Annotated in this window: 228 protein-coding genes, 2 other RNA genes and 1 pseudogene (1 of these 231 cut by a window edge); 115 read left to right on the plus strand and 116 right to left on the minus strand. The window is 35.2% G+C overall.

From position 1 onward, the window contains the following. Positions 1 to 186 precede the first annotated feature (186 nt). Positions 187 to 3,231 carry a TonB-dependent receptor gene (locus LB452_RS03855; RefSeq protein WP_224460408.1) on the minus strand — a complete coding sequence of 1,015 codons (3,045 nt, stop codon included), beginning with the start codon at positions 3,229 to 3,231 and terminating at the stop codon, positions 187 to 189. 28 nt (positions 3,232 to 3,259) lie between these two features. Continuing rightward, the gene (locus LB452_RS03860; protein ID WP_224460409.1) at positions 3,260 to 4,435 is read right to left on the minus strand and encodes a FecR family protein; all 1,176 of its coding nucleotides are present in this window, start codon (positions 4,433 to 4,435) and stop codon (positions 3,260 to 3,262) included. A gap of 110 nt (positions 4,436 to 4,545) precedes the next feature. On the opposite strand from LB452_RS03860, the gene LB452_RS03865 reads away from it, so the two are divergent. Further along, a complete protein-coding gene (locus LB452_RS03865; RefSeq protein WP_224460410.1) occupies positions 4,546 to 5,070 on the plus strand; it encodes an RNA polymerase sigma factor in 525 nt (174 codons plus the stop codon). A gap of 339 nt (positions 5,071 to 5,409) precedes the next feature. On the opposite strand, the gene LB452_RS03870 is transcribed toward LB452_RS03865, so the two are convergent. Then, the gene (locus tag LB452_RS03870; RefSeq protein WP_224460411.1) at positions 5,410 to 5,754 is read right to left on the minus strand and encodes a hypothetical protein; all 345 of its coding nucleotides are present in this window, start codon (positions 5,752 to 5,754) and stop codon (positions 5,410 to 5,412) included. A gap of 195 nt (positions 5,755 to 5,949) precedes the next feature. On the opposite strand from LB452_RS03870, the gene LB452_RS03875 reads away from it, so the two are divergent. From LB452_RS03875 to LB452_RS03885, 3 genes are all read left to right on the plus strand, one after another. Beyond that, the gene (locus LB452_RS03875) at positions 5,950 to 7,596 is read left to right on the plus strand and encodes an amidase family protein (protein WP_224460412.1); all 1,647 of its coding nucleotides are present in this window, start codon (positions 5,950 to 5,952) and stop codon (positions 7,594 to 7,596) included. An 11-nt stretch (positions 7,597 to 7,607) separates the two neighbouring features. Beyond that, entirely contained in the window at positions 7,608 to 9,653 is a 2,046-nt protein-coding gene (locus LB452_RS03880; protein ID WP_224460413.1) for a S9 family peptidase, read from the plus strand. A 155-nt stretch (positions 9,654 to 9,808) separates the two neighbouring features. Next, complete coding sequence (locus LB452_RS03885) at positions 9,809 to 10,498, plus strand: DUF3291 domain-containing protein (protein WP_224460414.1); 690 nt, start codon at positions 9,809 to 9,811, stop codon at positions 10,496 to 10,498. Here LB452_RS03885 and LB452_RS03890 read toward each other — a convergent pair. From LB452_RS03890 to msrB (LB452_RS03970), 17 genes are all read right to left on the minus strand, one after another. Further along, positions 10,495 to 11,655 carry a lycopene cyclase family protein gene (locus LB452_RS03890; RefSeq protein WP_224460415.1) on the minus strand — a complete coding sequence of 387 codons (1,161 nt, stop codon included), beginning with the start codon at positions 11,653 to 11,655 and terminating at the stop codon, positions 10,495 to 10,497. The genes LB452_RS03885 and LB452_RS03890 overlap by 4 nt on opposite strands. After that, positions 11,642 to 12,286 carry a carotenoid biosynthesis protein gene (locus tag LB452_RS03895; protein WP_224460416.1) on the minus strand — a complete coding sequence of 215 codons (645 nt, stop codon included), beginning with the start codon at positions 12,284 to 12,286 and terminating at the stop codon, positions 11,642 to 11,644. Before LB452_RS03895 ends, LB452_RS03890 begins: the two co-directional genes overlap by 14 nt. 9 nt (positions 12,287 to 12,295) lie before the next feature. Then, positions 12,296 to 13,765 carry a 1-hydroxycarotenoid 3,4-desaturase CrtD gene (gene crtD / locus LB452_RS03900; RefSeq protein WP_224460417.1) on the minus strand — a complete coding sequence of 490 codons (1,470 nt, stop codon included), beginning with the start codon at positions 13,763 to 13,765 and terminating at the stop codon, positions 12,296 to 12,298. Next, on the minus strand, positions 13,766 to 14,212 hold the full coding sequence (locus LB452_RS03905) for a sterol desaturase family protein (protein ID WP_224460418.1): 447 nt from the start codon (positions 14,210 to 14,212) through the stop codon (positions 13,766 to 13,768). Between the two features lie 4 nt (positions 14,213 to 14,216). Then, a complete protein-coding gene (locus LB452_RS03910; RefSeq protein ID WP_224460419.1) occupies positions 14,217 to 15,056 on the minus strand; it encodes a phytoene/squalene synthase family protein in 840 nt (279 codons plus the stop codon). A 4-nt stretch (positions 15,057 to 15,060) separates the two neighbouring features. Continuing rightward, positions 15,061 to 16,518, minus strand: coding sequence for a phytoene desaturase family protein (locus LB452_RS03915; RefSeq protein ID WP_224460420.1), 1,458 nt, complete (start codon positions 16,516 to 16,518; stop codon positions 15,061 to 15,063). Between the two features lies 1 nt (position 16,519). Further along, complete coding sequence (locus LB452_RS03920) at positions 16,520 to 17,419, minus strand: MerR family transcriptional regulator (protein WP_224460421.1); 900 nt, start codon at positions 17,417 to 17,419, stop codon at positions 16,520 to 16,522. A gap of 161 nt (positions 17,420 to 17,580) precedes the next feature. Then, complete coding sequence (map, locus tag LB452_RS03925; RefSeq protein ID WP_224460422.1) at positions 17,581 to 18,399, minus strand: type I methionyl aminopeptidase; 819 nt, start codon at positions 18,397 to 18,399, stop codon at positions 17,581 to 17,583. Next, positions 18,400 to 18,822, minus strand: coding sequence for a BT0820 family HAD-type phosphatase (locus LB452_RS03930; RefSeq protein ID WP_224460423.1), 423 nt, complete (start codon positions 18,820 to 18,822; stop codon positions 18,400 to 18,402). Between the two features lie 9 nt (positions 18,823 to 18,831). After that, positions 18,832 to 19,425: a TlpA family protein disulfide reductase gene (locus LB452_RS03935; protein WP_224460424.1), complete on the minus strand. Its 594-nt coding sequence runs from the start codon at positions 19,423 to 19,425 to the stop codon at positions 18,832 to 18,834. Continuing rightward, complete coding sequence (gene gpmI / locus LB452_RS03940; RefSeq protein ID WP_224460425.1) at positions 19,422 to 20,942, minus strand: 2,3-bisphosphoglycerate-independent phosphoglycerate mutase; 1,521 nt, start codon at positions 20,940 to 20,942, stop codon at positions 19,422 to 19,424. Before gpmI ends, LB452_RS03935 begins: the two co-directional genes overlap by 4 nt. A 52-nt stretch (positions 20,943 to 20,994) precedes the next feature. Further along, a complete protein-coding gene (locus tag LB452_RS03945; protein ID WP_224460426.1) occupies positions 20,995 to 21,741 on the minus strand; it encodes a M15 family metallopeptidase in 747 nt (248 codons plus the stop codon). Between the two features lies 1 nt (position 21,742). Beyond that, positions 21,743 to 22,186 carry a GNAT family N-acetyltransferase gene (locus LB452_RS03950; protein ID WP_224460427.1) on the minus strand — a complete coding sequence of 148 codons (444 nt, stop codon included), beginning with the start codon at positions 22,184 to 22,186 and terminating at the stop codon, positions 21,743 to 21,745. 2 nt (positions 22,187 to 22,188) lie between these two features. Then, positions 22,189 to 22,737, minus strand: coding sequence for a ClpP family protease (locus tag LB452_RS03955; protein ID WP_224460428.1), 549 nt, complete (start codon positions 22,735 to 22,737; stop codon positions 22,189 to 22,191). A gap of 138 nt (positions 22,738 to 22,875) precedes the next feature. Then, on the minus strand, positions 22,876 to 23,406 hold the full coding sequence (locus LB452_RS03960) for a collagen-like triple helix repeat-containing protein (protein ID WP_224460429.1): 531 nt from the start codon (positions 23,404 to 23,406) through the stop codon (positions 22,876 to 22,878). A 5-nt stretch (positions 23,407 to 23,411) separates the two neighbouring features. Continuing rightward, positions 23,412 to 23,801 carry a peptide-methionine (R)-S-oxide reductase MsrB gene (msrB, locus tag LB452_RS03965; protein ID WP_224460430.1) on the minus strand — a complete coding sequence of 130 codons (390 nt, stop codon included), beginning with the start codon at positions 23,799 to 23,801 and terminating at the stop codon, positions 23,412 to 23,414. 5 nt (positions 23,802 to 23,806) lie between these two features. Further along, on the minus strand, positions 23,807 to 24,292 hold the full coding sequence (gene msrB, locus LB452_RS03970; RefSeq protein ID WP_224460431.1) for a peptide-methionine (R)-S-oxide reductase MsrB: 486 nt from the start codon (positions 24,290 to 24,292) through the stop codon (positions 23,807 to 23,809). Between the two features lie 116 nt (positions 24,293 to 24,408). Here msrB (LB452_RS03970) and LB452_RS03975 point away from each other — a divergent pair, with 116 nt between their 5' ends. The 4 genes from LB452_RS03975 to LB452_RS03990 are packed head-to-tail and all read left to right on the plus strand — an operon-like array spanning position 24,409 to position 28,372. Beyond that, the gene (locus LB452_RS03975) at positions 24,409 to 25,230 is read left to right on the plus strand and encodes a M48 family metallopeptidase (RefSeq protein ID WP_224460432.1); all 822 of its coding nucleotides are present in this window, start codon (positions 24,409 to 24,411) and stop codon (positions 25,228 to 25,230) included. A gap of 6 nt (positions 25,231 to 25,236) precedes the next feature. Then, on the plus strand, positions 25,237 to 26,568 hold the full coding sequence (locus LB452_RS03980; protein WP_224460433.1) for an MFS transporter: 1,332 nt from the start codon (positions 25,237 to 25,239) through the stop codon (positions 26,566 to 26,568). A gap of 2 nt (positions 26,569 to 26,570) precedes the next feature. Continuing rightward, positions 26,571 to 27,500, plus strand: coding sequence for a phosphatase domain-containing protein (locus tag LB452_RS03985; RefSeq protein WP_224460434.1), 930 nt, complete (start codon positions 26,571 to 26,573; stop codon positions 27,498 to 27,500). Positions 27,501 to 27,502: 2 nt separating this feature from the next. Further along, positions 27,503 to 28,372, plus strand: coding sequence for a diacylglycerol/lipid kinase family protein (locus LB452_RS03990; RefSeq protein ID WP_224460435.1), 870 nt, complete (start codon positions 27,503 to 27,505; stop codon positions 28,370 to 28,372). 52 nt (positions 28,373 to 28,424) lie between these two features. Here the strand turns inward: LB452_RS03990 and LB452_RS03995 are convergent, their stop codons facing one another. The 4 genes from LB452_RS03995 to LB452_RS04010 all read right to left on the minus strand — a co-directional run bounded on the left by LB452_RS03995 (position 28,425) and on the right by LB452_RS04010 (position 32,795). After that, positions 28,425 to 30,749 (minus strand): M1 family metallopeptidase, encoded by a 2,325-nt coding sequence (locus LB452_RS03995; RefSeq protein WP_224460436.1) that lies wholly within the window; start codon positions 30,747 to 30,749, stop codon positions 28,425 to 28,427. A gap of 24 nt (positions 30,750 to 30,773) precedes the next feature. Next, entirely contained in the window at positions 30,774 to 31,274 is a 501-nt protein-coding gene (locus tag LB452_RS04000; protein WP_224460437.1) for a DUF6702 family protein, read from the minus strand. Next, positions 31,271 to 31,951: a carboxypeptidase-like regulatory domain-containing protein gene (locus tag LB452_RS04005; RefSeq protein ID WP_224460438.1), complete on the minus strand. Its 681-nt coding sequence runs from the start codon at positions 31,949 to 31,951 to the stop codon at positions 31,271 to 31,273. The genes LB452_RS04000 and LB452_RS04005 overlap by 4 nt, the downstream gene beginning before the upstream one ends. Positions 31,952 to 32,015: 64 nt before the next feature. Continuing rightward, on the minus strand, positions 32,016 to 32,795 hold the full coding sequence (locus LB452_RS04010; RefSeq protein ID WP_224460439.1) for a hypothetical protein: 780 nt from the start codon (positions 32,793 to 32,795) through the stop codon (positions 32,016 to 32,018). Positions 32,796 to 32,898: 103 nt separating this feature from the next. Between LB452_RS04010 and pepE the strand changes: the two genes are divergently transcribed. The 4 genes from pepE (at position 32,899) to LB452_RS04030 (ending at position 35,464) form a co-directional block, all read left to right on the plus strand. Beyond that, the gene (gene pepE / locus LB452_RS04015) at positions 32,899 to 33,597 is read left to right on the plus strand and encodes a dipeptidase PepE (RefSeq protein ID WP_224460440.1); all 699 of its coding nucleotides are present in this window, start codon (positions 32,899 to 32,901) and stop codon (positions 33,595 to 33,597) included. Between the two features lie 3 nt (positions 33,598 to 33,600). Then, positions 33,601 to 34,515, plus strand: coding sequence for a glutaminase (locus tag LB452_RS04020; protein ID WP_224460441.1), 915 nt, complete (start codon positions 33,601 to 33,603; stop codon positions 34,513 to 34,515). A 65-nt stretch (positions 34,516 to 34,580) separates the two neighbouring features. Continuing rightward, on the plus strand, positions 34,581 to 34,883 hold the full coding sequence (locus LB452_RS04025) for a Sec-independent protein translocase subunit TatA/TatB (protein WP_224460442.1): 303 nt from the start codon (positions 34,581 to 34,583) through the stop codon (positions 34,881 to 34,883). Continuing rightward, positions 34,883 to 35,464, plus strand: a complete 582-nt coding sequence (locus LB452_RS04030; protein ID WP_224460443.1) for a phosphatase PAP2 family protein — start codon at positions 34,883 to 34,885, stop codon at positions 35,462 to 35,464. Before LB452_RS04025 ends, LB452_RS04030 begins: the two co-directional genes overlap by 1 nt. On the opposite strand, the gene LB452_RS04035 is transcribed toward LB452_RS04030, so the two are convergent. From LB452_RS04035 to ribD, 3 genes are read right to left on the minus strand one after another with little or no spacing between them, the layout of a single operon-like run. Then, positions 35,432 to 36,307 carry an EamA family transporter gene (locus tag LB452_RS04035; RefSeq protein WP_224460444.1) on the minus strand — a complete coding sequence of 292 codons (876 nt, stop codon included), beginning with the start codon at positions 36,305 to 36,307 and terminating at the stop codon, positions 35,432 to 35,434. The genes LB452_RS04030 and LB452_RS04035 overlap by 33 nt on opposite strands. Further along, positions 36,304 to 36,912 (minus strand): HAD family hydrolase, encoded by a 609-nt coding sequence (locus LB452_RS04040; protein ID WP_224460445.1) that lies wholly within the window; start codon positions 36,910 to 36,912, stop codon positions 36,304 to 36,306. The genes LB452_RS04035 and LB452_RS04040 overlap by 4 nt, the downstream gene beginning before the upstream one ends. Beyond that, entirely contained in the window at positions 36,905 to 37,948 is a 1,044-nt protein-coding gene (ribD, locus tag LB452_RS04045; protein WP_224460446.1) for a bifunctional diaminohydroxyphosphoribosylaminopyrimidine deaminase/5-amino-6-(5-phosphoribosylamino)uracil reductase RibD, read from the minus strand. The genes LB452_RS04040 and ribD overlap by 8 nt, the downstream gene beginning before the upstream one ends. A 220-nt stretch (positions 37,949 to 38,168) precedes the next feature. Here ribD and LB452_RS04050 point away from each other — a divergent pair, with 220 nt between their 5' ends. Beyond that, positions 38,169 to 38,654 carry a GNAT family N-acetyltransferase gene (locus tag LB452_RS04050; protein WP_224460447.1) on the plus strand — a complete coding sequence of 162 codons (486 nt, stop codon included), beginning with the start codon at positions 38,169 to 38,171 and terminating at the stop codon, positions 38,652 to 38,654. An 8-nt stretch (positions 38,655 to 38,662) separates the two neighbouring features. Beyond that, positions 38,663 to 39,031, plus strand: coding sequence for a methylglyoxal synthase (locus LB452_RS04055; RefSeq protein WP_224460448.1), 369 nt, complete (start codon positions 38,663 to 38,665; stop codon positions 39,029 to 39,031). Here the strand turns inward: LB452_RS04055 and LB452_RS04060 are convergent. Continuing rightward, the gene (locus tag LB452_RS04060) at positions 39,028 to 39,468 is read right to left on the minus strand and encodes an acyl-CoA thioesterase (RefSeq protein ID WP_224460449.1); all 441 of its coding nucleotides are present in this window, start codon (positions 39,466 to 39,468) and stop codon (positions 39,028 to 39,030) included. The genes LB452_RS04055 and LB452_RS04060 overlap by 4 nt on opposite strands. A 163-nt stretch (positions 39,469 to 39,631) precedes the next feature. On the opposite strand from LB452_RS04060, the gene dnaA reads away from it, so the two are divergent. From dnaA to ligA, 6 genes are all read left to right on the plus strand, one after another. Further along, a complete protein-coding gene (gene dnaA / locus LB452_RS04065; protein WP_224460450.1) occupies positions 39,632 to 41,062 on the plus strand; it encodes a chromosomal replication initiator protein DnaA in 1,431 nt (476 codons plus the stop codon). Further along, positions 41,059 to 41,517: a low molecular weight protein-tyrosine-phosphatase gene (locus LB452_RS04070; protein WP_224460451.1), complete on the plus strand. Its 459-nt coding sequence runs from the start codon at positions 41,059 to 41,061 to the stop codon at positions 41,515 to 41,517. Before dnaA ends, LB452_RS04070 begins: the two co-directional genes overlap by 4 nt. A 20-nt stretch (positions 41,518 to 41,537) precedes the next feature. Then, the gene (locus LB452_RS04075) at positions 41,538 to 42,257 is read left to right on the plus strand and encodes an SAM-dependent methyltransferase (protein WP_224460452.1); all 720 of its coding nucleotides are present in this window, start codon (positions 41,538 to 41,540) and stop codon (positions 42,255 to 42,257) included. Between the two features lie 28 nt (positions 42,258 to 42,285). Continuing rightward, entirely contained in the window at positions 42,286 to 42,909 is a 624-nt protein-coding gene (locus LB452_RS04080; RefSeq protein WP_224460453.1) for an IMPACT family protein, read from the plus strand. Beyond that, on the plus strand, positions 42,906 to 43,748 hold the full coding sequence (gene prmC / locus LB452_RS04085) for a peptide chain release factor N(5)-glutamine methyltransferase (protein ID WP_224460454.1): 843 nt from the start codon (positions 42,906 to 42,908) through the stop codon (positions 43,746 to 43,748). Before LB452_RS04080 ends, prmC begins: the two co-directional genes overlap by 4 nt. Before the next feature lie 82 nt (positions 43,749 to 43,830). Continuing rightward, the gene (ligA, locus tag LB452_RS04090) at positions 43,831 to 45,831 is read left to right on the plus strand and encodes an NAD-dependent DNA ligase LigA (protein WP_224460455.1); all 2,001 of its coding nucleotides are present in this window, start codon (positions 43,831 to 43,833) and stop codon (positions 45,829 to 45,831) included. A gap of 38 nt (positions 45,832 to 45,869) precedes the next feature. On the opposite strand, the gene LB452_RS04095 is transcribed toward ligA, so the two are convergent. After that, positions 45,870 to 46,784 carry a bifunctional metallophosphatase/5'-nucleotidase gene (locus tag LB452_RS04095; protein WP_224460456.1) on the minus strand — a complete coding sequence of 305 codons (915 nt, stop codon included), beginning with the start codon at positions 46,782 to 46,784 and terminating at the stop codon, positions 45,870 to 45,872. A gap of 4 nt (positions 46,785 to 46,788) precedes the next feature. Further along, positions 46,789 to 47,541, minus strand: coding sequence for a 5'-nucleotidase C-terminal domain-containing protein (locus LB452_RS04100; RefSeq protein WP_224460457.1), 753 nt, complete (start codon positions 47,539 to 47,541; stop codon positions 46,789 to 46,791). 153 nt (positions 47,542 to 47,694) lie between these two features. Here LB452_RS04100 and LB452_RS04105 point away from each other — a divergent pair, with 153 nt between their 5' ends. From LB452_RS04105 to LB452_RS04175, 15 genes are all read left to right on the plus strand, one after another. Further along, on the plus strand, positions 47,695 to 49,698 hold the full coding sequence (locus tag LB452_RS04105; protein WP_224460458.1) for a cation:proton antiporter domain-containing protein: 2,004 nt from the start codon (positions 47,695 to 47,697) through the stop codon (positions 49,696 to 49,698). Positions 49,699 to 49,750: 52 nt separating this feature from the next. Next, positions 49,751 to 51,610, plus strand: a complete 1,860-nt coding sequence (locus LB452_RS04110; protein ID WP_224460459.1) for a M61 family metallopeptidase — start codon at positions 49,751 to 49,753, stop codon at positions 51,608 to 51,610. Between the two features lie 54 nt (positions 51,611 to 51,664). Further along, positions 51,665 to 52,162: a DUF6913 domain-containing protein gene (locus LB452_RS04115; protein ID WP_224460460.1), complete on the plus strand. Its 498-nt coding sequence runs from the start codon at positions 51,665 to 51,667 to the stop codon at positions 52,160 to 52,162. Positions 52,163 to 52,169: 7 nt separating this feature from the next. After that, positions 52,170 to 53,048: a 4-hydroxy-tetrahydrodipicolinate synthase gene (dapA, locus tag LB452_RS04120; protein ID WP_224460461.1), complete on the plus strand. Its 879-nt coding sequence runs from the start codon at positions 52,170 to 52,172 to the stop codon at positions 53,046 to 53,048. A 64-nt stretch (positions 53,049 to 53,112) separates the two neighbouring features. Continuing rightward, a complete protein-coding gene (locus LB452_RS04125; protein WP_224460462.1) occupies positions 53,113 to 53,931 on the plus strand; it encodes an outer membrane protein assembly factor BamD in 819 nt (272 codons plus the stop codon). Then, positions 53,928 to 54,263, plus strand: a complete 336-nt coding sequence (locus LB452_RS04130; RefSeq protein ID WP_224460463.1) for a DNA-directed RNA polymerase subunit omega — start codon at positions 53,928 to 53,930, stop codon at positions 54,261 to 54,263. The genes LB452_RS04125 and LB452_RS04130 overlap by 4 nt, the downstream gene beginning before the upstream one ends. Before the next feature lie 12 nt (positions 54,264 to 54,275). Continuing rightward, complete coding sequence (coaBC, locus tag LB452_RS04135) at positions 54,276 to 55,472, plus strand: bifunctional phosphopantothenoylcysteine decarboxylase/phosphopantothenate--cysteine ligase CoaBC (RefSeq protein WP_224460464.1); 1,197 nt, start codon at positions 54,276 to 54,278, stop codon at positions 55,470 to 55,472. After that, positions 55,472 to 56,359: a type IX secretion system protein PorD gene (gene porD / locus LB452_RS04140; RefSeq protein WP_224460465.1), complete on the plus strand. Its 888-nt coding sequence runs from the start codon at positions 55,472 to 55,474 to the stop codon at positions 56,357 to 56,359. Before coaBC ends, porD begins: the two co-directional genes overlap by 1 nt. A 65-nt stretch (positions 56,360 to 56,424) precedes the next feature. Beyond that, positions 56,425 to 58,077, plus strand: a complete 1,653-nt coding sequence (gene recN, locus LB452_RS04145; RefSeq protein WP_224460466.1) for a DNA repair protein RecN — start codon at positions 56,425 to 56,427, stop codon at positions 58,075 to 58,077. 33 nt (positions 58,078 to 58,110) lie between these two features. Further along, the gene (locus LB452_RS04150; RefSeq protein ID WP_224460467.1) at positions 58,111 to 58,923 is read left to right on the plus strand and encodes an enoyl-ACP reductase FabI; all 813 of its coding nucleotides are present in this window, start codon (positions 58,111 to 58,113) and stop codon (positions 58,921 to 58,923) included. Positions 58,924 to 58,997: 74 nt separating this feature from the next. Further along, a complete protein-coding gene (locus LB452_RS04155; protein WP_224460468.1) occupies positions 58,998 to 60,002 on the plus strand; it encodes a glycosyltransferase in 1,005 nt (334 codons plus the stop codon). After that, on the plus strand, positions 60,003 to 60,953 hold the full coding sequence (locus LB452_RS04160) for a YbbR-like domain-containing protein (protein WP_224460469.1): 951 nt from the start codon (positions 60,003 to 60,005) through the stop codon (positions 60,951 to 60,953). It begins immediately after the preceding gene. Next, on the plus strand, positions 60,950 to 61,537 hold the full coding sequence (gene coaE, locus LB452_RS04165; RefSeq protein ID WP_224460470.1) for a dephospho-CoA kinase: 588 nt from the start codon (positions 60,950 to 60,952) through the stop codon (positions 61,535 to 61,537). The genes LB452_RS04160 and coaE overlap by 4 nt, the downstream gene beginning before the upstream one ends. 69 nt (positions 61,538 to 61,606) lie before the next feature. Next, the gene (locus LB452_RS04170) at positions 61,607 to 63,175 is read left to right on the plus strand and encodes a sensor histidine kinase (RefSeq protein ID WP_224460471.1); all 1,569 of its coding nucleotides are present in this window, start codon (positions 61,607 to 61,609) and stop codon (positions 63,173 to 63,175) included. A 4-nt stretch (positions 63,176 to 63,179) separates the two neighbouring features. Next, a complete protein-coding gene (locus LB452_RS04175; RefSeq protein WP_224460472.1) occupies positions 63,180 to 63,902 on the plus strand; it encodes a response regulator transcription factor in 723 nt (240 codons plus the stop codon). Positions 63,903 to 63,965: 63 nt separating this feature from the next. Here LB452_RS04175 and miaA read toward each other — a convergent pair whose 3' ends face one another. From miaA to LB452_RS04190, 3 genes are read right to left on the minus strand one after another with little or no spacing between them, the layout of a single operon-like run. After that, complete coding sequence (gene miaA / locus LB452_RS04180; protein ID WP_224460473.1) at positions 63,966 to 64,871, minus strand: tRNA (adenosine(37)-N6)-dimethylallyltransferase MiaA; 906 nt, start codon at positions 64,869 to 64,871, stop codon at positions 63,966 to 63,968. Then, on the minus strand, positions 64,861 to 65,703 hold the full coding sequence (locus LB452_RS04185; RefSeq protein ID WP_224460474.1) for an ion transporter: 843 nt from the start codon (positions 65,701 to 65,703) through the stop codon (positions 64,861 to 64,863). Before LB452_RS04185 ends, miaA begins: the two co-directional genes overlap by 11 nt. Before the next feature lie 6 nt (positions 65,704 to 65,709). Then, a complete protein-coding gene (locus tag LB452_RS04190) occupies positions 65,710 to 67,077 on the minus strand; it encodes an exonuclease domain-containing protein (RefSeq protein WP_224460475.1) in 1,368 nt (455 codons plus the stop codon). A 338-nt stretch (positions 67,078 to 67,415) separates the two neighbouring features. Here LB452_RS04190 and LB452_RS04195 point away from each other — a divergent pair, with 338 nt between their 5' ends. Beyond that, entirely contained in the window at positions 67,416 to 67,844 is a 429-nt protein-coding gene (locus tag LB452_RS04195; protein ID WP_224460476.1) for an Hsp20/alpha crystallin family protein, read from the plus strand. Positions 67,845 to 68,224: 380 nt separating this feature from the next. On the opposite strand, the gene LB452_RS04200 is transcribed toward LB452_RS04195, so the two are convergent. From LB452_RS04200 to LB452_RS04215, 4 genes are read right to left on the minus strand one after another with little or no spacing between them, the layout of a single operon-like run. Then, positions 68,225 to 68,884 carry a YggS family pyridoxal phosphate-dependent enzyme gene (locus LB452_RS04200; protein ID WP_224460477.1) on the minus strand — a complete coding sequence of 220 codons (660 nt, stop codon included), beginning with the start codon at positions 68,882 to 68,884 and terminating at the stop codon, positions 68,225 to 68,227. Between the two features lie 11 nt (positions 68,885 to 68,895). Continuing rightward, a complete protein-coding gene (locus tag LB452_RS04205; RefSeq protein WP_224460478.1) occupies positions 68,896 to 70,134 on the minus strand; it encodes a DUF1015 domain-containing protein in 1,239 nt (412 codons plus the stop codon). A 3-nt stretch (positions 70,135 to 70,137) separates the two neighbouring features. After that, a complete protein-coding gene (locus LB452_RS04210; protein ID WP_224460479.1) occupies positions 70,138 to 71,028 on the minus strand; it encodes a 3-hydroxyacyl-CoA dehydrogenase family protein in 891 nt (296 codons plus the stop codon). A gap of 21 nt (positions 71,029 to 71,049) precedes the next feature. After that, positions 71,050 to 72,015: a Gfo/Idh/MocA family protein gene (locus LB452_RS04215; protein WP_224460480.1), complete on the minus strand. Its 966-nt coding sequence runs from the start codon at positions 72,013 to 72,015 to the stop codon at positions 71,050 to 71,052. 471 nt (positions 72,016 to 72,486) lie between these two features. Between LB452_RS04215 and LB452_RS04220 the strand changes: the two genes are divergently transcribed. From LB452_RS04220 to LB452_RS04230, 3 genes are all read left to right on the plus strand, one after another. After that, positions 72,487 to 73,113 (plus strand): coiled-coil domain-containing protein, encoded by a 627-nt coding sequence (locus LB452_RS04220; RefSeq protein ID WP_224460481.1) that lies wholly within the window; start codon positions 72,487 to 72,489, stop codon positions 73,111 to 73,113. Positions 73,114 to 73,161: 48 nt separating this feature from the next. Then, a complete protein-coding gene (locus tag LB452_RS04225; RefSeq protein ID WP_224460482.1) occupies positions 73,162 to 73,509 on the plus strand; it encodes a cupin domain-containing protein in 348 nt (115 codons plus the stop codon). Between the two features lie 173 nt (positions 73,510 to 73,682). Then, complete coding sequence (locus tag LB452_RS04230; protein WP_224460483.1) at positions 73,683 to 74,324, plus strand: protein-L-isoaspartate(D-aspartate) O-methyltransferase; 642 nt, start codon at positions 73,683 to 73,685, stop codon at positions 74,322 to 74,324. A gap of 696 nt (positions 74,325 to 75,020) precedes the next feature. On the opposite strand, the gene LB452_RS04235 is transcribed toward LB452_RS04230, so the two are convergent. Continuing rightward, on the minus strand, positions 75,021 to 77,495 hold the full coding sequence (locus LB452_RS04235; RefSeq protein WP_224460484.1) for a DUF5686 and carboxypeptidase regulatory-like domain-containing protein: 2,475 nt from the start codon (positions 77,493 to 77,495) through the stop codon (positions 75,021 to 75,023). 24 nt (positions 77,496 to 77,519) lie between these two features. Beyond that, positions 77,520 to 77,984: an SsrA-binding protein SmpB gene (gene smpB / locus LB452_RS04240; RefSeq protein WP_224460485.1), complete on the minus strand. Its 465-nt coding sequence runs from the start codon at positions 77,982 to 77,984 to the stop codon at positions 77,520 to 77,522. A gap of 86 nt (positions 77,985 to 78,070) precedes the next feature. On the opposite strand from smpB, the gene LB452_RS04245 reads away from it, so the two are divergent. Then, positions 78,071 to 78,820 carry a DUF6503 family protein gene (locus LB452_RS04245; protein WP_224460486.1) on the plus strand — a complete coding sequence of 250 codons (750 nt, stop codon included), beginning with the start codon at positions 78,071 to 78,073 and terminating at the stop codon, positions 78,818 to 78,820. Here LB452_RS04245 and LB452_RS04250 read toward each other — a convergent pair. Then, positions 78,807 to 79,388 (minus strand): histidine phosphatase family protein, encoded by a 582-nt coding sequence (locus tag LB452_RS04250; protein WP_224460487.1) that lies wholly within the window; start codon positions 79,386 to 79,388, stop codon positions 78,807 to 78,809. The two genes, LB452_RS04245 and LB452_RS04250, sit on opposite strands and share 14 nt — an antisense overlap. Beyond that, positions 79,385 to 80,500 carry an esterase-like activity of phytase family protein gene (locus LB452_RS04255; protein ID WP_224460488.1) on the minus strand — a complete coding sequence of 372 codons (1,116 nt, stop codon included), beginning with the start codon at positions 80,498 to 80,500 and terminating at the stop codon, positions 79,385 to 79,387. Before LB452_RS04255 ends, LB452_RS04250 begins: the two co-directional genes overlap by 4 nt. Before the next feature lie 64 nt (positions 80,501 to 80,564). Between LB452_RS04255 and LB452_RS04260 the strand changes: the two are divergent. Beyond that, positions 80,565 to 80,741 (plus strand): annotated as a pseudogene (locus tag LB452_RS04260) (CsbD family protein); the annotation flags it as partial. Positions 80,742 to 80,797: 56 nt separating this feature from the next. On the opposite strand, the gene LB452_RS04265 reads toward LB452_RS04260, so the two are convergent. The 4 genes from LB452_RS04265 to LB452_RS04280 form a co-directional block, all read right to left on the minus strand. Then, on the minus strand, positions 80,798 to 81,880 hold the full coding sequence (locus tag LB452_RS04265) for a peptidylprolyl isomerase (RefSeq protein WP_224460489.1): 1,083 nt from the start codon (positions 81,878 to 81,880) through the stop codon (positions 80,798 to 80,800). A gap of 148 nt (positions 81,881 to 82,028) precedes the next feature. Continuing rightward, positions 82,029 to 83,078, minus strand: coding sequence for a peptidylprolyl isomerase (locus LB452_RS04270; RefSeq protein WP_224460490.1), 1,050 nt, complete (start codon positions 83,076 to 83,078; stop codon positions 82,029 to 82,031). 12 nt (positions 83,079 to 83,090) lie between these two features. After that, positions 83,091 to 83,633, minus strand: a complete 543-nt coding sequence (gldI, locus tag LB452_RS04275) for a gliding motility-associated peptidyl-prolyl isomerase GldI (RefSeq protein WP_224460491.1) — start codon at positions 83,631 to 83,633, stop codon at positions 83,091 to 83,093. Beyond that, positions 83,630 to 84,643, minus strand: a complete 1,014-nt coding sequence (locus tag LB452_RS04280; protein ID WP_224460492.1) for a DHH family phosphoesterase — start codon at positions 84,641 to 84,643, stop codon at positions 83,630 to 83,632. The genes gldI and LB452_RS04280 overlap by 4 nt, the downstream gene beginning before the upstream one ends. A gap of 71 nt (positions 84,644 to 84,714) precedes the next feature. On the opposite strand from LB452_RS04280, the gene LB452_RS04285 reads away from it, so the two are divergent. Both LB452_RS04285 and LB452_RS04290 read left to right on the plus strand, forming a co-directional pair. Next, entirely contained in the window at positions 84,715 to 85,770 is a 1,056-nt protein-coding gene (locus tag LB452_RS04285; RefSeq protein ID WP_224460493.1) for an alkaline phosphatase D family protein, read from the plus strand. Positions 85,771 to 85,836: 66 nt separating this feature from the next. After that, positions 85,837 to 86,256, plus strand: coding sequence for a nucleoside-diphosphate kinase (locus LB452_RS04290; protein ID WP_224460494.1), 420 nt, complete (start codon positions 85,837 to 85,839; stop codon positions 86,254 to 86,256). A 74-nt stretch (positions 86,257 to 86,330) separates the two neighbouring features. Here the strand turns inward: LB452_RS04290 and rny are convergent, their stop codons facing one another. The 4 genes from rny to LB452_RS04310 form a co-directional block, all read right to left on the minus strand. Then, entirely contained in the window at positions 86,331 to 87,893 is a 1,563-nt protein-coding gene (gene rny / locus LB452_RS04295) for a ribonuclease Y (RefSeq protein ID WP_224460635.1), read from the minus strand. Positions 87,894 to 87,937: 44 nt separating this feature from the next. Continuing rightward, a non-coding RNA gene (ssrS, locus tag LB452_RS04300) (6S RNA) lies at positions 87,938 to 88,051 on the minus strand. A 51-nt stretch (positions 88,052 to 88,102) separates the two neighbouring features. Continuing rightward, the gene (locus LB452_RS04305) at positions 88,103 to 88,396 is read right to left on the minus strand and encodes a cell division protein ZapA (RefSeq protein WP_224460495.1); all 294 of its coding nucleotides are present in this window, start codon (positions 88,394 to 88,396) and stop codon (positions 88,103 to 88,105) included. A 1-nt stretch (position 88,397) separates the two neighbouring features. Further along, positions 88,398 to 88,688: a hypothetical protein gene (locus LB452_RS04310; protein WP_224460496.1), complete on the minus strand. Its 291-nt coding sequence runs from the start codon at positions 88,686 to 88,688 to the stop codon at positions 88,398 to 88,400. A 145-nt stretch (positions 88,689 to 88,833) separates the two neighbouring features. Between LB452_RS04310 and LB452_RS04315 the strand changes: the two genes are divergently transcribed. From LB452_RS04315 to LB452_RS04335, 5 genes are all read left to right on the plus strand, one after another. After that, positions 88,834 to 90,072 carry a M48 family metallopeptidase gene (locus LB452_RS04315; RefSeq protein ID WP_224460497.1) on the plus strand — a complete coding sequence of 413 codons (1,239 nt, stop codon included), beginning with the start codon at positions 88,834 to 88,836 and terminating at the stop codon, positions 90,070 to 90,072. A gap of 25 nt (positions 90,073 to 90,097) precedes the next feature. Further along, positions 90,098 to 92,317 carry a RelA/SpoT family protein gene (locus LB452_RS04320; protein ID WP_224460498.1) on the plus strand — a complete coding sequence of 740 codons (2,220 nt, stop codon included), beginning with the start codon at positions 90,098 to 90,100 and terminating at the stop codon, positions 92,315 to 92,317. An 18-nt stretch (positions 92,318 to 92,335) separates the two neighbouring features. Next, on the plus strand, positions 92,336 to 92,797 hold the full coding sequence (locus tag LB452_RS04325; protein WP_224460499.1) for a Fur family transcriptional regulator: 462 nt from the start codon (positions 92,336 to 92,338) through the stop codon (positions 92,795 to 92,797). Between the two features lie 3 nt (positions 92,798 to 92,800). Continuing rightward, a complete protein-coding gene (locus LB452_RS04330; protein ID WP_224460500.1) occupies positions 92,801 to 94,072 on the plus strand; it encodes an adenylosuccinate synthase in 1,272 nt (423 codons plus the stop codon). A gap of 164 nt (positions 94,073 to 94,236) precedes the next feature. Continuing rightward, positions 94,237 to 95,814 (plus strand): NADP-dependent glyceraldehyde-3-phosphate dehydrogenase, encoded by a 1,578-nt coding sequence (locus LB452_RS04335; RefSeq protein ID WP_224460501.1) that lies wholly within the window; start codon positions 94,237 to 94,239, stop codon positions 95,812 to 95,814. 111 nt (positions 95,815 to 95,925) lie between these two features. Here LB452_RS04335 and LB452_RS04340 read toward each other — a convergent pair whose 3' ends face one another. The 3 genes from LB452_RS04340 to LB452_RS04350 form a co-directional block, all read right to left on the minus strand. Beyond that, positions 95,926 to 97,080, minus strand: a complete 1,155-nt coding sequence (locus tag LB452_RS04340; RefSeq protein ID WP_224460502.1) for an efflux RND transporter periplasmic adaptor subunit — start codon at positions 97,078 to 97,080, stop codon at positions 95,926 to 95,928. Positions 97,081 to 97,086: 6 nt separating this feature from the next. Further along, positions 97,087 to 101,415 carry a CusA/CzcA family heavy metal efflux RND transporter gene (locus LB452_RS04345; RefSeq protein WP_224460503.1) on the minus strand — a complete coding sequence of 1,443 codons (4,329 nt, stop codon included), beginning with the start codon at positions 101,413 to 101,415 and terminating at the stop codon, positions 97,087 to 97,089. A 142-nt stretch (positions 101,416 to 101,557) separates the two neighbouring features. Then, positions 101,558 to 101,938 carry a hypothetical protein gene (locus LB452_RS04350; protein WP_224460504.1) on the minus strand — a complete coding sequence of 127 codons (381 nt, stop codon included), beginning with the start codon at positions 101,936 to 101,938 and terminating at the stop codon, positions 101,558 to 101,560. 286 nt (positions 101,939 to 102,224) lie between these two features. Between LB452_RS04350 and LB452_RS04355 the strand changes: the two genes are divergently transcribed. From LB452_RS04355 to LB452_RS04365, 3 genes are all read left to right on the plus strand, one after another. Continuing rightward, positions 102,225 to 103,928, plus strand: a complete 1,704-nt coding sequence (locus LB452_RS04355) for an OstA-like protein (RefSeq protein WP_224460505.1) — start codon at positions 102,225 to 102,227, stop codon at positions 103,926 to 103,928. Beyond that, on the plus strand, positions 103,918 to 105,114 hold the full coding sequence (locus LB452_RS04360) for an aspartate aminotransferase family protein (RefSeq protein WP_224460506.1): 1,197 nt from the start codon (positions 103,918 to 103,920) through the stop codon (positions 105,112 to 105,114). Before LB452_RS04355 ends, LB452_RS04360 begins: the two co-directional genes overlap by 11 nt. 79 nt (positions 105,115 to 105,193) lie before the next feature. Further along, positions 105,194 to 106,555, plus strand: coding sequence for a tetratricopeptide repeat protein (locus LB452_RS04365; RefSeq protein ID WP_224460507.1), 1,362 nt, complete (start codon positions 105,194 to 105,196; stop codon positions 106,553 to 106,555). On the opposite strand, the gene LB452_RS04370 is transcribed toward LB452_RS04365, so the two are convergent. Continuing rightward, complete coding sequence (locus tag LB452_RS04370; protein WP_224460508.1) at positions 106,556 to 107,224, minus strand: class I SAM-dependent methyltransferase; 669 nt, start codon at positions 107,222 to 107,224, stop codon at positions 106,556 to 106,558. After that, on the minus strand, positions 107,224 to 109,329 hold the full coding sequence (locus LB452_RS04375) for a DUF349 domain-containing protein (RefSeq protein ID WP_224460509.1): 2,106 nt from the start codon (positions 109,327 to 109,329) through the stop codon (positions 107,224 to 107,226). The genes LB452_RS04370 and LB452_RS04375 overlap by 1 nt, the downstream gene beginning before the upstream one ends. Positions 109,330 to 109,525: 196 nt before the next feature. On the opposite strand from LB452_RS04375, the gene LB452_RS04380 reads away from it, so the two are divergent. Then, positions 109,526 to 111,961, plus strand: a complete 2,436-nt coding sequence (locus LB452_RS04380; protein ID WP_224460636.1) for a TonB-dependent receptor domain-containing protein — start codon at positions 109,526 to 109,528, stop codon at positions 111,959 to 111,961. Positions 111,962 to 112,041: 80 nt separating this feature from the next. Here LB452_RS04380 and LB452_RS04385 read toward each other — a convergent pair whose 3' ends face one another. Continuing rightward, positions 112,042 to 112,209 (minus strand): hypothetical protein, encoded by a 168-nt coding sequence (locus LB452_RS04385; RefSeq protein WP_224460510.1) that lies wholly within the window; start codon positions 112,207 to 112,209, stop codon positions 112,042 to 112,044. Between the two features lie 140 nt (positions 112,210 to 112,349). On the opposite strand from LB452_RS04385, the gene fumC reads away from it, so the two are divergent. After that, positions 112,350 to 113,741 (plus strand): class II fumarate hydratase, encoded by a 1,392-nt coding sequence (gene fumC / locus LB452_RS04390; protein ID WP_224460511.1) that lies wholly within the window; start codon positions 112,350 to 112,352, stop codon positions 113,739 to 113,741. Positions 113,742 to 113,794: 53 nt separating this feature from the next. Here fumC and LB452_RS04395 read toward each other — a convergent pair whose 3' ends face one another. From LB452_RS04395 to prfB, 3 genes are all read right to left on the minus strand, one after another. Then, entirely contained in the window at positions 113,795 to 114,775 is a 981-nt protein-coding gene (locus LB452_RS04395) for a PCIF1 family methyltransferase (protein ID WP_224460512.1), read from the minus strand. 58 nt (positions 114,776 to 114,833) lie between these two features. After that, positions 114,834 to 115,175, minus strand: a complete 342-nt coding sequence (arsC, locus tag LB452_RS04400) for an arsenate reductase (glutaredoxin) (RefSeq protein ID WP_224460513.1) — start codon at positions 115,173 to 115,175, stop codon at positions 114,834 to 114,836. Further along, positions 115,172 to 116,279, minus strand: a protein-coding gene (prfB, locus tag LB452_RS04405; protein ID WP_224460514.1) for a peptide chain release factor 2 whose coding sequence is annotated in 2 segments (ribosomal slippage) — positions 115,172 to 116,215 and positions 116,217 to 116,279 — 1,107 coding nt in all. Because the reading frame shifts where the segments join, the coding sequence is not laid out codon by codon here. Before prfB ends, arsC begins: the two co-directional genes overlap by 4 nt. A gap of 82 nt (positions 116,280 to 116,361) precedes the next feature. Between prfB and LB452_RS04410 the strand changes: the two genes are divergently transcribed. Next, the gene (locus LB452_RS04410) at positions 116,362 to 117,396 is read left to right on the plus strand and encodes a threonine aldolase family protein (RefSeq protein ID WP_224460515.1); all 1,035 of its coding nucleotides are present in this window, start codon (positions 116,362 to 116,364) and stop codon (positions 117,394 to 117,396) included. A 186-nt stretch (positions 117,397 to 117,582) separates the two neighbouring features. On the opposite strand, the gene fsa is transcribed toward LB452_RS04410, so the two are convergent. From fsa to ffs, 3 genes are all read right to left on the minus strand, one after another. Continuing rightward, positions 117,583 to 118,236: a fructose-6-phosphate aldolase gene (gene fsa / locus LB452_RS04415; protein ID WP_224460516.1), complete on the minus strand. Its 654-nt coding sequence runs from the start codon at positions 118,234 to 118,236 to the stop codon at positions 117,583 to 117,585. A gap of 23 nt (positions 118,237 to 118,259) precedes the next feature. After that, complete coding sequence (locus tag LB452_RS04420; RefSeq protein ID WP_224460517.1) at positions 118,260 to 119,063, minus strand: SDR family oxidoreductase; 804 nt, start codon at positions 119,061 to 119,063, stop codon at positions 118,260 to 118,262. Positions 119,064 to 119,134: 71 nt separating this feature from the next. Continuing rightward, an RNA gene (ffs, locus tag LB452_RS04425) (signal recognition particle sRNA small type) lies at positions 119,135 to 119,233 on the minus strand. An 87-nt stretch (positions 119,234 to 119,320) separates the two neighbouring features. Between ffs and LB452_RS04430 the strand changes: the two genes are divergently transcribed. Both LB452_RS04430 and LB452_RS04435 read left to right on the plus strand, forming a co-directional pair. Further along, positions 119,321 to 120,367 (plus strand): glutaminyl-peptide cyclotransferase, encoded by a 1,047-nt coding sequence (locus tag LB452_RS04430; protein WP_224460518.1) that lies wholly within the window; start codon positions 119,321 to 119,323, stop codon positions 120,365 to 120,367. A gap of 38 nt (positions 120,368 to 120,405) precedes the next feature. Next, on the plus strand, positions 120,406 to 121,947 hold the full coding sequence (locus LB452_RS04435; RefSeq protein ID WP_224460519.1) for a hypothetical protein: 1,542 nt from the start codon (positions 120,406 to 120,408) through the stop codon (positions 121,945 to 121,947). Positions 121,948 to 122,081: 134 nt separating this feature from the next. Here the strand turns inward: LB452_RS04435 and LB452_RS04440 are convergent, their stop codons facing one another. Further along, on the minus strand, positions 122,082 to 123,365 hold the full coding sequence (locus LB452_RS04440; RefSeq protein ID WP_224460520.1) for a serine hydroxymethyltransferase: 1,284 nt from the start codon (positions 123,363 to 123,365) through the stop codon (positions 122,082 to 122,084). 118 nt (positions 123,366 to 123,483) lie between these two features. On the opposite strand from LB452_RS04440, the gene fahA reads away from it, so the two are divergent. Further along, on the plus strand, positions 123,484 to 124,764 hold the full coding sequence (gene fahA / locus LB452_RS04445) for a fumarylacetoacetase (RefSeq protein WP_224460521.1): 1,281 nt from the start codon (positions 123,484 to 123,486) through the stop codon (positions 124,762 to 124,764). Between the two features lie 7 nt (positions 124,765 to 124,771). On the opposite strand, the gene LB452_RS04450 is transcribed toward fahA, so the two are convergent. Both LB452_RS04450 and LB452_RS04455 read right to left on the minus strand, forming a co-directional pair. After that, positions 124,772 to 125,188: a thiol-disulfide oxidoreductase DCC family protein gene (locus LB452_RS04450; protein WP_224460522.1), complete on the minus strand. Its 417-nt coding sequence runs from the start codon at positions 125,186 to 125,188 to the stop codon at positions 124,772 to 124,774. Then, complete coding sequence (locus LB452_RS04455) at positions 125,188 to 127,362, minus strand: endonuclease MutS2 (RefSeq protein WP_224460523.1); 2,175 nt, start codon at positions 127,360 to 127,362, stop codon at positions 125,188 to 125,190. Before LB452_RS04455 ends, LB452_RS04450 begins: the two co-directional genes overlap by 1 nt. Positions 127,363 to 127,406: 44 nt before the next feature. On the opposite strand from LB452_RS04455, the gene LB452_RS04460 reads away from it, so the two are divergent. Then, entirely contained in the window at positions 127,407 to 128,072 is a 666-nt protein-coding gene (locus LB452_RS04460) for a uracil-DNA glycosylase (RefSeq protein WP_224460524.1), read from the plus strand. Positions 128,073 to 128,323: 251 nt separating this feature from the next. On the opposite strand, the gene LB452_RS04465 is transcribed toward LB452_RS04460, so the two are convergent. The 4 genes from LB452_RS04465 to LB452_RS04480 all read right to left on the minus strand — a co-directional run bounded on the left by LB452_RS04465 (position 128,324) and on the right by LB452_RS04480 (position 131,466). Next, positions 128,324 to 129,169: a substrate-binding domain-containing protein gene (locus tag LB452_RS04465; protein WP_224460525.1), complete on the minus strand. Its 846-nt coding sequence runs from the start codon at positions 129,167 to 129,169 to the stop codon at positions 128,324 to 128,326. A gap of 11 nt (positions 129,170 to 129,180) precedes the next feature. Then, positions 129,181 to 130,053 carry a nucleoside phosphorylase gene (locus LB452_RS04470; RefSeq protein ID WP_224460526.1) on the minus strand — a complete coding sequence of 291 codons (873 nt, stop codon included), beginning with the start codon at positions 130,051 to 130,053 and terminating at the stop codon, positions 129,181 to 129,183. Between the two features lie 117 nt (positions 130,054 to 130,170). Continuing rightward, positions 130,171 to 130,506: a translation initiation factor gene (locus LB452_RS04475; protein ID WP_224460527.1), complete on the minus strand. Its 336-nt coding sequence runs from the start codon at positions 130,504 to 130,506 to the stop codon at positions 130,171 to 130,173. 3 nt (positions 130,507 to 130,509) lie between these two features. Continuing rightward, the gene (locus LB452_RS04480) at positions 130,510 to 131,466 is read right to left on the minus strand and encodes an isopenicillin N synthase family dioxygenase (RefSeq protein WP_224460528.1); all 957 of its coding nucleotides are present in this window, start codon (positions 131,464 to 131,466) and stop codon (positions 130,510 to 130,512) included. A gap of 116 nt (positions 131,467 to 131,582) precedes the next feature. Here LB452_RS04480 and LB452_RS04485 point away from each other — a divergent pair, with 116 nt between their 5' ends. The 14 genes from LB452_RS04485 (at position 131,583) to LB452_RS04550 (ending at position 142,353) form a co-directional block, all read left to right on the plus strand. Further along, positions 131,583 to 133,559, plus strand: coding sequence for an alpha-ketoacid dehydrogenase subunit alpha/beta (locus tag LB452_RS04485; protein WP_224460529.1), 1,977 nt, complete (start codon positions 131,583 to 131,585; stop codon positions 133,557 to 133,559). Between the two features lie 60 nt (positions 133,560 to 133,619). Beyond that, entirely contained in the window at positions 133,620 to 133,781 is a 162-nt protein-coding gene (locus LB452_RS04490; RefSeq protein WP_224460530.1) for a DUF1328 domain-containing protein, read from the plus strand. 70 nt (positions 133,782 to 133,851) lie between these two features. Next, on the plus strand, positions 133,852 to 134,325 hold the full coding sequence (locus tag LB452_RS04495) for a lipocalin family protein (protein WP_224460531.1): 474 nt from the start codon (positions 133,852 to 133,854) through the stop codon (positions 134,323 to 134,325). Between the two features lie 2 nt (positions 134,326 to 134,327). Next, complete coding sequence (locus tag LB452_RS04500) at positions 134,328 to 135,023, plus strand: OmpA family protein (protein ID WP_224460532.1); 696 nt, start codon at positions 134,328 to 134,330, stop codon at positions 135,021 to 135,023. Positions 135,024 to 135,091: 68 nt separating this feature from the next. Further along, positions 135,092 to 136,207, plus strand: a complete 1,116-nt coding sequence (locus LB452_RS04505) for an NAD(P)/FAD-dependent oxidoreductase (RefSeq protein ID WP_224460533.1) — start codon at positions 135,092 to 135,094, stop codon at positions 136,205 to 136,207. Next, positions 136,204 to 136,914, plus strand: a complete 711-nt coding sequence (locus tag LB452_RS04510) for a methyltransferase domain-containing protein (RefSeq protein WP_224460534.1) — start codon at positions 136,204 to 136,206, stop codon at positions 136,912 to 136,914. Before LB452_RS04505 ends, LB452_RS04510 begins: the two co-directional genes overlap by 4 nt. Then, a complete protein-coding gene (locus LB452_RS04515) occupies positions 136,911 to 137,963 on the plus strand; it encodes a type III polyketide synthase (RefSeq protein ID WP_224460535.1) in 1,053 nt (350 codons plus the stop codon). The genes LB452_RS04510 and LB452_RS04515 overlap by 4 nt, the downstream gene beginning before the upstream one ends. Before the next feature lie 78 nt (positions 137,964 to 138,041). Then, the gene (locus tag LB452_RS04520) at positions 138,042 to 138,824 is read left to right on the plus strand and encodes an SDR family oxidoreductase (protein WP_224460536.1); all 783 of its coding nucleotides are present in this window, start codon (positions 138,042 to 138,044) and stop codon (positions 138,822 to 138,824) included. Between the two features lie 11 nt (positions 138,825 to 138,835). After that, a complete protein-coding gene (locus LB452_RS04525; RefSeq protein ID WP_224460537.1) occupies positions 138,836 to 139,276 on the plus strand; it encodes a 3-hydroxyacyl-ACP dehydratase FabZ family protein in 441 nt (146 codons plus the stop codon). A 2-nt stretch (positions 139,277 to 139,278) separates the two neighbouring features. Then, positions 139,279 to 140,553, plus strand: coding sequence for a beta-ketoacyl-[acyl-carrier-protein] synthase family protein (locus LB452_RS04530; RefSeq protein WP_224460538.1), 1,275 nt, complete (start codon positions 139,279 to 139,281; stop codon positions 140,551 to 140,553). Beyond that, positions 140,546 to 140,776, plus strand: coding sequence for a hypothetical protein (locus LB452_RS04535; RefSeq protein ID WP_224460539.1), 231 nt, complete (start codon positions 140,546 to 140,548; stop codon positions 140,774 to 140,776). Before LB452_RS04530 ends, LB452_RS04535 begins: the two co-directional genes overlap by 8 nt. Before the next feature lie 97 nt (positions 140,777 to 140,873). After that, positions 140,874 to 141,128 (plus strand): acyl carrier protein, encoded by a 255-nt coding sequence (locus LB452_RS04540; RefSeq protein WP_224460540.1) that lies wholly within the window; start codon positions 140,874 to 140,876, stop codon positions 141,126 to 141,128. Continuing rightward, complete coding sequence (locus LB452_RS04545; RefSeq protein WP_224460541.1) at positions 141,125 to 141,646, plus strand: 4'-phosphopantetheinyl transferase family protein; 522 nt, start codon at positions 141,125 to 141,127, stop codon at positions 141,644 to 141,646. Before LB452_RS04540 ends, LB452_RS04545 begins: the two co-directional genes overlap by 4 nt. A 62-nt stretch (positions 141,647 to 141,708) precedes the next feature. Further along, positions 141,709 to 142,353, plus strand: a complete 645-nt coding sequence (locus tag LB452_RS04550; protein ID WP_224460542.1) for a hypothetical protein — start codon at positions 141,709 to 141,711, stop codon at positions 142,351 to 142,353. Here LB452_RS04550 and recQ read toward each other — a convergent pair whose 3' ends face one another. After that, positions 142,354 to 144,441, minus strand: a complete 2,088-nt coding sequence (gene recQ / locus LB452_RS04555) for a DNA helicase RecQ (protein ID WP_224460543.1) — start codon at positions 144,439 to 144,441, stop codon at positions 142,354 to 142,356. Between the two features lie 81 nt (positions 144,442 to 144,522). Between recQ and LB452_RS04560 the strand changes: the two genes are divergently transcribed. Then, a complete protein-coding gene (locus LB452_RS04560) occupies positions 144,523 to 144,960 on the plus strand; it encodes an RrF2 family transcriptional regulator (RefSeq protein ID WP_224453814.1) in 438 nt (145 codons plus the stop codon). 244 nt (positions 144,961 to 145,204) lie between these two features. Then, positions 145,205 to 147,001 (plus strand): SLC13 family permease, encoded by a 1,797-nt coding sequence (locus LB452_RS04565; RefSeq protein WP_224460544.1) that lies wholly within the window; start codon positions 145,205 to 145,207, stop codon positions 146,999 to 147,001. On the opposite strand, the gene LB452_RS04570 is transcribed toward LB452_RS04565, so the two are convergent. The 6 genes from LB452_RS04570 to LB452_RS04595 form a co-directional block, all read right to left on the minus strand. Continuing rightward, on the minus strand, positions 146,998 to 147,357 hold the full coding sequence (locus LB452_RS04570; RefSeq protein WP_224460545.1) for a DoxX family protein: 360 nt from the start codon (positions 147,355 to 147,357) through the stop codon (positions 146,998 to 147,000). The genes LB452_RS04565 and LB452_RS04570 overlap by 4 nt on opposite strands. Positions 147,358 to 147,363: 6 nt before the next feature. Beyond that, positions 147,364 to 147,747: a DUF2752 domain-containing protein gene (locus LB452_RS04575; protein WP_224460546.1), complete on the minus strand. Its 384-nt coding sequence runs from the start codon at positions 147,745 to 147,747 to the stop codon at positions 147,364 to 147,366. A gap of 24 nt (positions 147,748 to 147,771) precedes the next feature. Then, positions 147,772 to 148,116 carry a CD225/dispanin family protein gene (locus LB452_RS04580; protein WP_224460547.1) on the minus strand — a complete coding sequence of 115 codons (345 nt, stop codon included), beginning with the start codon at positions 148,114 to 148,116 and terminating at the stop codon, positions 147,772 to 147,774. Between the two features lie 66 nt (positions 148,117 to 148,182). Further along, on the minus strand, positions 148,183 to 149,472 hold the full coding sequence (hemL, locus tag LB452_RS04585) for a glutamate-1-semialdehyde 2,1-aminomutase (RefSeq protein ID WP_224460548.1): 1,290 nt from the start codon (positions 149,470 to 149,472) through the stop codon (positions 148,183 to 148,185). A 4-nt stretch (positions 149,473 to 149,476) separates the two neighbouring features. Then, entirely contained in the window at positions 149,477 to 150,325 is an 849-nt protein-coding gene (locus tag LB452_RS04590; RefSeq protein WP_224460549.1) for a glucosaminidase domain-containing protein, read from the minus strand. After that, entirely contained in the window at positions 150,322 to 151,257 is a 936-nt protein-coding gene (locus tag LB452_RS04595; protein WP_224460550.1) for a 1-aminocyclopropane-1-carboxylate deaminase/D-cysteine desulfhydrase, read from the minus strand. The genes LB452_RS04590 and LB452_RS04595 overlap by 4 nt, the downstream gene beginning before the upstream one ends. 74 nt (positions 151,258 to 151,331) lie before the next feature. Between LB452_RS04595 and LB452_RS04600 the strand changes: the two genes are divergently transcribed. The 3 genes from LB452_RS04600 (at position 151,332) to LB452_RS04610 (ending at position 152,825) form a co-directional block, all read left to right on the plus strand. Continuing rightward, a complete protein-coding gene (locus tag LB452_RS04600; RefSeq protein ID WP_224460551.1) occupies positions 151,332 to 151,499 on the plus strand; it encodes a DUF5522 domain-containing protein in 168 nt (55 codons plus the stop codon). Between the two features lie 86 nt (positions 151,500 to 151,585). After that, the gene (locus tag LB452_RS04605) at positions 151,586 to 152,122 is read left to right on the plus strand and encodes a DUF4136 domain-containing protein (RefSeq protein ID WP_224460552.1); all 537 of its coding nucleotides are present in this window, start codon (positions 151,586 to 151,588) and stop codon (positions 152,120 to 152,122) included. Between the two features lie 208 nt (positions 152,123 to 152,330). Then, the gene (locus LB452_RS04610) at positions 152,331 to 152,825 is read left to right on the plus strand and encodes a GreA/GreB family elongation factor (RefSeq protein WP_224460553.1); all 495 of its coding nucleotides are present in this window, start codon (positions 152,331 to 152,333) and stop codon (positions 152,823 to 152,825) included. Positions 152,826 to 152,882: 57 nt separating this feature from the next. On the opposite strand, the gene LB452_RS04615 is transcribed toward LB452_RS04610, so the two are convergent. Next, the gene (locus LB452_RS04615) at positions 152,883 to 153,581 is read right to left on the minus strand and encodes an alpha/beta hydrolase (RefSeq protein ID WP_224460554.1); all 699 of its coding nucleotides are present in this window, start codon (positions 153,579 to 153,581) and stop codon (positions 152,883 to 152,885) included. On the opposite strand from LB452_RS04615, the gene LB452_RS04620 reads away from it, so the two are divergent. The 5 genes from LB452_RS04620 to LB452_RS04640 all read left to right on the plus strand — a co-directional run bounded on the left by LB452_RS04620 (position 153,580) and on the right by LB452_RS04640 (position 158,920). Further along, positions 153,580 to 154,587: a glycoside hydrolase family 113 gene (locus LB452_RS04620; protein WP_224460555.1), complete on the plus strand. Its 1,008-nt coding sequence runs from the start codon at positions 153,580 to 153,582 to the stop codon at positions 154,585 to 154,587. The two genes, LB452_RS04615 and LB452_RS04620, sit on opposite strands and share 2 nt — an antisense overlap. A 113-nt stretch (positions 154,588 to 154,700) precedes the next feature. Beyond that, a complete protein-coding gene (locus tag LB452_RS04625; protein WP_224460556.1) occupies positions 154,701 to 155,120 on the plus strand; it encodes a PaaI family thioesterase in 420 nt (139 codons plus the stop codon). Beyond that, complete coding sequence (locus tag LB452_RS04630; RefSeq protein WP_224460557.1) at positions 155,120 to 156,220, plus strand: chorismate-binding protein; 1,101 nt, start codon at positions 155,120 to 155,122, stop codon at positions 156,218 to 156,220. The genes LB452_RS04625 and LB452_RS04630 overlap by 1 nt, the downstream gene beginning before the upstream one ends. 51 nt (positions 156,221 to 156,271) lie before the next feature. Further along, entirely contained in the window at positions 156,272 to 158,029 is a 1,758-nt protein-coding gene (gene menD / locus LB452_RS04635; RefSeq protein ID WP_224460558.1) for a 2-succinyl-5-enolpyruvyl-6-hydroxy-3-cyclohexene-1-carboxylic-acid synthase, read from the plus strand. A 51-nt stretch (positions 158,030 to 158,080) separates the two neighbouring features. Continuing rightward, the gene (locus LB452_RS04640) at positions 158,081 to 158,920 is read left to right on the plus strand and encodes a CvfB family protein (RefSeq protein ID WP_224460559.1); all 840 of its coding nucleotides are present in this window, start codon (positions 158,081 to 158,083) and stop codon (positions 158,918 to 158,920) included. 1 nt (position 158,921) lies between these two features. Here the strand turns inward: LB452_RS04640 and LB452_RS04645 are convergent, their stop codons facing one another. Then, positions 158,922 to 159,425, minus strand: a complete 504-nt coding sequence (locus LB452_RS04645) for a hypothetical protein (RefSeq protein WP_224460560.1) — start codon at positions 159,423 to 159,425, stop codon at positions 158,922 to 158,924. A 19-nt stretch (positions 159,426 to 159,444) separates the two neighbouring features. Next, a complete protein-coding gene (locus tag LB452_RS04650) occupies positions 159,445 to 160,347 on the minus strand; it encodes a tryptophan 2,3-dioxygenase family protein (protein ID WP_224460561.1) in 903 nt (300 codons plus the stop codon). A gap of 202 nt (positions 160,348 to 160,549) precedes the next feature. Here LB452_RS04650 and trxB point away from each other — a divergent pair, with 202 nt between their 5' ends. Further along, on the plus strand, positions 160,550 to 161,533 hold the full coding sequence (trxB, locus tag LB452_RS04655; protein ID WP_224460562.1) for a thioredoxin-disulfide reductase: 984 nt from the start codon (positions 160,550 to 160,552) through the stop codon (positions 161,531 to 161,533). 17 nt (positions 161,534 to 161,550) lie between these two features. On the opposite strand, the gene aroB is transcribed toward trxB, so the two are convergent. Continuing rightward, the gene (aroB, locus tag LB452_RS04660; protein WP_224460563.1) at positions 161,551 to 162,624 is read right to left on the minus strand and encodes a 3-dehydroquinate synthase; all 1,074 of its coding nucleotides are present in this window, start codon (positions 162,622 to 162,624) and stop codon (positions 161,551 to 161,553) included. A gap of 90 nt (positions 162,625 to 162,714) precedes the next feature. Between aroB and LB452_RS04665 the strand changes: the two genes are divergently transcribed. Genes LB452_RS04665 through xseB form a run of 4 tightly spaced genes read left to right on the plus strand, consistent with a single transcriptional unit; the run spans position 162,715 to position 166,041 of the window. Continuing rightward, positions 162,715 to 163,908, plus strand: a complete 1,194-nt coding sequence (locus LB452_RS04665) for a proline dehydrogenase family protein (RefSeq protein ID WP_224460564.1) — start codon at positions 162,715 to 162,717, stop codon at positions 163,906 to 163,908. After that, positions 163,909 to 164,433 (plus strand): DinB family protein, encoded by a 525-nt coding sequence (locus LB452_RS04670; protein ID WP_224460565.1) that lies wholly within the window; start codon positions 163,909 to 163,911, stop codon positions 164,431 to 164,433. It begins immediately after the preceding gene. Between the two features lie 2 nt (positions 164,434 to 164,435). After that, positions 164,436 to 165,836 carry an exodeoxyribonuclease VII large subunit gene (xseA, locus tag LB452_RS04675; RefSeq protein WP_224460566.1) on the plus strand — a complete coding sequence of 467 codons (1,401 nt, stop codon included), beginning with the start codon at positions 164,436 to 164,438 and terminating at the stop codon, positions 165,834 to 165,836. Continuing rightward, positions 165,823 to 166,041: an exodeoxyribonuclease VII small subunit gene (xseB, locus tag LB452_RS04680; protein WP_224460567.1), complete on the plus strand. Its 219-nt coding sequence runs from the start codon at positions 165,823 to 165,825 to the stop codon at positions 166,039 to 166,041. The genes xseA and xseB overlap by 14 nt, the downstream gene beginning before the upstream one ends. Here xseB and kdsA read toward each other — a convergent pair. After that, entirely contained in the window at positions 166,038 to 166,856 is an 819-nt protein-coding gene (kdsA, locus tag LB452_RS04685) for a 3-deoxy-8-phosphooctulonate synthase (protein WP_224460568.1), read from the minus strand. The genes xseB and kdsA overlap by 4 nt on opposite strands. 131 nt (positions 166,857 to 166,987) lie before the next feature. On the opposite strand from kdsA, the gene LB452_RS04690 reads away from it, so the two are divergent. Then, positions 166,988 to 167,830, plus strand: a complete 843-nt coding sequence (locus LB452_RS04690; protein WP_224460569.1) for a DUF2911 domain-containing protein — start codon at positions 166,988 to 166,990, stop codon at positions 167,828 to 167,830. Between the two features lie 19 nt (positions 167,831 to 167,849). Here the strand turns inward: LB452_RS04690 and LB452_RS04695 are convergent, their stop codons facing one another. The 8 genes from LB452_RS04695 to LB452_RS04730 all read right to left on the minus strand — a co-directional run bounded on the left by LB452_RS04695 (position 167,850) and on the right by LB452_RS04730 (position 176,452). After that, a complete protein-coding gene (locus LB452_RS04695; RefSeq protein ID WP_224460570.1) occupies positions 167,850 to 169,547 on the minus strand; it encodes a sodium:solute symporter in 1,698 nt (565 codons plus the stop codon). A gap of 124 nt (positions 169,548 to 169,671) precedes the next feature. Further along, positions 169,672 to 172,152 carry a PIG-L family deacetylase gene (locus LB452_RS04700; protein WP_224460571.1) on the minus strand — a complete coding sequence of 827 codons (2,481 nt, stop codon included), beginning with the start codon at positions 172,150 to 172,152 and terminating at the stop codon, positions 169,672 to 169,674. 63 nt (positions 172,153 to 172,215) lie between these two features. Continuing rightward, positions 172,216 to 172,764: a mechanosensitive ion channel domain-containing protein gene (locus LB452_RS04705; RefSeq protein WP_224460572.1), complete on the minus strand. Its 549-nt coding sequence runs from the start codon at positions 172,762 to 172,764 to the stop codon at positions 172,216 to 172,218. A gap of 4 nt (positions 172,765 to 172,768) precedes the next feature. Then, complete coding sequence (locus tag LB452_RS04710; protein WP_224460573.1) at positions 172,769 to 173,653, minus strand: septum formation inhibitor Maf; 885 nt, start codon at positions 173,651 to 173,653, stop codon at positions 172,769 to 172,771. Positions 173,654 to 173,718: 65 nt separating this feature from the next. Next, positions 173,719 to 174,300: a Maf family nucleotide pyrophosphatase gene (locus tag LB452_RS04715; RefSeq protein ID WP_224460574.1), complete on the minus strand. Its 582-nt coding sequence runs from the start codon at positions 174,298 to 174,300 to the stop codon at positions 173,719 to 173,721. Next, complete coding sequence (locus tag LB452_RS04720) at positions 174,297 to 175,148, minus strand: geranylgeranylglycerol-phosphate geranylgeranyltransferase (protein WP_224460575.1); 852 nt, start codon at positions 175,146 to 175,148, stop codon at positions 174,297 to 174,299. Before LB452_RS04720 ends, LB452_RS04715 begins: the two co-directional genes overlap by 4 nt. A 61-nt stretch (positions 175,149 to 175,209) precedes the next feature. Continuing rightward, complete coding sequence (locus tag LB452_RS04725; RefSeq protein WP_224460576.1) at positions 175,210 to 175,713, minus strand: KdsC family phosphatase; 504 nt, start codon at positions 175,711 to 175,713, stop codon at positions 175,210 to 175,212. Next, positions 175,706 to 176,452 carry a Rossmann-like and DUF2520 domain-containing protein gene (locus LB452_RS04730; protein WP_224460577.1) on the minus strand — a complete coding sequence of 249 codons (747 nt, stop codon included), beginning with the start codon at positions 176,450 to 176,452 and terminating at the stop codon, positions 175,706 to 175,708. Before LB452_RS04730 ends, LB452_RS04725 begins: the two co-directional genes overlap by 8 nt. 276 nt (positions 176,453 to 176,728) lie before the next feature. Here LB452_RS04730 and ccsA point away from each other — a divergent pair, with 276 nt between their 5' ends. After that, the gene (gene ccsA, locus LB452_RS04735; protein WP_224460578.1) at positions 176,729 to 179,953 is read left to right on the plus strand and encodes a cytochrome c biogenesis protein; all 3,225 of its coding nucleotides are present in this window, start codon (positions 176,729 to 176,731) and stop codon (positions 179,951 to 179,953) included. A 100-nt stretch (positions 179,954 to 180,053) separates the two neighbouring features. On the opposite strand, the gene aroE is transcribed toward ccsA, so the two are convergent. The 4 genes from aroE to gldA are packed head-to-tail and all read right to left on the minus strand — an operon-like array spanning position 180,054 to position 183,669. Next, complete coding sequence (aroE, locus tag LB452_RS04740) at positions 180,054 to 180,782, minus strand: shikimate dehydrogenase (protein WP_224460579.1); 729 nt, start codon at positions 180,780 to 180,782, stop codon at positions 180,054 to 180,056. Positions 180,783 to 180,785: 3 nt separating this feature from the next. Then, complete coding sequence (locus LB452_RS04745; RefSeq protein WP_224460580.1) at positions 180,786 to 181,802, minus strand: DUF368 domain-containing protein; 1,017 nt, start codon at positions 181,800 to 181,802, stop codon at positions 180,786 to 180,788. Next, positions 181,789 to 182,724, minus strand: coding sequence for a DUF368 domain-containing protein (locus LB452_RS04750; protein WP_224460581.1), 936 nt, complete (start codon positions 182,722 to 182,724; stop codon positions 181,789 to 181,791). The genes LB452_RS04745 and LB452_RS04750 overlap by 14 nt, the downstream gene beginning before the upstream one ends. 45 nt (positions 182,725 to 182,769) lie before the next feature. After that, positions 182,770 to 183,669: a gliding motility-associated ABC transporter ATP-binding subunit GldA gene (gldA, locus tag LB452_RS04755; RefSeq protein ID WP_224460582.1), complete on the minus strand. Its 900-nt coding sequence runs from the start codon at positions 183,667 to 183,669 to the stop codon at positions 182,770 to 182,772. Between the two features lie 146 nt (positions 183,670 to 183,815). Between gldA and LB452_RS04760 the strand changes: the two genes are divergently transcribed. The 7 genes from LB452_RS04760 to queA all read left to right on the plus strand — a co-directional run bounded on the left by LB452_RS04760 (position 183,816) and on the right by queA (position 189,313). Next, complete coding sequence (locus LB452_RS04760) at positions 183,816 to 184,895, plus strand: bifunctional 3-deoxy-7-phosphoheptulonate synthase/chorismate mutase type II (protein ID WP_224460583.1); 1,080 nt, start codon at positions 183,816 to 183,818, stop codon at positions 184,893 to 184,895. A 31-nt stretch (positions 184,896 to 184,926) separates the two neighbouring features. Next, positions 184,927 to 185,883: a ribosome small subunit-dependent GTPase A gene (gene rsgA, locus LB452_RS04765; RefSeq protein WP_224460584.1), complete on the plus strand. Its 957-nt coding sequence runs from the start codon at positions 184,927 to 184,929 to the stop codon at positions 185,881 to 185,883. Between the two features lies 1 nt (position 185,884). After that, positions 185,885 to 186,337, plus strand: coding sequence for a D-aminoacyl-tRNA deacylase (gene dtd, locus LB452_RS04770; RefSeq protein WP_224460585.1), 453 nt, complete (start codon positions 185,885 to 185,887; stop codon positions 186,335 to 186,337). Positions 186,338 to 186,351: 14 nt separating this feature from the next. Continuing rightward, positions 186,352 to 186,678, plus strand: a complete 327-nt coding sequence (locus LB452_RS04775) for a nucleotide pyrophosphohydrolase (protein ID WP_224460586.1) — start codon at positions 186,352 to 186,354, stop codon at positions 186,676 to 186,678. Continuing rightward, complete coding sequence (locus LB452_RS04780; RefSeq protein WP_224460587.1) at positions 186,679 to 186,936, plus strand: hypothetical protein; 258 nt, start codon at positions 186,679 to 186,681, stop codon at positions 186,934 to 186,936. Continuing rightward, the gene (locus LB452_RS04785; RefSeq protein WP_224460588.1) at positions 186,933 to 188,153 is read left to right on the plus strand and encodes a 3-phosphoshikimate 1-carboxyvinyltransferase; all 1,221 of its coding nucleotides are present in this window, start codon (positions 186,933 to 186,935) and stop codon (positions 188,151 to 188,153) included. Before LB452_RS04780 ends, LB452_RS04785 begins: the two co-directional genes overlap by 4 nt. Positions 188,154 to 188,263: 110 nt before the next feature. Continuing rightward, the gene (queA, locus tag LB452_RS04790; RefSeq protein WP_224460589.1) at positions 188,264 to 189,313 is read left to right on the plus strand and encodes a tRNA preQ1(34) S-adenosylmethionine ribosyltransferase-isomerase QueA; all 1,050 of its coding nucleotides are present in this window, start codon (positions 188,264 to 188,266) and stop codon (positions 189,311 to 189,313) included. A gap of 55 nt (positions 189,314 to 189,368) precedes the next feature. Here queA and rlmH read toward each other — a convergent pair whose 3' ends face one another. Continuing rightward, positions 189,369 to 189,842, minus strand: coding sequence for a 23S rRNA (pseudouridine(1915)-N(3))-methyltransferase RlmH (gene rlmH / locus LB452_RS04795; protein WP_224460590.1), 474 nt, complete (start codon positions 189,840 to 189,842; stop codon positions 189,369 to 189,371). Between the two features lie 47 nt (positions 189,843 to 189,889). Between rlmH and nadC the strand changes: the two genes are divergently transcribed. The 7 genes from nadC to LB452_RS04830 all read left to right on the plus strand — a co-directional run bounded on the left by nadC (position 189,890) and on the right by LB452_RS04830 (position 197,912). Next, complete coding sequence (gene nadC, locus LB452_RS04800; protein WP_224460637.1) at positions 189,890 to 190,747, plus strand: carboxylating nicotinate-nucleotide diphosphorylase; 858 nt, start codon at positions 189,890 to 189,892, stop codon at positions 190,745 to 190,747. A gap of 1 nt (position 190,748) precedes the next feature. Next, on the plus strand, positions 190,749 to 191,675 hold the full coding sequence (locus LB452_RS04805) for a YihY/virulence factor BrkB family protein (protein ID WP_224460591.1): 927 nt from the start codon (positions 190,749 to 190,751) through the stop codon (positions 191,673 to 191,675). 4 nt (positions 191,676 to 191,679) lie between these two features. Beyond that, complete coding sequence (locus tag LB452_RS04810; protein WP_224460592.1) at positions 191,680 to 192,240, plus strand: chalcone isomerase family protein; 561 nt, start codon at positions 191,680 to 191,682, stop codon at positions 192,238 to 192,240. Between the two features lie 4 nt (positions 192,241 to 192,244). Then, positions 192,245 to 192,670 (plus strand): DUF2147 domain-containing protein, encoded by a 426-nt coding sequence (locus tag LB452_RS04815; RefSeq protein ID WP_224460593.1) that lies wholly within the window; start codon positions 192,245 to 192,247, stop codon positions 192,668 to 192,670. 17 nt (positions 192,671 to 192,687) lie between these two features. Then, positions 192,688 to 195,150, plus strand: a complete 2,463-nt coding sequence (priA, locus tag LB452_RS04820) for a replication restart helicase PriA (RefSeq protein ID WP_224460594.1) — start codon at positions 192,688 to 192,690, stop codon at positions 195,148 to 195,150. Between the two features lie 86 nt (positions 195,151 to 195,236). After that, complete coding sequence (locus tag LB452_RS04825; protein ID WP_224460595.1) at positions 195,237 to 196,190, plus strand: hydrogen peroxide-inducible genes activator; 954 nt, start codon at positions 195,237 to 195,239, stop codon at positions 196,188 to 196,190. Between the two features lie 195 nt (positions 196,191 to 196,385). Beyond that, on the plus strand, positions 196,386 to 197,912 hold the full coding sequence (locus tag LB452_RS04830) for a SulP family inorganic anion transporter (protein ID WP_224460596.1): 1,527 nt from the start codon (positions 196,386 to 196,388) through the stop codon (positions 197,910 to 197,912). A gap of 390 nt (positions 197,913 to 198,302) precedes the next feature. On the opposite strand, the gene rho is transcribed toward LB452_RS04830, so the two are convergent. Further along, positions 198,303 to 200,138 (minus strand): transcription termination factor Rho, encoded by a 1,836-nt coding sequence (rho, locus tag LB452_RS04835; protein WP_224460597.1) that lies wholly within the window; start codon positions 200,136 to 200,138, stop codon positions 198,303 to 198,305. A 170-nt stretch (positions 200,139 to 200,308) separates the two neighbouring features. Here rho and LB452_RS04840 point away from each other — a divergent pair, with 170 nt between their 5' ends. Further along, positions 200,309 to 200,719 (plus strand): DUF4293 domain-containing protein, encoded by a 411-nt coding sequence (locus LB452_RS04840; protein ID WP_224460598.1) that lies wholly within the window; start codon positions 200,309 to 200,311, stop codon positions 200,717 to 200,719. 364 nt (positions 200,720 to 201,083) lie between these two features. Here LB452_RS04840 and LB452_RS04845 read toward each other — a convergent pair whose 3' ends face one another. Then, positions 201,084 to 201,587, minus strand: a complete 504-nt coding sequence (locus tag LB452_RS04845) for a metallophosphoesterase family protein (protein ID WP_224460599.1) — start codon at positions 201,585 to 201,587, stop codon at positions 201,084 to 201,086. Positions 201,588 to 201,669: 82 nt separating this feature from the next. Here LB452_RS04845 and truA point away from each other — a divergent pair, with 82 nt between their 5' ends. Continuing rightward, positions 201,670 to 202,437, plus strand: coding sequence for a tRNA pseudouridine(38-40) synthase TruA (gene truA, locus LB452_RS04850; protein ID WP_224460600.1), 768 nt, complete (start codon positions 201,670 to 201,672; stop codon positions 202,435 to 202,437). Continuing rightward, entirely contained in the window at positions 202,424 to 204,193 is a 1,770-nt protein-coding gene (locus tag LB452_RS04855; protein WP_224460601.1) for an ABC transporter ATP-binding protein, read from the plus strand. Before truA ends, LB452_RS04855 begins: the two co-directional genes overlap by 14 nt. Here the strand turns inward: LB452_RS04855 and cdaA are convergent. After that, positions 204,190 to 204,969: a diadenylate cyclase CdaA gene (gene cdaA, locus LB452_RS04860; protein WP_224460602.1), complete on the minus strand. Its 780-nt coding sequence runs from the start codon at positions 204,967 to 204,969 to the stop codon at positions 204,190 to 204,192. The two genes, LB452_RS04855 and cdaA, sit on opposite strands and share 4 nt — an antisense overlap. 3 nt (positions 204,970 to 204,972) lie before the next feature. After that, a complete protein-coding gene (folP, locus tag LB452_RS04865) occupies positions 204,973 to 205,800 on the minus strand; it encodes a dihydropteroate synthase (protein WP_224460603.1) in 828 nt (275 codons plus the stop codon). A gap of 105 nt (positions 205,801 to 205,905) precedes the next feature. Between folP and LB452_RS04870 the strand changes: the two genes are divergently transcribed. Further along, positions 205,906 to 206,139 carry a DUF5652 family protein gene (locus LB452_RS04870; RefSeq protein ID WP_224460604.1) on the plus strand — a complete coding sequence of 78 codons (234 nt, stop codon included), beginning with the start codon at positions 205,906 to 205,908 and terminating at the stop codon, positions 206,137 to 206,139. Here LB452_RS04870 and gldG read toward each other — a convergent pair. Genes gldG through LB452_RS04890 form a run of 4 tightly spaced genes read right to left on the minus strand, consistent with a single transcriptional unit; the run spans position 206,136 to position 209,667 of the window. Continuing rightward, complete coding sequence (gene gldG / locus LB452_RS04875; protein WP_224460605.1) at positions 206,136 to 207,809, minus strand: gliding motility-associated ABC transporter substrate-binding protein GldG; 1,674 nt, start codon at positions 207,807 to 207,809, stop codon at positions 206,136 to 206,138. The genes LB452_RS04870 and gldG overlap by 4 nt on opposite strands. Continuing rightward, positions 207,806 to 208,537 carry a gliding motility-associated ABC transporter permease subunit GldF gene (gldF, locus tag LB452_RS04880; RefSeq protein ID WP_224460606.1) on the minus strand — a complete coding sequence of 244 codons (732 nt, stop codon included), beginning with the start codon at positions 208,535 to 208,537 and terminating at the stop codon, positions 207,806 to 207,808. The genes gldG and gldF overlap by 4 nt, the downstream gene beginning before the upstream one ends. Before the next feature lies 1 nt (position 208,538). Further along, the gene (locus LB452_RS04885) at positions 208,539 to 208,835 is read right to left on the minus strand and encodes a putative quinol monooxygenase (protein WP_224460607.1); all 297 of its coding nucleotides are present in this window, start codon (positions 208,833 to 208,835) and stop codon (positions 208,539 to 208,541) included. 1 nt (position 208,836) lies between these two features. Further along, positions 208,837 to 209,667 (minus strand): SAM hydrolase/SAM-dependent halogenase family protein, encoded by an 831-nt coding sequence (locus tag LB452_RS04890; RefSeq protein WP_224460608.1) that lies wholly within the window; start codon positions 209,665 to 209,667, stop codon positions 208,837 to 208,839. Between the two features lie 96 nt (positions 209,668 to 209,763). Here LB452_RS04890 and LB452_RS04895 point away from each other — a divergent pair, with 96 nt between their 5' ends. Further along, positions 209,764 to 210,717, plus strand: coding sequence for a PhoH family protein (locus tag LB452_RS04895; protein ID WP_224460609.1), 954 nt, complete (start codon positions 209,764 to 209,766; stop codon positions 210,715 to 210,717). A 3-nt stretch (positions 210,718 to 210,720) separates the two neighbouring features. Then, positions 210,721 to 211,671, plus strand: a complete 951-nt coding sequence (locus LB452_RS04900) for a phosphoribosylaminoimidazolesuccinocarboxamide synthase (RefSeq protein WP_224460610.1) — start codon at positions 210,721 to 210,723, stop codon at positions 211,669 to 211,671. Here LB452_RS04900 and LB452_RS04905 read toward each other — a convergent pair. From LB452_RS04905 to LB452_RS04930, 6 genes are all read right to left on the minus strand, one after another. Next, the gene (locus LB452_RS04905) at positions 211,668 to 212,069 is read right to left on the minus strand and encodes a DUF4174 domain-containing protein (RefSeq protein WP_224460611.1); all 402 of its coding nucleotides are present in this window, start codon (positions 212,067 to 212,069) and stop codon (positions 211,668 to 211,670) included. The genes LB452_RS04900 and LB452_RS04905 overlap by 4 nt on opposite strands. Then, positions 212,066 to 212,626, minus strand: a complete 561-nt coding sequence (locus LB452_RS04910; protein WP_224460612.1) for an RNA polymerase sigma factor — start codon at positions 212,624 to 212,626, stop codon at positions 212,066 to 212,068. The genes LB452_RS04905 and LB452_RS04910 overlap by 4 nt, the downstream gene beginning before the upstream one ends. Continuing rightward, complete coding sequence (locus LB452_RS04915) at positions 212,617 to 213,717, minus strand: glycosyltransferase (protein ID WP_224460613.1); 1,101 nt, start codon at positions 213,715 to 213,717, stop codon at positions 212,617 to 212,619. The genes LB452_RS04910 and LB452_RS04915 overlap by 10 nt, the downstream gene beginning before the upstream one ends. Before the next feature lie 19 nt (positions 213,718 to 213,736). Continuing rightward, positions 213,737 to 213,943 (minus strand): membrane or secreted protein, encoded by a 207-nt coding sequence (locus LB452_RS04920; RefSeq protein WP_224460614.1) that lies wholly within the window; start codon positions 213,941 to 213,943, stop codon positions 213,737 to 213,739. 85 nt (positions 213,944 to 214,028) lie between these two features. Then, on the minus strand, positions 214,029 to 215,042 hold the full coding sequence (gene murB, locus LB452_RS04925) for a UDP-N-acetylmuramate dehydrogenase (protein ID WP_224460615.1): 1,014 nt from the start codon (positions 215,040 to 215,042) through the stop codon (positions 214,029 to 214,031). Further along, positions 215,043 to 216,236, minus strand: coding sequence for a pyridoxal phosphate-dependent aminotransferase (locus LB452_RS04930; protein WP_224460616.1), 1,194 nt, complete (start codon positions 216,234 to 216,236; stop codon positions 215,043 to 215,045). It lies immediately after the preceding gene. Between the two features lie 134 nt (positions 216,237 to 216,370). Here LB452_RS04930 and LB452_RS04935 point away from each other — a divergent pair, with 134 nt between their 5' ends. Then, positions 216,371 to 217,702 carry an aspartyl protease family protein gene (locus LB452_RS04935; protein WP_224460617.1) on the plus strand — a complete coding sequence of 444 codons (1,332 nt, stop codon included), beginning with the start codon at positions 216,371 to 216,373 and terminating at the stop codon, positions 217,700 to 217,702. 11 nt (positions 217,703 to 217,713) lie between these two features. On the opposite strand, the gene LB452_RS04940 is transcribed toward LB452_RS04935, so the two are convergent. Continuing rightward, the gene (locus LB452_RS04940) at positions 217,714 to 218,085 is read right to left on the minus strand and encodes a DUF1573 domain-containing protein (protein WP_224460618.1); all 372 of its coding nucleotides are present in this window, start codon (positions 218,083 to 218,085) and stop codon (positions 217,714 to 217,716) included. Positions 218,086 to 218,199: 114 nt separating this feature from the next. Between LB452_RS04940 and LB452_RS04945 the strand changes: the two genes are divergently transcribed. Further along, positions 218,200 to 220,827, plus strand: coding sequence for a valine--tRNA ligase (locus LB452_RS04945; protein WP_224460619.1), 2,628 nt, complete (start codon positions 218,200 to 218,202; stop codon positions 220,825 to 220,827). A gap of 56 nt (positions 220,828 to 220,883) precedes the next feature. Here LB452_RS04945 and LB452_RS04950 read toward each other — a convergent pair whose 3' ends face one another. From LB452_RS04950 to rsfS, 6 genes are all read right to left on the minus strand, one after another. Beyond that, entirely contained in the window at positions 220,884 to 221,192 is a 309-nt protein-coding gene (locus tag LB452_RS04950) for an acyl-CoA-binding protein (protein WP_224460620.1), read from the minus strand. After that, a complete protein-coding gene (locus LB452_RS04955) occupies positions 221,193 to 221,852 on the minus strand; it encodes a phosphatidylserine decarboxylase family protein (RefSeq protein WP_224460621.1) in 660 nt (219 codons plus the stop codon). It lies immediately after the preceding gene. Continuing rightward, positions 221,842 to 222,642 (minus strand): phosphatidate cytidylyltransferase, encoded by an 801-nt coding sequence (locus LB452_RS04960; RefSeq protein WP_224460622.1) that lies wholly within the window; start codon positions 222,640 to 222,642, stop codon positions 221,842 to 221,844. The genes LB452_RS04955 and LB452_RS04960 overlap by 11 nt, the downstream gene beginning before the upstream one ends. A gap of 3 nt (positions 222,643 to 222,645) precedes the next feature. Beyond that, on the minus strand, positions 222,646 to 223,251 hold the full coding sequence (locus tag LB452_RS04965) for an LUD domain-containing protein (protein ID WP_224460623.1): 606 nt from the start codon (positions 223,249 to 223,251) through the stop codon (positions 222,646 to 222,648). A gap of 115 nt (positions 223,252 to 223,366) precedes the next feature. Continuing rightward, the gene (gene ftsH, locus LB452_RS04970) at positions 223,367 to 225,418 is read right to left on the minus strand and encodes an ATP-dependent zinc metalloprotease FtsH (RefSeq protein WP_224460624.1); all 2,052 of its coding nucleotides are present in this window, start codon (positions 225,416 to 225,418) and stop codon (positions 223,367 to 223,369) included. Between the two features lie 18 nt (positions 225,419 to 225,436). Next, the gene (rsfS, locus tag LB452_RS04975; RefSeq protein ID WP_224460625.1) at positions 225,437 to 225,808 is read right to left on the minus strand and encodes a ribosome silencing factor; all 372 of its coding nucleotides are present in this window, start codon (positions 225,806 to 225,808) and stop codon (positions 225,437 to 225,439) included. Positions 225,809 to 225,897: 89 nt separating this feature from the next. Here rsfS and LB452_RS04980 point away from each other — a divergent pair, with 89 nt between their 5' ends. Beyond that, entirely contained in the window at positions 225,898 to 226,629 is a 732-nt protein-coding gene (locus LB452_RS04980; protein WP_224460626.1) for a biotin--[acetyl-CoA-carboxylase] ligase, read from the plus strand. A 20-nt stretch (positions 226,630 to 226,649) separates the two neighbouring features. Here the strand turns inward: LB452_RS04980 and LB452_RS04985 are convergent, their stop codons facing one another. Then, positions 226,650 to 227,750, minus strand: coding sequence for an acyloxyacyl hydrolase (locus LB452_RS04985; RefSeq protein ID WP_224460627.1), 1,101 nt, complete (start codon positions 227,748 to 227,750; stop codon positions 226,650 to 226,652). Between the two features lie 230 nt (positions 227,751 to 227,980). On the opposite strand from LB452_RS04985, the gene rpsU reads away from it, so the two are divergent. Beyond that, on the plus strand, positions 227,981 to 228,175 hold the full coding sequence (gene rpsU / locus LB452_RS04990) for a 30S ribosomal protein S21 (protein WP_224453900.1): 195 nt from the start codon (positions 227,981 to 227,983) through the stop codon (positions 228,173 to 228,175). Positions 228,176 to 228,233: 58 nt separating this feature from the next. On the opposite strand, the gene LB452_RS04995 is transcribed toward rpsU, so the two are convergent. After that, on the minus strand, positions 228,234 to 229,031 hold the full coding sequence (locus LB452_RS04995; protein WP_224460628.1) for a DUF2797 domain-containing protein: 798 nt from the start codon (positions 229,029 to 229,031) through the stop codon (positions 228,234 to 228,236). A 50-nt stretch (positions 229,032 to 229,081) separates the two neighbouring features. Here LB452_RS04995 and LB452_RS05000 point away from each other — a divergent pair, with 50 nt between their 5' ends. Then, positions 229,082 to 230,599, plus strand: coding sequence for a GH3 auxin-responsive promoter family protein (locus LB452_RS05000; protein ID WP_224460629.1), 1,518 nt, complete (start codon positions 229,082 to 229,084; stop codon positions 230,597 to 230,599). A 32-nt stretch (positions 230,600 to 230,631) separates the two neighbouring features. After that, positions 230,632 to 230,686, plus strand: partial view of a hypothetical protein gene (locus LB452_RS05005; protein ID WP_224460630.1) — the 5' portion only. Its footprint extends 152 nt past the window's final position; the window shows 55 of its 207 coding nt (coding positions 1-55); it begins with the start codon at positions 230,632 to 230,634; its stop codon lies off the right edge, out of view.

Below are 230,686 nucleotides of genomic sequence, written 5' to 3' on the forward strand. Positions count from 1 at the left end.
CTTCGACTACCTGAAGCTTAAAAGAAAGCGAATAATCTTTTTGGGTTCGCTTTACATACCCTTTATTTGTTGGTGATTCCATATACACTTGATTTTAGTGTATCGCTATATTAGGACGGGACATTTAGAGCATTAAAAAAGGCCATTTAAATTAAAATGGCCTTTTTTTTGAGATCTTATTATTAATTAGAAACTAATATTCAATTGAGAGAAGACTCGTGTACCATCAATTCCAAACTGAGTAGTCTGCCATGGATACTTAAATCTACCAACAAAATCTAAATTTCTATCTTGTGGTGCGCCGCCTCTTCCTGCATAGGCTTCTGCAAAAGTATCTGGGAATACGTCAAATAAATTATTTACACCAATGGTGAAATTAATTTTATCTGTAAACGCATAGTTAACACTCAAATCGGTTAAGGTTTTACCACCATAAGTTGCGTCATCTAAAGGATTACTTGGGTGTCTGTAAGTTACAGAACCATAATACATCAAGGATAAATTAGTGGTGAACTTATCAATCTCATAACTAAGTGTACCGATAATTTTCTCTCTTGGTCTCCAGGTTTCTACTCTTGAAATATCTTCTCTTGAAAATAAAGCATCTCCAAGATTATTGTTTTCTATAAAACTTGGGAAATTAGTTCCTTGAACTTCAGTTCTATTAAAGTTTGCCGCTAAGCTACCGCTTAGGAAACCTCTACCAAATTCAAGATTACTTAGTGTATACACAATATCAATACCCTGAGTTCTTGTGTCAATTGCATTCAAAAAGAAACCAGCAGCACCTACACCAACATTATCCAGAGTTTGATCAATTGGACTTGTAGGATCTCCAGTTGCAGTAACTTGTCCAGATAATACAATTCTATCGTCAACGTCTATTTGGTAAGCATCTATCGTAATTCCTGAGTTTTGACTGATTCTGTATGTCAAACCAGCACTTAAATTGAAAGAAGTCTCTGCATCTAGCTCGGGAATACCCAAAGCCCTCAAAGCAGGATTTCCGTTGTCCAGGATACCGTTTTGTTGAACACCATTTTCTGTTAGAGTAGTTGTCGTTGCCGTATAGTATACCTGATGTAAAGAGGGAGCTCTAAATCCACTACTGACAGATCCTCTTAATACAAGCTTATCATCGAGGGTTTTGTAACGAGAACTCATTTTCCAACTCACATTAGAACCAAAATCACTATAATTTTCATACCTCAAAGCACCGCTCAAAAGGAAATCTTCTGTGATATCCGCGGTGATATCCGTATAAAAACCAATGTTGGATCTGTAATCGTCAGATGCATTTTCTGGACTGAAGCCACCAAATGATTCTGACCCTGTTCTTCCGCCTTGTGCGTCTGGAGACTCACCATCACCATAGGAAGCAAACTCCCCTTCTTCGGTAACAAAGTTTTCAGTTCTATGCTCTACACCAAAGGCGACAGATAAAGCTTCAAGTCCGGTGTCATAAAATGTTCTGTTTACATCCAGATTGTTGACCACATGACTAAACTCATGCGCACCATTGTAAAAATTGGAAGGACTTGCTCCAGCAAAGGATTGGTTAAAAGAATCTTCTATATAATAATCTATTCTATTTTTACCTAAAGTTGAACTAAGATCAAAATTCCATTCATTACGAGTTGTTCTCAGACCTAATGAAAATGTATGATCTCGAATCTGTGGTGCCATTTTGGCTAAAAAGAAATCCTGATTTGGATAAATGGCTTCAAACCCAGGGACCCAGTAAGGAACTCTTGCAAACTGAGGCGCAGAACCTTCTCGATCGGTTAAAGTACCAAAAGAGTATATTTCAGTTTCGGTTTCCTCGTCTAGGGTGTAACCTAAATTGTAGGCAAAATTGGTAATTGTCATTTCTGGCAAACCGACTTTAAACCCGGCACTTGGATTTCTATCCAAGAAATTACTCAAATCATTTAATGTAAAATCCGGTACTGCTCCGGGGATTCCCCAGTAGTCAGCTTCATCTTGAACGCTGGTGATTTCTCCCGCTCGTTGGGTTGTTTCGGAATCCATATGACTTAGTGTAAAGTTTACGTAACCGTTTTCACCTAAATCCGCTCCAAAACCTGACTCTAATTGATATTGTTCACCGTCACCACGCGTGGTTGTGCTGAAACTGTTATTGATAAACGGATCTACTTTTTCCTTCATCACTAAGTTTATAACACCAGCTATCGCATCAGAACCATATTGCGCAGCGGCACCATCTCTTAAAACTTCTACATTTTCTAAAGCAGCAGAAGGAATAGCTTTCATATCCACACCAACTTCACCTCGTCCAGGAGTTACATAACTGTAAACAAGCGCACTTGCATTTTTACGTTTTCCATTGACCAAAACTAAAGTTCTACTTGGAAATAAACCTCTCAAATCTGCAGGGCTAAAGTGAGCCGCGGCATCAGAGACGGGTTGCTCAGTTGCATTATAAGAGGGTACACGTAACATCAATTGTTGATCTACAGTAGTCTTTCCTGTTTTTTCTAAATCTTTGGTTTTAAAATTATCTACAGCTACAGGAGAATCAAAAGACGTTCTAGGCTTACCTCTTGTACCTACAACCACTACAGCGTCTAGTTGTCCTGCATCTGGTTTTAACTGTACTTCGATTTTTGATTTACCTTGCACATTTACTTCCACATTTTTAAAACCAACGTAAGACACGACAAGTATGTTCTTTCCCTCAGGAACTTCTAAAGTGAAGTTTCCATCAAAGTCGGTTTGGGCACCAGTACTTGTTCCTTTCACTACGACATTGGCTCCAGGAAGTGGATTGCCATTTTGATCGACAACCAGACCCGTGATTTCGCGATCCTGAATTATCCCCTCAGTTAATTTTGTTAAAGTTGACGTGGATGACGATGTGAGTACGATTTGATTTCCATTGAAAGCATAATCAAAATTTGCTTTCTTGCTTATTTCTTTTAAAATATCTTCAAATGCAGAATTTTCTGCAGTAATACTCACCGGTTTATTTTCTTCAATGTCGTCAATATTATAGAAAAAATTAAAGTTTGACTCAGACTTCATTTTGTCCAAAACATCAATGAGCGCCGCATTTTCATAGTTTAATGATAAACTCTGAAATAGCTTTGGATTAGCAAATCCTTGCACTGTCACCAAAATCATTAGGACTAGAGAAAGCATCGCTTTTCCTGTCCAGTGGAGGGAAACAAAGTTTCTGCTCCCTTTCACTTTTTTTGTGTAATTCTTCATCATAATTTGTTTTTGTTAATACTTATTTTTAGCTATTGATTGTTGGTTTCTTATTGAATATTCTTACGTGTTTACCATCGATTTCAAATTCGAAATGTGAACTCAAAGCGATAGTTTGTAATGTTTCTTTAAGTGATTCATCATGAAACTCTCCTCTATAAACAGTGTTCCATAATCCATCAATTTCACTGGTAATAATAACATTGTATCGGCGTTCAAGTTTTTCCTTTAGTTCTAGGAAAGACAGTCCATCAACAACAAGAACATTATCAATCCATGAATTGAAGTTTTTGGCCTCTACATTATTTATACTTAGGCTTAGGTCTGTTTTTTTGAAAACAGCTTGTTGATTAGGATTCAACTCTAAAGCATTTTCATTTTGAAAACTTTTATAGACATGAACTTTGCCTTCCATTAAAGTAGTTTTGGTGCTGTGATCGTTAGCGTAGGATGCTACGTTAAAATGAGTTCCCAAAACCTTGATGTTAACGCTAGGCGTATTAACTATAAATGGTTTGTGCTGATCACTTAAAACCTCAAAGTATGCTTCTCCTTTGACTTCTACTTGTCTGGTATTGGAGTTTGGGTCAAAATTCTGTGGGAATCTAAAACTGGTTCCAGAGTTTAGCCATACTAAAGTCCCATCGGACAATTTTAAACGAATTTTTTCTCCGTAAGGAATATCAATCTGGGTAATGGAAGTGTCAATTTCAACTTTATTTTCATTTCCAAAAACTATGATATCATCAGATTTACTTGCTACTAATTTTCCATTGCTGGTTTTGACATACTCTGTTGATTTTTTGTCAATAATCTGTTGGCTCCCATCTGGCAAGATAATCTGAATATGTTTGAGGCTTTCATTAGTTTCTTTAGAACTTAAAGTATGTTTTGAAGTTTTATTTACTTCGAAGTGGTTATAAAGAAAACCCAATGCAATTAAAACCATGAAGCTCGCCGCGATTGAGATCACTTTCAATCTTTGTAGACGTTTCTGTTTTTTCAACTGAATCTGATTATAGAATTTTTCAAAGGCTTTATCAGTGTCAAAATGAAGTGGAATGACATATGAGTAAGACTTGATTTTGTCCTTAAAAATATTAAGGTTTTTTAAGTCTTTTTTAACCCAATCATTGAGTTGAAATCTCTCTCTTATTGAAAGACTTCCTTCTAAATATTTATCAATAAGTTTTTCAGGATTCATTTACAAATAGATCAAACTTCTTACTTATAAGATGCAACTTTTGTTAAAAACCCCTATTCAATCTCTGAAAAATTGAATATTATATCGATATTATAGCTAAATTGCTAATAATGGAAGAATCAATTTTTATTAAAAAACTTAAGCAAGGTGATGAAATAGCCTACAAAATACTTTACACTAAATACTACCAATGGCTTTGTAATTACATCTTTAAGTTATGTGAAAACAAAAAAATTTCAGAAGATATTGTTCAAGACATGTTAATGAATTTTTACGTCAAACGTCAAAAAATAGAAATTCAAACGTCCTTAAAAAATTACCTTTTCACTTCTAGCCACAATCAGTTTCTGCAACATTTACGAAAAAAGAAAATCAAGTTTGATCATTTAGATGAAGTAAAATGGGAGGCGATCGCAAATTCCATGAACACTCAGGAAAATCATCGAGAAAGTAAATTGAAGAAATTACATAAACTTATCGATGAACTCCCCCCCCGGTGCAGAAAAGTATTCATCAAAAGCAAACTAGATAAAATTAAGTACAAAGACATTGCTGAGGATATGGATATATCTGTAAAAACAGTAGAAAACCAAATGTCAAAAGCACTGAAGTATTTGCGGGAACGTGCAAATTAATTTTCTTTTAAATCAGGTCTACATTTCTATTTTGATTCAGTTGATTAGCAAATAAAACTACTTCCCGATTTTTCAAATCTAAAAAAAAGCCAGACCTGGTAAATAAAAATCCTTTTCGATTTTTTAACTATAAAATTTAACAGCTAAATATTTTAAAGAACATCAAGTTTAGAATGGCAACATCAATTTGAGTGTAATTTTATTAATTATAGCTCAAAATTTGTACACCTAGAAATGATTTAGAATTTCTGATTACTTGATATTCATTGTTACAATCTAAAATCAAGTTTGATTTAATTTGAAAACAAGAAAGCCAGTTTTTTCTTAAGTCTGCAATCGTTAGATTAAGTTTAGAAAACGTTCTGTGGCATCTTCAGAAAAAATTCCTGTGTAATTCATGACAATACTCAATGGATCCATATGCAGTAAGAACTTACTTGCGTTATCATTTATATCGATGAGTGGGTTAAAAAGTGCAGCACTTATATGAGGGCGCAGAGGCTCCAAATCTGAATCAAAAACAGTTTCTAAATTATGCTGAATAATAACTTCCGGATCGGAGTCCAAAATCTTTTCTAGATAAACTTCAGTTGAGGTTTGTAATAGACCCAGATAAATAAGATCTGGATGGATTTGGTCTTTGTACTTAAATCTAAAATTTTCAATCAGGTTAATACGTTTCATAATAGTGGTTTAATAAATTGTAAAAGCATTAAATTCAGGATGAAAGCTTTTTGTCATGAATCAAAACTAGCGATATTTTTCTCATTGCGCAAAATTCTCGATTTAATTTCTTCATTAAATGAGCTCTTAATTAGTAATTATACCAATAATTTGTAAATTCAGCAGATCTTTCAAAATTTTCTAATATTCCTACTTATGCTTAAAAACAGCTCAATATTACTTATTCTTTTATCTTTTTTCTCTTTGATTTCCTGTAAAAAAGAAGATTTCCCAGAATTTCAAACCTGGGTTCCTTATGATGAAACTGGATTGATAAAATCCAATGAAAATAACGAGTCAGAACGATTAAGGTATAAACTCATTCAATCTAAGGTTTCAGACCGAAATGAGCTTATCACAAACATTACATCACAATTGAGTGGTTTTTCAGAAGAAAAATACATGGAATTATCTCCTTTGATTTTGGACCAGGGCATTCAGACGCTTCAGGATCATATTTCAGATGGAAAAATTTCTTACAAAGAATTAACACAATGGTATTTATACAGAATAGCAAAATTTGAAAGTGATAAAGCTCTTTCTCTGAATGCGATGATTTCCATAAATCCTGAAGTGGTTATGCAGGCTGAAAAACTTGACAATAGTAAGTCTTCCATAAAACATCCCATCTATGGAATGCCTATAATTTTAAAAGACAATATCAACACCAAAAACATGCCTACTACTGCAGGTGCAGTTGCTTTGAAGAATAACCAGCCTGAAAATGATGCTGAAATCGTAGCAAACATAAAATCCTATGGAGGTTTGATCTTAGGTAAAGCTAACCTTAGTGAATGGGCAAATTTTCTTTGTGATGGTTGTCCTAATGGTTACAGTGCTATTGGTGGTCAAACTTTAAATCCTTACGGAATAAGGGAATTTGATACCGGTGGTTCCAGTTCAGGAAGTGCTGTTGCTATTGCTGCAAATTATGCAGCCGCAGCCGTAGGTTCAGAAACCTCGGGGTCTATTCTTTCTCCTTCCAGCCAGCAATCTGCAGTTGGCTTAAAACCAACTGTAGGAATTCTAAGCCAAGATGGAATAGTTCCTATATCGAGCACTCTGGATACACCAGGCCCTATCACCAGAAATTTAAAAGACAACTCAATTTTATTTTCAGCAATGGCATCGGCATCTGATGAAGACTTTGGCTCGAAAGTGCCTTGGGAAATTCAATCTAGAAAAGATTTGAAGGGAGTTCGATTTGGAGCTTATGAATCCTACTCGGAAAATCCTTTGTATAAAAAAGCATTAGAAGAATTGAGAAGTCTTGGGGCCGAGGTGATTGAAATTGATCCTGAAGCTATGAGTTTTGAAGGTTTTCTTGAATTATTGAGCGGTGATATGAAGATTGACCTTGAAAATTATTTATCTATATATTCTTCTGATAATATTAAAATAAAAACTACTAGTGATGTTATGAAATTTAATCTTGAAGATTCAACCTTAAGAATTCCATATGGTCAAGCTAGGTTTGAAGGTATTGAAGAGCTTGATTTATCAGAAACAGAACTTATTGAAATCAGACAAAAACTATTACTTGCAGGCATAGATTATTTTGAAAAGCCTATGCAGAAAAATAATCTTAATGCTATTCTATCCATCAATAATTATAATGCTGGTCAAGCTGCAGCTGCAAAGTATCCAGCGCTAACAGTTCCTATGGGATACAATGAAGATGGTGAGCCTGAAGGACTTACGTTTATTACGAAACCTTATCTGGAATCTGATATTTATAGCTTTGCAAAGCTGTATGAAAAGGTCTCAAACCAAAGAAAATCACCAGAAAAATATCTTAAATAAATTATTACATCATGAATTTTACACGTCTTAGCTTATTTTTATTTGGTTTTATTTCGTTCTTAAATATTCAACTTAACGCCCAAGTAGATGAAAACCATTTTGATTACATGGATCTTTTTGATTTACAGATGGTTTCAAATCCTGAAATTTCTCCAGATGGGAACACCATAATTTATGAAAGACATCAGTTTGATGTCATGACAGACCGTAGATTAGTAAATCTATGGCAAATCTCCTTTGATGGCAAAGACCATTATCCAATCACGTCCGGAACTAAGAATTACGGAAATGTCTCCTGGTCTCCACAAGGTGATAAATTTGCGTTTACTTCCAATCAAGATGGTTCAAATCAACTCTATGTGTATTGGGTAAAATCAAAAACAACAGCTGCTCTTACGAATTTTACAGAAAGCCCTGGAAACATAAGCTGGTCTCCAGATGGGTCTCAACTCCTTTTTAGCAAGTTTGTATCAGAATTATCTAAAGCTGTGAAACCTGGCATACCAGCACCTCCAACCGGAGCCCAGTGGGAAAAAGAAGCAGATGTCATAGATAAAGCTGTATACCGAAGAGATGGCGGGGGTTATGTCCAAGATGGGTACAGCCATTTATTTATAATTTCAGCTGAAGGCGGGACGGCACGTCAACTCACGTCGGGTTCACATCAATATGGATCTCCTTCCTGGGCTCCAGATGGGAAGCATATTTTGTACACCGTCAACAAATCTAAAAATGCTGAACTTGATCCTAACAATGAGCAAATCTTTCAGCAAAACATTATAACAGGAGAGGTAGAACAACTCTCCAAAGAGCGTGGACCTTTCAACTCTCCAAAAATTTCTCCAGATGGAAAATATATCGCTTATACAGGTTTCAAAGATAGATTTGTAGGATATCAATTGACTCAACTTTATTTGATGGACAGAGACAATAAACAAGTTGAAGTTTTATCAAACAATTTCACTCAAGACATTTCATCCATAACCTGGTCTAAAGATAGCAAGTCTATTTATTTCAGATTTGATGAAGAGGGGAATAGTAAAGTTGGTAATATAGATCTTAAAGGAAATTCAACTACAGTAGCTGAAAACCTTGGTTCTGCAAGTATTGGAAGACCTTATGGTGGTGGAAGTTATTCTGTTTCAGATAAGGGTAACTTAGCATTTTCTCATGTTACAACTTCAACGCCCTCAGAATTGGCAGTTTTAGGCAGAAAGTCGAATTCACAACCAAAACTTCTTACGAGTCTAAATGAAAATCTATTGAAGTCTAAAAAGACAGGAAACGTAGAGGAATTCTGGGTGGATTCATCAGTAGACGGGTTTAAGGTTCAGGGTTGGATCATCACACCACCAAACTTTGATCCTTCCAAAAAATATCCAATGATTTTAGAAATTCATGGTGGTCCTTATACTAATTATGGATCTCGATTTTCTCCAGAATTGCAATTCATTGCAAGCCGGGGTTATGTGGTGGTTTATACCAATCCACGAGGAAGCACCAGTTACGGCGAAGACTTTGCGGCTTACATCAATCATAATTATCCAAGCGAAGATTATAACGACTTAATGGATGCTACAGAGTATGTAGTAGATCAAGGCTATGTTGATGAAAACAATCTGTTTATTACTGGAGGCAGTGGAGGAGGAGTGCTTACCGCCTGGTCAATTGGTAAGACAGATAGATTTAAGGCTGCTGTAGTGGCAAAACCAGTAATCAATTGGTATAGTTTTGTTTTAACTGCAGATGGTTCTCCATTCTTTTCAAAATACTGGTTCAAAGACAAGCCTTGGGAATCTCCGGAAGATTATTTAAAGTATTCTCCAATCTCACTGGTAGGAAATGTAAAAACACCAACGATGCTTTTGACCGGTCAGGAAGATTACAGAACACCTATGAGTGAAACCGAACAGTATTATTCAGCATTAAAGCTACAGGGAATTGATGCAGTGATGGTAAGAATCGCGGGTTCTGGCCATGGTATTGCGGGAAAACCTAGTAATTTGTTTAGAAAAGTAGGATACATCACAAATTGGTTTAATAAGTATAAGGACTAATTTTTTCCGAAATTCATTGAACTTTATCCTGAATTTGAAACGAACTTAATTGAAGGTTTCCATCATTGAATCATTCATTGTTTAAATATTAATAAAATTAAGGTAAAAACTAATTCGAAACGACATTAGTTTTCACCTTTGTCTTTTTATACATTATGTCACAAATTACTACACTTACCGTTTTAACTTATAATGGCTTTGCTGATAAATTCTGGGCATTATCGATGATGCAATTTGGTCATCGGTATATGAAAACAGTTGAAGGACAAAGCTTTTATAAACTAATGGGAAGTGGCAAGGATAATTTCAATCCTTTACCGGACTGGAATGTGTACGCGGTATTACAAGTTTGGGATGATGAGTCTTATGCTCAGGACTTTTTTGATACGCATACTTTAAGTCAGCTTTATAAAAAGCATGCGACAAAAATGGAAGTGCTTTATCTTCAAAGTATTCAGGCTAGAGGTTTGTGGAACGGTAAGAATCCATTTCAGTCTTCGGTTCAAGCTAAAGATATAGCTAAAGATGATAAGATTGCTGTGATTACTCGAGCTAGCATTAAAACCAATATGCTTCTGAAATTCTGGAAGTTTGTTCCAGAATCTCAAAAACCACTTGAAAATGCAGAGGGACTAATCTATACAAAAGGCTTTGGAGAATTACCGTTTGTAGAAATGGCGACCTTTAGTATTTGGGAAACTATGGATAGCCTTCAAGCTTATGCTTATCAAAGTCATGAACATATCAAAGCCATCCAAAAAACGAGAAAGCTGGACTGGTACAGCGAAGAACTTTTTTCAAGATTCAGGCTTCAAGAAAAAATTGTTATAAAGGATGCTAGTTAGGTATTAAAGCCGTCTTTTGCATGTCTAAAAAATCCTTTGATGAATGGGGATGAGCTTAAATTCATTATGATTTTTAGATCCTCCTGAAATGAAGATTTTTCGTCAAGAAATCTAAAAATCGTTTGAATTGAATTGTTTTTATACATTCTGTAAAATAATTCTTCCCCGAAGGAATTTTCCTTAGTGAGCACTTCAAGAAAAATTTTATCGTAATGCTTATATTTTTTTGGTGAAGAGTCTTTATAAAAATCTTGTTTTGATTTCAGAAACTTGATAATATTCTGACTTTTCCTTTCGCAATTTTTAAAAGAATAACCAGATGAGGCTTTCACCCAGCCTCCGGCTGTTCCTATTTTGATGATATGTTTTTGATTGAAGTCTTCAAAAGGGAAATTGGTCATTGGTATAATACCATTTTCAGTTTCAAGAATAGTATAATCTTCAACTTTTAAATTCTCTGCAATATATTTTTGTAAATAATCATCATAAGTGGATTCACTTACAAGGTCTGGACTAAAATAGGTAAACTCTACTAAAGCTTTTGTTGATGAAAAAGGTAAAATGTAGGTAAAACTTGTCGTCTGTCCATCCTTTAGGTCATAATCCATCATCGTGAATTTTGACTCATCAAAAACCGGTGTTTTTGTTTCAATGATCCAGCCTTTAAAATGTTGAGCTACGTTTAAATAGTCGGTATCGTCTAAAGAATAGCTTGACGGAATTCTACTATCAAACACATATTTAGCTTCATAATTTCCTCCAGTGGTTGTGATGATTGCGCTTTCTTGCGACTGAACAATTTTTTGAACTTCCTCAGTCTTCCAGTCGATGTTTGGTTTCTGAAGCTTTATTTTTGCGTCAGCATAAAACTGAGCTGACCTTAGCATCTTATAGCTATACTTTTTTAGGTCCAGAATAATGTTCTCTCCATTCGCTTTTACTATGCCTTTATCCCAGGTTTTAGACACTAAGTGGTCCCATTTTCCTTCGCCTTTTTCCCAGAAACTCCACGTTCTATCGTTTTTATTTTTTTGATCTTTATCTAAAATCAAAATAGATTTATTTTCAAAAAAAGCATCATCGTTCATTGCAAGAGCAAGATTTAATCCAGCTGCACCAGCACCAACGATTATGTAATCATATTTAGAAATAGACATAGAAGTAGATAAAGAATGCGAGTTGAACTAAGTATAAATTGAGGGAAATAAGAAATTGCCCTTTTATTTTGGCTAGGTGAAATACCAGATGAAATATGAACGAAATAATACCCCAGGCAATATAATTATCTATGGGGGCATAGCCTCCAGAGAATTCCCAGAAATCAAATATTGGAGCTACTTTTTCCATGAATAAATCTAAAAATAGCATCATGAAGGTCCCTAATAACGATTTTAAAAAAATATTGTCGGATAAGTGATTGGCGACTGCACCACATATAAATGTCAACATTGCCCAATTAATTCCTATGAGAATGGGCACTTCAAAAATCTTCGGACCAAAATTATCTCCGTAGGCATATTCTCCAAAAAATAAACCGAAGGTCACTCCTAGATATTCTGCGTAGATACCTAAAACTCCAAATAGAATAAATAAAATCCACTTTTTAATAGTATCCAGCGGAAAGAAAAATATGAGGGCCAGAAACATGATGAAAAGATTGAGAGCTGTTCTGCTTGCAAACCAATCTTGATAACCCAGGCTAATCCCTATTATTCCAGAAATATGAAAAAGCCAGAGAATTCCAATAGCTATAAGAACGTATTTTTTTTCTTTATAAAGGCTTTTCATTCACATAAATTAGGCTTGTGGAACTAAATCTGAAACGATTTTTGCAGATAGTAAGCATAATGGAATACCACCACCTGGGTGAACACTACCACCACAAAAATAGAGGTTTTTTATTTTAGAACTAAAGTTAGGATGTCTTAAAAACGCAGCAAATTTATCATTGCTAGAAGTACCGTATAAGGAACCCTGAAAAGAAGCAGTTGCCGTTTCAATAGTTTCAGGTGTTTCTACATGTTCTATTTCGATATGGTTTTCAATCTTGGTGTCAAGGCATTTATTTATTTTGGCAATTACTTTTTCCCTAATATAAGTAGTTTGAGCTGACCAGTCCTGACCACAATTTGTAGGTGCGTTCAACATTACGAACCAATTTTCGCAACCTTCTGGAGCATCACCATTAACTTCTTTTGAAGTTATGTTGATATAAACTGTAGGATCATCAGCAAAATATTTTTTATTAAAAAGGTGATCGAATTCCTTTTTGTAATCTTCCGTAAATAGAATGTTGTGTAAGTCTAGTTCTTTAAACTTTTTATTCACACCCCAATAAAAAATTAATGCTGAACTTGAGCGTTCCTGTTCCAATGTTTTTTTTGGTGGTGTTGCTTTTTTTAGTAATGATTTATAAGCGGAATAGACATCCATATTACAGATGACCATGTCAAATATCTGCTCTTCTTGATTGACTCTGATACCTCTTATTTTTTTATCGTCATAAAGAATTTCATCAACTTTTTGGTTGAGCTTAAAAATGATTCCGACGTCTTTAGCCAATTTGGTCAGGCTTTGTGAAATATCATGCATTCCATGTTTTGGAATATATGCTCCGTAATTCATTTCCAAATGAGGAATCATAGACATAATTCCAGGTGTCTTGTATGGAGAAGAACCATTGTAAGTAGCAAATCTGTTAAAGAGTTGAACGAGCTTTGGATGTTCAAAATACCTTTCATTGACTTCATTAAGACTATTGTCTAGATGAAGTTTTCCTAGATTAATAACTGCCTTTAAAGTGTCTTTAGATAAGTAAGTGCTAAATTTATGAAGCGATTTTTCTAAAAAAAGCCTGGATGTTAAATTGTATTTAGTTTGAGTACTTTTCAAATAATCACTAAGATTATTTTCAGGCTCATTAAAGGTTTTGGCAGCTTCTTTTATAAATGTATTTTTATCTGCGTTGACTTGAAATCGCTGGCCATCTTCCCAGAAGTAATTGCAGATGGTATTTTTTCTTTTGTATTCGAAATAGGACTTAGGATCTATGTTATATAGACCAAAAAGCTCATCAACAAGTTGAGGCATGGTAAAAAGTGAAGGACCATAATCAAACCTGTAATCACCTCTTCGGAAGCTGTGAAGCTTGCCTCCAGTATAATTGTTTTGTTCAAAAACTTCTACGTGATAGCCTTTAGCCTTTAACCGTAATGCTGATGCTATTCCAGCAATGCCAGAACCAACAACTGCAATTTTCATATTCATCTATTTGTTGTTTTTCAGAAAACGTTTTGGTGGTATAAGCATACCAAAACACTCACTGTCTTCTTTTCCTAAATGCTTATGATGTATTTTGTGAGCTCTTCGAATACCTTTTGCATACCAGTGATTTGCTTTTCGGAATAACTTAAATCTTTGGTGGATAAATATATCATGAACAAGAAAGTATGCTAAACCGTAACCCGCTATACCAGCACCAATAGCTACTGCAAATTGAAATTCTGCAACCATGAAAAAGTACATGCTTACAACGGCATAGAAAACAAAAAACAAATCGTTGCGTTCCCACCAACTTTTATGATCTTTTAAATGGTGGTCTTTATGAAGAACCCACAAAAAACCATGCATAATATATTTGTGCGTAAACCACGCCATAAATTCCATCCCCAAAAATGTTGCGACAAACACAACAATCCAAATCAATATATCCATAATGTTAAACTAAATTAAACCTGCAAGAAATGTAGGATTTTGCAAGCAGGCTTGCTTTTTGATAATTAGGTACTCGTATTCTTTTATTCTTTATTTCTAAAGAAGGTGTGTTTTTTAATTTTTGAAGCAGTTTGGAGTAGTAAATGTAAGCTGTATAAACTCCTAATTTAGCTTCAACTGGTAATTTTGCTATACCTCTTAAACCTGCTTTAAAGTCTTCGTCAATTTCCGTTATAATTACATTTTTCGTTTCCTCATCCAAACGGCTTAAATCTGCATTCGGAAAATAGGATCTTTCTAATTCTTCGCAGTCTGCTTTCAAATCACGTAGAAAATTCACTTTTTGAAAAGCGGATCCTAAACGCATTGCATCGTTCTTTAGACTTTCGTATGCTTCTTTATCTCCCTTGACAAATACTTTAAGACACATCAAACCTACCACATCTGCACTTCCGTAGATGTAAGCTTCATATTCTTCTTGAGTTAAATAATTGGATTTGTGCAAATCCTTTTCCATACTATTCATGAAAGACTCATACAAATGAGCATCGATATCATACTTATGAACAGTTTCCTGAAAGCTATTCAGAATTGGGTTGAGGCTGATTTTTTGATTTAAAGCTTCGTATAAATCATTTTTAAAATTTTTAAAAAGCTTGGACTTGTCATAATCGTGGAAAGTGTCAACAATCTCATCAGCAAATCTTACAAACCCGTAGATATTATAAATGTCTTGCCTTATTGAAGGTGCAAGCAATTTTGTTGCAATCGAAAAAGATGTACTGTAAGAGTTTGTAACTAACTTACTGCAATCTCTCGAAACTGTATCAAATAATGACTTCATTAGTTTAATTTTTTTCAATTAACTCAGATACCAATTTACCTGATATTAATGCTGGTGGAACGCCAGGCCCAGGAACTGTCAATTGCCCTGTAAAATAAAGGTTCTTAACCTTTTTACTCTTCAATTTTGGTCTTAAAAAAGCCGTTTGTAATAATGTGTTTGCCATACCATAAGCATTCCCTTTGTATGAGTTGTAATCTTCTACAAAGTCATTAACACAAAAAGACCTTTTAAATATAATATTTTTCTGGACGTTTTGGTCAGTCAAAGATTCAAACCTTGTCATGATTTTGTTAAAGTATTCTTCCCTTAGTTCTTCTGTATCCTCTATTCCTGGAGCTATGGGTACAAGGAAAAAACCGTTTTCGTGACCTTCTGGGGCAGTTGAAGGATCAGTTAAGGAAGTGAAGTTTGCGTAAAATAAAGGTTCATCAGGCCACTTTGGAGTTGTATAAATATCTTTAGCATGCTCATTAAAATCCACATCAAAGAACAAATTATGATGTTTGATATTTTCAAGTTTTTTATCAAAACCGATATAAAAAAGAAGTGAAGATGGGGCAAAAACTTTCTTATTCCAGTAAGCTTCGGAATATTGACGATGTTTTTGATCTAATAAAGTTTCTGTATGGTGGTAATCTGCTCCTGATAAAATAGTGTCATAATTTATAGTTTCACCATTCACTTCTAAAGCAACAGCAGTATTGTTTTCGACTTCAATTTTATCAATGTTTGCATTGGTGTTTATTTTAACGCCAAGCGATTCAGCCAATTTAACCATAGCAGCAATGACTTCGTGAAATCCACCTTTAGGATGCCATGTCCCGAGACCGAAATCAGCATAATTCATAAAATTATAGAAAGATGGAGTTTCGCTAGGCTTAGCCCCTAAAAATAAAACAGGGAACTTAAGTATTTGCTTGAGTTTTTCACTTTTAAATTCTTTTTCAACATCTTTATCGACAGTACTAAAAAACTCACCTAATTTGGTAATAGTTTTTGGGGTAACCAACTCTAAAGGGGAGACACCAGGTTTATAGACTAAATCTTTTATGGCTATGTCGTAATTGTCACGAGCATTGTCAATAAATTTTTTAAGTTTCTTGGCTCCATTTTCTTCTTCCTTATCAAAAATCTTATAGATCTTATCTAGGCTATCACCAATCTCTATGGTTTCGCCTCCCTCGAAAATGACCTGGTAACCTGGATCCAGCTTATCGAGTTCATAAAAGTCTGAAGGTTTTTTACCAAAATCTGCAAAAAATCTTTCAAAAACATCAGGCATCCAATACCAGGATGGCCCCATATCAAAAGTGAATCCTTTTTCTTTAAAGCGTCTTGCTCTACCTCCAAGGCTATCGTTTTTTTCAAAAATTTCAACTGTATTTCCACTTTGGGCAAGATAACATGCCGCCGCCAAGGATGAAAAGCCGGAGCCAATTACTGCAATCGATTTACTCATTTTATAAATTTAATGTCAATTCTGAAATATCCCTAAAGGCTCTGATTCCCTCAGGAAGTTTAGTGTTTTTTTCAATTAATTCAACCGCCTTTCTTCCCAATATCCAATATTCACAAAGACCTTCTGGACAGATGTGTTTTTTAAAATCATCCAAATACTGATCAATATTATCAGGTTTTGTAGTGAGATAGCTAACAAAGACGGTATTATCATATAAGGTTGAAAGATAAGTTAAATCTTCCATAGGAAGGCTTTGACCTAGAAAAATAACTTTGTAGCCATGAGACAAGATTTCAAAATTAGCATAATAAAGACCTATATCATGAATTTCTTCATCGGGAAGGAAAAGAACAAAAACCTTATCAGTTTTTGAAGCCTGTTCTTTTTGAAGACTTTCAATATTGATAAACAATTTTTGCTTGATTAAATTTGAAATAAATTGTTCGTGGGCCGGTGTAATTGTGCCGGCTTGCCACAATAGACCAATTTCAATCATTAAAGGCATAAACACTTCTTCATAAATGTCTGAAAAAGTCTTGTTGATGAGCAGGTTTTCATAAGTTCTCAAAAATAACGGCTGATCAAAATTCATCATAGCCACCTTCATGGATTTTAATGCTCTGTTGGAATTGCTTTTACTAGTTGTGATACTCTGAACCAACTCAGAAATTTCTCCATCATTCATTTTTGAAATCCGTGAAATTTTGTAACCGTTTTCATTTAAGAACGCGATATTCAATATTTTCTGGAGTCCAGTAACCCCATAATTTCTAATATTGGTTTCCGTGCGTTCTGGTTCTAAAACATTGTAGCGTTTCTCCCACATACGAATAGTATGTGCTTTGATCCCGCTCAACGATTCTAAATCTTTAATGCTGAAGTTTTGTTTAATGTTTCCCATAACTATATATAACAATAGTCAAAAATATAGATTATTATCATACTTTGTTTAAAAATTCAAGTTAAAACTTAAACAAATAATTCATTTTGAATCTTAGTTTTTAGCCTGATATCTTAAAATAATTAAGAAACGTGGAAACTTGCTTTTAAAACTAGGATGAATTACAAGGTGGAAATATCAAGTCTGTAAGGGTTTTCCTCCTCTGTAGAAATGCCCAAAGCCTCATGCACATAATCAAAAGTGGATAAAAGTCTTGGCTTACCATCAACCAATGCTACATCGTGTTCAAAGTGGATACTAGGTTTTCCGTCCGAAGTTAAAATAGTCCAACCATCGGGTAATTGCTTGATACGCTTAGTACCCATATTAATCATCGGTTCAATGGCTATGGTCATTCCTTCAATAAATTTTTTCCCACGTCCTCTTTTACCATAATTTGGTATCTGAGGATCTTCATGCATTGTTTTCCCAAGTCCATGACCAACAAGTTCTCTCACAACCCCGTAACCGTGTTGCTCCGTGTATTTTTGAATAGCATAACCAATATCTCCAACGCGATTCCCTTCTACAAACTGTTTAATGCCCTTGTAAAGTGATTCTTTCGTCACACGAATAAGCTTTTTTACATCTTCATCGACTTCACCTACTTCAAAGGTGTAAGCATGATCACCGTAATATTGATTTTTTACTGCACCACAATCTACAGAAAGAACATCTCCTTCTTGTAGAGGTTTGTTGTTTGGTATGCCATGAACTACTTGATCATTAGGGCTGACGCAAAGTGTATTCGGGAAATCATAAAGCCCCAGAAAACCTGGAATAGCTCCGTGATCTCTAATGAATTCTTCTGCAAGTTTATCAAGATGTAAAGATGTAATGCCTGGTTTTATTTCTTTGGCAATCATCCCTAAAGTCTTGGAAACAATTTGAGCACTTTCGTACATCAGTTTTAATTCCTCCCTTGTTTTTGTAATTATCATTTATTTCTTTTTAAAAATGGATTTAAAAAAACCTTCTTTTTTATTTTTTAGTCTAACTAAATCTTCATCTTCACCAATCAATTCTCTGTAAATATTTCCCCAACCGATGAATCCACCTATATTTCTATCATCTATAAAAATGTCAGCATTTATTTTTCTGCTTATATCATCACTATAACTTTCTTCAGGGTAGCTTTTGTTTACTGCGTAAAAATCAATTCCTTGTTTTTTGCAAAATTTAACCGCTTCATCAAGACTCTCACCACTTCTGTAGGTCCATAAAATAAGAACAAAACCTTTTTTTTGAAGTTTTTTTAAAGTTTCAATAGCAAACAGTTTTGGTTTACCGATAGACGGATATTTATTCTCTACGATAGTACCATCAAAATCTATCGCTAATACAGGTCTTTTAGAAGAGATCATAGGTCAGAATTAAAAATCATAGACATGTTTATAATCCTGCCTAGAAAATATTTTGAGAAGGTCTTCTTCTAAAGTTTCTTGTGGGAATTCAACAAATCGATTAACCTCTTCGCCCTGCTCATCATAAACTATGATGGTAGGCACGTTGAAAACATTCAATTGGTTTCTTTTTTCGTTTGAAATGTTGGGAACAACTTTATCTTCATCAACTCCTATGAGAGTAAGATCATTGTAATCAAAATTAACTTGATCTAGTATTTTAATAAACCCTGGAAACTCTCTCTGGCTATCCTCACACCATGTTCCCATGTATACAACAATCTCAAAATTCTCTTTTTTTACAAAATCGCCAATTCTATCGACGACTTCAGGTTTTAGTGTGAAACTCTCGTAGTTATTTTCAAACCATATTCTATTATTTGAGGATTTCAGATCCTTAAGTTTAAACTCACCTAGAATAAGCTCGTTTTCTTCAGGTAGTACTTTATTTTGGGTATCTTCTTCAGGCTTTACTTTGTCTTCAGTGTTTTTTTTAGACAAAGTACAACTTGGAGAAAATGTCGAGATGACAAGAACAAAAATTAATCCGTATATTTTTCTCATTTTAGTAATGAATTTTGTGTCATTAAATCTGGTTTTGCTATTCCCATTAATTCTAAAATAGTAGGAGCAATGTCCCCCAATATCCCATCGTTTACAGATTTGATATCCTTATCTACTAAAATAAATGGTACAGGATTGGTTGTATGAGCTGTATTTGGAGAGCCATCCTCATTTAACATTGTTTCGCTGTTTCCATGATCTGCGATTACAATAACTGAATAGTCTTGCTTTTCAGCTGCAGTCACTACTTCTTTAAGGCATTCATCCACGGTTTCACATGCTTTTACAGCAGCATCAAAATCTCCTGTATGACCTACCATATCAGGGTTAGCAAAATTTAAACAAATAAAATCTCCTGATTTTTCTTCAACTTCTTTTACAATTTTGTCTTTGAGTTCGTATGCACTCATTTCTGGTTGTAAATCGTAAGTTGCCACTTTTGGAGAATTTACCATTATGCGTTTTTCATCTCTAAAGGGTTCTTCTCGGCCACCCGAAAAGAAAAAAGTGACATGAGGATATTTTTCAGTTTCAGCTGCTCTTATCTGTGATTTACCTGTAAATTCAAGTACTTCACCTAAAGTTGCTTTGATATTGTCTTTTTTATAAACTACATTGATGTTCTTGAAAGTATCATCATATTTGGTCATAGTGACGTAATATAATGGGATGGATTTCATTCCATAATCAGGAAAGTCTTCTTGACTCAGTGCTTGCGTCAATTGTCTTCCTCGATCTGTTCTAAAATTGAAGAAGATTACAACATCACCTTCAGCTATCTTGGCAACAGGTTTACCTTTAGATGTAATTCCAATTGGATTTATAAATTCATCAGAAACACCATTATCATAGCTTTCTTGTAGAACTTCAAGCGGATTCTCAGTGTAAGTTTCGGCTTCGCCTTTTACAAGCAGGTCGTAAGCCTTCTCTATTCTCTCCCAACGTTTATCTCTATCCATTGCATAGTATCTACCAATAATACTAGCCAATTTTGTATTTGTTTTTTCTAAATGTGGCATTAACTCTTCAATATAACCTTTACCTGAGTGTGGGTCAACATCTCTTCCATCTGTAAAAGCATGAACATATTTTTTTGTGATGCCATAATCATGTGCAGCAGTAGCGAGACCTTTCAGGTGGTTAATATGGGAATGGACACCTCCATCACTCAGAAGACCTAAGAAATGAACTGCTTTGTCATTTTTCTTGGCATAATCAAATGCTTGTTCCAGAACTGGCTCATCTTTAAGAGTATTTTTCTCAACAGCCATGTTGATTTTTACAAGGTCTTGATATACAATTCTTCCAGCTCCAAGATTCATGTGACCAACTTCAGAATTGCCCATTTGTCCTTCTGGTAAACCAACATTAAGACCATCAGTTCTTAAAGTTGCATTTGGATATTTTTTATATAAACTATCTACAAAAGGAGTTTTTGCTTTATCTACTGCGGAAATTTCCTTGTTAGGAGATATTCCCCAGCCGTCAAGTATGGCTAATATGACTTTCTTGTTCATGTGAAATAATTTTACGCTAAAATAAGAATTATTGATAGATACGATGGAGTGTTTAAGAAGGCATTAAACTAGGATTGATTCCAGTGCCATAATCATTAAAGTAGCTGTCCATGAATTTCTTTGTTAGTTTTGACTTCCCATCAAACTTTAAATTTCCCCAGGCTTTTTTATAATTTTCTTGAAGTTGAAGTTTCAGAAAAGATTTTGACTTTGGGGCAAACGAGTAATGCCAGGGTTCGTAATTAAACCCAGATCGATTTTTATTTTTAGTATAGACCAGTTCAAATCCAAAATTTTCTGCATTTTCATCCATCCAGGACCTCATTTTTGAAAATGGTCCATTTCCATGGTAGTTTTCTTCCATTAGAAGATCTCCATCTGGTAAATTTACGTAATCATCAATCAAATCCACCTCTGTTCCCCAGTGGTGTCTGGAGGTTCCTGGAATAGAGGAGTAGGTGATAATTTCTGAAATAGCCTTAGTTGAATTATGAGTTTTGATGAGTTGGTTGAATTTTCGCTCCCATATTGCTTTTTGATGCTTGAAACTCCTGTATCCAGAAGCTATTCTTAAATCTATTCTATCTTCTAAAGCTTTAGACTTCATTTCAAGAAAAGCCTCATAAGTATCTTTTTCTAATAAAATAGTGTCAGATTTTAAGTGTGATTGACTTAAACCTAAAAGATTTTCAATTTCGATATTTTCATAGCTAAATAAGCTTAACAATTTTGAATTGATAGAAAATTGTGTTCCGATGGCAACTAAAGTGGAGGTCTGGATAAATCTTTTTCGGTTCATCTTAAATTAGTTTCTTAAACATAACATAGTGAGGACCAATATCAGGAATTTCAAATTGGTCTGAGATGACCTTAAAATCAAGTTTTTCGTAAAATATTACTGCATTTTCTCTAGCATTACACCAAATAATTTCTGTATTCATTTTTTTTAATTCCTTTTCAGAATATAAAACCAATTTTTTTCCAATATTTTGTCTCTGGTACTCGGGATGTACAGCCATGCCTCTAAGTTGATACTGAAATGAATCTACTAACTTATCTGTTTTTGCAAGGAATAAACTAAGCACACCGATGCATCTAGAATCAAGGAAAGCACCAATATGCTTGGTGCTTTCTAGTTCATCTCCCTGCATTTCGCAAGAACTTCTTGGTTTTCCTTGTCTTAAAACAAGATGTCTTAAATCCTTGGTTTCAGCGGAAGAAATATATTTAAAATCAATAGACACGTTTAAGATAAAATACCGTCTACTATACCGTAATCTAGAGATTCTTGCGCATTCATCCAGTAATCACGCTTAAAGTCTTTCATGACTTTTTCAAAATCTTGTCCACAATTGTCGGCTAAGATTTGAGCACTCAATTCCTTTATTTTTAAAATTTCCTGAGCCTGAATTTCTATATTAGAAGCCTGACCTTGAGCACCACCCATTGGTTGGTGAATCATGATTTTAGCATGAGGTTGGATAAATCGCTTTCCTTTTTCTCCTACAGACATCAATATGGAACCCATTGAAGCTGCTAAACCACTACATATTGTTGACACTGGGCTTTTCAAGGATCTCATGGTATCATAGATTGCAAAACCATCGGTTACATAACCTCCAGGACTATTGATGTAGAATTGAATTTCATCATCACTTTCCATATCTAGATACATCAGTCTGTCAATGATGTGTTTTGCACTTTTACCATCAACCTGACCATTTAGAAAAATTTTTCTTTGCTCTAAAAACTTTTTATCTATAAGATCTTGAACTTTTCCTGCTTTATCGCTCATATTATTATTTTTGAAATGTAAAATTAAAATTATATTCTAAAGACTTCTTATAATTTAAAGACTATTAACTTTCGCCAAAAGTTCAAACAAAAGAAAAAGACCTTATAAAAAGGTCTTTTTTAAGTTATCAAATCTTTATTATTGAACTTTTAGCACTTTAGCATTTGGCATAGCTTCCATCACTGATTCGTAACTATTTAAGTTTTCATTGCTTTCTGCAAAATCGGCTGGTATAATTGCAATCCTAAAGACCTGATCTGTAAGAAAATCATTGGATACTGTATTGAGATCAATATTTCCATCTAGAAAAATATTGACGTCAAAAAACGTATGATTGTAGTTATATACCAATTGATTTCCATCATTGAAGAAAAAACTATTAGGCAAGGGTGTCCATACATCCACGGGTCCTGAAGGATCACTAACAGTCTCTTCCAACAGATAAACTTTTACTATATCACTTTCGAAGACTTCAACCTCATTAGGAGGGAATTCAAAAATAAAAGAGAAGTTATCTTGCGCTAAAAAGTCAATTTCAATTTCAAATATGGTTCCAATAATTGCATCCCCAGGTGCACCATCTAGTCCTGGAGGTCCTTGTGGTCCGCGATCACCTTCACAACTTGAGACAATAAAAATGATGGCAAGTAATAAGCTTAATTTTTTCATGATTTTCAATTTTCAAAATTAATACTCAAGGAGTTAACGCAATAGCGCTTCCCTGTTTCTGTTGGACCATCATCAAAAATGTGGCCAATGTGCCCTCCACAATTGGAACAGAGTATTTCAATTCGCGTCATACCAAAAGTCGTATCTTTTTTGTATTCTATAGCACCTTCAATTGAGCTATCAAAACTTGGCCATCCACAATTGCTTTCAAATTTGGACTCACTGTCAAATAATAATGCTCCACAACCATTGCAATGGTATTCTCCATCTTCGAAGTGCGCATTGTATTTACCTGAATGAGGGGGCTCAGTTCCTTTTTCTCTCAAGACATGATATTCTTTTTCAGAAAGTTTTTCTTTCCAGTCTTGATCTGTCATTTTATTTTTATCAGTCATAAATATTATGATTTATCTTTTGGTCTAAATTCTAAGGCTGCTCCGTTAATACAGTGTCTTTTACCGGTAGTTTCTTGTGGTCCATCATCAAATATATGGCCTAGATGCCCACCACAATCTCCACATAACAATTCGGATCTTTCGTAGCCCAATTTTCTGTCAGAACTAAAAGCTAAGCTATTTTCTACTGCTCTATCGAAACTCGGCCAACCTGTACCACTGTCAAATTTATGCTCGGTTTCATAAAGTTCATTACCGCATGCAGCACAAACAAAAACTCCAGGTTCTTTAACATCATTCAGTGGACTTGAGAAAGGTCTTTCAGTGTCAGCTTTTCGCAAAACCCGATACTCTAAATCAGTAAGTTCGGCTTTCCACTCGCTTTCTGTTTTTTGGACTTTATACTCTTTAGTGGTTTTTTCATCCTGTTGGGCTTCAGATTTACAAGAGATAAATACAATAGCAAGGATTAAAATTGATATTTTTTTCATTTTGAATTTTTTTAAAAGTTAAAGTTAATAAAGTATGACTATACAATTGTCACAAATCAATCACATCTAAAATCAAATGTTCTATTTTATGTTTAGTTTTGGTAAAAATTTATATTATGGCTAAGTTCAAATTTTATACCAGTTTTTTAATAATATTCATCATTGTTGTTGGCTGTGGACAAAACCCTTTCACAGGGAAAAGTACTTTAGCATTGGTTCCAAATTCTCAAATACTTCCGATGTCTTTTCAACAATACAATCAAGTCCTTGAAGAGAGTAAGGTGATTAAAGAAGGTGAACATGCCCAAATGATTCAAAGAGTTGGACTTAAAATCGCCAATGCTTCTGAACGTTGGTTAATGGAAAATGGTTACCCTAATTATACTGATGATTACAAATGGGAATTCAACCTTATAGAGGATGATCAGGTAAATGCTTGGGCCATGCCAGGAGGCAAAATTGCTTTCTACACTGGAATCCTTCCTATTGCCAAAACCGAAGCTGGTGTTGCTGCAATAATGGGCCATGAGGTAGCTCACGCCCTTGCTAACCATGGCCAGCAACGTATGAGTGCAGCACAATTGCAACAGGTAGCTGGTGCAGTTGGAATGATGGCTATTGGGGATGATCAACAAAGTCAGCAAATTTTTGCAACAGCCTACGGCATCGGGTCTCAAGTAGGTATTATGTTACCATTTAGCAGGAAACACGAAACTGAAGCAGATAAAATTGGTATCAATTTGATGGCCATTGCGGGTTATGATCCAGATGAGGCAGCAGAACTTTGGAAACGCATGAAAGAAAATTCTGGAGGTGGCGGACCACCCCAGTTCCTTAGTACGCATCCAGCTAATGATGAGCGAATTAAAAACCTGCAAAATTGGTCGAGTGATGCTAAAAAAGAAGCTGCTAAATATGGTGTGACTTCTTTTCAATAATAAGTTTTGAAGTTTATTTCACTTCCAAAAGGACATAAAAAACTCATTCATGCGTGGGCTTTCTACGATTGGGCAAACTCCGTTTACCCCTTAGTCATTAGTTCAGCCATCTTTCCAATCTATTATGGAGCATTAACCCTTATCAAAAACGATCAAGGAATTGTAATAGATGATACTGTCTGGTTTCTTGGTTTTGGTTTCAATAATGATGCGCTGATAAGTTATGTTACAGGCTTAGCTTTTATAGTTATTTCTATCATGAGTCCTTTACTAGGCGGTATGGCAGATTATATAGGTAATAAAAAGAATTTTATGAAATTCTTCAATTACCTCGGAGCTTCAGCGTGCATTGGCTTATTTTGGTTTGATCTTGATCACTTGTTGTTTGGCCTAGTTTGCTACTTTTTTGGGTTGATAGGATTTTGGGGAAGTATTGTCTTCTACAATTCCTATTTACCAGATATAGCCTATAGAGATCAACAGGATAAAGCTTCAGCAAAAGGGTTTTCTTTAGGGTATATAGGAAGTGTAATTTTACTTGTACTATGCCTTGTCCTCATCATGAATCACAGGGCTTTAGGATTCGAAAGCGAGGATCTGCCTACTAGAATTTCATTTATACTTACAGGTATTTGGTGGATAGCATTTAGCCAATATACTTACGCTTTTTTACCAAAAGGGAATCGAAAAGGAAGTGCTAAAACCAAAGATTTACTTTTCAATGGGTTTAGGGAACTTAAGAAAACTTACAAAAAAATTAAATCCTCCTATGGGTTTGAACCTTACTTAAGGGCGTTTTTTGTTTACAGCATGGCAGTACAAACGATCATGCTGATTGCCACCTATTTTGGTGTAGGCGAAATACAATGGGCCGAAGGAGAATCGACCAATGGACTTATTATAAGTATTCTTTTAATTCAACTCGTTGCTATTGCTGGGGCAAACGCTGCCTCAAAACTTACAGAACACTATGGTAACATCAATATTTTAATAGTAATCAATATTATTTGGATTGGTATCTGTATTTATGCCTTCTTTATTACACAGCCTATTCAATTTTATATCACTGCTTTTTTTGTGGGTTTGGTTATGGGAGCCATTCAGTCCTTATCGAGGTCAACTTATTCCAAATATATCCCTGAAAATGAAAAGGACACAGCTTCCTTTTTTAGCTTTTATGAAGTCACTGAAAAAATCGGAATCGTTATCGGAATGTTTTTGTATGGTTTCATAGCTCAAGTTACAGGCAGTATCAGAAATGCTATTTTGTTTCTCATCATTTTTTTTGCAGGTGGTATTTTCTTACTTTTTAGGTTGAAATTCAAAACTAAAAAATAAGTATGGCATTTCTTTGGCACTTCACTGCAGTAGAATTAAAAGACACTGTTTTAGTTACCGGCACAGTCCTAAGAAATCAAACTTCAATTGATAAATCTCCCCGGTCTATATTTGTTAATGCCTGGAATGTTCTTAGCTCTTATCGAAAAAAAACGTACAAAGGAAAATCTATTCGAATTGAAACTCAATCCCAAACATTTACTGTTGAAGCCAATAAAAAAGGATATTTCTTCAAAATATTACCAATTGATAAATTGGTGAACTTTAAGGTATTTGACGAAAAACACAATCATTTAAGCATTGAGCAAATACATCCTTATTATTTTAAAAACTTACCAACTTCTGTGGAGGTGATTTCAGATATTGATGATACAGTGATTCATTCTCACACAGCTTCAGCATTGAAGAGAATATTCACGATTTTATTCAAAAGACCAAAGCGAAGAAATAAAGTGTTATTCAGCAATGCTTTACTTGATTTTTTTGATGAAAATCAATTCAGAATAGCTTATTTGTCTAAAAGCGAAAGTAATTTGTTTGGTTTAATAACTGCGATATTCAGATTTAATAAAATTCCCTCAGGACCTCTTTTTTTAACGGGTTATTTGAAGTTCAAGTCTTTATTCAAACCGAAAAAGGGAAAACATAAAGTTGATTTTCTGCATCACCTTTTCTCAAATCTACCAGACAAAAAGTTTATTCTAATTGGTGATGATACTCAAAAAGATATGGACATTTATGCCGAAATTGTGAACGATTACAAGTCGCAGATTGTAAAGGTTTTTATTAGACAGACCAGATTTTCAGTTGATAAAATTCAAAAAGAAAAATGGAATACTCTTCAGGCAACAGGGGTAGCTTGTACTTATTTTCAAGATGATGACGATGTAGAAGCGGAGATAGAAAACATTAAAGCCCTATTAAATTTATAAGGATGGAAATTCTTTTAGTTATTAATCCTGTATCTGGTAATAAAAATAAAGATGGTTTCACAGATTCAGCGAAGCTCATACTCAGTAAATCTGGTTTGGATTATCATATTTTTAAAACAACAGGAAAAAATGATTGCGAGCAACTGGAAGGATTAATTGCTTCTAAGTCTCCCAAAAAAGTAATCATCGCTGGAGGTGACGGTACATTAAATATGTTTCTCAAGCCTTTGATGGAAAATAAAACTAAGGTCGGATTTATTCCTATGGGTTCCGCCAATGGCATGGCTGAAGAGCTTAATCTTGTTGATTATCCAAAAAGGCTTTTGCAAAAGTTTTTGGATTCTGATGACTTCCAAAAACTGGATTTACTCCAAGTGAATGGTTCTCATTTACTTCTTCATCTTGGCGATCTTGGAGCCAATGCCAATCTTGTTGCCAATTATGAAAAAGATGGTGGTAGAGGAATGTTTACTTATGCCAAACATTTCTGGTCTGAGTTTAAAAACCCTAAAAGTTTTGAATTTGAAATTGTAACAGATCAGATGGAATATGAAAGAAAAGGAGTGATGCTAGCCATCTGTAATGGTAGAAAATATGGAACAGGTATTCCTCTTAATACCATTGGTAAAATTGATGATGGTTTTTTCGAACTAGTTATAGTAAAAGGCATGGATTTTTCTGATCTTATAAAAGCTACTTTATCAAAATTTGATGAAGATTACCAAACCGAGAATTTAGAAACTATACAGGCAAAATCTGCTACAATAAGGTTGAAAGAATCAAGAATACTTCAAATAGATGGAGAGGTTATTGATGAGTTTAAAGAATTACACATTAAATTGATTCCAAAAGCTCTACATTTTATTAAATAAAAAAATGCCAGCTTTTAGCTGGCATTTTTAATATTAAAAATATTAGAAGTGTTTACTTACCTTCCTTAAAGGCATCAAATTCACTTGCTTTATTTTCTCTTGGCCATACATTGTTTGAGGTATCGATATCTGCAGTTTCCTCTTTAGGATCAACGATCATCTTAACAATTTCCTTTTCAGAAAAAATTGCCTTTTTTACTTCTGAATCATTTTTTCTCCAAACCTGGACTGGATACTCAATTATTTCTGAAGTATCGTCAGCATAATGAAATTCAATAATTATCGGCATTACTAAACCACCTGGTTTATTGAAAGTGATTTCATAAATATGTTTAGGATGTTTCATCTCATCTATTTCTTGCTGAGTGAAATTATCCATTAAATATTCTCTAAGTTTTGGAGCATTTTCTAAAGGATCACCTTCTTTCATCGATGCCTCAAAGCTTTCACTATCTGCAGTCAGTAAATACACTGCATCTTTAGTACGAGGATCATTCGCAGGATCATCAATACCATATCTTGCTAATAAGGCTTTACCTTCAACAGTTGGATTACTAGTTATGAAATAGTTCTTCACATCCTCAATACCTATATCTACATAGTCTGTGGTGTAGAACCAGCCTCTCCAATACCAGTCTAATTCAACTGCAGAAGCATCCTCCATGGTTCTAAAGAAATCTTCTGGAGTAGGGTGCTTAAACATCCATCTTTGAGCAAATTTTTTGAATGAATAATCAAATAACTCTTCACCCATTACAGTTTCTCTTAAAATATTTAAAGCAGTTGCTGGCTTACCGTAGGCATTGTTACCTAGTTGATAAACTTGCTCTGGATTGGTCATGATAGGAGAAATGAAGTCTTGATTTCCTTTCATGTAGTTCACAATTTTGGAAGGTTCACCACGTCTAGATGGATATTTCTCATAAACCTGGTTGTTTCCTTGTAATATTTCAGGATATTTCTTAGCAAACTCTTGCTCAGATAAATACTGCATAAACGTATTAAGTCCTTCGTCCATCCATCCCCACTGTCTTTCATCACTATTGACAATCATTGGGAAGAAGTTGTGTCCAACCTCGTGGATAATTACACTCATCATACCGAATTTTACTCTGTCCGAAATGAATCCATTTTCATCTGGACGTCCATAATTCCAGCAAATCATAGGATATTCCATTCCCTGACTTCTAGCATGAACCGAAATTGCTTTGTGGTAAGGATATTGAAAAGTAAAGTTGCTGTAAGTTTCAAGTGTACTTGCAACTGCTCTCGTTGACCAGTCTTCCCACAGTGGATTACCCTCTTTAGGATATAGCGATACTGCCATCACATCTTTGTCCCCAACCTTTACAGCCATCATGTCCCAGATAAACTTTCTTGAGGTTGCAAATCCAAAATCTCTGACCATATTGGCTTTAAATTCCCAAGTTTTGGTTTTGGTAGCATTCATTTTTTCGTTGGCAATAGCTTCCTCTTCAGTCACTATGACAACTGGTTCATCGTAAGAAGTTTTTGCTTTTTCAAAACGATCCAGCATAACTTTACTAAATACCTGGTCTCTATTTTGCAATTTGCCTGTAGCATCTAGGATGTGATCTTCAGGAACTGTGATTTTTACATCATAATTTCCGAAAGGCAAAGCGAACTCTCCGCTTCCCCAGAATTGATAATTTTGCCATCCTTCCTTATCATTGTAAACAGCCATTCTTGGGAAAAATTGTGCAATGACGTATGCTCTATTGTCATCTTCTTCAAAGTATTCATAACCAGAACGACCTCCATTGATGGTGTGGTTGTTAATTAAATAATCCCATTCAATCGAGAAGTCAAAAGATTCACCAGGCATAAGAGGTTCTGCTAAATCCACTCTCATCATTGTATAATTGATAGTGTATGGAATAGCCTCGCCGTTTCTGTGTACTTTTTTAATATTGAACCCACCATCAAAATCTGCTTTCATATGAGAATTCACAAAATTACCAGCTGGAGTAACCGGAGCAAACTCACTACTGTTTCTTTCTTTAGCAGGACTGTCTTTTGCTCTTATATTTTGATCTAGCATCACCCATAAGTATTCCAAAGCATCAGGTGAATTGTTGGTGTAAGTAATGGTTTCTTCACCGTAAAGTCTTGTATTTTCATCATCCAGAGTAATGTCCATCACATAATCAGCTGTATTCTGATAATATTGATGTCCTGGTGCTCCAGAAGCAGTTCGATACACATTTGGTGTAGCAAATTCATCGTAGAGTTGCCTAAATTTATTCTGGTTGGTATGACCTTCCTGTTTTTCTTCTGCTTGTTCTTCTTGAGCATATCCAGACATGGAAAGCACAAAAACAGAGAGTAAAAGACTTGTGTACTTAATTAAATTCATAAGCTGTGGGTATTATAATTTAAATTAATTGTGTAAAATGGTTTTTTTTGAAATGTTCTTTTCAAGAATAAAGCTTTTTTTTAACTTATCTGATTTAAAATGAATCATGTTTTTTTGCTCTTGAAATAAATCTGTCAAAATTGAATTTTCTATAGTCAAGGCTTCAAAATCTTCAAGATCTTTTACCTCCAAAAACAAATATACCATATCATCTTCATATTTTCTTCCTATGTATTCAAAAGACAAAACACCAGATTTAGTCTCTAAAATAAACTTATCTCGAATGTATTTTTCAATATAAAAATCTATCTCTTCGACTTCAAGAGTTGGAATAAGTTTAAAGTTCTTATCATATCGCTTGTTGATCACATTTTCAAAATCATCTGTAAATATTCTGGATATGATCTGGAGGCTTTTCTCCTTTTTCACATAAGTGATATCGGTAACACTCAAATAAAATTCGTGATCTGTCTTGGTTGTTGGGGTTAATATTAACCATAGCATCAAAATTCCGAAAAGCTTCATTCTGTAATTTCTTTTAATTTTAGATATGCAATAGCTTTTAATTTCAATTCATCGATCAAAGCTAGGGGATCATTTTTTTCTAGTATGGTCATAGTTTGCTCATCTTCTGCGCAAAAATAAGCGAAATCATCAACATATATCCTCGGGATATTTAAGTCTTTGGTAATAAGGTCTGCTGAGACATTTCGCAAGACTCTGTTTTTATTGGATTGAATATCTGCATTTGCTTTTCTTTTCCGCAATACTTTGGCTTCACCTGTAATGGCATAAATAAGCGGTGTGAGCATTCCTGTGCTAGCAGAGTAAATCTCCCTTTCTACTTTTTCTAATTGTCTTGGAACACCAAACCCAAATTGACGCTGGTCCACAAAATCTACTTTCACCTGATCTATGTCGCTACTCAAATCTCCTGAGAGTTGATATTGATTGATTGTAACTTCAGGGAGTTCATTGATTTCGAGTTCTAAAAATATAGAGGTTGTAGTTTTTAAATTATTTTCCTCAACCTTTAAAGTGTAGGTTTTGTGCTGTAAAGAGGTGAATAAAATAGAATCGCCAACATTAGCTTTTATACTATATTTACCTTCTTGATTTGAAACACTCCCGATCTTTTGGTTAATGTTGATAATATTTACCTGGTAAGTTTCGACTGAATCTGCGAAAATTTTGCCCTCCATGTAGGTCTCCTGTGAGAAGATAAAACAAGGAAAAAGGACAAGTAGATACAGGAAAGTCTTCAAATTAATTTTCGGCTTTAAACTCTTTGGATTTTTCTATCAAAAATGAAATTAGATCCAGTTCATTTCCTTTATCCAGCATTTGCTTTGTCAATCCATGATCTTCTACATAGAATATGAATTGGTTGATATTTTCTTTTTTAATATCAAGCTGCTCTTTAAAAAATGAATCCTTATATATTTTTCTCACCATCACATCCACATCCCTTGGGAGTTTATGTTCTTCTACAATTTCTTTTGAAGAGAGAATTTCTCTAAAAATATTAGCGATATTTAAACCATTCTTGATAAAACGTTGTTCTGTAGTGTAGTTTTCTGTAATGGTTTGTGACCTTACATAAGGTTGCATACCTTCATATTCATTCAATACTTTTTCAGATTCTGGAGCCAGATAAAATTCCGTTTTCACTTTTTTAGCATCCACTTCGATGTTTCCTTCAAGATCGTAAGGTCTTACAATTACTTCATCCAAAGTATTGATTTGATCATTAATTCTAATGGTCATTTTTTTCTTTTTGATAATGTTTTCATCAACAATTACTATAAAATTTTGATATTGAATGGCTTCAAATCTTAATCTATCTCCTTCTCTCACAGAAATACCAAATTGCCCATATTGATTGGTTACGGTTCCTTCTTTGGAATTTTGATTAATGATTTCTATTTGAGAAATTTCACCATCTAGAGGGACTATGACTTCACCAGCGATATAGACCCGATTGTCTATTTGTGCAGTTATATTTTGAATTAAAAAGAGGATAATAATAGTAGAGATCAGTCTCATATGTTATTTTTTGTACAATCTACTTAAAAAATCAGAAATGTCACTCTAGTTTTGCTGATAAATATATGTTAAGTCAAGTCGATTTAACTAAAGTCATCATTTAATGCAAGCCATCGTTGCCAGTACATCAACCGTTTATGGAAGTTCATATTTAGAGTATCTTTTACCAGAACTTAAAACACATTTTGAAAATACAGATGAGGTAGTGTTTATTCCTTTTGCCAGACCTGGAGGGATTTCTCATGAAGAATACACTGCTAAAGCTTCGAAGGGTTTAAAATCCTGCGTAAAAAAAGTTATTGGTTTGCATGAATTTGAAGACATGAACAAAGCCATTTCCAATGCGAAAGCTATTTTTGTAGGAGGTGGTAATACGTTTTTATTGGTAAAACAACTTCATGAACTTGACTTAATGACGACACTCAAGCAAAGTATTCAAAGCGGTGCGAAATATTTAGGAACAAGTGCCGGGAGCAATATCTGCGGTCTAACAATGCAAACGACCAACGATATGCCTATTGTGTATCCTCCATCTTTTGAAACTCTAGGTCTACTTAATTTTAATCTTAATCCTCACTACCAGGATCCAGATTCTTCATCAACACACAAAGGTGAAACCCGAGAGACCAGAATAAAAGAGTTTCAAGCTTTAAATCCTACAGCCGTCGTAGGTCTGAGAGAAGGGAGTTGGATTAAAATTAATAATTCTGAAACTACTCTTGAAGGAGAACTTCCTGCCGTTATATTTGAACCAGGAAAACTACCTTATGAATTGAATCCTAAAAGTTACTTTAAATTTTAAAAAATGGATTATCAAGCGATTTTAAATATCCTTCAGAAGGAATTTACGCCCAAAGAAGGAATGGGAAAAGTAGCTAGTTATATTCCAGAACTATCCAAAGTTGATCCACTTAAATTTGGAATTTACCTTTTTTGCCAAGATGGATCTTCATTTGAATTTGGTGATAGCCAGGAAAGGTTTTCAATTCAAAGTATTTCGAAAGTTTTCACGCTTACTATCGCCAAGGAATTGTTGGGTAAAGATTTATGGGAAAGAGTAGACGTTGAGCCTTCCGGCACACCTTTCAACTCCCTTACAGAGCTGGAAAGAGAAAAAGGTATTCCGCGTAATCCTTTTATAAATGCAGGCTCTATTGTTGTAGCAGATGCATTGCTTAGCGTATTGGAAGATCCTAAAGAAGACCTTTTGATGTTTGTGCGCAAGCTCTGTGGAGACAATGATATACATTTCGATAAGGCTGTAGCCAAAAGCGAAAAAAAGCATGGTTATCGCAATAAAGCTTTAGTCAATTATATGAAATCTCTGGGTAATATTTCCAACGATACCGAGAAAATTCTTGATTTCTATTTTTATCAATGTTCAATTGCCATGACTTGCGAGCAACTATCCAAAGCCTTTATGCTGTTTGCAAATGAGGGAAAGCACTTTCAAACACAAGAGAAAGTAATCGATAGACAAAGTGTAAAACGTATCAATTCTATCATGCAGACTTGCGGATTTTACGATGAGGCAGGGGAGTTCAGCTACAGAGTTGGATTGCCTGGAAAGAGTGGAGTAGGCGGAGGAATTGTGGCGGTACATCCAGAACAATATTCTGTAGCCGTCTGGAGTCCAATGCTCAATCAAAAAGGAAATTCAGCATTGGGAATGAAGGTTTTAGAAGAATTGACCACGCTCACAGGTTTGTCTATTTTTTAAAAATCTTATCTAAGTTTTAAAATTTTATATTTCGCAATTCAGAAAGAGTCCAGTATATTTGTAGCATGATAAATTTACCTCTTTTTATTAGTGGTTCAGAAATAGCTTTTATCCTATTCATTTTGATAATGGTTTTTGGGGCTGATAAAATTCCTGAAATGGCCAGATTTTTTGGGAAAACCATGAAGTCGTTCCGACATGCTACAGATGAAATCAAAACTGAAATCACCAAGCAGAAAAAGGATCATAATTTAGATTTCGACATCAAAAAAGAAGTTGAAGACAGAACCAAAACTCTCGAGTCTAAAACTTCCAAGTTAAAAGATGAAGTGGAAGATGCTATTGGCCCTATTAAAAGAAGATTTTAATGGAATTAAATCCAACCCGATTGGATTGGGAGTTAATGGTTTTTTTGAATAATTCTAGTCCAGATATTCTAAACGCATTCTGGAGTTTTGTTACCTACACAGAAAATTGGATTCCCTTTTATGTATTTTTACTTGCCCTGTTTCTTTACAAGTCAGATCTCAAGAAAGGTTTAGTGAGAATCTTGTTTCTACTGTTAAGCGTTGGAGTCACTCATTTGATTACAGAATTAGTTAAACATCTGGTTGAAAGACCTCGACCCAATGCAACCGAGGAGATTTTGAATTCGATCAAGATTCTTTATGAACCTTCCAATTATAGTTTCTTCTCGGGTCATGCTTCTACTTCTTTTGCAGCTACCATATTTATCTATTTACTTTTAAAGTCAAAATTCAAGTACCTCGGATTGATATTTATTTGGCCTATTTTGTTTTCCTTAAGCAGAATCTTTGTTGGGGTTCACTTTCCGAGCGATATCATAGTGGGTGGAGGTGTAGGGACTTTAATCGCTATATTATTTATTAAATTTTATTCCGATTCAAAAAGTAAATTACTGAGTGTAAGTAATCAAAACAATACTTAGAATAGCAACTGCAATACCAACCCAATTTTTTCGAATCATCCTTTCCTTGAAAAATAAAATTCCCAGGATTGTCGATAACAATACAATACTTACATTATTGATAATAAAAATACTTGAGCTGTCAAGACCTTCTATTCTTAGGGCCAGTATGAAAAAGTAGATTGAAAAGTAATTGGGAATACCGAGTAAAAAACCTCCAAGTAGATCTTTTCTTTTGAAGTTTGCCTTGTATTTAAATTTTCTTATTCCAAACATTATAAGACCGGTGACGCAAGCAAAGAAAAAAGTGCTTGCTGAAAACAAGGAAATTTCATCATTTGGAACATAAGTATTTTCTAAAAATTTGATGCTGCTTTCAATAATTCCACTACCAATGAAGACCAATAATGGAAATATAAAATACTTCATATCAATGCTCAAGCCCTTCTTTTTCCTGACTGATACCAAGTAGACCGAAATTAAAGCAGTTATAATCCCAATAATTTTTAGAAAGCCTAAAGATTCATTGTAATAGACGATCACAAAGATGACGGGAATAGCGACACTCATTTTACTGGAGACAGAAACCACAGACATTCCTCCTTTCTGAGTCGTAATCACCATGAGCGTAAATACTAAAATAAACATAGCACCCAAAGCCATTGAGCCGTAAAACCAGTCTTTTGAAGTTGCCACCCAGATTCCTTCCAGGGAAACATTCCCCTGGATAATGATCCCCAAGACAAATGCTGTAAAATAATTAACGATAAGTGCATTAAGTGTAGTGACCTTATATTTTCCAAAAAGCTTAAAGGCAATATAAATTGCACTTGAGGACAAAATACTCAAAATTAGCGCTATCAAAATAAATCACTTTTTTTAGAAAACAATTCAGTGACCTCTTCTTGTCCAGCCTGTAAATGCCAGGTACGAATACCCAATTTTTGCGCCGTTAGCGTATGTTCCAAAGTATCGTCAACAAAAAGTGTTTCGTCCGGCTTCAAACCATTTTGATCCAAGACAAACTCAAAAATAGAAGCATCAGGCTTTCTAAAATGAATTTCATGTGACAAATAAAATTGATCAAAGCATGAACGGAATTCTTCATAAACTGAAATATTTTCCTTCACCCAATTGATATGAAGTTCGTTTGTATTGCTGAGTAAAATCAACTTGAAATTTCCTTCCGCTTTTAATTTTTTCAAAAACTTTAATCTATGCTCGGGAAATTCTATCAAAATAGAATTCCATGCGGTTTTAAATGTTTCAGTAGTAAGTCTATTAAATCTTTTGGTGTAGCAGTGTATAAACTCAGCTGAAGAGACCATGCCTTTCTCGTAAGCATTATTAATCTTGACAAGTTCAACGTCCAATTCAGAAATACCGTTTTCTTTCAAGTGCTTCCCAGTGGCCGATTTGTCAAGGGTAAGAAATACATCTCCAAAATCAAATACGATGGTTTTAATCATTATAGTAGTAATTGAGTTGATCACCTTCTATGTCAAAAGTTTCAGAAGCTTGTTTTTTAAAAACAGGACCTTTCACTCCAGTTTCAATAGCATTTTGCCCGGTAAACACACGAGCTTCGTCCCATAAACCCGCATCTATAAAACTTTGCAGCGTTTTGCTGCCTCCTTCAATAATCAAAGATTGTAACTCAAGATCATAAAGTTTTTTCAAAAGTTGAGGTAAAATGTCATTATCAAAATCTAGTTTCTCAAACCTAAGATGCTCACTATGTTTTGGACTTAATCCATCCTGATGAAACACGATTGTAGGCTGCGACGAATCCATAACAGCAAGGTTTTCTTTAAGCTTAAGCGTTTTGTCAATTACCAACCGAACAGGGTTTTTGCCATCCCAATGCCTTACATTCAGTCTCGGATTATCCATAAGAGTCGTTTGTGTTCCTACCAAAATACTTTGCTCTTCGCTTCTCCACTTGTGCACAAGTTGTTGAGAATAACTGTTAGTAATCCAGAAAATTTCATTTTTCTGCTGATCGACAGGAGCAATAAAATCAAGCTTGGTCTTTGCCCATTTCAAAATAATATAAGGTCTTTTTTTTCTGTGGAATGTAAAAAAACGCTTATTCAGCTTTTCACACTCGTCCTCACAGACGCCAACATTTACAATTCTTCCAGCCGCCAAAAGCTTTTTCACTCCCATTCCAGCAACCTTTGCAAAAGGGTCTATAGTACCTATGACGATGTTTGGAATCTTTTTATCGATAATAAGATCGCTGCAAGGAGGCGTTTTTCCAAAGTGACTACATGGCTCCAAAGTGACATAAAGTGTAGATTTTGATAATAAAGAGGGATCTTTCACGGCATTGATGGCACGTACTTCAGCATGAGCTTCTCCAGCTTGGATGTGCCAGCCTTCGCCTATTATTTTGTCTTCATGAACAATAACGCAACCCACCAATGGATTGGGGTAGGTGGTGCTCAGTCCATTTCTGGCCAATTCTAAACATCGTTTTATGTAAAATTCTTTAGTATTCACGGTGTAAAAATAGAAAAAGACTGAAGTTTACCACTTATAATCAAAGGGATTTTAAGGATTTATTGTTCCTTATTTTTTCTGAATTTGATATCAACAAGATTTTTAAAATTTTACGACAGATACACCTATAACTTTTTAATTCATTTAATTTTGCGTGTGGTATTTAGTTCGGCTAAAACCAGTAAATTCAAATTAAACAAACTTTTCAACTGAAGCCAACATGACAGAAATTAAAATACGCCCAATCCAGAAAAAAGACAATCCAAAAGTCGCCGAAATGATTCGTTATGTATTGGTTGAACAAGGAGCACCAAAAGTTGGAACCGCATATGAAGACAAAACTTTGGATCAACTTTTTGAAACATTTCAAAAAGAAAGAGCAGAGTATTTTGTATTGGTAGAAGGTGATAATATTTTGGGAAGTGCCGGCATTTCGCCGTTAGAAAATGGAGATTCAGAAATTTGCGAATTGCAGAAAATGTATTTTGATCCAGAGGCCAGAGGCCGAGGTTTGGGAAGCCAAATGATGCAAAAGTGTCTGGATTTTGCAAGAAATCAAGGGTTTAAAGAATGCTATATTGAAACCTTGCCAAACATGAAGGCTGCTCAGAAACTTTATCTAAAGACTGGTTTCGAATACATTCCAGAAAGAATAGGAGACACTGGCCATTATTCATGTACAGTTTTTATGAAGAAAATAATATAACCTGACAGATGAAAAAAATCGCAATCATTGCTCACGATGGGAAAAAGCCAGAGATGGTAAATTTCATCAATAGAAATTTAGAAATGCTTAAAAAAGCAGAACTTGTTGCAACAGGAACTACTGGTAAGCATGTCGAAAACACAGGTCTGAAAACTGACAAAAAACTTTCAGGACCCATTGGTGGCGATGCGCAAATAGCAGCTTTGGCAGCTGAGAAAAAATTATCGATGATACTTTTCTTCAGAGATCCACTTGGTAAGCATCCGCATGAACCAGACGTCCAGATGTTGATGAGGATTTGCGATGTACATAATATCCCAATTGCTACAAACCCTGCAACAGCTCAGCTTCTTCTGGACGCTTTTTTCAAAGATTAATTTTTTGGAATAGTATTTTCAATTAAGGCCATAATATGTTCCGGACACCGCATAGGCTTTTTTGTGGCCATGTTGACAAAAACCAAAGTGGTTTGACCTAGAGTGAGAAGTTCGTTATTTTGATTTTTGATGGTGTAATCAAAAATAATAGTCGCGCTAGGTAATTTATTGAGGCTGACTTCTACATTTAAAATATCGCCAAATTTTGCGGGTTTCTTGTAATCTATTGTTAACCTACTCAAAGGTAACATTACGCCGCTATCTTCCATTTTTTGATAATGCATCCCCATTAATCTTAACCAATCTACCCTGGCTTGTTCAAAATAAATTGGGTAAACTGAGTGATGAACGACGCCCATCTGGTCCGTTTCCGCATACCTTACTTCTATTGAGGAAGAGGTGGAAATAGGTCTTATATCTTTACTATTTTTGCTCAAAATTTATCATTTAACAACTCTTTAAGTATAGGCAGAAAAAACGAGAATTTCAACCCGAAATAGATTTTTTTATTAAAAAGTTTGTTCACATATTTGTCATCCCGATGAGGTAAAATTAGCTTCATCTGAATATAATTTTAATACAAATACTTTAAGCTTAACTATGTCAAAATCAGCAACTTCGGTTTGGGAAAACTGCCTTATTTTCATTAAGGACAACATCTCAGATCAAGCTTATAAAACTTGGTTTCAACCCATAAATGCTGTAAAACTCAATGATAATGCTTTAAGTATTCAAGTGCCTTCAAAATTCTTTTATGAATGGTTAGAAGAGCATTATGTTGACTTGTTGAAAGTTGCCCTTACCAAAGAACTAGGTAAGTCTGCAAAATTGGTTTATGTTATTCGAATGGAAAATGCCGAAGGGAACCGACAGCCCTTCACAGAAAAAATTCCAAGTACCCAACGCTCCAGTGTTCATTCTCAATCTGTAGATTTTCCCTCCAGGCAGAAAAAACCAGAATTAAGAAATCCTTTTGTGATTCCAGGAATTAGAAATTTAAAAATTGATTCCCAATTAAATTCAAATTATAATTTTGATAATTTTCTGGAAGGAACTTCCAATAGACTGGCTAGATCTGCTAGTCTTGCGGTCGCCAACAAGCCTGGTGGAACTTCCTTTAATCCACTGCTTATTTTTGGAGGAGTAGGACTTGGTAAAACTCACCTGGCACACGCCATTGGTTTGCAGGTGAAGGATAAATTTCCAGAAAAAACGGTTCTTTACATATCCGCAGATAAATTTACTCAACAGCATATAGATGCTGTTTCCAAGAATAATAGAAATGATTTTATCCATTTCTATCAGATCATCGATGTTCTCATTGTCGACGACATTCAACTTATTTCAGGTAAAAAAGGAACTCAGGATGTGTTCTTTCATATTTTCAATCATTTGCATCAAAATGGGAAGCAAGTGATTTTGACCAGTGATAAAGCTCCTGTCGATATGCAGGATATTCAACAGCGCCTTTTATCAAGATTCAAGTGGGGACTTTCTGCAGAGCTTGAACAACCTGATTATAATACGCGTATAAAAATTATCAAAAATAAACTCTACAATGACGGAGTTGAAATGCCAGATGAGATTTTAGATTATGTAGCTTCAAGAATTACCAATAACATTCGTGAACTTGAAGGTGCTATTATCTCTCTCATTGCGCACTCCTCCTTCAGTAAGACAGAGATTACTATAGATCTTGCCGAGCAGATTGTAAAAAATTACGTAAAGAATAACAAAAAGCCAATATCTCTGGATGATATTCAGAATGTGGTAAGCGATTACTTTCATATTGAGATTGAAGAATTACAATCGAAGAGTAGAAAGCGAAATGTGGTTCAAGCTAGACAAATCGCTATGTACTTTGCCAAAGAAATCACTAAAACCTCGCTAACAAATATTGGCAGGCACATAGGCCAAAGAGACCACTCTACAGTTTTACATTCTTGTAAAATTGTTTCTAACTTACAGGAATCTGATAAGCAGTTTAGGAAATTCATTCAAGACTTAGAGATCAAATTCAAGCAGTTATGACCAAAATATTGATGGTGTGTTTAGGGAATATTTGCCGTTCGCCACTGGCGGAAGGAATTCTAAAGTCTAAGCTTGATTCATCAAAATTTGAAATCGATTCTGCCGGTACATCAGGTTATCATGAAAACGCGTTGCCGGATCAGCGCTCTATTGATGTAGCCCAGAAAAATGGATTGGATATCACTGACCAAAGGAGCAGAAAGTTTACTAAAGAAGATTTTAAAATCTTTGATCATATTTTTGTGATGGATACTTCAAATTATGAAGATGTTTTAAGTCTTGCAGAAACTCAGGAAGAAAGAGATAAAGTAAGCCTTATTCTGAATAAAATATTTCCTGGAGAAGATGAAAGCGTTCCAGATCCTTATCATAATTCAATGGATGGTTTCAATCAAGTTTATGCCATGCTAGAAGAATCATGCTCTGTGATAGCGAAGGAATTGCAGAAGTCTTAGCCTAAATAAAATTTCAATAAATGGAAAATATTCAGAAAAAAGGTAAACTATATCTTATTCCAAATCGCCTTGGAGATTTACCGCCTTTAGAAGTGCTTCCTCTTTCCATTCGTAAAGTAATTAATGAAGTTGATCATTATATCGTTGAAAATGAAAAAGTAGCAAGACACTTTATAAAGAAAATTGTTCCATCAAAATCTCAACCTAGTCTTGACTTTAAGCTCCTCAATAAATTTACTTCGGATCTGGAAATTCCAAATTTCTTAGACCCTTGTGAAGAAGGTATAAATATGGGACTGCTATCTGATGCAGGTTGTCCAGGAGTTGCAGACCCTGGCGCTCAAGTTGTTGCATTAGCTCATCAAAAGAATATTCAAGTGGTTCCATTGGTTGGACCTTCTTCTATTTTGCTGGCATTGATGTCCAGCGGCCTTAATGGCCAAAGTTTCACTTTTCATGGTTATCTACCTATCGATAATCAAGAGCGGAAGCATTTTGTAAAGAAAATCGAAAGAGCTTCCATAGAATTAAATCAGGCTCAGATTTTTATTGAAACGCCTTACAGAAACAATAAATTATTAATCAGTTTGATTTCGACTCTTCAGGCTTCTACCAGAATAAGTGTAGCGGTAGACCTTACACTATCCACCGAGTTTATTAAAACTCAAACTGTATCAGAATGGAAAAAAACTTCCATAGATTTGCATAAAAGACCTGCCATTTTCTTAATTCAGGGCTAGAAGTAATTTTTATTCTCAAATTTTTTTATTGGAAAAAGACGCTTACAAAACTATAGACCGACCTGGTCAAGAAATACTTTTCAAAGAAAAAGCAAGTAAATTTTTTGCCTATTCTTTTCCAGTCGATAAAGAAGATGAGGTTGAATCCGCGCTACTTGAATTGAAATCAAAACACAATAAAGCAGGGCATTTTTGCTATGCCTGGCAGATGGGTGAAAATTATGAGCATTTTAGAGTCAACGATGATGGAGAGCCTTCCAATTCTGCGGGAATGCCTATTCTTGGTCAGTTACAAAATTTTGAGGTCACAAATATTTTGGTTGTTGTGGTTAGGTATTTTGGAGGTACCAAGCTTGGAGTTGGCGGATTGATTTCAGCTTATAAAACTGCTGCCAAAATGGCCTTGGAAAACAGTAAGATTATTTCCAAAACAATAAATCTCAATTTTGAAGTGACTTGTGAGTATGATAAAATGAATCTGGTCATGAGACTGGTAAAAGAATACGATCTTGATATTATAGAACAAGATTTGAAACTAGATTGCCATTTTAAGATTGGCGTTAGAAAGAAAGATTTTGAAATGATTTACAAGAAATTTGAAGTTGTATTTGGTTTTGAAGTTTCTAGTAAATTTAAAGCTGAAGAAAAATGAAGAACCTCAAGCAACTAAAAAAAGAATTTATTGAAGATCTACAGTCCATTTACGAATCAGATGAAATTTCGACCTTTTTTACTTGGCTTGCTGAAGATTTATTAGATCTGAAAACTCACGATATTTTACTTAAGACTGAATTTGACCTATCAAAAAGTCAGCTTTCAAAATTTGAAGATGCAAAAGAACGACTTAAAAAGGAGGAGCCTATTCAGTATATTTTGGGTTATTCCGAGTTTTTTGGACTCAAACTGAAAGTAAATCCCGATGTGTTGATTCCACGTCCGGAAACCGAGGAACTTGTTCAATGGATTTTGAATGATTACAAATCGAAAGAACTTCAGTTGTCGATTATTGATTTAGGAACGGGCAGTGGTTGTATTCCTATCGCATTAGCCAAGCATCTGCCTCAAGCCAAGATCAAAGCTTTAGATGTTTCAGAAAAAGCATTAAAACTTGCAGCATCAAATTCCGAGGAAAATCATTCTCAAGTTGAATTTATTAAAGCAGATCTTCTAAAGTTGAACACATTACCAGCAGTTGATATTGTCGTGTCTAATCCGCCTTACGTGAAAAGCGCAGAAAAGTCTAATATTAAAAAAAACGTAGTGGACCATGAGCCACATGTGGCCTTATTTGTAGAAGATGACGACGCACTGATTTTTTATAAAATAATTGCAGAACTCGCCTTAAAACTTGAAAAACAACCAGTTGTTTATACGGAGGTAAGTCAATATTTGGCAAAGGAAACGCGCGATCTTTTTTTAAATCTTGGATTCAAGAACGTAGAATTGAGGAAAGATTTTAGAGGAAATGATCGAATGCTAAAAGCCTATTAAAAATAGTCCGTAGGCGCTTTTCCGATTTATTTTTGAATGAATTTAGTTTTAATTTTAAGGACTATACTAATTGACAGATTTCATGGATGTAAAAGAAAAAATTGAGCAGTTGCGTACAGAGCTTCATGAGCATAATTACAAGTATTATGTCTTGGATAATCCTGAGATTTCTGACTATGATTTTGACATGAAATTAAAAGAGCTTCAAGAGTTGGAGGACGCCAATCCAGAGTTTGAAGACCTAAATTCTCCTACGATGCGCGTAGGTGGTGAGGTGACTAAAAACTTCAATACCGTTGTCCACGATTTCCCCATGTATTCACTGTCAAATTCCTACTCTAAGGAAGATCTTGAGGAGTGGGAAACTCGAATTCAAAAAATCATAGAGGAACCTGTAGAATTTGTCTGCGAACTAAAATATGACGGAGCATCCATTAGTTTAACCTATGAAGATGGTGAGTTTTTGAGAGCAGTGACCAGAGGTGACGGTACTCAAGGTGATGAAGTAACGTATAATGTCAAGACCATTAAATCGGTTCCCTTGAAACTAAAAGGTGATGATTATCCTCAACGGTTTGACATTCGTGGTGAAATTGTATTGCCCTATGAAGGTTTCGCAAAATTGAATGCTGAGCGAGTGGACCAGGGGGAAGAACCTTATGCTAATCCTAGGAATACAGCATCTGGAAGTCTGAAGCTTCAGGACAGTGCAGAGGTGGCTAAGCGTCCTTTACTGTGTTTGCTTTATAATTTGACGGGAGAAAATTTGGGTGTAACTACTCAAATGGAGAGTTTGAACAAAGCAAGAGATTGGGGATTCAATGTGCCAAAAGAAGCCAAGCTCGCTAAGTCGATTGACGAAGTGTTTAAGTACATCAATTACTGGGATGAGCACAGGCGTGATTTACCTTACGAAACAGATGGAGTCGTCATAAAAGTGAATAGTCTCCAGCATCAGGATGAATTGGGTTATACTGCGAAATCTCCGCGCTGGGCAATGGCTTATAAGTTTAAAGCCGAGCAAGTTTCCACAACTTTAAATAAAATTACTTATCAGGTTGGTAGAACAGGGGCGATAACTCCCGTTGCCAATCTGGATGCTGTTCAGCTTGCTGGAACTACAGTAAAGCGGGCTTCTTTGCATAACGCTGACCAAATTGAAAAACTCGATATAAGAGAAGGCGATGTGGTCTTTGTAGAAAAAGGAGGAGAGATCATACCCAAAATTATTGGTGTCGATTTTAAACAACGCGATCCCAACTCTGAACCGACGGAATACATTCAAGAATGTCCGGAATGTGAAACGCCGCTATTGCGCAAAGAAGGAGAAGCTCTGCATTTTTGCCCGAACACAGAAGGCTGTCCACCACAAATCATAGGACGAATTCAACATTTTATATCCAGAAAAGCCATGGATATTGAAGGGCTAGGCGGAGAAACGGTAGCCTTGCTTGTTAAAGAAAACCTGATCGAAGATTATGCCGATTTGTACACTTTGAAGAAAGAAGATGTTTTGCCGTTGGAACGTATGGCAGAAAAATCTGCTGAAAATCTAATTCAAGGGATTGAAGCGTCCAAGGACGTTCCTTTTGAGCGCGTTTTATTTGGTTTAGGCATACGTTACGTTGGTGAGACTGTTGCAAAAAAACTGGTCAAGGTTTTCAAAAGCATAGATGTGTTAGCTTCAGCAGGCTTGGAAGATTTGGTGGCTGTGGATGAAATTGGGGAGCGCATTGCTGAAAGTGTAGTCGATTTTTTCCAGAATAATGCCAATCAAGAACGTATCAACCGATTAAAGTCATACGGACTTCAGTTTGAAATTTCTGAAAAAAGAATGGAAAATCAAAGTCAAAAATTAGAAGGGCTAACTTTTGTAATCTCTGGAGTTTTTGAAAAGGTTTCCAGAAAAGAACTTCAAAACCTGATAGAAAAAAACGGAGGAAAAATTACAAGTTCTATCTCTAAAAAAACAGACTACTTAGTTGCTGGAGATAATATGGGACCCAGCAAAAGAACTAAAGCAGAAAACTTGGAAGTTAAAATTATAACTGAAGATGAGTTTTTGGGGATGATTAAAGAGTAAGCTAGTCAACTGGTAGACCGGTCAACCGGTCTACTATTTTACACTTCAATCACCAAACTTTCGTTTTTGTTAGCTCCTTTTTCGTCAAAATAAAAATCAATACGACCGACATTAATGCCAGCCCAACCTACTTGGTTTACAAGAACTTTTTTGCCTTCTAAGTTCTCAATAATGCTTGGTTTGTCTAAAAAAGTATGGGTATGTCCTCCGATAATCAGGTCGATGTCTTTGGTTTGTGTAGCTAATTTTAAGTCATCAATTTTATCAGATCTATAGCTATAGCCTAAATGCGATAAACAAATCACCAAATCGCAATTCAACTCTTCCTTCAAAATTTTACTCTGTTCATGAGCAATGTCGACAGGATTTAAATATTCAGTCTCTTTGTAAAGATCTTTCGAAACCAGTCCTTCGAGCTGAATTCCCAATCCAAAAACACCCACTTTAAGTCCGTCAACTTCATAAAGTTGATGTGGTTTTACCAAACCATCGAGGCTTGTATTTCTCAAATTATAATTAGCATTTAGCAAATCAAAATCGGCGTGCTCCAGCTGAGCAGCGATATTATCGATGCCATTGTCAAACTCATGATTTCCAATGGTTGAGGCATGATAGCCCATTTTACTCATCAGTTTATACTCCAATTCACCTCCATAAAAATTAAAATAAGGCGTGCCCTGAAAAGCATCACCAGCATCAAGAATAAGCGTGTTGGGATTCTCTGATACTACACTTTGAATATAACAATACCGTCTCGACACACCACCAAGATTAGCGTATTTGCTGTCATTGGCGGGGAAAGGATCGATGTGGCTGTGCACATCGTTGGTATGTAAAATGGTAAGTTTTTTGGAAAAGGGTTTTGGTTGAAAAGCACTTAGCATCCCAATTCCACTCACTGCTGTAAATGCCGTTGCTGCTCCGGTGGTTTTTATAAAATGTATTCTTTTCATGGCTCTAGTTTTGCAGTTGGATAAAGCGCTTATCCCTCACTGGCGCTATAGTGTCTTTCTTTTTGAAATAGTCAATAAACAAATTTCTCAGCTTGTAATCCAAAGTTTCTACGTTTTCTGCATTCAGGAAAAAATCCATGCGGTCTCCGCCTTTTATCAAGTAATCCGATGTGGCTACGTAGTATGTTTTATTTTGAATTTGCTCTCCGTTCATTTTAGCTTCAAGCAATTCACCTTCAGCATTTAAGATGACTTGAAGCCCGGCGATGGGATGAGCAGTTTTGTTTTTGGCCAGATAATTTATCAAAGCTCTAAGTTCTTCTGAAGACAAGGCTGCCACAGCCACTTCATTCTCAAAAGGCATGATATTGTAAGCAGTTCTGGTGCTGATATCACCAGCATTGATTCCCGAACGGATACCACCATAATTCAAAATAACAGCATCTATTGTATTGCCGGTCCGTTTTTCGAAAACAGGATTTGCCATTTCCATCACAGCGTCTGCCATCATGTTGCCAATTGGAGTGTTGAACTTAGCATCCGATTTGTACATCGCTTCTGGAGTGTAAGCTAAAACACCTTCCATTTCTTCAGTAATGTGTTCTCTATATGGTGTTATAAAGTCTTCCAGATCTTTATTCTTGGCAATAGAATCGGAGATTTGTACTTGTTGACCTTCAATTTTTGAAAGTGTTTTCGGATTTTCAGAACATGCCCACAAGCTGAAAGCCAAAAACAATATGCTAATTTTATTCATTTTTCAAATTTGCGGTAAATATAATTGCTTTTTCAAACTTAAAAGCTGAATAAACTCCACAAAATAATTATGTTTTGTGTATCCTTTTATTTGATTTTACAAAGTGCTTAAGGAATGTTATTTTTGTACTTTTGCAATTCTAATAAATAAGCTATGGAAATCCCTTTACTCAAAGAAATCGTTGTTGTTTTAGGCATTTCGATTGTTATTATTTTAGCTTTCCAAAAACTCAAAGTTCCTTCCATATTAGGCTTCTTATTTGCAGGTATAATTGTTGGCCCTAGTGCTTTCAATTTACTGAGCTCTTCTCATGAAGTAGAGTTACTTTCAGAAATAGGAATTATTTTTCTTCTTTTTATTATCGGAATTGAATTGTCCTTTAGTGGCTTGATGAAAATCAAGAAAACCGTTTTCATTGGTGGTGGATTACAGGTTGGTGGTACGATTTTGATTACGGCTTTAGTGGCCATGGCTCTAGGAGTAGAAATCAATACGGCTGTATTTCTTGGTTTTCTAATTTCTTTGAGTAGTACGGCTATTGTCCTTAAAATGCTTCAGGAAAAAGGAGAAATCAAGTCACCTCACGGTAAAGTTGCGCTTGGTATCTTGATTTTTCAAGACATTATTGTTGTACCGATGATGCTGTTAACGCCAATTTTAGCTGGGAAATCTGATAATATCGGAGAAACACTCCTTATTTTATTAGCTAAATTGATAGGTGTTGGTATCGTGGTTTTTGTGCTTCAGAAATACATTGTTCCTTACATTTTCAAGTTAGTGGTTAAGTCTAAAAATAGAGAGCTATTTATTTTAACAACGATTGTTTTCTGTTTTTCTGTAGCCTGGTTGACCTCTTCAGTAGGTTTATCTCTTGCTTTAGGTGCTTTCTTTGCGGGTTTGATTATTTCAGAGTCGGAATATAGCCATCAGGCCACGGCTAATGTTTTACCCTTCAGGGAAATTTTTATCAGTTTCTTTTTTATATCGGTAGGTTCTCTGCTTGATCTTAAATTTTTCATCAATAATGTAGTTTACATTCTCCTATTCGTTATTGCTGTATTGGTTATCAAGATGCTTATCGTTGGTCTTGTTGCGTTGGTCTTAAAAAACCAACCCAGAACAGCGTTTATGTCTGCATTTAGTATTTTCCAAGTTGGTGAATTTTCTTTGTTGCTTTCTACCGTTGGCTTACAAAACGATTTGCTTCCAGACGGATTGTACCAATATTTCCTTGCAGTCTCGATTTTAACGATGGCCCTTACGCCTTTTGTCTTGCAAAAGTCACACAATATGTCCAGCTTTATGCTGAAAGCGACTATTCCTAAGCGCGTGAGGAAACGCATGAATAAGCGAAAAATTGACAATAGTAGTCAGGAAGTAGACCAGGATCACGACTGGAAAGATCATGTCGTGATTGTGGGGTATGGTATCAATGGTAAGAATATTTCCAGAGTGACTTCTCATATAGACATTCCTTACGTCATTTTGGATATGGACTATGAAGCTATTAAGGAAGCTAAGCAGAAAAATCAACCTATCGTTTTCGGAGATGCTTCCGATCCGGAGATACTGAAACACATCAATATACAAAAAGCGAGAGTAGTGGTAATTGCCATTTCAGATCCTAACGCCACCAAAAAGATTATTTCTTCGGTAAGATTGTTTTCTCAAACGGTTTATATCATTGTCAGAACTCGATACGTCAAGGAAATTGAAGAAAACATGAAGGTTGGAGCTGATGAAGTGATTCCTGAAGAATTCGAGACTTCCATTGAAATCTTTACCCGAGTATTGAGACAATATATGGTCACTCAAGGCGATATCGAAAACATTGTGACCAACATCAGATCCTCGGACTATGAAATGTTGACAAGCATAAAACCAACCTCTACCAATGCTGTGTTCCAACAATTGAATATTCCAGACAAAGAAGTGGCGACTCTACACGTTCAGCACGGAAATAATAATATTGCGGGAAGTTCTATTCAAACTTCAGGTATTGGAAAAAATTATAATGTCACTGTTTTAGCTATTAAACGTGGAAGAAAATATATTTCAGATATCCAACCTGATACTAAAATTGAAATTGACGATTTAGTGTATATTTTCGGAGCTTCAAAAGATATCAATGCACTCAATAAAGTGATAAAATTTTAATGCTTTCGCGTAACAAAATTTGAAAAAAGAGTCCGACAATAAATTAAAAAAAATGAAAAAAATAATTTTAGCCATAGCAGTAGTATTAAGCGTGGTAAGTTGTAAAACTGTTACTCAGCCAGAAAATGACCTTATAGTAGTAGACGTTTTCCTTCATAATGTCGAAAACGATAAAGTAAAAGTAACTGTGAATCCAGGACGGATTTCTTCAGACTCGCTTAAGTTTTACTTGCCAAAAACAGTTCCTGGTACTTATGCGATCAATAATTACGGTCAGTTCTCTGAAGATCTTGTTGCTTTGGATTATGATGGTGAAGCTATGGAGGCTACTCGCAACGATGACAATACCTGGGTAATTTCTAATTCTTCGAACTTTGATAAATTGACCTATTACGTTAACGATACTTATGATATTGAAGGTGAAGGCGGTGTGTTTTCACCAGCAGGAACCAATTTTGAAGCGGGTGATAATTTTATGCTGAATCTGCATGCTATGGTTGGATATTTTGAAGATGCTAAAGAAACACCTTATAAAATTAATATCCATAGACCTTCAAACCTGGCAGCTTCTGCATCTTTGCCAATCACCAATCAAACTGAACAAGAGGATTATGTGATAGATGAATTTTCTACAGAACGTTACTTTGGTGTGATTGATCACCCAATTTTATATTCTGAACCGGACACTACGAGCTTTGATATTGAAGGCATGAAAGTGTCGTTGAGTATTCATTCTCCGAACGGCGTTCACTCTACAGAAGACTTAAAACCTGCTTTAGAAAAAATGGTTCAGGCTCAAAAATCTTTTTTAGGTGAAATTGATAACACCAATGTGTATGCGATTTTACTTTACTTGTCGGATATGGAAAATCCTGATGCACGCGGTTTTGGAGCTTTAGAACATCACACGTCTACAAGTGTGGTTTTGCCAGAAACCATGACACTGCAACAGCTGGAAGAGTCGATGACTGATGTAGTTTCTCACGAGTTTTTCCATATCATCACACCATTGAATATCCAATCAAAAGAAGTGCATTATTTTGATTATAACGATCCTGAAATGTCTCAGCACTTGTGGATGTATGAAGGGGTTACCGAATATTTTGCTAACTTATTTCAAATCAATCAAGTCCTGATTTCAGAAGAAGAATTTTATCAACGTATGAATGAGAAGATCGAGACTTCAATGGCGTTTGACGATACGATGTCGTTTACTGTGATGAGTGAAAACATCCTTGAAGATGATTATAAAGACAGTTATTACAATGTATACCAAAAAGGCGCGCTCATAGGAATGGCTCTAGACATCAGACTGAGAGAATTGAGTGACGGCGAAATGGGAATCTTGGACTTGATGAAACAATTAATTTCCAAATACGGAAAAGACACTCCATTTCAGGATGATAAATTGATTTCTGAAATTGTTGATATGACTTATCCTGAAATCCAAAGCTTTTTTGATAAACATGTTTCAGGAAACACGCCAATACCATACGATGAGTATTTCGCCAAAGTAGGTGTTGAAAAAACTCAAAGCTTGTCCAAAACTGGCTACTTCTTAAATGGAAGAACTCCATTTATTGATGCCAACCAAGATGAGGGAACAGTATTCTTCAGAGAAAGTTATCCAATGAATTCTTTTTTTAAGGATTTAGGTGTAGAAGGTGGCGATGTAATCAAATCCATTAATGGGACTGAATACACTTTAGAAAATATAAGACCACTTATCATGACATCCATGGGATGGCAGGAAGGCGAAGACTTCAAAATCACAATAGTAAGAGATGGAGAAGAAATGACATTTGAAGGAAAAACTTCTCAACCTTACATCGAGAAAACAAGCTTACAGTCTATGGAGTTGGATGCTGAAGATCCAAAATTCAAATTAAGACAAGCTTGGCTAAAAGGCTAAGTTTTTCTTTATGATAATTTGTACAAAAACTTATATTTGATCTAAAACCTAAAGGTGCTGACATCTATTCAAAATTTTTTTCTTAACAAAAAGCTGGAGACTATAAAACCTTCAAAACTCGATAATTTTGGAGGATCAAAAATTGGTATTTTATTCAATGATGATGTTTCAGATAGATATCAATTACAGCAATTAATAGAGAAGAATTTTGATGTAGACCCTTCAGAAATTAATTTTCTAGGATTTAGCAGGCATCGGTATGACAGAGTTGAAAAACCAGATTTTGTTTTTATTCAAAAAGATTTTTCTCTTTTCGGACAACCCAACTCTGAAGTAATTACCGATTTTATAAGTCAGAAGTATAAATTGTTATTCAATTTTTTTGGAAGCGATGAACTCTGTTTAGAGATCATTGCACAACTTACAGAAGCCAAACTAAAAGTAGGTTTAAATGAATCCAACGAAAAAATAAGTGATCTTTTACTTGCCGTAGATTCCAAAAACCTCGATTTTTTTAAAGAAAGTTCAAAATACATTAAGCAAATAATATAGAAAACAGATGAAAGAATTCATGGGAACAGGTGTTGCTCTTATAACACCTTTTACTGGAGAGAATGAAGTTGATGAAAATGCACTAAGACGTTTGGTTCAATTTCAAATTAAAAATGGAGTAGATTATATAGTAGTTATGGGTACTACTGCAGAAAATGCAACTCTTTCTAAATTTGAAAAAGAACTCGTAAAAACTATAATTAAAAAAGAAAACAATGGGCGGTTGCCGCTTGTTTTAGGAGTGGGAGGTAACAATACCTCTCAAGTTGTAAAAGATCTGTCTACAGAAAACCTTGACGGTTTTGATGCAATTCTATCCGTTTCTCCTTATTACAATAAACCCACACAGGAAGGAATTTATCAGCACTTCGCTTCAATTTCTAAAGCATCACCACTCCCTGTTATTCTTTATAATGTTCCTGGAAGAACAGGGTCTAATATGTTACCGCTTACGGTTACCCGGTTAGCGAACGAGTTTGATAATATAGTAGGTATAAAAGAAGCAGCTGGAGATATTGTCCAGGCTATGGAGATGATCCGAGATACACCTACAGACTTTCTTGTGATTTCTGGAGATGATATGATTGCTTTGCCAATGGTTCTCGCAGGTGGTGCTGGTGTAATCTCAGTGATGGCTCAAGGTTTTCCTTCTGAATTTACTAAGATGATGAATTTTGGTTTACAGAAAAAAGTAAAAGAAGCTTACCAGATTCAGTTTCAGTTGATGGACGGCATCGATCTTATTTTTAAAGAAGGTAATCCAGCCGGAATTAAATCTGTATTGGAGCTTAAAAAGTTAACTGAAAGTGATGTCAGGTTACCTTTGATAAAAGCAACTTCAGAATTAAAATCTGCTTTAAGTGTTTTTATAAATCAATTGAAATAAGCTGAAAAAGCTTGCGTTTTTATTATCGAAGATTTATCCCTAATTTTGCACGATATTTAAGTTTATGAAGCGTTTAATTATTTTACTCATAATAGCTATCGGTTTTACTTCTTGTAGTGAATACCAGAAGGTCTTAAAAGAAAAAGAGATTCTCCCTAAATATGAGCTTTCCAATGAGTTTTATGAAAAGGGAATTGAGACTGGTAAAAACAAATATTTCAGAAAAGCTATTCGATTATTTGATCAAATTTTACCTCAGTATAAGGGTAAGCCATCTGGGGAAAAGGTGAGTTATATGAACGCTAATGCACATTATTTAGTTGGAGATTACTTTTTATCAGGTTATCTTTTCGAACGTTTTTCAAAATCATACCCCAATAGTGAGAAAGTAGAAGAGGCTTTTTTCAAAAGTGCAAAAAGTTACTACGAAGTTTCCCCTATTTATAGCAAAGATCAAGAAGACACACGAACAGCGATATCCAAACTTCAATTTTATATCAATACGTATCCCGACGGAGAACACTTTGTGTCAGCTAATGAAATGATACAGGAATTAAGTATCAAAATAGAAAAGAAATTTTACGAAATAGCAAAACAATATCACCACACAGAAAGATATAAAGCTGCTATTCAATCTTTTGATAATTTCATACTTAAATTTCCAGGATCTAAGTATAGAGAAAAGGCTTTTTTCTACAAATTTGAATCCGCTTACATTTTAGCCATAAATAGTATTTCATCGCTTGTGCCAGAACGTTTGGCAGAAGCAAAGATTTATTATGAAGATTACATCAAATATTTTAGTGGTACTGAATTATCAGAGCAAGCTAAAATATATGCAACAGACATAGAAGAACGAACAAATACCTTAACAGAATTATGAATTCAAATATCAAACACACCAACGCTCCATTAAGCACAACTACTATTAATAAAAATAAAGTAGATTCTGCAACGGGGAACATTTACGAGGCCATTTCAATTATTTCTAAGCGTTCCAATCAGATCAATGTTGAGATGAAAAAGGAGCTTTTGGAGAAATTGGATGAATTTGCAACTTACAATGAAAATCTTGATGAGGTTTTTGAAAATAAGGAGCAGATTGAAGTTTCTAAATATTACGAAAGACTACCTAAGCCACACTCTATTGCAATGGACGAATGGCTAGATGACAAAATTTACTATAGAAACACCAAAGAAAATACTGAAGAATAAAAGGTATTATCGATGAGTATTTTAAGCGGCAAGCATATCCTACTAGGAATTACGGGTGGCATTGCCGCTTATAAATCTGCATTCCTAGTAAGACTTCTCAAAAAAGCTGGAGCAGATGTCAAAGTTGTGATGACGCCAGAGTCGGAACAATTTGTAACACCACTTACCCTTTCAACACTTTCCGAAAATCCTGTGGTCTCTTCATTTACAGACGAGGAGAAAAATTGGAACAACCACGTAGATCTAGGATTATGGGCTGACCTAATGTTAATAGCGCCTGCAACAGCCAACACCTTGTCCAAGATGGCAACTGGAAGTGCTAATAATATATTACTAACAACTTATTTATCAGCGAAATGTCCAGTCTATTTTGCCCCTGCTATGGATCTTGACATGTATAAACATGAATCTTCCAAAGCAAGTATTGACAGACTTATAAGTTTTGGAAATAAGTTTATAAAACCTGAATCTGGACAGCTAGCAAGTGGGCTTGTTGGTGAAGGAAGAATGGCAGAGCCAGAAAATATTGTAAGTTTTTTGGAAAAAGACATTCTATCACTACTCCCACTTTACGGCAAAACAGTTACCATTACAGCAGGCCCTACATATGAAGCTATTGACCCAGTTCGTTTTATCGGTAACCATTCCAGCGGAAAAATGGGTTTCGAGCTTGCACATCAAGCTTTAAAACTTGGAGCTGAGGTGAATTTAATTTCAGGACCGACACATTTGAGTTTAAATCACAGCAACCTGAATAGAATTGATGTTGTGAGTGCTCAAGAAATGTATGAGGCTGCAACATCTCTTTTCGAGAAATCAGATATTGTCATTGCTTCAGCTGCTGTGTCGGATTATAAGCCAAAAAAACAATTTGATAAAAAACTTAAGAAGACTGAAAATGCGATGCAAATCGATTTGGAGCCTACTCCAGATATCCTGAAGTCTTTAGGTGATAACAAAACACACCAGATTTTAGTTGGTTTTGCCTTAGAAACCGATGATGAGGAGAATAATGCGAAAGCTAAACTAAACAAGAAAAATTTAGACTTCATCGTTTTAAATTCTTTAAATGACAAGGGAGCAGGTTTTAAGAAAAACACCAATAAAATCAAGATTATAACAAAATCAGAAATAATTCGTTTTGAAACCAAGCCTAAATCTGAAGTTGCTTCAGATATCATGAATTTCATTCTTAAAATTGTCGATTGATGAATTTTAAATGTGTATTGATTGCGATTTTTTTTCCTTTTGTAGCTTTTTCTCAAGTTATTGAAGCCGAAGTTTTTCTGGATGCGCAACAAACAGGTAGGAATCAACTGTCAATTTTTTCAACTTTAGAAAGAGATCTTTCTGAATTCATCAATAACACTCAATGGACCGATTCCAACTTAAAACCTCACCAAAAAATTAAGTGCAGTTTTAATGTTATAATACAGGCTTACGATTCCGACAATTTTCAGGCGACTCTTCAAGTGCAATCATCGCGACCTGTCTTTGGATCTTCGATGAATTCAATTTTACTGAACATCAAAGACAATGATTTTAATTTCACCTATAAAGAGTTTGAACCTCTTAATTACGATCCAAACGTATTCAACAATAATCTAATTTCCACTATTAGTTTTTACATATACACTATTTTGGGATATGATGCAGACTCATTTGTGGAGGACGGAGGAACCGTATTTTATGAAGAAGCTAGGAAAATTGTAAACGCAGCTGGACAAAGAGGTGGTAATGGCTGGGCAGACTCTGGAGCTTCTCAAAGTAGGTTTGGGATTAATAGAGATTTGCTCTCAGGTAATTTTTCCAATTTTAGAAAAGCATTATACATCTACCACAGAAAAGGTTTGGATGTGATGCATCAAGATTTAGAAAGCGGGAAAGAAAATATCCTGACTGCTATAAATTTGATTTCTGAAAATTCTAAAAGCAGACCTAATGCTGCTTTGTTCAGGATTTTCTTTGATGCAAAATCTGATGAAATAATGCAAATATTGAGTGGCGGACCAGAAATGAATATCGGTTCTACTGTAAGTACCTTAAATCAAATCGCTCCGGTTCATAATCGAAAATGGCGTATGATAGCCAACTAATTATAGTGTAGATCTCACAATATTTAGTAGATTAGCTTACAATTTAATTTCTAAAATCTTTATTTGTGCTAAGAGTTCTTGGGATCAAAAATTTTGCTCTTATTGAAGACATAAGTCTTGAATTTACCGATAATTTTTCAATTATAACTGGTGAAACAGGTGCAGGTAAATCTATCATTCTTGGAGCACTTTCTCTATTACTTGGTAAGCGGGCAGACTTAAATTCTATTAGGAATTCTGAAAAAAAATGTGTCATTGAAGGTCAGTTTTCCATTGGTGCTTTCAATTTAAAATCTCTGTTTGATCATTTAGATTTGGATTATGAAGAAGAGACAATCGTCAGGCGAGAAATATTACCTTCAGGAAAATCTAGAGCTTTTGTAAACGATACCCCTGTGAAGCTTTCTAATCTAAGCGAACTTGGTATTCATCTTATAGATATCCATTCTCAGCATGAAACGCTATCGATAGGAAATCAGGATTATCAATACGATGTTTTAGATACTGTAGCTCAAAATTCAGAACTCAAGCAGCTGTATAAAGAAAATTACAAGCTTCTCAATAAATTAAAAAAGGAATTTGATGAGCTAAAAGCCAATCAAATTAAAGCTGATGAAGCTTACGATTATAATCTTTTTTTGCTTTCAGAACTAACTGATGCGAACCTTAAACCAGGACTTCAGGAAGAATTGGAATCTACACAAAGCAAGCTGAGTCATGTAGAAGAGCTTCAGGAAAAATTAGGACAATCGTATCAACAACTAGACGACGAATCTGTTGGGGTCGTGGCACAATTGAGAGAAGTAAATTTGCAACTTCGTAAAGCCTCACAGTTGGATCCAAGCCTTGAAGAGCTTTATCAAAGAGTTGAAAGTATTTTAATTGAGGCTGAAGATATAAGCTATGAAACTCATAATCAATTGGAATCTTTAGATGCAGATCCTAAAGCTCTTGAGGAAGTAAATGAAAAACTTCAACAAATTTATACTTTACTGAAAAAGCATCATGTTTCAGATATTCAGGCTTTAATTGATGTAAGGGAAGATCTTGATCTACAGGTTTCCGTAAAAGAAAACGCTGAAAAGGAACTTCAAGAAGCTGAATCAAAAATCAACAAGCAAGAAGAAAAGCTTACGAAGCTAGCTAAAGAACTCTTTGAAAGCCGATCAAAAACTACCAAAACGATAACTGAAGTGGTGGAGGAGATGTTGAGTGAATTAGGAATTCCTGACGCAAGACTTGTCATAAAAGGAACTTTACACACTGCATTCACTCCGAAGGGCGCTGATAATTTTGAGTGGTTATTTTCAGCCAATAAGGGAAGTGAGCCACAAGATATTAAGCGTGTCGCTTCTGGAGGTGAAATGTCAAGAATTACTTTGGCAATCAAAAGTCTTCTAGCTCAATTTGATAATCTACCGAGTATAGTGTTTGATGAAATAGATACAGGAGTTTCAGGTGATGTAGCTACCAAAATGGGAGTGATTATGAAAAAAATGTCTACATCCCTTCAGGTGATTTCTATCACTCACCTACCACAAATTGCTGGTATGGGTCAACAGCATTTCAAAGTGTATAAAACTGTTCAAAACGAAAGAACACAAACCAATATTCAAATTTTAAAACATCAAGAAAGAATTGTTGAACTTGCCGAAATGCTTGGAGGAGATAAAACTTCTGAATCTGCATTGGCACATGCTCAATCTTTGTTAAAATGATTAACTTTACAGCACTAAATTAAAAATCAGACTATGTCATATAATTTACTAAAAGGAAAGCGAGGGATAATTTTTGGAGCCTTAGATGAAAATTCTATTGCCTGGAAAACAGCCGAACGCGCTCATGAAGAAGGAGCTGAATTTGTTCTAACCAATGCTCCTGTAGCTTTGAGAATGGGAACTATTAATACGCTTGCCGAAAAAACAAATTCTGAAGTTATACCAGCTGATGCTACAAAAGTTGAAGACCTTGAGAATCTGATTGAAAAATCACAAGAAATTCTAGGAGGCAAATTGGACTTTGTTTTGCATTCTATTGGAATGTCCATTAACGTTAGAAAGGGCAAGCACTACACTGATCAAAATTATGACTGGACTCACAAAGGTTTGGATGTGTCTGCAATGTCTTTCCACAAACTGATGCAGACTCTGTATAAGAAAGATGCTATGAACGAGTGGGGAAGTATTGTCGCTCTTACCTATATGGCAGCTCAACGTGTTTTTCCAGATTATAATGATATGGCCGACAATAAGGCTTATTTGGAATCTGTAGCCAGAAGTTTTGGTTACTTTTTTGGAAAAGACAAAAAAGTAAGAGTGAATACGATTTCACAATCTCCAACTCCTACTTCTGCTGGGCAAGGTGTGAAAGGGTTTACAGGATTTATGAACTATGCAGAAAGGATGTCTCCACTTGGTAATGCAACAGCATTGGAGTGCGCAGACTATACTTTGACTTTATTTTCTGACCTTACCAAAAAAGTTACCCTTCAAAATTTATTTCACGATGGAGGATTCTCAAATATGGGTGTAAGTCAGGAAATTATGGAAGAAATGGAAGAATAAAATTAGATAGATATTTTTCACTATCAATCCCGAAGCAAAGCTTCGGGATTTTTTATTTGTAATATCTTTACAGCATGGTAGAGCTTCATTTTTCATTTATTATTCCTGTATACAACCGGCCTCAAGAAATCAAAGAATTACTGGAAAGTCTCACTTTGCTCGATAGAAGTTTTGAAGTTGTAATTGTAGAAGACGGTTCTCAAGACACTTGTGAAGAGGTAGTTGACGATTTCACTGGAAAACTAAATATTTCTTATTACTATAAAGAAAATTCTGGACCTGGTGATTCAAGAAATTTTGGAATGGACAAAGCCAAAGGAAATTATTTTATTATTTTGGACAGTGATGTTATAGTTCCTGAAAAGTATTTAAAAACGATATCCAAAGCTTTATCTGAAAACTATCTAGACTGTTATGGAAGTGGAGATAAGGCTTTAGAGTCTTTTAGTTCAATTCAAAAAGCTATAGATTATACGATGACTTCTGTAATTACAACCGGAGGGATAAGAGGAGGTAAGCAGTCTAAAATTTCCAGATCATACGAACCAAGAAGTTTCAATATGGGAATTTCCAAAGCGGCTTTTCTTGATTCTGGAGGTTTTGGTCGAATTCATCCTGGTGAAGACCCGGATTTATCAATTCGGCTAAGAAAGTTAAAATTCAAAGTTGGATACATACATGGCGCACATGTGTACCATAAAAGAAGGACAGATTTTAAAAAATTTTCGCAGCAAGTTTATAAGTTTGGTTTAGCTCGACCAATTTTAATATCACGTTATCCAGAATCTTCAAAGTTGACCTATTGGTTTCCGTTTGTTTACAGTATAGGATTATTAATAGGCTTGGTCTTGCTTTTATTTAAGCTTGATTTTATATTTTATTTTTATGCGCTTTATAATTTCTTGATATTCGTCGATAGTCTTGTAGACTACAAGAATTTAAAAATTGCTTTATTCACAGTAATTTCAACAAATATTCAATTTATGAGTTATGGTGCTGGATTTATTTTGAGTTACTTTAAAATATGTATATTAAAGCAAATTCCTGAAAAAACATTTCCAAAACTATTTTTTAGATAAATGAGTAAATATAAACAGTTTGATAATCTCAAGACCAACCTCAAAAAGAAAAACTATAAAGCTTTTTTCTTTTTCATAGGATTTACTTTACTTATCTGGATTTTTGTTCAAATGTCGAAAACCTATAATCACGAGGTGAAATTGTCCTTTCAGCTTAAAGAAGTTCCTCAGCATATAGTTATCGAAGACAAATCTCAGGATATTTCAGTAGAAGTCAATCATACAGGTTTTAAGATCTTATTTATTAATCTTTTCAACTCGACCCTATCCTTAAATTTTGATGAACTGGACTCTATTGGTAATGCTTATACATTCAATCTAAAACAGAATAAATCCAAAATAGAAAAGCCATTAAGGGTTTCATCCGGTGAATTAGAAATCCTTCAGGACAGCCTTCATTTTACTTTTTTTAAGTTGACCACAAAAAAATTAAAAATAAAACCAAACTTTCAAGTTAGCTTCAGCAAGGGATACGATTCAATTAAAAATTTCAGCTTCGATCCAAGTCATATTGAAGTTTCTGGAAACGTCTCCATTTTGAAAAAGCTTGAATTTATCTCAACTGAGAGGAAGAATCTAAAAGATATTTCAGATACTTTATACGGGACTGTTAATATTCAAAAAATCGATAGTGTTTCGATTAATTATCTGGTCGAAACCGTTAAGTATACTTTGCCTGTTGCCAAATTTACAGAAGGTAATTTCGAAATTCCTATTGATGTAGAAAACAATGCGAGCAATGAAGAGTTCGTGATTTTTCCTAAAACCGCTACAGTGAATTTCAAGACCAGTTTATCAAACTATGAGAAAATAGATGAATCTGGCTTTAAGGTAGTCGCTAAATATGAGCCAGATGAAGATTTTATGATCTTAGAACTCGTAAAGCAGCCGAAATTTGTCAAGAACGTTTCTCTCGAAAATTATAAAGTCGATTATTTAATTAAACGATGATAAAAATTGGACTCACTGGAGGAATTGGAAGCGGCAAAACTACAGTTGCGCAAATGTTTAAGGACAAAAATGTTCCCGTCTTTACAGCCGATATTGAAGCTAAAAAAATACTTGATCGGCCCGAAGTTTCTTCGGAAGTTTCACGGGTTTTTGGTGTTAAGTTGAATTCTGAAAACCTGATTAACAAAACTGAACTTGCCAAAATAGTTTTCAATGATGGTAAAGCTTTGGAAAGACTGAATTCCATAATTCATCCTAAAGTTCATACGTATTTTGAAAGATGGCTATCCAAGCAAAAAGCTTTATATATTATCTATGAAGCTGCAATTATATTTGAAAAGAATAGAGCTTCAGACTTTGACTACACAATTCTTGTAACTGCACCCGAAGATCTAAGAATTAAACGTGTGATGGAAAGAGATGATATAACGAGTGCCGATGTAGAATCAAGAATGAAAGCTCAATGGCCAGAGTCTAAAAAGAAAGAATTAGCAGATTTTATTATAGAAAATATTAATTTAAAAGAAACTCAACAACAGGTTAATAAACTTCATGAAAAGTTTCTAAGCTTTTCAGATAAATAAAGGCATTGTCTTGTTAACTTTCGGTTAAACACCGAGAAAGCATTTTGTTAAAACTGTAATTTTGGCAAAATGAATAAACGTATATTTACATTCATAATTGTACTCATGAGTGTCTCTTTAATAGGGATCATCTTTGTTCAAGGCTACTGGATTAAAAACACAGTAGAGAGTAACGAAGAGCAGTTCTCCATGGGGGCTAAACAGATTCTTATCAACGTTGTTCAGCAATTAGAAAAAGAAGAGATCGACAAATATTATTTCAAATTTGCTTCCATAGCAGATTCTGAAACTCCTGTAAGAGCTCAGCTTAGTGAAATTTTTCAAATGTTGCCAGATGATGGGATCTCCACAGAGTATTTCATGTATTCAAATCGTTTATTCCAAGAAGATTATAAAGTAGCATCTCCATTTCTTGCGGAAAACCAAGATTCTATAGAATTCAAAAAGTTTATCAACCGTAAAGTAACGGCTGTAATGAGAAGAGATGGAATCGATGGTGTTTCACAAAACGCCATGGAGCGTTATGAACGCATCAATAATCTGGAAGAAGAGCAAAAATATTTGTGGCTAGATGCTATCAAAGAAATGGCGTCAAAAATTCCAATACATAAGCGCGTAGATACCTTGGAAATCAAGAAATTGATTGAAGAGCAAATGGATAAGCGAAATCTGAAATCTGATTATGACTTTGGCATTTACAGCAATGCTTTATCTACAAAGGTGAGAACATCAAGTTTTGAATTGAATTCACCATCGACTTATGGTATCCCTGTTTATAGTTACAATGACGAATTTTCAGATTATCAACTATTCATTAATTTCAAAGATAAGAATCAGCAGATTTTATCATCAATTGCATTGATGGGTGGGCTTTCAGTATTGTTTACTTTGGTGATAGTTTTAGCGTTTTCTTCAGCAATTGGTCAATTGATAAGACAAAGACAGATATCTCAGATCAAAACAGATTTTATCAATAACATGACTCACGAATTTAAAACACCCATAGCTACGATAAATCTTGCATTAGATTCTGTAAAAAACCCAATGATTTCAAAAAATCCTGAAGCTGTTGATCGATATATGAATATGATTCGGGAAGAAAATAAGAGGATGCACGCTCAGGTCGAAAATGTGTTGAGAATTTCTAAGCTCGAAAAAAATGAGCTGGACATTGATAAAGAAAAATTGAATCTTCATGAAATTATTGAAGATGCTATTAGTCACATCAACTTGATTGTGGAAGATAGAGGCGGTGTTATTAAAACAGACCTCAGAGCAAAGAGGGATACTATACTGGCAAATGACTCACATTTTTCCAATGTGATCGTGAATATTTTGGATAACGCTGTAAAATATTCAACAGATGCCCCTGTTATTAACGTAGAGACAGAGAATGTAAATAATTATGTTGTTCTGATTGTCACCGACCATGGAAATGGAATGTCAAAACAAGTACAGAAAAAAGTATTCGATAAATTTTACAGAGAACATACAGGTGATGTTCATAATGTAAAGGGTCATGGTTTAGGCCTCTCTTACGTTAAAAGAATAGTAGACGATCACCACGGTGACATCTCTGTGAAAAGCGAAAAAGGAAAAGGAAGTTCATTTATAATTAAATTACCATTAATATCATAAATATATGGAAACTGAAAACAAAAAGATTTTATTAGTAGAAGACGATCCGAATTTTGGAATCGTACTTAAGGACTATTTGTCCATGAATGAATACGACGTTACCCACGCTAAAAACGGTATGGAAGGCTTCGAAAAATTCAAGAAAGGAAATTATGACTTATGTATTTTGGACGTCATGATGCCTTACAAAGATGGTTTTACCCTAGCAAAGGAAATAAGAGCCAAAAACGAAGACATACCTATTATCTTCCTTACTGCTAAAGCAATGAAGGATGATGTGTTGAAAGGATACAAGGTTGGAGCTGATGATTACCTCAATAAACCATTTGATAGCGAAGTACTATTGATGAAAATAAAGGCCATCATGCAACGCAAAAATTCAGATACACTTGCAGACAGCAAGCAATTTGAATTTAGCGTAGGTAACTTTCACCTTAATTCTAAGTTGAGATTCTTAACATTTAAAGATGAGGAGCCTATAAAGCTATCTCCAAAAGAGAACGAATTATTGCGCTTACTTGCTCTATATGAAAATGATCTGATGCCAAGAGAATTGGCATTGACCAAAATTTGGAGAGATGACAATTACTTTACGTCAAGAAGTATGGACGTATATATCGCCAAATTGAGGAAATATCTGAAAAAAGATGATTCTGTGGAAATTTTAAATATTCACGGTGAAGGATTCCGTTTGGTAGTAAAAGGCTCGGACGGAAGAGGTGCTTAACAAGCTCACTTTTTTCAGTTCCAAAGTGATAAAAAGTCTAATCGTTTAGAACGATTAGACTTTTTATGTTTTAATATGGGCGATAATATCTTCGAAATGTGTCTCGTAATAAAACCACTTTATCTCCGAATCTTTTTTGAACCATGTTAGCTGCCTTTTAGCAAATCTTCTTGTATTTTTTTTTATTTCTGAAATGGCTTCTGCTAAGCTTAATTCACCATCGAAGTAACTGAACAATTCTTTATAACCTACAGTTTGTAAAGCATTGAGATGTCTATATGGATATAGTTTTTTTGCTTCTTCTACCAAACCTTTCTCTATCATCAAGTTTACTCGTTGTTCAATTCTGTCGTAAATGACTTCTCTAGGGGCGTCTAAACCAATCTTTATCACATCAAATTTTCGCTGTTTTTTAGTTTGATTTTGATAAAAAGTGAAAGACTTACCCGAGGCTTCTATAACCTCCAAAGCCCTCGTCAATCGTCGAGGATTGGAAACTTCAATAGAATCATAAGTTTCAGGATCTTTTTCTAGAAGTAAAGCTTGTAATTTTTTGATACCATCATTTTTCAAAATCCTAATGTACTTCTGTCTTATTTCTGAAGGAATTTCTGGAAAGGAATCCAATCCTTCAGTTATTGCTTTTTGATAAAGTCCACTCCCACCAACAAGTATTGCATTGGAGTTTAATTTGAATATTTCGCCCAAAACTTTAATAGCATCTTCTTCAAACCTACCAACGTTATATTCTTCTTCAATCGAAATGTGTTGAATAAAATGATGATTGGCCTGAGAAAGTTCATTTTCAGAAGGGACTGCTGTTCCAATGTTCATTTCTTTGTAAAACTGCCTTGAATCTGCTGAAATAATTTCAGTAGAAAAATAGTTGGCAAGCTTAAGGCTCAAAGAAGTTTTACCAATTGCTGTTGGACCAACAATACATATGAGACTTGTACGGTTAGTCTTCATTTTCGACTGTTTTGGATTCTTCTTTGTTTTTTGGTTTATTGAGATTGTATCCGCAGTTGTGACAAAATTCAGCTTTATCACTATGTTCTTTCTCACCGCAATTATAGCATACCTGAGTGTTTCTAGTGATATTTTCTTTAGTCATTTCAGCAGTGACAATACCAGTTGGAACAGCAATGACACCGTAACCCAAAAGCATAATGATAGTAGCTATAAATTGACCTAAGGGAGTGACTGGATGAATATCCCCAAACCCTACTGTGGTAAGCGTCACAATCGTCCAATAGATTCCTCTAGGTATTGAGGTAAACCCGTGTTCTGGACCTTCAACAAGGTACATAATAGTACCAGCAATAAAGGAAACGATGATAACGCTGTAAAGAAAGATGAAAATTTTTGGTAAACTCTTTTTCAAAGCAACGCTTACTCTAGACCCCGCACCAGTAAATCTCACCAACTTCAAAACTCTGAAAACTCTCAATAAACGTAGAGCTCTTAATGACAAAAGTGCACCAGAGCTGGCGAAAATTAGTGAAATGTAAAGTGGAATCGTAGAAAGAAAATCTACAATGCCATAAAAGCTAAAAATATATTTTTTTGGCTTTTTTATGCTTATAACTCTTAATATGTATTCAACTGTGAAAAATATGGTGATGATCCATTCAAAAACTAAGAATAATGAGTGATACTCCGCGCTTATGTAATCTACAGAGTCAAGAATGACCAGCACTAAACTTATTAAAATAATGATAAGTAGAGCGACATCAAAAGCTTTTCCTGCTTTGGTATCCGCTTCATAAATCACCTCATGAACTTTTTCTTTCCAAGTCATATAAGGTTATTTATAATTGATGATTTTCATTGTTTTATGAGTTTTTCTCAAGTAACTCTGTATGATGTGTTGCGTATCCCTATCATTTTCCATAGGATTGATAACATTTTTTAATATTGAAATCTTTTCAACCTGAAAGTTGAGTTCCGTATAGCCAGCACCGGCAAGTTCACCATTTTCTATTAAAACCACACTTTTCTCTCCAGGATGTCGCCCTCTGTCTTGTATAATCATGTTTTTGTTTTGATAATCATAAAAGTCGATGAGTTGCTTCACGCGCTTATTGTAGATTTCGGGAGTTTCTTCTCCAATACAGGCTCCATCACATTGCTTGATGGTGTAATTGAAGCACGCACCTTTGGTCTTATGCAATCCCGTCAGTTTTTGACAAAGTGCGTAAGTTTCCAAGGCTCTTTCCATAAAAGCTTTGCCTTGCTGAAAATTTGTAAAACTTGTAATATAACTTTCCTTAGGATTCAGTTTGGTTACGCAAAGGTTGATGTAGCCGTTATGGTCTGTAAATGCATAGAGACCGTGAGAAAATAAATCTTTCTTGAGTGCCGAATTGAATTTTGGTTTCAGTTTTTTGATAGATTGATTCTCTTTGAGCAAAGCTAAAAGTTCGTTTCCTGTTTTCTCAAAATCGATGGAAGTAACGTGTTCTTGAATTTCTTTAGATTTTGGAGCATCGCTCGTAAAATGCTGGTTAGCCCGCTTTTTGATGTCATTGCTTTTTCCTACGTAAATAATTTCGCCCTGATTATCAGAAAAATAATATACCCCAACTGCATTTGGTAAATCCTCAATCAAACGAATCAACTTTTGGTCAACACTGCTTATAGAATTGAGCTTCAGGTTCGAACTTATGATTTCTTTATCTGTATCTTTTTCAAGTAAAAGTTTAAATAACTTCACTGTAGCCAAAGCATCACCATTGGCGCGGTGGCGGTCTGTGATAGGAATACCAAGTTTTTTCACCAGTTTTCCTAAACTATAAGACTCAAATCCAGGTAGAAGTTTTTTAGATAATTTGACGGTGCATAAAGTTTTTCGCTCAAAATTGTAGCCTAATCTGTCAAATTCCAATCTCAACATTCTGTAGTCAAATTTGGCATTGTGGGCAACAATAATGCAGCCTTCCGTGATTTCAATAATCCGTTTTGCTACTTCATAGAACTTCGGCGCGTGGTGCAGCATTTCATTGTTGATGCCCGTCAACCCTACTACAAAAGACTGAATTTTCCTCTCAGGATTCACCAAGGAGATGAACTGGTCCACAACCTCGTGCCCATCAAATTTGTAAATAGCAATTTCCGTGATTCCCTCTTCGTTATATTTTCCTCCTGTGGATTCTATGTCTAGTATGGCGTACAATCTATGCGCGTAAATTATCTTAAGTGAGCCACAAAAATAAAGATATAAATCTGTTTCAAAGCCATCTAAGAGAAAGTTTAAGCATTACATCACATCGGTTTTTATTTGTTGATACTGAATTTAATTCTGCTAGATTTTTATTTACATGACAAAATGACATTTAAAATTCATATAAAGCCGACAGTTTGGCGTATAATTCACTAAAAATCTTTCAACCTTTTCATTTTAAGCTTAGAACACATCTGAAACATCCACTTTTTCTGTCAAAAACTAATTTGGTATTTATTTTGAAATAACCATAAGTAAAAATTAATATTAACCTTTAAAACCTTATAATTATGATACCAACACGTTATGCAAATCAGGAAGTAAGTCTGCTAGATAGACTATTTAACAACGACATGTTCAACAGAGATTTCTCTGAAACTAACACAACTTTGCCTTCTGTCAACATCAAGGAAAACGAAGACAAATTCAGTGTAGAAATGGCAGTACCAGGCTTCAATAAAAACGATTTCAATATCGAATTGAATAATAACGACCTCACCATTTCTTCAGAACGTAAGGAAGAAAACGAACACACAGAAGGTGAGCGTTATACTAGAAAGGAGTTTAGTTATCAGTCCTTTAGAAGATCGTTTACGTTGCCAAACACAGTAGATGGCGAAAAAATATCTGCTGAATATAAAAATGGAGTTCTGCACGTGGATATTCCGAAACGTGAAGAAGCGAAACCAAGACCACCAAAACAAATAGCGATTAAGTAATGCTTTTAGAATAATTAGAATTAGCCAAATTTTAAAGACCCTGAACTTGTTTCAGGGTCTTTTTTTTACGATCTACTTGTCATGCTGAATTTGCAAAGCGGAATGAAGTATCTAAAAACAGCTAGCAGATAAATTAGTTGACCTAACTTAAAATTTTGATTCACAAGACCTCACAGGTTTTCAAAACCTGTGAGGTCTATTTATAAGATGAGGACTAAACGTATCAGAATCATAGTTAGATTCTACTTTAAACTAATTTCCGTGTCCTCTGTGACTTTGAGGTGAATAGCAAAAGTAGCCTCATTTTAAAAAGGGCAGCGCCCTGTAATCTTAGTAACGCACAAATAATAGCATGACATAAAGGGGCATAGCCCTGACATCTAATGCCTTGCCCCAAAAATTGAACTACCAATTCTTACCATAGTCGTGCCATGCTGCATAGCAATTTTATAATCGCCGCTCATACCCATAGACAGAATACTAAAATCGGGATAAGTTTTTGAAGTTTCTTCGTAAAGATCTTGTAGGACTTGAAATTCTCTATGGATTTGGTCTTCATCGTCTGTAAAAGTAGCCATTGCCATTAAGCCTTTCAGTTTTACATTTTTCAATTCTGAAAGTTTTTCATCTTTCAAAAATGCTCTTAATTCATCTGGGGACATCCCGTATTTAGAATCTTCTTCAGCAATTTTTACCTGCAATAAACAATTGATGACGCGATCGTTTTCTTTACCTCGTTTGTTGATTTCTTTTAGTAGTTTCAGTTTATGAACAGCATGAATCAAGTCCACATAAGGCGCCATATACTTCACTTTGTTGGTTTGTACGTGACCTACCATATGCCATTGAATGTCCTTGGGTAAAGATTCCCATTTATCGGTCATTTCCTGGACTTTGTTTTCTCCAAAAATACGCTGACCTGCTTCGTAAGCTTGCATCAGGTCTTCGTTGGGCTTAGTTTTGGACACGGCAACCAAGTCGATGTTTTCACCAAGCTCATCTTTGAATGATTTGATATGTTCTTTAATAGTTCCTTCCATGTAGTCTTGTTTTAAAATTCGTAAATTGTAATCCCACTCCTTAATCTTGGTTCAATAAACGTCGTTTTCGGTGGCATTTTCATGCCTTCATCGGCAATTGTTTTCATCTCGTCAATTTTAGCAGGATACATCCCAAAACCAACTTCAAACTCTCCATTATCTATCATACCTTTAATATATGCCATGTCCTTCTGGCCTTGACTGTACTCTAACCTGGCATTATTTCTCAGATCATCAATTCCAAGAATAGGTTCTAAAATAGTGTTATACAGAATCTGAGCATCAAGCTTGGATAAGGCATCATGAAAATCATAATTTCTGAATCTCAAGTTTAATTCATAAAAATCACCATCCAAATACATGCTAAAATGATGAGGTTTGGAAGGCTTGTAGTAATTCTGCTTTAAATTTTCAATTTTGAATTGCTCATCGAGTTTAATCAAAAACTCATCTTTGCTCAACCCATTCAGATCTTTTACTAACCTGTTGAATTCGTGGATTCTGAGATGACTTTCAGGAATAAAAAACCCCATAAAATAGTTGTAAGCTTCATGGCCTTGGTGAGCCTCATTTTCAGCTTGAAGTTTTTTCTTAAGATCGATATGTGATAAACTTCTGTGATGACCATCGGCGATGTAAATATGTTCCATAGCCTTAAATTCAGCTTCAATTTGTTTCTGAAAGTCTAGGTTCCCAATCACCCAAAAGTGATGTGTTTCTCTGGAAGTGGTCGTAAATTCGTATTCTGGACGCTCCTGCATCAGTTGTTGAGAAATGCTTTCCAAGATAGCATTGTCAGGATACGTAAGAAGAACCGGATCGGCATTAAACCTTACGGTTTTTAAATATTCAGAAAAAATATCCACCTTTTTCTTAAGCGTATCTTCATGCTTGCGGATGATGTTATTCTCATAATCTTCGGTACTCGCCGCGCCTACAAATCCTACAAATTGAATTGAATTGCGGTAAATAATTTTATGTAAATAGTAGCATGGTTTATCATCCTGCTGAAAGCTTCCATCTTCTTTAAACTCTTCAAACCTGTTTTTGACCAGTCCAAATCGCTCCTTCCCGGAAATTTCTTTGTTGTATTTGTACCCAGGATTAACGATATGCAAAAATGAAAACGGATTGTTATCCAATCGCGCTTCTATCTGTGCTTTGGTGTAGGTATCATAGGGTTTAGATGCAATTAGACCTACTTTATCGCGAGTAGGTCTAGTTGCTCTAAAAGGTTTTACTGTAGGCATGTGTTAGGACGTAAATTGTGAAGATACTTTTTCAGCTTTTTTGCTTTCGCTATAGTCGTAAAAGCCTTCACCAGATTTAACGCCGAGTTTTCCTGCTCTTACCATATTCACTAGCAATGGACATGGGGCGTATTTTGGATTTTTGAAGCCGTCGTACATCACTTCTAGTATTGACAAACAAACGTCCAATCCAATAAAGTCAGCTAACTGTAAGGGTCCCATAGGGTGAGCCATACCAAGTTTCATAACGGTGTCAATTTCTTCAACTCCAGCTACATTATTGTAAAGTGTTTCTACCGCTTCGTTGATCATCGGCATCAGGATTCGGTTTGCTACAAATCCTGGATAGTCGTTGACTTCAGTAGGAACTTTTCTAAGGTTTTTAGCCAGTTCAACAATGGTATTGGTAATTTCATCACTGGTATTGTAACCTCTAATGATTTCAACCAATTTCATAATTGGCACTGGATTCATAAAGTGCATCCCAATTATTTGCTTTGGTCTGCCAGTGACGGCTGCAATTTTGGTAATGGGAATAGAACTTGTATTTGTAGCTAAAATAGCCTCAGAAGGACAAATTTTATCCAATTCTCTGAAGATATCCAGCTTTACCTTTTCATTTTCAGTTGCTGCTTCAACCACCAAGTCTGCATTTTTAGAGCCTTCAGCTATGCTGGTAAATGTGGTAAGGTTGCTTAATGTTCTTTTTTTATCATCCTCAGTTATCTTTTCTTTACTGACCATACGGTCCAGATTTCTGGTTATGGTAGCAATGCCTTTATCAAGGCTGTCTTTTGAAACATCGATGAGGCTAACGTTGTAATCAAATTGAGCAAACGTATGCGCAATACCATTGCCCATGGTTCCTGCACCTATAATTGAAATATTTTTCATGATCTGTTTATTTTGTAATGTTTAGTTATCAAATGCTTTTATAATCTGCATAGCCACTTTTAAAGCTTCGGTGCCTTGTTCCAAAGTAACTATGGGTGATGTGTTTGTTTCTATGGCTGTGGCAAAAGTTTCCAGCTCATCCAGAATGGCGTTGTTGGTTTCCACTTCAGGATTGTCAAAGTAAATTTGTTTTTTGACGCCCTCAGCATTTTGAAGAATCATGGCAAAGTCATCCGGTTCTTTTGGAGCATCTTTCATTTTTACCACTTCAGTGACTTTTTCCAGAAAATCGACTGAAACATATGCATCTCTTTGGAAAAAACGGGATTTCCGCATGTTTTTCAATGAAATTCTACTGGCCGTTAAGTTGGCAACGCATCCATTTTCAAATTGAATTCTGGCATTGGCAATATCAGGGGTTTCAGAAATAATTGACACGCCACTGGCATTAATGCTTTTGACTTTGGAATCTACAATGCTCAAAATCGCATCGATATCGTGTATCATCAAGTCCAAAACTACCGGCACATCCGTACCTCTTGGGTTGAATTCTGCCAAACGGTGTGACTCGATGAACATCGGATTATCTATTTTATCAATGGCCGCTCTAAAGGCAGGATTGAAACGTTCTACATGCCCCACCTGACCTTTAACGTTGTAGTATTTGGCTAAAGCAATCAACTCTTCTGCTTCTTCAACAGTAGAAGTAATAGGTTTTTCAATAAACACATGCACACCAGCTTTTATGGCTTGTATGGCAGTCTGGTAATGATAGGTGGTTGGAGTAACGATATCGATAACATCTATTTTCTCTAGTAATTTATCGATGCTTTCGTAATGCGGATAGCCAAATTCCTTTTCAATGGCTAAGGCATGAGTTTTATTGGTATCGTGAAATCCAACGAAGTTGTATTTTTTGGATTCATTGAGCAATCTCAGGTGAATTTTACCGAGATGTCCTGCTCCCAAAACGCCGACTTTTAGCATAAATAGTGTGATTTTATACAAAAGTAACATTTCTTTTTCAGTAAACTGAACTCCCTTTAAGTCTTATAGAGTTTCTTTTAGATTTTGTAATGGTATACAGCTCAATAGTAAATTATGAATGCACTATTTTTAATTTACTGTTCACTGTGATGTTGTTTCTTAGGGTAAATATTTAAATAACCCTCTATAAATCACAAATTCATGATTTATAGAGGGTTATCCATATTAAAACACTATCTTATATAAATTAATAAAGATTATATGTCATTAAAATTATTATAACCAATGGATTATGGATAATACAAAAGAATTGGAAAAGTTGCGGAATTTAAAACGAATTTTAGGGTTTCAGGAATTAGAAATTAAAACATTGAAAAAAGAATTAGTTTCCTTAGGGAAAAAAATAAATCTCAATTTGAACAAAAACACAAACAAGCGGAAGACTTATCTATTGCAAATAAAAAGCTCGCATTGCAAAATATTGAAAAGCGAAGACGAATTGAGGAATTGATAAAAACTAATGATGAACTTGATTTTCAAAAAGAGCAAAAACAAAAACTTGCGGATGAATTACTACTTGCCAATAAAGATCATGCTTTGCAATATCAGAAAAAGCTTAAACAGGCTGACGAATTAAATGACACTCAAAAAGAACTCTCTAATCAAAAAGGCGCATTAAAAAAATGGGCGAATGAATTATTGAAGGCGAATAAAGAACTTGCTACACAATTTTACAAAAAGCAAAAAAAAGATGATGAATTAATAGAAGTACAAAAGGAGTTAGTTCAACAATATGATGCAAAAAAAGATTTGGCATCAGAACTTACTGCTGCTTACAAAGAGCTATCAGAAACCGAGGACTCACTGAGAAAATATATTGATGGATTAGAAGAGATGATTTTTATGGTTTCTCATGACGTAAGACAACCTGTTACCAAACTTATCGGTTTAACTAACCTTCTTGAAATTCCAGAAAATTATTCATCAGATGAAATAAAAATAATGATTAGTTATTTAAAACCATCAGCAATAGAACTAGATGTTGTGACTAAAAAGTTCACATCTTTAATAAGAGAAATTTTAGCAAAGAAGGTTTAAAATATGATAATATATCAAGATTAAACATTAACATAAAACACAAAAGTCATGAACATAGCAAACTTTAACGGTGATAAAATTTTTGGAGATAAAATAATGACGAAAGTAATTTTAGAGTCAGATTTCTCCAAAGAAATCAGAATTTTATTAGCTACTGGGCAGGTTTTGAAAGAGCATAAAAGTAAATTCCCAATTGTCATTCATGTGGTTGATGGCGCAATTGATCTAGGCGTAGAAAAAGTAACTCATAAACTAAACAAAGGTGGGATAATTGCTTTGAAAGCTAATGTACATCATGATTTGTCTGCTTTAAAAGATAGTGTCATCCGATTGACCTTGTCTAAGTCTGATTCAGTTGACCGCGTAAATGCAGTAGCAAAAGATTCTGCAAAATAATGTGGAATTAAAAAGATAAACTATTGATTTTTAATTATATAGTTGATAATCTGTGGCTTAAATAAACTATGGTAACGTTAGTTTTAATATTTCAGAAATAGAATGTCAATTCTTTCAAAATTTGCTTACAATTTTTTCTAATTTTACTTTAAGAGAAGTAAAAATCTAATCACTTGGAAGACAGTTACAGACAGCAAGGCAAACGCAAATTATTGGTAGAATTGATTCGAGAGAAAGGCATCAAAGATGAAAAAGTCTTGAGTGCCATCAACGCTATTCCAAGGCATTTGTTTATGGACAGCAGTTTTGAAGATCATGCCTACCAGGATAAAGCTTTTCCTATTGCCGCTGGTCAAACCATTTCTCAACCCTACACCGTAGCTTTTCAAACTGAACTTCTTCAGGTCGAACCTGGAGATCTAGTCTTGGAAGTAGGGACGGGGAGTGGTTATCAGGCGGCGGTGTTATGCGAACTCGGAGCCAAGGTTTACACGATAGAACGTCAGCAAAAACTCTATAAGAAAACGAAAAACTTTCTTCAGCAACTCGGTTACAGACCAAAATTTATGAGTTTTGGAGACGGATATAAAGGCTTGCCAGACTATGCTCCTTTCGATAAAATTATCGTTACTGCAGGAGCGCCGTTTATTCCTAAACCGCTTCTATCTCAACTTAAAGTAGGAGGCAGGCTGGTAATACCCGTGGGAGAGGATCCACAAATTATGACCTTGCTTAAGAGAACTTCAGCTACTAAATTTCAAAAAGAAACCTTTGGTGAATTTCGGTTTGTACCCTTGTTGGAGGATAAGAATTAGTTTTATGAGAATGATGTAAATACTGTAGGTTCTCTTTTTTACTCAGAGAGCGCTAAGAACAAGGCTAAGAAAATTAAGATAAGAACTCTCTCTTGTAATTCAGAAAGAGCCTTTTCAGCTTCGATGAGGAATCTTTGCGTTGATTTTAGAGATTTTTTAATTAATTATTCCTGCACTGTTTCAAGTTCGAGTGAAGTCGAGAACAAACTGTAATATAAATATTGAATACAGAATATCGAATATTAAATACTGAAGTATTTTTAATTTGTCTCTTGTCTCAAAACTAATTCACCACAAAGTCACTGAGGGCACAAAGTTAAAGTAACTCAAAAACATCCTTGTTTGAAGTTCGAGCGAAGTCGAGAACAAACTGTAATATAAATATTGAATACAGAATATCGAATATTAAATACTGAAGTATTTTTTAATTTGTCTCTTGTCTCAAAACTAATTCACCACAAAGTCACAGGGGTCACAAAGTTAAAGTAACTCAAAAACATCCTTGTTTCAAGTTCGAGCGAAGTCGAGAACAAATCACTTGATAAATACCAAATACAGAACATTGAATACTAAATACTGAAGTATTTTTTAATTTGACTTCTTAACTTAAATACCCAAAATACATTTCCTAAAACCTATTATCTAATAACTGATACCTTGATAATCAGAATGACAAGAAAAACATGTTATACGATTCTATAACGCATCCAGCAGTTTAATTCCAAATACAAAAGCACCGCTTTGCCATCCATCCTGATAAGGCTTCACATAATCTAATCTGAAAAATCTAAATTGGCCAAATCCTAAATTATCCAAGCCGACAGAAAATTCAGAATAAGGTTTGTTGGCATCGGTAAATAAACTTTTGGCACCAATTACCATATTGAAATTTAACCGATTGAGTAAAGGGACTTTATTCAGAAGGTAGCCTTTGAAGTTATGTTCCAGATGCACATCAGCATAATCTGAATTGGTAGACAGTTCGTAATAGGGCAGAAGGTTGAACTGGTTGAGGTAAGTGCTGGAAGTACCCACTCTGGTTTGGTTGCCGTTAAAATGTTTAAAATCCAAAAAGGAGATGTTCTCCGCATTGAAAAATAAACCGCCGTTTAAGCTGTATCCCAACTCACCAAATCTGGAAATGGTCTTGGTTTGTGTGAGTCTGGCTTTTATGAGGTCGTAATTAAAATCAGAGATGTCTGAAGCAAATCCTTTTTCATAACTAAAACTCAATACAGGAAAACGGTTACTGTAAGTATCGTACTTTCCATTGGGGGTTTCTATATACTTTTGGTCAAAATTGACGCGACCAGCAATGGTGGCTCTACCTATATTATGAGAAGGAAAGAGTAAAGAACCAAAGGCTTCGGGAGCCAGTGGATTATTGGAAGTAAAACCTCCATTTTTGTTGCTTATTAGCGGTGAATTGGTGGAGTTGGTCAAGGCGCGTCGTCTTTCAAACTCCAGGCTGGCACTCATCCGCAATCCATTTATAACCTCCTGACTATAAGTAGCTTTGCCAAATACTTTCTCGTAAAGTTTTAGGTAATTTCTTTCAAAAAAGATTGAGGCTATCGAAGATAAACGCTCATTAATAGGATTGGTAGAATTGATTTCCTCCAATTTAGTTCCACCAGATAGACTTAAAAAGGGTTTTGAAAAATTATTGAACTTTTTGGTGAATTGTCCGTAGGCTCTCAGTTTTTCTTCAGAAAATCCGTAATCTAAAAAGGCTCTTGCTTCCCAAAAACTTCTATAAGTTCCAGCGCTGTCTTTTTGGGTAAAATAAACATCAGATTTGATGTTGTAACCTTGTACTGTGTTGTAGTTAACATCGGTAAGTCCGGTAAATCCTGCAGCTTGATTGGTCGTTGAATTTTGCCAGGAATACCCGAAAATAGGATCAGTTACATTGAATTTGTTTCTGGCGGTATCCACAGAATCTTTGTAAGGTTGAGAATTTCTAAGGGTTTGGATGCTGTCTTTGAAGCTGTAATCCTTAAGTTCTAGTTCCGTTAATGGAACTGGCCTGTTTTTCTCCCAGAACAAACTGTCTTTGGTATTGGCTTCTTTGTCAAAAACGATGATGGCATTGCTAAAATCTTTTTTAGTCAAGCCAGGATTGAAGTCATAATTTTTATAAGACGCAACAAAATTTCCATTTCCAGAAATCCCGAAAATACCCCAGCTAAAAGAAATGTCTTGAGATATCAAGACCCAAAACTTATTTTCTTCGCTGTAACTAAAGGTTTGATTGAGATTGATTTCGTCGATGACTTCAATTTGTAGCGATTTTCCAGTGGTTTTTAGCTCCACGCCAAAAACTTCCCAGGTATCTTCTATGATGTAAATAAGTCCACTAAACACCGCATCATTTGGCCGTTTGGGTATCACCTTTATTTTATTAACAAGAAATCTGTCGTTATCATAAAACGTCCCGACTAGTTCATAATCGTAGTAATTCATGGCGTAGTTGGCAATAGGTGAAACTAGATTATTACCCAGATTTAAAGTGTTTTCATAGACTGAAAAATTAAATTCTTCAGCAGAATTAAAGCTAAAACCTCGGTCGTTTCCACTAACTTTTGAAGCGATGATGTTTTCCTTGAAATTATTTGGGGCTTTGTAGGCGATTTTAGAAACAGTTTCACTTAAATAGACTACACCACTACGTGTTGAATCTAAGCCACCGCCAAGGTCACCAATTTCTTGACCCAAAATTTTCTCTGGTGCATTCTGAATTTCCCACAATCCTTTGGAATAAAATTCAGCTTTGAATTCTTTAATTTTAGTCAAATTTTCTTTCCGTTTTTCTATCGCATTTCGGATGATTCCATAAGCAGGATCTTCATTGTTACTAATCACCACATCATCCAGGCTAGTTACTTTTTCTAACAATTTGACCTCAATAAAATTATCTTGATCTTTCAGAACGACAGTTTTTGTTTCAAACCCTAAAAATTTAAAAACAATCGACTGTTCTTTTGAAGCATCAACTCTAATTCTAAACTCACCATTAGCATTGGTCGTAGTTCCATTGAAAGTCCCTTCTACATAGACATTCACATTCTGTAATGGGAGATTATTGGTGTCTGTGACTTTACCTTTAACTTGTGCAAGAGAATAGGAGGTAGAAACTAGTAAAATGAGGAGGATGAACGAATGCTTCATAAAGTTAGGTTAGTCAGGATAAAATCAGGTGTTGTAGGTTTTGTTGATTCGATTTAGTTTTCGTTTGGTGTCCCGATCTTTGATGGTTTCACGTTTGTCATGAAGCTTTTTACCTTTACACAAAGCAATCTGAAGCTTTGCAAAACCTCGGTCGTTTAGAAACAGTTTTAAAGGAATGATCGTCAATCCAGTATTTCTGACTTCTTTGTACAGTTTTTTCAACTCCTGCTTGTTGAGCAAAAGCTTTCTTGCATTTTTGGGTTTGTGGTTGAAATGAGTAGCATGGGAATATTCCTGTACATCCATATTGATAACAAACAATTCACCTTTGTCGTTGAACTCGCAGAAGCTTTCGGCAATGTTGGCCTTTCCTTCCCGAATTGATTTGATTTCAGTGCCTGCTAAAACAATTCCAGCTGTATATTTGTCCAAAATTTCATATTGAAATCTTGCTTTCTTATTCTTTATGTTAATCTTATTTTTTACCATATAGATTTTGAGTAATTGGTTCAAAAATAAGACTTTTGAAAGGATAGGAGTAAGCAATGATTAATGTTTATATTTAAATTAATACTATGACGAAGTATATTTTTAGCTTTCTAATACTTGCTTTAATAAGTTGTAAAGACTCAGAGAAGCCATTAATTTCAGAAGAAATAATTGACAAGGCAATCGAATATTCTGGTAAAACTAAGTTGAATAAAAACGTATTGAAATTCACCTTCAGAGATTACGATTACAAGGCTACTCCCACTTGTGATGGGTTTGAGTTCGAAAGAATTTCCAAAACTAAATCTATCAAAGATGTGCTTTACAAGGGAGAATTAACTCGTTACAAAAACGATTCTGTAGTGAAGCTGGCAGATACAACTGCATTTAAATACATGGAATCGGTTAATTCGGTGCATTACTTTATGCAACTTCCTTTGAGACTCAAAGATGATGCGGTAAAGCTAACCGATCTTGGGACTGAAGAAATAGAAGGTAACGAATACTATAAGTTAAAAGTCAATTTCTCTGAAGATGGTGGTGGAGTCGATTTTGAAGATATTTACATCTATTGGTTCGATGTAGAAGATTTTTCTATGGATTATTTGGCTTACAGTTTTATAGTTAACGAAGGTGGATTACGCTTTAGAAAAGCTATCAATAGGCGAACTGTTGACGGTGTTGTATTTCAGGATTACGAGAATTACAAGCCAAAATCCAAGTCTAAAAAGTTAGAGGATATTGGAAAAATGTACGAAAATGATAAACTTGAGCTCTTATCTCTGATACAAAACGAAGAAATTGAACTTCTTCCAAAAGAACTCAATTGTAACTGAAATTTTCAGGAACTATTCTGGTGATTATATAATCTTTTACGTTGAGGTTTTCATCAACTTCAACTTTAAAGAATACATCGTAGGTGCTTTCGTCTAATTTTTCGTATTTATTCTCAGCTAATATTTCATTGACAAATCTCGGGCTGGTATTGCTGTGACCAACCACTACAACATTTTTACCATAGGTGTCTTGCCAGAATTTTTTTGTGAACAACGAATCCTTACCACCATCATAACTTAAAATATCTCCTTTATAGTAGTGTACTGTTGGAATCAAGGTTTGGATTGTTCTGCTGAAATCTGTAGAATAAAATAAATCCAGTTCTTTATCTGCAAAATAGACTTTAGCCAGATAATTAGCGCGTTTTATTCCTTCTTCAGTAAGTTGTGGATCTTTATCATTGGGGTCTAGCGTGTCCTTTTCGGCATGCCTCAGAAAATAATAAGTTGTGGTTTGAGCTTCTTTTTCTTCTGGAATATCAAATTGAAACGTGTTTTCTTCTTCATTTTTACAAGAAAATAATAAAGAGATGAAGGCTAACGCAAGAAAGTAGTATTTTGTTTTCATTGATTTTCTATTAATTCTAAAAGAATAAATTGGTTGATTTGTGGCCCAAAACTACTGAAATTATCGTCCGATGCAATTATTAAACTCTTGTTTCCATTGGGTAATATAGGTCCAAAGCATAAGCCTTCCAGATTGTCAATGATCTTGTCGGTCAGTTTCGACTTAATACTTTTAAAATCAAAGAGCAGACTTTTTTTAGCATAAATAACATTTTCAGAAGTGTTTTCAAGTTGCTCAATATCTTTAGTATTTGAAGCATTTCTGATGTCTACAAGAAAGAGTTTTACTTTATTACCCTGACTTTTATGACCTGCTGAATAAGATCTTTCCAGCACTAAAAATTTTACATTTTCTAGCTGTAAAATTTCAGTTAATCCGTTCACGGCAAAAGGGACAAGTGGAATTTTAGTAATTCTATCTAGGTCCATTGCATATTGACGGGTAACTTGATTTAGTTCTCTGTCAAAATAACTCAGCCGAATTGGAGAATTGGTATTATAAAGTTTTGGGGCTTTACCATCTTCAATTAAAGGTAATTCGTTGGCAAACCAAAACCCATCCGAATTCAAACTCATAGAAAGTCCTTCAAAAACACCGTTTTGCCGAGGTTGATTTTCACCTCCTGGTAGAAAATAGTCCGGCAACGTATATTCTTTCAGAAATCGTCCATCGGGACTGACTTTGAATATCGTTGGGGGTAATTCTTTATTAATACTACCTTCTGTAGAAATCAGATAATTGTCTTCATCAAAGCGAAGGGACTCCATGTCCAGAGCATTTTTTTTAAAAAAAGGATCTGCTTTAAGTTTCACTACTGAAGTAAAAACCAAAGTATCTAGCTTGAAGTCAACGAGATTAAATTCAGCAGAAAAGATGAGTGGATTGGAAGGTGAATCATTGACCATTATGAGTTGTCCGTCTTTGTAATCGATGCCTGAGATTCCGCCATAGGTTTCATTACTATAAGTAAATCCACTTGGTATTGTGTATTCATCAATGAATTTTACTTGGTAGTTTCCACCCTTTAATGTCTTAGTTGTGCTACAGCTTATTAAAAAAACTAAAAGAAAACAAAAACTCAAAAATTGAGTTAAATTGGATTTTGTTAGCATAAAATAAAGAATTGTTGAGTAAATTGTATATATAATAATTTAAAAATTTAATATTATGAACTGAGATCAATTAGAAGGAAAATTCAATGAAGCTAAAGGTAAATTGAAGCAAAAATATGCAAAACTTACAGATGACGATTTAAAATATTCTGAAGGTAAATTTGATGAAATGCTCGGTAAGCTTCAAGAAAAAACCGGAAAAACCAAAGAACAATTGAAGGAAGAAATCGATAAGTTATAACTGATATTCAATAAATTAAAAATCCCCAATTTCAAGTGAAATTGGGGATTTTTAATTTATTGCTTTTTAAAGTCCACGAGTTCCACATCAAATATCAAAATTGAATAGGGAGGGACTGGCCCTGCTGCTCTCTCATTATATGATAAATAGGGCGGTATTATAAATTTTGCTTTTTCTCCTTTCTTTAAAAGCTGTAGTCCTTCGTCCCAACCTGGAATAACTTTTCCTATCCCAAGTTCAAACTCTATGGGCTGACCACGGTCATAGGATGAATCGAATTTTGTGCTATCGATTAAAAAACCTTCGTAGTGAACTTTTAGCATATCTCCAGGTTTTGGAGATTCCCCCTTGTTATTCTCTTTGGTGATTTTATATCTTAATCCACTTTCGGTCTCTTGATAACCTTTAGAATTTTCTTCAACCCATAGTTTTCTTTCTTCAGCTTCTTTTCTCAAATTTTCTTCATAAGCAGCTACACGGCTTTCAAAAGCCTCTATGGCATCAAATTTTTCTGCATCGCTTCCTTTCCTGATGATAGTTACTTTTTCAATATAAACTTTGTCTACTGGTCTATTGGCACCACCTGTTTCTACATCACCAATAGAATCTACGACATCATAATTGATAACAACTTCTCCAAAAACAGTGTGTAAACCGTCAAGATGTGGGGTTGGACGCAATGTTATAAAAAATTGACTTCCATTGGTTTGCCCAGTGTTGGCAAAAGGATCCTTCGTATCCTGAGCATCACTATTAGCCATGGATAAGATGCCTTTTGCATCATGTGTGTAATTGCCATCAGTTTCATCAGGAAACTTAAATCCTGGTCCACCTCGTCCTGTACCTCTTGGATCACCACCCTGGATAATAAAATCTTTGATCACTCTATGAAAAATCAAACTATCGTACAATGGCTTGTCGCTATATCGCTTTTCGGTAAGTGGATGCACTCCTTCTGCAAGGGCTACAAAATTTCCTACAGTCATGGGAACATCTTTGTAGTGCAGCTTTGCAACAAAATCTCCTTTGGAAGTTTTGAATTCTGCATAAAGTCCATCTTCCAATTCTGAATATTCCGAAGAGCAGCTTTGAATTAGAATTACAAATACTGCAAAAAGTGACAACCGTAAATATTTCATTCTATTCAAGTTTAAGTATCTTATGGAAAGATTTTATTTAATAAAATCAACCAAATTAAATTATATATAGTCCTTCAAAAAAATTTCCAATTGGATGAAGGATGTCCAATTGGAAATTTAAAACAATTGATCACTTAAATGTATAGGTCTAATTGTTTGATTCCACTTCCAACAATTCGACTTCAAATTTTAAAATTGAGTTTGGAGGAATTGGTCCAGCCTGCCTAGCACCATAAGCTAATTCGGAAGGAATAACGAGTTCTGCTTTTTCTCCTGTTTGCAACAACATAATACCTTCATCCCAACCTGGGATAACTCTTCCTGTCCCCACAGGAAATTCAATGGGCTGGTCTCTGTCTAGAGACGAGTCAAACTTAGTTCCATCAAGAAGATAACCTGTGTAATGAACTTTTACTAAGTCACCAGCTTTTGGAGTAGTACCATTTGGATTTTCTTCTGTCATTTTGTAACGGAGTCCACTTTCTGTTATTTCAAAACCTTCACTAGCTTCCTCTAATTTAGCTTTTCTTGCTTCTTCAGCTTCAGCCATTGCTTCTTCTGCTTTTTGCACTCCATTTTTGAAAGCTTCAACGGCATCAAATGCTTTAGCATCACTTCCTTTTCTAAGAATGTTGACTGTCTCTATCACTACATCTTCTACAGGTTTATCTCTTGCGCCGGTTTCTACCTTACCGATGCTATCAACAACTTTTTCACCAACCACTGTTTTCCCAAAAACACTATGTTTTCCGTCAAGGTGTGCTGTTGGAACCAATGTAATAAAAAACTGACTGCCATTGGTTTTTGGTCCAGCATTGGCCATAGAAAGAACTCCTTTTTCATGACCCAATTTTGGAGTTAATTCGTCTGGAAATTTGTAGCCAGGACCTCCCTGGCCTGTACCGCTAGGATCGCCACCTTGAATCATAAATCCGTCTATTATTCTATGAAAAATGATACTGTCGTAGAATTTTTTGCCTTCATACTTTTCATCAACTTTAGGATGGTTGCCTTCGGCTAGAGCTACAAAATTACCAACGGTCATGGGTACTTGTTGGTAATATAATTCGGTTACGAAATCTCCTTCTGAAGTTTTAAATTCTGCATACAAACCATCCTCAAGATCTGGATATTTGGAAGAACAGCTATAAATAAGCAATCCAAGTAGGGCAACTAATGATAATTTCAGTGTTTTCATTTTACTTTAGTTTTAATCTTTATTAATTTTTATTTCATTCAATGTTACAGTAGCCTTGAGAGCAACGTGAGTTCCTATTTTATCGTTGTCTCCATAATATCCGTAGGCCTGGTGGGAAGGAAAAAGAAAAGTAACAGTTTCACCTTCTTTCATCAGTTTGAGACCTTGTCGCAAGCCTGTAAAAATTTCTTCTTTATCGATAACGTAAGCTCTCTCACCAAGCTCTTTTCTCGAATAGATGGTATCTCCCTGTAAAGTGAGAATATTATAATTAAACTCTACTTCGTCTCCGAAATTTGGAGTGATAGAATCCTTTTTATTTTCTGAATTGTAATAATACCAGAATCCATCTGCCGATGTGATATAGGTGTTTGTAGAATCTTTTTCTATTATTTCTTGGATATAAGCTTCTTCCTTTTCCACTATAGCTTTATTCATCACTAAAGACTTGGTTGTAAAACTTTTTGAAGCTCTACTCACAGGTTTTCTCGGTTCAGGAGATTTACATGCCTGTATCGAGACGATTAAGAAAACTAAATAAATTATTGATTTCATGAAAGTTCTTTCCTGTAGTTAGTTAATGTCTCTTCAAATTTTTCTAAAGTTGAATTTAGATCCAAATCGCTTTTACCTCCAGCCGCATTGTTGTGACCACCACCACTATAATGGTTTCTTGCAAAAGTATTTACATCAAAATCACCAATGGATCTGAAAGAAATTTTAATAATATTCTCCGCTTTATTTTCAATAAAAATAACTGCGAATTTGATTCCTCTCAAGGATAATGCGTAATTCACAAAACCCTCGGTATCGCCCTTTTTGAAACCATGCTCATTTAAATCTTTCTGGGATAGATAAATGTAAGCCGTGCTTAAATCCTTTAGGACTTTTAAATTCTGCAGAGCTTTTCCTAGCAAATGCAGTCGGCTTTCAGCATTATTGTCAAATGTGTTTTGATGTATTTCAGAGTTATTTGCACCAGCATCGATCAAGTCTGCAATAATCCTATGGGTTTTGCTGGTCGTTGATGGAAACCTGAATGAACCTGTGTCCGTCATAATGCCAGTATAAAGACAGCTAGCGATATCTGCTGTCAATTTTGTTTCTGGATATTCTGTGGTTATATATTCATGTACAAGTTCGCAGGTAGACGCTATAGACGTGTCCGATAGCATGTAAGGAGCGTAATCTGCTGGTTGTTGATGATGATCTATCATTATAAAAGTTATGTCCATTTTTTGAAGATAATCACCAAGGCTTCCTGTTCTATCCAGGTGATTAAAATCTAAGGTGAATACAAAATCGGAGTTATCCAATTTTTCTTCACATTGAGATTTTTCAGTATCGTAGCAGAGAATTTCATCTACACCGGGTAGCCAGGCCAGAAAGTCTGGAAAGCTATTTGGCATAATCACCTGAGATGTAATCCCTAGCTCTTTCATAAATAGATGCAGGCCAAGTGTCGATCCTAAAGCATCACCATCTGGATTTTTATGACCAATTATACTAACTTTTGAATTCTTATTCAGTTGGCCTTTGAGCCCATCTATCGTATTTTTCCTCATAGAAGTCAAATGTACAAATTCTTAATAATGCAATAACATTTGAATTTCTAGATTTGTGAAAATTATATATTATGAAAAATACATGCTTACTTTTGGTTTTTGCCAGTCTTTCGCTTTTATCCTGTAAATCCAAAACAGAAAATGAGAGTTCAGAAGTAACTTCTAAATCATTACAAAAGACAAGCTTCAGAATAGCTTTAGGTAGTTGTAACCGCCAAAATATGTCACAGGGATTCTGGTCCACTATTGAAAAAGATTCAGCAGATATTTTTGTTTGGGGGGGGGACAACATATACGCTGACACTCCAGATATGGAACTGATGGGAGCTAAGTATGATACTTTAAAAAGCAACACCTATTATCAATCTTTCGTTTCCAGTCTACCAAATGCCCCCATTGGCGTTTGGGATGACCACGATTATGGAAAAAATGATGCGGGTAAAGAATGGAAGTATAAAGATCAAGCAAAATTTTTGTACATGGACTTTTTTGAGTTGGATTCTACTCATGCGATGGCGTCCAGAGGAGGAACTTATTATTCTAAAGTCATCAGTGCAGGCGATAAAAGTATCAAGTTCTACTTGTTAGACACGCGGTATTTCAGAGACGGAATGCAGGGTGCTGAAAATCCAAATCATAGATATCAGCCTCATTCATCTAAAGACTCAACATTATTAGGGCAGGAGCAGTGGAAGTGGCTTGAAGATGAAGTTGAAAATTCGCAAGCAGACTTTAATATTATTGTAAGCAGTATCCAGTTTTTATCTAGTGAGCATGGTTTTGAAACCTGGGGTAATTTTCCACATGAAGTGGATAAAATGGAAGCTCTGCTTCAATCAAATTCTTTAAAAAATATTCTTTTATTGAGTGGTGACCGACATATTTCCGAGTTTTCACAAAAGAAAGTAGAAGATCTTGGTTACCCATTGACAGATTTCACCTCTAGTGGATTAACGCATTCTTACTCTTCTTATGATGGAGAACCAAATCGTTATAGAGTAGGTGAGGTGACTGCTGAAAGCAGCTATGGAATAGTGGATTTAAATTTGACAGAAGAAAATGCTTATTTGAAAATAAAATCAACGAAAGATGGACGTATCCTGCAAAGTTTAACTCTCAAATTCTAATGTTAAGGCTTAATATTTAAGTCTAAAGAATTGCTTACTTTTGCAACCAAAATAAAAAACACTATAATGGCAGTAACTAAAACATTTACTATGCTTAAGCCAGATGCAGTTTCTAAAGGCTACATCGGTGATATCTTAAAACAAATTACTGGATCAGGTTTCAGAATTGTGGCACTTAAAATGACGCACATGACTGAGAATGATGCTAAGGCTTTTTACGAAGTCCATAAGGAAAGACCTTTTTATGGTGAACTAGTTGAGTACATGACTAGTGGACCTATAGTTGCTGCAGTTCTTGAAAAAGAAAATGCAGTAGACGATTTCAGAACTTTGATTGGTGCAACCAATCCAGAAGAAGCTGCTGAAGGAACTATACGTAAAACATACGCAACATCAATCAGTGAAAACGCTATTCATGGAAGCGATAGCGATGAAAATGCTACGATAGAGAGCAACTTCCACTTTTCAGGCAGAGAGCAGTTTTAAGTTAAAACATTACTTTAAACAAGAAGGGCTGTTTCAATCGAAACAGCCCTTCTTCTTTTAGGTCGTAAATCTATTTATTTAGCAATATTAATCGCTCTAGTCTCTCGTATGACGGTCACTTTTACCTGACCTGGATATGTCATATCCGTTTGAATTTTTTGAGAGATTTCAAAGGATAATGCGGAGGCCTTTTCGTCAGTTACTTTTTCACTTTCTACAATCACTCTCAATTCTCTACCTGCTTGAATAGCATAAGCCTTCTTGACGCCTCCAAATCCAAAGGCAATTTCTTCAAGATCTTTTAGACGTTTCACATAGGAATCTAAGACTTGTCTTCTTGCGCCTGGTCTTGCACCACTTATAGCATCACAAACCTGAACTAATGGCGAAAGTAATGAGGTCATCTCCACTTCATCATGGTGAGCCCCGATGGCGTTGCAAATCTCAGGTTTTTCACCATATTTTTCTGCCCATTGCATACCTAAAATAGCGTGAGGTAATTCTGTTTCATTTTCTGGAACTTTACCAATATCATGGAGCAAACCAGCTCGCTTGGCGAGTTTTGGATTCAATCCCAATTCTGAAGCCATGATTCCACAAAGGTTGGCGACTTCTCTGGAGTGTTGTAGCAGATTCTGTCCGTAAGACGATCTGTATTTCATTCTACCGACCATCTTCACAAGTTCAGGGTGTAAACCATGAATTCCAAGATCAATGATAGTTCGTTTACCAATGTCCGCAATTTCTTCATCAATTGCTTTTCTTGTTTTCTTAACGACTTCTTCAATTCTCGCCGGGTGAATTCTACCGTCGGTTACTAATTTATGTAAGGATAATCTAGCGACTTCCCGACGAATAGAATCAAAGCAAGAGAGGATGATAGCTTCTGGCGTATCATCCACTATGATTTCAACTCCAGTTGCCGCTTCGATTGCTCGTATATTACGTCCCTCTCTACCTATTATTCTACCTTTTACATCATCACTTTCAAGGTTGAACACCGATACACAATTATCAATGGCTTCTTCTGTTCCAACTCTCTGTATAGTATTGATGACAATTTTCCTTGCTTCCTGTTGAGCTGTAAGTTTTGCCTCTTCAACGGTATCCTGGATCATCTGCATGGCTTCAGCCTTCGCAGTTTCACGTAGAGACTCCATAAGTTGTTTTTTTGCATCCTCCGCGCTAAGACCACTTAAGACTTCAAGTTGATTGATTTTACGCTGGAGAATCTTATCAATTTCTTCTTGTCTTTTCTCAAGATACTCCGTCCTGTAGGCGTAATCTTTCAATTTCTCCTCCAAATCTGTATTGAGTTTCTTTTGTTTGGAAAGTTCATTGGAAACCTGAGACTCTTTGTCTTTAGTTCTCTTTTCAGCTTCGCTTATTTTTTGGTCTCTGTTAAGGATGACCTTTTCATGCTCAGATTTGAGTTCAATAAATTTCTCCTTAGCTTGAAGTATTTTGTCTTTTTTGAGGCTTTCGCCTTCTTTTTCAGCTTCCTTAAGTATTTTCTGGGCTTCTTTTTCCGCAGTTTTTAAAGTTCCTGTTGCATTTTTACTATCAATTGTTTTCGAAATGATGAATCCTATGACAAGTCCAGCTACCGCTGCTATTATAATAAATGTAATCTCCATAATTGTATATATAAAAAAAGCCTGCATTAGCCTAGTTTTGTATAAAACTCCGTGTAAACAGGTTTAGGGATACTCAATTGATCAAGGATCCGCTGCACCGAAGTGGCGGCTTGCTTTAGCAACTGAAACTCACCCTTTTTAAATAGTAAATGTTGAGTTTATCAAAAAGGTACGACTAATACAGGCAGTATCGATTTATGTAATGAACGTTAGTTTAATTGTTTTTTGAGCATTTCATCTAATTCTTCAAGCCTTAGTTCAGCATTTTTTAATTCTGAAGAAGATGATAATTGATTTTGCTCAAGTTCTGCAGCAAATTGCAAAGCACTCATTGCTAATACATCTTGCTTGTCCCTTACAGCATAATCTTGCTCATATTTTTTGATAACTCCGTTTATTCTTTTAGCTGCTTTCCTTAGTCCTTCTTCTTGCTCTGGTCTGATGGTTAAAGGATAAACCCTGTCTGCAATCGATAATTTAATTTTTAGTTTATCTAAAGCCATTTCATTCTGCTAATTGAATAATACAAATATCTATTTCCTTAATTAAGCTATTTATTTTAAGTTTTGTCTCTCTTTTGTGCTCGGTACTGCCTAGCATTGCGTTGGCTGTTCTGAGTGTTTTGTTTTCTTGTTGTAATCTTTCTATTTCTGAATTTAATCCCGAAACAGATTCTGATGTAGAATGAAACTGGCTTTTTAAACGATTATGTTCAACCTTTAGACTTTCATAATCTGAAATCAATTTTTTCAAATTGACTTCTAAAGATTCAACGCTTGATACCAATTTACTCATCTACAACTTTCGCATTGCTTTAAAGCAAATTTAGCATCTATTAATGAATATGACAACCTACTTTGCATAAAATTCAAAATCAATTGAATTGTCGTTCCACAATCAAATTCGAAAACATGATTTAGATTTGTTCAAAAATCAAAAAATGTCTCCAGAAATTATTTTTTATTTCATTATTGGTATTATTATTTTCAATTTCCTGCTTGACAGCTTTCTAGACTATCTTAATTATACAAGATTTGACGCCAAACCTCCAGAGGAGATTGAAGATCTTTACGACGAGTCAGAATATTTAAAATCTCAGAATTACAAAAAAGATAAATTCAAATTTGGAGTCGTCCAGTCCACTTTTTCTTTGGTATTGATTCTTGTATTTTTGAGTGTGGACGGATTTCAAATTGTCAATTCTATTGTCAATCAATACGCTGATCATTCTATCTTGGTTTCTTTGCTTTTTTTCGGTATTTTATTTCTTGTGAGTGAATTCCTTAGTTTACCATTCGATTATTATTTCACATTCACTACAGAGGAGCGTTATGATTTCAATACATCTACTCGGCTTTTGTTCTGGAAGGATAAATTAAAGTCATTGCTTTTAACTGTTGTCTTAGGTGGTGTTATTCTTGGCTTGATTGTAGTTTTCTACAATTATGTGGGAATAGATTTCTGGTGGTATACCTGGATTTTAGTGACAATTATTTCTGTATTGCTGAATATGTTTTATGCCAAACTATTTGTTCCAATATTCAATAAACAAACTCCATTAAAGGAAGGTGACCTGAGGTCTAAAATTGAAAGGTATGCTCACAAAATGAACTTCAAGCTAGAAAATGTTTTCGTTATTGATGGTTCTAAGAGAAGCAAAAAAGCCAATGCTTATTTTTCTGGCTTTGGTAAAGAAAAGAGGATCACTCTTTTTGACACTTTAATTGATGATTTGGAAGATGAAGAAATTGTTGCCGTTCTTGCACATGAAGTTGGACATTATGAGAAGAAGCATGTCATTATAAATCTATTTGTTTCAATAATTACTGTGGGTTTTACCTTGTGGTTGCTTTCTTTGTTTGTAAGTGAACCTTTATTGGCTCAGGCTTTAGGTGTTGAAGAACCAAGTTTTCAGATTGGTCTAGTTGCATTCAGTTTTTTGTATGCCCCTATTTCCTTGGTATTGGGCATTTTTACAAATATTTTATCACGTAAATTTGAATTTCAAGCAGATGATTTTGCAAAATCTACTTATTCCGGTGAATATTTGAGCTCGGCACTTAAGAAATTATCAAAAAATAGCTTAAGTAATTTGACACCTCACCCTGCATACGTATATTTTTACTTTTCTCATCCACCACTGGCAAAAAGGCTAAGAAATCTGGAAAATAATTCGTAATTTCATTTAAATAAGAGACAAGATTATGGAGATCACCGATGCATATCTAGAGCAGGAGAGCAAAGAAATTACAAAAGAATACAAGAAGCTTTTGCGCATCAGTTACAGAACTTTAAGCAATAAAGATAAAAAGCTAATTCGCAAGGCTTTTGAAACCGCAGTAGAAGCCCATAAAGATCAAAGGCGTAAATCTGGAGAAGCTTATATTTTTCATCCTATTGCTGTGGCAAAAATTGTAGCTTACGAAATAGGTCTTGATGCTACTTCCATTGCTTCAGCTTTATTGCATGATGTTGTGGAAGATACTCGCTATAGTTTATCAGATATTGAGCGTATGTTTGGCGAAGTAGTCGCTCGAATTGTTGATGGATTAACGAAAATTTCTAGCCTTAAGAAGGACGGGGACATCTCCATGCAGGCAGAGAATTTCAGGAAGATGCTGTTGACTCTCAATGATGATATACGAGTAATTATTATCAAAATTGCAGATAGACTCCATAACATGCAAACTATGGATGCTATGCGCCCTGATAAGCAGGTAAAAATTGCAAGTGAAACGCTTTACATTTACGCACCCTTAGCTCACCGTATAGGCCTTTACAATATAAAAACTGAGTTGGAAGATCTTAGTTTGAAATACACTGAGCCAGAAGTTTATAATGATATTTTAGGAAAAATAAAAGAGAGTAAAGAAGAACAAGATCAATACATTAAAGATTTCTCTAAGATATTATCTACGGCCTTAGAAAAAGAGGATATTAATTTTGAAATTAAGGGGAGGCCAAAGTCAATATACTCAATAAGGAAGAAAATTGTAAATCAAAATATATCATTTGATGAGATATATGACAAGTTTGCACTTAGAATTATCTATGAATCTAATCCTGAAAATGAGAAGTTTCTAGCCTGGAAAATTTATTCTATTGTTACTGATTATTTTAGGCCCAATCCTACAAGGCTTCGTGATTGGATTTCCTCACCAAAGACTACTGGATATGAAGCATTACATATCACTGTCATGGGGCCCAAAGGAAAATGGGTAGAAGTGCAGATCCGTAGCGAGCGGATGAATGAGATAGCAGAAAAAGGCTATGCTGCTCATTACAAATACAAGCATAAGGATGAAGCTCAAGATGAACAAGGTCTAGATTTATGGCTGAATAGGCTTCAGGAAGCTTTAGAGAATAATGAGATGAATGCTGTAGACTTTGTAGAACAATTCAAACTAAACTTGTATTCTAAAGAGATTTTTGTTTTCACTCCGCAAGGGGATTTAAAGTCTTTGCCTAAAGGCGCTACAGTATTAGATTTTGCATTTTCTATTCACACCGATATAGGATATCAAACTCGTGGAGCTAAAGTCAATGGTAAAATTGTGGCTTTAAGTAGAGTGTTAAAAAGTGGTGACCAAGTTGAAATTATAACTTCTTCAAATGCAAAGCCAACCAAAAACTGGCTAGACTATGCAACTACAGCAAGAGCTCGAACTAAAATAAAATCAGCACTTAGAGAAAAACGTAAACTTATTGCTGCTGAAGGCAAAGAAATTTTGAGGCGAAAATTGAAATCACAGCGCATTAGCCTAAACGAAAGAACTGTGAACGAAATGGTTGTTTTCTTTAAATTGAAAACAAGTCTTGATTTATTTTACAGAGTTGGTATTGGTACCATCGACAATAAACAAATAAAAGACTATGCATCTTCAAGAAGTAATGCTTTGGTTTCCTTTTTCAAAAATAAAATTAGGCGTTCACCAACCAAAGACACTACACAAGAGGAGGAGGATGTAACAAGTAATTATGATCAACTCGTGTTTGGAGATGACGAACAAAAATTAGATTATAAACTAGCTGCATGTTGCAATCCAATCCCTGGGGATGAGGTTTTTGGTTTTACTACCATAAAAGAAGGTATAAAAGTACACAAGAAGAATTGCCCAAATGCGATTCAGCTTCAAAGTAATTATGCTTATCGTATCTTGAAAGCAAAATGGATTGATTCTTCTCAAGAGGAATTCAGCGCAACCATAAGACTTACAGGTATAGATGATCTTGGTTTGGTAAGCATAATTACCAATGAAATTTCAAAAAACCTTCATGTTAATATATTAAGTATAGCCTTTTCTAGTAACGACGGTATTTTTGAGGGTAAACTGGTTGTTAAAGTTAAAAACAATTCAATATTGACAACACTTATAGAAAGATTGAAAAAAATCGATGGAATCGATAAGGTTAAGCGTGAATAAAAGTATATTTTTGTAATTATGGTAAATAAAAATAATTTAAAAAACGATTTAGCTGTTGTAAAAAATGTGTTTACAAAATTTTTAGAAAACAACGGACATCGTAAGACCCCAGAAAGATACGCTATACTCCAGGAAATTTACGAAAGTGATGATCACTTTGATATCGAGTCTCTTTACATTAAAATGAAGACGAAAAATTATCGGGTAAGTAGAGCTACATTATATAATACCATAGACTTACTTTTAGACTGTGGTTTGGTGAGAAAACATCAGTTTGGAAAAAACCAGGCTCAATACGAGAAATCCTACTTTGATAAACAACATGATCACGTTATCCTTACGGATACAGGTGAAGTCATTGAGTTTTGTGACCCCAGAATTGAGTCCATCAAAAAAACAATTGAAGAGGTGTTCGACATATCTATAGATCGACATTCATTATATTTTTACGGAACTAAAAATGAACCAAAGACAGACTAAAACATGGCAGTAGACTTACTACTTGGACTCCAGTGGGGAGATGAAGGCAAAGGAAAGATTGTTGATTATCTTACCAAAAACTACAATATTATAGCAAGATTTCAAGGCGGGCCCAATGCAGGTCATACTTTAGAATTTGACGGTATAAAGCACGTTTTACATACAATTCCATCCGGTATTTTTCACAAAGAAGCAGTAAATGTAGTCGGAAACGGAGTAGTGATTGATCCGGTTATTTTTCAAAAAGAACTTAATGCATTGGCAAAGTTTAATCTTGATTTTAAAGAAACTTTGCTCATTTCAAGAAAAGCTCACATCATATTACCAACGCACAGATTGTTGGATGCCGCTTCAGAAACTTCTAAAGGTAAGGCAAAAATTGGTTCGACCTTGAAAGGTATTGGTCCAACATATATGGACAAAACAGGACGTAACGGCCTACGAATCGGTGATCTTGAATTTGATAACTGGAAAGAAAAATACCGTCAATTAGCCAATAAACATCAAGCGTTGATAGAATTTTATAATGTAGATGTTCAGTACAATTTGAAGGAACTAGAGCATGAATTTTTTGAGGCTGTCGAATCTATAAAATCATTACAATTTATCGATTCTGAAGAGTACCTTCACCAGGCTCAAGTTAATAATAAAACAATTTTAGCTGAAGGTGCTCAAGGATCTTTATTGGACATTGATTTCGGAACGTATCCATTTGTTACTTCCTCAAACACAACTGCTGCGGGTGCATGTACAGGCTTAGGAATTGCGCCTAATAAAATCAAAAATGTTTTTGGAATTTTCAAAGCCTATACAACTAGAGTTGGAAGTGGGCCATTTCCTACAGAGCTATTCGATGAGGATGGCGCAAGAATGGCTAAAATTGGTAATGAATTTGGAGCCACAACAGGTCGACCAAGACGATGCGGATGGTTGGATTTAGTCGCTTTAAAATATGCAGTACAAGTGAATGGAGTTACCGAATTGATGATGATGAAAGGTGATGTGTTGAGTGGATTCAAGACTTTAAAAGTTTGCGTTGCTTATAAATACAATGGTAAAGAGATTCAGCATCTACCATATAATATAGAGTCTGAAAATTTAGAACCGATTTATAAAGAATTCAAAGGTTGGAAAGAAGATATATCAAAACATTCTAGTTTTGATACCCTGCCTCGAAGCTTAAAAGATTACATCAAATTCATTGAAGATGAACTTCTTGTACCTATAAAAATTGTTTCAGTTGGACCTGACCGAAAAGAAACAATTTTAAGATAAATCTTATTTATAAATCTATTTATAAATAGCCTCTAGACTCTAGAGGCTTTTTTTGTGTTTAATAATTTGAATCTAAAGCTTAACAATTTATTTGGGTTGGTTATGATACAAGCATAGGTTTCTTTAATTAAATTGGAATTTTTTAATATAAATCACAAATAATTATGACTAATTCAAATTTCTCAAAGATAGATTCTTTATTGCATCAAACCACTTATCTGGATAATGGCAAACTGGTGAAATGGGAAGGTAAAATGGATGAGGTACATTCTACAATCTCATCAACCGACGAATACAAGCCAACAATGCTTGGTACAGTTCCTCATATGGACGAAAAGACAGCTTTAGATGTTTTAGATTCTGCCTTAAATGCATATGATTATGGAAAAGGTGAATGGCCCACCATGAAGGTGAAAGACAGAATTAAGTGCATGAGGAATTTTGTCGAATTGATGGAAACGAAAAGAGAAGAAGTCGTGAAGCTTCTCATGTGGGAAATAGGTAAAACTTTACCAGATTCAGAAAAAGAATTTGACAGAACAGTAGATTATATTTATGATACTATCGAAGATTACAAACAGTTGGATAGAGATAGCGATACCTTCCAGAAAGTTGGCGGAATCAACGCCCACATCAGAAGAGGTCCTCTTGGAGTTGTTTTGTGTTTAGGGCCTTACAACTATCCACTCAACGAAACTTTTGCTTTGCTTATTCCCGCATTGATTATGGGAAATACAGCTGTATTTAAACCTGCAAAACATGGAGTTTTGTTGTTATCTCCTTTACTTGACGCCTTTCAGAAAAGTTTTCCTGCAGGAGTTATCAATGTGATTTATGGTCGAGGCAGAGAAGTAGCCGCTCCTATTATGAAAACCGGAAGAATAGATGTACTTGCGCTTATAGGTAATTCCAAATCTGCTATAGCACTTCAAGATCAGCATCCTTATAAAAACAGATTACGATTAATTCTTGGCCTGGAAGCCAAAAATCCAGCAATTATTTTACCAAGCGCAGATTTAGATTTAGCTATTGACGAATGTATTAATGGAACCTTGTCTTACAATGGGCAACGTTGTACAGCTCTAAAAATAGTATATGTGCATGACGATATTAGAGAAGAATTCAATAAGCGATTTGCTAATCGTGTAGATGAATTAAAATTCGGACAACCTTGGGAAGAGGGAGTAAAGTTGACCCCATTACCAGAACCTGGCAAACCCGCTTATATTCAGGAATTGATAGATGATGCCAAAGAAAAAGGGGCAGAAATTCTAAATGCCAAAGGAGGAGAAACGTCAGAAAATTATATTTATCCAGCGGTTCTGTATCCTGTAACTGAGTCAATGCGCGTCTATCAGGAAGAACAATTTGGACCCGTAATTCCTGTGAAATCCTTTAGTGATATACAAGATCTTTTAGAAGAGATAGCAAAATCAAATTACGGTCAGCAGGTCAGCTTATTTGGTGACAATGTAGATGCACTTGCCCCACTAATTGACGTGCTAGTTAATTTGGTATGTAGAGTTAATCTCAATAGTTCTTGTCAGCGAGGTCCTGATGTATTGCCTTTTACAGGTCGTAAAGATTCTGCGGTTGGGACATTGAGTGTTCATGATGCCTTACGCTCATTTTCTATACGAACTTTTGTAGCTTCAAAAGACAATCCCAAAAACAATGAAATTTTAAAATCACTGCTGAAAAGTAAAAAATCAAATTTTGTGAATACAGACTATTTGTTGTAATGACCTAAAGCTGCAAATATGTATTTGTTTTCATAGTATGATAAGTTTTAAATAGTTAAGTCATACCTTAAGGAATCGATTTTTGATGTCATCAAAAATCGATTCCTTATTTTAATGATCGTAATCACCACTTGCTCCACCGAAGATATCAAAAGCACCTTTGATCAAAAATTTTTCATCTGGTGTTATTTCTTTTTCATTCAAAAGGGGTTGAGACCCATTCTGTGGATCTGAAGTTTTCATCAGAACAGATTCAAAAGTATATTCACCGTTTGTCTCTTCAATCAATTTTAAAACATATTGCTTATTATTTTTTTCAACAAAAGCGGTTTGTGGTAAAGCTAGGTGTTTTTGGGGATTGTCATTAAAGAAAGCTTCCACATACATCCCCACCGCAAAATTCTGGTTATCATCATCGGGGTGAGCATGAACTTTTACTGTCCTGTTCGAGCTTATTTCTGCACCCACCAACTTCACGTGCGCTATAAATTCCTGATCGGTTTGTTCGGGCAGTTTAAAAGTAAGCGGTTGCTCTTCTTTAATTTTCATGATATCTTTTTCAAATATATCTAGCTCCAAATGAACGTGGTCGGTATCCAGAATTTCCATCATCATCATGGACTTATTTACAAACGTACCCTGAGAAATATTCAGTTTTGAAATCTTTCCAGACAAAGGCGCATAAATATGAATTTCAGAATTAAAATTTCCATTTCTGACTTTGTCTAAAGAGACGTTCATCAATTGCAATGTTTTCTCCAATCCGGAAACACTCGCTTTAGTCGTCAAATAATCACTTTTTGCTTTTTGAAATACCTTTTCAGAAATCACCAGATCCTCCAGTAAATTCTTTTTTCTTTCAAATTCAGATTTCAAATAGTCTAGCTGAGAAAGATTTTCCAGGTAAGTCTGCTGAAGCTTTATAAATTCTGGATTTTCCAGCGTCACCAACAAATCTCCTTTTTCGACTTTATTCCCAATCAACAAAGTGGTTTTGCTTACGTAACCTTCAAAAAACGAATTTATCGAAGCTCTGTTTTCCGGGGGAACGTCAATCATTCCCGTCACCCGAAAGCGATTGGAAAATTCAATTGTGTCTGCATTACCAAGTGCGAAATTTCCATTTTCAAATTGAGTTTTAGTCAGAATGATGTGCTCATCATTGTCATGGGATTCTTCTTTCTCTTCTGAATTTGATTCAGTTGAGTTACAGCTTAAAACTAGTAAGCTTAAACTGAGTATGAAATATATATAAGGCGTCTTCATTTTTAGTTAATTTAAAGTGAGGTAATTTAGTGAGATAACGGTAGCATTGAAGTCCATAAGTTGTTGCAGATACTCCAGCTTGATTTGTTGAGCCGTTTCCAGACTTTGTACAAATCTGAAGAAATCAATTTCACCGTTTTTAAAAGATAAGTTGGCTGTTTTGAAAATTTCATCGGCCACCTTGAGTTGACCATTTTCAAAAGTAACTAAACTTTCATCCTGGCTGGATAGTGAATTGATAAGCGTTCTCTGTTTTTGCTCCAGTTGGATTTTGGTTTCTTGTTGAGCCATAGCCATCATTTCATTTTCTAGTTGACGTGCTTTAATTTTGGATTGATTTCCGAAAAATAACAGAGGAATATTCAATCCTATTTGATAACCTTCAAAATTTTTGTCGATGCTGGAATTGCTCCGCATAAAGTAACTCGCACTTATCCCAGGCAATAATTCATTTTTAGCGAGTTGTTCACTGCGTTTAGCTTGTTGAGTCTGTAATTCACTCAATACGAAATCGGGTAAATTTTCAATACTGTTGAGGTTGTTTAAAGTCAGCCGGTGTGGCGTTTCCCCTTCAATACTAAGTTCAACATCAGACTGAACAATAGTTCTTATTTGGTTTGACGAATTTACCAGCTCATTCCTGACTTTTACAAGTTGAGCTTCAATTTGCTTTTGTTTGGACTGGGCAGTTATTTTTTCCAAATAAGAAGATTCACCTTCTTCAAATTTTCGCCTGGCCATTCTGGAAAAATCTTTATAAATGCTGTCCAGATAGCTGTAAATCTGAAGCTTCTCTTTAATGATCGAATATTCCATATAACTGATTTCTAGGTTCTTAAGCCTCAACCTTTCCTCAATTGAATAACTGGTTTCGGCAAGCTCGGTAGTTACTTTATTAAGTTTTAAGCGACTATTGTAAACTGTGGGAAAATCGAAATTTTGGATAATTCCCCATTGGTATAAGGGGCGATTAGCAATCGGATCAATTTCAGCTTCATCGTAATTTTGATAAATCTGTGCTTTATCGAACGTAAAGGCTTGTCCTTCGGCTGCTTCAGCCCGATTTATATTGAGTTTGGAAGCATTCAAGCCTTTATTGTTGGCCAGCATTTCAGCTTTAAGCTGATCCAGTTCTGGATTTTGTGCCTGACTTGAGAATACGCCACCAAGTCCAAAAAGGATAACTAAAATTGTGGTCTTTGGCATTTTTACTTTTTTAGATTTTCCTTCAAAAATGTAATACAACACTGGAAGGATAATTAATGTCAGTAGGGTAGAAGTGATAAGCCCGCCAATGACCACCGTAGCTAGTGGTCGTTGCACCTCAGCACCTGCACCTGTGGAGATCGCCATAGGCAGAAATCCAAGAGCCGTGGAACTTGCTGTAAGCAGGACTGCTCTCAACCGGTCCAGCGTGGCTTCTATAATGTTATCTTTATTGAGCTCTCTGTTGTCATTTTGCAGGTCTTTAAAATATTCCACTAAAATAATCCCGTTTAATACGGCAATTCCGAATAGAGCAATAAAACCAACACCTGCCGAAATGCTAAAGGGCATATCTCTTATCCACAATAAAAACACGCCTCCAACAGCCGAAAACGGAATAGCTGTAAAAATAAGTAAGGCATCTTTGTAATTTTTCAAAGCAAAATAAAGCATGACAAAAATAAGCACAAGCACTATCGGTACAGTGATTTCCAAACGTTTGGTGGCACTTTGTAGATTTTCAAACTGACCGCCATAAGTCATGGTATATCCTACAGGTAAAGATAATTTGTCTTCCAAAATCACTTGAATATCTTCAACGACTGAAGCCAAATCACGATTTCTTACGTTGACACCAACGACGATTCGTCGTTTGGTTTCATCTCTGGAAATCTTGGCAGGCCCTTTGGCGTAAATGATGTCGGCGACTTCGCTCAATGGAATTTTCCCAGCGTTTGGCGTATCGATCATCAGGTTTTGCAGATCAGTTATATCCTCGCGTTTATCTTCCTGAAGTCTTACAACCATGTCATAACGCTTTTCACCTTCAAAAACAACACCTGTTTTCTGACCGGCAAATCCAGCAGCAATAATGTTGTTCAAGTCTTCAATATTCAACCCGTAACGGGCAATTTTTGATCTATTAAAATTTACTGCCATTTGTGGCAAGCCAACGATTTTCTCGACAGAAATATCTGCAGCACCATCCACATTACGAATGAGGTTTTGGACTTCATTTCCTTTTTCAGCGAGAATATCCAAATCTTCTCCAAAGATTTTAATAGCGATATCCGATCGAACTCCTGTAATCAGTTCGTTAAAACGCATCTCGATAGGCTGTGTAAATTCGATTTCCATCCCTGGGATTACGGTTAGCGCTTCTTTGAATTTATTAGCCAGTTCTTCTTTACTTTCAGCGCTGGTCCATTCATCTTTGGGTTTAAGCCGAATTATGACGTCAGAATCCTGCATTGACATGGGATCGGTCGGCACTTCCGCAGCACCAATTCTGCTGACAACTTGTGTCACTTCAGGAAAATTATCCAAAAGTATTTTTTCTATTTGGGTGGTACGTTCAATGGTGCTCGATAGAGATTTACCAGTTTTAAGAATGGGCTGGATCACGAAATCTCCCTCATCCAGCGTAGGTACAAATTCACCTCCCATCTTGGTAAAGGTAAACACAGCTAAGGCCACAATGACCAAGGCAGAAATGACAACGGCTTTCGTATGATTTAAAGCCCAGCTCACCGAGGGGACGTAAGCTTTTTTAACCTGATCTAAAATTTTTGTCGAGATATTTTTAGATTTCAGTTTCTTAGGATTTAAAAATAAGCTACAAGCTACCGGAATCCAGGTTAGACATAAAAACATGGCTCCAATAAGCGCAAAACCGAAGGTGAGAGCCATCGGTCTAAACATTTTACCTTCAACTCCGGAAAGGGAAACAATTGGAATAAATACAATCAAAATGATGAGTTGTCCAAAAATGGCAGAATTCATCATTTTGGAAGCGCCTTTTGCGGCGATTTCATTTTTTTCTGAAGTATAGTCTTCACCTGTTAAAGTTTTAAATTTCTCAGATTTCAGTAGCATTTTAAAGGCGACAAACTCCACGATAATGACCGCTCCGTCTATAATGATTCCGAAGTCGAGCGCCCCAAGACTCATCAGGTTAGCATCGATGTTGAAAATATACATCAAGCTTATAGCAATAAGAAAACTAAGTGGGATTACAGAGGAAATGATCAATCCCGATCGGATATCTCCGATAAGTAAAGTCACAATAAAAGCAACGACTAGAAATCCTAAAATTAAATTTTCAGCTATTGTGGAGGTAGTTTTACCAATCAATTCACTTCTATCCAGAAAGCCATTGATGTAAACGCCTTCGGGTAAACTTTCTTCAATTTGTTGTAGTCGGTCTTTTAAAGCCGTAATTACAGCTTTGGAATCAGCATCCTTGAGCATCATGATTTGTCCGAGTACTTTTTCACCTTCACCATTTCCAGTGATGGCTCCAAATCGTCTGGCAAATCCGAAGCCTACTTCTGCCACATCTCCAATGAGGATGGGAACCCCATTTCTGTTTTCTACACTTATATTTCGGATGTCTTCCAGACTTTTGACCAGTCCGTTACCACGGATAAAATAGGCTTGCTCTTCTTTTTCAATATAGCTTCCACCGGCAATGCTGTTATTTTTTTCTAAAGCTGTAAACACCTGCTGAATACTGATGTTTCTGGCTTGAAGCTTTTCGGAAGAAATAGCAACTTCGTATTCTTTAAGGAATCCGCCCCAGGTATTGATTTCAACAATTCCCGGAATACCAGAAAGTTGGCGTTTCACGATCCAGTCCTGGATACTTCTGAGCTCCATGACGCTAAACTCATTTTCATAGCCGGGTTTGGTTTCCAGCGTATATTGATAAATTTCTCCCAGACCCGTTGTAATAGGTCCCATTTCTGGGGTACCAAAATTATTGGGAATGGTTTCTTCGACATTGTTTAGCTTTTCTGCAATCAGCTGGCGGGGAAGATAAGTTCCCATATCATCTTCAAAAATGACAGTAACTACGGAAAGACCAAATTTTGACACCGATCGGATTTCTTTCACTCCAGGCAAATTGGACATTTCCAACTCAACGGGATAAGTGATAAATTGTTCCACATCTATGGTGGACAGGCTTCTGGAGGTAGTAATGACTTGTACCTGGTTGTTGGTGATGTCTGGTACAGCACCTACGGAAATATTGGTCAAACTGTAAACGCCAAAACCAACAATAAAGCTAAGCATTAATATGATAAAGAATTTAGACTTTAAACTAAATTCAATGATTTTTGTTAACATATGAGTTGAATTTGAATCCCTCATTGAGGGGTTTTATTTCCCGACCTATTAGGTCAAAATTTTAAAGTATTTCACTTTGGATAACCAGGTGGCTCTGCCTTGAGGCAGCTTATTGATCATAAAAAGTAAATTGAATTATTATTCAAGCTTTTGGTGGCTGAAGAATTTCAGTAGTATGTAAGGTTGAAAAGAAATCTTGATAATTGAAATTTTTAGTTGATGAAATTTCAATATGCACTGGGAGAAGCTGAACTAATTCTGGGGTGGTAAAATAAATGGTGTTTATTGATGAAATGACATCCTGGAAAGGTAAATTTTCGTGTTCTTCATGCTCATTAGAGTGGGCTTCCTTCTTGCTGCCATAATGTAAATCCAAAAAATCGTTGAACGAATTGTTATAGTTTGTTTTATGAAGTTGATAGTGGTTTACCAAATTATAAAAACTTGATACATCACCGATATTCATACCAAAGGATTGCATGGTAAATAGAAAGATCAGCAGATATGAAAATATTTTTTTCATAAATACAAATGTAGCTTATTTATAGAAGTTTAATCTTAAGATAGGCTTAAGTATAAAGTTGTGCATCTATTCAAATTCAGAACAGTCTTTACTAAGCAAATGAACACTGGCTTTTATTAATAAACGCTCTACATGTTCTTCAGCTTCATATGTAATCAGATTTCACACATTTAATATTTATTCAGAATGGATTATTCTTAAGTCTTGCTAAAGTTATTTGTAAATTTTTATTTAAAAAAATAAGACATGACTGGAATTGCTTAATTTTGTTACCAAATCTTATAATTTGAAATATTTCTTTCTATTATTATCCTTTCTCATATTAACTAGTTCACTGTTTTCCCAGGAAGGCAAAAAAATTTACTACGAAAGCGACAGGACCCGGGTAGACGAAGCTACATATCCTGACGCAACTATTCTGCAAAAAGTATCCAGACAGGTATATTTCCTTCATAAAGGCATAGAAGTCTGGTGTGATCGGGCTATTTTTTATCAGGCTGATGATTTTTTTAAAGCTTATGGTAATGTGAGAATGAAGCAGGGGGATACCATCAACATGACCAGTAAATATGCTGAATATAATGGTAATACCCAGTTCGCATTTGCTAGTGAAGACGTGGTTTTAACCACACCAAGTAATAAGTTAACCACAGATTCTTTGTTTTTCAATAGGGTCAAGCAGGAAGCTTTTTACCGCAGCGGTGGCAAAGTTCAGGATTCTGCATCTACTATTACCAGCATAAGAGGAAGGTATTTTATGAATCAGGAGAAATTTTCTTTTAAACAGAATGTAAAAGTTAGAAATCCAGAATATGATATTGATTCTGAAAATCTTGATTTTTATTCTGAAGAAGGGCATGCTTATTTATACGGTCCCTCAACTATAACGAGCGAAACAAGCGTTGTTTATTGTGAGCGCGGTTTTTATGATACAAGAAATGACAATGGTTTTTTTGTGAAAAACTCTAAAGTTGATTACGAAAATCGAAAACTAGAAGGCGACAGTATATTTTTTGACAGACCTAGCGGTTTTGCTTCCGCAACCAATAATATCAAGGTAACAGACACCATAAATCATTCGGTGATTACAGGTCATTATGCAGAGGTGTTTAGAAAAAAAGATTCTTTATTTATAACCAAAAATCCGATAGTAGCTATTAAACAGGAAAAAGATTCTGTTTACCTGGCCAGTGATACTTTGCTCGTCACCGGAGAAGTAGATAATAGAGATATAAGAGCTTATTATGATGCAAGAATATTCAAATTTGACCTAAGCGGCAAAGCTGATTCCATTCATAGTAGTGAAAAAACAGGGTTGACCAAACTGATAAGAAATCCAGTTTTATGGTCTGGAGAAAGTCAAATTACTGGAGATACCATACATCTAATTAGTGATACTGAAACTGAAAAACTAGATTCTTTAAGAGTTTTTGAAAATTCATTTATGATTCAAAAAGATTCTATCGAAGGATATAATCAAATTAAGGGAAAGGAACTTTATGCACTCTTTGAAAACAATGAGATCTATGAAGTGGACATTATAAAAAACACAGAATCTTTGTTTTATGTAAGAGATGACAGTTCCGATCTTATAGGAATTGATAAAACCTTATCAGCGAAGATTAAAATACTATTAGAAAACCAAGAAATTCTGGAAGTGGTTTACTACAATAATGTAGATTCAAAGACTTTCCCAAGTTCTCAATTCCCGGAAAACTCTAAGGAATTAAAAGGCTTTACTTGGCGTGGAGAAGAAAGGCTTACGACCAAAGCTGATTTATTGAAAGGAAGAGAAAGACCAGTTTTACCTAAAATAAAGGGAATAAAAGATCCAGAAATTTACGAGGATTTCTTTGAAGGTGTGGATGAATTAAATTCCAATTCCAATTTGAAAAATTCCACTCTGAAAAATTCTAAAGGGAATACTCCATCTAAAGCTCTTGAGAAATCACCTAAACCTAAAACCATAAAACCAATTGATGAAGAGTGATTTTCTAGAATATCAGGCTCAAACGACTCCTCATCCTCTTGGTATGGAAGTGAGTCATGCTGAAGGGTCTTTTATTTATACAACCGACGGCAAACAATACTTGGATTTTGTAGCTGGAGTATCAGCTTGCGGTCTAGGTCACAGGCATCCAATAGTGATCAAAGCTATCAAAGATCAACTCGACAAATACATGCATGTCATGGTGTATGGAGAGTATATCCAGTCTCCTGCAGTTGAATTTACAAAACTACTGGCAGAGCATTTGCCAGAACCTTTATCACAGACTTACCTGGTCAATAGCGGAACTGAAGCTATTGACGGAGCGATGAAGTTAGCCAGAAGAGCTACAGGAAGAAGTCAAATTATTGCAGCCAGAAATTGCTACCACGGTAATTCATATGGAGCCTTAAGTTTAATGGATTATGAAGAACGTATCGCTCCATTTCGACCTTTGGTTGGAGACATCACTCACATTCAGTTCAATACAGAAACCTGCCTAGATGTCATTACCAAAAACACTGCAGCTGTCATCTTAGAAACCATTCAGGGAGGTGCAGGTTTTATTGTACCTAAAACCGATTATTTAAAAAAGATAAAACAACGATGTGAAGACGTTGGTGCTTTATTAATCTTGGACGAAATTCAGCCAGGATTTGGAAGAACAGGCAAGCTTTTCGGGTTTGAACATTTTGGAATTGTTCCAGATATTTTAGTAATAGGAAAAGCTATGGCTTCTGGTTTGCCGGTTGGTGCTTTTACAGCTTCTAAAACTTTGATGAGTTTATTAAGCGACAAGCCAAAACTTGGCCATATTACCACGTTTGGCGGAAATCCTGTAATTGCATCCGCTTGTAAGGCAACTTTAGAAGTTTTGACGTCAACGAGCATTATTAAAGACATTGAAAAGAAAGAAAAGTTATTTAGAAAACTGCTTTCCCATGAATTAATAACTGAAATAAGAGGGATGGGCTTAATGCTTGCTCCAATTTTTAGAACCTCAGATATTGCAAATCATTTAGTTTTGGAAGCTAAAGAAAGGGGTCTTGTTTTATTTTGGTTACTTTACGAAAATAAAGCAGTGAGAATATCACCGCCTTTAACCATATCTGAAGAGGAAATAGCCCAAGGCTGTGGCATTATAATTGATATATTGGATTCGTATTCAAAATCCAAAATAAGTGAATAACTTGTGGATAACATTTTTAAAAATTCTATTCTTTATTGAATAAAGACGTTTACCTTAACCTAAAATTAAATCATTTTATATGCAACTAGGATCCTCTCACAATGAAGACTTCGATTTTCCTATAGAGAAATTTGAAATGATGCTAAAAACCAATGAGGTCTTATTTTTTGACGCTGCAGAATTTGAGAATATTATAGGTCATTATATTGATAGTGGAAGGTTAGCATTAGCTAAAAAAGCTCTCAAGCTTGCGTTGGATCAGCATCCTAAATCCGTCAACTTACTTTTGATGAAAGCTGAGCTTTTAACATTTGAAGACAAGTTTGAAAAGGCTATGGAGTTACTGGAGCGCCTTAAAGCTTTAGAACCCAATAATGAAGAAATTTATATCCTGATTGCGAATATATATTCAAAACAAGATCTCCATTTTGATGCTATTGATGTTTTAAAAGAGGCTCTGGATTTTGCAGACGATCTTATTGAAATACATAGCATAATGGGTATGGAGTATCTATTTCTTGAAGATTTTGAAAATGCCAAAGACAGCTATATACAGTGTCTGGAGAATGATGAAAATGATTATACAGCCCTATATAATATTATTTATTGTTTCGATTTTTTAGATCAAAACGAAGCAGCTATAGTTTTTCTAAAAGATTTTCTAGATCGCCAGCCTTACTGTGAAGTTGCCTGGCATCAGCTAGGTAAAATATATTTTGAAAATAAACAATATGAACAAGCACTTGAGGCTTTTGATTTTGCAATTATTTCAGATGATTATTTTATTGGAGCTTATCTCGAAAAAGGTAAAGTTTTAGAAAGATTAAGTCGTTACAAGGAAGCTATAGAGTGTTACACATTAACTCTTCAGATAGACGATCCTACTGCTTTTGCTTATTTAAGAATAGGAAAGTGTTTCCTGAAACTTAATGATCCAGAGAAAGCCCTCAAACATTACAAAAAAGCATTGCATGAGGATCCGCTTTTAGATAAAGTTTGGTTAGCACTTTCAGACTATCATGTAAAAATCAAGGATTATAAAAAAGCGCTTTACTATATCAATAAGGCTATTAACATTGACGAAGAAAATGTTTTGTATTGGAAGCATTTCGCTATCATCAATTTAGAGTTAGATAATATTAAAGATTCTGCTTTTGGTTTCAAAAAAAGTTTAGAGCTAGGTAATTATGAATTAGAAACCTGGATTACCCGGTTGGATATTCTCATAGATCTAAAACATTTTGAGGATGCCTTAGAAACTCTAAAGCATGCTGAAGACTTTTTTCCTCACTTCGCAGAATTAGAATATAGATATGCTGGTATTTATTTTGAACTCGGGGAATTACAGGACTCAGTAGATCATTATGAGAAGGCTTATTTCCTAGATCCTAACTACAGTTATATTATGAAGGATTTGTTCCCAAAATTTAATTTAAGGTAATTAATTAAAGGTGATCAACTTTGATTCTATCTGAACTCCATTGAAGTCAAATTTTTTAGCTATATATTTTAAAGTCCTAGATGTGTAAAAAAAGACATGTGTTGGATCATTATTGTACCACCAGTCTTTAAAATGATCTTCATCGTTATCATCTTTCAGAATACTCGTTTTACAGAAAAGCTTGCCAGAAGGCTTAAGTAAACTTCGTAAAAGAGTGAACTCTTTTTTAGGATCAAAAAAATGTTCCATGACTTCGCAGCAAATGATAAAATCATAGTTCCTGGAAAGATTATCTTCATTGGTCTGAAAAAAGGGATCGTATAAAGCTATTTCTTTAAAACCATCTTCTTCCAGAACTACCGATGCCACAGGCCCTGTACCACAACCATAGTCAAGTCCTTCTGCAGTTTTTGGGAATTGAGTCTGGATCGCGTTTGTAATTGGACTTACAAAGTTTTGGTATCGGGGGTCCTCAACATCGTTATTATGTTCTTCATACCTGGATTTTTCGGAAGAATAATCGATATATTTTTTTGGATGAAGAAAAACTGAATGACAGGTAACACACTTGTAATAGTCTCTCCCTTTTTTGCCGATAGAACAAAAATAATCCGCTACACTGTTGCATAGCGGACATTTATAATTTGGTTCTGGTTTGCTTTTGCTCATTAAAGCTCTTTGATTTTCTTCAATTTCGTTTTCCACATTTCCAGATCTTCTTTTAGCTTGTCTATATTGCTATACACTTCTTTTACAAGTGGATTATCTCTGTCAGCATCAACTGAGAAGAATTGAAGGTTGTTTTCGAGCTGTTGTAGTTCAGACTTGGTGTCATCTATTTTCTTTCTAAGAAAAGTTTGCTCTTTGTAGATGCGTTGAGAATCATCTGACTCCTCAAGGTTTTGAAGCCTATTCTGATATTTCATCAATTCTGCATCCGTCTTACTGATGTCAATTCTTTTGAAAATTTGGTCTAGTGCTCTGTTAAATTTATTTTCAACATAACGTTTGTTGGTTGGCACCATTCCAACTTCATTCCACTTAGAAATATAAGATTTTACAAGTGCAATTGTTTTGTCTTCATCATCACTTAGCTCTTCATCTTTGAGCTTTTGGATAAGCTCTCTTTTTTGGTTGAAAGCTTTCATTTCCTCATTATCTTCATTGTTTTTATTGGCATGAAACCTGTCAAAATAATGATTGCAAGCCGATTTGAACTGCTTCCAGATTTTATCAGAATCCTTTCTAGGGACGTGCCCAATTTTCTTCCAGTCGTTTTGAATTTTCTTCATTAGTGGAGTAGTGGTCTTGAAATCATCACTATCCTTGTGTTTTTCAGCAATTTTTATAAGCTCTTTTTTCTTTTCAAGATTTTCATATTGCTCAGCTTTTAGGTCCTTATAAAAATCATTCTTATTCTTATTAAATTCTCGAGTCGCTTTTCTGAAGGCATCCCAGGTAGCATCCTGCTTTTGTCTTGGAACACTTCCAGCCTTAAAAAAAAGATCTCTCAATTTGTTCACATTCTTGATGCGTTCTTGAGCATCTTTATGTTGAGTGATTTTGCTTTCAGTTAACTTCTGAATTTGTTCAATAATCTCCAGCTTAACTTTGAGATTCTCTTCACGCTTCTCATCTAGCTTTTCAAAATGTGCCTGGCGCTTATCATGTATAAGCCTTGTAGCCTCACTAAATTTCTCCCAAATCTCATCTCTGAACTCCCTGGCTACAGGTCCTAATTCCTCCTTCCACATTTTGTGTAGCAGTTGCAACTCACGGAAAGCCCTGTTGACATCTTCTTCCTGAGTTAATTCCTCAGCGCGATTGATGATTTTCAACTTTTGATCTAAATTATACTTGAAATCCATGTCGCGAAATTCACGGTCCAGGTGCAAGAAATCGTAAAATCGTTCGATGTGGTGGTGGTAATTATTCCAAACTGTATTATAATCGCTTCTAGGCACGGAGCCTGCATTTTTCCAACGCTCTTGAAGTTCTTTGAACTGCTTGAAGCTTGAAGTCATACTTTCTCCAGAACCAATCATGTTCTTTAACTCTTCAATAATTCCAAGTCTTGTTTTGAGGTTGGTATTGAGGTTCTTTTTTAACTGAGAGTAATACTGATCCCGTTTTTCACGGTAATTAAAATAGATGGTGTTGAAGTTTTTCTTAACTGGGGAAGAATAATGAAAATCTATAATATTTCCTCCATCAGCAATAAACTCCTCTTTCTTCTCTTCGATAATATCATTGAACTTTTTATCAAACTCAATTTTAATATTATTGACATGATCCTTTATGGATTGAACCTTTTCTTTTTTGACAAGACTTTCGAGTTCAAGCACAAGCTCATCGAGGGACATTGCATGATAATCCTTCATTTCTATCTCATGCCTTCTGGCAACATCGTGATCTTCACTATCCTCAGCATTGGCCTCATCCACATCCTGATCTTTAGCTTCTGAATTTCCATCTTCCGCAAAGTCATCATCAGATTCTACACTCTCTTCACCTTCATTTTTTTCTTCTGAATTTGATGCAGATTCATTAGTTACTTCTTCATTTATAGGAGTTTTGTGTTCGTCATGTTCAGAAGTTTCCTCAATTGTCTCCGAGATGCTATCTTGTTTGTCTTCTCCTTCTGAATTTGCTTCAGTTTCACTAGATGTCTTCTCATCTTTAGAAGTTTCACTAGTATTATTTTCTGAAGCGTCTTCAATCGGTTTTGAGACGTTTTCTTCATTTAAGTCCTTGGGATCTTTCTGTTCTGACATGTCTTTCAATGTTAAGGTTCGTAATATCGTTGAAATATAATAACTACTCAGCTACCTCACAAAATTTTGATCAAAATTTGCTTATAAATCGGCTTATACTGTGTTAACTCAACTTTAACGACAGCGGATTAAACTGAATTCACTTCATTAAGTCCTAAGACTAAATTTAAAACTAAATATAGTGTACAAAAAGATAATGATCATACTTATGTTTCTTCCTATCGTTGGATTTGCACAGAAGTATGAGTTAACCGGAAAAGTTATAGATAAATCAATGGATTTTCCTTTGGAATATGCTTCAATTTCAGCAAAAAGCATTGAAGATGGAAGTATCGTCAATGGAGGAGTCACCAACCAGCAAGGTGTATTCTCTATCCAATTGGAAAAAGGTACTTACAATCTAGAAATTGAATATATTTCTTTTGAAATCAAAAAGATTAATAATTTCACTATAAATAAAGATACAGATTTAGGGACAATTGGTCTTGGAGCTAAAGCAGGTGAGCTGGATGAAGTTACTGTTGTAGCAGAAACTACTCAGGTAGAAGTCAGGCTTGACAAAAAAATCTACAATGTCGGTAAAGACCTTACCACTTCCGGAGGTACAGTAGGAGACGCCTTAGGTAACGTCCCTTCAGTTACAGTAGATATAGATGGTGCTATAAGTTTAAGAGGAAATGAAAATGTAAGAATTCTTATCAATGGAAAACCATCTTCAATTGCGGGTTTTGGTGACCAGGATATTTTTCAGCAACTACCTGCTGATGCTATAGAATCGGTTGAAGTGATTACAAGTCCTTCTGCTAGATATGACGCTGAAGGTACTGCAGGAATTATAAATATTATATTAAAAAGGGAGAATACACTTGGATTTAATGGTTCTGTACGAGGAACTTTGGGAGATCCAACTAACTCTGGAGCTTTTCTGGATTTAAACTTGAGGACCGATAATTTTAATGTATTTACAAGTCTTGGTTACACCGATAGAACAAGACCAGGTAACGCGTTTACTGATACGAGATATACTGGTAATTCAAGTTTTGATAGAATTATCGAGGATAGAGAATTTGACAGAACTGGTCAAAATTTCAATGTTAATGCGGGTGTCGAGTATTTTATTGATGACATGTCCTCGATTACTGCAAGCTTTTTTACAAGGTTAGGAGATGATCGAGATATTTCAACCAATATCAATAGAAGATTCGATCAAGGCATTGAAAATAGTACAACCGAAAGAATTGAAACTGAATTGGAAGATGATGAACGTTTTCAATACGCCTTAAATTATGAAAAGCGGTTTGATGAGGAAAACAGAGATCATAAGTTAACTGCAGATTTACAATATTCCAATAGTGATGAAACTAAAACCGCTTTAATTAATGAAAATCAAACAATCCCTGTAGATTCACTAGTAGCTTTTCAAGATAATCTTGAAACTGAATTTGAAGAAAGTTTTTTAATTCAGGCAGATTATGTTTTGCCTATAGGTGATGCTCAGTTTGAAGCTGGATTTAGAGGAGAGTATGAAGATCAATCTCAAGGATTTTTGGTTCAGAGACAAGATCTTGAAACCGGAAATCTATTGACAGATGAATTTGTTTCCAGTGATTTCAACTTTCAGCAGAATGTTACTGCTGTTTATACTCAATATGGTGATAAAATGGGTAAGTTCTCATACCTGTTAGGATTGAGATATGAAAATACTCAATTGAAAGGAAACACATTACCGCTAGTACCAGAAAACTTTGATAGAAACTTTGATTTTGACAAAAATTTTGATGGACTTTTCCCAACAGTTAATTTGGTTTACGAATTAGGAGAAGACGAAAATGTTACTTTAGGTTATAACCGAAGAATTAATAGACCACGAAGCTGGTTCTTGAATCCTTTTCCATCACAATCCAGTAGAATAAATGTTTTTCAGGGAAATCCGGATTTAGATCCATCATTTGCGAGTGCTTTTGATTTAGGATACTTAAAACGCTGGGAAAAATTAACCTTAACCAGCTCCGTATATTTTCAAAGAGAAACTGATGCTTTTGAGCGTGTGGAAAGAGATACTGGACGAGTAACTGAAGAAGATGGTATTCCTATTATAGAAAACATACCTATTAACCTTGCTACTGAAGAGAGATATGGGGCAGAAGTTGGTATTCTATATAACCCGGCTAAATGGCTAAGGACTAATTTAAGTTTCAACTATTTTAGATTTGAAACAGAAGGCGCATTTGAGGGAATTGAATATGGAGCTACCAACGAAAGTTATTTTGGAAGATTTAGTTCAAACATTATTTTACCCTGGAAAATACAATGGCAGACTAATGCTTTTTACAGAGGTCCTAGACAAAATGCACAGACTGAAACAGATCCTATTGCTTCAGTAGATTTAGGTTTTAGTAAAGACTTTCTGGAAGATGATAACTTAACTGTTTCTTTTAATGTCAGAGATTTATTTAACTCTAGAAAAAGAGACCAATTTACAATTACAGAAAACTTCACTTCCAATAGTTCATCTCAGTGGAGAGTAAGACAGTTTACTGCAACAGTAGTATATAGATTTAATCAACAAAAAAGAGATCAAAGAAGAGGCGGTGGCGATGATTACGATGACGGAGAATTTGGAGCTCAGTAAGGGGATGTAAAGAATATTTAAAATAAAAAAGGGCTGTAATCAAAGATTACAGCCCTTTTTTATTTTAAATATAATATGGTTTAGTCGTCTTTCTTTTTCTTACCGTCCTTGATTTCTTTTAAACGTTCAATTAAAGAACCCCCAATCCAATAAGGGATGATTGCAGTTAAAAAAATCAATAACCAAAAACCAATGGTTAAGATGAGTAAGAAAAGTAAAAACCCTAAATATTGATCAAATTCGAACATCAGATTAAATTTTGTTTCTGCAAAGATAATTAAACAATGAAATACAAGCTCCTATTTCTTTAAAATAATTCTTTAGAAAGTTGACTTTAAAGTTTACTCAATTTAATATTTCTTAAATTTGACAAACAAAAAATCATACTATGTCCTACAGAATAGAAAAAGATACTATAGGTGACGTTCAAGTCCCTGCTGATAAACTTTGGGCAGCTCAAACCGAGCGCTCAAGAAACAATTTTAAAATCGGACCACAGGCTTCTATGCCATTAGAAATCATCTATGGATTTGCATACCTTAAAAAAGCTGCTGCATTTACTAATGCTGAGTTAGGAGTTTTAGAAGTTGAAAAAAGAGATCTCATCGCTCAAGTTTGTGATGAAATCCTAGAAGGTAAACACGACGATCAGTTTCCATTAGTGATCTGGCAAACAGGATCCGGGACTCAGAGTAATATGAATGTCAATGAAGTAATTTCAAATAGAATTCACCAATTGCAAGGCCATAAATTGGGAAAAGGCAACAAATTCGTATCACCCAATGATGATGTTAACAAATCTCAATCGTCCAATGATACATTCCCAACCGGAATGCATATTGCGATTTACAAAAAAATCGTAGAAGTTACCATTCCTGGAGTTTCACAACTTAGAGATCAACTTCAGAGTAAAGCGGAAGCTTTTAAAGATGTAGTGAAAATAGGAAGAACACATTTCATGGATGCGACTCCATTAACTTTGGGTCAGGAATTTAGCGGATATGTATCCCAATTGAATCACGGACTTAGAGCTTTAGAAAATACGTTACCTCACCTTCAAGAGTTAGCTCTGGGTGGAACTGCAGTGGGAACAGGCCTCAATACTCCAGAAGGTTATGCAGATAAAGTTGCACAATTCATTTCAGATTTTACGAATCTTCCTTTCGTCTCTGCAGAAAATAAATTTGAAGCTCTTGCTGCTCATGATTCACTAGTAGAGACTCATGGTGCCTTAAAGCAACTAGCTGTATCATTGAATAAAATTGGTAACGATATCAGAATGCTCTCTTCTGGACCACGAAGTGGAATTGGTGAAATCACCATTCCAGCCAACGAACCAGGTTCGTCAATCATGCCTGGAAAAGTCAATCCGACCCAGTGTGAAGCTTTAACCATGGTTTGCGCTCAGGTTATGGGAAATGATGTTGCGATTGGAGTAGGAGGTATGCAGGGTCAGTTTGAGCTGAATGTGTTCAAACCTGTGATGGCTGCTAACGTTTTGCAATCTGCAGAATTGATTGGTGATGCCTGTGTTTCTTTTGATGAAAATTGTGCTGCTGGAATCGAGCCAAATCAAGAGCGTATTGATGAATTGTTGAGAAATTCATTGATGTTGGTTACTGCTCTTAATACTAAAATCGGTTATTATAAAGCAGCTGAAATTGCCAACACTGCTCATAAAAATGGAACCACTTTAAGGGAAGAAGCAGTTAGGTTAGGTTATACTACTGAAGAAGAATTTGATAAATGGGTTAGGCCAGAAGACATGACGAATTCTTAATTGAGATATAAACAATCTTAAAAAGCTGGTTCGAAATACTTCAAACCAGCTTTTTATTTGGAGTACCCCTCTAAAATAGCTTTAGCAGAGAAATTATCAAGCTTGCCATATCTGTGAATGCAAACATTAACGGGTAAAGGTTTTAGGACTCCTTCCAAACCCTCATAATAATGAATATCTTTTTTTAAAGTCACTGTTTCGTCAGGTTTATTTTTTGGCGTGTGACTTTCTGGAATAATGAGTAAAAAGCTTAGGTTTTTATATTTAGCCAGCCATTCTTTTAGAATGCTGTCAACTTTAGACATGATTTCAGTTGTAAATGGAGGATCCAGGCACCAGTGGCCAGGATTTTCAGGCTGGCTCAAACGGAAATAACTCCCTGCACTACCAAAAATTTCATCAGTATCTTTAAATAAACTGTAGAACTGTGCATTTTCCTTGCCCAATAACCTGGCGTTAAAAGGCGAAGCAAAGCCTTCATTTTTGATGCCCCAGTTATAGAACATATCATACACCTTTTGTGGTGGTCCGATATGTCGCGTTTCAGCATAAATCGAACCGTATCTTAAAGCTGAACTCAAAATGGCATTAGTTGCTATAGCCTCACCAGATTTAGACTTTACATAATTGTAAGCTTTGTCGATATACTGGTTGCGTTTTAATTTGAAATTACCGATTTTAAATAGATTGGAATCAACTTTAGCTTCGTTAGGAATTTCAATAGTTTCAAAGTAAGTTTTTGAAGCATCCTGAATCAATTGAAAACAATGTTGGGTTTCAATTTCAGTCAGAATTAAATTCGCATATCCAAATCCTGATTTTATAGAATCATAGTCAACTTTCAGAAATAAATCCTGACCATACATTTCATGACTTGGCTGTAAATTCATCAGTGTGTTTTCAAGTCCAGCTTTTACTTCTGCTTTATTTCCTTTCACTGATAAATACTGAAAAACATCTTCAAGTATTTTTTGGCTCAACGCCCAATGTTGGTATTCATCTTTTACTTCTGAATTTATCTCAACTGAATTCATGCTTTGTTTTTAAAGTTCAATTTACGAAGACCTACACTCTACGTGCTTTCAATATTTATTAAAGAATCCTTTTAATATCCTCAGGAGGTCTCCCGATGACAGCTTTATCGCCATTGATAACTATTGGACGCTCAATCAATTTTGGATATTCAAGTATGGCATCTATTACTTCTGCATCAGAAAGGGATTTGCCTTTGAAGTTCTCTTTCCAAATTTTTTCCTGAGTCCTCACCAGATCCATTGGTGAGATATTGAGTTTATTCAGAATAGAGGAAATCTCTTCTTTGGAAGGAACTTCTTCTAAATACTTAACAATTTCAAACTCGTTTCCAGAAGCTTCCAAAATAGCTAAGCCTTCTCTGGATTTTTTACATCTTGGGTTATGGTATATTGTAATCATAAGGTATCATTTTCTTTTTTCTGTCCGCTGCTCATCAAGAAGGTTTTCAAAAAGGAATCAATATGACCATTCATAATGTCGTCTACATTTCCACTTTCATGACCTGTTCTCACATCCTTAACAAGCTTGTAGGGATGCATGACGTAATTACGAATCTGTGATCCCCATTCTATACTTTTCTTTTCAGACTCAATTTCAGTTCTGGCCGCTTGCTGTTTCTGAAGCTCAATTTCATACAACTGAGATTTCAACATCTGCATGGCTTTTTGCCGATTTTCTAATTGAGATCGGGTTTCAGAATTATGAATCACGATACCGCTAGGGTGGTGAGTCAAAATTGCTTTAGTTTCAACTTTGTTGACGTTTTGACCACCGGCACCACCAGATCTGGCAAAATCCCAATTGATGTCGGATGGATTGATATCAATTTCTATCGTGTCATCAACCAAAGGATAAACATATACGGAAGCGAAGGAGGTGTGACGTTTAGCATTACTATCAAATGGAGAAATTCTGACTAATCGATGAACTCCATTTTCACCTTTCAACCAACCAAAAGCATAATCGCCCTCAATTTCTAAAGTTACCGTCTTGATACCCGCTACATCACCTGATTGATGGTTCAGTTCTCTTACTTTGAAGCCTCTGCGCTCAGCCCACATCACATACATTCTCATAAGCATCTCCGCCCAGTCACAGCTCTCGGTACCTCCAGCACCGGCTGTGATTTGTAAAATAGCCGTTAAAGGATCGCTTTCTTCAGAAAGCATATTTTTAAATTCTAAATCTTCGATAAGCTCTAAAGCTTCATCATGTTTTTCTTGTATTTCCTCTTCAGAAACATCTCCTTCTTCGTAGAATTCAAATAAGACGTTGAGGTCTTCTACTTTTTGTTTGGCTTCATCAAAACTTTTGATCCATTGCTTTATATCATTGATGGCTTGCATCAATTTTTGTGCTTCCTGAGGTTTATCCCAGAAATTTGGAGCAAATGTTTTTTCTTCTTCGTTGGAAACTTTTACGCGTTTAGCATCTAAGTCAAAGATATTGATTTAGGGAAGTGATACGCTTGTTTATAGTCTTTATGGAGTCTGAATTGATCATAGTTAGAAGTTTTGTCAAATTTAGAAATTATCTCGGTGGTCATCAATCTAATTATGTTTATTTTCGAATAAAATGTGCTCTGATGAAAATTGATTTAAGAAGTGATACAGTGACAAGGCCAACCAAAGCAATGTTGGATTATATGATGAATGCTGAAGTTGGCGATGATGTCTACAAAGAAGATCCGTCTGTCAATCAGCTTGAAACCTATCTAGCTGATTTGTTCGGTATGGATGCCGCTTTGTATTTTCCAACAGGATCTATGTCCAACCAAGCTGCCATCAAGCTCCATACGCAACCTGGCGAACAGTTGATCTGCGATAAATGGGCTCACGTTTACAATTATGAAGGCGGCGGCGTCTCCTTCAATAGTGGAGTATCCTGCAAACTCGTAGACGGTGATAAAGGTAAAATCACTGCCAATTTGGTTGAAGAAGCGATCAATCCGCCAGATTTTTATCACAGTCCTTTAACTTCACTAGTATGTTTAGAAAACACAACCAACAAAGGAGGTGGTGCTTGTTATGATTTAGAAACCATTCGTTCTATCAGAGCCGTTTGCGATAAGCACGGTTTGGGATTACATCTCGACGGCGCCAGACTTTATAACGCTATTGTTGCCAATAATCACGATCCAAAAGATTTCGGGAAAGAATTTGATACGATTTCATTATGTCTGTCCAAAGGTCTTGGCGCACCCATGGGCACAGTTTTGATGGGAAATGACGATCTGATGAAAAACGCTATTAGAGTTAGAAAAGTGTTGGGTGGAGGCATGCGACAGGTAGGGTATATGGCCGCAGGAGCCTATTACGCCTTACATAATCATGTCGAGAGGTTGAATATAGATCATCAGAGAGCTAAACATATCGAGAAGGTATTGAATAAGCATCCGTTGATCAAAGCCGTAGATCACGTTGAAACCAATATCGTGATCTTCAATTTAGAGCCACATTTGGATGAGGTTAAATTCATGAGAGATCTCGAAGAAAAAGGCATCCGAATCAGTAATATGGGAAACGGTAAAATGCGATTGGTAACCCACTTGGATTACACTGAAGAACAGCATGAGTATTTTCTGGAAACTATCACAAGCATGGAAATGCAAACTGCTTAACTTTTTTTCGGGGCTTCCCGCGCCTAAAAAGGTGCAGTCGGGCTTTCCGTTTCAATGCTTTTGGGGGCCTGCAGGATTTTCACTTCAATTCCTAAGCCGCGCTAAAAAAAGAAAGGTGTTCACAAATTAATTTGAGAGCACCTTTCAAGTTATATTCAGTAATTATTTTTGACTAATCACTAGTCATTAGTTATTCTTATTATAATCAGCTAAGAATTTTTCCAATCCACTATCGGTTAGAGGATGTTTTAGAAGTCCTTCGATAGAAGATAAGGGTCCAGTCATCACATCAGCACCAAGTTTTGCACAGTCAATGATGTGCATAGTGTGTCTTACTGAGGCTGCAAGAATTTGAGTTTCGAACATATAGTTATCATATACCAATCTTATCTCTTCGATCAAATTCAAACCATCTGTAGAAATATCATCCAGGCGACCTATAAATGGTGAAACGTATGTAGCTCCAGCTTTGGCTGCAAGAAGCGCTTGTCCTACGGAAAAGACAAGCGTACAATTGGTTCTAATTCCTTTTTCAGAAAAATATTTAATGGCTTTTACACCTTCTTTGATCATTGGAACTTTTACAACAATTTGGTCATGAAGTTTTGCAAGAGCTTCACCTTCTTTAACAATTCCTTCAAAATCAGTAGAAATTACTTCAGCACTTACATCGCCATCGACAATTTCACAAATCTTGATGTAGTGGTTTTTAATATTTTCTTCACCAGTGATTCCTTCTTTAGCCATTAAAGATGGATTGGTAGTTACCCCATCTAGAATCCCAAGATCCTGAGCTTCTTTGATTTGGTCAATATTTGCAGTATCAATAAAAAATTTCATAAGTATATGTTTTGATTACAAATTTACAGTTTATAGTGTTTAAGTAGCATTTTTTCAAAAACTTTATCAGGAAGAATGTGTTTGAGAAAAACTGATATTTTTTGAGTAAAATCGCCAACCTTATAATGGATTTTTGGATTTGATTCTTGCATGATAGCATGTATGCTTTTTGCCATGAGATTTGGATCTTTTCCATGGTCTACGTGCTCGTCCATTAGCTTTAAGCTTTTTTCATAAACTTCTTTGTAAGGCGAATTTTCTTGAATCGGGGCATGGTATCTTCCAGCAGCAATGTTGGTAGCAAAATCTCCAGGAGCTACATTACACATTTTGATGCCGAATGCTTTCAATTCCATTCGGTAAGCTTCTGTGGCCAATTCTAAGGCACCTTTGGCGGCAGAATAAAACCCTCTAAAAGGAAGTCCCATATAGCCGGCAATGGAAGTAACATTAATAATGAATCCTTTTTTATTTGACCTCATATGAGGTAATACAGCGTTTATAACCCTTAAAGGCCCAAAATAATTGGTTTCAAAAATATTTTTTTGTTCTTCTTCTGGAATTTCTTCCATTGGTCCGGTGATTCCAACGCCAGCATTATTGATAAGAAAATCTATTCTTCCTTCTTTCTCAATAAGAACATCAACTGCAGATTTTACACTTTCTGTATTGGTTACGTCAAGTTTTAGGAAATGAATTCCATTGAGTTGATCTTGCTTAGGCTGTCTTGAAGTTCCATAGACTTTGTAACTATGTTTGGCTAAATATTCGCCAATAGATTTTCCGATCCCTGAAGAAGCTCCAGTAATCAATACGACGTTTTGCATTGAATTTTGAGTTTTCGCAAATATCCAACTTATAGGCTTAAGAAAAAAATGAGAAAAGTTGAGGGAATAAAAAAAGGCAAGCTACCTACATCACACCGCTACGACCATCTACCCTTGCTGCGTTCCCGCCCTGGGGGATTCGACAGGAGCTGGTTGTGTAGGACTTGCCGATTGCAAATATACGATCTTATTTAAAGTCGGCAAGTCGTTTTCTTGTCAAATTCCCTATTTTTACTTCAGTTTTAAATTTTAAAATCATGCAAGTTTTTAAGTCCTTAGTAATCATATTTTTAACTCTCATAGTCCTATCCTGTGATGAAGATTTGTCTAAAGATTTTAAAATTCAGTTAGATAATAAATCCAAAACTTTAAATAATAGCGAGACGCTTAAAGGAAATATAAAAGCATTGAAAGATCACAAGGTAAATTCAGTAGAAATTAGATTTCAAAATGAAAGTGTATCAGATCTCAAATTTTCGGAGTCTTTTTCTTTTGACTTATCTGAAGTAAAATTGGGAAATCATAGCTTAGAAATACTTCTTGAAGTAAATGGTGAAGAGGTAAAACTTTCTGAAACCATCAAAATATTAAATAATGAAAAACCAAAGCTATATAGGTATGAAATTGTAAATACCTATCCGCACGATATCTTGGCATATACTCAAGGATTGGAGTTTCATGGTGATACACTTTACGAAAGTACAGGTCAACGCGGTGAGTCGAGTTTAAGAAAAGTAAATTATGAAACAGGAGAAGTCCTTCAGAAAGTGGAATTGGATCAGTTTTATTTTGGAGAAGGTCTGACAATTCTAAATGACAAGATTTATCAATTGACCTGGCAATCTCAGGAGGGTTTGGTCTATGATCTCCAAACTATGAACATGCTCAATAAATTTGCTTATTCTGAGAGTAAAGAAGGCTGGGGGCTTTGTAATGATGGTGAAAAACTTTACAAAAGTGACGGCACCGATAAAATCTGGATCTTAAATAAAGAAAGCTTAGAGGAAGAATTTTATATCCAGCCTACAACCAACAGCGCTATTTTAAATCAAGTTAACGAACTGGAATGGGTTGAGGGTAAGATTTATGCCAATACTTATCAAAAAGACGGTGTGGTTATCATAAATCCTAAAACCGGAGCTGTTGATGGTGTTGTTGACTTTAGAGGACTCAGAGACAAAGTTAAACAGCATTCAAGATTGGATGTGTTGAATGGAATCGCTTACCATAAAAACTCCAACAGACTTTTTGTGACAGGTAAGAATTGGGATAAACTTTTTGAAGTGAAACTCACTGAAAAATAAAATCACCACTACTAGCGTTCAATGCCTTATATAATTTTATGAAACAGTTTTTTCTTTTATTCTCAATTCTAATTTTGATTGTCTTAAGCTCATGTAGGGATGATTTTGAGTCTGAACCTAGCTTTGGAGAACTGGAATTTTCTCAGGATACGCTTTACCTTGATACGGTGTTTACCAATATTGGTTCTAGTACTTATAGCTTTAAAGTCTACAATAGAAGTAGCCGAGACATTATGATTCCTAAGATTCAACTAAACGAAGGAGAGAATTCAAATTTTAGATTAAATGTCGATGGGGTAGCTGGTAAAACTATCAATAACATTAATATATTGTCAAGAGATAGCATTTTTGTGTTTGTGGAAGTCACTGCAGACATTCAAGAATTGAGTCAAAATCAACTTTCATTTTTATATACGGATCAAATCAATTTTGATTCTGAAGCAAACCAGCAACAAGTTCAGCTTGTTACTTTAGTAAAGGATGCTAAATTTTTATTTCCAGAGAGATTTCCAGACGGATCTACAGAAACTTTGAGTCTTGGTCTTGATGCTGAAGGAGAAGAAATACAAATAGATGGATTTGTTTTAGATCAAGGGCATTTGACGTTCACCAATGAAAAGCCCTACGTGATCTATGGTTTTGCGGGAGTGCCTTCAGGAGAAATTTTAACAATAGAGCCTGGAGCGAGAGTTCATTTTCATGAAAATAGTGGCATTATAGTTTCCAACGCGGCCTCTTTGAAAGCTAAAGGAAGTTTAAGCTCGACTGATCTTTTGGAAAACGAAATAATTTTTGAAGGAGATAGACTTGAACCAGAATTTTCTAATGTTCCAGGACAATGGGCAGCTATATGGCTTACTGAAGGTAGTACTGGTCATGAGTTTGATTATGTGACTATAAAAAATTCGACTGTTGGTATCCTAATGGATTCCAATGATGGGTCCTCAGAACCAACATTAAAAATTAAAAATACGCAAATTTACAATTCGGCTAATGTTGGATTATTGGCTCGAACTGGTTTTATAGATGCAGAGAATTTAGTGATTAATAATAGTGGGCAGTCCTCCTTAAATCTTTCTCTTGGGGGTCGATATAATTTTAGACATTCCACATTTGCTAATTATTGGAGAAATAGTTTTAGACAATTCCCTGCAGTTCTTATAGAAAACAATTTAGAAGCAGGTGAGACTCTTTTTGTTTCAGATCTTGATGTCAATTTTAGTAATTGTATCATTTATGGTAATGAATCCATAGAATTACTTTTTAATAAATCAGATGAAGCTGAATTTAATTATAAGTTTCAGAATACTCTATTACGTTTCAACGATATCAACAATCAGTATACTGACAATGAACTATATGATTTTGAAAATTCAGACTTATTTGAGAATGTGATTATTAACGAAGCACCGCAGTTTCAAAACACTGAAGAAAACAAAATGATTATTGGTGAAGAATCAGCTGCTAATAGTTTTGGAAACCAAAATACAGCGAACATGGTACCCTTTGATATTTTAGGGAAAAATAGAATTGAAAATCCAGATTCAGGTGCATACCAGAGTATTCAGTTTGAAGATTGATTTTTTTAGCTTAATTTTTTTAGAAGTGTAAGTCAATCTAAAACATCAAAGGGTTCTTTTAAATAAAAACACCCTACTTAAGGTTACTTAAACAGGGTGCTTAATTTTGAAAAGTTTTCTACAATTTTGCTGATTTAGCTCTTCACTGTTTCAGCAAATAAAGGTTTTTGACTCATCATAGAATGAACTTGCTCTTTGATAGATTCAAGATGGGATGTGTTTTCAAAGTTTTGGATAACATCATCAATCAATTCAACTATCTTTACCATTTCATTTTCCTGTAAGCCTCTTGTAGTGATAGCAGGCGTACCAATTCTAATTCCTGAAGTCACAAATGGAGACTTATCATCAAAAGGAACCATATTTTTATTAACTGTAATTCCAGCCACACCTAGAGCTTCTTCTGCTTGTTTACCTGAAATATTTTTATTTCTGAGGTCAATCAATATCATATGGTTATCAGTTCCACCTGAAATAATTTTATAATCTCTTTCCATAAATGCTTTAGCCAAGGCTGAAGCATTTTTGATCACTTGCTTTTGGTAATCTACAAATTCATCAGTTAAAGCTTCACCGAAAGCTACTGCTTTTGCAGCGATAATATGTTCTAAAGGTCCTCCTTGATTTCCAGGAAAGACTGAACTGTCCAGCATGCTAGACATTTTCTTCAGCTTTCCATTTTTGAGTTTTTCACCGAATGGGTTTTCAAAATCTTTACCCATTAAGATAATTCCTCCGCGAGGGCCACGTATGGTTTTATGTGTTGTTGAAGTTATAATGTGGCAATGTTCAACAGGACTTTGTAATAATCCGGCAGCAATAAGTCCAGCAGGATGTGCCATGTCAGCTAGTAAAATGGCGCCAACTTCATCGGCAATTTTTCTAAAAGTTTTATAGTCGATTTCTCTGGAATAAGCAGAGGCGCCAGCAATAATCATTTTTGGTTTCTCTTTGTGTGCAACCTCTCTTACCATATCATAATCGATAAGACCAGTCGATTCTTTAACTCCGTAAAATACAGGATCATAAAGCTTACCAGAAAAATTTACTGGAGAACCATGCGTCAAATGCCCACCATGAGAAAGATCAAAACCTAAGATTTTATCACCAGGCTTTAGACAAATAGAAAAAACTGCAGTATTTGCCTGAGAACCCGAATGCGGTTGAACATTGGCATATTCTGCACCAAATAATTTTTTTAATCGTTCTCTAGCGAGATCCTCAACTTTATCTACAACTTCGCATCCACCATAGTAGCGTTTGCCCGGATAACCTTCAGCATACTTGTTTGTAAGTACAGATCCTGCAGCATCCATCACATCTTGGCTTGCAAAATTCTCACTTGCAATCAATTCCAAACCATTGGTTTGTCTGTTTTTTTCCTCAAGAATTAAGTCTGAAATAGCCTTATCTTTCATCTTTATATTTTAAAGTTAAATGTGATTCAAAATTAACTAATTTGGATGGTTAATACGGTTAAAATAATATATTTGAAGGAAGTTTTAAGATTAATTTGAAATTTCTAAACCTTAACTTATGTCCTTAAAAGCAAATGATCCCTCAAGACGAACGTGGTTGGATCTTCCAGATAATACTGATTTTCCAATTCAAAATATCCCTTTTGGCGTTTTTCTTACTCGTGATGATATTATCACAATAGGAACTCGTATCGGCGATTATGCTATAGATTTAGGGGCTTTACATCAGTTAGGATATTTTAAAGACATCCCACTCACAGATGATATTTTTCTACAAGATAGTTTAAATGACTTTATTGCAGATGGAAGAAAGACATGGAGAGCAGTGAGAAATAGAGTAGCAGAGTTATTTGATATCAAAAATGATGAGTTGAAATCGAATACTAAAGACAGGGAAACTATCCTTTTCACTCTGGACGAAATCGAGATGCAGATGCCTGTTCAGGTGGGGGATTATACAGATTTTTATTCTAGTAAAGAACATGCTACCAATGTTGGTAAAATGTTTCGTGATCCAGAAAATGCATTATTGCCCAACTGGTTGCACGCACCTATAGGATATCATGGAAGAAGTTCATCTATAGTGCCTAGTGGAATTCCAATCCATAGACCTCAAGGTCAGAAATTACCAAAAGGATCTGACGAACCTATTTTTGGCCCGACGCGCCATCTAGACTTCGAGCTTGAAATGGCATTTATCACTACAGCCAGTAATGTTCTAGGTGAGCCGATCCCAGCAGAGGAAGCTGAGAGCTATATTTTTGGAATGGTTTTGTTTAACGACTGGAGCGCTAGAGATCTTCAAAAGTGGGAGTATCAGCCCTTAGGACCTTTCTTAGGCAAAAACTTCGGTTGTTCAATTTCACCATGGATTGTGACTTTGGATGCTTTAGAGCCTTTCAGAGTTGAAGGGCCTTCGCCAATAAAAAAGTTATTACCTTATCTTGTAACAACTGGTAAAAAAAGTTTTGACATCAGTCTATCAGTATCAATTCGACCAGATAAAGGCGAAGAAACTACGATTACCAAGTCCAATTTTAAATACATGTATTGGAATATGAGTCAGCAATTGGCTCACCACACAGTCAATGGATGTCCTGTAAATAGTGGGGACTTGATGGCGAGTGGAACGATTTCCGGTCCAACACCAGAATCCTATGGTTCAATGCTCGAATTATCCTGGAATGGGTCTAAGCCTATAAAGCTTAAAGATGGTCAAGAGCGCAGGTTTATTGAAGATAATGACACTGTGATTTTACGAGGTTACTGTCAGAATTATGAAGTAAGAATAGGATTTGGAGAGGTGTCAACTAAAATTCTTCCAATATTTAAATCTTAATTAAGTATTAAGTATCAAGAAATCTAGATTGTTCATCTTCTGAGGGCATCGGGCAAGTTTCTGACTTTCCGAACCATTGATAGCGATTTCTGGCTATATAGTCATAAATAATATTTCTAAAGCCTTCTGGTAAAAATAAAAAAAGACTTAATGCGGTGTACAACCCGCTTAGGTCTTTACTAATTTCTAAAGCAGCCGTCGACTTTATATAATAGGCATTTCCTGGATCTATTAAAATTATAGAATCAATTTTAGAAGTATCAATTCCTCGCTCTGAAGTTAATTTTTGACCCAGATCACTCTGTAAGGAAGCAAACCTAAAAATGTCTTTTTTGTCCCTTTTCATGATAAATCTCACCGAAGAATTGCAGAAATTGCAAATACCATCAAAAAGAACAATTTTTTTATTTTCTGGTAGATCCATTATTTCGCTCGCTTTACAAGTTCTAATTGGTCATCGGAAACACTAGTTGTGAACATCCCATAGTTGACGACAACTTTTCCTTTTTCAAATTTATCGATTGTTCCTACAGCTCTTCCGTCGTAAATTCTTACGGAATCTCCTTCTTTCAATACTGGTTTATCAGGCATTTTGGAAGCATTTTTTTCTTCCTTTATCTTATCTTTTTTCTTTTTAGTTCTTATTTTTTCAACCTTCTCTTGGGCCTCCTCTTTTATTTTCTTTTCCTTTTCTCTCTGGATTTTCTCATCCTTACGAGTTTGCTTGATTCGTTTTGAATTCTCACGCTCGATTATTTTTAGGATATTGGAATAGAGCTGCTTTTTATTTTTATTGTTGAAATATTGTAGGCCAATTTTATCAACCTTTTCTCCAATACCAATCATGCGTTGGTTGCTATCATAAAGTTCTTGATAACTTTCCAGCTTCTGTTGAATTTTAGAATTAATTTCATCAAACTTTTCTTGTTCTTTCCGGGTTTCGTCAGTTTTTGACTTTAATTCTGAATTTGTTTTTGCAAGCTTAGATCGTTCCATCTGTAACTTGGCGATACTTTTATCAAACCTGATTTTGCCACGTTCAACTTTTTTCTTCGCCCTGTTGATTAAGCTGAAAGGAATTCCGTTTTTCTGAGCCACCTCAAAAGTAAACGAGCTACCAGCTTCTCCAAGTTTAAGTTCAAATAATGGTTCCATGGTATAACTATCAAAAGCCATATTAGCATTGACAATTTCTGGATTTTCATTAGCCATCATTTTCAAATTGGCGTAATGTGTGGTAATAATGCCATAGGCTTTTTTCTCATGAAAAACTTCAAGAAATGTTTCAGCTAAAGCACCTCCGAGTTCAGGATCGGAACCCGTTCCAAATTCATCGATTAAAAACAAGGTTTTGTCATCGCATGTTTTTAAGAATTTTCTCATGTTCTTCAATCGGTAACTGTAGGTGCTTAAATGGTTTTCGATGCTTTGGTTGTCACCAATATCTGTAAGTATTTTATCAAAAAAACAAATCCTGGAATATTCATGCACTGGAACTAACATGCCAGCTTGGAGCATGATTTGTACAAGACCAATAGTTTTCAATGTGATGCTTTTCCCACCTGCATTAGGACCAGAGATTACAATGATTTGTTGGGAGTCATCCAGAGTAATATCTTGGGGGTAGGTTTTTTCACCAATTTTGTTGTGATTAATCAGTAAAAGAGGGTGGTAAGCGTCCTTGAGGTAAATTTCTTTTTCAGTTGTGATTTTTGGAAGTAAGCCGTCGTAAAGTTCAGCGTATTTTACTTTAGCTGAAATTAAATCAACTTCACTTAAGTAATTTTGATATTGTTTTAAAAGATCGACAAAAGGTCTCAAATAGTTTGTCAGCGCCTTTAGTATTCTGTTGACTTCTTCTTTTTCCTCATATTCTGCTTCATCCAATTCTCTTTCGGACTGCTGAGTTTCTTCTGGTTGGATATAAACTATATTCCCAGATTTGGAACTTCCTAGCATACTCCCTTTTACTTTTCTCTTGTGCATAGCGGTAACCGCCAAAACTCTAACGCTATCTACAACAGACTCTTTTATATCATCAAGATAACCGTAACTGCTATATTTGGATAATGCTTTTGAAAAACTCGAGTTGATTTTTCCTTTTGCAACATTTATCGTCTTTCTGATTCTAAATAATTCAGGTGTAGCATCATTTCTAATGTCCCCAAATTTGTCGATAATTCTACGTATTTCATCTACAATCGCAGTAGTATATTCGATTGGCTGGGTAGATCTGTAAAGGTTAGGATATAATTCTTTGTATTTTTGGAAATACTTGATATGAATATTGCAGGTTTCAGAAAGATTTAAAATTTTCCTGAATCCGTTCAACTCCATGACAGAGCCTTCAATGTTTAAAATTTTGATGGCTTCATCGACACTCTCAAACCCATGGTTAGGAATAGGTTTTTCCTGTAAAGCAGACGATTTATATTCTTCTGTCTGGTTAAGGTGAAAGTGAATGGATTTATAAGAAGAGTAAGGAGTGAGCTTTAAAGCTTTTTCTTGTCCCTTGTTTGTTATACAGTAGTGACTCAATTGTGAGCAAACTGCTGGAAATTCTAAATCTATTAAGGCTTTTTCGCTTATTTTTATCATACTAAAATTCTACATTCGTAGTTCCACAAAAATACGTATAATAAATGGAGGTTCAGATTGAAGCAAATTGGAAAAATATCTTAAAAGATGAGTTCGAAAAACCTTATTTTGAATCGCTTATTAAGTTTGTGAAATCAGAATACAAGAGCAATAAATGTTATCCCAAAGGCTCAGATATTTTCAATGCATTTGAGTTTTCTCCATTTGATGAAACCAAGGTGGTTATTCTAGGTCAGGATCCTTATCATGGACCAGGTCAAGCTCATGGGCTTTCGTTTTCTGTTCCAAAAGGAGTTGCTGTGCCACCTTCCCTTCAGAATATTTATAGAGAAATGAAAGACGACTTAAATGTTGATTCGCCAAATCACGGAAATTTAGAAGATTGGGCGAAACAAGGCGTTTTACTGCTCAATGCCACCCTAACAGTAAGAGCACATGAAGCTGGGAGTCATCAAAATAAAGGATGGGAGATTTTTACAGACGAAGTTATCAAGAAACTATCCGCACATAAGGAAGGGATTATTTTTTTGCTGTGGGGTGGATTTGCCAAAAAGAAATCAAAACTTATCGATTCTAGTAAGCATCATATTTTAACCTCTGGTCATCCGTCACCTTTAAGCGCTAACCGTGGATATTGGTTTGGTAATAAACATTTCAGTAAAACCAATCAAATTTTACAGGAACAAGGCGATGATGCAATTCAATGGTAGCTTATTTATCGGCAAAAACAGGATCTGATTTCTTCTCTGATTGAGACCAGATTTTTTGTGTATTAATTTTTATTTTCTTTTTGGTTGATTTCTTTTGAGAGTCACCGCAATCACAACTATACCTTAATAGTAGGAAGTTAATAATTATAAGGCAGGCTACTATAGCAATTACATAAAACATATAAAAGATCATTTAGGATGAATAATTCTTTCAACTATAAGATGTACTAAAAAGAGATTGGTTGCGTGTTTTAAAAAATAAATTCAGAATATTTCTTTTCTTGATTAATAAGGTTTAAATCTTTAAGCTTTTTTTGCGTGAAATAAACATCACTCTCAGAAAGCTGATTCTGACTCCATTCAGTAATTTTAAGCCATTCTTTTACATCTTTGATTTCTAGTTGATAACGTTTAGAAATAAGTTCCTCAATATGATTCAAACTCTTTAAAGTTTTACTTTTTTGATTTAGAGGATTTAATAATTTTTCAATCACTTCAGAATTATATTCTAAAAACCCGTCTGTAGTTACAATAACAAAGCATGGCCAGGGCGTGGGTTCGTCTCCAAGTCTTCTAAAAATTCCATTATCAACTAACGGCTTTGTAGTAAAATGTTCCCAGAGGAAATAATCTGATGTTCCCTCAGTGAGGGATTTTTTAGCCCCAGCAAGATTTTGAGTTGTTTTGAAGTCTAACTTACTTGTATTCCAGTTTTGATGATTTGCATGCACATAGGTCATAAGATGTGATCCAGAACCAAAACGGCTTATGGCAGCAGTTTGGTTTTGCAAATCTTCAATCTTATTAAAATCTGAATCTGCATGAACGTGAATACCCCACATGAGTGGACTTTTCACATAGGTTTGAATAATTTTGAAAGGACTACCATCACAGATTTCTTTTATGGAGCCTTCGGTGAGCATAACAGCTACGTCTATATCTCCATTTTTTAAAGCTTCACTCATTTCACCAGTGCCTCCGTGAAAATCTGTCCAAGTGACGTCAATGCCACTCTCTTCAAAACTTCCATCTTCAATACACAAATGCCATGGCAAATTGAAATGTTCTGGAACTCCACCGACTTTTAGATTTGTCATAAAAATCTTTTTTAAAACTTGGCAAGTTTATTAAGCGTTAATTGGATAAGAGAATCGACAGCAGCTTTTGGATTTTTACTAAAATTCCCTGTGGATCTATTAGCAATGATCGCATTCATTGACAAAGCACCATGACCAAGAAGTTTTGCTAGTCCATAGATAGCACTGGTTTCCATCTCTAAATTGGTTATCGTTTTTCCATTAAAATCAAAATCAACCAATTGATCAATAAATGTTGGATCTTGAGTTTCTAGCCTAAGAGTCCTGCCCTGTGGGCCATAGAAGCCCAAGTTAGTTCCTGTAAAACCTGAAATTACGTTTTCTTCACTTTTGAAAAGATTTATCAACTCAGCATCTCCATTTACAATATAGGGTTGAGGCTTTTTTGAAGAAATCTTTAGATGTTCACAAAGTGCTTCTGTAGCCTGTTTATTTAAAATGTCGTTTTTGTAGTAATGGAGTAAGCCATCAAAACCAACACCAGCTTCACTCATTACGAACTTATCCAGTTCAGCATGGGGTTGAATTCCTCCCGAAGTTCCAATTCTGATGAAATTCAATTTCTGATGCTTTGGTTTAATTTCTCTGGTTTCAAGATCAATATTAACCAAGGCATCCAATTCATTGATGACAATATCTATGTTGTCTATTCCAATCCCCGTAGAAATAACGGTCATTTTTCTACCCTTGTAAAATCCAGTTTGAGTTTTGAATTCTCTTTTTTGAGTCTCAAATATAACCTCATCAAAATAGGAAGTCACTTTTGCTACTCTATCCTGGTCACCTACCGTAATAATGATATCAGAGATATCTTCCGGTTTTAAGTTGAGGTGATATATACTACCACCTGGATTTAATATTAATTCTGAAGATGCTATAGGCATATTTTATGTTTTAAAAGGCCTGACTGCTATGACTCACACCTATATATATTTAATTGTTGCAAGGTTCAAACCCTGTCTGGTCTGAAAATTTTAAAAAGGAAAAAGTTCAATCCTAGATTAACCTCCCACGCGTTTTACGTTGAAACCAAGATCTTTTAATAATTCCATAATTTGATCTCTGTAGTCCCCTTGAATGATAATTTCTTCATTCTTGTGGCTTCCGCCAACTCCAATGTCTTTCTTAAGGTATTTTGTGAGGTTCTGAAAATCTTTTTTAGCTCCTGTATAACCTTTTATCAACGTATTGGCCTTTCCTTTTCTTTTGGAGAACTCACAGATTAATGGATCTGTTTGTAACCAAATATCAAGTTCGTCAGTTTTAGAAGTCGATTTCTCTTCTTTCTGAGGTTCATGATTCGGGAATAAGTCTTTAAGTTGGTCTTTAAGATCCATGCTTTACTCTTTTATCAGTCCAATTTCAACTAGTCGCTGATGCAGAAACTCACCGGCTGTAATGTCTTCGTAGTGTTTAGGATTATCTTCATCAATACACTCATCAAGGCAATCCAGTCTCATATCACTTCTAGGATGTAGGAAAAAAGGTATGGAGTATCTAGGTTTGTCCCATTCTTCTTTAGGTGGATTCACAACCCTATGAATAGTAGATCTCAGCTTATTATTGGTATGTCTCTCGAGCATATCACCGACGTTGATCACGAGTTCATCTTCTTTAGGTATAGCGTCAATCCATTCACCATCTTTACGCTTCACCTGTAATCCTCCTGCAGATGCACCCATCAATAAAGTAATCAGATTGATGTCTCCGTGTGCCCCAGCTCTCACGGCACCTTTAGGTTCTGTTTCTATAGGTGGATAATGAATTGGTCGTAAAATGGAATTACCATTACTTGCCCAATGATCAAAATAATATTCATTAAGTCCTATATATAAGGCTAATGCTCTCAAGACATAAATACCAGTTTTCTCGAGCATTCTGTAAGCTTCCATGCCAACTTCATTAAATGCAGGGAGTTCTTCTACCTTAATATTTTCTGGATATTTTTCAATAAGCTTAGCATCTTCTTCGGGCTCTTGTCCAAAGTGCCAAAATTCTTTAAGGTCGCCTTCCTTCTTCCCTTTAGCATGTTCTTTTCCAAATGAAACATAACCACGTTGACCTCCTAAATCTTCTCTTTCATATTTCTTTTTGGTCTCTTCTGGAAGGTTGAAAAAAGCTTTAACCTGATTATATAATTCTTCGACTAGTTTTTCATCTAAAAAGTGATGATTCAAAGCTACAAAACCTATTTCTTCATAGGCTGAACCTATTTCATCAACAAATTTTTGTTTCCTTTTTGGATCCTCTGATAAAAAATCTGATAAATCAACACTTGGGATATTTGTAATGGGCATGCTTTTAAATTTAGAAAAACAAATTTAATGAATTTTATTCAACAAGAATTTTAGCATTCTATATAATTAAAAGTTTTCATTATAATACATTTGGTTGGAAAGATAATATCTAACCTATGAACTTTGAAGATCCTACTTTATCCAAAGAACAACATATAAATCTATTCAAAAGTATTTTGAAGCCACGACTTATTGAGGAAAAAATGCTTGTGCTTTTAAGACAAGGCAAAATCTCGAAGTGGTTTTCAGGAATTGGACAAGAGGCGATAGCTGTAGGAGTAACAAAATCTTTGAAATCTGAAGAATACATCCTACCAATGCATAGAAATCTTGGAGTGTTCACTGAAAGAAAAATTCCTTTGCAACGCCTGTTTTCTCAATGGCAAGGAAAATTAAACGGATTCACTAAGGGTAGAGATCGCAGTTTTCATTTTGGAACACAGGAGTATAAAATTATTGGAATGATTTCTCATCTCGGCCCACAACTAGGAGTCGCCGACGGTATCGGTCTAGCACATAAATTGAAAAACGAAAAAGCTGTAACCGCTGTATTTACTGGTGAAGGAGGAACAAGTGAAGGTGATTTTCATGAAGCACTCAATGTCGCTTCAGTATGGGACCTTCCGGTATTGTTTTGTGTGGAAAATAATGGTTACGGACTTTCTACGCCAACCAGTGAGCAGTTTAAGTGCGAACATATTGCCGATAAAGCCATAGGCTATGGAATGGAGTCTCACATTATCGATGGTAACAACATCGTAGAGATTTATACTAAAGTGAATGAGATTGCAGAAAGTGTTAGGGAAAATCCCAGACCTATACTTCTTGAATTTAAAACCTTCAGAAGAAGAGGACACGAGGAAGCTAGCGGAACAAAATATGTTCCAGCTGAACTCATGGAACATTGGGAAAAGTTAGATCCTGTTGATAATTATGAATTATTTATCCTGGAATCTGAATTCTTAAATCGCGATGAAATTGATTCCATTAAAGCTGAAATAAAATCAGAAATAGATAGACATCTTAAAATAGCTAATGAGGAACTCAATGTTGAAGCTGATGAAACTAAAGAATTAAACGATGTTTTTAAAGGTTATAAGTTTAAAACTCAAATACCTTCTTCCAAAAAAACAGAATTACGCTTTATCGACGCTATTTCTGATGGCTTGAAACAAAGCATGGAAAAACATGAGGATCTAGTCATTATGGGGCAGGATGTAGCTGAGTATGGAGGAGTTTTTAAAATTACAGACGGATTTGTTGAGAAATTCGGAAAAAAAAGAGTGAGAAATACACCTATATGTGAGTCGGCTATCATAACAACAGCGATGGGGCTATCTATCAAAGGAATGAAGTCGGTCGTAGAAATGCAGTTTAGTGATTTTGTAAGTTCCGGATTCAATCCTATAGTCAACTACTTAGCCAAAGTGCACTATCGTTGGGGACAAAATGCAGATGTAGTGATTCGTATGCCTTGCGGTGCAGGAGTAGGAGCAGGACCTTTTCACAGTCAGACCAACGAAGCCTGGTTTACCAAAACTCCTGGCTTAAAAGTCGTCTATCCTTCAACCCCTCAAGAAGCTAAAGGTTTATTGATAGCCTCTATCGAAGATCCAAATCCAGTCTTATTTTTTGAACATAAAGCTTTATACCGAAGCATAAGAGGAGAGGTTTCCGATGATTATTTTACAATTGAATTGGGGAAAGCCAATTTGATACGTGAAGGTAATGATCTTACTATCATTACTTATGGTGCGGCAGTTCATTGGGCTACTGAACTACTTGAAAAATATCCTGAAATTTCAGCAGAACTGATTGATTTAAGGACATTGTCACCACTGGATGAAGAGGCTATTTTCAACTCTGTCAAGAAAACAGGAAAGGTTATTATCCTTCAGGAGGACTCCATATTTGGAGGGATTGCTTCAGATATTTCAGCTTTGATCTCCGAAAATTGCTTTGAATATTTAGACGCGCCAATCAAACGTGTGGCAAGTTTACCAACCCCGATTCCTTTCTCCAAAAATCTTGAAGATCAATACTTAGGGAAAGTCAAATTTGAGAGTGAATTACTTGCATTAAATAAATATTAAAAAAATCTTAAAACAAAAGTTTCGCCGTATCTTAGATACTGAATTATAAAATTCAATATTATGATACGATGGATAATCACGTTTCTTATTATTGCTTTAATAGCAGCTGTTTTAGGGTTTGGCGGAATTGCTGAAGGTGCTGCAGATATTGCAAGAATAATCTTTTACATTTTTATTATCTTTTTTGTTATTTCTTTAATTGGAAAGCTATTCAGACGATAAGAAAAATAATTAAATCCGTAGTTTTGTTAAATCAATAACTACGGATTTTTAATAATTTTAAATACTACTTATGAAATACACACTTACATTGATTGTCGCTTTTCTACTGACTTCCTGTGGAGCTTCATATCAAGCAAATCAAGTCGAGAAAGAATTTAAAGGCGACTGGATTTTAGAATCAGTTACCTATCCAGATTCTTCTGGTTTGTTTGATGTCGAACTTTTCAATGTTGCAGATGCTTCTTGTTTTGATAATTCAACTTGGAAATTTATTCCAAACAATAGTACAGGAAGTTTCATCCTGGATGGAAATGATTGTACTAAAACCGAGCAGCAATTTACCTGGTATATTGATAAAGCTACAGCTCAGAACATCAATCCTGAAATGCTATTAAAAGTTATTACAGGACAAAAAGCTAGAAAAGTCGATATAGGTACAAGGATAAAAATTAAATCTTTGCTAGCGGATCAAATGATTTGGGAACAAAGCGTTATGTTTAATGGTAAGCAAATAAAAATACTAATGACATTTTCAAAATTTTAAACATGAAAAACTTTCAAAGTAAATTTTTAATAATTTTAGTGGCTTTCGCCTTCTTGTTTAGTTCTTGCGAAGCAACAAAGAATACAAACAAAACTCAACGTGGTGGTGCTATTGGCGCAGCAAGTGGTGCTGTAATTGGTGGTGTAATTGGAAACAATACTGGTGATGGTGATAACTCTGTACTTGGAGCAATTATTGGCGGAGTAGTTGGCGGTGCAGCTGGTGCTTACATCGGAAACCGAATGGATAAACAAGCCAAAGAAATACAGGAAGAGATTCCTGGAGCAGAAGTAACAAGAGTAGGCGAAGGAATTAATGTAACTTTTGATGAAAATTCTGGAGTTTATTTTGCGACTAATAAATCTAATATCGAAGGAAAATCTGAAATTTCATTATTGAAACTTATCAATATTTTTCAGAAGTATCCTAAAACTAATATTATTGTAGAAGGGCACACAGATTCATCAGGTAGTGATTCTTACAATATGAATTTATCTAAAGAACGTGCTCAGTCGGTATCTAACTACTTAGCCAGTAATGGAATTGACAGTTCAAGAATTCAAACCAATTGGTTTGGCGAAGATCAACCAAAATTTAATAATTCAACAGCGGAAGGTCGTTCAAAAAACAGAAGGGTAGAATTGGCCATTGTTGCCAATGAAGAATTAAAAGAAGAAGCTAAACAAAAGGCTGAATAAACCTTAAAAAATCAACATGGACAATCCTAATGCTACATTAGGATTTTTTTTATGCCTAAATTTCAGCAATGAAAATTTACGATGTAATTATTATAGGAGGAGGTCTGGCAGGTTTGACTTTAGCTATAGATTTGTCTTCGAGTGGATTTGAAGTCCTACTCATTGAGAAAGACGAATATCCCAAGCACAAAGTATGTGGAGAATATGTTTCCAATGAAGTTTTACCTTATTTGGATCGTCTTGGAATTCACATTAATCAAACTAAGGCAGACCAAATTAATAAGTTAACTTTAAGTAACCGAAATGGCAAATCTGTAAATATCGATTTACCTCTAGGTGGCTTTGGAATGTCACGATACGCTTTGGATCATCTACTGTATGAGAAAGCAAAATCTAATGGTGTCCAGTTCAAGTTTGAAACTGTTATGGGTGTTGAATTTGAAAATGAACAATTTTGTATTACAGCCAACCAGCAAAATTATTATTCTGAATTAGCCATTGGTAGTTTCGGAAAGCGATCGACACTGGATAAGAAACTAGACAGAGATTTCATCCATAACAAGACTCCTTGGATTGGAATTAAAGCGCATTATAAGAATGATGATTTCCCTGAAGGTGAAGTACAACTGCATAATTTTGAAGGCGGGTATTGTGGGCTTTCTAAAACAGAAACAGGTGCTGTCAATTTTTGCTATTTAGCGCATTACGATAGCTTCAAAAAGGAAGGTTCTGTTGAAAATTTCAATCAAAATGTTTTAACCAAAAATCCCAAACTGAAATCATTTCTAATGAATTCTGAAATGCTTTTTGATAAGCATTTAGCGATTTCACAGGTGTCCTTTCAAAATAAAAATGCTGTAGAAAATCACATGTTGATGTCTGGAGATTCTGCAGGACTCATTCATCCACTTTGTGGTAATGGCATGGCTATGGCCATACATTCAGCTAAACTACTTTCAGTAGAAATTAAAAATTACAAAATTCATAAGAATAGAAATCAGTTGGAAGAAAATTATACGTCAATTTGGAAACAGACTTTTCGCAAAAGACTTATTTTTGGATCGGTATTTCAAAAGATACTTTTACAACCCAAACTAACCAATTTAGGGATGTCATTAGTTTCAAAATCTCCATTTTTACTAAAGAAAATGATTCAGCAAACCCACGGTAAACCTATTTCATGAAGCACATTTCTACAAAAAAACGAAGTCGCGAAGATGAAATTATGGATGAGTTTGACTTTAAGGGAGAAGAGCTAAAAAAAGTGCTTCGAACCATTGATAACATTAACACCAAGCTTGGCGGGCATCGTGTGACCAGAAAAGGGATTCAGGAATTACTAGTAAACAACTCTAAGAAACATCTGGTCATTGCAGACTTGGGTTGTGGAAGCGGTGATGCCTTAAGGCAAATCTCCAAATGGGCGAAAAATCGAGGCATCAACGTTCAACTCATAGGTATAGATGCCAATCCTCATACGATCGAAATTGCCAGAGAATGGTCGAGAGATTATAAGAATATTTCATACCGAGTCATTGATGTCTTTAGTGAAGATTTTGAGGACTTTGAAGCCGATATCATAACGTGTTGTCTTACTCTTCATCATTTTGACGATCAATCCATAGCAAAACTTTTACCGATTCTTTCGGAAAAAGCAAGTCTGGGATTGGTTATTAATGATTTGCATCGACATAAATTAGCTTATCAATTATTCAAGCTATATTGTTCAGTCTTTGTAAATTCAGACATTGCAAGAAAAGATGGATTGACTTCAATTCTCAGAGGATTCAAGTCAGAAGATCTTGATAATTTCGCCAAACAACTAAATTTAAAGCACCACATAACATGGTATTGGGCTTTTCGATACCAGTGGATCATATATAGCTCATGAGTGTAAAAATAGAAACAGTAGCGACAGAAACACCTCAATACTACAAAGAAACCAAAGATATTATTCCTTTTGTTGAGATGTGGCTTGCTGATGAAGATGAAAGGTTCCGAAGGAAAGTAATCAAAATTTATGAAGGCGCTCAAGTCGATAAGCGGTATTCCATCATGGATCCTGAAGAGGTGTTTGAAGCCACCTCTTTTGAAGATAAAAACCGAATCTATACACGGGAAGCCAAAATCTTGGGCAAAAAAGTGTTAGAAAAAGCATTAGATCAGGCGGGATGGTCACCACAAAGTTTGGACTACATTATCACTGTAAGTTGCACCGGTATTATGATTCCATCATTAGATGCTTTTCTTATCAACGATTTGGATTTGAGACAAGATATCATAAGACTTCCAGTGACCGAAATGGGCTGCGCAGCGGGGATTTCAGGGATGATTTACGCCAAGCAGTTTTTACAGGCCAATCCTGACAAAAGAGCGGCGATAGTTTCATTTGAAGCGCCAACTGCTACCTTTCAGCTCAGTGATAAGTCAATGGCCAATATGGTGAGTTCTGCCATTTTTGGAGACGGATCTGCATGTGTGTTGATGAGTTCTGAAGAGACATGCACGGGTCCGAAAATTCTTTGGGAATCTATGTATCATTTTTACAATGACACGCACATGATGGGTTTTGACTTGACCAATTCTGGTCTTAAAATGGTACTCGATATAGACGTTCCTGAGAAAATAAGTAGCCATTTTCCAGCAATCATCCATCCATTTTTAAAAGATAATAACACCAGCATAGAAGATATCAATCACCTTATTTTTCATCCTGGAGGCAAAAAAATCATCAATACTGTGGAAGCTCTTTTTGGAGCGATGGGCAAAAATATTGACGATACTAAAGAAGTATTAAGACTATTTGGAAATATGAGCAGCGCTACAGTACTCTATGTATTGGAACGCATGCTTCAAAAAGATATCAAAAAAGGAGAAAAAGGCTTGATGCTAAGTTTTGGACCTGGCTTTTCAGCACAACGCATTCTTTTGGAATGGTAGTTTGCACATAAAAGTCCGTTTATTTTCTACTGAATTTGATTCAAGTAGTAAGATTTAATTTTTAAAGACATTCAGCTTATGACCAACCAATCACTTAAACATTTCGCTTTAGTTCTAGGAGGAAGCCAGGGTTTAGGATATGCTTCAGCATTGAAGTTGGCTCAAAACGGTTGGAATTTACTCATCATCCATAGAGATAGAAGAAGTGATCTACCTGACATTGAAGCTAGATTTGATTTTATTAGGCGATGTGGAGTCGATCTAAAAACATTTAATCTGGACGCCACAAATTCAGAAAAAAGAAAAGAATTTATTGATCAACTTCCAGAATTATTAGGCGAATCTGGAAAAATTAAACTTCTGCTTCATAGCATTGCTAAAGGAAACCTGAAAGCCATGACCGGAGACTCCCCACTCAATCAAACGGACTTGCAAATCACCGCTAACGCGATGGCCTACAGTTTTTATGACTGGTCTAAGGATATTGTGGAAGCAGGTTTCTTAGCAAAACAGACCAAACTTTTAGCCTTTACCAGCGAAGGAAATCAACGGGTTTGGAAACATTATGCTGCCGTTTCTGTGGCCAAAACAAGCCTTGAAACCCTAATGAAATATATGGCAAAAGAATTTGCTGAGTATGGTATTACTGCGAACTGTATTCAGGCTGGGATGGTAGAAACCCAATCTTTCCAGATGATTCCGGGTCATGAACAATTGAAAGAAGCTGCTGTAAAGCGAAACCCTTTTCAGCGACTAACTCAGCCAGAAGATATTGCCAATGTGGTTTATTTATTAAGTTTAGAAGAATCCAATTGGATCAATGGCTCTGTCATCAAAGCCGATGGTGGAGAAAGTTTATAAGTTATCAACGCATGAAATCATCCAAAATCATTTCGAAATTACCCTATCAGGAGCCTTTTCTTTATGTAAAAAGCATTGATGAAGTTTCCGAGGACTCTATAAAAGGAAGTTATACCTTCAAAGCTTCGTCCTGGTTCTATAAAGGACATTTCAAAAATAATCCCATTACGCCAGGAGTAATTTTGACTGAATGTGCCGCTCAAATTGGTTTGGCAAGTTTTGGGTTTTACCTTTTATCTCAACAAAGAGATATTGATCTTGAGCAAGTGAAATTGGCCATGACGTCTACCAATGTTGAATTTTTAAAACCAGTTTTACCTGGAGATAAAGTGGTGGTAGAAGCAGAAAAAATATATTTTAGATTTAATAAATTGAAAGTCTCCGTCAAGATGTTTGATGTGTCTGGAAACCTAGTACTTCGCGGAGAGCTGGCCGGAGTTATTTTACCTTAGCTATGGAAAAAAGAAGAGTCGTTATCACCGGAATGGGAATCGTTGCTCCTAACGCTACTGGTCTTTCTCAGTTTGAGCAAGCTATAAAAGCAGGTAAAAGCGGGATTGAATTTCACCAGCAACTAAAAGATTTAAATTTTAGTTGTCAGATTGGTGGTATGCCAAAAGTCACTCAGGAAGTTTTGGACAACAACTTCACAGCTTTAGAACAACGCGGTCTTTTGGCGTCGGGATTAATTTATGGAGGAATTGCTGGTCAGGAAGCCTGGAAAGATGCTCAACTGGAAATTGGGGATGAACTCGATACAGATACAGGAATCATTTTCGGGACAGGTGTTCTTGGCGTTGAGAAATTGAGAGAAGCCTTCCATAAAATCGATGACAAGCAAGTTAGAAGATTGGGGAGTACTAGCGTTTTACAAACGATGGCGAGTGGAATCAGTGCCTTTTTATGCGGAAAACTGGGCTGTGGGAATCAGGTGACTTCCAACTCCTCGGCCTGTACAACAGGAACTGAAGCTTTATTGATGGGTCATGAACGCATCCAATACGGCAAAGCTAAGCGCATGCTGGTAGGAAGTTGCAGTGACTCCGGACCTTATGTCTGGGGTGGTTTTGATGCCTTAAGAATTTTACCTTATCAATATAATGATACTCCAGAATTGGCGTCTCAGCCCATGTCGGAGTCAGCTTCAGGCTTTGTGCCTTCAAGTGGGGCAGGGGCATTAATGTTGGAAAGTTTGGAATCTGCTTTAGAAAGAGGCGCAAACATTTATGCCGAAGTTTTAGGCGGACATGTCAATTCAGGTGGTCAGCGAGAACAAGGAAGTATGACGGCTCCCAACTCCACGGCGGTTAAAAGCTGTATATCGCAAGCATTAATAGATGCAGAAGTAAATTCAGAAGAAATTGACCTTATTAACGGACATTTGACTGCGACAGCTATGGATGCCACTGAAATTAAGAATTGGTCGCAGGCTTTAAGGCTTTCAGGAAAAGAATTCCCATATATCAATTCACTAAAAAGCCATGTTGGTCATGCTTTGGCGGCGGCCGGTAGTCTTGAACTGGTGAGTTCTGTATTGGAAATTAAAAATGGATTTATGTTTCCAAATCTAAATTGTGAAACGATTCATCCTGATATTGTGAAACTAATCGATGAAGAAAAAATTCCAAGAGAACTTATTGAAAAAAAGATAAATCTATTAGCAAAAGCTAGTTTTGGATTCGGGGATGTCAACGCCTGTGTCATTTTAAAATCGTATACAAATGAATAAACAACAACTCAAAAAGCGCTATTGGATTTTTGGCGGATTAGGAACTGGTTTGCTGGGTTTCGGACTTTCTGCGTTGGTAGAAAGTGGATTCATGAAGCACAGCGAAGCTCCGGCCTGGCAGTGGATATTGGCCGGGACTTTATCTTTAATATTGATCATGACAGGCATCAACTTTTTGTTTGAGAGTTTTAGAAGTAAACAAGAATTGAACAAGAATAATTAAGATTTTTGCTTTTCTCTATTCTGAATTTGATAGCGGAAAGCTTGATGTTTTGAGACTTGATTATAAAAACTAATTAGTAAATTGCTTTCAAAAATATATGACTTCTGAAGCTATTCAAGAACGACTAAAAACTATAGTTAAGCCCTATATCAACAATCAAGAGAATTTCGAAAAATTATCAAAAGAGTCAGATTTCATCAACGACCTTGAAATCAATTCGGCCAATTTGGTAGATATTGTCCTAGATGTGGAGGATGAATTTGATATCCGAATTGAAAATGACGATATGGAAAAAATGACTAAAGTAGAAGCAACAGTTGAGGTGATTCAGAAGAAACTTTCTCAAAAATGATCGGAAACGACATTGTTGATTTAAACAAAGCAAATCAGGATTCTAATATTTTCCGACCGCGATATCTTGAAAAAGTTTGTTCACCTGAAGAAATTGAACTTGTATTTTCGAGCTCAAATGCAATCACAACCTTTTGGAGAATCTGGACGATGAAGGAAAGCGTCTATAAAGCCTTTCAAAGAAAATTTCAATTTAAAACTGTTTTTAATCCATTTGCTTTTGTTTGTCAGTTTGAGGATTCAGACTCTGGTAAAGTTAGTTTCAAAGCCCATCAACTTTTCACGAAAACAATTCAAACTGAAGAATTTATCTATTCTGAAGTGATTAATTCCCGAGCAAAGCAAAGATTTTTTGGCTCTGCATCTGATTTTTTGCAAAAACTAAAACCAGAATTGAATCTACAATCGCATCCAGAACTCACCAAAACAAGAGAAGGTCTTCCAGTTTTGAATTTACCAAATAAGACATTAGCTATTTCTAAAACTCATCATGGAAACTTCCAAGCCTTTCAGTATTAATTATTTAATAAAGATTTGGTGTGTGGTACAATTCATGCTTATTGTTTATTATATTTGTTAACATGAGTTATTTTAAATATATTTTTTCACTGTTTTTATTGAGTTCGATAGTGCTTAATGCTCAAAATCGGGATTTTCCAACCCGAGGGTCAGAAGTGATCAATAATCCAAAATTCAAATCTTCGAATTCTAGCTCAGGTTTCGGTCGACTTGGCGTTCCTAATCGAAGCAAAGTCAAAGATGTTTTTGCTAAAAATGAAGAAGGTGTAGATTTCAAACCCAAAACTCAGTATACAAATCCAAGTGAAATTTGGACAGATAAGCTTAACAAGAAGCCTGAAGATGAAAACAAAGGCATGAAAGAGGAGTGGGCTGAGGATATGAATCTTGGTGACTTTGTAACCTCATCAGATAAAATGACATTCATTTGTCGTGATCATATGATGTTTGATGGTGATAGAGTACAGATCAAGGTAAATGGCCAAGTCATTGTTCAAAACTTACTTTTGGAAAATGCTTACAAAGAGATTACTATACCACTTGAAATAGGTTTTAATAAAATTGAATTTATAGCTCTCAATCAAGGAGATGCTGGTCCAAATACAGCGGAATTAAAAATCATTGATGGTTCCAAGTTATTATCTAGAAATGTGTGGAATTTGTTGACTGGCGTAAAAGCGAGTACAGTCATTGTTAAAAACGAATAATTACTTTTCCAAAACGGCTAGTGCCAATCTTATTTTCTCATAGCTCAATTTTTCATCTAAAGCTTCATAAATAGGTTTTAAAGCTCCTTCATGAGTAATGCTTTTAAGACAATTTTCTACCATTTTCAATTCAGGATTTGATACGAGCTCACTTAAATCTAAGGGTTTGCCTTTGGCTACTAAGGTGCATAAATGTGAAACTATAGTCGTAGATTTTAGATTTCGTTCTTTAGCTATTTCATCAATGCTTTTTCCTCCTTTATAAAGTTCGTAAGTTTCATCATAGGTAGATACTTTTTTCTTTCTCTTTTTCTTGTTGAATAACTTAATTACGTAAATAAACTCATCTGCATATTTTTCAGCTTTCAAACTGTTCACACCGCTTATAGATTTGAATTCTTGTTCGCTTTGAGGCCTTTCTCTTTCTATTTCCTTGAGTGTTGCATCATTGAAAACAAGATAAGGAGGAATATTTTCTTCTACAGAAATTTCCATCCTCAATTGCTTTAACTGATTGAATAAATTGGAAGTTTTTGTAGTCTTTCTACTTTCTATAAATCCAGGCTGATCGGCCTTAGGTTTAGTAAGCCAAACTTGTTCGTTTTCAAAAAGTACTTTTTTCGCTAAAGGCGTAAACTCCAAGGCATTTTTTCTGTGGAATGCAATTTCGATGTAGCCTAAATTGATAAGCTGTAATATATAATGTTGCCAGTCCTTCCAGCTGATGTTAGTTCCGATTCCGAAAGTTTTGAGTTCTTGATAACCTTTATCGTAAATGCCAGCATTTTTGGCTCCTCTCAAAATATCTATAATGACACTAATGGGTTCCTTTTGCTTTACCCTTGCGACAGCAGAAAGCGCTTTTTGTGCTATTACTTTAGCATCTATAAATCGTGGTGGATTTTTACATACATCACAAAACCCGCAATTTTCAGTGAGATGTTCTCCAAAATAACCTAGTAAAATTCTTCTTCTGCAGGAAGTAGCTTCAGCAAATTGCTTCATTCGCTCCAGCTTAGCTTCCTGAACTTCTTTATTTTTTCCATCTTCGATAAAACGTTTGTACTGAATAACGTCGGCATACGAATGAAACATTAGAGCATTGGCGGTAAGGCCATCCCTTCCAGAACGGCCGATTTCCTGGTAATAGCTTTCTATGTTTTTGGGCATATTATAATGAATTACCCAGCGCACATTTGATTTATCAATTCCCATCCCAAAAGCAACCGTAGCACAGATGATTTGGGTTTTGTCGTAAACAAATTCTTCCTGAATTTTAGATCTTGTTTCAGAATCTAGGCCGGCGTGATAGGCTTTGGCTTTAAAGCCTTTTTGAGTCAAGTCTTTTGCCAGTTTTTCAGTGGATTTCCGACTTAAGCTGTAGACAATTCCTGCTTCATCTTTTCTTTTGAGCAAGAAATTTTCAATTTGTTTCATGCGCTCGCTTGCAGATCTGACTTCCAAAAAAATATTTTCTCTGTCGAATGAAGAAAGAAACACTTTTGCTTTCGGAATGCTGAGTTGCTTTAAAATATCTTTTCTTGTGGTTTTATCTGCTGTTGCCGTCAAAGCTAAAACCGGTGTGTTGGGTAAAGATCTTTTTAAAAAACCTAACTGCTGATACGAAGGTCTGAAGTCGTGACCCCATGACGATATACAATGTGCTTCATCCACAGCAACACAACTAATATAGTTTTCATTTAATATTTCCTGAAGTCCGGATAGGCTTTCCGGAGCAGTATACAGGAGTTTAAGTTCTTTATTGGCGACTTTAGATTTGATGATTTGTTGAGTCTCTGGAGTCTGTGTAGAATTAAAAAAATCTGCTTCAATTCCATTGCTTTTAAGGCCATCTACCTGATCTTTCATCAGAGCGATAAGCGGTGAAATGACAAGAGTAGTTCCCTTAAATTCTAAAGCTGGTAACTGAAAACACATCGATTTTCCACCACCTGTGGGCATAACGACAAGTGCATCGTTTTTATTAAGAACATGTTCAATAATTTCAGACTGATTCTTTCTGAAACTATCATAACCAAAATAAGTTTTTAGGTGTGAAAGGCTGTTCTGAATCAGTTCTAAGGACATGTTTGTTATTGTGGAATTGAAGATGCAAATTACAATTTCAATTTCAGTTTTTTAAAGTTGAATAATGATATATTTGTTGAAATGATATCCAAAAAGACAAAATACGCTATCAATGCCTTAGTTTTTTTAGCTAAAAGAACTGGGGAAGGACCAATAGTCATAAGTGAGATCGCTGAAAAAGAACGTATTCCAAGAAAATTCTTAGAATCTATATTGCTTAGTCTAAAAAAAGCAGGGCTTCTCGCGAGCAAAAAGGGTAAAGGTGGTGGTTATTTTCTTCTTCAAGATCCAGAAGAAATCAACTTAGCTGATGTGATGCGTCTCTTTGATGGGCCCATTGCTTTTTTACCTTGTGTGACTTACAAATATTACGAACGTTGCGAAGAATGCAAGGATGAAGAGACTTGCGGAATTCGTGATGTGTTTTTTGAGGTCAAACAGAAGACTGTGGAACTTCTTAAACAGGCAAGTCTGAGTGAAATTATTAAACGAGAAAGTAATTTAATCTCTCATTTATAAATAATCCTATCCTATTTAAAATCATGATTCTGGTACAAGATTGAAGCATACTTTTTTAAGTGTGTAGACCTCATAGTTTTTTAAAATCTGTGAGGCCTTGAAAATCCAATTTTCACTATTGCAGTTTTCTTATATACCCTATTAAAGATAATATTGAATTAACCTCAGATTATTCGGTAAAAATTTATTTATATAAAGTCTATAGATTTGGTAGACTATTATATATTTGGCAAAAATATGTTCAATGACCACTGCCGCTATAATTACTATTTGTGTCATTATTCTCGCTATCATTCTATTTGCTACTGAAGCTTTACCTATCGATCTTGTCGCTATCTCGATAATGATTATTTTAGTATTAACAGGAGTGATTACGCCACAAGAAGGTGTAGAAGGTTTTAGTAATAAAGCTACCGTCACGGTTGCTTTTATGTTCGTTTTGAGCGCTGCCTTACTCAAGACAGGAGCTCTTCAAGTCTTAGCTCATCGCTTGTCTAATATATTCAGATACAATTTCAACAGTGGAATTTTAATGATGATGTTTATGATTGCGATTATTTCTGCATTCGTTAATAATACACCTGTAGTTGCTGTTTTTATACCAGTAGTTATTCAGATCGCTCATACTTCAGGGCAAAGTCCCTCGAAGATGTTAATACCACTTTCTTTTGCTTCTATTTTTGGAGGAATGTGCACGCTCATTGGTACGTCAACAAATATTTTGGTAAGTGGTATTGCTGAAAAGGAAGGAGAAAAAGCTGTAGAAATGTTTCAAATGACTCCTGTAGCTGGAATCCTTTTAGTAGTAGGAGTGATTTATATGTCAATTCTGGGCATTAAGCTTCTTCCAAAAACCAGACGCACCAAAGACCTGAAAGATAAGTTCGAAGTGAATAATTACATCACTTTAGTAGAGTTGTTATCAAATTCAACTTCTATTGGAAAAAAAATTATGGACTCTGAATTAGTCATTGAATTTCAGATGGATATCATTGAAGTGCGACGTAATGGTAGCCAATTCACACTTCCTCCAGGAGATTTTGAACTCAATGAAGGTGATATTCTAAAGGTAAGATGTGATGTGGAAAAGTTGAAATCCCTGAAAGGAAAAACTAAGACACTGACGGTTTCCCCTTTGAAAATTGGTGATAATGATTTGTCAGGTAAAAATTCTGCTTTGGTAGAAATGGTGATCACATCGTCTTCAGAAATTCATGGAAAAACGTTGAGAGAACTGGATTTCAGAAGGCGATTTAGAGCAATACCACTAGCCATAAAGCACAGAGAAGACATACAACATAACGATTTATACGACGTCAAACTTAGCGCTGGTGATGTTATCCTAGCCGAAGTAAAATCGCATTATGTAAAAGAATTAAACAAGCTGGAAGCTGGCCAAAATACCCCGTTTGTATTATTATCTGAAAATCATCTCACAGAATTTGATAAAAAGAAATTTACAATCGTGATCTCTCTCATTGCGATTATGGTTGTTCTGGCTAGTCTTGGAATTCTGGATATAATGGTAGGCTCTATTTGTGCTGTGATCATTTTAGTTTTAGCCAAAATCCTTAGTATGAAAGAAATCTATAAAGCCATCAACTGGAAGATTATTTTTTTGCTAGTCGGTGCTTTGAGCTTGGGTCTGGCTATCGCGAAAACAGGACTGGATATTTTAATTGCCGAGGCTTTATTGAATAAACTGCAGCCTCATGGAATCATAGCCGTGATTTCTGGATTGTATTTGGTAACGTCCCTGCTCACCGAAGTTATGTCTAACAATGCTTCTGCAGCACTCATGACCCCCATCGCTATTGCCGTTGCTCACACTTCTGGAGTTGAAGTCCTTCCTTTTTTAGTCACCGTGATGATAGCAGCTTCAGCTACTTTCATGACCCCAATTGGTTATCAAACCAATACTATGGTCTATAGTGCAGGAAATTATAAATTCAGAGATTTTTTTAAGGTAGGTTTACTTTTGAATTTGATATTTTGGATCATTTCCAGCTTTACGATTCCATGGTACTTCGAACTCATCTAAAACAGTTCGAATAAACTATAAAACCTGAAGGCTACAAATAGATTTAAGAGGGCAAAAAACAGGGAGGGGAAGGATAGAATAAAATTGTCTTTAATTTTTATTCTCACTCCAAATCCCAAACTCATCAAAACCGAAAGTCCAGTGGCAGCAACAAAACCTAAAATTGGTTCGAAATAGAATCCAGCTGCTAGTCCAACTGCTCCGAGTACTTGGAAGAAACCTGTAAGTTTCCTTTGAGCTGGAGTTAATCCAAACCTTTTGAATTCTTCAAACATTTTAGGACTATAAAAACACCCTAACCCATAAAAAAAGAATGAAATACTTATAAATAAGACTAGGATTTGTAAGATGATCATATTGCGTTATGGCGCTAAAATTTGAAACGGTTCCAAAGGTATGTTTCTTAAGATCCAAAACCCTAAGACTAAAGCTAAAATTAACCAAGGTGCAACTTTATTTTGTAAAAGATTTTCAGTTTTCTTTTCTGAAGATTCATTTATAAAAGAGGTGTAAGCTTTATAAGAAGCAATAATAATTAAAAACAAGATTAAAAAGTTGTGTTGTAAACCGATCCAGATATTGCCGTGTAAAATTTCATGAATAGCGCGTTGGGAGCCACAACCAGGACAGTGAAAGCCAGTTAAAAGATGAAAAGGACACTTTGGAGTGTATACAGATGTACTTGGATTAATAGCATAATAAAATATACCCGCAGCAAGAATGACCACGGGTATGCTTATTTTCAAAAATAAATGATTTTTACTCAGCATTTATCTATTAGCCTTTTCCAATTCTTTTTGATATTCTTCCATAAATTTATCCATAAATTCTTCTCCAAATGCAGAAGTGAATAGGATTATGCCTATAATAAAAAGGACCACGACTGATACAATAGTTACTATCCACCAGGTTTTTGCATTTTTTGAAGCTCTTGCAGCACCTTCATAATCCTGCATATTGTATTTTGAATTTACCTTAGAAGCATAAACAATACTTATGATGCCAAAGATTGTAGAAGGAATAATACTACATGCAATCACTGAAATTACAGTTGAAATAATAGCCATCGGCATATGGCTGTTCGGTTTGGGCGGTTGAGTTTGATAAGTTTCCATGAAATAATTTTTTAGTTTAGATAAAATTAACTTTTCCAACCAAACTCCTAAAATTTTGATCAAAAATTATTTCAATTCGTGAACAAATTCAGAAAGAGCTTTCACCGTGTGATCAATGTCTTCATAAGACAATGCATCGTTCAAGAAATAGCTTTCAAAAGCACTTGGTGGCATATATACTCCACGATCCAACATACCATGAAAATAAGTTTTGAATTTATTATTATTCCCATGTGCAGCCGACTTGAAGTCAGTTACTGGGTTTTCACAAAAATGAATTGAAATCATAGAGCCAATTCTATTGATTTGATGAACAATCCCTGCGTCATCGAGGACTTTTTTCATGCCTTCATGGAGATACTCAGTCTTTTTTCTTAAGCTTTCAAAAATCTCTTTGTTTGAATTCAATTCAGTCAGCATAGCATAACCCGCAGCCATTGCCAAAGGATTACCACTTAAGGTTCCAGCTTGATACACAGGTCCATCTGGTGCGAGGTGATCCATGACTTCTGCCTTTCCAGCAAAAGCACCCACAGGTAGTCCTCCACCTACAACTTTTCCAAAAGTAACTATATCAGCTTTTACTCTCAAAAGCTCTTGTACTCCACCTGGAGCCAATCTAAAGCCAGTCATCACTTCATCGAAAACCAGGAGAATATTATTTTCATCGCAAAGTTGTCTCAAACCCTCCAGGAAGCCTTCTTCAGGAATAATGCATCCCATATTGCCAGCTACAGGCTCTATAATGATACATGCAATATCACCTTCGTTTTCTTTGATAAGTGTTTTCACACTTTCAAGGTCATTGTAGTTTGCTAAAAGTGTGTCTTTAGCTGTTCCTTTGGTGACTCCTGGTGAATTCGGTTCTCCGAAAGTTACTGCTCCGCTTCCAGCTTGTATCAGAAATGAATCACTATGACCATGATAACAGCCTGCAAATTTTATAATCTTATCTTTTCTGGTGTAGCCTCTTGCCAATCTTACTGCGCTCATGCAGGCTTCTGTACCACTATTGACAAATCGAATTTTATCAATGTTGGGTACCATTTCTACAGCAAGTTTGGCAATTTTAGTCTCTAATGCTGTGGGAATTCCAAACGAAGTTCCTTGTTTAGTTTTTTCTACTACAGCCTCCACTACAGATGGAAAAGCATGTCCTAAAATCATTGGACCCCAAGACGAGATATAGTCTATTAATTTATTACCATCTTCATCATGAAGGTAGGCACCTTTTGCTTCTTTAACGAAAATTGGATCTCCTCCAACAGCATTGAAAGCCCTTACCGGAGAATTGACACCTCCAGGAATGTATTTTTTGGCTTCATCAAATAATGCACTACTTCGTTTATATATCATAATATCAATTTTTAACTTTTAGTTGTTGACCAATTTGTATGAGGTCATGACCCAATTTATTAATTACTTTCAATTCTTCAACCGAGATGCCGAATTTTTCAGAAATATTATAAAGTGTATCTCCTTTTTTTACATTGTAATATTCTGTTCCTGTGCTTATCAATCTTTTAGGTTTAGGCAAAGGAATATTTGCTGATTTACCTAAAACGGCTCTGTCAAACTCGTTAAGTTGATAGCGCTCTATTAGGCTTATTAATTTTTCAGGATATCTTGGGTCTGTTGCATACCCAGCCTTTCTTAAGCCTCTGGCCCAAGCTTTGTAATCGTCGCTGTCATAATCAAATAGGAAACTATAACGGGTTCTTTCAAATAGAAATAAAGAGTGATCTCTAAATGAGTATTGAGGGTCAATATATTTTCTGAAGCATTCCTGAGCTTCATCATCATCGTGATACACTTTTTCCCATTCCCATCCATTGCATTTTATTCCAAAATGATTGTTGGAACGCTGGGTTAAATTCCCATTCCCAGAGCCGGACTCAAGAATCCCTTGAGCTATAGTAATGCTCGCAGGAATACCGTACAACCTCATTTCTTCCTGTGCGATTCCAGCATAATTGTAGATATAAAGCTCAACTGCATTGAGATTGCTCAGGTCAACATCCTGGATGTCATCATCCAAGTGGTCTTCCAAATCAACATATCTATAGGGTTGGGATTGTTTTTTTTCAATTTGAGATTTTGAATATTGATCTCTATTTTTTTCTACTAAAGCTGTTTTCGTTTTCTTTGATGTTCCACAAGACATCATTATAATCAGAAACAAAAAGCTGAAAGCGAAAGTGTATTTCATAAGCGATTAATGGTTTGTAATCCTTTTTGTTTTAAAGTTCGATTCATACCCTCGACACCTTGAAGTCCACCAGTATGAATCGCTAAAATACGAGTATTTTTAGGAAAAAACCCAGATTGAATCATGTCAAAAATGCCATAAAACATCTTCCCTGTATAGATAGGGTCGAGGGGGATGTTGTAATCCTGTTGAAACCCATTAATAAATTGAATTAATTCTGAATTTACTTTTGCGTAGCCTCCAAAATGATAATCATTTTGAAATGACCAGTTAGTTCTTTGTGTCCATTTTGATACTTCCTTTTGAAGAAAATCTCCCTTCAAAGCACTAAACCCTATACAATGTTGATGAAGTTTAGAACCTTCAATTAGCCCAGCAAGAGTTCCGCCAGTCCCAACCGATGAACACACCATATCAAAATCATCGTCTTTTTCTAAAATTTCCTGACATCCTTTTATAGCAAGAAGATTTGTCCCACCTTCAGGAATTATAAAAATTGAAGGATTCCTTTCAATCAGTGATTTTACCTCAGGTATATTTTCTTTATCTCTATAATCATTTCTAGAAACGAAAATAAATTGCATTCCTTTTTGATGAGCATAAGCTAATGTTGGATTAGTAGACAAGGTGTTCTCTATATTCTGTCCTAGTTCTTCTCCACGAATTATTCCAATAGATTTAAGACCTAAAATAGAACACGCTTCTGCTGTCGCTGAAATATGATTGGAGAAGGCTCCTCCAAAGGTCAATATTTTTGAGTTTTTTCTTTTTTGAGCCTCAAGTAAATTATACTTTAATTTTCTAAACTTATTTCCTGAAACTATGGGATGAATCAGATCTTCACGTTTAACACTTAAATCAATTCCATGAAAAACCCCAATATGCTCTGTAACAGAATTATAGTTTTTTTCAAAAAAAGAAATTGAACTCATAGTATCTTCTAAAATAAAACTCAAAATTAAAGCCTTATCTTCGATTTAAAGAAAGGTTTAATTAAATTTGATAGATGAATTATTTTAAGAAGCAAATTCCGCTCGAGGAAGGTGATTTTTATTTAACGAAAGAAGGTTACAGGTGTTTTACAGAACAATATCATTTAAAAAGAGGCTATTGCTGTAAAAGTGGATGCAGACACTGTCCATACGGTTATGATAAGAAAAAACACAACAATTAAAATTAGATTTATCTAATTACTACAAACGGCATACTAATTGTTTAAATAATTATAAATTGAGATTAAACAATTAAAATATTAAAAACATGAAACTATTAAAAGTAACATTAATTTTCATAGGGATAATCTCATTCACTTCTTGTTCCTCAATAAAAGTCGCGACAGATTACGATAAAGAAATAGATTTTAATTTATATAATTCTTTTGCGTTTTACAAGCCAGGAATTGATGCTGCAGAGATTTCAGATTTAGATAAAAAAAGAATTTTAAGAGCTATTGAAAGAGAATTGATAGCTAAAGGAATGGTAAAAACAACTAACCCTGATTTGTTGGTAAGTATTTTTACTGAAACTAGAGAAAATGTAAATATTTATCAGAATAATTTCGGATACGGTTGGGGATGGAATCCATATTTCTGGGGACCTGGAGGTTTCAATACAGTTTCATCTAATATTGAAGGAACACTTTATGTTGATTTAATAGATGCTGGAAAAAATGAATTGGTTTGGCAAGGTTTAGGTACTGGGATTTTAAGTTTGGACATGGATAAGAAAGAAGAAAAGATTAATGAAATAGTAAATAAAATAATGGAGAAATATCCTCCAGAAAGAGACCTGAAGTAAGTTCATGGTTGTTTATTTAGTTTGTTAGGTGAAGCTGTACAAAAATGAAATTTTCATTTTGTACAGCTTTATTTTTTAAGTCTATATCGAAGGTTTGCCTTGATTTTATCAACAAACGGGTTAAGTACCTTTTAGAGATTTCAATATAAATAAGTTCTAAAGCCTACATTTATATATTTCAGAGTTAGATAATTTTAAAAATACACGTATGAGTAGAGGATTTGTAAAAGAAAGTGATCAGGAAGAACCAATAGTTATTCCTCCTAGAGCATCATTGCCAGATAATGAAATAAATTACGTGACTCCACACGGCATAGAGCTCTTAAATGAAGAGAAGATTTCTCTAGAAAAGCAACGTGTAGAAATTGAGGTAAAAGATGAAACTGAGCGAAGACGAGAATTATCTTTAATAGATGGGAAACTGAAATTGCTGATAGAAAGATTGAAAACTGCTCAAATAATTGAACCTAAAAGTCAAAATCAGAATGAAGTTAGATTTGGTTCCACGGTAAAGTTTAAAATGAATGGGAATTTACAAGAGTTCAAAATCGTTGGAGTAGATGAAGCCAATATAAAGCAGAAAAAGATAGCATTTAGGTCTCCGTTGGCCAAAGCGATAACTTCAAAAAAAGAAGGCGATAAGTTTGATTTTAAACTTGGCGAAGAACGACGACCAATAGAAATCATAAGCATCAAATACTAAATTTTATGCAAGACTATCCTTTCGATTATTCTTAATTAAAAAACAATTTCTACTAATTTACATTTCAGAAATTTTCTTGATACTCTCAGGATGCATTACATGTTTGCCATCAAATTTGATGATCTCTGGAGCATTAGGAAAAATACTCAGTGCAAGTTGGAGTTGAGCCCGTATTCTTTCTTCTGATAGATATTCATCTTCATTTCCAAAGATGATGGATGTTTTTAAGTCGGGTAGATAAGCGAAGCTGGTTGCATCAAATTCTGTCGGTATGCTCCCTGAGTGTATCACCAAATGATCACAATTGACTTTTCGTTTCGCAAGCCAACGTGTCACGACAGAAACTCCTTGAGAAAACCCGAAAAGAATAATTTTTTTATCCTTAGGTAATTTTTCTGTTTGTAATATTGCGTCCAGATAATTCAGAACATTTTCAATCTCCTGTTCTCTATTTTCTTTGGTAAGCCATGAGGCGCCGACATATTTATAGGCTTTGGTTTGATAATACTTTGATGGTGCTTGTGGTGCAATGACGTAGTTCAATTCTGGGTCAAGATTTTCGAAATAACCGATAAAAAATTTACTCAAAAAACCAATGCCGTGGCAGGCTATCCAGATGTTTTTGGTATCCGTAGTAAGCGTGTTAAGTGTAGAGTAGGTGTTTGTGGTTTCATAATCAACTTTTTTAGTAAGACTCACTTCACTTAAAATTTTAAAATTTTCAACCCAAAGTAAATGTTTAATTTTGTTTGACATGAAATTTTCAAGACTTTATCTAGTAATATTTTTCTTACTCAACAATTTTCTGTTGGTATTTGCTCAGGACAAGTCCACAACTAAAATTAATGGGATGACCATGGTTGCTTCAAAAACAACTATAACTGATGCCAATGCTAAAGACCTTCGAGATATTGGAAGTAATTATATAGCCGTAATGCCTTATGCTTTCATGCCTAGAGCAGAAAAAGCTCAATTATATTTTGATACCAAAAGGCAATGGACAGGAGAAACCCTTACAGGAATAGAGTCTGATGTGAAGACCCTACAAGCAGTAGGATTGAAAGTTATGATAAAGCCTCATATCTGGATTGGAAGCGGAGCTTTTACAGGCAGTATTGCAATGACTTCCGAGATAGATTGGATCCAATTCGAAGAGAATTACAAAGCCTATATTCTAACATTTGCCAGTATAGCTGAAAAAAATAAAGTTTCGCTTTTTTGTCTAGGAACAGAATTGAACAGTTTTGTTTCGGAAAGACCAGAATTTTGGTGTAAGCTTATTGAAGAAGTGAAATCCATTTATTCTGGAAAGCTTACTTATGCTGAAAATTGGGATAAATATGAAGATGTTATATTTTGGGATAGTTTAGATTACATTGGAATTGATGCCTATTTTCCAATTTCTGAAAATAAAACTCCAAGTGTAGAGAAAGTCAATTTTGCTTGGCATGGATTGAAAGCTACTTTAAAGTCCTTTTCTAAAGATTATAATTCTAAAATACTTTTTACTGAATACGGTTATAGAAGTATTGATTTTGCTGGCAAAGAGCCTTGGGATTCTTCACGAAAAGAAGTTTCAGGCAATGAAACAGCGCAGCTTAATTTATTAAAAGGCTTACATGAAAGTATTTGGGATGAAGATTGGTTCGCAGGTGGTTTTTTGTGGAAATGGTTTCCGAATTACAATTCCGATTCATATAGACACAAGAATCGCTTTACTATTCAGGGAAAAATCTCCGAAAGCTATTTCAAATCTTTTTGAAATAGAGTTTAAAAGTAAATCTAAACTAAATTCCATAAAAGTCTTTTAAAATATTCTGTATTAATAGCAGTGATGGCTTTGCTTTCGTAATTTTGTTTATTCAACTTTTGAAAATGGATAAACAAAAGATATTAGAGCAGTGTAATGCTTATACCAAAAATACATTGATGGAAACCCTTGATATTTCCTACGTTGATGTAGGTGAGGATTTCCTCGTTGCAAAAATGCCAGTAACACCAAAAGTACATCAGCCAGATGGAGTTCTACACGGAGGAGCCATGGTAGCTCTCGCAGAAAGTGTAGGAAGCGCCGCTTGTTTTGTTTTTTTGGACACTCAAAAATTCATGATTCGTGGTTTGGAAATTTCTGCAAACCACGTGAGGAGTTTGAGTGATGGTAATGTTTTTGCTACTGCAAAGTTTATTCATAAAGGGCGGACGACTCAAGTTTGGGACATTAAATTGACAGATGTTGAGAACAGACTAATTTCAGCAGTAAAGTTAACCACCATAGCTTTACCTAAAGCAAGCTAATGCAAAACTTACGGGAACATATTGAGGAGGCCTGGTCTTCACAATTACCTTTTGTGGCCTATCATCTTCCAAATGCAAATGACGTCCGCTGTTTTTTTTCAAAGGATTCAGAGTTACGTCACCTTCAGCGTTATGACGATGCAGGATTTGTATTTTCAGCTTTTGAGCCTTTATCCCAACCCATCGTGTTCCCAGAAGCGACTTCTGAAGTTTTAAAGTTTGAGCTCATCGATTATGAAGTGGAATCGCAAAGCACATTCAGTATAAAAGAAAATCCTGAAGAAAAAGATGATTATATAAAACTGGTAGCCGATGCGATAGATCTAATTAAGGCTGATGAAGTAAGAAAGATTGTGGTTTCCAGAAAGATTTCTGCTGACTATGATTTGCATAATCCGGTTGAATTGTTGCTGAAATTGATAAAGTTTTACCCTGAAGCTTTTACTTATGTTTGGTTTCATCCTGAAGTTGGATTGTGGGCGGGAGCATCTCCGGAATTTCTAGCTAAAACTTACAGAACGCAGTTTAAAACTATGGCGCTAGCGGGGACAAAGCGGGTAGGGGAGGACAGAGACTGGACTGAAAAGGAACTGGATGAGCAACAAATCGTGACTGATGAAATTGTGTATGGACTAAAAAAGCATACTAAAACACTTGAGGTTTCTGAGCGAAAAACAGATAAAGCAGGGGAACTTCTGCATTTGAGAACTGACATAACGGCGACTTTGGAATCTTCTAACTTGGGCGATTTGTTAAATGAATTACATCCTACTCCAGCAGTTTGTGGTTTGCCTAAAGAAAAGGCTTACCAATATTTGAAGGCTAATGAAAATTATAAAAGACAGTTCTATGCTGGATATTTTGGAGAGCTCAACATGCCGCATCATAATCAAAGATCGAGTAGAACCAGAAATCAAGAAAATCAAGCTTATAAATCTATAGTAAGGGCTTCCAATTTGTACGTTAACTTGCGCTGTATGAGTTATGCAGAGGGAAAAATCAATATATATGTGGGTGGCGGCATTACAAAAGACAGTAATCCTGAGGATGAATGGACAGAAACAGTCAATAAATCTAGGACCATGTTAAAAGTGCTATAAGAAATCGTAAGACTATAGCTATTTAGAAATCCCCCATCTTATTTTTGTATTATGAATCAGATCTATTCCAGCATACCAACAGCTCAACTAATAGTCGAACTTTGTGTTTTGAATGGCATAGAGCATGTGGTAATCTCACCTGGTTCCAGAAACGCGCCTTTAACGATAACATTAGCGAATCATCCCAAAATAAACGCTTACAGTATTGTGGATGAGCGTTGTGCTGGGTTTTTTGCATTAGGCATGACTCAGCGTTTTAACGCCCCTGTGGCTGTGGTTTGTACTTCCGGTTCTGCTTTATTAAACTACTATCCAGCAGTGTCTGAAGCATTTTACAGTAATTTGCCTTTGGTAGCGATATCTGCGGACAGGCCCCCACACTTAATTGATGTTGGGGATGGGCAAACTATTAGACAACCAGATGTTTTTAGCAATCATATTTTATATTCGGCCAACTTAAAGTCTGATTTTCACAATTCTGAAGACCAATCTATTTTAGATTTTAACACAAAAGAAACTCACAAAGCACTTCAAACCGCTATTTGGAATCAGGGGCCAGTCCATATCAATGCTCCTTTTGATGAGCCACTTTACAATAAAACAGATCAGTTGGATTTTATAATTCCCCAATTAGAGTCTTTGAAACCAGAGAATGCTGAAATCAATTCTTCCGATTTTATAAAATCATGGAATACTTCGTCCAAAAAACTGGTTTTGGTAGGGGTAAATCTGGATGAAAAAATTGATAAAAACGTTCTCAAGTTGCTTTCAGACGACCCGTCCATCATCGTTATGACTGAGATCACTTCCAATATTTCTGATAGGAATTTCTTTACCAATATAGATTCAATTTTAGCTCCAATCGAATCAGAAGAAAATACTGAAAAATTATTTGAGGCTCTACAGCCAGACATGCTTATTACTTTTGGAGGTTTGATTGTATCCAAAAAGATTAAAAAATTTCTAAGACAATTTAAGCCTAAAAAGCATTTTCACATTGATCCTAGAGAAGCTAACGATACCTTTTTCTGCCTGACTCAGCATTTTGAAACCTCTGTCAATTCTTTTTTTGAAAAAGCCAATTCATCACTAAATAAGATTGAGTCTTCCTATTTTGAAAGCTGGAATGCCATCCGATTGAAAACTCTAGAATATAGAAAATATTATAAGGATGAAATCGGATTTACTGATTTTGCTTTTTACTATAGTTTATTTGAACACTTGCCTCAAGATGAAACAGTTCATTTTGCTAACAGTTCCAGTATTCGTTATGCAAATTTATTTGATTCCAGACGTGAAATAAAAGCTTTTGCCAACAGAGGTACAAGTGGTATAGATGGAAGTACTTCTACTGCTATCGGTTATGCAGTTGCCAGCCAGGAACCAACGACTTTGGTGACTGGAGATCTTAGTTTTTTCTATGATTCCAATGCGCTTTGGAATAACTACATACCTAAAAATTTTAAGATCATACTCCTCAATAATGCCGGTGGAGGTATTTTTAGAATCCTTCCTGGGAACAAAGATGAAAACTATTTTGCAAATTATTTTGAAACGACACATAACCTTAATGCCAAACAATTGTGTGAGATGTATCAACTACAATATACAGTAGCATATGATTTAGAAGAGGTTGACAAAGAATTACCTTTGTTTTTTAAGAGAAATGATTCTCCACAATTGATTGAAATCTTCACACCAAGATTGGAAAATGATAAAGTGCTTCTAGGGTATTTTGACTATCTAAGAAAACATATTGACTTTCAGTCGGTTTTAAATTTTAAAACAACAGAGTCCGCTTCAAACTAAGCTAGTTTCAATTTTAAAATTGATTACTTTTGCATTCTAAATTATTTTTGAATGTTAGACTTAGGCGTAAAGCATACCTTGACCATCGACAGAGACACTCCTCCAGGATTATTTTTGAAAAATGAAGAGGATGAAGAGGTTCTCCTTCCCAATAAATATAAACCTAGCCATTTCGAAATCGGTGATGAAATTGAAGTTTTTGTCTATCTAGATTTTGACGAACGACCAGTAGCTACAAACCTGGAGCCAAAGGTCATGCTCGATGAATTTGCTTATCTCACTTGTGTGGATAGCAATGATTTTGGAGCCTTTTTGGATTGGGGATTAGAAAAACACCTTTTTGTTCCGCACATGGAACAAGCCTATAAAATGATTAAAGGAGAGCAATATCTTATTTTTTGTTATCTGGATGAGCAAACGAATCGTCTTGTTGCTTCAAGTCGTGTGAATAAATTTGTTGATAATTCTATCTTGACGGTTGAACATTTTGATGAGGTGGATTTAATTGTAACTAACCCTACAGACATGGGTTATAATGTGATTATAAATGAAATTCATATAGGATTACTTTATAAAGATGAAGTTTTTCAAGATTTGAAAACAGGGGATCGTCTTAAAGGAATCATCAAAAAGATTAGACCTGATAATAAAATTGATGTTTCTCTTCAGCGTCCTGGTTATAGAGGTATTGAGCCAAATGCTCAAAAAGTTATGGAAGTCTTGGAAGCAACCGAAGACGGTTTTCTTCCCCTACACGATAAATCCAAACCTGAGTTGATTTATGATACTGTTCATCTAAGCAAAAAGGCGTTCAAAAAAGCAATTGGAACTTTGTACAAAGAGCGTCAAATTACCATTGAAAATGGCGTTGGAATTTTTCTAACTAAGTAATTTATCTGCTTAAGTAAAACATTGGACTTGAACTTCTTCTGTAAGGAGAAAGTTGATAGAATGGAGACATTCTGCCGAACTTGTCACCAAGATCTTCATAAGCTGAATTCTTTATGCGGTTTAGATCGGAATAAATGGGCTGTTGATGGTAAGAGGGTGACCATGGAGATGTAGAAGTATTATCAAACTTCGGTTTAAAGTTTCCAAACATAGCCGACTGTCTTTCTACAAAAGAGAATTGCTGTTCTTGCTGTTGTTGAGCTCGGTAAGCTTTTCTATTTGCAGCTGCAACCATGTTTACTTCTGGGCGTTCTGCAAATTTATCCTTAAAAATATTGACTTCTGGTAGATTGAATTCTTTACCTACTGTAATAACGCTGAAAGGATCTGAGTTAAGACTTAATGACACAATTGGTCTTATCTCGAAAACTTCAAAGTCAGTTTGAGCTTTTATTTGATAAAAGCTAAGTACCAGAATGAAACTAATAATTTTCAATGCGTTCATATTACAAAAATAGCAAATATTATACCCAATCTAAGATTTCTAGATCTTTCCATAAGCCAGGAAAAAAACTACGCTGCTGGTGTTTGGGGTGAAGGTATTTTTTCCATGGAGATCCTCCGGTACCTTCTTTAGTTTCCCCTTTTTTCTCTAAATACTTTTTAGCTGTATTGAGATGTGTTTTGGGCCATTTCACGTTATATTGATGATCAAAATCTTTCATTCTGAAAATTAAATTATCAGAAGGCTTTTCAAATTTTTGAAACTGCTCCCAGACTGTATTTCCAGTGACCTCTGCTGTGAGTTCTTTGAAACTCTGTAAATATTTTTGCTCAAAAGCCATCAAGGTTTGAGAGGTTTTACCAGTTTCTCTATTATAACCTGCATCTCTCCAGTAGATGTTATCAAAAATTTCATCTACAGAAGGTTGTTCAGAAAGCCTTTTATAACCTTCTTTGTTAACAAGGTTTAGAAGAGGCGTACACATTATTTCCAGATATCGAAATTGAGCACTTTGTATTCCACTAGCCGGAGTGAGTGACATTCTGAATTTGTTATAGTCATTATAATCCAACCCATCAGTCATTACTTCAAATGAAGTAATGAGCATATCGGTGTATCTTACAAGTCTTCTTATTTTTTCAATAAAAAGACTTTCAGTATCAAAGGTTTTAATTTCTAAAAGCTGTTTGATCTCATGGATCATGAGCTTTAGAGTAAGCTCTGTAATTTGATGATAAACAATAAATACAGTTTCGTCTTCAAAATGGGTTTTAGGTTTTTGTAAAGATAACAGAGTATCAACCTCAATATAATCCCAATAATTCACTGGTTTTGAATACAAAAGTCCTTTGAGATAATTATCAGGATTTTCTCCTAGGGCTTTATATTTTTCTTCAAGCTGCTTTAAAAGCTCATTGTTCATCTGGTAAGATTTTAATCAAATTTATTAAATTAAGTCAAGTTTATTATTGTCTTGGGTCTTTAAGAAAATTTCATTTTAATTTTTTGTTCAAACATAACTACTCATTTTTAATAAGATCTCGTTATAGTTATATGTTAACAAGGAATTTAATCATCTATAAGTATCCTAAAAAACTTGCTATCTTTGTATAAAATTTAAAGTTATGTCAGAGAATATAGAACGTATAAAATGTCTTATCATAGGTTCAGGTCCTGCTGGATATACTGCAGCGATATATGCTGCTAGAGCAGACATGCATCCGGTAATCTATACAGGAATGGAGCCAGGTGGTCAACTTACGACCACAACAGAGGTTGATAATTTTCCTGGTTATCCAGATGGAATTGATGGACCAAAGATGATGGTCGAGTTACAACAACAAGCTGAGCGTTTTGGAACCGATGTCAGAATAGGCATGGTAACCAAAGTTGAATTGTCAGATAAAGTTGGTGGTATCCATAAGGCACAAATAGATAATAAAACTTGGGTTGAAGCAAAAACAGTTATTATTTCTACAGGTGCTTCCGCAAAATATCTTGGTTTACCAAGTGAACAACGTTTAAGAGGCGGAGGAGTTTCTGCCTGTGCGGTTTGTGACGGTTTCTTTTACAAAGGTCAGGATGTTGCAATCGTTGGTGGTGGAGATACCGCTTGTGAAGAGGCAACTTACCTTGCCAATATTTGTACTAAAGTGACTATGTTGGTAAGAAAAGGAGAAATGAAAGCTTCTAAAGCTATGCAACATAGAGTCGATAATACAAAAAATATAGATCTACGCTATCACAGTGAAGTTGATGAAGTATTAGGAGATCAGGTTGTTGAAGGTTTAAGAATTATAAACAATAAAACAGGTGAGAAAGATGAAATTAAAATCACAGGTTTGTTCATCGCAATTGGACATAAACCAAACACCGACATATTTAAAGGATATTTGGATATGGATGACGTAGGTTACATTATCACCAAACCAAAAACTACAAATACCAATTATCCAGGTGTATTTGCATGTGGAGATTCTCAGGATAAAGTTTATCGTCAAGCCATCACCGCAGCAGGAACTGGATGTATGGCAGCATTGGATGCAGAACGTTACCTAGCAAATTCAGAGTCAATTGAGCGCTCAGAACCTCAGGCTGCATTAAGCTAGATTAACATAAATAATTCTTAGGAAAGGCTTTTGTAATATGCAAAAGCCTTTTTTATTTGGTCATCACTGACTTTACAATTGATCTTTGGCTGACCAATATCTTCCAATAAAACAAAATTGATATTACCAGCAGAATTCTTCTTGTCGTGCTTAAGATATGTTTTAATATTCGTGATGTCGTGCTTAGAAAACACAACAGTTTTGAAATATGTTTTTATAACCTGACTTGCTTTATCACATTTTGTGCTATTGAATTCAAGAACTTCAACAGATAGCTTTAAGGCCAAAATCATCCCAATAGCAACAGCTTCTCCGTGAAGTAATTTTGCTTTTTCTGAAGACTCCATATGATAGGATTCTATCGCATGCCCTAAAGTATGGCCGAAGTTTAGGGCCATTCTTAGTCCGTTTTCAAATGGATCTTCTTCAGCAATTTTTGTTTTCACTTTTATAGAGTCTCGAATTAGTTCAGGTAATTTCTCCACTTGGAACTGAGACAAATCTTCAAAAGCAAAGAAGTCCTCTGCATTGGCAATCAATCCATGTTTAAGCATTTCGGCAAGACCACTTCTCATTTCTTCTTGAGGAAGTGTGGCCAGATAACCTACGTCAACCATGACCAATTTTGGAGGTCTTATGATGCCAATTTGATTTTTTAAACTATCGAGATTTACACCGTTTTTTCCGCCAATAGCTGCATCAACCATTCCTAATAGTGTGGTAGGTATATGAACAAAATCGATACCTCTTTTGAAACAGGAAGCAGCATACCCTCCAATATCTGTTACAATGCCACCACCAAGATTAATAAGCAAAGATTTTCTGTCTGCACCGTTCTCAGAAAGTGTTTTCCATATTTCGTTACACGTTTGTATGGTTTTATGTTCTTCCCCTGGTTCAATTTCAATCCACTCTATATTGACATCAGCTTCAATTTTTTCTGAAAGAAATTTGGAACAAAACTCATGAGTATTGGAGTCTACCAAAATAAATAGAGAAGAATAAGATTGAGATTTGATGAGCTTATTTAACTCGATGTAAGCTGTATCTTGAAAAGCTATCTTGTAAGTTTCTAATTGTAGGGTGTTCATCCTTATTAGCTGTGTTAAGATTATTAGAATTGACTACTGAATATGCAAAAATAGTACATCAATAACTATATTTGACCACATTTAAAAACTATGATCGACACTAAAATATTTAATGATACAAAGCATGCCTTTGTTCTAAAATCTGATGAGGATTTAAAACGTGCATTGTTTCTTTTTTCAATGATGAATGTGCCCTATTTTGTTCCTGTTTCTACAGCCTTAACAAATTTTGCACTCAATATAAAACTTCCCATTGAACCATTAGTAAAAGCTACAATTTTTAAACAATTTTGCGGGGGTGTAAGTCAAGATGATTGTATGCCGCTTGTCAAAAAAATGCACAAAGAAAATGTTTATACTGTTTTAGATTATTCAGTAGAGGGCAAAGAGTCTGAGGAAGAGTTTGATAAAGCCGCAAACACCAAAATTGAAATTATAAAATATGCTTCTGGTGTGAAAGAAATTCCATTTGCTGTTGCCAAACCTACAGGTCTGGGCCGTTTTGAAATTTGGGAAAAAGTTACTGCAAATGATACTCTTACCGATGAGGAACAATCAGAATGGGAGAGAATAAAGGCCAGATTTGAAAAGGTTTGTCAGGCAGCTTATGACTATGATACCAAACTTCTTATCGATGCTGAAGAAAGCTGGATGCAGGATGCTGCAGATAATCTCATTGAAGACATGATGAGAAAATTTAACAAAGAAAAAGCGATTATATTTAATACTTTACAATGTTACCGCTGGGATCGTTTGTCCTATGTTAAAGCTATTCATGAAAGAGCCCAGGAAGAAGGGTTTAAGCTTGGTTTTAAGACTGTGCGCGGAGCTTACATGGAGAAAGAAAATGCGAGAGCAAAAAAGCATGGTTATCCTACACCAATTTGTGAAGACAAGGAAGCAACAGATGTCAACTTTAATGCGGTGATGTGCTACTGCATTGACAATGTTGAAGATATTTCACAATTTATAGGGACACACAACGAGGTGAGCAGTTATATGGCTCTTCAATTGATGAATCAGAAAGATCTTCACTTATCAGACGATAGAATTTGGTTTGGTCAGCTATATGGCATGAGTGATCACATCAGTTTTAATCTCGGACGAGAAAATGCTAATGCCATAAAGCTTATGCCATTTGGCCCCATTAAAGACGTAATTCCTTACTTAATTAGAAGAGCTCAGGAAAATTCTTCAGTCCAAGGCCAAACCGGAAGGGAACTGGCTTTACTCAGAGAAGAAAAACACAGAAGAGACGGTCAATATGTGAAACGTGTTGAATAAATGACAAGCAAACAAGATATTTCAAATAAAGAATACAAACCCTATTATGATCTATATCTTAATAGGGTTTCTTCAAAAACAACACTTTTTGAAGCCTTAGAACAGCAAAGTGAGTTAATTGACTTTTTTAATGCTATTCCTCTAAATAAACATGAATTCCGCTATGAACCAGAAAAGTGGACTCCAAAACAAATCCTTCAGCATCTTATAGATACTGAGCGCATTTTTGTCAATCGTGCTTTAAGGTTTGCAAGAGAAGATTTTACAGAACTTCCAGGTTATGATGAAAATCATTATGCAGAGCAATGTTTTTCAAATCAGCGATCTATCAAAGATTTATTAGAAGAATATGAGGTAGTTAGATCTTCCAGTATTTTTCTTTATAAAAGTTTTGCTGATCAGGTATTGACCAACACAGGACAAGCTAGCGGCGGACCGTTTTCAGTAAGGGTGATTCCATTCATCTTGTGCGGACACCAGAAGCATCACATTCATATCATTAAAGAGCGCTATCTCAAAAATTAGAAATGTCATCAACTTCTAAAATTTCTGTTTTTACACTTTTGGACATCGGTCGAAGTTTGCAGAGGATGATCACAACCCATTACAACAAGCCCTACTGGATCAAAACTGAAATAGCCAAATTAAACGCCTATACCAAAAGCGGGCATTGTTACCCAGATCTTGTTGAAAAACAAAACGGACAAGTTTTAGCTCAGATGCGAGCCACAATTTGGGCGGATACCTACAAGCGAATAGCTCAGCAGTTTGAGGAAATCACCAATAAACCTATTTCTGAAGGCATGACAGTGTTGATTTTAACCAAAGTCAACTACCACCCCAATTATGGTTTCTCCCTCAATATTCTGGATATTGATGCTAGTTTTACACTTGGTGAAATGGCTAAAGAAAAACTGGAAAGCCTTAAGCGTTTAAAAGTAGAAGGAATTTTTGACTTGAATAAATCGCTCAATTTTCCTAAAATTCCAAAGCGTATAGCTGTGATTTCTGTGCAAACAAGCAAGGGCTACCAAGACTTCATCAACATCATCACTGAATCATATTCTTATTTAAATTTTGAAATAGAACTTTTTCCCGCTTTATTACAAGGGGACAAAGCTATTACTTCTATTGCAGAAGCCTTGAAAACTATTGAAAGTAGGAAAAAAGAGTTTGATGTAGTCACTGTAATAAGAGGTGGAGGAGGAGACGTGGGACTCAGTTGCTACGATAGCTTTGTGTTGGCTTCCAAAGTAGCAAGGTTTCCACTGCCAGTGATTTCTGGAATTGGACATTCTACCAACGAAACACTTGTAGAAATGGTGACTTACGCCAATAAAATCACCCCTACAGATGTGGCTTATTTTTTCATCAAAATATTTCAGGAACGCTTAGTTGAGCTTAACAACTTCAATTTGCAAATCCAAAGTTTGGTTAAATTCAAGCTGAAAGAAGAACAGCTAGACCTAAAGCATCAACACCAGGAATTTAAAACACAAGTTAACATTCTTTTGCAAAATCATAGATATAATTTGAAGGAGCAAAGACAACGAATCAAATCCACGATTCCTTCACTTTTGAAAACAAAGCTCGATGGCCTGACTCGCTCAAGTTACCAACTTAGCTGGCTGTCTAAACAAAAGTTTCAGAAGCAAGACCAGGACTTAGTTTTAATATCTAAAACCTTAGAAAAAGAAACAAGAAGTAAAATTATAAACCAAGATCAACAGCTTGACTACCTATCGTCCACACTCAATCTTTTGTCTCCAGAACGTTTACTACAACGTGGATATACACTGAATTTGGTAAACGATAGGATTATAAAATCTGCGAGAGAATTAAAGCCAGGAGATCATTTAAAAACGATATTTGCTGACGGTTATGCTGAAAGTGACGTAATAAAAATTGAATCTAATGAAAAAAACTGAAAGCTACGAAAGCGCCTTACAAGAACTAAAAACTATAGTTTCTGATATAGAAAATGATTCAGTTTCTGTAGACGAGCTTACTAAAAAAGTGAAGCGGGCTTCAGAGTTGATTAAATTCTGTAAAAATATTCTCACCAAAACGGAGACTGAAGTCAACTCCGCTTTGGATGATATGATTGATCTTAATGAAGAAAAAGAGGATTAAAACTGATTGATTGTCTTTCTGATTTTTACAAGTCTTGTCAGCAGGCCTTCCAACAATTCCAAGTCTAGCATGTTAGCTCCATCACTTTTTGCAGTACTGGGGTCAAAATGAGTTTCTATAAAAAGACCGTCGACGTTATTTACAATTCCTGCTCTGGCAATAGTTTCTATCATTTCTGGTCTTCCACCTGTCACTCCAGAAGATTGGTTAGGCTGTTGTAAAGAATGTGTAACATCAAGAACCGTTGAAGCATAACGTCTCATTGTAGGAATACCTCTGAAGTCAACAATCAAATCTTGATAACCAAACATAGTTCCACGATCGGTGATCATCACTTTATCATTTCCAGAATCCTTAATTTTTTGAGCAGCGTGCTGCATGCTTTCTGGACTCATAAATTGTCCCTTCTTAAGATTCACAACCTTTCCAGTGTCTGCAGCAGCCACTAGAAGATCGGTCTGTCTTACCAAAAACGCTGGAATTTGTAACACATCCACGTAAGCAGCGGCCATCGCAGCATCACTTTCCTGGTGAATATCTGTCACTGTAGGTACATCAAACGTGTTACTTACTTTTTCAAGAATCTTAAGTGCTTTCTCATCACCTATTCCAGTAAAGCTATCTATTCTGCTTCGGTTTGCTTTTTTAAAGGAACCTTTAAATACAAAAGGAATTTCTAGTTTGTCAGTTATTTTGACAATGCGTTCAGCTATTTTTAAAGCCATTTCTTCACCTTCAATGGCACAAGGACCCGCGAGAAGAAAAAAGTTGGAAGACTTGGTATGTTTTAACTTTGGAATAAGACTTAGATCCATTTTTTAAAAATTTTTCACAAAGATAAGTATTTAGAAAAGCTTATTCCATTACTATTTTTCAAGATGTCAGATTTTTGATCTACTTAAATTCTTATCTTTCAGAATAAATAAATTTAAATACAGATTCAGACATGAAAACAATTTTTACAGTACTTACATTGGTATTTTCAGTTTTTGCATATTCTCAAATTGAAACTCCACAGCCTAGTCCTAACTCCACTTTGACCCAAAATGTTGGTCTTTCAGAAGTGATGGTTGCTTATTCTAGACCATCAGCCAACGGAAGAGTCGTTTTTGGAGAGCTTGTGCCATTTGATAAACAATGGCGAACTGGTGCAAACGAAAACACAATTATTACTTTTTCAGATGACGTTGAAGTTCAAGGTCAACTACTTTCTGCAGGAAGCTATGCGGTATTTAGTGTTCCAAAAAAAGACAACTGGGATGTCTTTTTCTATGAAGACATTGACAACTGGGGATTACCAGTGACCTGGAACGAGGACGCAGTAGTTGCAATGATCAATGTTCCCACAAAAACTCTAAACCACCATGTCGAAACCTTTACAATTGGTGTCGACAATATTAATCTGGAAAAAGCCCATTTAAAGATATCTTGGGAAAAAACAATGGTAGAAGTTCCAATCGATTTTCCAACAGACGAACTTGTAATGTCGAACATCAAGTCAGTAATGGACGGTCCTTCTGCTAATGATTATTTCAATTCTGCTATTTATTATTTAAGTGCAAACAAAGACCTAGGTCAAGCTGAGGAATGGATGGAGAAAGGTATGGCAATGTCTGAAAACAAGCCATATTGGATGCTTAGACAGCAATCGTTAATCTATGCTGCCAATGGCAAAAAGGATAAAGCGGTCGAGACGGCGAAGGCTTCATTAGCCGGAGCAAAAAAGGCTGGTAATGCAGATTACATCAAAATGAATGAAGATTCGTTAAAGGAATGGGGTGCTAAATAATAAAAGCAGTTTCTTATTTTTAAGCCGATTCAACTTTTTGAGTCGGTTTTTTTGTGAAAAATTGTATCAAAATGGCAATACCTACCACTAATCCACACCCGAACAAGTTCAACCATAAATAAGGCATCCAGTCTTCAGAATAGCCAACAAGTACGATGACTTGAGTTATAATTGCAGCAATAAATACGGCTCGGCTTTTTACATAAGTGATAAAAAACGCCAATAGAAAAATACCTAAAACATTACCATAGAATATAGACCCTATAATATTCACAAGTTGAATTAAGTTGTCAAATAGACTGGCTGTACAGGCAAATATGATGGCAAAAATTCCCCAGCCTAAAGTAAATAGTTTGGTAGAGTTGACATAATGCTTATCACTCATAGCTCCTTTCTTATTCCTTTTATACAAGTCTATGGTTGTGGTTGAAGCTAAAGCATTGAGCTCGGATGCTGTAGATGACATTGCCGCAGAAAGTATTACGGCTAGTAACAATCCCACCAGGCCTTTCGGTAAATTATTGATAATGAAATGAATAAACACGTAGTCTTTATCGTTGGTTTCAATTTTTTCATCCACTTTAGAAATAATCTCTTTGGCCTGATCTCTTAATTCAAATTCTTCGGTGTTTAGTTGACTGAGTTGTGTTTGTAAATTATCACTTTCAGCAGGAGATAATTCATTTGCAAATTGATTTGCTAAAATTGTTTTTTTATCCTGAATACTTGTTAATTGGGATTCTAGAGCTTCAAATTCAGATTTATATTCTGAAGCTGTCACAGCATCTTTAGCTGCCGGATTGAAATTGATAGGGGAATAATTGAATTGATAAAACACAAAAACCATAACCCCAATAAGCAAAATAAAAAACTGCAAAGGCACTTTCAAGATGGCATTGAAAATCAAACCCATCTGACTTTCTCTTAAGCTTTTCCCAGACAAATATCGCTGTACCTGGCTTTGGTCTGTCCCAAAATAGGATAGAGCTAAAAAACTTCCCCCAATGATGCCGCTCCAAAACGTATAGCGGTTATCAAAGTTGAAAGAAAAGTCTAAAACATCCAATTTATTATTTGCTCCGGCAATTTTCATTGCTTTATTGAAGGTTATTTCGTCTGGCAAGTAGGAGAATATCAGTACGAAAGCAGTGATTAAGCCAAGAAAAATAACCGCCATTTGCTGCTTCTGAGTGACATTGACCGCCTGTGTTCCTCCAGTCACCGTGTAAATGATGACTAAAATCCCGATCATTATATTAAGATAAAATAGGTTCCAACCTAAAACTGCAGATAAGATGATCGAGGGCGCATAAATGGTAATTCCAGCAGCCAAACTTCTTTGAATTAAAAATAAACCAGCCGTAAGACTTCTGGTTTTCAGATCGAAGCGGGATTCCAAATACTCATAGGCCGTATATACTTTGAGCCTATGGTAAATAGGAAGGAAAACCAGACAAATAATAATGATTGCTATGGGTAGGCCAAAATAAAACTGAACAAAACCCATCCCATCATGAAATGCTTGCCCAGGAGTCGATAAAAAAGTGATGGCACTGGCCTGAGTTGCCATGACAGACAGACCAACAGTCCACCACCTGGATTTATTTCCACCCTTTATAAAATCATCTACATTGGCGTTTTTTCTGGACTTCAGGCTCCCATAAATGACTATAAAAGCAAGGGTCGCAAACAAAATGATAAAGTCTAAAGTCTCCATGAATCTGTTTTAATTTTGAAACCAATTCATGAAAATATAAAAGCCCAAAATGTAGATCGCATTGCAGATAAGAATCCAGGTATAGGCAGATTTCCAAAAGTATTTTTCAGGCTTTTCAGACATATTATTTTATAGAAATTAAGTTAGCCATCAATTTGTAAGCTCCTACTACTCCTGCCGGTAGTTCTCTAAAAAAACTTAAGCCTGTGTAAACATAATGTCCTTGACCGTACATGGCGACCAAAATGCTACTTTGTTTGGGGGATTCATTTTTATCATTCATAGATAAAACAGGCGTCAAGTCCTCTGACCATTGATCCGGAAAGTATAAGCCACGTTCCTGCACCCAACCCTCAAAATCTTCTTGTGCTATTTTGTTTGGAAAATTAAGAACCGTGTGTTCTGGATTGATGAATCTTACTTCTGCTTTTTCTTCTGTTACCCGATCACGAGAAATCCGCATTGGAAATGGAGCAACATTCTCAGTTTTTAGGCCTCGGTTGGTGTTATACTGGACAATCATGGTTCCACCATTTTCAACAAATTCAAACAAGATTTCCTGCTTGTAGGCCAAAACTTCATGGATATTGTAAGCTCTAATCCCCATGATGACAACATCAAAATTTTTCAATAATTCTTCAGAAATCGTTTCAGGTGAAAATTCTTCAATATCAAATCCAAGATCTCTAAGGTTGGCAGGGACACTTGAGCCTGCTCCGCTGATGTAAGCAATCTTTTTATTACTGATCTTTATGTCAAGATTAACGAGCTGAGCAGAAGATTCCTCAACAATATTGTGAGTTCCAATATGGTCATAATCGAGCTTAGTAACTTTATAGGAAAGAGCTTTATCTTTTAATTTTAAAAGAGGTTTTACTTTCGCTTTTCCAAATGAATTTGGTGTAATCTGAAAAGTAAAAGTTTTACTTTCACCTTTATTTGTTAAACTGATTTCATGAAATTTTGGGGAGATATTCCAATTTTCAGAACTATTCAATTCAAGTTTTCCACTCAAACCATCAGCATATGCCTTCACTTCAACATCTATCGTTTTTTGATTGGAATTTTTGAAGATATAAACAGACTCTTTCAGGCTAATAGAAGCATCAGGTAGGATTTCAAAGTCCTGATAAACTTCCCCTTTTACAGGATCATTGTACTTATAGATAAGAGGTTTGGTAAAAGCAAAAGCTTCTCCATTAATATCAAATTCAAAGGTAAAAAGAATCGGTTTTGGAGTCTCTGGCAAACCTATTAGGTTTTGATCATTCACAGCATAAATTCCTAGTTTGGCCTTATTTTCAAGCCAATAAGGCGTTGTGAAGTTCTCTTCTGAATTTAATTCTAACTGACTTGAAAATTTGTAGTCATAATTATTTTCGAGTTGAGTCGAGTTGATATTAATCTCTTGACCCGAATGAGAGATCGACTTTAATTGAATTTTTGCAGGACTACGATTGATGAGCTCAAATTCCAAATCTATAACATCACCTGGCGTAGCATAAGCTAATTTACTTTTTGCTTCTACAAAAAGGCCAAGACAGGCCGTAATCACCGACTTTATCTGTTCGCTTTTTTGCTCTCTCCAGAATTTATCATCGATTTCATTTATCAATTTTTTAGCTTTCAATAATTCTGGAACAACTTTCCACGGTTGTTTGAAATCATAATCTTGCTCTACCTGGTACAAGATTTTGCCGATTTTTTTCCCTTCTGGTATTCGGTTCCAAGAGGTGTCTATTCCAGCAAAGGGATTATTTCCATCAATTGACTCTCCGTTGATCAGTTCTATGTATTCAATTTTATCACCACGAGAACCAGTATTGCCAAACCCTTGTGATTTATGCTGACTCCTACTTAAAGCAGAAATTTCGTTATTGGATAAGCCTTCGAGAGGGTAATATTTATTGATTTCCAATTCGATAAAATTGGATTTATCAGCTTTCTCAAAAGCTTCCTGACTACCGTAAAACCACCAGGAAGTGTTGAAAAAGCTACGTCTTGGAGACCAAGGCTCTACATAATCGAGCTGAGAAGTAAATTGATCTTTTTCTCCTGCAATGCTGAAAGCTTCCATGCTCAAAAGTGCTGATGAGGTATGATGTCCATGTGTATTGCCTGAAGTCCTGTGGTCGAAACGATTGATGATGACATCCGGCCGGTGATTTCTTATAGCCCAGACCACATCAGAAAGAATTTTTTCTTTATCCCAAATTTTGAGAGTCTCCTCCGGGGTTTTAGAAAATCCAAAATCGATAGCTCTTGAAAACCACTGTTGGCCATCATCAATCTTTCTGGCATTAAGCAATTCCTGAGTTCGAATAATTCCTAGCTTTTCACCAAGCTCAGGACCTATAAGGTTTTGTCCTCCGTCACCTCTAGTTAAGGATAGATAGGTGGTTTTAGCGTTTAGTTCTTTTGAGAAATAAGTAATTAAGCTTGTGTTCTCATCATCTGGATGAGCAGCTATATAAAGGACATTTCCTAGAAAGTTTAATTCTTTAAGGTTTTGGAAAATTTCTGATGAAGATGGCTTGTCCGGAGCTTGTGAATATGAAGAATAACTTATCAAAATTAAAAAACTGCAGACAATAAATCTTATCATTTCAAAAAATTTTAATCAAATATACTAGGCTCAAGGGTGAATATTGAATTATTTCAATGCTTTTTAACGATCTATATTTTCACCCCGTTCCAGCAAAGCATCTTTTTTGAGTAATGTTACTGGTTTTTGTAAAAATAGATTGTTAGGATAAGTTACTAATTCACCTTTATCTGTTCTTAAATGTAATTGAAAAGCTTTTATGTCCTCAATAATGACATTGTCTATTGGTGAATCCTTATCGTGAATTTTGATTTTATCTCCAATTTTATAGGGAAAGGAAAAAAACATGATGACTCCGGAAGTGATATTGCTTAAGATCGACCACACAGCAAAAAGACCAATTCCTATAACGGCAAAAACAGAGGAGAAAATCAGAGCTAGTTCTTGAACTTTCACACCCCAGATAAGAAGTAAGGAAAACAAAGCGATGAAGGATACCAGAACATTTATGTATTTGAAAATAAGTCTGGTTCTTGCAAAGTTAAGCTCATCTCTTTTGGCAATGCGCTTTGCAGATTGTTTGAGTCCTAATCTCAGTAGCAATAATCCAACCACTACAACAGTGGTCCAGATGATTTGATATTCGTATTCAAAAAAAACGTCTTTTATCATGAAGTTATAAGCTTAGACTATCACGCAAATGTAAATATTTGTTGGAGTTTTGCTGCCAGTATTTGGTTTTAAGCGTTTTAATTTTCTTTGCGGTAGAAGTTAGTGTATCCGCCTTGTTTATTTCAATTTCTTCCCATTTCTCAATAGCAAAAGGGAAAGTTTTTTCTTGATAAATCTTAACTATCCTGCCTAGATTTTCATAATTAATAGTGGTCTGAATATAATCTTCTTCAGTTTGTTCAATGGAAGCTTCGTAAGCTCTAAACTCTTTATGATTAAGACGAAGGAAAGAAAAATCAGGGAGTAATTCGTGCTGACCAGCCCTTATTTGTCTTGGATCTAGTCTCAGCTGTATCCATAGTTCATTTTCAGTAAGTGTCGGCTTCATCTTAAAACTCAAATCTGCTTCACCTTCAAAATAAGAATGTGTTTCCAGTTCGAATTCTGTTTTGTGATTGAGTTGTGCATAGTATTGACCACACCATTCTTGGATGCTGGAAGCGACTTTCAGTACTGGTGTTTTCTTTTCTAAAGGCAAAAAAGCACTTTGCATGATACTGTAGGGATAAATTCCAGTATTAAATTTTTTAGTAGAATTCAATTTCATTACGGAAACGGTTTTTTCTGATTTTGTGTTGGCTTTTACCTGTGCCTCTGGTAGAAAATCTTCTGTGACGAATATCATCATGCCTTTTCCATGTCGCTTTTCTCCATAACGGTAAAATTCCAAATCATAACTGGTTAATTCTGCTTTACCATCATACCAATAAGACTTAAAAGCTTCAGATAAATTTCGTGGCTCGGCACCTGCATTAAGCTTTGACTCTGGTTGAGGTTCTGTCTTGCAACTATAAGTGCTAACGAGTAATAAAATCAGAATATATTTCATTAGTAATGTTTTTATCCGTTGTAATTTAAAAATATTTCTGTTGCAAAAGCAATTAGCTTTTTCTACTACTTAATTTGTGAGAGTTTTTCATAAACCAAATGGATGGGAAATCCCATGACGGTATAGAAAGAACCTTTTAGTTCTGAAATGCCAATCTGGCCAATCCATTCCTGTATGCCATAAGCTCCAGCCTTGTCGAAAGGCGAATAATTATTTATGTAATGCCAAATCTCATCGTCTGTGAGGGGTTTGAATTTTACTTCTGCGGAATCAAAAAAGGTTTCTGTTTTCTCAACAGTCTTGATGCAAAACGATGAGATAACTTCGTGGGAGGCGTTTGATAATGATTTTAGCATTTGGTAAGCTTCTTCTTTGTCACTTGGCTTATTCAGAGCTTTATTATTGTGCCAAACGATTGTGTCACCGGTGATTAAAATTTGATTGTGTTTCAAATCCTCAAATTGATCTGCTTTTAATTCTGCAAGGTAATCGCTGATTTCATGATGTTTTAGTTCCTCACTGAATACTTCATCCACAGAGCGAAGTTCAATTTTAAAATCGACTCCAATGGATTTCAATATTTCTTGTCTTCTTGGTGAACCTGAAGCCAAAATGACTTCTTTGTCCTTCAAATTGTCTAAAATCATAAAATTAAAAATGTTAGCATGGAACAGAGTCCGGTTAAAAATACAAGTTTTAAATTGAAACTAATTTTTCTGTAATCCTTAGCAGATTTTGCTTCCAGGGTTTTTTTTGAAATCAAAATCAAGGGTAAAATAATTAGAACAAATACATAGAATATGAAAATATTCAGATTTAGGAAATAAGCCAAAACTATGGATAGTAAAACTAAAATTGTGAAGGTAAGCAGTCCGAATATAACGTAGTTGCTTCGTTTTTTTCCTATTAAAATAGGCAGGGTTTTCATAATGCAAAAATAATCTCCTCTAATGTCCTCTATATCTTTAATGAGTTCACGACACAAATTCAAAAGAAAAGCAAGAAAAGAATAGACTAATAATGTAAAAAAAGCCACAGGATAATTGACTTTATCGATTAAAGCTATTCCCAAACAAAACAGACTTAGACCAACTAATAAGCTAACCAGTAAATTCCCTAAAACAGCAACGCGCTTCAACCATATGGAATAAAAGGCAAGTGCAAGCGGCGAAAACACAATAATGTAAAACACCAGCCAAATATGCTTAAATGGCTGTATCACAAAAAGATATAATGCAATTCCTAGCCCAAGAACATTAAATACGAAATAAAGCCTCAAGGCTAGCTTTCTTGAAATCACTTTATCGATAATAAGCTTGTCGGGTTTGTTGATGCTGTCGGTGGTGACGTCAAAAAAATCATTGATGATATTTCCTCCAGAGGCTACAAAAACTATAGATAAAGCAAGTAGACTGTAATGAAACAGGTTTAATTCTAGTGGGACCCCAAAACCTGGCACCAAAGCAAATCTTATAAGTCCTGCAGTAAATAGCAAGAGCAGTAAATTTTTCCATCTTATAAGATTGAGAATATGCATCTAGCTTATCGATTAGTGCTTAGAACTTCCACTTTCCCTGAGTTTTTAGCACCTGTTCGATAAGGTCTCTCACACAACCTTCGCCACCTTTTCTATGCGAAACGTAATCTGAAACCGCTTTTACTTCTGGTACTGCATCTTGTGGACAGGTGGCCAAGCCAACCATTTTCATCGGATAAATATCAGGAATATCATCTCCCATGTAGGCCACGTGTTCGGGCTTGATATCGTAAACATCAAGAAACTCTTCCAGACATTCGACTTTGTCGGCAACCCCTAAGTGAATGTTGGTCACCCCTAAATCTTTGAGTCGGGTCCTTACCATTTCATTAGTCCCGCCAGAAATAACAATAATTTCGTACCCGGCTTTCAGGGCTTCTTTTACGACGAAACCATCCTTAACGTTCATGGTTCTTATAAGGTCTCCAGAGGTAGATATTTGTAGAGCACCATTGGTGAATACGCCGTCCACGTCGAAGGCAAATGTGGTGACTTTGTTTAGTAATTCTTTATAATTAGTCATGCTTTTGTATAATTGATTGTGTAAGAAGTTGATAAATATCTTTATGTATTTTATTTTGTAATTGACCTAGGTGCCTTTTAATCGTGCTTTGATCTTTCCTGATCGCAGGACCGGTTTGAACATCTGAAGGAGAATTGGACTCAATCTTTTTTGATGTTTCCTGTATCAATGCTTTCAAAATGTCAAACGGCATGTTATCTTCTTTACAAATAGACTCTCCAATAGAGTAGAGGTGATTGGTGAAATTGCAAACAAAAACTGCGGAGAGATGTAAAGTTTGACGTTGAGCAGAATTGATTTCAAAAATTTCTGTAGAAATACATTTTCCAATAGCCCTCAGGATTTTTAAATTTTCTTCTGAATTTGCCTCCAGACAGATTGGAATTTTAGAATAATCCAGCTTAGAGCCTTTAGAAAACGTTTGAAGCGGATAAAAAACTCCGGAATTAGCTGACTCTAATATAGACTGACTGCCAGAAGTGTGAGCAATAATTCCAGAATTTGTTTGAATTTGGTTTGCCAGCTTTTCGATGACGTCGTCTTTTAAACAAAGCAGGTATAAATCCGCTTGTTTTAGTTCAGATAAATTTGTGGTTGTAGCTGTAGATTTTTCAAAGACTTGCAAGGAATCAGGTTGATGATTATAAACCTGAATCACAGAGCATTCACTTGAAGCTTGAAAAGCTTGAAACATATGGGTAGCCACGTTACCAGTTCCTAAAATGACTATTGAAAACATTCACTGTAAGTTTTAATTCTTTCAAACAAAGGTAGTGTTCATTTTTAATTCTAAAATGGAAACTCAAGGATCCCATAATTAATATTTATAGTAATTCTTAAAAGCAAAGGATGTCATTGAATTTTAATCTTAGGTGTTGATAATTGTTTAAAATATTAACATCAAGTATTTGGATTTCAGAGTTTTTAATTAACACAACTTCAACGTTCGTAACCAGGTCTATGGTTTAAAAATCCTCTTGTATTAAGTATATTTGCAGTTCGTATTTTAGAAACTATGCTAGAGAAAAAAATTAAAGATATACTGTTTTCAACTCGATTGATGGCAGTGCTTTTTATCATTTATGCGGTTGCTATGGGTGTTGGTACTTTTATTGAAAATTCCTATACAACTGTTACCGCTAGAGAATGGATATATGATGCTTGGTGGTTTGAGGTGATTATGGTATTTTTTGTCATCAACTTTATTGGGAATATCTTTAGATACAAACTGTTGAGGAAAAAGAAATGGACCACGTTACTACTTCACTTATCCTTCATCTTGATTTTAGTAGGAGCTTGGGTGACACGCTATATTGGTGAAGAAGGCATTATGCCAATTCGTGAAGGCGAAGTTGAAAATACAATGCTTTCAGAAAAAACTTATTTGTCAACTTTTATTGATGGTGAGATTGATGGAGAACCTTTGAGGAAAAAGCAGGAATTTAATATCAATCTTGGGCCTGCAATTACCGCAGGAAAAACGATTAAGACAGATTATAACGGAACGCCAGTTAAAATAGAATTCCTTGAATTTATTCAGGGTGCCGAAGAAGGGGTTGTAGAAGATGAAACAGGAGACTATTTCCTGAAGATTGTTGAAGCTGGTGAAGGCAATAGACACGATCACTTTTTGAAAGCTGGTGAAGTTGCCAATATTCATAATATTCTATTTGCTTTCAATAAACAAACCGATGGAGCTATCAATATAATAGGGAATAATGAAGTAGGGTTTACTATCACTTCACCATTTGAAGGGGACTGGATGCGAATGGCCGATCAGGAAAAGGGACAGCTAGCAGTTGATTCTATTCAGGATCTACAATTGCGGTCTTTATATAATGTTGGAGGCATGCAGTTTGTGATTCCTGATCCAGCGATTAAAGGACGATATGATTTAGTTCAAAAAGAAATGGTAACTAAAAATGATCCAGATGGTATTTTCGTTCAAGTGACTGCCAATGGTGAAACTGAAAAATTAGGATTGCTTGGTGGTAAAGGTTACCAAATGGATATGAAAAAACTAAGTGTTGGTGGTTTTGAAGTTTATATGAGTTATGGTAGTAAAGATGTAGAACTCCCATTTGCTTTAAAACTCAACGATTTTATCGCTAAAAAACATCCAGGAACTGAAGATAGAAGGCAACCTAGTTACGAATCTTTTATGAGTAAAGTTGAAGTAGTGGACGGTAGTAATTCTTATCCTTACGATATTTACATGAATCATGTTTTAGACCATAAGGGCTATCGTTTTTTCCAATCTTCTTTCGATCCAGATGAAGGAGGAACTATTTTGTCTGTAAACAATGACTGGTGGGGCACCTGGATAACTTACATAGGATATTTTTTATTATATCTGGGAATGATGGCGATTATGGTGGATAGAGGATCAAGATTTGGAGATATAAGGAAAAAATTGGATAAAATCAAACAGAAGAAAGCAAAATTAGCTAGTGTATTCATTCTGTTGTTTGGAATGACGGGTTTTGCTCAAACTCAAAATGGAAATGTTGTTGAGGAGCCTAATCAGGTTCAGGAAGGTGAAACAAACGTAGACCACGCTACTCATGAGATGATCCCTGAAGTAGATTATGACAAGGTCATCAAAATGATTCAAGCCAATAAAGTAGACAAAAAGCATGCTGCCAAATTTGGTGAACTCATCATCCAGGATTATGGGGGTAGAATGAAACCTATCAATACATATTCTTCGGAATTACTTAGAAAACTCGGAAAAAAAGATGAGTATAATGAATTGAATAGCGATCAAGTCTTATTGTCAATGATCGAAAACCCTAATATTTGGTATTCTGCACCTCTTATTTCCATTAAAGCTAAAAATGACAGTTTACATCATGTTCTTGGTGTTGAAGAAGATATCAAATATGTTTCTTTAACTGATTTTTTCGAACCCAAAACTGCAGAATACAAATTAGGAAAGTATCTAGATGATGCATACAAAGCAGCCGTTCCTAATCAATTCCAAAAAGACTTTATCACCGCAGATGAAAAGGTGAATTTGATTTACAATACTTTACTTGGCAAGCAATTCAAAATATTTCCAATACCAGATCATCCGAATAACAAGTGGGTAGCCTTTCCGGAGCTTGATGAGGAAAGATATTTTACTGGTGTAGACACGCTTTACACTAAGCAAATCTTACCACTCTACATGCAATCCTTGAGGAGTGCTAGGCAAACAGGAGATTATGAACAATCGAATGAATTGCTTTTAAGCCTGAAGTCATTTCAAAAAAAGTATGGAGAAGAAGTTATGCCAGCAGAGGACAAGGTGAAAGCTGAAATTCTCTATAATAAAATTGATATTTTTAATATCCTCTTTCAGCTATACCTTTATGTGAGTTTGATCATGATCGTATTTGTGATCATGAGAATTTTTAAAGAAAATAAGCTCAATAAGTATGTAATTACGACGAGTAAAGTTCTTCTCATTATTTTATTTGTTGCTCACACAGCAGGACTTGCTGCGCGTTGGTATATTTCAGGACATGCACCCTGGAGTAATGCGTATGAAAGCATGATTTATGTGGCTTGGGCTACGATGTTCTTTGGTCTGGCGTTTGGACGTAAAAGTGATCTGACGATGGGTTCTACTGCTTTTGTAACTTCCATTATACTTATGGTGGCGCACTGGAACTGGTTAGATCCAAGTATTGGTAATTTGCAACCCGTTTTAGACTCGTATTGGTTAATGATTCACGTGGCTGTTATTGTAGGAAGTTACGGTCCATTTGCATTAGGTGCCATTATAGGTTTGGTTTCTCTCATTCTAATTATTGCAACGAATAAATCTAACTTCAAGAAAATGAAGTTGAATATCCAGGAGTTAACGATCATCAATGAATTAGCGCTTACTGTTGGACTTGTAATGTTGACTATAGGTAATTTCTTAGGTGGTCAATGGGCCAATGAGAGCTGGGGTAGATACTGGGGCTGGGATCCCAAAGAAACCTGGGCACTTATCAGTATTTTCGTTTACGCCTTTGTAATTCACATGCGTCTAGTGCCAGGTTTGAGAGGCTTGTTCGCATTCAACTGGGCTGCAGTTATCGCATTTGGATCTATACTGATGACTTACTTTGGAGTTAATTTTTATCTAACTGGTTTGCACTCATACGCAAGTGGAGATCAAATTATCAGTTATCAATTTATCATCATAGCATTTGCTGCGTGGATTCTACTTGGTATTGCAGCTAAATACAAGTATAAGAAGTTTTACTAATGAATAAGTCCTATCTCTAATACTTCCCAAAGGGAAGGGAGCTATATTAAAAGTAAAATTCCACTCCTTGAGAGGGGAAGAATAGAGGAGGAATTATTTTTTATTCATTCCATATTTCCCAAGCTTTTTCAGCCTGAGCAATGAGCATTTGCTCTCCATTGATAATTTGAGCTCCTTTTTCTTTACCTTGAGCAAGAAAACTAGTGATTGAAGGATTATAGATCAGATCGTATAGAAGGTGTCTTTCATCAATAAATTCAAAAGGAATAGGAGGGAATTGATTAACATCCGGATGTGTGCCAAGAGGTGTGCAATTCACTATAAGTTGATGATTTTTTATTATATCTGAAGTCAACTCCTCATAAGTATAATCTCCTTTTTCTTTATCTCTGGAAACAAGATTGATATTGTATCCCATCGACACTAATGCATGCCTGATTGCTTTAGCAGCACCACCAGTTCCTAAAATTAAGGCTGCTTCATGGTTTGGTGCAATGAGTGAGAAAATGGATTTTGTAAATCCAAAAACATCTGTATTGTATCCAATCAATTTTTTATTTTCTATCTTAATTGTATTTACGGCACCGATGCGTTCCGCCTGTGAATCAATTTCATCTAGGTATGGAATTACCTCTTCTTTGTAGGGTATCGTTACATTAAGTCCAGCCAATTCAATCGAGTTATTGACAATCTGTTTTATTTCCTTAATGTCGTCAATATCATAATTGATGTATTTAGCCTTGATAGCTTCATTATGAAATTTGGTATTGAAATATGATTTTGAAAAAGAATAATCTATATTTTTCCCTATAAGTCCGTATGTTGTCATGTGCTATCTTTTTTTACTTTGCTTACCGTACCAGGCAAGGCTCAAAACTATTAAAATTCCTAATATAATAAAAGCAAAAGCAATCCATGTGCTTGCTTCAGACAGATCTGGCCAAAATCTAGCGTAATTATCTAAAACAGGATCACCATTTGTATCTTTGACAATGACTCCGGCTTCGTTTGTTTTATACACTTTTTCTTTCCAGGGCCAAACTACGCCTAAACTTCCTGTTATAAAACCAATTATGATTGAAAAAGTAATTTTCTTATAATACTTAAGAACGAAGTTGAGTAAGTGAGATAGTGTAATCAACCCAAAAATAGAACCTGCTGTAAAAGAACCTAAAACTTGCAGTAATCTCACTCTTTTAGGATCTCCAGTAAATGAGAAGTCCAGCTTTACAATATCTGCAATCGTGTCATAAAGTGCGTTTACAGAGTCAACGAGTAACAAGACGTAATTGCCAAGAAGAATAAGGATAAAAGAGCCGGATAGTCCAGGAAGAGTCATTCCGGAAACGCTTATAATTCCACAGAAAAACACGAAAAGCAAATGATCATTTTCTGTCGCAGGTTTCAAAAAACTGATGCTTAGACCAGCTAGTATTCCCAAAACAATAAAAAGAATAGTTTTAATAGTTCTTATTTTAAAATCCTTTCCTATGTAATATATCGAGCCGATGATCATTCCAAAGAAAGTAGACCAAACGTATAGCTCATAATGTTGTATAAAAAAATCCAATAACTTGGAAATACTGAAATAGCTGAAGATCATTCCCAGGATGAGAATGAAAAGGAATTTTGCATTGATGTATTGAAAAAAACTTACAAACCTGGCGTTCAGAAGAAGCTTTAAAGACTTCAGATTAAATTTCTGAAGAGAATAAATAAACTCTTCATAAAACCCAGCAACAAAAGCAACTACCCCTCCGGAGACTCCTGGAACTTTATTGGCAGCTCCCATGGCAAGTCCCTTCAGAAAAAGGAAAATCTTATCATTAAATGTTCTAGTGCTTTGCATTGGATAAGGGTTGTTTTTGTGCAATTTTTTCTAAAGCCAATATCAATATAAAACCTAAAACAGCAGCTACCATAGCAAAAATAAGTTTAGGATCGCCGTCATAATACTGTGGTAGGACTGAAGTTTCATCCAAAATAACAACTTTGCCTTTTATGATTTCAGAATCAATAACTTTTTTCCAAGGCCATATTTTGTTGAGAGATCCGGCAATAAAACCGGTCAATATAGCTAGAGTGATTAATTTATAATTATTAAATAACCACTTCAGAATCCTGGAAAAACTCAAAATTCCGATAATTGCTCCCAGTCCAACAAGACCTATAACTTGAAAATTTAATTCTGAAACCGCTTCAGTTATGGATTTGTAACCTCCCATCAAAACAAGAATAAAGGCTCCAGAAATACCAGGTAGAATCATGGCACAGATGGCAATTGCTCCGCAAAGCAAGAAATAGAGTGGATGATCGATGCCCTGTGCTGGGGCTAATAATGTTATTCCAAACGCGATAATAAAACCGATAACAGCGAAACTGATTAACTTTAAAGTCCAACGGTCTATCTGTTTTCCAACATACCATACACTAGCTACCACTAAGCCAAAGAAAAAAGACCAAACCACTATAGGGTAGGTTTCTAACAGATAATTTGTGAGCTTCATCAAAGTAAATACACTCAGGAATATACCAGTAAGTAAAGCTAAAATGAAATTTCCATTCAATTGTTTCCACATGCCTGAAAACCCATTTTTTTTCCAGGTTTTGATCAAACTTAAATCTACATTGGCAATAGTAGTAACAAGCTCTTCATAAATGCCTGTTATAAAAGCAATAGTTCCTCCGGAAACACCAGGAACAACGTCTGCAGCTCCCATGCCCAAACCTTTTAAACTTATCGTGATATAGGATTTGAAATTTCTTTTCATAGTTAAGGATGAGATTTTCTACTGTAAAAATTCGTGTTTATAAGTTTAAGCGTCTTTAGTCAAATCTATGAATAGACTTTCAAGATTCTTATTTTTTTTGTGAAGCTCAATAATTTTCAAGCCTTTATCATGAGCAAAATCAAATACATCAGGACGTTTGTCCACTGTGGTTTCGAAAGTTATCTCATATTTAAACCGAGTTGTATTAATGATGTTACTCACCTTACCAATTTCCTTGAGTGCAACTTCTTCGATGCGATAATTAAACTCGACTTCTATCACTTGTTGTGAAGAATCCTTAAGATCTTCAAGTTTTTTATCAGAAACTATTTCACCTTTATTAATGATGATGACTCTATCACAAATGGCTTCTACTTCCTGCATGATGTGAGTAGACAAGAGTATTGTTTTGTTTTTACTGATGGACTTTATCAAGTCTCTTATTTCGATAAGTTGATTTGGATCTAGACCCGTCGTTGGCTCGTCAAGAATTAGAATGTTTGGATCATGCAATAAAGCAGCGGCAAGGCCGACGCGTTGTCTGTAACCTTTAGATAATTGATAAATTCGCTTTCCAATTTCATTATTCAATTTAGTTTGTTCTATAACTTTATCTATTCTTTCTCTTGAACTGTTGAAGATTTTTGCGTGAAAATCTAAATATTCTTTAATGTACATCTCCAAATAGATAGGATTATGCTCAGGCAAATAGCCAATCTGTTTTTGGATTTCAGTTTTTGCTTCAGTCAATTTCAAACCATTGATGCTAGCTTCACCAGACGTTGGACTTATAAATCCGGTCAATATTTTCATCAGAGTAGATTTTCCTGCACCATTGGGTCCAAGCAGACCAACAACTTCGCCTTTAGAAATCTTAAAATCTATATTTTTTAAGACTGACTGATTTTTGTAAGATTTTGAAATAGACCTAACTTCAATTGACATTACCAAACTTTTGCTCAAAAATACAAATTATATCCCTTTACAATTTCAGAATGGATTTAGTATTGAAAGTATTTTAAAAACTTTTCGAAACTTAAAAGCAATCTAAATGCCTTTGATATCTGACATTAAAAGTTAATTTTGTGGATATGGAAAATGATAACAAACTAAGAAATTGGTTAACGGAGATGAATTTAGATCATCCGTTGGTAATTGCCGGACCTTGTAGTGCTGAAACTGAAGAACAAGTCCTGAATATAGCACATCAGCTTAAAGATTCTGACGCTACAGTGATGCGCGCAGGTATATGGAAGCCCAGAACCCGCCCGGGTAATTTTGAAGGTGTTGGTGCCATAGGTCTGGATTGGCTGAAGAAGGCTAAAGAAGAAACAGGCCTTATGATAGCCACTGAAGTTGCTAATAAAACACACGTGGATCTGGCTCTTAAAGCAGGCGTTGATGTACTTTGGATAGGTGCAAGAAGCACGGTAAGTCCATTTATCGTTCAGGAAATTGCAGATGCTTTGGAAGGAACTGATAAAATTGTATTGGTCAAAAACCCTGTTAATCCCGATTTAGCTTTATGGCTTGGAGGAGTTGAGCGACTTTATAATGCTAATATTAAGAACCTTGGAGTCATTCATAGAGGTTTTTCGACTTACGAAAAAATAAAATATAGAAACAATCCCGAGTGGCAGATAGCTATTGATTTACAAAATCAATTTCCAGATCTACCAATTCTAGTCGATCCTTCTCATATTGCGGGTAAAAGAGATTTGGTATTTGATATATGTCAAACAGCCTTAGATCTTAATTACGATGGTATGATAGTAGAAACTCATCATACTCCAGATAAAGCCTGGAGTGATGCAGCTCAACAAATCACTCCAGATTTCTTAAAGCAAATGACAATAGATCTTCGCATAAGACAAAAAGAAGGTGCAGAAGAATTCAATAAAAAACTTAATGTCTTAAGATCTAAAATTGATATCATCGATAATCAAATTGTAGATTTTCTTGGAAAACGAATGAGTGTAGCAGATGATATTGGTGAGTTGAAAAAAGAAAATAACGTAGCGATTCTTCAGCCTGAACGCTGGAATAGTGTTTTGAATAGGCTCACAGAAAAAGGAGAAAAAAATCACTTGTCCAAAGACTTTGTGGAACGTCTTACAAAAGCGATCCATGAAGAATCTATCGCCCATCAACATAAAATAATAAGCCAGTAATGAAATTTGTATCTCTTTTAAAATCAAGATTATGAAGGCGGTGGTTTATAAGTCCACAGGGAGTTGGTATCACGTCAAAGCTGAAGATGGAAAGATTTATAATTCTAGAATCAAAGGGAAATTTAGGCTAAAAGGAATTAAAAGTACAAATCCTGTTGCCGTTGGAGATCACGTAGAAATTGATACTGAAAAGAAAGGGGATGATACCATTGGCATCATAAAGGAGATTTACGACAGAAAAAATTATATCATTAGAAAGTCTGTCAATCTTTCTAAACAAACTCACATTATAGCAGCTAATATTGATCAAGCTTTCTTACTTGTCACTCACAACAATCCGCCTACAAGTACTACATTTATAGACAGATTTCTAGTGACAGCCGAAGCATACCATATTCCTACGGTTATTTTAATAAACAAAATAGATACTTATAGTCTGGAAGAATTTGCTGAGATGAAATATCTGGCAGAACTTTACAGAGGTATTGGATATACCTGCATAGGAATTTCAGCAGAAATCGGCGAAAATATCGATAAAGTGAAAGAACTGATGAAAGATAAGGTGAGTGTTTTTGCTGGTCATAGTGGGGTTGGTAAATCTACATTGGTTAACGCCATTGAGCCAACTTTGAATATTAAAACTTCGGAAATTTCTGAACAGCATAGACAAGGTCAGCACACAACAACATTTGCAGAAATGCACGAGTTGAATTTTGGAGGTCAGATTATCGATACTCCAGGAATCAGAGGCTTTGGTGTTGTGGATATTGATAAATACAATCTTGATAACTATTTTCCTGAATTTTTTAAATTAAAAAGTAATTGTAAGTTCAATAACTGTATCCATGTAGAAGAACCTCATTGCGCAGTAAAAGATGCCCTGGCAGAAGATGAACTAGCTTATTCCAGATACAAAAGTTATTTGCAGATTATGGAAGGTGAGGAGGACGAAAGTTTTAGAAAAGACCCTTATCAAGATTTGAGATAATATGAAAATTATACTTCAAAGAGTCAAAGAAGCTTCAGTTGAAATCGATACTCAAATAGCCGGAAGCATCAATCAAGGTTATCTCATTTACTTAGGTATTGGAGAAGAAGACCAGAAAGAAGATATTGATTGGTTGGTTAATAAAATATCTAATTTTAGAATATTTTCAGATGAAGATGTAAAGATGAATTTAAATATTAGAGAGGTACAAGGAGAGATTTTGATAGTAAGCCAATTTACTCTTCATGCCTCTACCAAAAAGGGAAATAGACCAAGTTTTACAAAAGCAGCGAAACCAGAATTGGCAAAAAAGCTTTACCATGACTTCATTGAGTCAATGAAAGAAGCATATCATGGAAATATTCAAACAGGCCGGTTCGGAGCTAATATGCAAGTACATTCCATAAATGACGGACCTTTGACATTTATTTTGGATTCAAAAAATAAGGATTGATTAAAACTAAACTTATGAACATACAAGATGCTCAGAAAGCAGTAGATGAATGGATAAATGAACATGGTGTACGTTATTTTGATGAACTCACCAACATGGCCCAACTCACTGAAGAAGTGGGAGAGGTGGCAAGAATAATTGCCAGACGCTATGGTGAACAAAGTGAAAAAGAAAGCGATAAGTCCAAGGATCTCGGAGAAGAACTTGCAGATGTAGTCTTTGTTGTTTTATGTTTGGCAAATCAAACAGGAATTGATTTGCAATCTGCTTTTGATAAAAAATTGGACTTGAAATCAAAGCGAGATCATGATCGACATAAAAATAATCCTAAACTCAAGTAAATGTTTCAAAAAGTAATCTCCACCAAGGGTTTTTGGAGATCTGTAATAATTCTTGCAGGTGGTTTTATCTTCATTTATAATATTGTAGATATTTGGTTTGCTTACGATTTTAATTGGGCTCTGTATGCAGAAAACCGATTTGCAAAAGATAACTTGCTGAGGTTTTTTGTCGCCAACATCATGAGCGGATTCGTTTATGGTTTTGTTGTTACTTTTCTAAAATTTAGAGGTAATATCAAAAAAAGAGACAAACAATGAAATTGAGTTATACCCCCGTAAAAAACAATCAGTTTCAATTTGAAATCACTGGTTCCAAAAGCATTTCCAATAGATATTTAATTCTAAAGACACTTTTTCCAAATTTGGAACTCAAAGGATTATCCAATAGTGATGATACTCAGGTGCTTCAAAAAGCCTTGTCACAACCTCTTAAGGAAGTCAAAGAAATTGACATACATCACGCAGGAACTGCCATGCGATTTTTAACGGCGTATTTATCAACCATTCCTGATAATGAAATCATTCTCACCGGAAGCCAACGCATGCAGGAACGACCAATCGGCATACTCGTAGAAGCGCTTAGAATCCTTGGAGCAAAAATAGAATATGTAAAAAATGAGGGTTTTCCTCCTTTAAAAATATCTGGAAAATCCCTTCAGAAAGATAAAATATCCATTTCGGCAGATGTCAGTAGTCAGTACATTACTGCTTTGATGCTCGTTGCACCTTCTTTGAAAAATGGACTAAACATTCAACTAGAGTCTAAAGTGACTTCCAAACCTTATCTCAAAATGACAGCTCAAGCGCTAGAATCGGTTGGGCTCAAAGTTGATTTTGACACTAATACTATTAAAGTTTATCCTCAAATTGAAATTGAACCTAAACAAATTGCAGTAGAATCTGACTGGAGTTCTGTGTCCTATTTTTACAGTTGTTTGGCTTTGATGAAAACAGGAACTTTTGAAATCTCCACTTTCTATCAAGATAGTCTTCAGGGAGATTCCAAAGTAGCTGAATTTTATAAGCTGCTCGGCATCGAGACTCGATTTGATAAAGAATCAATTCGACTTTCAAAAGTTGAAAACTTTAAGCTTCCTCAAAAAATTGAATTAGATCTCAATGATACGCCAGATTTAGCTCAGACGATTGCTGTCACCTGTTTAGGACTCGAAGTTGAATGTGTTTTGACAGGCCTTCATACTTTGAAGGTAAAAGAAACAGACAGGCTAGTAGCTTTGAAAAATGAAATCGAAAAATTTGGTGCAGAGATTTTTATAACTACAGAATCTCTTCACTTAAAACCCATTTCGAATTTAAATTCAGAAGTAAAAATAAAAACCTACCAAGACCATAGAATGGCCATGGCATTTGCTCCTTTAGCTTTGAAAACTGATTTAGATATTCTGAATCCTGAAGTGGTTTCTAAGTCTTTTCCAGACTTTTGGGAGAAAATGAAAATGCTAGGCCTCCAGTAAAAATACTGGCTTGGAAGATATTACGCTAAATAAACAATAATTTACTTGACAACGCCTATCTCGCGGTCGTATATTTGCACTCTTTTAAAAAAATATACTAGACTATGGGAATGAAACTTTCACAATTCGAATTTACTTTACCTGAAGACCTTTTGGCTGAGTTTCCTTCGGAGCACAGAGATGAAGCTAAATTAATGGTAGTAAATCGTAAAGATGGTACTATTGAACACAAAATGTTTAAGGATGTTATCAATTACTTTAACGAAAAAGACGTCATGGTGTTCAATAATACTAAAGTTTTCCCAGCAAGACTCTACGGAAATAAGGAAAAAACTGGTGCCAAAATCGAAGTCTTTCTTTTGAGAGAACTTAATCCTGAAACACGTCTTTGGGATGTATTGGTGGATCCAGCTAGAAAAATAAGAATTGGAAATAAGCTTTATTTTGGTGAAGATGAAAGTCTTGTGGCCGAAGTTATAGATAACACCACCAACAGAGGTAGAACCTTGCGTTTCCTCTATGACGGGTCTTACCAGGATTTCAGGAACAAGTTGACAGAGCTTGGTCAAACTCCACTTCCGAAGTACATCAAGCGTGATGTAGTGCCAGAAGATGCTGAGCGTTACCAAACTATTTATGCCAAAAAGGAAGGAGCTGTAGCAGCACCAACGGCAGGGCTTCATTTCTCTAAACACTTGTTGAAGCGTTTGGAAATCAAAGGAATTGATTTTGCAGAAGTTACTTTGCATATAGGACTTGGAACATTTAATCCGGTAGAAGTTGAGGATTTATCTAAGCACAAAATGGATAGCGAAGAAATTATGATTGATAGTGAAGCCACATCGATCATCAACAATGCAAAATCTGAAAAAAGAAGAATTTGTGCAGTGGGTACAACTGTCATGAGAACTTTGGAAAGTGCTGTTAGTTCTAACCAAAGATTGAATGAATACAATGGATGGACCAATAAATTTATTTTTCCACCACATGATTTTAGTATCGCCAATTGTATGATTACCAATTTCCATATGCCAAAATCGACATTACTTATGATGATTTCTGCTTTTGCAGGCCATGATCTTATGGAGAAAGCTTACAAAGAAGCCATCAAGGAAAAGTATAAATTCTATTCCTACGGTGATGCTATGCTGATTTTGTAACAGTTTACTTCAAACAATATAGAAAGCTGATTTGCAACGTGCAAGTCAGCTTTTTTTATTCGTGATGATAAGGAAGATTTTTTAAAATAGAAAAGGCTCTGTACAATTGCTCGGTAAAAAACAACCGAATCATTTGGTGAGAAAAAGTCATTTTAGAAAGGGATAATATTTGATTGCCCCTGTCATAAACTGGTTTAGAAAAACCATAAGGGCCACCAATGACAAACACCAGTTTTTTAATACCCGAATTCATTCTTTTTTGAAGCCAGCTGGCGAACTTGGTAGAGGAATGATCCACACCATTTTCATCTAATAGAACAACAAAATCTGAGTTTGAAATTTTGCTCAATATAAGCTCACCTTCCTTTTCCTTCTGGACTTCGGTCTCCATGTTTTTTCTTTTCTTGAGATCAGGAATGATGGTGACTTCAAATTTTACAAAAAACGATAAGCGTTTCTTATAATCATTGATTAATGCTTCCAAATGCTTATTATCGGTTTTGCCTACAAGTACTAATGAGATGGTCATCCGTCTAAAAAAGTTTAACTTTGTCTGAGACAAAAATAGATAACCAAATGATTAGCGAAAAGCAATTGGCTCAGGAAATTCAAATCATTATTGAAAATGCAATCAGAGAAGATGTTGGTGATGGAGATCATTCTAGTTTGGCTTGTATACCTGAAGATGCTACAGGGAAGGCTAAATTGCTCGTTAAGGATGAAGGAATTTTGGCAGGAGTAGATTTTGCAGAACAAGTTTTTAATTATATTGACTCTTCGCTGGAGATGGAAAACCTCATGAAAGATGGTGATGCGATGACTCATGGAGACATAGCCTTTTATGTATCTGGCTCAAGTCAATCCATTTTGAAAGCGGAGCGCTTAGTGCTCAACGCTATGCAACGGATGAGTGCCATCGCCACAAAGGCTAATATGTTTTCAAGTCTTTTGAAAGGTTACAAAACTCAGATTTTAGACACGCGAAAAACCACACCTGGATTTAGAGCCTTAGAAAAGATGGCTGTAAAAATTGGAGGTGGAGAAAATCACAGATTTTCACTATACGATATGATCATGTTGAAAGATAATCATATAGATTTTGCAGGAGGCATTTCAAAAGCGATAGAAAAAACCATCAAGTATCTTGCTGATAAAAAATTGGATCTCAAAATTGTAGTAGAAGCAAGGTCACTTTCAGAAGTAGAAGAAATATTACAGTCTGATGGGGTTTATAGAATTTTACTGGACAATTTTAATTACGATGACACCAAAAAGGCTGTTAAGTTGATTGATGGTAGATGTTTCACAGAATCGAGTGGAGGCATTACGCTTGAAAATGCAAAATTTTATGCCGAATGTGAGGTAGATTATATTTCAAGTGGGGCGCTTATTCATTCAGTTCATAATTTAGATCTAAGTTTAAAAGCTGTATAATATGGCCGCTGAAATTAGTGATTCTCTTAAGAAAATACCAGTAATTTGTAGTATTGCTTATTGGATGAACCAAACTAAATTACCTGGTTTTGAGGGATTCACCCTCTATGATCTTTTTAGTTTATACATCATTGGAATTTTAAAGGGAACGTTTTCTACTCGGGCAGGTTCTATTGCTTTCAGCTTCTTCATGGCTATTTTTCCTTTTCTACTTTTTATTCTGAATTTGATACCGTTCGTTTGGTTTATTGATAATTTTCAACAAGAATTACTCAATTATTTGGAAGAATTGTTACCACCACAAACTGCTGGTTTATTTCAAGATATATTTTATGATATAGCAAACAACCCTAGAGCAGGATTGCTATCTTTTGTTTTTTTACTTTCCATATTTTTAATGTCCAACGGAGTGAACGCCATCTTCACTGGATTTGAGTTTTCGTATCATACACGATTTAATAGAACTATCATTCGGCAGTACATGGTTGCTGTGGGTGTCGCTTTAATAGTAGCTATCCTTCTTTTGATAGCGGTAATTGCCACGGTGTATTTAACCTTCGTCATTGATCAATTCAAAAGTCTTGGTGTCGTGGGTGACTCCTTATTACTTGCGAAATACGGCCGCTTTGCCATATTGGTTCTGGTATTGATTCTAGGAATTTCAACTTTGTACTACTTCGGAACAAAAGAAGGAAAGAAAACACGCTTTTTCTCTCTTGGAACCTTTTTTACAACTATTTTAATTATTTTGACTACTTATTTGTTTTCCATTTATGTCGAAAATTTCAGTGCATACAATAAACTATATGGCTCAATTGGAGCTTTGTTGATTCTCATGTTATATATTTGGTTGAACTCAAATATACTTTTATTGGGTTTCGAATTGAATGGATCACTTTATAATTTAAAACGAAAATCAAAATATTGAAACTATGAAAACACGCTTTTTAATGATTCTAGCCATTGTAATTGCTTCTACAACGTTTGCACAAACTGAAGTTGCTGGAGTTGAACTTCCTGATAATTTTCAAGTAGGGGAAGCAGAACTCAGTTTAAATGGTGCTGGAGTACGTGAGAAATTCTGGATGGATATGTATGCAGGAGGACTTTATACTGCTCAAAAAATGACAGATGCTCAAAAAGTAATGGATGCAGATGCGCCTATGGTCATTAAGATACATATCGTTTCTGGATTAATATCAAGCGATAAAATGAGTTCTGCTATTGAAGACGGGTTCAAAAATTCAACAAAGGGCAATACAAAACCTTACAGAGTAAAAATTGATAAATTCATTTCCTTCTTTTCTGATGAAATTACCAAAAATGATGTTTTTGATATCACTTATACTCCATCATCTGGTGTAGTGGTTTTCAAAAATGATAAGGAGTTAGGTAGCATTGAAGGTGCTGATTTCAAGAAAGCTCTTTTTGGCATTTGGTTCTGTGACAAGCCAGCGGATAAGGATTTGATGAAAGGCATGTTAGGACAATAATCATATGAAATATTTGATATTACTTACAGGTTTCCTTTTTGGAAACCTTATTTATTCCCAGCAAGTCTATGGTGAATGGAAAACGATAGACGATGAAACGGGTGTTGCAAAATCTATTGTTGAGGTCTATGAGAATGATGGTGAGGTTTTTGGGAAGGTGAAAAAGATTCTTAGAGAAGACAAGAGAGACGTTCGCTGTACTGAATGTAAAGGTGATTTGAAAAATCAAAAAGTAGAGGGAATGGTGATTTTGGAAAACCTTTCTAAAGATGATGACAAATATAATGATGGTACTATAACCGATCCTGAAAATGGGAAAACTTATGATGCCAAGATTTGGCTCAAAGAAGGTGATTCTAATACACTTATGGTAAGAGGCTATGTCGCCTTCTTTTACCGCACTCAGCAATGGAAAAGGGTTAAAAATTAACAAATAACTTTTATTTCATGTCCTTCTTTATCGATGTCATTGTTCCTTTACCTCTAGAGCAGAGATTTACTTATTCTGTAACTGATGAAGAGAATGAACGATTGCAAATTGGAATGAGGGTAGCGATACCTTTTGGTAAGCGGAAAGTCTATACAGGAATTGTTGCCAAAATCCACAGCACGCCACCCCTTCGATATGAAGCCAAACCTGTTGAAGAACTTCTTGATGAGTCACCTTCCGTTACTGCTTATCAGCTCAAACTTTGGAAATGGATTGCAGACTATTACTTGTGTACGGAAGGTGAGATTTTAAAATCAGCCTTACCAAGTGCACTTTTGATAGAAAGTGAAACAGTCATTGAGCCTCACCCTGATTATGACATCCATACAATTGATAAGGATAAAAACCTTAACGATAGCGAATATTTAATCCTGCAAGCCCTTCAAAAGCAAAGCTTGCTGAAAATCAGTGAGATCACGCTTATACTTGAAAAGAAAACCATCTTTCCAGTCATCAATGCAATGGCAGAAAAACGATTGATTCTTATAAATCAGGAATTAAATAAACAATACAAGCCCAAACTTCAGAAGTATATAAAACTTTCTGACCACTACTCATCCGAGGCAGAATTGCCAGGACTTTTAGAAAGTTTGGAAAGAGCGAACAAACAGAAGGAAGCTCTTTTGAAATTGTTTAGTCTACAGGCTCAAACTCAGAAACCAATATCATTAAAAATACTGAAAGAAGAAACTGGAGTTTCTGATTCAGTGATAAAGTCATTGGTTGATAAGTCTATCTTTGAAGAATATTACATTAAGAAAGATAGAATCCAATACGATGGAGATTCATCTTCGCACAAAATCAATCTTAACGACTATCAGACTGAAGCTTTAGAGGACATTGAAAATGGATTCAAGAAACATCCCGTGTGTTTGCTTCAAGGTGTCACTTCTTCAGGCAAAACTGAAGTCTATATTAAGCTCATTGAAAAAGTGATAAGGAACGGTAAACAAGTGCTATACCTGCTACCAGAAATTGCGTTAACTACCCAGCTTATTCAGCGTTTGCAAGACTATTTTGGAGATCAGGTTTTAGTTTACCATAGTAAATATTCTGTCAATGAAAGAGTCGAAGTTTACAGGCATGTTCTTGATGGAACAAAAGGTAAAATAGTAATAGGTGCGAGATCTTCTATTTTCTTACCATTTCAGGATTTGGGGCTCATCGTTGTTGATGAGTCACACGAAAGCAGTTTCAAACAGTTTGATCCCGCTCCTCGTTACCATGCCAGAGATACAGCGATTGTGTTAGCTTCCTTTTTTAAAGCCAAAACACTTCTGGGCACCGCGACGCCAAGTGTGGAAAGTTTTTATAATGTTAAACAGGACAAGTATGCATTTGCTCAACTGACAAGACGTTTTGGCAATGTGATTCCACCCAAAATTGAGCTTGTTGACTTGAAAGACCAACAGAGAAAGCAGAAGATGACTGGTCATTTCTCTGAAACTCTTCTTAATGCCATTAAAGAAACTTTGAAGCAAGGACAGCAGGTTATTCTTTTTCAAAATAGAAGAGGATTTTCTCCAATACTGGAATGTAACACTTGTGGTCATGCTCCGCAATGTCCCAATTGTGATGTGAGTCTTACATACCATAAGCATAATAATACGTTGAGGTGTCACTATTGCGGTTATCACATTGCCATGCAAACCAAATGTATGGCTTGCGGTTCAACCGATGTGACAACCAAAGGTTTTGGCACTGAGCAAATAGAGACGGAGCTCCATGCTATGTTTGAGGACAAAATTATCAAACGAATGGATCTCGATACGACGCGTGGAAAATATGCTTACGAAAAAATTATTTCTTCTTTTGAGAATAGGGAAATCGATATTTTAGTGGGTACACAGATGCTGACCAAAGGTCTTGATTTTAGGCACGTAAAGCTGGTGGGTGTGATGAATGCAGACAGTTTGCTCAATTTTCCAGATTTTAGAGCTCACGAGAGAAGTTTTCAATTATTAGTTCAGGTTGCGGGTAGGGCAGGACGTACCGAAGAACAAGGTCAGGTCCTAATTCAAACTTATAACCCTTATCACAGAATATTACAACAAGTAACCACCAATAGTTACGATGAAATGTTTAAGGAACAATTGGATGAGCGTCGGCATTTTAAATACCCACCCTTATTTAGAATGATCAAGGTCACTTTTAAATCGAGGGATTTAAATAAAATGAATGAAGCTTCTGACTGGCTAGCGCTTTACTACAGGCAAATTTTTACAACTAATGTTCTTGGACCGGAATTTCCAGCTATATCGAGAATCAGAAACCAATACCACAAAAATATTCTGATCAAAATTCCGCATGAACAGTCACTAGCAAAGACTAAAGCATACGTTAGAGCAGGTTTTGATAAGTTTAAATCGATCGCTCAGTTTCGTTCTGTAAAAGTAGTGGTAAATGTGGATCCTTATTAACATTTTACCATTAAATCATAATTACAGCTTATAGACTTATACGATTCTCCAATACTATTGTATTTTTATAGAAAAATTATTCAGCAATGACTATTACTCAACTTACTTATGTGCTTGCGGTAGCAGAATATAAGAACTTCACCAAAGCTTCAGAAAAAGTGTTCGTTACTCAGCCTACACTAAGTATGCAAGTCCAGAAACTTGAAGAAGAACTTAATGTAAAGATCTTTGATAGAAGTAAAAAGCCTATCAAATTAACTCCTGTTGGTGAGAAAATAATTGAGCAAGCCAAAAACATAGTTAATGAAAGTGTGAGAATTCAAGACATTGTTGATCAGCAAAAAGGCTTTGTAGGTGGTGAATTCAAACTTGGAATTATCCCGACAGTCATGCCAACCTTACTGCCAATGTTTCTGAATAATTTTGTGAAAAAATATCCAAAAATCAATTTGAAGATTGAAGAGCTTCATACCGAAGTGATCATTGAAAAATTGATTGATGGTCATCTGGATGCGGGGATTGCGGCGACTCCGCTTGGTGATGAGAAGATCAAGGAAAAACCATTATACTACGAGCCATTTATGGCTTATATACCTGAGCAACATAGATTATTTAATTCTAAAGACATAACAGCTGATGATTTAAATGTGGATGAAGTTCTGTTACTTGAAGATGGGCATTGTTTTAAAGACAACATTCTTAATTTATGCAAAACAGCTCAAAACCTACCGGATCAAAGACGTTTTTATCTTGAAAGTGGAAGTTTTGAAACCCTTATAAAATTAGCCGACGAAGGTTTGGGAATGACTTTATTGCCTTATTTACATACTTTAGACTTAAAAGAAGGAAAGCAGAAAAACATAAAGTTTTTCAAAAAACCTTATCCTTCAAGAGAAATAAGTTTGGTTCATCATAAGAATGAATTGAAGTCGCATATCATCAAAGCACTACAAGAGTCGATCAACTCAATCGTTAAAGCTGCAATACAATTTCAGGATGTTGAGATCATCAGCCCTTTAAATAAAATAAAAGGCAAATAAACAACTGAATACTAGCTGTTTGTGATTTTGTCTGTTTAGATTAAAAAAAAGTAATTTTCACTCTGTTTGTTATAGTTTATCCTCTACATTTGCAAACTTTAACAAAACATATTACCGTTAGTTTATAGCAGGATTTAGTATTCTTCTTTTCTCACTGTAATTCAACACAGAGATTATTAAATTTTAAACAAACAGATGAAAAAGTTAATTAATTTATTCGATTTTAAACAAAAAGTAGATTACAAGAATGAAGTTTTGTCAGGCTTGACTGTTGCTTTAGCCTTGATTCCTGAAGCTGTGGCTTTTGCGCTTATTGCAGGCTTATCCCCCCTTACAGGATTATATGCTTCATTTGTAGTTGGACTTGTCACCTCTATATTTGGTGGTCGACCAGGTATGATTTCTGGTGCTACTGGTGCGATAGCTGTTGTGATAATCGCATTAGCTGTAAGTCATGGACCTGAATATATTTTTGCAACGGTTATTTTGGCCGGAATTATTCAGTTTTTGGCTGGTGTCTTAAAACTTGGTAAACTTATGCGACTGGTTCCACACCCCGTGATTTTTGGCTTTGTGAATGGTTTGGCCATCATTATTTTTATGTCTCAACTCAATCAATTTAAAGACAGTGATGGGAATTGGTTAACTGGCGATGCTCTTTATATTATTTTAGGTTTGGTACTATTAACCATGCTTATTATTTGGGGTTTACCCAAATTGACTAAAGTTATTCCTGCATCTTTAGTTGCTATTCTTGTTGTATTTGGTGTGGTTATAGGTTTTGGTATCGACACTAAAACCGTTGGAGATATAGCTTCCATAAAAGGAGGTTTCCCACCATTTAATATTCCTGATATTGCTTACACCTGGGAAACTTTTATGTTGATTTTACCTTATGCAGCTATTGTTGCTGGTGTTGGTCTCATCGAAAGTTTATTGACTTTAAATATCGTAGATGAAATCACAGAAACACGTGGAAAAAGTAATAAAGAAGCCGTAGCTCAAGGTGCTGCAAACATCTTCTCTGGTTTCTTTTCTGGTATGGGTGGTTGTGCGATGTTAGGTCAGAGTTTGATTAACGTTTCAAATGGTGCTAGAGCAAGATTGTCTGGTATTGTGGCTGCTGTTTCGCTTTTGGCCTTTGTGTTATTTGGTTCAGGTATAATAGAACAACTTCCGATGGCTGCTTTAACAGGACTTATGATTATGGTAGCTGTTGGAACCTTTGAATGGGCAAGTTTGAGAACATTCAATAAATTCCCAAAAGCAGACATTGTAGTGATGGTTCTGGTTGCAATTGTTACTGTGTTCTTACATAATCTAGCGCTTGCTGTTTTAGTTGGTGTTATTATTGCTGCACTGGTATTTGCGTGGGAAAACTCAAAACGAATTAGAGCCAGAAAATACGTCGATGATAAAGGTATCAAACACTATGAAATCTTTGGCCCTTTATTTTTTGGTTCAACTGAAGTATTTGATTCAAAATTTGATGTGGCAAATGATCCTGATGAAGTCATGATAGATTTTACTGAAAGTCGAGTTACTGATATGTCGGCAATAGAAGCTCTAAACAAACTGACCGAACGCTATCATAAGTATGGCAAAAAAGTCTACATCAGAAATTTGTCCAGTAGTAGCCATAAAAAACTTATCAAAGCTGATAAAGTGATTAATGTTAATATTGTTGGAGAACCTAGAAAACCTAAGGTTGTTGAAAGTTAGATTTTTTTAATCTTGCGAATCAAAAATATTTTTCAATAAATTTATGGTTATTGAATTTTGATTACTGCGAATTTTTGGCTTCTTCTTAGGCAATCATTGTAAATATATCCTTTAGAGCTTATTGAGTAACATATACTGTAAGATTGGATTAAAACCTCTTTCCAGCTAGCGATAGCCTGCCTTTGTCGGCAGACAGGCGTCACACTCCTGCTCTATGGCTATAAAGAATATATTCATAAACAGAGAGCTTTAAATAAAATAAGATTAAGCCGAATATTTAAATATCATAATTCAAACTAAGTTAAATAGAAGGGAATTTACAGAGTTTTAAACATTAAAAATCCCCATTAGAAAAATTCTAATGGGGATTTTTTTGTTGAAGAAAAAATCTTATCCATTCATGGACATTAAAAACTCTTCGTTAGATTTAGTGTCTTTTATTCTTTGATTTAGAAATTCAATAGCTTCTATAGGATTCATATCTGCCAAGTATTTTCTCATGATCCACATCTTCTGAATTTGATCATCACCGAGTAAAAGATCGTCTCGTCTTGTACTGGATGAAGTTAAATCGATAGCAGGGAAAATTCTTCTGTTGGCAATTTTTCTATCCAGTTGAAGCTCCATATTACCCGTTCCTTTAAATTCCTCAAAGATAACTTCGTCCATTTTAGAACCTGTATCTGTCAATGCTGTTGCTATTATAGACAATGAGCCACCGTGTTCGATATTACGGGCAGCACCAAAGAATCGTTTTGGTTTATGAAGTGCGTTTGCATCTACACCACCACTTAAGACTTTACCACTAGAGGGTTGTACGGTATTGTAAGCTCTAGCAAGACGCGTAATAGAATCAAGTAAGATAACAACATCATGACCACACTCCACAAGACGTTTAGCTTTTTCAATGACTAAGTTAGCAACACGTACATGTTCGTGAGCTTCTTTATCAAAGGTAGACGCTACAACTTCCCCACGGACATTACGCTGCATGTCGGTAACTTCTTCTGGACGTTCATCAATTAGTAAAACGATTTGATAAACTTCCGGATGGTTCGCAGCTATCGCATTAGCGATATCTTTGAGTAGCATTGTTTTTCCAGTTTTTGGCTGAGAAACAATCATACCTCTTTGTCCTTTACCTATTGGGGAGAACAAATCGATAATTCTCGTAGAAAGTGTGCTCTGCTTTTCTGCCAATCTGAATTTTTCCTGAGGGAATAGAGGCGTCAAATGTTCAAAAGAAACTCTGTCTCTTACAATCTTTGGATCAAGACCGTTTATTTTTTTGATCTTAATTAATGGGAAATATTTTTCACCTTCTTTTGGTGGTCTTACCTCTCCAAGAACTGTATCGCCTGTTTTTAAACCAAAAAGACGAATTTGAGATTGAGACAGATAAATATCATCTGGTGATGACAAATAATTATAGTCAGAAGATCTCAGGAATCCATATCCATCTTGCATCAAGTCAAGAACACCTTCACTTTCTATGATCGAATCAAATTCGAAATCTGGATCTTTATATTTGTTACGACTGTCCCTATTTCCATTTTTGTCACTCGACTTATTATCATTCCTGGATTTAGGGTTCTGGTGTTTTGGATTTTGTGGTTTTGGAGAAGGAGAATTCTTTTGTGAATTGTCTTTATTTTGATGGTTGTGTTGAGGAACCTTTTTCTCCTTTATTTCCTTGTCTTGTGCTGCAGGCTTCTTTTCCTGGTTAGGATTTGAAGATTGGGCAGTTTTTGGATTTTGAGCGGGCTTCGAAGATTGATTTGGCTTTGAAGGCGCTTTTTCCGTTGTATTTGCCTTAGGTTGATTTTTCTCTTCAGGTTTAGATTTATTATCCGCCTGCTTAGAGGTGTCACTCTTATCAAAAGGATTCTTAGGGGCCTTTTTAGGTTCACCTTTTTGAACTCTTTTTCTCGGTTTTTTTGAAGTTTGACTTTCTTTGACAGAAGTCTTTTCTTCGGTAGGTTGACTTTTTTCTTCTTTAGGAGAAGATTCTTTTTCCTTAGGTTTTGCTTCAGAACCAGAAGATTTCACTTCTTTTTCCTTACTAAGAATCTCTTTCATCTTTTCTGGGTTGGCAGCTTGATAATCCAAAATCTGGTAAATTAAATCTAATTTTTTAAGACTTCTGAATTTTGGAACTTTCAATTCTTTGGCAATTTCTTGTAAGTCTGAAAGTTTTCTAGACTTTAGTTCAATAATTTCTAACATTGATCTTTTTTGAAATTAAATAGTTTCGAGGGAGATTCGAATTTAAATTGATGATTTGTAACCGCTTAGGAAAGCAGTAGTTTTGTGACTTTGCAATTATACAACTTTATTTTATTTATAAATATTAATTCTCAAATATTCTATTATTTTTGCTGCTCAATATTTAACAAATGATACAAAGAATTCAAAGCTTATATTTGGTTATTGCAATCTTGCTAAATGGAGTGCTTAGTTTTTATTCGCCACTTTGGATAACTTCAGATAATGTAGAAATTTTCGCTATTTCTCAGCCTATAGCTATATCTTTGTTTTTGTTATCAGTTCTTATTTCGATTATAACTTTATTTTCATTCAAAAGAAGGAAACGTCAATTTGTCTTAGGACGAATTAATATCATATTGAACTTTGTTTTAGTAGGTGTTTTTGCATATTGGACGCTAAGTTTACCTGGAGAGATGGATATCTCAGAGAAGGGTATTGGGATGCTTCTTCCAATAATTTCTATCGTTTTTATTGCTCTGGCCAATAAGGCTATCAAAAAGGACGAAGATCTTGTAAAATCTGTGGATCGATTGCGATAAACCTGAAATCTTAGTAATGTTAGTGCATGAAAACCCCGAGCAGCCACTCGGGGTTTTTTGCGTTTTATACAATTACAAGATCATTTTAAGACTGGTCTATTTTTCTTCTGAATTTACTCCCGTTATCTTGATAACTTTTAGACAACAAGCCTAAATTTTATAAGTTGATTTATAAGCTAGGATTACTTGTAGAAGAAAACTTCATGAGTTATGACTCATAAATTACTTGCGTTCACCTAAAGTCTTTTAGAATATTTTTTAATCAACTCACTAAATACTGGACATCGAATATTGAATTTCGAAAAAATCTATTCTCTATTTTCTGTGGTCTATTATCTACCCTCTATGGTCTATTTTCCAACCTCTACCGCCCTCTTTTGCCATAATCTATGACTTCTAAGTCTTTGATTTTTCCATCCTCCAAAATAAATTTCAGCATTGTTCTTTTTACATGAAATCCATGTATACCTATCGCCCCTGGATTCATGTGTAACAATCCAAGTTTTTTATCATTCATGACTTTCAATATATGAGAATGACCACTTATGAATAATTTAGGGGGGTTGTCTTTGATTTCATCTTTTATATCTCTGCTATACCGGTTTGGATATCCACCAATATGAGTCATCCAAACGTCAACACCTTCCATTGTAAAACGTTGGTTTAAAGGAAATTCACTTCTCAATTCATGTCCGTCTATATTACCATAAACTGCTCTCAATGGCTTTATCTCTGCTAAAGCGTCAGTTACTTTTTGATCACCAATATCTCCTGCATGCCATATTTCATCTGATTTCGATGCCCATTTTAATATCTTTTCGTCTATATAGCCGTGGGTGTCACTCAGTAATAATATCGATTTAGCCATTCCTTTTTCGAGGCAATATAAATAAAGCTTTAGATTTTGGTCTGTTCTTGATTGTTATCTTTGCCATCAAAAATTATTAGGGGTGAGATACATCATTCAACTTTCTTATTTAGGTACTAATTATCACGGATGGCAAAAACAACTTGATAAAATAAGTGTACAATCCCAGGTCAATCATGCCCTATATACTGCCCTTCAGGAAACCATAGATGTGGTAGGAGCTGGCAGGACAGATACAGGTGTCCATGCTTCTGGATACATTGCTCATTTTGATAGTGAACAACATATTGTAGATTATAAAAAGCTCATTTTTAAATTAAATAGTATTTTACCTCCAGACATAGCGGTTCATGCTTTCAGGAAAGTGGATACAGATTTTCACGCTCGCTTTGACGCCATATCCAGGACTTATGAATATTCTATTGTTCAGTATAAAGATCCTTTTTCTTTGGGTAAAAGTTATTTTGTGAAAAATGAGCTTGATGTAAAAGCCATGCAAAAGGCTTCCAACCTCTTATTTAATCATAAAAATTTCAAATCTTTTTCCAAAGTTAAAACTGATGTTTATACATTTGACTGCGATATAAAAAAAGCAGATTGGCATCAAAATGGACATCACCTCTTTTTTGAAATTTCTGCCAATCGGTTTTTGAGGAATATGGTCAGAGCTATTGTTGGGACTTTAGTTGAAGTAGGGTTACACAAAATATCTGTAGAAGAATTCAACCAAATTATACTAGCTCAAGACAGATCCAGAGCTGGAAAATCTGTCCCGGCACATGCTTTAGTTTTGAAAAATATAGAATATCCTCAAGAATATTCTGATAAGTCAACAAATGGAAAAGAATAGCGGAAACGCCTTTGATACTAAACTCTTTAAGAGACTCTTAAAGTACACAGACCCTTATAAAAAAACATTTTATTTTGTAGGATTTGCTGCTATTGCATTATCTGGACTCGGCGTGCTCAGGCCTTATTTATTGAGATTAACAATAGATGAAGGAATTACAAAAAGCGATGCCGATAGTTTGATCTTTTACGTCAGCACCATGCTGGTTGTTCTTGTTTCCGAAGTGATTTTTCAGTTTAGCTTTATTTTTTATGCCAATTGGCTTGGACAAGAAGTGATTACAGATATCCGTATCAAGCTCTATAAGCATATGATGAATTTCAAAAAGCAATATTTTGATAATTCATCTGTAGGTCGATTGGTGACCAGAGCGGTAAGTGATATTGAGACCATTGCCAGTATTTTTAGTCAGGGCTTATTTATGATTATAAGCGATTTATTAAAGATGATCGTGGTTTTAGGATTCATGTTTTGGCAAAGCTGGCAGCTAACTTTATTGGTCCTGACGGTTTTACCTTTCATTATATATGCCACGCGTGTATTTCAGAAGAAAATGAAAATTGCTTTTGAAGAAGTAAGGACACAAGTTTCAAACTTGAATTCATATGTCCAGGAGCACATTACCGGGATGAAAATCGTCCAGATCTTTAATCGAGAAAAAGAGGAATACAATAGATTTAAAGACATAAATAAAAAACATAGAGAAGGTTGGATAAAAACTGTTTGGTACAATGCTATTTTCTTTCCCATCGCAGAAATGTCAACTTCTATTACCATTGGATTGATTGTCTGGTTCGGTGGCTTGCGAGTGGTTGAGTCCGATGCGTTATCTCTGGGTATTATTGTTATGTTTATTGAACTGTCTCAGATGTTGTTTCGACCGCTTCGACAGATTGCAGATAAGTTTAATTCATTGCAGATGGGAATGGTAGCTGCCAACCGTGTGTTTAAAATTCTGGATACAGATTCTCAAATCGAAAACTCTGGTACAATTGTTCCTCAAAAGTTGAGAGGTCACATCAGATTTGAAGATGTAAGATTCAACTACATTCCTGACGAAGAAATTCTGAAAGAAATTTCCTTTGAAGTTCAGCCTGGAGAAACAGTCGCTATTGTTGGGGCGACCGGAGCAGGGAAAAGCACTGTGATAAATTTATTAAGTCGTTTTTATGAAATAAAAAGCGGGAAAATATTTGTTGATGGTGAAGATCTCAAAAATTATGAGCTCACTGCTTTAAGGAATCAAATAGCTGTGGTGCTTCAGGATGTGTTCTTATTTGCAGATACTATTCTTAATAATATAACACTTAATAAAGAAGGAATTACAGAAGAACAAGTGATTTCTGCGGCAAAAGACATCGGTGTTCACGAATTTATTTCTTCTTTGCCAAACACTTATCATTATAATGTCAAGGAAAGAGGGGTTATGTTGTCCTCAGGACAACGCCAGTTGATAGCTTTCTTGAGAGCCTATGTGACCAATCCGAGTGTATTGGTTTTAGATGAAGCTACATCTTCTGTAGACAGTTACAGTGAACAACTAATCCAGGACGCCACAGAAAAGCTAACAGAAAACAGGACTTCTATTGTTATCGCACACAGATTGGCAACGGTCAAGAATGCAGATAAGATTATAGTGATGGACCTTGGAAAAATTGTTGAAACGGGAACGCATTCAGAATTACTGAAAAAAGAGGAAGGGTATTACAAAAATCTTTACGAGGCGCAATTTCAACATGAAGAAGAGATCAATTAGCTTAAGTCTTCTTTGATTTGATCAATCAATTTTTCCAGATCATCAAAAATATTGAATTCTCCGTTTTTTAAATAAGAAATTTGACCTGTTTCTTCACTAACGACCAGAGCAACGGCATCCGTTTTTTCACTTATTCCTACAGCCGCCCGATGTCTCAGTCCAAATCTCAAAGGAATATCTCTATCATTGCTGACAGGTAATATCACACGAGTTGCAGTAATTCTCCCATCTTCAATGATAATAGCACCATCGTGTAGAGTACTGTTTTTGTAGAAAATGGATTCAATAATTGGTCTGTTGACTTTGATATCCATATCATCGCCAGTGTTTTTTACAAAATCGAGTTTAGTATTTCTTTTAATGACGATAAGCGCTCCTGTCTTTGTGCTACCTAATTTTTTGCAAGCTTCAACAATGATATCAACATAGTTTTGTGTTTTATTCTCCCGATTCGAAAAACTAAGTTGAAACCAGTTGTTTTTCCCTCCAAAGCTAGTCGAACCAACCATAAGTAAGAATTTTCTGATCTCTTGCTGAAATACAACAATCAGCGCAAACATCCCTACACCAATAAATTCTCCGAGAACGCTGCTTAGCATTTCCATTTGAAGCAGTTGCGTTAATTTCCAGATCAGATAAATAATAACAATACCGATAAAAATATTGATGGCTGCTGAGCCTTTGACAAGTTTATAGATGTAGTATAAGAGTACAGCAACTAATAGGATATCTAGAATATCTAAAAATCTAAACTCTAAAAAATCTAAACCTGTCATATTCTAGTTTTCTTTCAATTCTTGGTACAAGGTAACGCATTGCTTTGCTTCGAGCACATCATGAACCCTCAATATTGAACTACCGTTCATCAGTGCAACCATATTTAAAGCTGTAGTCCCATTGAGCGCATCTTTAACTTCTATAGATAAAGTTTTATAGATCATAGATTTTCTGGAAAGTCCGGTAAGCATTGGAACATCAAGGTTTTTTAGGACTTTGAGATGATTGAGTAACTCGAAATTTTGGTTAATATTTTTTGCAAAACCAAATCCTGGATCAATGATTAAGTCATTGATACCCTTGCTTCTTGCTTCACCTATTCTTTCAGAAAAATAAAAAACCACCTCTTTAACTAAGTTTTGATAATCTGTAAGTTGCTTCATGGTTTGCGGAGTTCCCCGCATGTGCATCATGATGTAAGGTACTTCGTATTCAGCTATCAAATCCATCATTTTACCATCAAGCTTTCCTGCAGAAATATCATTGATGATATGTGCACCCCGATCTAAGCTTTCTTTTGCAACCCTACTTCTAAAAGTGTCTATAGAAATGATTATATCTGGAAATTCCTTTTTTACCTGTTTTAAAATTGAACTTTGCCTTTTCAGTTCTTCATTTTCACTGATGTCATCAGCTCCGGGTCTTGTACTGTAGGCGCCGATATCTAAGATATCCATGCCTTCATGGATGTTTTTTTCTACCTGTCTAAGTACTTCATTTTCATTTTTGAATTTTCCACCATCATAAAAAGAATCCGGTGTCAGATTCAAAACTCCCATCACTTTAGGTATTGATAAATCAAGTAATTCTCCTTTGCAGTTAATTGTCATAAAAACAAATTTATAATTTTAATGGACTTTCTAAACTCTTTTGTTTAACTCCTTTTAGATTTATTTTAGATTTTATGCTAAATTAGGTATCTAAACTTCTGAATAATGGATCTAACCCAACCCGACTTTCTATCATTTATAGATGATTATTCCTATCTTATAGGCATCATTCTTTTCCTTGTCATTGTCGACGCTATTTTAAAACTTATCACTTTATGGCAGTCAGCCAGACGTAAGCAAATTGCGTGGTTTATTTTTTTAGCGCTCATCAACTCTTTAGGAATACTACCAGTGATATATCTTATTGTCAATAGAAATAAAGATAAATTCAGGCGTTAATTCTTGCTGTATTTTCTTTTTCTCCAATAGTGAAACAAAGCACCGAAAGCAAATAATGAAAGGAGAGGAGCTGCTATATTGAAAATCTGCCAGGTTAACATTTCAGCCTCCAGCTTATCTAGATTCATCTCATCCAGACGAATTGATTTATTTCTTGTATTCACTAAATCCTTGTCACCAAGTAGAAAATTCACCGTATTTAGAAGGAAAGTTTTGTTGCCATAGGTTATTCCTGAATACCTGTCAAAACCTAACTCTAAGGGTTTACCAGATTGAATTTGATTTTTGATGACATCACCATCAGAAATAAAAACTTGCTGCGTTGAAGGACTTTTATCTAAAGGATTTGACAACTGAAATGGTTTTAACTTGGCTTTAAAAGCCGAATTGAATTCACCTTCCACCATTACAGCCATTGGAAAATTACCTGAAGTATAAAGCTCTGGATTTGGCTCCTCTTTGATCTGGTTCAAATTGATTTCAAAAGGGACACCTATTTTTCTGGAGAGTTCTGAACTTTCCAGCAATATTGTTTTCTTGAGCTCAGATTTTAAAGTGTCTATTGGGTTTGCAAATTCAAATTTTACAGGATTTAGATTACTTGTTATGGGATGCTCATCGGCAAAATTTGCAAGCGGATCGTAAAACCATGGAAACCTAGAAAGTTGAGTAGAATTTCCACTCCCAGAAGCTAAAACAATAGGAGCAGAATAAAGATCATTTATGAGTTGAGGATTGATTCTAATTCCATATTTGAAAAACAAATTGTATAAATTCAAATTTCTAGGTAAGGCCAAAGCAGATTTTGAAGCTCTGTAGAGACTATCTTTTTCGACATTGACATGTTCCGTGAGCCAAAGGATTTTCCCCCCATTCATTAAATACTGGTCTATGGCATAATTTTTTTCTTCACTGAAAGGCTGAGTTGCTTTTGCATCTATGATCAGGTCGTAAGTTTTTAACTGGTCGACAGTTCGTTGTGGATTACTCTTTACAGAATCTAATGTAAAAGGTGCAATTAGATAATACTCTTTAAGTGTAGTGAGGAAGTCTGAGAGATATTTATCTTCAAGCTCGCCTTGACCTTTTAAAATAGCGATTTTTTTACTTCTTTCCCGAGTCAATTTAGTGATAGCATTGATAAAGCCATATTCAAGATTTTCAATTGATTTTTGAACCAATTCAGAATTGCTTTGTGTCAATGTTTTGTGCAGGAGTTGAATGGAAGACTGCTGATTTTTATAATTGGCAACAGCCCAGGGAAATATTACGCGTTCCGTGAGTTTGCCGTTTTTGCGAATGTTCAATGATTCTGGTGGCATGTCTTGTTCATAAAAGAGATTAGCAACTTCCATGGCTTCCAGATTGCTATCCAAAGGATCGATTAATTCAAATTTAATATTAGAATTGTATGCGCGAAGTTCTTCAAGTATGTAGCGGGTTTCTGTTTGTAACCTTTTGAATTCTGAAGGTAAATCTCCTGTCAAAAACACCTGGATAAGAATAGGATCTTCTATTGATTCTATTAATTCTATGGTTGGTTTGGATAGTGTATACTTTTGATCTGAAGTGAAATCTACTCGCGTAAAAAATTGCGAAGCCAATACATTCAGAAGTGTGACGACAACTAAAGTTCCCAGAACTTTTTTCAGTATGGGTCTTGTTTTCATTCTGAAAGTGTTTTTAGTTGAAAACGCGTCAATGCTAAAAATGAAACGCTAATACTTAGCAGGTAAACTAAATTTCTACTGTCCAGAATTCCTCTTGTTATACTTTTGAAGTGGTAATTAATTCCGAAGTATTCCAGGGAGTATAATTGTGAATCTCCTATTGCAATTGAATTCAATCCATCAAAACCAAAGTAGAGAAATAAACTTATAACAGTGCCCCAAATAAAGGCTACAATTTGGTTGGTACTCACAGATGAAGCAAAAACACTGATAGAGGTGAAACAGGATATAAGTAAAACCAGTCCAAAGTATGAACTAAAAATAACACCATAATCTACATATACATCTTCGGCAGTAAGCGCGGAAAGACTTATTAAATAGAAGAAAGTAGGTAAAATGGCGATAAGACTTAAACACAAACACCCAAGAAATTTTCCAAACACAAGTTGATTCAGACTCAAAGGTTTTGTGAGTAAAAGTTCCATCGTGCCTTGTTTTCTTTCTTCAGAAAAACTCCGCATGCAGATGGCAGGAATTAAAAATGCAAAAACCCAGGGTAAGGCTTCAAAAAAGGGAATGAGGTTGACGTAGCCTAAGTCGAAAATATTGAAAGGACCTGGAATGATCCAGATTAAACTCCCTATTGAAATTAAAAATAATCCAATGACAATGTAGCCAATCGCACTGGAAAAGAAACTGTTGAATTCTTTGTTGAAGATGGCTAGCATATCAATCTAATTCTACGAGTTTGTTCAGACTCCACGCCTCCGCTTTGTCTGAAAATTTTGCTTTAGTAGCTTTCCATACTTCAGCAAATAAATCTGAGTGTCGGTAAGCATTCAAATGAGACTCGGACTCCCAATAGCTGTAAGTGAAGAATATATTAGGATTTTTTTGATCTTGATAGAGTTCTAACCGCCGGCAACCCTCAAAATAACGTATTTTCTTTTTATTTTTTTCAAAAAGGTTCTGGAAGTCTCCAATAGCTTCAGGAGCAAACTGCATTTTCACTATTCTTACAAGCATTCTATAAAAATTTTATGGTGAGCGTGTCCAGATATTTTATCCCAAATAAACTAGAAGCACAACCTACACTTAAAGGATTACTTTTGTAAATAGCAAGTTCTAAAAAATCTGATGAATTAAACAAAGCAATTTTTTTTCCTTCCATTTCTCTGTTTTCTTTAGGAACGTTGAAGTTGATTGCATCGGAATAATTGGAATACACATTTTTGAACTTTGTAGACCTTGCAGAAATCAATACTTCTCTTCCTCTAGCGATTGATTTGAAAAGTTTCTTACTTACGTTTGAAACCACATTGCCGAAATTATCGATGTAAATAATATGTCCGATAATCTGGTCTTGCTGTTGATTAACGATGGGTTTCACATGCGTAAGCTCATTCATGTTGGGGATAGCTTTTCCAATCACATCTAAGTCACCACCTCTGGAAATGTGAGCGGCTACACTGATAAATACATCCAGGATTTTAGATTTCTTTTCAAAATTATTGTGAATATTGATTTCAACAATCTTATCTGGTTTTATTTCAGAAGAAATAAGGGATAAAATGCCATTGTCGGCACATATAAAATAGTGCCCATCCAGATATATAGCAAGATGTTTATTCTCTGGTGTCAATTCAGAATCTACCCCAATGATGTGTATGGAGTTTTCTGGAAAGTTATGGTAAGCGTTTTTTATAATGTAAGCAGCTTCCGTGTAGTTGAAGGGAGAAATTTCATGAGAAATGTCTATAATTTGAACCTGATCTAATTCGCACAAAAGAGCCCCTTTTACGGCGGCAACGGAGTGATCCTTAAGTCCAAAATCAGTAGTAAGAGTTATGATAGGCATTTAATAGACAGTTAATAATTGGATGCTCATTTTAGTCAAAAAAATGCGTAAATTTGCTATGCGAATTTATTATTTTTAAAACAAAAATCAGCGCTTTTGAATGAACTTATTTTAGAACTCTCAGAAATTAATCCAAGAGAATTTTTTGGACACCACAACGTTAATATTGAACTTATTAAAAAGTACTATCCCCAACTCAAACTTGTAGCCAGAGGAAATAAAATTAAGGTTTTTGGTGATGATGAGCGTCTAGAAGAATTTGAAGTGCGTTTCGAAATGCTAACCGACCACTTTTCCAAGTTCAATTCTATAGATGAAAATGCGATAGAGAGAATTCTTACAAGTCAATCTAAAGCTGATTATGAAGCACCGGTTTCTTCTGGAGCTGTTTTGGTTCATGGCATAGGGGGTAGGCTCATAAAAGCACAGACGGCCAACCAAAGGAAATTGGTAGAATTGATGAATACTAATGACATGGTATTCGCAATTGGTCCTGCAGGTACAGGTAAAACTTATACAGGTGTGGCACTGGCTGTTCAAGCACTTAAAAATAAACAAGTAAGAAGAATTATATTGACTCGCCCTGCTGTTGAAGCCGGAGAAAACCTTGGATTTTTACCCGGAGATTTGAGAGAGAAACTGGATCCATATATGCAACCCCTTTACGATGCACTAAGGGATATGATTGCTCCAGAAAAGCTTGAAAGTTATATTGAAAAAGGTACAATTCAAATCGCACCTCTTGCGTTTATGAGGGGTAGGACATTGGACAATGCGTTTGTCATTTTGGATGAAGCTCAAAATACAACACATCCACAGATGAAAATGTTTTTGACAAGGATGGGAAAAAATGCAAAATTCATGATCACCGGAGATCCCGGTCAGGTGGATTTACCAAAACGAGCAATCTCAGGTCTTAAAGAAGCACTTCTTGTTCTCAAAGACATTAAAGGCATTGGTATGATTTACCTGGACGACAAAGATGTCATTCGTCACCGTCTCGTCAAAAAAGTAATTTCTGCTTACAAAGCTATAGAAAATCAGGATTAAATTATGAGTAAAACACTTACATCCACCCAGTTTCAACTTCCAAATCAGGTTGATTTTTATAAAGGAAAAGTAAGAGAAGTATATACACTCTCCAATGATAAAATTGTAATAGTAGCCACAGATAGACTTAGTGCCTTTGATGTAGTTTTGCCTCAGGGCATTCCTTACAAAGGTCAAATTCTTAATGAAATTGCTTCTGAAATGCTTAAGGCATCAGAAGATATTGTGCCAAATTGGCTTGAAGCAGTTCCAGACCCCAATGTAAGTGTGGGTGTGAAATGTGAACCTTTCAAAGTGGAAATGGTAGTCAGAAATTATCTGGTTGGTCATGTGGCCAGAGAATACTCAGCTGGGAAACGAGAGCTTTGCGGAGTGAAACTTAAAGAAGGATTGAAACTCAACGATAAGTTCGATGCTCCAATCATAACACCAACTACCAAAGCAGAGCAAGGTGACCATGATCAAGATATTTCTAAAGAAGACATATTAAGCCAAGGCATTGTAAGCAAAGAAGACTACGAAATTTTAGAAGACTACTCACTTAAATTATTTCAAAGAGGAACTGAACTTGCTGAAAAACGAGATTTACTCTTAGTGGATACCAAATATGAATTTGGAAAAACTCCAGAGGGCCAGATTGTAGTCATAGACGAAATTCATACTCCGGATTCTTCCCGTTATTTTTACAAAGATGGTTACGAGCAAAGACAGGCAAAAAGCGAAAAGCAAAAGCAATTGTCCAAAGAATTTGTAAGAGAGTGGCTCATGGAGAATGGTTTTCAAGGTAAAGAAGGTCAAAAAATTCCAGATCTTACTCCAGAAGTTGTGTCTTCCATAAGTGATAGATATATTGAACTTTACGAAAAAATTACTGGTAAAGCATTTGAAAAAGCAGATGTCATTTCTATCAAAACAAGAATTCTAAATAACATCAAAGGCTATTTGAACTCTTAATTTCTTCTCATCTCCGCTTGTCTCATGGGCATTCGATCTACAAGATTAAAAATTTGTTGAGGTTGGATAAAGTCTGTAAAGGTTTGTTTTACGCTCTTATCTAAACCTATGAGGTATGTTTTTGGGTTTAAGGTTGCTGAGTAATCAGATTTATTATCATTTAGAAATTTTTCGCTTCTTTCACTAGGATTGATGATTGGCTCAACTTTACCATCGATGATTGTATAAACTGCAAGTCTTCTTTTTTCCAGCTCCATTGAATTCTTTTCCAGTAAATCAATTTGATTTTGAATTTCCAAATTTTGTTCTGAAGATACTATTACTATAATTCTTCTGTCATTAAACCCCTGTGGAGTTGACATAAAACTGAAAAGTATAATTGATAAAGCTAATTTCATAATCCATTTTGTTTTTGATTTATAATTTCAGCAAGTAGTTTTTTTGCTCTCAAAAGTCTCACTTTTACATTGGTAATGGGTTGCTCGGTTCGAACTGCAATTTCCTTATAGCTCATTTCACTAAAGAATCTCAACTCAATAACTTCTCTGTAATGAGGCTGTAATTCTTTAATTTGACCTAACAGATTACTAAGGTTCTGTTCTTTAATTATTTTATCTTCAACCGTAGGTTCTGCATCTGCTATTTGCGATACTCCAAAAGTCTCTATTTCCGAGGTTTTGAGTTTCTGTTTACGCGTTAGATCGATGTGAATATTTTTGGATATCGTAATGAGCCAGGTTTTGAATTTAAAGCTATCCTCATAAGTGTCTATTTTATCAAAAGCCCTTGCAAAAGTTTGCACCGTAACCTCTTCAGCTTCGTAAGCATCTCTGGTGCGTTTTAACTGAAACCTGTAAACATCATCCCAAAAATGATTCAAAAGAGCTCTAAATGCTTTTTGATCTGCTTGTTTTGCCCTGTTAATAAGTTCTTGTACGTCAGGTTTTACTGCCACGTTTTTTGTTTTTGAAATTTATCGTGTATGCCTAAGCCTAATTGCAAAATAAGTAAACATGCTTCTAAGATAGGCCAAAGCAGCAAAACTTGCTTAGAAACTTTTAAAACTCTTGCATAACTTATAATTGAAAGACTTTTTATAACCAAAGCAATTAATAAAATCATTACTGCTGTTTTCGAATACTGACTAAAAGCTAAAATCAAGAAACTGATCCAGAAGGCTAACTGAAAAAAATGATGAGTTCCTAAGAATAATTGACTCTTAATACTATAATGAACTGCGGTAGAGTAGTGTCTTAACTTTTGTTTCCACCAGGTACTCCAGGTCGTTTTAGGCTGGCTTAAAACAAAACTTTCAGGATCTAAACACACCGTAATTTGTGATTTATCTTCAACACTTTGAATCAAGAGATCATCATCACCAGAAGTTAATTGCTCTTCATTATCGAAGTTTTCACTTTTTAAAAATAAGTCTTTCGAGTACATCACATTTCTACCAACACTCATATAAGCCTTGTTTTTAATAGCCTGAGTTAAATACAATCCCGCAGTCTGTAGGGTCTCAAATTGAATGATTAAATTCAGAAACGAAGAATGGCGAGTGTATGGAGAATATCCAAGAACACAGGATTTTGATTCTGAAATTTGATTTACCATGCTAGAAATCCATTCTTTTGAAACTGGTTTACAATCAGCATCCGTCAATAGTAGCAAGTCGTATTTTGAAGATAGGACTCCCATTTTTAAAGCTATGCGTTTGGAATTTGAAGATTCCGCTTCAGACTTTATTAATCTTAAATTAGCAAATTGTTTTTGAAGTTCCTGTACGACTTCCGAAGTAGAATCAGTAGAATTGTCATCTACTATGAGAGTTTCAAATTGACTGTAACTCTGTTCTAAAACAGATAATAAGTTTTTGGATAGATTTGATTCCTCATTTTTTGCACAAATAATAATACTTACAGGTATTGATTGACTTTCACTATCTAGAGAAAGCTTACGATGTTTTAGTAATCTAAAGGCAATTTTAAATTGCTGAACTAAAATGTAGAGGGCTGAAATCAAGAATAAGATGAATATGAATTTCAACCATTGAAAGATTTAATTGCTATTTAGCTTTTTCTACGCCACCACAATCCGCTTGTTCATCTGGCATTTTACCACAATAACTGCAAGATTCACCGCTTTTATTTAAAAAAGGACTTTGACTTGCGCAAGTTCCTGAAAACTTTCCGTCTTTTTTACCCCAGATTTTTATAGCTATTCCAGCTACTGCTAATCCTAAAAGTACAATTGATATAAGTAATAATTTCATACTGCAAATTTAATAAAAGTCAAACTTATTGGAAGTGAAATGGGATATTATCTCTTTTTTTTAACTTATAACTGAATTATGACATTCAAAAAATATTTACTTCAGTTTCTAATTTGATTTTGAATTTCTTTTCGACTTCTTTTTTGACATGTTCTGACAATTCATGAACTTCCTTACCACTTGCATTGCCGTGATTGACCAATACCAATGCTTGTTTGGAATGAACACCTGCATCTCCTTTCCTGTATCCTTTTAGCCCCGTTTTTTCTATTAGCCATCCCGCAGGAATTTTGACAGAGCTTTCATCAATCTTATAAAAAGGTACATCCGGGAAACTTTTTTGAATATTTTCTAAAATTGAAAACGCAACTATAGGATTTTTGAAAAAACTTCCGCTATTTCCAATTTGATTTGGATCTGGAAGTTTAGATTGTCTTATGGCAATTATAGCTCTTGAAACATCCTGGATGGTGGGTGATGAGATCTTTTTAGACTCTAATTCATTTTGAATGGAACCGTAGTCAATATGAAGAATATGATCTTTTTTGGTTAATTTAAAAACTACACTTGTAATGATGTATTGGTTTTTAAACTTGGTTTTAAAGACTGAATCTCTATATCCAAATCTGCAATCTTTCGTGTAAAATCTTTTTTTGTTGAGGGTTTGCCTATTGATGGTTTCACAATAAGACATGGTATCTTTCAATTCAACACCATAAGCACCTATATTTTGAATGGGTGAAGTTCCTACATTTCCCGGTATCAGTGAAAGATTTTCTAAACCCCCGTAACCTTTTTCCAGACAATATAGAACAAAGTCATGCCAATTTTCTCCTGCATTAGCTTTTAAAAGAACATGATGATCATCTTCTTCTACGATCTCAATTCCTTTCAAGTTGATATGCAGTACAGTTTTATTAATGTCTTGGGTGAGAAGCATATTACTGCCTCCACCCAAAACAAATAATTCTGAAGCATAAAAACGTCTCAATATTTCTATAAGCTCTTCTTCACTCTCAATTGAAATAAATTGATAAGCATTCACGTCAATACCAAAAGTGTTGTAAGGCTTTAGTGAAACATCTTTATTCAGCTCCATTTATCTACTGGTATAAGCCTGGAGCGCCATTTTCAAAATTGAAACTGCTTTGAGTAAATTTTGTTTTTCAAGAACATAAGCAATTCTAATTTGATTGAGACCAGTTCCAGGTGTAGAGTAAAATCCTGCTGCAGGTGCTACCATTACAGTTTCACCATTCACATCAAATTCTGATAGCATCCATTTTGCAAAATCTTCTGTGTCTTCTACAGGAAGTTCCACAACACAGTAAAAAGCACCTTTAGGTTTGGCTACGTTTACTCCATCGATTGCCTCTAAAGCTTCAATAAGAGTGTCTCTTCGATCTGTATACTCTTTATTGATTTCAAGAAAATAATCTTGTGTTGTATCCAAAGCAGCTTCACTTGCGATTTGGGCGAATGTAGGAGGGCTCAACCTTGCTTGTGCAAACTTAAGTGCAGTTGCCATCAATTCTTTATTTCTGGAGACCATACATCCAATACGAGCTCCACACATGCTGTAACGTTTGGAGACAGAATCTACCATAATGGCATGCTCTTTCAACTCTGGTAATCCCATGATTGAATGATGTTCCACACCATCGTAAACAAATTCTCTGTATACTTCATCGGCTACTAAAAATAGATCGTGCTTAAGAGCTAAATCTGCTAATTTTTGAATTTCCTCTTTCGTATATAAGTATCCTGTTGGATTTCCAGGATTACAGATGATGATCGCTTTTGTTCTGTCTGTAATTTGCTCTTCAAACTCACTGATGGGAGGGAGGGCAAAATTATTTTCAAAATGAGATTCTACAGGCTTCACGGTGACTCCGGAAGCAACTGCAAATCCATTGTAATTTGCATAAAAAGGTTCCGGGATAATTACCTCATCTCCAGGATCTGTTATACTTCCCATTGTAAAAAGGAGCGCCTCAGAGCCACCTGTAGTTACGATAAGATCTTCGGCGTCAATATCAATTCCGTTATTGACATAATATTTGGCTAGTTTCTTTTTATAAGACTCAAATCCTGAAGATGGACTATAGGATAAGATATCCAGATCGTTATTTTTAACGGCATCTAAGGCAACTTGTGGAGTTGCAATATCCGGTTGTCCAATATTCAAAAAATATATCTTTTTTCCTTCCTCAACTGCTTTATTAGCAAAAGGAGCCAATTTTCTAATTGGAGATTGAGGCATTTCTAGCCCTTTAAAGGATAATTTAGGCATAATTTAATTTTTTACAAATGTGGTGATTTTAAATAGTAACTGCAAGATTCACAATGTTCAAAACCGTCTAAAAAAGATTTAAAGAGTTACTAAAAATATTTTTAAAGTTTTATTTCACATTATCTTTGAAGTTCATGAATAGATTGAAATATAGAGCGGTTATTTTTTTGATTTTTGCAGTTTTTAATTGTATTCAAATTCGCTCTCAAGATGAATTCAAATTTGCTGATCAAGACAAAAGAGCTGTAACTTTAAAGTTTAAGTCTTTGAATAATTTGATCATTCTTCCAGCAACCCTAAATGGTGAATCAATCAATTTTCTAGTTGATACAGGCGTCAATAAAACAAAGGTTTTTGCTGAGGTGAAAGATTCTACAGTTTTGGAGCGTGCTGAGTTTATATCGCTCAGAAGCCTTGGTAGTTCTGATCCTGTAAAAGCATACAAAACCACAGATAATACGATTGATTTTGGACCTATTTACGGGGATAATCAGGAAGTCTATTATATCATAGATCAAAGATATGATCTTGCAAGTAAGCTAGGGATTAACGTACAGGGTATAATTGGCTATGACCTTTTAAAGCATTTTATATTCAGATTAAACTACAATCGAAACAGTCTAAGAATTTATCAGCATGATAAATTCAATCGAAAATTAAGACGATTTGAGAAGCTGGAATTTAGGACTATTCGAAATAAGCCGCATTTGCAATTACCAGTAAAATTTCTAGACGGCTCAAATAAAGAATTAGTGTTTTTACTTGATACCGGTTCGAGTGACGCGTTCTGGATTTTTGAAAATGATGAAATCACCGCTCCAAAGAATTCTTTTGAAGATTACGTTGGATATGGACTGGAACTCGTAGTAAGCGGTAAAAGATCCAAGCTTAAATCAGTGAACATTGGTAATTATGATTTAGAAATGCCAAGAGTTGCTTATATAGATTCTACTTCAGCAAAATTGTTTACCGCAGATCGGTATAAAAATGGCATAATAGGCAGCGAAATATTGAGACGATTTGTAACCTTTTTTGACTATAATAATAGAAATGTATACATAAAGTCCAGTGCGTCATATAATGACAATTCAAATTATGACCGTAGCGGTTTAATTTTGTTATTTGTCGGTGAAGAAATAAGATCAGTGAAGACGCCAATTTTAGTTAAAATTGATGAAGAAACTAATTACAGTAAAACAAACACAGCTAAAGATTTTGAAATTCGACTGGAAATATCAAAAATTCTTGAAGTCGTAAAAATAAGGCCTAACTCTCCTGCTTCAGAGATTGATATTCTTGAAGGTGATCGCATCCTAAAATTAGATGGAAAAAACGTGAATAGGATGAATCTTGAAGAAATAAATAATCTCCTTAGAAGCGAAGAAGGAAAACGTATCAAAATTCAGCTTCAAAGAGGGAAAGCAATCTTGAAGAGAGAATTGTTTTTAAGGTCTCAACTCAATTGATTACCGATAAGCTAATCCACTACTTTGCCTATAAGCTTTAGGGATATGGTATTGTTTTTATTTGATGTGAAAACACTCACAGTTTTCCGTATTGGACCTTTGCAGTCAGAGTCGTATGTAATTGTAATAGTTCCCTTTTCTTTAGGGGCATAGCTTCTTACACTTAAAGAATCGATGACAATGCATCTATTTTCTCCGTGTACTTTTAAAATTTCAATAATTGATTCTGAAGTGTTGGTAAAATTGAACGTTGCTTTTGCGTTCGATTTTGAATTGATAATTCCAAAATCATGGCTGGTCGTTTTAAAGCTTAAGCCTTTGTTTTCTTGGCTAAAAAACAACATAGGCATGAATATTAACGATAGGAGGATTAGTTTTTTCATATAGTAAATATACTTAAGATTTTTCAAACACTAAATTCTTATCATATTTCAAATCTTAATTTTTTTAGTTTAGTGACTTATCAGTAATTTCGCCATTAAAAATTAAGTAATCGCATGTCAAGCAAACTTGAATACAATTCAAAAGAATCAGAACAAAAATGGTATTCTTACTGGGAAGAAAATAATTTCTTTCATTCTGAAGTAGATGAAAGAGAATCCTACTCTATAGTTATACCACCTCCAAATGTAACAGGTGTATTACACATGGGACATATGCTTAATAACACTATACAGGATGTACTTGTAAGACGTGCGCGTTTGCTTGGGAAAAATGCATGTTGGGTCCCAGGAACAGATCATGCGTCTATCGCTACAGAAGCTAAAGTTGTTGCAAAACTTAAAACTGAAGGCATTTCAAAATCAGATCTTAGCAGGGAGGAATTTCTCAGCCATGCCTGGGATTGGACTAATGATTACGGAGGCAGGATTTTGAATCAGCTGAAAAAGCTTGGTGCTTCTTGTGACTGGGAAAGAACAAAATTTACGCTTGATAAAGATATGTATGAATCTGTGATTCAGTCTTTTATAGATTTACATAACAAAGGCTTGATATATAGAGGTTACCGGATGGTAAACTGGGATCCAGAAGCACAAACGACTCTCTCCGATGAGGAAGTCATCTATGAAGAAAAACAAGGTAAGCTTTATTATGTGTCATATGATTTGGAAAATTCTGAAGAAAAATTGACCATAGCTACCACAAGGCCTGAAACAATTTTTGGTGATTCTGCCATTTGTATCAATCCCAACGATGAACGATTTACTCATCTCAAAGGGAAAAAAGCAATAGTTCCTATTATTGGGAGAAGTATCCCAATTATTGAAGACGATTATGTGGATATGGAGTTTGGTACTGGTTGCTTAAAGGTTACTCCGGCTCATGATGAAAACGATAAAATTCTTGGGGAAAAGCATGATCTAGCGGTTTATGACATTTTTAACCCTGATGCTACTCTCAATAGTTTCGGTTTAGATTATGAAGGTCAAGACCGATTTGAGGCCAGAAAGAATTTTGTAAGTGATCTTGATAAACAAGGCTTCTTGCTCAAGGTCGAAGATTATACCAATAAAGTTGGAACCTCTGAAAGAACCAAAGCAGTAATCGAACCTAGATTATCAGATCAATGGTTTCTCAAGATGAAAGACCTTGCTCAACCTGCAATTAAAGCAGTTCTTGAGTTCAATGATATAAAGTTACATCCTAAGAAGTTTGAGAATACTTATAAGCACTGGATGGAAAACATCAGAGATTGGAATATCTCCCGTCAATTGTGGTGGGGTCATCAAATTCCTGCGTACTATTTTGGCGCTGGTGAAAATGATTATGTAGTTGCCAAAACAAAGGAAGAAGCCTTAAAACTGGCTATCGAAAAATCTGGAAAATCGTTAGGATTGGAGGATTTGAGACAAGATGAAGATGTTCTGGACACCTGGTTCTCTTCATGGCTTTGGCCAATGAGTGTTTTTGATGGTATTCGTAATCCTGATAATAAAGAGTTTAAATATTACTATCCTACCAATGATTTGGTTACCGGACCAGATATTTTATTTTTCTGGGTTGCCCGTATGATCATGGCAGGCTATGAATATACAGACCAAAAACCTTTTGAAAATGTCTATCTCACCGGCTTAGTAAGAGATAAAAAAAGACAGAAGATGTCAAAGTCTCTTGGTAATTCTCCGGATGCATTAGAATTGATAGATACATACAGCGCCGATGGAGTGAGAGTGGGTCTGCTATTAAGTAATGCAGCTGGTAACGACTTACTATTCGATGAGTCTTTATGTCAACAAGGGAAAGGTTTTGGGAATAAAATCTGGAACGCCTTTAAATTGATCACTTCGTGGGAAGTTAGTGAAGAGATTGAGCAACCTGAATCTTCAAAAATTGCCATAGACTGGTATCAATCTGTTTTTCAATCTAAGTTAAGAGAACTGGAAGATCATTTTAGTAAATACAGAATTTCAGATGCGCTAATGACCAGTTATAAGTTAGTTTGGGATGATTTCTGTTCATGGTTTTTAGAACTTATAAAGCCAGATTACAAGCAACCGATTGATAAATCAACTTTGGTCGCTACAATTAAACTTTTTGAAGATAACTTGAAAATCCTGCATCCTTTTATGCCATTTATTACCGAAGAAATATGGCATCAAATTGAAGAAAGAAATCCGAGTAATGCCCTTACGATATCATACTGGCCTGAAGAAAAAGATTACAGTGAAAAACTAATTACAGAATTTTCTTTTGCTGCTGAAGTTATTTCTGGTATAAGAACTATTCGAAAAGAAAAAAATATAGCTTTTAAGAATCCAATTGATTTAGTAGTTCTCAACAATGAACCTGCTTCTGAAAATTTTGACTCTGTGATCTTGAAAATGGGAAATATTAAGAATCTATCTTATACAGATTCTCCTGTGGAAGGCAGTCTCACGTTTAGAGTAAAATCCAATGAATACTTTATACCAGTTGAAGGCGCCATTGATATTGAAGCTGAAAAGGGGAAACTGAAAGAGGAATTGAAGTATTATGAGGGATTTTTGAAATCTGTTGAGAAAAAACTTTCTAATGAAAGATTTGTAAACAATGCCCCCGAAAAAGTTGTAAGTATTGAAAAGCAAAAGAAAGAAGATGCTTTGGCACAAATTCAAACCATAACAAAAAGCTTACAAAATCTGTAAAACTAAAACAAAACGGTATAGAATAAAAAAGAGCGGCTTTGTAAAGCCGCTCTTTTTTATTCTATTTGAAATTCATCACCCAAATGTTTCTTTGCCAGTATGATATATTTTATTTTAGACTCCCTTCCAGAGAATTTTTTTACTTGAAACATAGCATTTGCTTTGAAAGCATTTACGAGCTCCTCACCATCATTTACTGCATTCTGGTTGACTTTTAAATCTGAATCATTTTTCGCATGCTTGTAGTAAGCATAAAAATAAAGCAAGACGTCTTGTGGAAATTTTTTATGAGTCTGGCTCACCTTGGAGTAGGCTGCTTCAAAAAGACGATCTATATTTTCTTCAGAATATTCTTCTAAATTCATTTAGGCCTTTTTAAAAATGACAGTCTTACCACCCTTTACAACATCATTTATTTTAACTGAAACTTCAGCGTCAACAGGTAAAAATAGATCAACCCTAGATCCAAACTTTATAAATCCAGAATCTTCACCCTGTACTGCTGTATGACCCTCTTTCGCGTAGTTGACAATTCTTCTTGCTACAGCTCCAGCAATTTGTCTGTAAAGTAAGTTTCCAAAATTTTTGGTTTCAATAACCACTGTTGTTCTTTCATTTTCTTCACTGGATTTAGGGTGCCATGCAACCAAGAACTTCCCTGGATGGTATTTATTATACAAAATCTTTCCACCTATAGGGTAACGAGTAACGTGAACGTTTATTGGTGACATAAAGATAGAGACTTGTAGTTTCTCTTCATTGACAAATTCAGGTTCAAAAACCTTTTCAATGGTCACCACTTTCCCATCTACAGGGGCTAAAATATGATCTTCGTTTTTTTGAATTTCTCGTTTTGGATTTCTGAAAAACTGAGCAACCAAAAAGAACAGGATAAACGATCCTGCAAAAATCAAAATGATAAGCCATTGCTGGCTTTTATCTATAAGTAAATTGGATAAAAGATTAATGATAATTAAACCTATTAAACTTGAAACAAGAATTTTATAACCCTCTTTATGAAACATAATCTAAAAGTAAAATGAAAATAAAAACAAATGTACTAGAAAAAAGCATACTATCCATTCGGTCAAAAATACCTCCATGACCAGGCATGATTTTACCACTATCTTTTACGTCTGCTTTTCTTTTGAATTTGGATTGGACCAAATCTCCAAGGGTTCCAAAGATGCTTACAATTATTGCAAGCATAATCCAGGCCCAAAGGGGAAGTAAATCAATATAGATAAAAATTAAATAGCTTATTATTATTGATGCAATTGCTCCGCCTAAAAAACCTTCAATTGTTTTTTTGGGGGAGATCCTTTCAAATAGTTTTGTTTTTCCAAAATTCTTTCCAACCAAGTAAGCAAATGAATCGTTTGTCCATATCAAAACAAAAGTTCCCACAAGAACGTATTCGTAGTCTTCTTTGTAAACAGGTATCATGGTTAAAAATATTATCGACGGAACTATATAGAAGAGGGTAAGCAAATGCTTTCTGCCATCAAAAATCGGAATATCATGAAGTGTGTATAAATCTTTCAATAGGAAGATTTTTACAACCAGTGTCATTGCCAGATACGCAATAAGCAGTGGCAAATAAATTTCTGTGAAATTAAAATAATACAGAAGCACTATGAGGGAGATGTAAGAAATAATGTTTCTAAACTTTAATAAAGTTTGGAATTCCCTTAGACATATAAAGCCAACAATTGTAAAAAAAAGAAGTAACAGATAATGACTTAAAAAAGCAGTGGATACTATTATAATGATATATAAAGCACCTGTAATGCTCCTTTTTAAAAGTTCTGACATTCTTTATAAATCTTCTAAGAGCAACAAATATAAATTTTTTGGTGTACTTCCATAGTTCATGAAATCAGAATCTTTGTTTTCATCAAAAGTTTTAATTGTTGTAATATTTGTAGGAAGATTTCTGTCGTGGCGTTTATTGATTTTTTGTAGCCCTTCACCAATAGTTTTGATGAGTTGACTCGTTTTAGCAATTATTATGAAATTGAGAGGAAGGTCTGACAGTTTTTTATCGCCTAACTGGCTAGAGCTTACCAAAATAGCTCCGGTGTTTGATATTAAAAATTCACAGTTTGACAGAAAAAAACATGCATTTAAATTTTTATTGAATGTAAGATGCGTATGCTCAAAATCTTGACGTATGGATTCATTGCTGCAATATACCTCACTGTGATCCCATTCATTCTCTTTTAAAATCTCAGAAAAATTAAGTCTTAGCTCATTTTCATTCTCACAATACAAGAATTTGCCCCCGTTTTTTTTAAAATTATGCATGAATTCTTCATCAACAGGAGTTTCGGGCTTAGGCATAAATTTGCCTATTTCGTTCCCATTTTCGTCGGTTACTTCTCCTATATTTTCTATGCCGAAGAGGCGTTTAAAGAAGTTCATAAAAATTGCATAAATTTTACTCAAATATACGTAAGTTTTAAATATAAAAAAAACCTGAAATTGATCACATCAATATCAGGCTTTTTTAAAAACTTTCACTATTGAGAGCGATTATTTAAGATTCGCTTTCAACTTTATCGTCTTTTTTGGAATCATTATCATCCTCAGTTTTTTCATCTTTTTGATCTGATTCTTTTTGTTTTGCCTTTTTCTCGTAAGAATTTATCATTTCTGGCTTCTTAAAAGGACGTTCACCAAAAATTTCTATCAAATTATCTTTGAAAATAACTTCCTTCTCCAAGAGTAATTCAGCTAGCTCAGTCAACTGATCTTTGTGCTTTGTCAGAATTTCTATAGCTCTTTTGTATTGTTCTTCGATTAATTTTGAAATCTCTTCATCAATTAATTCTGAAGTCTTATCGCTGTACGGCTTAGTAAAGTTATATTCTGACTGACCTGAAGAGTCATAATATGTTATGTTCCCAATTTTATCATTTAGTCCATAGATAGTAACCATGGCTTTAGCCTGCTTTGTCACTTTTTCTAAATCACTTAAGGCGCCCGTGGATATTTTGTCAAAGATTATCTTTTCGGCAGCTCGACCACCCATAGTGGCACACATCTCATCCAGTATTTGTTCTGTTCTTACTATCTGGCGTTCTTCAGGTAAATACCAGGCAGCCCCTAGGGATTGACCTCTAGGTACAATAGTAACTTTTACTAATGGTGCTGCATATTCCAACATCCAACTTACAGTAGCATGACCAGCTTCATGAAAAGCAATAGCACGTTTCTCTTCAACTGTCATGATCTTGTTTTTCTTTTCTAGTCCACCTACAATTCTGTCAACCGCATCTAGAAAATCTTGCTTACCAACAGCTTTGCTGTTATTTCGGGCTGCAATTAAAGCTGCTTCATTACACAAGTTTGCAATATCAGCACCAGAAAAGCCAGGAGTTTGTTTTGCTAAAAACTCTGTATCTAATTCATTATCTATCTTTTTAAGTGGCTTTAAGTGTACTTCAAAAATTTCTTCTCTCTCTCTTACATCTGGTAAATCCACATAAATTTGTCTGTCGAATCGACCAGCCCTCATCAAAGCCTTGTCAAGTACATCTGCACGGTTTGTTGCTGCAATAACAATGACATTGGTATTGGTTCCAAAGCCGTCCATTTCTGTTAGAAGTTGATTAAGAGTGTTTTCTCTCTCATCATTAGAGCCTGACATGTTTCCTTTACCTCTGGATCTACCAATAGCATCAATCTCATCAATAAATATGATAGATGGAGACTTGTCTTTAGCTTGTTTAAAGAGATCTCTTACTCTAGATGCTCCTACACCTACAAACATTTCCACGAAGTCTGACCCTGATAAAGAGAAGAATGGAACTCCAGCTTCACCGGCTACGGCTTTTGCAAGCAAAGTTTTACCAGTACCAGGAGGGCCTACAAGTAATGCTCCTTTTGGAATTTTTCCACCTAGGTTGGTATATTTGTCGGGATGCTTTAGGAAATCAACAATTTCTTGTACTTCATCTTTTGCGCCTTCTAATCCTGCGACATCTTTAAAAGAAGTCTTAACATCTTTCTTTTCATCAAACAATTTTGCTTTGGATTTGCCAATGTTGAAAAGTTGTCCGCCAGGACCACCGCCACCACCTTTACTCATTCGTTTCATAATGAAAATCCAGATGCCGACAATTAAAATGATAGGAAGTAAACCAATCAATATTTCACTAAAATAATTAGATCGTGTTTCGTAATAAACACGGGTATTCAGATTTTGTTCTTCTTTTATTTTTTCAATGGTATTCTCAAAATTTTGAAGATCTCCAAATTCAAATGAATAATCTGGAGCTCCAGAAGAAGCAAAAACTTGTTCATCATTAGAACCTGAGTGTACAGGTTTGGACTTAGCTTCCGTTGTTAGGAAAATTTCGGCTATTCTTGAATTTTTAATAATATTGACTTTGTCAACATCTCCTTCTTTTAAAAATTTCTCAAACTGAGCTGGACTTGTTTTTTCAGGATCACTGAATCCACTACCTCCAAAAAGCTGAACTCCTAAAAAGATAACTATAATTCCAATGTATATCCAATAAGAATTAAACTTAGGCTTTTTAGGATCTTTATTTTCGTTTTTCTTTTGCGTTGCTTTTTTAGCCATTCTCTACTTTTATCTTGTTTAGTAATTAGATTCAATAGACGTTATCTTAGCGTCTCCCCATAAGCTCTCAATATCGTAATATTCTCTGATCTGTTTTTGGAAAATGTGAACAACAACATCTACATAGTCCATTAAAACCCACTGTGAATTTTCTAGTCCTTCAACATGCCAAGGCTTGTCTTGAAATGCTTTACTTACAACTTTTCTTACGGAGCTTTCAATAGCATCTACTTGTGTATTGGAATTTCCAGAGCAGACAATAAAATAATCACAAACCGTGTTTTCAATCTCTCTTAAATCTATAATTTCAATATCATTACCCTTAATATCTTCTATACCTTGAATTATGTATGTAATAAGTTGATCTATTTGTTCTTTTTTTGTACTCATTAAAAGTTTAAATTTTAACGCAAAAATAGTTTTTTAATCCCTTTTTTTGCGCCAGTTAACAAAAGATTATTCGATATCTAACCGTTCTCATGAAAGTTGTCAAAGTTGATGCCACAAGTTCTACAAATAGCTTTTTAAAAGATTTTGTAAAAACACATTCTAAAGATCAAATGTACTGTGTAGTCGCTCATCATCAAATAGAAGGGAGAGGTCAGAGAGGGACTTCATGGGTGAGCGAACCGGGAAAAAACCTCACATTTAGTGTCTTCTTACCAGCTTTGAAGTCTATACATATTGATACTTTCAAGCTCAGTGCCCTTGTAGCTATGGCTATAAAAAATGTTTTAGTGAAGTATGACATTCCTAAACTTTCGATTAAATGGCCTAACGACATCCTGTCACATCAGTATAAAATTGGAGGGGTATTGATAGAAAATATGATGACTCAGAATAGAGAAGGTGCTAGCGTAGTGGGTGTCGGTCTCAATGTAAATCAAGACCATTTCACAGGTCTTCCAAATGCTTCTTCAATGAAATTAATGAGCAACACTTCTTTTGATCTCGATGATTTACTAGACAATTTGTTAGTGGAGTTTGAAAAAATCCCAGGCCTATTCAATTCCACGAGTTTGAAATCTATTCTTTCAACTTATTATGATTCCCTGTTTAAATATAATAAAGTGACAATGCTTCAATTTCCAGATGGAACTCTCATACAAGGTATAATTAGAGGTATTGATAACTATGGTAAGTTAGTGGTTGAATTTGACGAGGATCGACTTGAGTCTTATGATATCAAAGAAATTCAAATTAAATTCTGAAGCACCGGAATTGATTTTCTTTAAAAAGTATAGCCAATTCTAAAGTCAAAAAAATCTGCCACGTGACGGTGAGCTTTCAGATTAAAACCCGCGAAAATATGGTTTGAAAAATTGTAAGTCAGTCCGTAGCGCTGATAGATGTCATCGTTTATTCTGTAGTCATTATAATAGTAAGCACCTACGTGTTGACTAAAGGTTACTTTGCCAAGCCAAAACTCATGTCCTACCAATGCTGCAGCCTGTACAAAGTTATTATCCTCATTGTTTATTCGTATTTGTTTTCTTCTGGAATAATCAAAAATTATTTCTGTACCGCCAGAAATAGCACTTCTTCTCCCTATCCATTTGCTGAAATATCCAGCGATACCAAATACATAAAATTTATCCTGATCTCTTACTGTTGCATTACTCCATCCGGAAAAATTTGCAATTGATAGTCTTGAAAGCTTGTCTGGAGGTTTTCTGTTTTCAACTTTTTGAAAATCAGGAAAAAGAATAGGATTTAAGCTTTTATTAATTCTGAAACTAACCGAGGGAAAATTAATCCCTTTATTTGGAGCTTTGATGCCACCGTTGGAAGTGTGATTGTACTTTACCAAAATTCCGATATTCCATTCATTTGTCAGGCGGTAGTTTATGCCAGCTCCAGCCATTATGGCAAAACTCAAATTCGTACTATAAGATAAGTTTTGAGGATTATTTTCAAAATCAAAAGGTTTGGAGAGGTAAGCGCTACCTAGACCAGCTCTGAAAAAGAAATTCATTCGTTTATGAGTCCTAAAATAAGGCTCTACAAAACCCATAACAAGCAAACCGCTTCCCAGAATATCTGGATTATCCCAGGTCCAGTAGGCAGCTTCTACTCCGATTCTTGGCAGACAGTTGCAAAATTCCCAGGCATTTTTAGATAATAACATTTTACTCCATTCCATACCTATTCCAACTGGGAAAGCATTATCTAATTCTTTTAAATTTTCTGAATGTTGAAGAATATAAGCATAGTCAAAACTTACTCCAAGGATAGTGGGCATACTGTCGATTTTATTATTTTCGTTTTGAGACCAAACCACGATATTGGAGTTAATTAAATACAAGAGGATTATAGCAAATAGTTTTTTCATTTATCTGAAAATTATGTAGCGCATGTATTTAAATGCAATTGTTGCCATATTATGTCCTTTAGTCATAGGTTGTCTCTAGAATTGAGGAGTCAAATTGAAATTGATTCCCAGATTGAAATTATTAAAATAATAAATTCAGAAAAAATTGAAGTTGATAGTAAATTTGTAATTGAATTATCTATATTTGCAATTCGAAAATTCTAAGTCAACTGTAAATAATTAATCATTATATGTTAGTAGTTAAAGTAAAAGATGGTGAGAAAATTGAAAGAGCTCTTAAACGCTTAAAACGTAAGTTTAGAGATACCAAAGTTCTTCAAACACTTCGTGATAAAAAACAATTCACGAAAAAATCTGTAGAAAAAAGACAAAATCTTAAGAAAGCCCAATATATCCAGTCTTTAAGAGAGAAAGAGAATATGTAATAAGTTTTTTTAAGTTGATTATAACCCTGTGATATTTTTTATCACAGGGTATTTTTGTTTAGTATAATATCTCAAAATCTACTACATAGCCTTCACTGTTTCTCACATTAAAAACAATATCATTTTCAAAAATTAAATATTGCCCTTTAATGCCTTTCAGCTTTCCTTTATAACTATTATTTTTTTCCAGATTCAGGCTTTTTAGTTTCTTAGGGTATTCTATAACAGGAAAGTTAATATTGAATTCCTGACTAGTTGCTAAGTAATAATCTTTAGCCTCATCGGGTATAAACTCTTTTAATTTTTCTCTTTCTTCTACAAGGTCTTTATCCTGGATTTCATTTTTGAGCATGGTTCGCCAATTTGTCTTGTCAGCAACATGCTTTTTCAATTCCACTTCAGTTATACCTGCTAAATATCGGTTTGGTGTTTCCAATATGGCAATAGCCTCGTGCGCTCCTTGATCGATCCATCGCGTAGGAATTTGGCTTTTGCGAGTTACACCTACTTTTACATTACTGGAATTTGCTAAATAAACTATATGAGGCTGCAGCTGGACTTTTTTCTCATAATCCAAATCTCTGTCTTCTTCGTCAAGATGCGCCTTACTCAATTCTGGATGCATGATCCATTCACCAGCATTTGGAATTTCTTGAAAGCAATCATAACAAAACCCCTGTCTAAATATTTTTTTGTTTTTGCTGCAGTTAAGACACTGATATTCCACAAAGTGAAAAGCCACTTCTTTGTCCAATAATTGGTTTAAATGAACGACGTCGTTTTCAAATTCCAAAAAATAATCAACCTCTTGGTTACTCTCCGTTTTCATTTTTCTTAAGACTCCTCTATATTGCATTTTTTATTATGTTTGATGATTCTTGGTTACCTTATTAAACTTACTTATTTATGTCAATACCAATTGTAAATTCTATAGCTTCCTGGATACTAAAGAAGCGTATTCATCATATGGAATTGTTTAAAAAACATCCCAATGAAGTTCAAAATGAATTACTACTTGATTTGATTTATAAAGCCCAAAATACGGAATTTGGAAAAACCTATGGCTTTGATGAAATAAATAATTATGAAACTTTTAAAGAGCGCGTACCAGTTCAAACTTATGAAGATTTTGAAGCTACCTTTGAGAGGTGCAGACAGGGAGAAAAGAATTTAATTTGGCCTTCGCCCATTACCATGTTTGCGAAGTCCAGTGGAACTACTGGCGCTAAGAGTAAGTTTATTCCAGTAAGTCAGGAATCTTTAGAGGATTGTCATTATGCGGCCAGCAAGGATTTATTATGCATGTATTTAAATAACAATCCAGACTCTAAGTTATTTACTGGAAAAAGCCTCAGATTAGGAGGAAGTAAAGAAATCTACCAGGATAAAGGAACCTCTTATGGAGATCTTTCTGCTCTACTCATACACAATATGCCATTTTGGGCAAGCTATAGCAGCACGCCAGGAAATAGCGTCTCCTTGATGAGTGACTGGGAAACCAAAATGCAAGCTATAGTGGATGAAACTATTAAAGAGCGAGTAACAAGCCTTGCTGGGGTTCCTTCCTGGATGCTTGTATTGTTAAATGATGTTTTGAAAACTTCTGGAAAAACTAGTATCGATGAAGTTTGGCCAGATCTGGAGGTGTATTTTCATGGAGGTGTGAGTTTTGAGCCTTACAGAAACCAGTACGAGCAGATCATACCCTCAAGCAAAATGAAGTATTACGAAATATATAATGCTTCAGAAGGATTTTTTGCTGCTCAGGATCTTAATAATTCTAAAGACCTATTATTGATGCTCGATTATGGAATTTTCTTCGAGTTCATACCAATGTCGACTTATGGAACACCAAAGGAGAAAGTAATCGGCTTAAGTGAAGTTGAAATTGATACAAATTATGCTATCGTAATTACTACAAACTCTGGATTGTGGAGGTATAAGATTGGAGATACGTTGCGTTTCACCTCTTTAGAGCCTTTCAGAATAAGAGTTACAGGAAGAACAAAGCACCATATCAATGCATTTGGCGAAGAACTTATTATTGAAAATGCAGAAGCTGCAGTCAAGAAAACAGCTTTTGAGCTCAATTGTGAAGTAATGGAATATACAGCGGCACCTGTTTTTATGGAAGGTAAAAAGAAAGGGGCACACGAGTGGATTTTAGAATTTAAAACACCACCTGAAAGTCTTTCTGATTTTCAAATTTGCCTGGATAAAAACCTTCAGGAAATCAATAGTGATTATGAAGCTAAGCGATATAATAATATGACATTAGATCTTTTGAAAATTCATCAGGCCAAGCCTAAGCTTTTTCAAAACTGGTTAAAACAACATAATAAACTTGGAGGTCAGCATAAGATTCCACGATTATCGAATAATCGGGAACACTTGGAAGAATTGTTGGCTCTAAACGGAAATTGAGTCTATATTTGTCAATTCAAAACTTATTTTGAATGATCAACACCAAAAAACAAGCTCTTTATACCGCATTTATCATAATAGGCGCAA

The sequence above is a fragment of the Psychroflexus longus genome (assembly GCF_020164595.1).
In the GTDB taxonomy this organism is placed as follows: domain Bacteria; phylum Bacteroidota; class Bacteroidia; order Flavobacteriales; family Flavobacteriaceae; genus Psychroflexus; species Psychroflexus longus.

Excerpts from the sequence above, each read along its gene's own strand:
- LB452_RS03855 (WP_224460408.1), bottom strand. The coding sequence starts at position 3,231 with ATGAAGAATTACACAAAAAAAGTGAAAGGGAGCAGAAACTTTGTTTCC.
- LB452_RS03860 (WP_224460409.1), bottom strand. The coding sequence starts at position 4,435 with ATGAATCCTGAAAAACTTATTGATAAATATTTAGAAGGAAGTCTTTCA.
- LB452_RS03865 (WP_224460410.1), top strand. The coding sequence starts at position 4,546 with ATGGAAGAATCAATTTTTATTAAAAAACTTAAGCAAGGTGATGAAATA.
- LB452_RS03870 (WP_224460411.1), bottom strand. The coding sequence starts at position 5,754 with ATGAAACGTATTAACCTGATTGAAAATTTTAGATTTAAGTACAAAGAC.
- LB452_RS03875 (WP_224460412.1), top strand. The coding sequence starts at position 5,950 with ATGCTTAAAAACAGCTCAATATTACTTATTCTTTTATCTTTTTTCTCT.
- LB452_RS03880 (WP_224460413.1), top strand. The coding sequence starts at position 7,608 with ATGAATTTTACACGTCTTAGCTTATTTTTATTTGGTTTTATTTCGTTC.
- LB452_RS03885 (WP_224460414.1), top strand. The coding sequence starts at position 9,809 with ATGTCACAAATTACTACACTTACCGTTTTAACTTATAATGGCTTTGCT.
- LB452_RS03890 (WP_224460415.1), bottom strand. The coding sequence starts at position 11,655 with ATGTCTATTTCTAAATATGATTACATAATCGTTGGTGCTGGTGCAGCT.
- LB452_RS03895 (WP_224460416.1), bottom strand. The coding sequence starts at position 12,286 with ATGAAAAGCCTTTATAAAGAAAAAAAATACGTTCTTATAGCTATTGGA.
- crtD (WP_224460417.1), bottom strand. The coding sequence starts at position 13,765 with ATGAATATGAAAATTGCAGTTGTTGGTTCTGGCATTGCTGGAATAGCA.
- LB452_RS03905 (WP_224460418.1), bottom strand. The coding sequence starts at position 14,212 with ATGGATATATTGATTTGGATTGTTGTGTTTGTCGCAACATTTTTGGGG.
- LB452_RS03910 (WP_224460419.1), bottom strand. The coding sequence starts at position 15,056 with ATGAAGTCATTATTTGATACAGTTTCGAGAGATTGCAGTAAGTTAGTT.
- LB452_RS03915 (WP_224460420.1), bottom strand. The coding sequence starts at position 16,518 with ATGAGTAAATCGATTGCAGTAATTGGCTCCGGCTTTTCATCCTTGGCG.
- LB452_RS03920 (WP_224460421.1), bottom strand. The coding sequence starts at position 17,419 with ATGGGAAACATTAAACAAAACTTCAGCATTAAAGATTTAGAATCGTTG.
- map (WP_224460422.1), bottom strand. The coding sequence starts at position 18,399 with ATGATAATTACAAAAACAAGGGAGGAATTAAAACTGATGTACGAAAGT.
- LB452_RS03930 (WP_224460423.1), bottom strand. The coding sequence starts at position 18,822 with ATGATCTCTTCTAAAAGACCTGTATTAGCGATAGATTTTGATGGTACT.
- LB452_RS03935 (WP_224460424.1), bottom strand. The coding sequence starts at position 19,425 with ATGAGAAAAATATACGGATTAATTTTTGTTCTTGTCATCTCGACATTT.
- gpmI (WP_224460425.1), bottom strand. The coding sequence starts at position 20,942 with ATGAACAAGAAAGTCATATTAGCCATACTTGACGGCTGGGGAATATCT.
- LB452_RS03945 (WP_224460426.1), bottom strand. The coding sequence starts at position 21,741 with ATGAACCGAAAAAGATTTATCCAGACCTCCACTTTAGTTGCCATCGGA.
- LB452_RS03955 (WP_224460428.1), bottom strand. The coding sequence starts at position 22,737 with ATGAGCGATAAAGCAGGAAAAGTTCAAGATCTTATAGATAAAAAGTTT.
- LB452_RS03960 (WP_224460429.1), bottom strand. The coding sequence starts at position 23,406 with ATGAAAAAATTAAGCTTATTACTTGCCATCATTTTTATTGTCTCAAGT.
- msrB (WP_224460430.1), bottom strand. The coding sequence starts at position 23,801 with ATGACTGATAAAAATAAAATGACAGATCAAGACTGGAAAGAAAAACTT.
- msrB (WP_224460431.1), bottom strand. The coding sequence starts at position 24,292 with ATGAAAAAAATATCAATTTTAATCCTTGCTATTGTATTTATCTCTTGT.
- LB452_RS03975 (WP_224460432.1), top strand. The coding sequence starts at position 24,409 with ATGGCTAAGTTCAAATTTTATACCAGTTTTTTAATAATATTCATCATT.
- LB452_RS03985 (WP_224460434.1), top strand. The coding sequence starts at position 26,571 with ATGGCATTTCTTTGGCACTTCACTGCAGTAGAATTAAAAGACACTGTT.
- LB452_RS03990 (WP_224460435.1), top strand. The coding sequence starts at position 27,503 with ATGGAAATTCTTTTAGTTATTAATCCTGTATCTGGTAATAAAAATAAA.
- LB452_RS03995 (WP_224460436.1), bottom strand. The coding sequence starts at position 30,749 with ATGAATTTAATTAAGTACACAAGTCTTTTACTCTCTGTTTTTGTGCTT.
- LB452_RS04000 (WP_224460437.1), bottom strand. The coding sequence starts at position 31,274 with ATGAAGCTTTTCGGAATTTTGATGCTATGGTTAATATTAACCCCAACA.
- LB452_RS04005 (WP_224460438.1), bottom strand. The coding sequence starts at position 31,951 with ATGGAGGGCAAAATTTTCGCAGATTCAGTCGAAACTTACCAGGTAAAT.
- LB452_RS04010 (WP_224460439.1), bottom strand. The coding sequence starts at position 32,795 with ATGAGACTGATCTCTACTATTATTATCCTCTTTTTAATTCAAAATATA.
- pepE (WP_224460440.1), top strand. The coding sequence starts at position 32,899 with ATGCAAGCCATCGTTGCCAGTACATCAACCGTTTATGGAAGTTCATAT.
- LB452_RS04020 (WP_224460441.1), top strand. The coding sequence starts at position 33,601 with ATGGATTATCAAGCGATTTTAAATATCCTTCAGAAGGAATTTACGCCC.
- LB452_RS04025 (WP_224460442.1), top strand. The coding sequence starts at position 34,581 with ATGATAAATTTACCTCTTTTTATTAGTGGTTCAGAAATAGCTTTTATC.
- LB452_RS04030 (WP_224460443.1), top strand. The coding sequence starts at position 34,883 with ATGGAATTAAATCCAACCCGATTGGATTGGGAGTTAATGGTTTTTTTG.
- LB452_RS04040 (WP_224460445.1), bottom strand. The coding sequence starts at position 36,912 with ATGATTAAAACCATCGTATTTGATTTTGGAGATGTATTTCTTACCCTT.
- LB452_RS04050 (WP_224460447.1), top strand. The coding sequence starts at position 38,169 with ATGACAGAAATTAAAATACGCCCAATCCAGAAAAAAGACAATCCAAAA.
- LB452_RS04055 (WP_224460448.1), top strand. The coding sequence starts at position 38,663 with ATGAAAAAAATCGCAATCATTGCTCACGATGGGAAAAAGCCAGAGATG.
- dnaA (WP_224460450.1), top strand. The coding sequence starts at position 39,632 with ATGTCAAAATCAGCAACTTCGGTTTGGGAAAACTGCCTTATTTTCATT.
- LB452_RS04070 (WP_224460451.1), top strand. The coding sequence starts at position 41,059 with ATGACCAAAATATTGATGGTGTGTTTAGGGAATATTTGCCGTTCGCCA.
- LB452_RS04075 (WP_224460452.1), top strand. The coding sequence starts at position 41,538 with ATGGAAAATATTCAGAAAAAAGGTAAACTATATCTTATTCCAAATCGC.
- prmC (WP_224460454.1), top strand. The coding sequence starts at position 42,906 with ATGAAGAACCTCAAGCAACTAAAAAAAGAATTTATTGAAGATCTACAG.
- ligA (WP_224460455.1), top strand. The coding sequence starts at position 43,831 with ATGGATGTAAAAGAAAAAATTGAGCAGTTGCGTACAGAGCTTCATGAG.
- LB452_RS04095 (WP_224460456.1), bottom strand. The coding sequence starts at position 46,784 with ATGAAAAGAATACATTTTATAAAAACCACCGGAGCAGCAACGGCATTT.
- LB452_RS04100 (WP_224460457.1), bottom strand. The coding sequence starts at position 47,541 with ATGAATAAAATTAGCATATTGTTTTTGGCTTTCAGCTTGTGGGCATGT.
- LB452_RS04105 (WP_224460458.1), top strand. The coding sequence starts at position 47,695 with ATGGAAATCCCTTTACTCAAAGAAATCGTTGTTGTTTTAGGCATTTCG.
- LB452_RS04110 (WP_224460459.1), top strand. The coding sequence starts at position 49,751 with ATGAAAAAAATAATTTTAGCCATAGCAGTAGTATTAAGCGTGGTAAGT.
- dapA (WP_224460461.1), top strand. The coding sequence starts at position 52,170 with ATGAAAGAATTCATGGGAACAGGTGTTGCTCTTATAACACCTTTTACT.
- LB452_RS04125 (WP_224460462.1), top strand. The coding sequence starts at position 53,113 with ATGAAGCGTTTAATTATTTTACTCATAATAGCTATCGGTTTTACTTCT.
- LB452_RS04130 (WP_224460463.1), top strand. The coding sequence starts at position 53,928 with ATGAATTCAAATATCAAACACACCAACGCTCCATTAAGCACAACTACT.
- coaBC (WP_224460464.1), top strand. The coding sequence starts at position 54,276 with ATGAGTATTTTAAGCGGCAAGCATATCCTACTAGGAATTACGGGTGGC.
- porD (WP_224460465.1), top strand. The coding sequence starts at position 55,472 with ATGAATTTTAAATGTGTATTGATTGCGATTTTTTTTCCTTTTGTAGCT.
- LB452_RS04150 (WP_224460467.1), top strand. The coding sequence starts at position 58,111 with ATGTCATATAATTTACTAAAAGGAAAGCGAGGGATAATTTTTGGAGCC.
- LB452_RS04155 (WP_224460468.1), top strand. The coding sequence starts at position 58,998 with ATGGTAGAGCTTCATTTTTCATTTATTATTCCTGTATACAACCGGCCT.
- LB452_RS04160 (WP_224460469.1), top strand. The coding sequence starts at position 60,003 with ATGAGTAAATATAAACAGTTTGATAATCTCAAGACCAACCTCAAAAAG.
- coaE (WP_224460470.1), top strand. The coding sequence starts at position 60,950 with ATGATAAAAATTGGACTCACTGGAGGAATTGGAAGCGGCAAAACTACA.
- LB452_RS04170 (WP_224460471.1), top strand. The coding sequence starts at position 61,607 with ATGAATAAACGTATATTTACATTCATAATTGTACTCATGAGTGTCTCT.
- LB452_RS04175 (WP_224460472.1), top strand. The coding sequence starts at position 63,180 with ATGGAAACTGAAAACAAAAAGATTTTATTAGTAGAAGACGATCCGAAT.
- miaA (WP_224460473.1), bottom strand. The coding sequence starts at position 64,871 with ATGAAGACTAACCGTACAAGTCTCATATGTATTGTTGGTCCAACAGCA.
- LB452_RS04185 (WP_224460474.1), bottom strand. The coding sequence starts at position 65,703 with ATGACTTGGAAAGAAAAAGTTCATGAGGTGATTTATGAAGCGGATACC.
- LB452_RS04195 (WP_224460476.1), top strand. The coding sequence starts at position 67,416 with ATGATACCAACACGTTATGCAAATCAGGAAGTAAGTCTGCTAGATAGA.
- LB452_RS04200 (WP_224460477.1), bottom strand. The coding sequence starts at position 68,884 with ATGGAAGGAACTATTAAAGAACATATCAAATCATTCAAAGATGAGCTT.
- LB452_RS04205 (WP_224460478.1), bottom strand. The coding sequence starts at position 70,134 with ATGCCTACAGTAAAACCTTTTAGAGCAACTAGACCTACTCGCGATAAA.
- LB452_RS04210 (WP_224460479.1), bottom strand. The coding sequence starts at position 71,028 with ATGAAAAATATTTCAATTATAGGTGCAGGAACCATGGGCAATGGTATT.
- LB452_RS04215 (WP_224460480.1), bottom strand. The coding sequence starts at position 72,015 with ATGCTAAAAGTCGGCGTTTTGGGAGCAGGACATCTCGGTAAAATTCAC.
- LB452_RS04225 (WP_224460482.1), top strand. The coding sequence starts at position 73,162 with ATGAACATAGCAAACTTTAACGGTGATAAAATTTTTGGAGATAAAATA.
- LB452_RS04235 (WP_224460484.1), bottom strand. The coding sequence starts at position 77,495 with ATGAAGCATTCGTTCATCCTCCTCATTTTACTAGTTTCTACCTCCTAT.
- smpB (WP_224460485.1), bottom strand. The coding sequence starts at position 77,984 with ATGGTAAAAAATAAGATTAACATAAAGAATAAGAAAGCAAGATTTCAA.
- LB452_RS04245 (WP_224460486.1), top strand. The coding sequence starts at position 78,071 with ATGACGAAGTATATTTTTAGCTTTCTAATACTTGCTTTAATAAGTTGT.
- LB452_RS04250 (WP_224460487.1), bottom strand. The coding sequence starts at position 79,388 with ATGAAAACAAAATACTACTTTCTTGCGTTAGCCTTCATCTCTTTATTA.
- LB452_RS04255 (WP_224460488.1), bottom strand. The coding sequence starts at position 80,500 with ATGCTAACAAAATCCAATTTAACTCAATTTTTGAGTTTTTGTTTTCTT.
- LB452_RS04265 (WP_224460489.1), bottom strand. The coding sequence starts at position 81,880 with ATGAAATATTTACGGTTGTCACTTTTTGCAGTATTTGTAATTCTAATT.
- LB452_RS04270 (WP_224460490.1), bottom strand. The coding sequence starts at position 83,078 with ATGAAAACACTGAAATTATCATTAGTTGCCCTACTTGGATTGCTTATT.
- gldI (WP_224460491.1), bottom strand. The coding sequence starts at position 83,633 with ATGAAATCAATAATTTATTTAGTTTTCTTAATCGTCTCGATACAGGCA.
- LB452_RS04280 (WP_224460492.1), bottom strand. The coding sequence starts at position 84,643 with ATGAGGAAAAATACGATAGATGGGCTCAAAGGCCAACTGAATAAGAAT.
- LB452_RS04285 (WP_224460493.1), top strand. The coding sequence starts at position 84,715 with ATGAAAAATACATGCTTACTTTTGGTTTTTGCCAGTCTTTCGCTTTTA.
- LB452_RS04290 (WP_224460494.1), top strand. The coding sequence starts at position 85,837 with ATGGCAGTAACTAAAACATTTACTATGCTTAAGCCAGATGCAGTTTCT.
- rny (WP_224460635.1), bottom strand. The coding sequence starts at position 87,893 with ATGGAGATTACATTTATTATAATAGCAGCGGTAGCTGGACTTGTCATA.
- LB452_RS04305 (WP_224460495.1), bottom strand. The coding sequence starts at position 88,396 with ATGGCTTTAGATAAACTAAAAATTAAATTATCGATTGCAGACAGGGTT.
- LB452_RS04310 (WP_224460496.1), bottom strand. The coding sequence starts at position 88,688 with ATGAGTAAATTGGTATCAAGCGTTGAATCTTTAGAAGTCAATTTGAAA.
- LB452_RS04315 (WP_224460497.1), top strand. The coding sequence starts at position 88,834 with ATGTCTCCAGAAATTATTTTTTATTTCATTATTGGTATTATTATTTTC.
- LB452_RS04320 (WP_224460498.1), top strand. The coding sequence starts at position 90,098 with ATGGAGATCACCGATGCATATCTAGAGCAGGAGAGCAAAGAAATTACA.
- LB452_RS04325 (WP_224460499.1), top strand. The coding sequence starts at position 92,336 with ATGGTAAATAAAAATAATTTAAAAAACGATTTAGCTGTTGTAAAAAAT.
- LB452_RS04330 (WP_224460500.1), top strand. The coding sequence starts at position 92,801 with ATGGCAGTAGACTTACTACTTGGACTCCAGTGGGGAGATGAAGGCAAA.
- LB452_RS04335 (WP_224460501.1), top strand. The coding sequence starts at position 94,237 with ATGACTAATTCAAATTTCTCAAAGATAGATTCTTTATTGCATCAAACC.
- LB452_RS04340 (WP_224460502.1), bottom strand. The coding sequence starts at position 97,080 with ATGAAGACGCCTTATATATATTTCATACTCAGTTTAAGCTTACTAGTT.
- LB452_RS04345 (WP_224460503.1), bottom strand. The coding sequence starts at position 101,415 with ATGTTAACAAAAATCATTGAATTTAGTTTAAAGTCTAAATTCTTTATC.
- LB452_RS04350 (WP_224460504.1), bottom strand. The coding sequence starts at position 101,938 with ATGAAAAAAATATTTTCATATCTGCTGATCTTTCTATTTACCATGCAA.
- LB452_RS04360 (WP_224460506.1), top strand. The coding sequence starts at position 103,918 with ATGAAGAGTGATTTTCTAGAATATCAGGCTCAAACGACTCCTCATCCT.
- LB452_RS04365 (WP_224460507.1), top strand. The coding sequence starts at position 105,194 with ATGCAACTAGGATCCTCTCACAATGAAGACTTCGATTTTCCTATAGAG.
- LB452_RS04370 (WP_224460508.1), bottom strand. The coding sequence starts at position 107,224 with ATGAGCAAAAGCAAACCAGAACCAAATTATAAATGTCCGCTATGCAAC.
- LB452_RS04375 (WP_224460509.1), bottom strand. The coding sequence starts at position 109,329 with ATGTCAGAACAGAAAGATCCCAAGGACTTAAATGAAGAAAACGTCTCA.
- LB452_RS04380 (WP_224460636.1), top strand. The coding sequence starts at position 109,526 with ATGATCATACTTATGTTTCTTCCTATCGTTGGATTTGCACAGAAGTAT.
- LB452_RS04385 (WP_224460510.1), bottom strand. The coding sequence starts at position 112,209 with ATGTTCGAATTTGATCAATATTTAGGGTTTTTACTTTTCTTACTCATC.
- fumC (WP_224460511.1), top strand. The coding sequence starts at position 112,350 with ATGTCCTACAGAATAGAAAAAGATACTATAGGTGACGTTCAAGTCCCT.
- LB452_RS04395 (WP_224460512.1), bottom strand. The coding sequence starts at position 114,775 with ATGAATTCAGTTGAGATAAATTCAGAAGTAAAAGATGAATACCAACAT.
- arsC (WP_224460513.1), bottom strand. The coding sequence starts at position 115,175 with ATGATTACAATATACCATAACCCAAGATGTAAAAAATCCAGAGAAGGC.
- LB452_RS04410 (WP_224460515.1), top strand. The coding sequence starts at position 116,362 with ATGAAAATTGATTTAAGAAGTGATACAGTGACAAGGCCAACCAAAGCA.
- fsa (WP_224460516.1), bottom strand. The coding sequence starts at position 118,236 with ATGAAATTTTTTATTGATACTGCAAATATTGACCAAATCAAAGAAGCT.
- LB452_RS04420 (WP_224460517.1), bottom strand. The coding sequence starts at position 119,063 with ATGCAAAACGTCGTATTGATTACTGGAGCTTCTTCAGGGATCGGAAAA.
- LB452_RS04430 (WP_224460518.1), top strand. The coding sequence starts at position 119,321 with ATGCAAGTTTTTAAGTCCTTAGTAATCATATTTTTAACTCTCATAGTC.
- LB452_RS04435 (WP_224460519.1), top strand. The coding sequence starts at position 120,406 with ATGAAACAGTTTTTTCTTTTATTCTCAATTCTAATTTTGATTGTCTTA.
- LB452_RS04440 (WP_224460520.1), bottom strand. The coding sequence starts at position 123,365 with ATGAAAGATAAGGCTATTTCAGACTTAATTCTTGAGGAAAAAAACAGA.
- fahA (WP_224460521.1), top strand. The coding sequence starts at position 123,484 with ATGTCCTTAAAAGCAAATGATCCCTCAAGACGAACGTGGTTGGATCTT.
- LB452_RS04450 (WP_224460522.1), bottom strand. The coding sequence starts at position 125,188 with ATGGATCTACCAGAAAATAAAAAAATTGTTCTTTTTGATGGTATTTGC.
- LB452_RS04455 (WP_224460523.1), bottom strand. The coding sequence starts at position 127,362 with ATGATAAAAATAAGCGAAAAAGCCTTAATAGATTTAGAATTTCCAGCA.
- LB452_RS04460 (WP_224460524.1), top strand. The coding sequence starts at position 127,407 with ATGGAGGTTCAGATTGAAGCAAATTGGAAAAATATCTTAAAAGATGAG.
- LB452_RS04465 (WP_224460525.1), bottom strand. The coding sequence starts at position 129,169 with ATGACAAATCTAAAAGTCGGTGGAGTTCCAGAACATTTCAATTTGCCA.
- LB452_RS04470 (WP_224460526.1), bottom strand. The coding sequence starts at position 130,053 with ATGCCTATAGCATCTTCAGAATTAATATTAAATCCAGGTGGTAGTATA.
- LB452_RS04475 (WP_224460527.1), bottom strand. The coding sequence starts at position 130,506 with ATGGATCTTAAAGACCAACTTAAAGACTTATTCCCGAATCATGAACCT.
- LB452_RS04480 (WP_224460528.1), bottom strand. The coding sequence starts at position 131,466 with ATGCCCATTACAAATATCCCAAGTGTTGATTTATCAGATTTTTTATCA.
- LB452_RS04485 (WP_224460529.1), top strand. The coding sequence starts at position 131,583 with ATGAACTTTGAAGATCCTACTTTATCCAAAGAACAACATATAAATCTA.
- LB452_RS04490 (WP_224460530.1), top strand. The coding sequence starts at position 133,620 with ATGATACGATGGATAATCACGTTTCTTATTATTGCTTTAATAGCAGCT.
- LB452_RS04495 (WP_224460531.1), top strand. The coding sequence starts at position 133,852 with ATGAAATACACACTTACATTGATTGTCGCTTTTCTACTGACTTCCTGT.
- LB452_RS04500 (WP_224460532.1), top strand. The coding sequence starts at position 134,328 with ATGAAAAACTTTCAAAGTAAATTTTTAATAATTTTAGTGGCTTTCGCC.
- LB452_RS04505 (WP_224460533.1), top strand. The coding sequence starts at position 135,092 with ATGAAAATTTACGATGTAATTATTATAGGAGGAGGTCTGGCAGGTTTG.
- LB452_RS04510 (WP_224460534.1), top strand. The coding sequence starts at position 136,204 with ATGAAGCACATTTCTACAAAAAAACGAAGTCGCGAAGATGAAATTATG.
- LB452_RS04515 (WP_224460535.1), top strand. The coding sequence starts at position 136,911 with ATGAGTGTAAAAATAGAAACAGTAGCGACAGAAACACCTCAATACTAC.
- LB452_RS04520 (WP_224460536.1), top strand. The coding sequence starts at position 138,042 with ATGACCAACCAATCACTTAAACATTTCGCTTTAGTTCTAGGAGGAAGC.
- LB452_RS04525 (WP_224460537.1), top strand. The coding sequence starts at position 138,836 with ATGAAATCATCCAAAATCATTTCGAAATTACCCTATCAGGAGCCTTTT.
- LB452_RS04530 (WP_224460538.1), top strand. The coding sequence starts at position 139,279 with ATGGAAAAAAGAAGAGTCGTTATCACCGGAATGGGAATCGTTGCTCCT.
- LB452_RS04535 (WP_224460539.1), top strand. The coding sequence starts at position 140,546 with ATGAATAAACAACAACTCAAAAAGCGCTATTGGATTTTTGGCGGATTA.
- LB452_RS04540 (WP_224460540.1), top strand. The coding sequence starts at position 140,874 with ATGACTTCTGAAGCTATTCAAGAACGACTAAAAACTATAGTTAAGCCC.
- LB452_RS04545 (WP_224460541.1), top strand. The coding sequence starts at position 141,125 with ATGATCGGAAACGACATTGTTGATTTAAACAAAGCAAATCAGGATTCT.
- LB452_RS04550 (WP_224460542.1), top strand. The coding sequence starts at position 141,709 with ATGAGTTATTTTAAATATATTTTTTCACTGTTTTTATTGAGTTCGATA.
- recQ (WP_224460543.1), bottom strand. The coding sequence starts at position 144,441 with ATGTCCTTAGAACTGATTCAGAACAGCCTTTCACACCTAAAAACTTAT.
- LB452_RS04560 (WP_224453814.1), top strand. The coding sequence starts at position 144,523 with ATGATATCCAAAAAGACAAAATACGCTATCAATGCCTTAGTTTTTTTA.
- LB452_RS04565 (WP_224460544.1), top strand. The coding sequence starts at position 145,205 with ATGACCACTGCCGCTATAATTACTATTTGTGTCATTATTCTCGCTATC.
- LB452_RS04570 (WP_224460545.1), bottom strand. The coding sequence starts at position 147,357 with ATGATCATCTTACAAATCCTAGTCTTATTTATAAGTATTTCATTCTTT.
- LB452_RS04580 (WP_224460547.1), bottom strand. The coding sequence starts at position 148,116 with ATGGAAACTTATCAAACTCAACCGCCCAAACCGAACAGCCATATGCCG.
- hemL (WP_224460548.1), bottom strand. The coding sequence starts at position 149,472 with ATGATATATAAACGAAGTAGTGCATTATTTGATGAAGCCAAAAAATAC.
- LB452_RS04590 (WP_224460549.1), bottom strand. The coding sequence starts at position 150,325 with ATGAAATACACTTTCGCTTTCAGCTTTTTGTTTCTGATTATAATGATG.
- LB452_RS04595 (WP_224460550.1), bottom strand. The coding sequence starts at position 151,257 with ATGAGTTCAATTTCTTTTTTTGAAAAAAACTATAATTCTGTTACAGAG.
- LB452_RS04600 (WP_224460551.1), top strand. The coding sequence starts at position 151,332 with ATGAATTATTTTAAGAAGCAAATTCCGCTCGAGGAAGGTGATTTTTAT.
- LB452_RS04605 (WP_224460552.1), top strand. The coding sequence starts at position 151,586 with ATGAAACTATTAAAAGTAACATTAATTTTCATAGGGATAATCTCATTC.
- LB452_RS04610 (WP_224460553.1), top strand. The coding sequence starts at position 152,331 with ATGAGTAGAGGATTTGTAAAAGAAAGTGATCAGGAAGAACCAATAGTT.
- LB452_RS04620 (WP_224460555.1), top strand. The coding sequence starts at position 153,580 with ATGAAATTTTCAAGACTTTATCTAGTAATATTTTTCTTACTCAACAAT.
- LB452_RS04615 (WP_224460554.1), bottom strand. The coding sequence starts at position 153,581 with ATGTCAAACAAAATTAAACATTTACTTTGGGTTGAAAATTTTAAAATT.
- LB452_RS04625 (WP_224460556.1), top strand. The coding sequence starts at position 154,701 with ATGGATAAACAAAAGATATTAGAGCAGTGTAATGCTTATACCAAAAAT.
- LB452_RS04630 (WP_224460557.1), top strand. The coding sequence starts at position 155,120 with ATGCAAAACTTACGGGAACATATTGAGGAGGCCTGGTCTTCACAATTA.
- menD (WP_224460558.1), top strand. The coding sequence starts at position 156,272 with ATGAATCAGATCTATTCCAGCATACCAACAGCTCAACTAATAGTCGAA.
- LB452_RS04640 (WP_224460559.1), top strand. The coding sequence starts at position 158,081 with ATGTTAGACTTAGGCGTAAAGCATACCTTGACCATCGACAGAGACACT.
- LB452_RS04645 (WP_224460560.1), bottom strand. The coding sequence starts at position 159,425 with ATGAACGCATTGAAAATTATTAGTTTCATTCTGGTACTTAGCTTTTAT.
- LB452_RS04650 (WP_224460561.1), bottom strand. The coding sequence starts at position 160,347 with ATGAACAATGAGCTTTTAAAGCAGCTTGAAGAAAAATATAAAGCCCTA.
- trxB (WP_224460562.1), top strand. The coding sequence starts at position 160,550 with ATGTCAGAGAATATAGAACGTATAAAATGTCTTATCATAGGTTCAGGT.
- aroB (WP_224460563.1), bottom strand. The coding sequence starts at position 162,624 with ATGAACACCCTACAATTAGAAACTTACAAGATAGCTTTTCAAGATACA.
- LB452_RS04665 (WP_224460564.1), top strand. The coding sequence starts at position 162,715 with ATGATCGACACTAAAATATTTAATGATACAAAGCATGCCTTTGTTCTA.
- LB452_RS04670 (WP_224460565.1), top strand. The coding sequence starts at position 163,909 with ATGACAAGCAAACAAGATATTTCAAATAAAGAATACAAACCCTATTAT.
- xseA (WP_224460566.1), top strand. The coding sequence starts at position 164,436 with ATGTCATCAACTTCTAAAATTTCTGTTTTTACACTTTTGGACATCGGT.
- xseB (WP_224460567.1), top strand. The coding sequence starts at position 165,823 with ATGAAAAAAACTGAAAGCTACGAAAGCGCCTTACAAGAACTAAAAACT.
- kdsA (WP_224460568.1), bottom strand. The coding sequence starts at position 166,856 with ATGGATCTAAGTCTTATTCCAAAGTTAAAACATACCAAGTCTTCCAAC.
- LB452_RS04690 (WP_224460569.1), top strand. The coding sequence starts at position 166,988 with ATGAAAACAATTTTTACAGTACTTACATTGGTATTTTCAGTTTTTGCA.
- LB452_RS04695 (WP_224460570.1), bottom strand. The coding sequence starts at position 169,547 with ATGGAGACTTTAGACTTTATCATTTTGTTTGCGACCCTTGCTTTTATA.
- LB452_RS04700 (WP_224460571.1), bottom strand. The coding sequence starts at position 172,152 with ATGATAAGATTTATTGTCTGCAGTTTTTTAATTTTGATAAGTTATTCT.
- LB452_RS04705 (WP_224460572.1), bottom strand. The coding sequence starts at position 172,764 with ATGATAAAAGACGTTTTTTTTGAATACGAATATCAAATCATCTGGACC.
- LB452_RS04710 (WP_224460573.1), bottom strand. The coding sequence starts at position 173,653 with ATGAAATATATTCTGATTTTATTACTCGTTAGCACTTATAGTTGCAAG.
- LB452_RS04715 (WP_224460574.1), bottom strand. The coding sequence starts at position 174,300 with ATGATTTTAGACAATTTGAAGGACAAAGAAGTCATTTTGGCTTCAGGT.
- LB452_RS04725 (WP_224460576.1), bottom strand. The coding sequence starts at position 175,713 with ATGACTAATTATAAAGAATTACTAAACAAAGTCACCACATTTGCCTTC.
- LB452_RS04730 (WP_224460577.1), bottom strand. The coding sequence starts at position 176,452 with ATGTTTTCAATAGTCATTTTAGGAACTGGTAACGTGGCTACCCATATG.
- ccsA (WP_224460578.1), top strand. The coding sequence starts at position 176,729 with ATGCTAGAGAAAAAAATTAAAGATATACTGTTTTCAACTCGATTGATG.
- aroE (WP_224460579.1), bottom strand. The coding sequence starts at position 180,782 with ATGACAACATACGGACTTATAGGGAAAAATATAGATTATTCTTTTTCA.
- LB452_RS04745 (WP_224460580.1), bottom strand. The coding sequence starts at position 181,802 with ATGCAAAGCACTAGAACATTTAATGATAAGATTTTCCTTTTTCTGAAG.
- LB452_RS04750 (WP_224460581.1), bottom strand. The coding sequence starts at position 182,724 with ATGAAAAGAAATTTCAAATCCTATATCACGATAAGTTTAAAAGGTTTG.
- gldA (WP_224460582.1), bottom strand. The coding sequence starts at position 183,669 with ATGTCAATTGAAGTTAGGTCTATTTCAAAATCTTACAAAAATCAGTCA.
- LB452_RS04760 (WP_224460583.1), top strand. The coding sequence starts at position 183,816 with ATGGAAAATGATAACAAACTAAGAAATTGGTTAACGGAGATGAATTTA.
- rsgA (WP_224460584.1), top strand. The coding sequence starts at position 184,927 with ATGAAGGCGGTGGTTTATAAGTCCACAGGGAGTTGGTATCACGTCAAA.
- dtd (WP_224460585.1), top strand. The coding sequence starts at position 185,885 with ATGAAAATTATACTTCAAAGAGTCAAAGAAGCTTCAGTTGAAATCGAT.
- LB452_RS04775 (WP_224460586.1), top strand. The coding sequence starts at position 186,352 with ATGAACATACAAGATGCTCAGAAAGCAGTAGATGAATGGATAAATGAA.
- LB452_RS04780 (WP_224460587.1), top strand. The coding sequence starts at position 186,679 with ATGTTTCAAAAAGTAATCTCCACCAAGGGTTTTTGGAGATCTGTAATA.
- LB452_RS04785 (WP_224460588.1), top strand. The coding sequence starts at position 186,933 with ATGAAATTGAGTTATACCCCCGTAAAAAACAATCAGTTTCAATTTGAA.
- queA (WP_224460589.1), top strand. The coding sequence starts at position 188,264 with ATGAAACTTTCACAATTCGAATTTACTTTACCTGAAGACCTTTTGGCT.
- rlmH (WP_224460590.1), bottom strand. The coding sequence starts at position 189,842 with ATGACCATCTCATTAGTACTTGTAGGCAAAACCGATAATAAGCATTTG.
- nadC (WP_224460637.1), top strand. The coding sequence starts at position 189,890 with ATGATTAGCGAAAAGCAATTGGCTCAGGAAATTCAAATCATTATTGAA.
- LB452_RS04805 (WP_224460591.1), top strand. The coding sequence starts at position 190,749 with ATGGCCGCTGAAATTAGTGATTCTCTTAAGAAAATACCAGTAATTTGT.
- LB452_RS04810 (WP_224460592.1), top strand. The coding sequence starts at position 191,680 with ATGAAAACACGCTTTTTAATGATTCTAGCCATTGTAATTGCTTCTACA.
- LB452_RS04815 (WP_224460593.1), top strand. The coding sequence starts at position 192,245 with ATGAAATATTTGATATTACTTACAGGTTTCCTTTTTGGAAACCTTATT.
- priA (WP_224460594.1), top strand. The coding sequence starts at position 192,688 with ATGTCCTTCTTTATCGATGTCATTGTTCCTTTACCTCTAGAGCAGAGA.
- LB452_RS04825 (WP_224460595.1), top strand. The coding sequence starts at position 195,237 with ATGACTATTACTCAACTTACTTATGTGCTTGCGGTAGCAGAATATAAG.
- LB452_RS04830 (WP_224460596.1), top strand. The coding sequence starts at position 196,386 with ATGAAAAAGTTAATTAATTTATTCGATTTTAAACAAAAAGTAGATTAC.
- rho (WP_224460597.1), bottom strand. The coding sequence starts at position 200,138 with ATGTTAGAAATTATTGAACTAAAGTCTAGAAAACTTTCAGACTTACAA.
- LB452_RS04840 (WP_224460598.1), top strand. The coding sequence starts at position 200,309 with ATGATACAAAGAATTCAAAGCTTATATTTGGTTATTGCAATCTTGCTA.
- LB452_RS04845 (WP_224460599.1), bottom strand. The coding sequence starts at position 201,587 with ATGGCTAAATCGATATTATTACTGAGTGACACCCACGGCTATATAGAC.
- LB452_RS04855 (WP_224460601.1), top strand. The coding sequence starts at position 202,424 with ATGGAAAAGAATAGCGGAAACGCCTTTGATACTAAACTCTTTAAGAGA.
- cdaA (WP_224460602.1), bottom strand. The coding sequence starts at position 204,969 with ATGACAGGTTTAGATTTTTTAGAGTTTAGATTTTTAGATATTCTAGAT.
- folP (WP_224460603.1), bottom strand. The coding sequence starts at position 205,800 with ATGACAATTAACTGCAAAGGAGAATTACTTGATTTATCAATACCTAAA.
- LB452_RS04870 (WP_224460604.1), top strand. The coding sequence starts at position 205,906 with ATGGATCTAACCCAACCCGACTTTCTATCATTTATAGATGATTATTCC.
- gldG (WP_224460605.1), bottom strand. The coding sequence starts at position 207,809 with ATGAAAACAAGACCCATACTGAAAAAAGTTCTGGGAACTTTAGTTGTC.
- gldF (WP_224460606.1), bottom strand. The coding sequence starts at position 208,537 with ATGCTAGCCATCTTCAACAAAGAATTCAACAGTTTCTTTTCCAGTGCG.
- LB452_RS04885 (WP_224460607.1), bottom strand. The coding sequence starts at position 208,835 with ATGCTTGTAAGAATAGTGAAAATGCAGTTTGCTCCTGAAGCTATTGGA.
- LB452_RS04890 (WP_224460608.1), bottom strand. The coding sequence starts at position 209,667 with ATGCCTATCATAACTCTTACTACTGATTTTGGACTTAAGGATCACTCC.
- LB452_RS04900 (WP_224460610.1), top strand. The coding sequence starts at position 210,721 with ATGAGTAAAACACTTACATCCACCCAGTTTCAACTTCCAAATCAGGTT.
- LB452_RS04905 (WP_224460611.1), bottom strand. The coding sequence starts at position 212,069 with ATGAAATTAGCTTTATCAATTATACTTTTCAGTTTTATGTCAACTCCA.
- LB452_RS04920 (WP_224460614.1), bottom strand. The coding sequence starts at position 213,943 with ATGAAATTATTACTTATATCAATTGTACTTTTAGGATTAGCAGTAGCT.
- murB (WP_224460615.1), bottom strand. The coding sequence starts at position 215,042 with ATGGAGCTGAATAAAGATGTTTCACTAAAGCCTTACAACACTTTTGGT.
- LB452_RS04930 (WP_224460616.1), bottom strand. The coding sequence starts at position 216,236 with ATGCCTAAATTATCCTTTAAAGGGCTAGAAATGCCTCAATCTCCAATT.
- LB452_RS04935 (WP_224460617.1), top strand. The coding sequence starts at position 216,371 with ATGAATAGATTGAAATATAGAGCGGTTATTTTTTTGATTTTTGCAGTT.
- LB452_RS04940 (WP_224460618.1), bottom strand. The coding sequence starts at position 218,085 with ATGAAAAAACTAATCCTCCTATCGTTAATATTCATGCCTATGTTGTTT.
- LB452_RS04945 (WP_224460619.1), top strand. The coding sequence starts at position 218,200 with ATGTCAAGCAAACTTGAATACAATTCAAAAGAATCAGAACAAAAATGG.
- LB452_RS04950 (WP_224460620.1), bottom strand. The coding sequence starts at position 221,192 with ATGAATTTAGAAGAATATTCTGAAGAAAATATAGATCGTCTTTTTGAA.
- LB452_RS04955 (WP_224460621.1), bottom strand. The coding sequence starts at position 221,852 with ATGTTTCATAAAGAGGGTTATAAAATTCTTGTTTCAAGTTTAATAGGT.
- LB452_RS04960 (WP_224460622.1), bottom strand. The coding sequence starts at position 222,642 with ATGTCAGAACTTTTAAAAAGGAGCATTACAGGTGCTTTATATATCATT.
- LB452_RS04965 (WP_224460623.1), bottom strand. The coding sequence starts at position 223,251 with ATGAACTTCTTTAAACGCCTCTTCGGCATAGAAAATATAGGAGAAGTA.
- ftsH (WP_224460624.1), bottom strand. The coding sequence starts at position 225,418 with ATGGCTAAAAAAGCAACGCAAAAGAAAAACGAAAATAAAGATCCTAAA.
- rsfS (WP_224460625.1), bottom strand. The coding sequence starts at position 225,808 with ATGAGTACAAAAAAAGAACAAATAGATCAACTTATTACATACATAATT.
- LB452_RS04980 (WP_224460626.1), top strand. The coding sequence starts at position 225,898 with ATGAAAGTTGTCAAAGTTGATGCCACAAGTTCTACAAATAGCTTTTTA.
- LB452_RS04985 (WP_224460627.1), bottom strand. The coding sequence starts at position 227,750 with ATGAAAAAACTATTTGCTATAATCCTCTTGTATTTAATTAACTCCAAT.
- rpsU (WP_224453900.1), top strand. The coding sequence starts at position 227,981 with ATGTTAGTAGTTAAAGTAAAAGATGGTGAGAAAATTGAAAGAGCTCTT.
- LB452_RS04995 (WP_224460628.1), bottom strand. The coding sequence starts at position 229,031 with ATGCAATATAGAGGAGTCTTAAGAAAAATGAAAACGGAGAGTAACCAA.
- LB452_RS05000 (WP_224460629.1), top strand. The coding sequence starts at position 229,082 with ATGTCAATACCAATTGTAAATTCTATAGCTTCCTGGATACTAAAGAAG.